The organism is Nocardioides luti (assembly GCF_014212315.1).
Classification (GTDB): domain Bacteria; phylum Actinomycetota; class Actinomycetes; order Propionibacteriales; family Nocardioidaceae; genus Nocardioides; species Nocardioides luti.
Window position 1 is genome coordinate 2,709,428 of record NZ_JACKXE010000001.1, and the last position, 224,609, is coordinate 2,934,036.

The 224,609-nt window shown below is 73.4% G+C and carries 217 protein-coding genes and 2 tRNA genes (1 of these 219 cut by a window edge); 119 read left to right on the forward strand and 100 right to left on the reverse strand.

Annotated elements, in window-relative coordinates; genetic code table 11:
• On the reverse strand, positions 1-471 hold the full coding sequence (locus tag H5V45_RS12830) for a TrmH family RNA methyltransferase (RefSeq protein WP_185253288.1): 471 nt from the start codon (positions 469-471) through the stop codon (positions 1-3).
• A gap of 113 nt (positions 472-584) precedes the next feature.
• On the opposite strand from H5V45_RS12830, the gene H5V45_RS12835 reads away from it, so the two are divergent.
• From H5V45_RS12835 to H5V45_RS12875, 9 genes are all read left to right on the forward strand, one after another.
• The gene (locus H5V45_RS12835) at positions 585-1,478 is read left to right on the forward strand and encodes an ABC transporter ATP-binding protein (RefSeq protein ID WP_185253289.1); all 894 of its coding nucleotides are present in this window, start codon (positions 585-587) and stop codon (positions 1,476-1,478) included.
• Positions 1,475-2,275 (forward strand): ABC transporter permease, encoded by an 801-nt coding sequence (locus H5V45_RS12840; RefSeq protein ID WP_185253290.1) that lies wholly within the window; start codon positions 1,475-1,477, stop codon positions 2,273-2,275. Before H5V45_RS12835 ends, H5V45_RS12840 begins: the two co-directional genes overlap by 4 nt.
• Complete coding sequence (locus H5V45_RS22675; protein ID WP_185253291.1) at positions 2,272-3,336, forward strand: histidine kinase; 1,065 nt, start codon at positions 2,272-2,274, stop codon at positions 3,334-3,336. The genes H5V45_RS12840 and H5V45_RS22675 overlap by 4 nt, the downstream gene beginning before the upstream one ends.
• Complete coding sequence (locus tag H5V45_RS12850) at positions 3,333-3,938, forward strand: response regulator (protein ID WP_185253292.1); 606 nt, start codon at positions 3,333-3,335, stop codon at positions 3,936-3,938. The genes H5V45_RS22675 and H5V45_RS12850 overlap by 4 nt, the downstream gene beginning before the upstream one ends.
• 62 nt (positions 3,939-4,000) lie before the next feature.
• Positions 4,001-4,537 (forward strand): sigma-70 family RNA polymerase sigma factor, encoded by a 537-nt coding sequence (locus tag H5V45_RS12855; RefSeq protein WP_185253293.1) that lies wholly within the window; start codon positions 4,001-4,003, stop codon positions 4,535-4,537.
• Positions 4,534-5,436, forward strand: a complete 903-nt coding sequence (locus H5V45_RS12860; protein WP_185253294.1) for a hypothetical protein — start codon at positions 4,534-4,536, stop codon at positions 5,434-5,436. The genes H5V45_RS12855 and H5V45_RS12860 overlap by 4 nt, the downstream gene beginning before the upstream one ends.
• A gap of 81 nt (positions 5,437-5,517) precedes the next feature.
• Positions 5,518-5,591 (forward strand) — tRNA-Gly (locus tag H5V45_RS12865).
• A gap of 52 nt (positions 5,592-5,643) precedes the next feature.
• Positions 5,644-5,934, forward strand: a complete 291-nt coding sequence (locus H5V45_RS12870) for a hypothetical protein (protein ID WP_185253295.1) — start codon at positions 5,644-5,646, stop codon at positions 5,932-5,934.
• A complete protein-coding gene (locus H5V45_RS12875) occupies positions 5,931-7,187 on the forward strand; it encodes a hypothetical protein (protein WP_185253296.1) in 1,257 nt (418 codons plus the stop codon). Before H5V45_RS12870 ends, H5V45_RS12875 begins: the two co-directional genes overlap by 4 nt.
• Here H5V45_RS12875 and H5V45_RS12880 read toward each other — a convergent pair.
• From H5V45_RS12880 to H5V45_RS22680, 5 genes are all read right to left on the reverse strand, one after another.
• Positions 7,162-8,259, reverse strand: coding sequence for a glycosyltransferase (locus tag H5V45_RS12880; protein WP_185253297.1), 1,098 nt, complete (start codon positions 8,257-8,259; stop codon positions 7,162-7,164). The genes H5V45_RS12875 and H5V45_RS12880 overlap by 26 nt on opposite strands.
• A complete protein-coding gene (locus tag H5V45_RS12885) occupies positions 8,256-8,849 on the reverse strand; it encodes a TetR/AcrR family transcriptional regulator (protein WP_185253298.1) in 594 nt (197 codons plus the stop codon). The genes H5V45_RS12880 and H5V45_RS12885 overlap by 4 nt, the downstream gene beginning before the upstream one ends.
• A 64-nt stretch (positions 8,850-8,913) precedes the next feature.
• Entirely contained in the window at positions 8,914-9,594 is a 681-nt protein-coding gene (locus H5V45_RS12890) for a hypothetical protein (protein WP_185253299.1), read from the reverse strand.
• A gap of 64 nt (positions 9,595-9,658) precedes the next feature.
• On the reverse strand, positions 9,659-11,788 hold the full coding sequence (locus H5V45_RS12895) for an MMPL family transporter (protein WP_185253300.1): 2,130 nt from the start codon (positions 11,786-11,788) through the stop codon (positions 9,659-9,661).
• A gap of 91 nt (positions 11,789-11,879) precedes the next feature.
• Positions 11,880-12,896: a methyltransferase domain-containing protein gene (locus tag H5V45_RS22680; protein ID WP_185253301.1), complete on the reverse strand. Its 1,017-nt coding sequence runs from the start codon at positions 12,894-12,896 to the stop codon at positions 11,880-11,882.
• Positions 12,897-13,007: 111 nt separating this feature from the next.
• Between H5V45_RS22680 and H5V45_RS12905 the strand changes: the two genes are divergently transcribed.
• The 3 genes from H5V45_RS12905 to H5V45_RS21555 all read left to right on the forward strand — a co-directional run bounded on the left by H5V45_RS12905 (position 13,008) and on the right by H5V45_RS21555 (position 14,381).
• Positions 13,008-13,448 carry a VOC family protein gene (locus H5V45_RS12905; RefSeq protein WP_185253302.1) on the forward strand — a complete coding sequence of 147 codons (441 nt, stop codon included), beginning with the start codon at positions 13,008-13,010 and terminating at the stop codon, positions 13,446-13,448.
• A gap of 69 nt (positions 13,449-13,517) precedes the next feature.
• A complete protein-coding gene (locus H5V45_RS12910; protein WP_221633999.1) occupies positions 13,518-14,201 on the forward strand; it encodes an alpha/beta fold hydrolase in 684 nt (227 codons plus the stop codon).
• Positions 14,202-14,216: 15 nt separating this feature from the next.
• Entirely contained in the window at positions 14,217-14,381 is a 165-nt protein-coding gene (locus tag H5V45_RS21555; RefSeq protein WP_221634000.1) for an alpha/beta fold hydrolase, read from the forward strand.
• On the opposite strand, the gene H5V45_RS12915 is transcribed toward H5V45_RS21555, so the two are convergent.
• Positions 14,378-14,956, reverse strand: coding sequence for a TetR/AcrR family transcriptional regulator (locus H5V45_RS12915; protein WP_185253303.1), 579 nt, complete (start codon positions 14,954-14,956; stop codon positions 14,378-14,380). The two genes, H5V45_RS21555 and H5V45_RS12915, sit on opposite strands and share 4 nt — an antisense overlap.
• Before the next feature lie 83 nt (positions 14,957-15,039).
• Between H5V45_RS12915 and H5V45_RS12920 the strand changes: the two genes are divergently transcribed.
• Positions 15,040-15,921 (forward strand): SDR family oxidoreductase, encoded by an 882-nt coding sequence (locus H5V45_RS12920; RefSeq protein ID WP_185253304.1) that lies wholly within the window; start codon positions 15,040-15,042, stop codon positions 15,919-15,921.
• A gap of 82 nt (positions 15,922-16,003) precedes the next feature.
• Here H5V45_RS12920 and H5V45_RS12925 read toward each other — a convergent pair whose 3' ends face one another.
• From H5V45_RS12925 to H5V45_RS12935, 3 genes are read right to left on the reverse strand one after another with little or no spacing between them, the layout of a single operon-like run.
• On the reverse strand, positions 16,004-17,032 hold the full coding sequence (locus H5V45_RS12925) for a hypothetical protein (protein ID WP_185253305.1): 1,029 nt from the start codon (positions 17,030-17,032) through the stop codon (positions 16,004-16,006).
• A gap of 9 nt (positions 17,033-17,041) precedes the next feature.
• On the reverse strand, positions 17,042-18,394 hold the full coding sequence (locus H5V45_RS12930; protein ID WP_185253306.1) for a PP2C family protein-serine/threonine phosphatase: 1,353 nt from the start codon (positions 18,392-18,394) through the stop codon (positions 17,042-17,044).
• A gap of 10 nt (positions 18,395-18,404) precedes the next feature.
• Complete coding sequence (locus tag H5V45_RS12935) at positions 18,405-19,832, reverse strand: NAD(P)-binding protein (RefSeq protein ID WP_343061547.1); 1,428 nt, start codon at positions 19,830-19,832, stop codon at positions 18,405-18,407.
• A gap of 89 nt (positions 19,833-19,921) precedes the next feature.
• On the opposite strand from H5V45_RS12935, the gene H5V45_RS12940 reads away from it, so the two are divergent.
• A complete protein-coding gene (locus tag H5V45_RS12940; protein WP_185253308.1) occupies positions 19,922-20,911 on the forward strand; it encodes a TolB family protein in 990 nt (329 codons plus the stop codon).
• On the opposite strand, the gene H5V45_RS12945 is transcribed toward H5V45_RS12940, so the two are convergent.
• Positions 20,912-21,235, reverse strand: a complete 324-nt coding sequence (locus H5V45_RS12945; RefSeq protein ID WP_246415900.1) for a hypothetical protein — start codon at positions 21,233-21,235, stop codon at positions 20,912-20,914. It lies immediately after the preceding gene.
• An 86-nt stretch (positions 21,236-21,321) separates the two neighbouring features.
• Between H5V45_RS12945 and H5V45_RS12950 the strand changes: the two genes are divergently transcribed.
• Complete coding sequence (locus tag H5V45_RS12950) at positions 21,322-21,606, forward strand: hypothetical protein (protein ID WP_185253309.1); 285 nt, start codon at positions 21,322-21,324, stop codon at positions 21,604-21,606.
• A gap of 79 nt (positions 21,607-21,685) precedes the next feature.
• Here the strand turns inward: H5V45_RS12950 and H5V45_RS12955 are convergent, their stop codons facing one another.
• Positions 21,686-22,597 (reverse strand): LysR substrate-binding domain-containing protein, encoded by a 912-nt coding sequence (locus H5V45_RS12955; RefSeq protein ID WP_185253310.1) that lies wholly within the window; start codon positions 22,595-22,597, stop codon positions 21,686-21,688.
• Positions 22,598-22,749: 152 nt separating this feature from the next.
• Between H5V45_RS12955 and H5V45_RS12960 the strand changes: the two genes are divergently transcribed.
• Positions 22,750-23,838 carry an MBL fold metallo-hydrolase gene (locus H5V45_RS12960; protein ID WP_185253311.1) on the forward strand — a complete coding sequence of 363 codons (1,089 nt, stop codon included), beginning with the start codon at positions 22,750-22,752 and terminating at the stop codon, positions 23,836-23,838.
• A gap of 53 nt (positions 23,839-23,891) precedes the next feature.
• Here the strand turns inward: H5V45_RS12960 and H5V45_RS12965 are convergent, their stop codons facing one another.
• From H5V45_RS12965 to H5V45_RS12985, 5 genes are all read right to left on the reverse strand, one after another.
• The gene (locus H5V45_RS12965) at positions 23,892-25,142 is read right to left on the reverse strand and encodes a family 1 glycosylhydrolase (RefSeq protein ID WP_185253312.1); all 1,251 of its coding nucleotides are present in this window, start codon (positions 25,140-25,142) and stop codon (positions 23,892-23,894) included.
• Positions 25,143-25,221: 79 nt separating this feature from the next.
• On the reverse strand, positions 25,222-26,250 hold the full coding sequence (locus H5V45_RS12970; RefSeq protein WP_185253313.1) for an Atu2307/SP_0267 family LLM class monooxygenase: 1,029 nt from the start codon (positions 26,248-26,250) through the stop codon (positions 25,222-25,224).
• A gap of 58 nt (positions 26,251-26,308) precedes the next feature.
• Positions 26,309-26,956: a hypothetical protein gene (locus H5V45_RS12975; protein ID WP_185253314.1), complete on the reverse strand. Its 648-nt coding sequence runs from the start codon at positions 26,954-26,956 to the stop codon at positions 26,309-26,311.
• An 8-nt stretch (positions 26,957-26,964) separates the two neighbouring features.
• Entirely contained in the window at positions 26,965-27,522 is a 558-nt protein-coding gene (locus H5V45_RS12980) for a CsbD family protein (protein WP_185253315.1), read from the reverse strand.
• Between the two features lie 77 nt (positions 27,523-27,599).
• Positions 27,600-28,127, reverse strand: coding sequence for a hypothetical protein (locus H5V45_RS12985; protein ID WP_185253316.1), 528 nt, complete (start codon positions 28,125-28,127; stop codon positions 27,600-27,602).
• Between the two features lie 178 nt (positions 28,128-28,305).
• Between H5V45_RS12985 and H5V45_RS12990 the strand changes: the two genes are divergently transcribed.
• Positions 28,306-30,342, forward strand: a complete 2,037-nt coding sequence (locus tag H5V45_RS12990) for a phosphocholine-specific phospholipase C (protein ID WP_185253317.1) — start codon at positions 28,306-28,308, stop codon at positions 30,340-30,342.
• A 136-nt stretch (positions 30,343-30,478) separates the two neighbouring features.
• Complete coding sequence (locus tag H5V45_RS12995; protein WP_185253318.1) at positions 30,479-31,552, forward strand: hypothetical protein; 1,074 nt, start codon at positions 30,479-30,481, stop codon at positions 31,550-31,552.
• A gap of 51 nt (positions 31,553-31,603) precedes the next feature.
• On the opposite strand, the gene H5V45_RS13000 is transcribed toward H5V45_RS12995, so the two are convergent.
• The gene (locus H5V45_RS13000; RefSeq protein ID WP_185253319.1) at positions 31,604-32,254 is read right to left on the reverse strand and encodes a pyridoxamine 5'-phosphate oxidase family protein; all 651 of its coding nucleotides are present in this window, start codon (positions 32,252-32,254) and stop codon (positions 31,604-31,606) included.
• Between the two features lie 263 nt (positions 32,255-32,517).
• On the opposite strand from H5V45_RS13000, the gene H5V45_RS13005 reads away from it, so the two are divergent.
• From H5V45_RS13005 to H5V45_RS13015, 3 genes are all read left to right on the forward strand, one after another.
• Positions 32,518-33,675 carry an alpha/beta fold hydrolase gene (locus tag H5V45_RS13005; RefSeq protein WP_185253320.1) on the forward strand — a complete coding sequence of 386 codons (1,158 nt, stop codon included), beginning with the start codon at positions 32,518-32,520 and terminating at the stop codon, positions 33,673-33,675.
• Positions 33,672-34,397, forward strand: coding sequence for an SDR family NAD(P)-dependent oxidoreductase (locus H5V45_RS13010; protein ID WP_185253321.1), 726 nt, complete (start codon positions 33,672-33,674; stop codon positions 34,395-34,397). The genes H5V45_RS13005 and H5V45_RS13010 overlap by 4 nt, the downstream gene beginning before the upstream one ends.
• 111 nt (positions 34,398-34,508) lie before the next feature.
• Positions 34,509-35,381 (forward strand): esterase/lipase family protein, encoded by an 873-nt coding sequence (locus H5V45_RS13015; protein WP_185253322.1) that lies wholly within the window; start codon positions 34,509-34,511, stop codon positions 35,379-35,381.
• Between the two features lie 36 nt (positions 35,382-35,417).
• Here the strand turns inward: H5V45_RS13015 and H5V45_RS13020 are convergent, their stop codons facing one another.
• Entirely contained in the window at positions 35,418-35,840 is a 423-nt protein-coding gene (locus H5V45_RS13020) for a VOC family protein (RefSeq protein ID WP_185253323.1), read from the reverse strand.
• 53 nt (positions 35,841-35,893) lie between these two features.
• A complete protein-coding gene (locus tag H5V45_RS13025) occupies positions 35,894-36,322 on the reverse strand; it encodes a helix-turn-helix domain-containing protein (RefSeq protein WP_221634002.1) in 429 nt (142 codons plus the stop codon).
• An 81-nt stretch (positions 36,323-36,403) separates the two neighbouring features.
• Between H5V45_RS13025 and H5V45_RS13030 the strand changes: the two genes are divergently transcribed.
• Together H5V45_RS13030 and H5V45_RS22685 are read left to right on the forward strand one after the other, a co-directional pair.
• Entirely contained in the window at positions 36,404-39,169 is a 2,766-nt protein-coding gene (locus H5V45_RS13030; protein WP_185253325.1) for a response regulator, read from the forward strand.
• Between the two features lie 244 nt (positions 39,170-39,413).
• Positions 39,414-40,079, forward strand: coding sequence for a DapH/DapD/GlmU-related protein (locus H5V45_RS22685; protein WP_185253326.1), 666 nt, complete (start codon positions 39,414-39,416; stop codon positions 40,077-40,079).
• Positions 40,080-40,271: 192 nt separating this feature from the next.
• Here the strand turns inward: H5V45_RS22685 and H5V45_RS13040 are convergent, their stop codons facing one another.
• Positions 40,272-40,877 (reverse strand): hypothetical protein, encoded by a 606-nt coding sequence (locus H5V45_RS13040; RefSeq protein ID WP_185253327.1) that lies wholly within the window; start codon positions 40,875-40,877, stop codon positions 40,272-40,274.
• Positions 40,878-40,917: 40 nt separating this feature from the next.
• Here H5V45_RS13040 and H5V45_RS13045 point away from each other — a divergent pair, with 40 nt between their 5' ends.
• From H5V45_RS13045 to H5V45_RS13070, 6 genes are all read left to right on the forward strand, one after another.
• The gene (locus tag H5V45_RS13045) at positions 40,918-43,356 is read left to right on the forward strand and encodes a glycoside hydrolase family 3 C-terminal domain-containing protein (RefSeq protein ID WP_185253328.1); all 2,439 of its coding nucleotides are present in this window, start codon (positions 40,918-40,920) and stop codon (positions 43,354-43,356) included.
• Between the two features lie 157 nt (positions 43,357-43,513).
• On the forward strand, positions 43,514-43,798 hold the full coding sequence (locus tag H5V45_RS13050; RefSeq protein WP_185253329.1) for a DUF2218 domain-containing protein: 285 nt from the start codon (positions 43,514-43,516) through the stop codon (positions 43,796-43,798).
• Between the two features lie 172 nt (positions 43,799-43,970).
• A complete protein-coding gene (locus tag H5V45_RS13055) occupies positions 43,971-44,681 on the forward strand; it encodes a VC0807 family protein (RefSeq protein ID WP_185253330.1) in 711 nt (236 codons plus the stop codon).
• 35 nt (positions 44,682-44,716) lie between these two features.
• Positions 44,717-45,466, forward strand: coding sequence for an ABC transporter permease (locus H5V45_RS13060; protein ID WP_343061548.1), 750 nt, complete (start codon positions 44,717-44,719; stop codon positions 45,464-45,466).
• A 136-nt stretch (positions 45,467-45,602) separates the two neighbouring features.
• On the forward strand, positions 45,603-46,250 hold the full coding sequence (locus H5V45_RS21910) for a CG0192-related protein (protein ID WP_185253331.1): 648 nt from the start codon (positions 45,603-45,605) through the stop codon (positions 46,248-46,250).
• A 73-nt stretch (positions 46,251-46,323) separates the two neighbouring features.
• Positions 46,324-47,931, forward strand: coding sequence for a phospholipase D-like domain-containing protein (locus H5V45_RS13070; protein ID WP_185253332.1), 1,608 nt, complete (start codon positions 46,324-46,326; stop codon positions 47,929-47,931).
• On the opposite strand, the gene H5V45_RS13075 is transcribed toward H5V45_RS13070, so the two are convergent.
• Positions 47,928-48,488: a cupin domain-containing protein gene (locus H5V45_RS13075; protein WP_185253333.1), complete on the reverse strand. Its 561-nt coding sequence runs from the start codon at positions 48,486-48,488 to the stop codon at positions 47,928-47,930. The genes H5V45_RS13070 and H5V45_RS13075 overlap by 4 nt on opposite strands.
• A 263-nt stretch (positions 48,489-48,751) precedes the next feature.
• On the opposite strand from H5V45_RS13075, the gene H5V45_RS13080 reads away from it, so the two are divergent.
• Genes H5V45_RS13080 through H5V45_RS13090 form a run of 3 tightly spaced genes read left to right on the forward strand, consistent with a single transcriptional unit; the run spans position 48,752 to position 51,661 of the window.
• Positions 48,752-49,906 (forward strand): glycerophosphodiester phosphodiesterase, encoded by a 1,155-nt coding sequence (locus tag H5V45_RS13080; RefSeq protein ID WP_185253334.1) that lies wholly within the window; start codon positions 48,752-48,754, stop codon positions 49,904-49,906.
• Between the two features lie 52 nt (positions 49,907-49,958).
• Positions 49,959-50,645: a GntR family transcriptional regulator gene (locus H5V45_RS13085; protein ID WP_185253335.1), complete on the forward strand. Its 687-nt coding sequence runs from the start codon at positions 49,959-49,961 to the stop codon at positions 50,643-50,645.
• The gene (locus H5V45_RS13090; protein ID WP_185253336.1) at positions 50,642-51,661 is read left to right on the forward strand and encodes a 1-aminocyclopropane-1-carboxylate deaminase; all 1,020 of its coding nucleotides are present in this window, start codon (positions 50,642-50,644) and stop codon (positions 51,659-51,661) included. Before H5V45_RS13085 ends, H5V45_RS13090 begins: the two co-directional genes overlap by 4 nt.
• A gap of 165 nt (positions 51,662-51,826) precedes the next feature.
• Here the strand turns inward: H5V45_RS13090 and H5V45_RS13095 are convergent, their stop codons facing one another.
• The gene (locus tag H5V45_RS13095; protein WP_185253337.1) at positions 51,827-52,651 is read right to left on the reverse strand and encodes an oxidoreductase; all 825 of its coding nucleotides are present in this window, start codon (positions 52,649-52,651) and stop codon (positions 51,827-51,829) included.
• A 61-nt stretch (positions 52,652-52,712) separates the two neighbouring features.
• Here H5V45_RS13095 and H5V45_RS13100 point away from each other — a divergent pair, with 61 nt between their 5' ends.
• Positions 52,713-53,537: a crotonase/enoyl-CoA hydratase family protein gene (locus H5V45_RS13100; protein WP_185253338.1), complete on the forward strand. Its 825-nt coding sequence runs from the start codon at positions 52,713-52,715 to the stop codon at positions 53,535-53,537.
• Positions 53,534-55,162 (forward strand): SMP-30/gluconolactonase/LRE family protein, encoded by a 1,629-nt coding sequence (locus H5V45_RS13105; RefSeq protein ID WP_185253339.1) that lies wholly within the window; start codon positions 53,534-53,536, stop codon positions 55,160-55,162. Before H5V45_RS13100 ends, H5V45_RS13105 begins: the two co-directional genes overlap by 4 nt.
• A 122-nt stretch (positions 55,163-55,284) precedes the next feature.
• Here H5V45_RS13105 and H5V45_RS13110 read toward each other — a convergent pair whose 3' ends face one another.
• The 3 genes from H5V45_RS13110 to H5V45_RS13120 form a co-directional block, all read right to left on the reverse strand.
• Complete coding sequence (locus H5V45_RS13110; protein WP_185253340.1) at positions 55,285-56,262, reverse strand: oxidoreductase; 978 nt, start codon at positions 56,260-56,262, stop codon at positions 55,285-55,287.
• Complete coding sequence (locus H5V45_RS13115) at positions 56,259-57,095, reverse strand: maleylpyruvate isomerase family mycothiol-dependent enzyme (protein ID WP_185253341.1); 837 nt, start codon at positions 57,093-57,095, stop codon at positions 56,259-56,261. Before H5V45_RS13115 ends, H5V45_RS13110 begins: the two co-directional genes overlap by 4 nt.
• A gap of 137 nt (positions 57,096-57,232) precedes the next feature.
• On the reverse strand, positions 57,233-58,078 hold the full coding sequence (locus H5V45_RS13120; RefSeq protein WP_185253342.1) for an LLM class flavin-dependent oxidoreductase: 846 nt from the start codon (positions 58,076-58,078) through the stop codon (positions 57,233-57,235).
• Between the two features lie 89 nt (positions 58,079-58,167).
• Between H5V45_RS13120 and H5V45_RS13125 the strand changes: the two genes are divergently transcribed.
• Complete coding sequence (locus H5V45_RS13125) at positions 58,168-59,937, forward strand: thioredoxin-like domain-containing protein (protein WP_185253343.1); 1,770 nt, start codon at positions 58,168-58,170, stop codon at positions 59,935-59,937.
• A 7-nt stretch (positions 59,938-59,944) separates the two neighbouring features.
• Here the strand turns inward: H5V45_RS13125 and H5V45_RS13130 are convergent, their stop codons facing one another.
• Positions 59,945-60,373, reverse strand: coding sequence for a hypothetical protein (locus H5V45_RS13130; RefSeq protein WP_185253344.1), 429 nt, complete (start codon positions 60,371-60,373; stop codon positions 59,945-59,947).
• 319 nt (positions 60,374-60,692) lie between these two features.
• Between H5V45_RS13130 and H5V45_RS13135 the strand changes: the two genes are divergently transcribed.
• Positions 60,693-62,081, forward strand: a complete 1,389-nt coding sequence (locus H5V45_RS13135) for a DEAD/DEAH box helicase (protein WP_185253345.1) — start codon at positions 60,693-60,695, stop codon at positions 62,079-62,081.
• A gap of 103 nt (positions 62,082-62,184) precedes the next feature.
• Here the strand turns inward: H5V45_RS13135 and H5V45_RS13140 are convergent, their stop codons facing one another.
• Positions 62,185-62,790, reverse strand: coding sequence for a LysE family transporter (locus tag H5V45_RS13140; protein ID WP_185253346.1), 606 nt, complete (start codon positions 62,788-62,790; stop codon positions 62,185-62,187).
• Positions 62,791-62,860: 70 nt separating this feature from the next.
• Here H5V45_RS13140 and H5V45_RS13145 point away from each other — a divergent pair, with 70 nt between their 5' ends.
• Positions 62,861-63,739 carry a LysR family transcriptional regulator ArgP gene (locus H5V45_RS13145; protein WP_185253347.1) on the forward strand — a complete coding sequence of 293 codons (879 nt, stop codon included), beginning with the start codon at positions 62,861-62,863 and terminating at the stop codon, positions 63,737-63,739.
• Positions 63,740-63,772: 33 nt separating this feature from the next.
• Here the strand turns inward: H5V45_RS13145 and H5V45_RS13150 are convergent, their stop codons facing one another.
• The 3 genes from H5V45_RS13150 to H5V45_RS13160 all read right to left on the reverse strand — a co-directional run bounded on the left by H5V45_RS13150 (position 63,773) and on the right by H5V45_RS13160 (position 69,586).
• Positions 63,773-66,346, reverse strand: a complete 2,574-nt coding sequence (locus H5V45_RS13150; protein ID WP_185253348.1) for a zinc metalloprotease — start codon at positions 66,344-66,346, stop codon at positions 63,773-63,775.
• Between the two features lie 6 nt (positions 66,347-66,352).
• A complete protein-coding gene (locus tag H5V45_RS21560; RefSeq protein ID WP_221634004.1) occupies positions 66,353-67,516 on the reverse strand; it encodes a hypothetical protein in 1,164 nt (387 codons plus the stop codon).
• A gap of 210 nt (positions 67,517-67,726) precedes the next feature.
• Complete coding sequence (locus tag H5V45_RS13160; RefSeq protein ID WP_185253349.1) at positions 67,727-69,586, reverse strand: acyl-CoA dehydrogenase C-terminal domain-containing protein; 1,860 nt, start codon at positions 69,584-69,586, stop codon at positions 67,727-67,729.
• A gap of 245 nt (positions 69,587-69,831) precedes the next feature.
• Here H5V45_RS13160 and H5V45_RS13165 point away from each other — a divergent pair, with 245 nt between their 5' ends.
• Together H5V45_RS13165 and H5V45_RS13170 are read left to right on the forward strand one after the other, a co-directional pair.
• Positions 69,832-70,740 (forward strand): sulfite exporter TauE/SafE family protein, encoded by a 909-nt coding sequence (locus tag H5V45_RS13165; protein WP_185253350.1) that lies wholly within the window; start codon positions 69,832-69,834, stop codon positions 70,738-70,740.
• 120 nt (positions 70,741-70,860) lie between these two features.
• Entirely contained in the window at positions 70,861-71,319 is a 459-nt protein-coding gene (locus H5V45_RS13170; RefSeq protein ID WP_185253351.1) for an RrF2 family transcriptional regulator, read from the forward strand.
• 36 nt (positions 71,320-71,355) lie between these two features.
• Here the strand turns inward: H5V45_RS13170 and H5V45_RS13175 are convergent, their stop codons facing one another.
• Positions 71,356-72,228, reverse strand: coding sequence for a hypothetical protein (locus tag H5V45_RS13175; protein ID WP_185253352.1), 873 nt, complete (start codon positions 72,226-72,228; stop codon positions 71,356-71,358).
• Positions 72,229-72,344: 116 nt separating this feature from the next.
• Between H5V45_RS13175 and H5V45_RS13180 the strand changes: the two genes are divergently transcribed.
• From H5V45_RS13180 to H5V45_RS13190, 3 genes are all read left to right on the forward strand, one after another.
• Entirely contained in the window at positions 72,345-72,791 is a 447-nt protein-coding gene (locus tag H5V45_RS13180; RefSeq protein WP_185253353.1) for a nuclear transport factor 2 family protein, read from the forward strand.
• 62 nt (positions 72,792-72,853) lie between these two features.
• Entirely contained in the window at positions 72,854-73,372 is a 519-nt protein-coding gene (locus H5V45_RS13185; protein WP_185253354.1) for a SigE family RNA polymerase sigma factor, read from the forward strand.
• Complete coding sequence (locus tag H5V45_RS13190) at positions 73,369-74,124, forward strand: hypothetical protein (protein ID WP_185253355.1); 756 nt, start codon at positions 73,369-73,371, stop codon at positions 74,122-74,124. Before H5V45_RS13185 ends, H5V45_RS13190 begins: the two co-directional genes overlap by 4 nt.
• A gap of 20 nt (positions 74,125-74,144) precedes the next feature.
• On the opposite strand, the gene H5V45_RS13195 is transcribed toward H5V45_RS13190, so the two are convergent.
• The 7 genes from H5V45_RS13195 to H5V45_RS13225 all read right to left on the reverse strand — a co-directional run bounded on the left by H5V45_RS13195 (position 74,145) and on the right by H5V45_RS13225 (position 81,205).
• Positions 74,145-75,179 carry a TolB-like translocation protein gene (locus tag H5V45_RS13195; protein ID WP_185253356.1) on the reverse strand — a complete coding sequence of 345 codons (1,035 nt, stop codon included), beginning with the start codon at positions 75,177-75,179 and terminating at the stop codon, positions 74,145-74,147.
• Positions 75,173-76,855 carry a WXG100 family type VII secretion target gene (locus H5V45_RS13200; protein WP_185253357.1) on the reverse strand — a complete coding sequence of 561 codons (1,683 nt, stop codon included), beginning with the start codon at positions 76,853-76,855 and terminating at the stop codon, positions 75,173-75,175. The genes H5V45_RS13195 and H5V45_RS13200 overlap by 7 nt, the downstream gene beginning before the upstream one ends.
• Positions 76,856-76,919: 64 nt before the next feature.
• Positions 76,920-77,573 carry a TIGR02453 family protein gene (locus tag H5V45_RS13205; RefSeq protein ID WP_185253358.1) on the reverse strand — a complete coding sequence of 218 codons (654 nt, stop codon included), beginning with the start codon at positions 77,571-77,573 and terminating at the stop codon, positions 76,920-76,922.
• A 42-nt stretch (positions 77,574-77,615) separates the two neighbouring features.
• On the reverse strand, positions 77,616-78,779 hold the full coding sequence (locus tag H5V45_RS13210; RefSeq protein ID WP_185253359.1) for a hypothetical protein: 1,164 nt from the start codon (positions 78,777-78,779) through the stop codon (positions 77,616-77,618).
• A complete protein-coding gene (locus H5V45_RS13215; RefSeq protein ID WP_185253360.1) occupies positions 78,779-80,056 on the reverse strand; it encodes a C39 family peptidase in 1,278 nt (425 codons plus the stop codon). Before H5V45_RS13215 ends, H5V45_RS13210 begins: the two co-directional genes overlap by 1 nt.
• A gap of 211 nt (positions 80,057-80,267) precedes the next feature.
• Positions 80,268-80,343, reverse strand: a tRNA-Gly gene (locus tag H5V45_RS13220).
• Positions 80,344-80,380: 37 nt separating this feature from the next.
• Positions 80,381-81,205 (reverse strand): SGNH/GDSL hydrolase family protein, encoded by an 825-nt coding sequence (locus tag H5V45_RS13225; protein ID WP_185253361.1) that lies wholly within the window; start codon positions 81,203-81,205, stop codon positions 80,381-80,383.
• A 50-nt stretch (positions 81,206-81,255) separates the two neighbouring features.
• On the opposite strand from H5V45_RS13225, the gene dcd reads away from it, so the two are divergent.
• Together dcd and H5V45_RS13235 are read left to right on the forward strand one after the other, a co-directional pair.
• Positions 81,256-81,831, forward strand: a complete 576-nt coding sequence (gene dcd, locus H5V45_RS13230) for a dCTP deaminase (RefSeq protein WP_185253362.1) — start codon at positions 81,256-81,258, stop codon at positions 81,829-81,831.
• A 63-nt stretch (positions 81,832-81,894) separates the two neighbouring features.
• Positions 81,895-82,854 (forward strand): siderophore-interacting protein, encoded by a 960-nt coding sequence (locus tag H5V45_RS13235; protein ID WP_246415901.1) that lies wholly within the window; start codon positions 81,895-81,897, stop codon positions 82,852-82,854.
• Between the two features lie 6 nt (positions 82,855-82,860).
• On the opposite strand, the gene H5V45_RS13240 is transcribed toward H5V45_RS13235, so the two are convergent.
• The 3 genes from H5V45_RS13240 to H5V45_RS13250 all read right to left on the reverse strand — a co-directional run bounded on the left by H5V45_RS13240 (position 82,861) and on the right by H5V45_RS13250 (position 84,536).
• A complete protein-coding gene (locus H5V45_RS13240) occupies positions 82,861-83,013 on the reverse strand; it encodes a hypothetical protein (RefSeq protein WP_185253363.1) in 153 nt (50 codons plus the stop codon).
• 68 nt (positions 83,014-83,081) lie between these two features.
• Complete coding sequence (locus H5V45_RS13245) at positions 83,082-83,906, reverse strand: DUF4097 family beta strand repeat-containing protein (RefSeq protein WP_185253364.1); 825 nt, start codon at positions 83,904-83,906, stop codon at positions 83,082-83,084.
• 87 nt (positions 83,907-83,993) lie between these two features.
• Positions 83,994-84,536, reverse strand: coding sequence for a pilus assembly protein HicB (locus H5V45_RS13250; RefSeq protein ID WP_246415902.1), 543 nt, complete (start codon positions 84,534-84,536; stop codon positions 83,994-83,996).
• 175 nt (positions 84,537-84,711) lie between these two features.
• Between H5V45_RS13250 and H5V45_RS13255 the strand changes: the two genes are divergently transcribed.
• Positions 84,712-86,433: a sodium:solute symporter family protein gene (locus H5V45_RS13255; RefSeq protein WP_221634511.1), complete on the forward strand. Its 1,722-nt coding sequence runs from the start codon at positions 84,712-84,714 to the stop codon at positions 86,431-86,433.
• Positions 86,434-86,443: 10 nt separating this feature from the next.
• Entirely contained in the window at positions 86,444-86,713 is a 270-nt protein-coding gene (locus H5V45_RS13260; protein ID WP_185253367.1) for a hypothetical protein, read from the forward strand.
• A 7-nt stretch (positions 86,714-86,720) separates the two neighbouring features.
• Here the strand turns inward: H5V45_RS13260 and H5V45_RS13265 are convergent, their stop codons facing one another.
• The 4 genes from H5V45_RS13265 to H5V45_RS13280 form a co-directional block, all read right to left on the reverse strand.
• Positions 86,721-88,055 (reverse strand): PASTA domain-containing protein, encoded by a 1,335-nt coding sequence (locus tag H5V45_RS13265; protein ID WP_185253368.1) that lies wholly within the window; start codon positions 88,053-88,055, stop codon positions 86,721-86,723.
• 386 nt (positions 88,056-88,441) lie between these two features.
• The gene (locus tag H5V45_RS13270) at positions 88,442-92,422 is read right to left on the reverse strand and encodes a (Fe-S)-binding protein (RefSeq protein ID WP_221634005.1); all 3,981 of its coding nucleotides are present in this window, start codon (positions 92,420-92,422) and stop codon (positions 88,442-88,444) included.
• A 235-nt stretch (positions 92,423-92,657) separates the two neighbouring features.
• Positions 92,658-94,217: a M4 family metallopeptidase gene (locus H5V45_RS13275; RefSeq protein ID WP_185253369.1), complete on the reverse strand. Its 1,560-nt coding sequence runs from the start codon at positions 94,215-94,217 to the stop codon at positions 92,658-92,660.
• 174 nt (positions 94,218-94,391) lie between these two features.
• Positions 94,392-96,875, reverse strand: a complete 2,484-nt coding sequence (locus H5V45_RS13280) for a peptidase (protein WP_185253370.1) — start codon at positions 96,873-96,875, stop codon at positions 94,392-94,394.
• Positions 96,876-97,038: 163 nt separating this feature from the next.
• Here H5V45_RS13280 and H5V45_RS13285 point away from each other — a divergent pair, with 163 nt between their 5' ends.
• Positions 97,039-97,755 carry a nucleotidyltransferase domain-containing protein gene (locus tag H5V45_RS13285; protein WP_185253371.1) on the forward strand — a complete coding sequence of 239 codons (717 nt, stop codon included), beginning with the start codon at positions 97,039-97,041 and terminating at the stop codon, positions 97,753-97,755.
• Between the two features lie 6 nt (positions 97,756-97,761).
• Here the strand turns inward: H5V45_RS13285 and H5V45_RS13290 are convergent, their stop codons facing one another.
• The 4 genes from H5V45_RS13290 to H5V45_RS13305 all read right to left on the reverse strand — a co-directional run bounded on the left by H5V45_RS13290 (position 97,762) and on the right by H5V45_RS13305 (position 101,852).
• On the reverse strand, positions 97,762-98,517 hold the full coding sequence (locus tag H5V45_RS13290) for an IclR family transcriptional regulator (protein WP_185253372.1): 756 nt from the start codon (positions 98,515-98,517) through the stop codon (positions 97,762-97,764).
• A 74-nt stretch (positions 98,518-98,591) separates the two neighbouring features.
• On the reverse strand, positions 98,592-99,107 hold the full coding sequence (locus H5V45_RS13295) for a hypothetical protein (protein WP_185253373.1): 516 nt from the start codon (positions 99,105-99,107) through the stop codon (positions 98,592-98,594).
• Between the two features lie 94 nt (positions 99,108-99,201).
• Positions 99,202-100,401 (reverse strand): MFS transporter, encoded by a 1,200-nt coding sequence (locus H5V45_RS13300; RefSeq protein ID WP_185253374.1) that lies wholly within the window; start codon positions 100,399-100,401, stop codon positions 99,202-99,204.
• 176 nt (positions 100,402-100,577) lie between these two features.
• Positions 100,578-101,852, reverse strand: coding sequence for a choice-of-anchor P family protein (locus H5V45_RS13305; protein WP_185253375.1), 1,275 nt, complete (start codon positions 101,850-101,852; stop codon positions 100,578-100,580).
• 249 nt (positions 101,853-102,101) lie between these two features.
• Here H5V45_RS13305 and hutH point away from each other — a divergent pair, with 249 nt between their 5' ends.
• Positions 102,102-103,649, forward strand: coding sequence for a histidine ammonia-lyase (gene hutH / locus H5V45_RS13310; protein WP_185253376.1), 1,548 nt, complete (start codon positions 102,102-102,104; stop codon positions 103,647-103,649).
• A gap of 5 nt (positions 103,650-103,654) precedes the next feature.
• On the opposite strand, the gene H5V45_RS13315 is transcribed toward hutH, so the two are convergent.
• Entirely contained in the window at positions 103,655-104,131 is a 477-nt protein-coding gene (locus tag H5V45_RS13315; RefSeq protein WP_185253377.1) for a hypothetical protein, read from the reverse strand.
• A gap of 32 nt (positions 104,132-104,163) precedes the next feature.
• On the opposite strand from H5V45_RS13315, the gene hutU reads away from it, so the two are divergent.
• From hutU to H5V45_RS13330, 3 genes are read left to right on the forward strand one after another with little or no spacing between them, the layout of a single operon-like run.
• Entirely contained in the window at positions 104,164-105,822 is a 1,659-nt protein-coding gene (gene hutU, locus H5V45_RS13320) for a urocanate hydratase (protein WP_185253378.1), read from the forward strand.
• A 52-nt stretch (positions 105,823-105,874) separates the two neighbouring features.
• Entirely contained in the window at positions 105,875-106,906 is a 1,032-nt protein-coding gene (locus tag H5V45_RS13325) for a M48 family metallopeptidase (protein ID WP_343061549.1), read from the forward strand.
• An 8-nt stretch (positions 106,907-106,914) separates the two neighbouring features.
• On the forward strand, positions 106,915-107,223 hold the full coding sequence (locus tag H5V45_RS13330; RefSeq protein ID WP_343061550.1) for a peptide methionine sulfoxide reductase: 309 nt from the start codon (positions 106,915-106,917) through the stop codon (positions 107,221-107,223).
• A 3-nt stretch (positions 107,224-107,226) separates the two neighbouring features.
• Here the strand turns inward: H5V45_RS13330 and H5V45_RS13335 are convergent, their stop codons facing one another.
• The 4 genes from H5V45_RS13335 to H5V45_RS13350 form a co-directional block, all read right to left on the reverse strand.
• Positions 107,227-107,370 carry a hypothetical protein gene (locus H5V45_RS13335; protein ID WP_185253379.1) on the reverse strand — a complete coding sequence of 48 codons (144 nt, stop codon included), beginning with the start codon at positions 107,368-107,370 and terminating at the stop codon, positions 107,227-107,229.
• A 3-nt stretch (positions 107,371-107,373) separates the two neighbouring features.
• Positions 107,374-108,240 (reverse strand): HpcH/HpaI aldolase/citrate lyase family protein, encoded by an 867-nt coding sequence (locus H5V45_RS13340; protein ID WP_185253380.1) that lies wholly within the window; start codon positions 108,238-108,240, stop codon positions 107,374-107,376.
• Between the two features lie 3 nt (positions 108,241-108,243).
• A complete protein-coding gene (locus H5V45_RS13345) occupies positions 108,244-109,335 on the reverse strand; it encodes an HpcH/HpaI aldolase/citrate lyase family protein (protein WP_185253381.1) in 1,092 nt (363 codons plus the stop codon).
• 162 nt (positions 109,336-109,497) lie between these two features.
• The gene (locus H5V45_RS13350) at positions 109,498-110,088 is read right to left on the reverse strand and encodes a DnaJ family domain-containing protein (RefSeq protein WP_185253382.1); all 591 of its coding nucleotides are present in this window, start codon (positions 110,086-110,088) and stop codon (positions 109,498-109,500) included.
• Positions 110,089-110,220: 132 nt separating this feature from the next.
• Here H5V45_RS13350 and H5V45_RS13355 point away from each other — a divergent pair, with 132 nt between their 5' ends.
• Genes H5V45_RS13355 through H5V45_RS13365 form a run of 3 tightly spaced genes read left to right on the forward strand, consistent with a single transcriptional unit; the run spans position 110,221 to position 111,736 of the window.
• Positions 110,221-110,691 (forward strand): hypothetical protein, encoded by a 471-nt coding sequence (locus H5V45_RS13355; RefSeq protein ID WP_185253383.1) that lies wholly within the window; start codon positions 110,221-110,223, stop codon positions 110,689-110,691.
• Entirely contained in the window at positions 110,688-111,404 is a 717-nt protein-coding gene (locus H5V45_RS13360) for a hypothetical protein (RefSeq protein ID WP_185253384.1), read from the forward strand. The genes H5V45_RS13355 and H5V45_RS13360 overlap by 4 nt, the downstream gene beginning before the upstream one ends.
• Entirely contained in the window at positions 111,401-111,736 is a 336-nt protein-coding gene (locus H5V45_RS13365) for a hypothetical protein (RefSeq protein WP_185253385.1), read from the forward strand. The genes H5V45_RS13360 and H5V45_RS13365 overlap by 4 nt, the downstream gene beginning before the upstream one ends.
• Before the next feature lie 39 nt (positions 111,737-111,775).
• On the opposite strand, the gene H5V45_RS13370 is transcribed toward H5V45_RS13365, so the two are convergent.
• The 4 genes from H5V45_RS13370 to H5V45_RS13385 all read right to left on the reverse strand — a co-directional run bounded on the left by H5V45_RS13370 (position 111,776) and on the right by H5V45_RS13385 (position 115,688).
• On the reverse strand, positions 111,776-112,087 hold the full coding sequence (locus tag H5V45_RS13370) for a hypothetical protein (RefSeq protein ID WP_185253386.1): 312 nt from the start codon (positions 112,085-112,087) through the stop codon (positions 111,776-111,778).
• 7 nt (positions 112,088-112,094) lie between these two features.
• Entirely contained in the window at positions 112,095-113,558 is a 1,464-nt protein-coding gene (locus H5V45_RS13375; protein ID WP_185253387.1) for an MFS transporter, read from the reverse strand.
• On the reverse strand, positions 113,555-114,910 hold the full coding sequence (locus H5V45_RS13380; RefSeq protein WP_185253388.1) for a M20/M25/M40 family metallo-hydrolase: 1,356 nt from the start codon (positions 114,908-114,910) through the stop codon (positions 113,555-113,557). Before H5V45_RS13380 ends, H5V45_RS13375 begins: the two co-directional genes overlap by 4 nt.
• A gap of 163 nt (positions 114,911-115,073) precedes the next feature.
• Entirely contained in the window at positions 115,074-115,688 is a 615-nt protein-coding gene (locus H5V45_RS13385) for a nitroreductase family protein (RefSeq protein ID WP_185253389.1), read from the reverse strand.
• A gap of 22 nt (positions 115,689-115,710) precedes the next feature.
• Between H5V45_RS13385 and H5V45_RS13390 the strand changes: the two genes are divergently transcribed.
• The 16 genes from H5V45_RS13390 to H5V45_RS13465 all read left to right on the forward strand — a co-directional run bounded on the left by H5V45_RS13390 (position 115,711) and on the right by H5V45_RS13465 (position 131,054).
• Positions 115,711-117,042 (forward strand): allantoate amidohydrolase, encoded by a 1,332-nt coding sequence (locus H5V45_RS13390; protein WP_185253390.1) that lies wholly within the window; start codon positions 115,711-115,713, stop codon positions 117,040-117,042.
• Between the two features lie 217 nt (positions 117,043-117,259).
• Positions 117,260-118,663, forward strand: coding sequence for a formimidoylglutamate deiminase (locus tag H5V45_RS13395; RefSeq protein WP_185253391.1), 1,404 nt, complete (start codon positions 117,260-117,262; stop codon positions 118,661-118,663).
• Positions 118,660-119,832, forward strand: a complete 1,173-nt coding sequence (hutI, locus tag H5V45_RS13400) for an imidazolonepropionase (protein WP_185253392.1) — start codon at positions 118,660-118,662, stop codon at positions 119,830-119,832. Before H5V45_RS13395 ends, hutI begins: the two co-directional genes overlap by 4 nt.
• Before the next feature lie 102 nt (positions 119,833-119,934).
• Complete coding sequence (locus H5V45_RS13405) at positions 119,935-120,513, forward strand: dihydrofolate reductase family protein (protein ID WP_185253393.1); 579 nt, start codon at positions 119,935-119,937, stop codon at positions 120,511-120,513.
• Positions 120,514-120,611: 98 nt separating this feature from the next.
• Positions 120,612-121,481, forward strand: coding sequence for a sucrase ferredoxin (locus H5V45_RS13410; RefSeq protein WP_185253394.1), 870 nt, complete (start codon positions 120,612-120,614; stop codon positions 121,479-121,481).
• A gap of 97 nt (positions 121,482-121,578) precedes the next feature.
• Positions 121,579-121,878 (forward strand): hypothetical protein, encoded by a 300-nt coding sequence (locus H5V45_RS13415; RefSeq protein WP_185253395.1) that lies wholly within the window; start codon positions 121,579-121,581, stop codon positions 121,876-121,878.
• A gap of 80 nt (positions 121,879-121,958) precedes the next feature.
• Complete coding sequence (locus H5V45_RS13420; protein ID WP_343061551.1) at positions 121,959-123,023, forward strand: cupin domain-containing protein; 1,065 nt, start codon at positions 121,959-121,961, stop codon at positions 123,021-123,023.
• Positions 123,020-123,916 (forward strand): sucrase ferredoxin, encoded by an 897-nt coding sequence (locus H5V45_RS13425; RefSeq protein ID WP_185253396.1) that lies wholly within the window; start codon positions 123,020-123,022, stop codon positions 123,914-123,916. Before H5V45_RS13420 ends, H5V45_RS13425 begins: the two co-directional genes overlap by 4 nt.
• A 37-nt stretch (positions 123,917-123,953) precedes the next feature.
• Complete coding sequence (locus tag H5V45_RS13430) at positions 123,954-125,180, forward strand: NAD(P)/FAD-dependent oxidoreductase (protein ID WP_185253397.1); 1,227 nt, start codon at positions 123,954-123,956, stop codon at positions 125,178-125,180.
• A gap of 13 nt (positions 125,181-125,193) precedes the next feature.
• Positions 125,194-126,261, forward strand: a complete 1,068-nt coding sequence (locus H5V45_RS13435; protein ID WP_185253398.1) for a type III polyketide synthase — start codon at positions 125,194-125,196, stop codon at positions 126,259-126,261.
• On the forward strand, positions 126,258-126,794 hold the full coding sequence (locus tag H5V45_RS13440; RefSeq protein ID WP_185253399.1) for an isoprenylcysteine carboxyl methyltransferase family protein: 537 nt from the start codon (positions 126,258-126,260) through the stop codon (positions 126,792-126,794). The genes H5V45_RS13435 and H5V45_RS13440 overlap by 4 nt, the downstream gene beginning before the upstream one ends.
• Complete coding sequence (locus tag H5V45_RS13445) at positions 126,787-127,809, forward strand: NAD(P)/FAD-dependent oxidoreductase (RefSeq protein ID WP_185253400.1); 1,023 nt, start codon at positions 126,787-126,789, stop codon at positions 127,807-127,809. The genes H5V45_RS13440 and H5V45_RS13445 overlap by 8 nt, the downstream gene beginning before the upstream one ends.
• Positions 127,806-128,399, forward strand: coding sequence for an isopentenyl-diphosphate Delta-isomerase (gene idi, locus H5V45_RS13450; protein ID WP_185253401.1), 594 nt, complete (start codon positions 127,806-127,808; stop codon positions 128,397-128,399). Before H5V45_RS13445 ends, idi begins: the two co-directional genes overlap by 4 nt.
• A gap of 41 nt (positions 128,400-128,440) precedes the next feature.
• Positions 128,441-129,304, forward strand: coding sequence for a hypothetical protein (locus H5V45_RS13455; RefSeq protein WP_185253402.1), 864 nt, complete (start codon positions 128,441-128,443; stop codon positions 129,302-129,304).
• Positions 129,305-129,325: 21 nt separating this feature from the next.
• Entirely contained in the window at positions 129,326-130,117 is a 792-nt protein-coding gene (locus H5V45_RS13460; protein ID WP_185253403.1) for a UbiA family prenyltransferase, read from the forward strand.
• 52 nt (positions 130,118-130,169) lie between these two features.
• Positions 130,170-131,054: a GNAT family N-acetyltransferase gene (locus H5V45_RS13465; RefSeq protein WP_185253404.1), complete on the forward strand. Its 885-nt coding sequence runs from the start codon at positions 130,170-130,172 to the stop codon at positions 131,052-131,054.
• A gap of 16 nt (positions 131,055-131,070) precedes the next feature.
• Here the strand turns inward: H5V45_RS13465 and H5V45_RS13470 are convergent, their stop codons facing one another.
• Positions 131,071-132,495 carry a M1 family metallopeptidase gene (locus H5V45_RS13470; protein ID WP_221634007.1) on the reverse strand — a complete coding sequence of 475 codons (1,425 nt, stop codon included), beginning with the start codon at positions 132,493-132,495 and terminating at the stop codon, positions 131,071-131,073.
• A 121-nt stretch (positions 132,496-132,616) separates the two neighbouring features.
• Here H5V45_RS13470 and H5V45_RS13475 point away from each other — a divergent pair, with 121 nt between their 5' ends.
• Genes H5V45_RS13475 through H5V45_RS13495 form a run of 5 tightly spaced genes read left to right on the forward strand, consistent with a single transcriptional unit; the run spans position 132,617 to position 137,664 of the window.
• Positions 132,617-134,005, forward strand: coding sequence for a flavin-containing monooxygenase (locus H5V45_RS13475; protein WP_221634008.1), 1,389 nt, complete (start codon positions 132,617-132,619; stop codon positions 134,003-134,005).
• On the forward strand, positions 134,002-134,616 hold the full coding sequence (locus tag H5V45_RS13480) for a TetR family transcriptional regulator (RefSeq protein ID WP_185253405.1): 615 nt from the start codon (positions 134,002-134,004) through the stop codon (positions 134,614-134,616). The genes H5V45_RS13475 and H5V45_RS13480 overlap by 4 nt, the downstream gene beginning before the upstream one ends.
• On the forward strand, positions 134,613-135,569 hold the full coding sequence (locus H5V45_RS13485; protein WP_185253406.1) for an alpha/beta hydrolase: 957 nt from the start codon (positions 134,613-134,615) through the stop codon (positions 135,567-135,569). The genes H5V45_RS13480 and H5V45_RS13485 overlap by 4 nt, the downstream gene beginning before the upstream one ends.
• 54 nt (positions 135,570-135,623) lie before the next feature.
• The gene (locus tag H5V45_RS13490) at positions 135,624-136,214 is read left to right on the forward strand and encodes a GNAT family N-acetyltransferase (RefSeq protein WP_185253407.1); all 591 of its coding nucleotides are present in this window, start codon (positions 135,624-135,626) and stop codon (positions 136,212-136,214) included.
• A 58-nt stretch (positions 136,215-136,272) separates the two neighbouring features.
• Positions 136,273-137,664 (forward strand): cytochrome P450, encoded by a 1,392-nt coding sequence (locus tag H5V45_RS13495; protein ID WP_185253408.1) that lies wholly within the window; start codon positions 136,273-136,275, stop codon positions 137,662-137,664.
• A 121-nt stretch (positions 137,665-137,785) separates the two neighbouring features.
• Here the strand turns inward: H5V45_RS13495 and H5V45_RS13500 are convergent, their stop codons facing one another.
• Positions 137,786-138,244 carry a MarR family winged helix-turn-helix transcriptional regulator gene (locus H5V45_RS13500; protein WP_185253409.1) on the reverse strand — a complete coding sequence of 153 codons (459 nt, stop codon included), beginning with the start codon at positions 138,242-138,244 and terminating at the stop codon, positions 137,786-137,788.
• Positions 138,245-138,354: 110 nt separating this feature from the next.
• Between H5V45_RS13500 and H5V45_RS13505 the strand changes: the two genes are divergently transcribed.
• The 3 genes from H5V45_RS13505 (at position 138,355) to H5V45_RS13515 (ending at position 141,051) form a co-directional block, all read left to right on the forward strand.
• Complete coding sequence (locus tag H5V45_RS13505; RefSeq protein ID WP_185253410.1) at positions 138,355-139,122, forward strand: pirin family protein; 768 nt, start codon at positions 138,355-138,357, stop codon at positions 139,120-139,122.
• A gap of 53 nt (positions 139,123-139,175) precedes the next feature.
• A complete protein-coding gene (locus H5V45_RS13510) occupies positions 139,176-139,688 on the forward strand; it encodes a VOC family protein (protein WP_185253411.1) in 513 nt (170 codons plus the stop codon).
• Positions 139,689-139,761: 73 nt separating this feature from the next.
• Entirely contained in the window at positions 139,762-141,051 is a 1,290-nt protein-coding gene (locus H5V45_RS13515) for an MFS transporter (protein ID WP_343061552.1), read from the forward strand.
• A gap of 92 nt (positions 141,052-141,143) precedes the next feature.
• Here the strand turns inward: H5V45_RS13515 and H5V45_RS13520 are convergent, their stop codons facing one another.
• The 7 genes from H5V45_RS13520 to H5V45_RS13550 form a co-directional block, all read right to left on the reverse strand.
• Positions 141,144-141,542: a hypothetical protein gene (locus H5V45_RS13520; RefSeq protein ID WP_185253412.1), complete on the reverse strand. Its 399-nt coding sequence runs from the start codon at positions 141,540-141,542 to the stop codon at positions 141,144-141,146.
• Positions 141,539-142,324, reverse strand: coding sequence for a hypothetical protein (locus H5V45_RS13525; RefSeq protein ID WP_185253413.1), 786 nt, complete (start codon positions 142,322-142,324; stop codon positions 141,539-141,541). The genes H5V45_RS13520 and H5V45_RS13525 overlap by 4 nt, the downstream gene beginning before the upstream one ends.
• Entirely contained in the window at positions 142,321-142,605 is a 285-nt protein-coding gene (locus H5V45_RS13530) for a hypothetical protein (protein WP_185253414.1), read from the reverse strand. Before H5V45_RS13530 ends, H5V45_RS13525 begins: the two co-directional genes overlap by 4 nt.
• Positions 142,606-142,719: 114 nt before the next feature.
• Positions 142,720-143,877: a sulfotransferase family protein gene (locus tag H5V45_RS13535; protein WP_246415903.1), complete on the reverse strand. Its 1,158-nt coding sequence runs from the start codon at positions 143,875-143,877 to the stop codon at positions 142,720-142,722.
• 121 nt (positions 143,878-143,998) lie between these two features.
• Positions 143,999-144,841 (reverse strand): SDR family oxidoreductase, encoded by an 843-nt coding sequence (locus tag H5V45_RS13540; protein WP_221634009.1) that lies wholly within the window; start codon positions 144,839-144,841, stop codon positions 143,999-144,001.
• A gap of 8 nt (positions 144,842-144,849) precedes the next feature.
• On the reverse strand, positions 144,850-146,043 hold the full coding sequence (locus H5V45_RS13545; RefSeq protein WP_343061553.1) for a hypothetical protein: 1,194 nt from the start codon (positions 146,041-146,043) through the stop codon (positions 144,850-144,852).
• Positions 146,044-146,054: 11 nt separating this feature from the next.
• On the reverse strand, positions 146,055-146,930 hold the full coding sequence (locus H5V45_RS13550; RefSeq protein ID WP_185253415.1) for a TIGR03619 family F420-dependent LLM class oxidoreductase: 876 nt from the start codon (positions 146,928-146,930) through the stop codon (positions 146,055-146,057).
• A 91-nt stretch (positions 146,931-147,021) separates the two neighbouring features.
• Here H5V45_RS13550 and H5V45_RS13555 point away from each other — a divergent pair, with 91 nt between their 5' ends.
• Positions 147,022-147,444 carry a nuclear transport factor 2 family protein gene (locus tag H5V45_RS13555; RefSeq protein ID WP_185253416.1) on the forward strand — a complete coding sequence of 141 codons (423 nt, stop codon included), beginning with the start codon at positions 147,022-147,024 and terminating at the stop codon, positions 147,442-147,444.
• A gap of 95 nt (positions 147,445-147,539) precedes the next feature.
• The gene (locus H5V45_RS13560) at positions 147,540-148,106 is read left to right on the forward strand and encodes a hypothetical protein (protein WP_185253417.1); all 567 of its coding nucleotides are present in this window, start codon (positions 147,540-147,542) and stop codon (positions 148,104-148,106) included.
• An 18-nt stretch (positions 148,107-148,124) separates the two neighbouring features.
• On the opposite strand, the gene H5V45_RS13565 is transcribed toward H5V45_RS13560, so the two are convergent.
• The 3 genes from H5V45_RS13565 to H5V45_RS13575 form a co-directional block, all read right to left on the reverse strand.
• A complete protein-coding gene (locus H5V45_RS13565) occupies positions 148,125-149,159 on the reverse strand; it encodes a hypothetical protein (RefSeq protein ID WP_185253418.1) in 1,035 nt (344 codons plus the stop codon).
• A 144-nt stretch (positions 149,160-149,303) separates the two neighbouring features.
• The gene (locus H5V45_RS13570) at positions 149,304-151,433 is read right to left on the reverse strand and encodes a right-handed parallel beta-helix repeat-containing protein (protein WP_185253419.1); all 2,130 of its coding nucleotides are present in this window, start codon (positions 151,431-151,433) and stop codon (positions 149,304-149,306) included.
• Between the two features lie 186 nt (positions 151,434-151,619).
• Entirely contained in the window at positions 151,620-152,465 is an 846-nt protein-coding gene (locus H5V45_RS13575) for an aldo/keto reductase (RefSeq protein ID WP_185253420.1), read from the reverse strand.
• Between the two features lie 85 nt (positions 152,466-152,550).
• Between H5V45_RS13575 and H5V45_RS13580 the strand changes: the two genes are divergently transcribed.
• The gene (locus tag H5V45_RS13580; RefSeq protein WP_221634011.1) at positions 152,551-152,994 is read left to right on the forward strand and encodes an NUDIX hydrolase; all 444 of its coding nucleotides are present in this window, start codon (positions 152,551-152,553) and stop codon (positions 152,992-152,994) included.
• Positions 152,995-153,013: 19 nt separating this feature from the next.
• Here H5V45_RS13580 and H5V45_RS13585 read toward each other — a convergent pair whose 3' ends face one another.
• Positions 153,014-153,442, reverse strand: coding sequence for a hypothetical protein (locus H5V45_RS13585; protein ID WP_185253422.1), 429 nt, complete (start codon positions 153,440-153,442; stop codon positions 153,014-153,016).
• 29 nt (positions 153,443-153,471) lie between these two features.
• Between H5V45_RS13585 and H5V45_RS13590 the strand changes: the two genes are divergently transcribed.
• The 5 genes from H5V45_RS13590 to H5V45_RS13610 all read left to right on the forward strand — a co-directional run bounded on the left by H5V45_RS13590 (position 153,472) and on the right by H5V45_RS13610 (position 158,664).
• On the forward strand, positions 153,472-154,254 hold the full coding sequence (locus H5V45_RS13590) for a nucleotidyltransferase domain-containing protein (protein ID WP_185253423.1): 783 nt from the start codon (positions 153,472-153,474) through the stop codon (positions 154,252-154,254).
• 235 nt (positions 154,255-154,489) lie between these two features.
• Positions 154,490-156,355, forward strand: a complete 1,866-nt coding sequence (gene dnaK / locus H5V45_RS13595; protein ID WP_185253424.1) for a molecular chaperone DnaK — start codon at positions 154,490-154,492, stop codon at positions 156,353-156,355.
• Positions 156,352-156,990, forward strand: a complete 639-nt coding sequence (gene grpE, locus H5V45_RS13600; protein ID WP_343061554.1) for a nucleotide exchange factor GrpE — start codon at positions 156,352-156,354, stop codon at positions 156,988-156,990. The genes dnaK and grpE overlap by 4 nt, the downstream gene beginning before the upstream one ends.
• A gap of 34 nt (positions 156,991-157,024) precedes the next feature.
• Positions 157,025-158,230 (forward strand): molecular chaperone DnaJ, encoded by a 1,206-nt coding sequence (gene dnaJ / locus H5V45_RS13605; RefSeq protein WP_185253425.1) that lies wholly within the window; start codon positions 157,025-157,027, stop codon positions 158,228-158,230.
• Positions 158,227-158,664, forward strand: a complete 438-nt coding sequence (locus H5V45_RS13610) for a heat shock protein transcriptional repressor HspR (protein ID WP_185253426.1) — start codon at positions 158,227-158,229, stop codon at positions 158,662-158,664. Before dnaJ ends, H5V45_RS13610 begins: the two co-directional genes overlap by 4 nt.
• A gap of 142 nt (positions 158,665-158,806) precedes the next feature.
• Here H5V45_RS13610 and H5V45_RS13615 read toward each other — a convergent pair whose 3' ends face one another.
• The 6 genes from H5V45_RS13615 to H5V45_RS13640 all read right to left on the reverse strand — a co-directional run bounded on the left by H5V45_RS13615 (position 158,807) and on the right by H5V45_RS13640 (position 164,024).
• A complete protein-coding gene (locus H5V45_RS13615) occupies positions 158,807-159,205 on the reverse strand; it encodes a hypothetical protein (RefSeq protein ID WP_185253427.1) in 399 nt (132 codons plus the stop codon).
• 66 nt (positions 159,206-159,271) lie between these two features.
• The gene (locus H5V45_RS13620) at positions 159,272-159,712 is read right to left on the reverse strand and encodes a hypothetical protein (protein WP_185253428.1); all 441 of its coding nucleotides are present in this window, start codon (positions 159,710-159,712) and stop codon (positions 159,272-159,274) included.
• Positions 159,709-160,920: a hypothetical protein gene (locus tag H5V45_RS13625; protein ID WP_185253429.1), complete on the reverse strand. Its 1,212-nt coding sequence runs from the start codon at positions 160,918-160,920 to the stop codon at positions 159,709-159,711. Before H5V45_RS13625 ends, H5V45_RS13620 begins: the two co-directional genes overlap by 4 nt.
• Positions 160,921-161,015: 95 nt before the next feature.
• Positions 161,016-162,542 carry an ATP-binding response regulator gene (locus H5V45_RS13630; protein ID WP_185253430.1) on the reverse strand — a complete coding sequence of 509 codons (1,527 nt, stop codon included), beginning with the start codon at positions 162,540-162,542 and terminating at the stop codon, positions 161,016-161,018.
• Positions 162,539-163,231 (reverse strand): hypothetical protein, encoded by a 693-nt coding sequence (locus H5V45_RS13635; RefSeq protein WP_185253431.1) that lies wholly within the window; start codon positions 163,229-163,231, stop codon positions 162,539-162,541. The genes H5V45_RS13630 and H5V45_RS13635 overlap by 4 nt, the downstream gene beginning before the upstream one ends.
• A 22-nt stretch (positions 163,232-163,253) precedes the next feature.
• Positions 163,254-164,024: a hypothetical protein gene (locus H5V45_RS13640; RefSeq protein WP_185253432.1), complete on the reverse strand. Its 771-nt coding sequence runs from the start codon at positions 164,022-164,024 to the stop codon at positions 163,254-163,256.
• 277 nt (positions 164,025-164,301) lie between these two features.
• Here H5V45_RS13640 and clpB point away from each other — a divergent pair, with 277 nt between their 5' ends.
• Both clpB and H5V45_RS13650 read left to right on the forward strand, forming a co-directional pair.
• Positions 164,302-166,899 carry an ATP-dependent chaperone ClpB gene (clpB, locus tag H5V45_RS13645; RefSeq protein WP_185253433.1) on the forward strand — a complete coding sequence of 866 codons (2,598 nt, stop codon included), beginning with the start codon at positions 164,302-164,304 and terminating at the stop codon, positions 166,897-166,899.
• Positions 166,900-166,949: 50 nt separating this feature from the next.
• Positions 166,950-167,990, forward strand: coding sequence for a hypothetical protein (locus tag H5V45_RS13650; RefSeq protein ID WP_185253434.1), 1,041 nt, complete (start codon positions 166,950-166,952; stop codon positions 167,988-167,990).
• A gap of 110 nt (positions 167,991-168,100) precedes the next feature.
• Here H5V45_RS13650 and H5V45_RS13655 read toward each other — a convergent pair whose 3' ends face one another.
• Entirely contained in the window at positions 168,101-169,267 is a 1,167-nt protein-coding gene (locus tag H5V45_RS13655; protein ID WP_185253435.1) for a pyridoxal phosphate-dependent aminotransferase, read from the reverse strand.
• A gap of 33 nt (positions 169,268-169,300) precedes the next feature.
• On the opposite strand from H5V45_RS13655, the gene pyrE reads away from it, so the two are divergent.
• Complete coding sequence (gene pyrE, locus H5V45_RS13660; RefSeq protein ID WP_185253436.1) at positions 169,301-169,840, forward strand: orotate phosphoribosyltransferase; 540 nt, start codon at positions 169,301-169,303, stop codon at positions 169,838-169,840.
• 1 nt (position 169,841) lies between these two features.
• Here the strand turns inward: pyrE and H5V45_RS13665 are convergent, their stop codons facing one another.
• Entirely contained in the window at positions 169,842-170,537 is a 696-nt protein-coding gene (locus H5V45_RS13665) for a DedA family protein (protein ID WP_343061555.1), read from the reverse strand.
• A 135-nt stretch (positions 170,538-170,672) separates the two neighbouring features.
• Here H5V45_RS13665 and H5V45_RS13670 point away from each other — a divergent pair, with 135 nt between their 5' ends.
• Positions 170,673-171,320 (forward strand): TrmH family RNA methyltransferase, encoded by a 648-nt coding sequence (locus H5V45_RS13670; protein ID WP_185254650.1) that lies wholly within the window; start codon positions 170,673-170,675, stop codon positions 171,318-171,320.
• A 3-nt stretch (positions 171,321-171,323) separates the two neighbouring features.
• Here the strand turns inward: H5V45_RS13670 and H5V45_RS13675 are convergent, their stop codons facing one another.
• From H5V45_RS13675 to H5V45_RS13690, 4 genes are all read right to left on the reverse strand, one after another.
• Entirely contained in the window at positions 171,324-172,112 is a 789-nt protein-coding gene (locus tag H5V45_RS13675; protein WP_185253437.1) for a septum formation family protein, read from the reverse strand.
• 80 nt (positions 172,113-172,192) lie between these two features.
• Entirely contained in the window at positions 172,193-172,705 is a 513-nt protein-coding gene (locus tag H5V45_RS13680; RefSeq protein ID WP_185253438.1) for a SigE family RNA polymerase sigma factor, read from the reverse strand.
• Positions 172,702-173,586 (reverse strand): hypothetical protein, encoded by an 885-nt coding sequence (locus H5V45_RS13685; protein WP_185253439.1) that lies wholly within the window; start codon positions 173,584-173,586, stop codon positions 172,702-172,704. Before H5V45_RS13685 ends, H5V45_RS13680 begins: the two co-directional genes overlap by 4 nt.
• Positions 173,587-173,664: 78 nt before the next feature.
• Positions 173,665-174,144 carry a DUF2867 domain-containing protein gene (locus H5V45_RS13690; RefSeq protein WP_185253440.1) on the reverse strand — a complete coding sequence of 160 codons (480 nt, stop codon included), beginning with the start codon at positions 174,142-174,144 and terminating at the stop codon, positions 173,665-173,667.
• 115 nt (positions 174,145-174,259) lie between these two features.
• On the opposite strand from H5V45_RS13690, the gene fbaA reads away from it, so the two are divergent.
• Positions 174,260-175,294, forward strand: a complete 1,035-nt coding sequence (gene fbaA / locus H5V45_RS13695; protein WP_185253441.1) for a class II fructose-bisphosphate aldolase — start codon at positions 174,260-174,262, stop codon at positions 175,292-175,294.
• A 101-nt stretch (positions 175,295-175,395) separates the two neighbouring features.
• On the opposite strand, the gene H5V45_RS13700 is transcribed toward fbaA, so the two are convergent.
• Positions 175,396-176,364: a pyridoxal-phosphate dependent enzyme gene (locus H5V45_RS13700; RefSeq protein WP_185253442.1), complete on the reverse strand. Its 969-nt coding sequence runs from the start codon at positions 176,362-176,364 to the stop codon at positions 175,396-175,398.
• A gap of 9 nt (positions 176,365-176,373) precedes the next feature.
• On the reverse strand, positions 176,374-177,876 hold the full coding sequence (locus H5V45_RS13705; protein WP_185253443.1) for a DHA2 family efflux MFS transporter permease subunit: 1,503 nt from the start codon (positions 177,874-177,876) through the stop codon (positions 176,374-176,376).
• A 37-nt stretch (positions 177,877-177,913) separates the two neighbouring features.
• Here H5V45_RS13705 and H5V45_RS13710 point away from each other — a divergent pair, with 37 nt between their 5' ends.
• Positions 177,914-178,327, forward strand: coding sequence for a DUF3151 domain-containing protein (locus tag H5V45_RS13710; RefSeq protein ID WP_185253444.1), 414 nt, complete (start codon positions 177,914-177,916; stop codon positions 178,325-178,327).
• A gap of 10 nt (positions 178,328-178,337) precedes the next feature.
• Here the strand turns inward: H5V45_RS13710 and lysS are convergent, their stop codons facing one another.
• Positions 178,338-180,062, reverse strand: coding sequence for a lysine--tRNA ligase (gene lysS / locus H5V45_RS13715; protein WP_185253445.1), 1,725 nt, complete (start codon positions 180,060-180,062; stop codon positions 178,338-178,340).
• 309 nt (positions 180,063-180,371) lie between these two features.
• On the opposite strand from lysS, the gene H5V45_RS13720 reads away from it, so the two are divergent.
• Positions 180,372-181,364 carry a helix-turn-helix domain-containing protein gene (locus H5V45_RS13720; protein ID WP_185253446.1) on the forward strand — a complete coding sequence of 331 codons (993 nt, stop codon included), beginning with the start codon at positions 180,372-180,374 and terminating at the stop codon, positions 181,362-181,364.
• Between the two features lie 9 nt (positions 181,365-181,373).
• Here H5V45_RS13720 and H5V45_RS13725 read toward each other — a convergent pair whose 3' ends face one another.
• A complete protein-coding gene (locus tag H5V45_RS13725; protein WP_185253447.1) occupies positions 181,374-182,309 on the reverse strand; it encodes a diacylglycerol/lipid kinase family protein in 936 nt (311 codons plus the stop codon).
• Positions 182,310-182,458: 149 nt separating this feature from the next.
• Between H5V45_RS13725 and H5V45_RS13730 the strand changes: the two genes are divergently transcribed.
• The 4 genes from H5V45_RS13730 to purB all read left to right on the forward strand — a co-directional run bounded on the left by H5V45_RS13730 (position 182,459) and on the right by purB (position 187,599).
• Positions 182,459-183,754, forward strand: a complete 1,296-nt coding sequence (locus H5V45_RS13730; RefSeq protein WP_185253448.1) for an adenylosuccinate synthase — start codon at positions 182,459-182,461, stop codon at positions 183,752-183,754.
• 61 nt (positions 183,755-183,815) lie between these two features.
• Positions 183,816-184,712 carry a catalase family peroxidase gene (locus tag H5V45_RS13735; RefSeq protein ID WP_185253449.1) on the forward strand — a complete coding sequence of 299 codons (897 nt, stop codon included), beginning with the start codon at positions 183,816-183,818 and terminating at the stop codon, positions 184,710-184,712.
• A gap of 126 nt (positions 184,713-184,838) precedes the next feature.
• A complete protein-coding gene (purD, locus tag H5V45_RS13740) occupies positions 184,839-186,113 on the forward strand; it encodes a phosphoribosylamine--glycine ligase (RefSeq protein ID WP_343061556.1) in 1,275 nt (424 codons plus the stop codon).
• A gap of 46 nt (positions 186,114-186,159) precedes the next feature.
• Positions 186,160-187,599 (forward strand): adenylosuccinate lyase, encoded by a 1,440-nt coding sequence (purB, locus tag H5V45_RS13745; RefSeq protein WP_185253450.1) that lies wholly within the window; start codon positions 186,160-186,162, stop codon positions 187,597-187,599.
• Here purB and H5V45_RS13750 read toward each other — a convergent pair.
• Positions 187,596-189,059 (reverse strand): MFS transporter, encoded by a 1,464-nt coding sequence (locus H5V45_RS13750; RefSeq protein WP_343061557.1) that lies wholly within the window; start codon positions 189,057-189,059, stop codon positions 187,596-187,598. The genes purB and H5V45_RS13750 overlap by 4 nt on opposite strands.
• A 126-nt stretch (positions 189,060-189,185) precedes the next feature.
• On the opposite strand from H5V45_RS13750, the gene H5V45_RS13755 reads away from it, so the two are divergent.
• Together H5V45_RS13755 and H5V45_RS13760 are read left to right on the forward strand one after the other, a co-directional pair.
• Positions 189,186-189,455 carry an acylphosphatase gene (locus H5V45_RS13755; RefSeq protein WP_185253451.1) on the forward strand — a complete coding sequence of 90 codons (270 nt, stop codon included), beginning with the start codon at positions 189,186-189,188 and terminating at the stop codon, positions 189,453-189,455.
• A 54-nt stretch (positions 189,456-189,509) separates the two neighbouring features.
• On the forward strand, positions 189,510-190,400 hold the full coding sequence (locus H5V45_RS13760; RefSeq protein WP_185253452.1) for a hypothetical protein: 891 nt from the start codon (positions 189,510-189,512) through the stop codon (positions 190,398-190,400).
• A gap of 46 nt (positions 190,401-190,446) precedes the next feature.
• On the opposite strand, the gene H5V45_RS13765 is transcribed toward H5V45_RS13760, so the two are convergent.
• Both H5V45_RS13765 and H5V45_RS13770 read right to left on the reverse strand, forming a co-directional pair.
• Positions 190,447-191,409 (reverse strand): sulfotransferase family protein, encoded by a 963-nt coding sequence (locus tag H5V45_RS13765; protein WP_343061558.1) that lies wholly within the window; start codon positions 191,407-191,409, stop codon positions 190,447-190,449.
• Positions 191,410-191,548: 139 nt separating this feature from the next.
• Positions 191,549-192,169, reverse strand: coding sequence for a hypothetical protein (locus H5V45_RS13770; protein ID WP_185253453.1), 621 nt, complete (start codon positions 192,167-192,169; stop codon positions 191,549-191,551).
• Between the two features lie 109 nt (positions 192,170-192,278).
• Between H5V45_RS13770 and H5V45_RS13775 the strand changes: the two genes are divergently transcribed.
• From H5V45_RS13775 to H5V45_RS13790, 4 genes are all read left to right on the forward strand, one after another.
• Positions 192,279-192,866, forward strand: a complete 588-nt coding sequence (locus H5V45_RS13775) for an antibiotic biosynthesis monooxygenase (protein ID WP_185253454.1) — start codon at positions 192,279-192,281, stop codon at positions 192,864-192,866.
• Positions 192,867-193,002: 136 nt separating this feature from the next.
• Entirely contained in the window at positions 193,003-197,625 is a 4,623-nt protein-coding gene (locus tag H5V45_RS13780) for a Calx-beta domain-containing protein (RefSeq protein WP_185253455.1), read from the forward strand.
• Between the two features lie 61 nt (positions 197,626-197,686).
• Positions 197,687-198,583, forward strand: a complete 897-nt coding sequence (locus H5V45_RS13785; protein WP_185253456.1) for a phosphoribosylaminoimidazolesuccinocarboxamide synthase — start codon at positions 197,687-197,689, stop codon at positions 198,581-198,583.
• Between the two features lie 21 nt (positions 198,584-198,604).
• Positions 198,605-199,024 carry an SRPBCC family protein gene (locus H5V45_RS13790; RefSeq protein WP_185253457.1) on the forward strand — a complete coding sequence of 140 codons (420 nt, stop codon included), beginning with the start codon at positions 198,605-198,607 and terminating at the stop codon, positions 199,022-199,024.
• A 3-nt stretch (positions 199,025-199,027) separates the two neighbouring features.
• On the opposite strand, the gene H5V45_RS13795 is transcribed toward H5V45_RS13790, so the two are convergent.
• Entirely contained in the window at positions 199,028-199,525 is a 498-nt protein-coding gene (locus tag H5V45_RS13795) for a MarR family winged helix-turn-helix transcriptional regulator (RefSeq protein WP_185253458.1), read from the reverse strand.
• A gap of 41 nt (positions 199,526-199,566) precedes the next feature.
• On the opposite strand from H5V45_RS13795, the gene H5V45_RS13800 reads away from it, so the two are divergent.
• Both H5V45_RS13800 and H5V45_RS13805 read left to right on the forward strand, forming a co-directional pair.
• The gene (locus H5V45_RS13800; protein WP_343061559.1) at positions 199,567-201,618 is read left to right on the forward strand and encodes an MMPL family transporter; all 2,052 of its coding nucleotides are present in this window, start codon (positions 199,567-199,569) and stop codon (positions 201,616-201,618) included.
• 38 nt (positions 201,619-201,656) lie between these two features.
• The gene (locus tag H5V45_RS13805) at positions 201,657-203,216 is read left to right on the forward strand and encodes an AMP-binding protein (protein ID WP_185253459.1); all 1,560 of its coding nucleotides are present in this window, start codon (positions 201,657-201,659) and stop codon (positions 203,214-203,216) included.
• A gap of 201 nt (positions 203,217-203,417) precedes the next feature.
• On the opposite strand, the gene H5V45_RS13810 is transcribed toward H5V45_RS13805, so the two are convergent.
• Positions 203,418-203,921, reverse strand: a complete 504-nt coding sequence (locus H5V45_RS13810) for a YflT domain-containing protein (protein WP_185253460.1) — start codon at positions 203,919-203,921, stop codon at positions 203,418-203,420.
• A gap of 76 nt (positions 203,922-203,997) precedes the next feature.
• Between H5V45_RS13810 and purS the strand changes: the two genes are divergently transcribed.
• The 3 genes from purS to H5V45_RS13825 are packed head-to-tail and all read left to right on the forward strand — an operon-like array spanning position 203,998 to position 205,360.
• Positions 203,998-204,249 (forward strand): phosphoribosylformylglycinamidine synthase subunit PurS, encoded by a 252-nt coding sequence (purS, locus tag H5V45_RS13815; protein ID WP_185253461.1) that lies wholly within the window; start codon positions 203,998-204,000, stop codon positions 204,247-204,249.
• Positions 204,246-204,914 carry a phosphoribosylformylglycinamidine synthase subunit PurQ gene (gene purQ / locus H5V45_RS13820; protein ID WP_185253462.1) on the forward strand — a complete coding sequence of 223 codons (669 nt, stop codon included), beginning with the start codon at positions 204,246-204,248 and terminating at the stop codon, positions 204,912-204,914. Before purS ends, purQ begins: the two co-directional genes overlap by 4 nt.
• Positions 204,911-205,360 carry a DUF3817 domain-containing protein gene (locus H5V45_RS13825; RefSeq protein ID WP_185253463.1) on the forward strand — a complete coding sequence of 150 codons (450 nt, stop codon included), beginning with the start codon at positions 204,911-204,913 and terminating at the stop codon, positions 205,358-205,360. The genes purQ and H5V45_RS13825 overlap by 4 nt, the downstream gene beginning before the upstream one ends.
• Positions 205,361-205,382: 22 nt before the next feature.
• Here H5V45_RS13825 and H5V45_RS13830 read toward each other — a convergent pair whose 3' ends face one another.
• Positions 205,383-206,738, reverse strand: coding sequence for a glycoside hydrolase domain-containing protein (locus H5V45_RS13830; protein WP_185253464.1), 1,356 nt, complete (start codon positions 206,736-206,738; stop codon positions 205,383-205,385).
• 250 nt (positions 206,739-206,988) lie between these two features.
• On the opposite strand from H5V45_RS13830, the gene H5V45_RS13835 reads away from it, so the two are divergent.
• Positions 206,989-207,177: a hypothetical protein gene (locus H5V45_RS13835; protein WP_185253465.1), complete on the forward strand. Its 189-nt coding sequence runs from the start codon at positions 206,989-206,991 to the stop codon at positions 207,175-207,177.
• A 37-nt stretch (positions 207,178-207,214) separates the two neighbouring features.
• Here the strand turns inward: H5V45_RS13835 and H5V45_RS13840 are convergent, their stop codons facing one another.
• The gene (locus H5V45_RS13840) at positions 207,215-208,699 is read right to left on the reverse strand and encodes an MFS transporter (RefSeq protein WP_246415905.1); all 1,485 of its coding nucleotides are present in this window, start codon (positions 208,697-208,699) and stop codon (positions 207,215-207,217) included.
• Positions 208,700-208,835: 136 nt separating this feature from the next.
• Here H5V45_RS13840 and H5V45_RS13845 point away from each other — a divergent pair, with 136 nt between their 5' ends.
• From H5V45_RS13845 to H5V45_RS13855, 3 genes are all read left to right on the forward strand, one after another.
• Positions 208,836-209,384, forward strand: a complete 549-nt coding sequence (locus H5V45_RS13845; protein WP_185253466.1) for a TetR family transcriptional regulator — start codon at positions 208,836-208,838, stop codon at positions 209,382-209,384.
• 146 nt (positions 209,385-209,530) lie between these two features.
• Complete coding sequence (gene purL, locus H5V45_RS13850; protein ID WP_425491439.1) at positions 209,531-211,795, forward strand: phosphoribosylformylglycinamidine synthase subunit PurL; 2,265 nt, start codon at positions 209,531-209,533, stop codon at positions 211,793-211,795.
• A 31-nt stretch (positions 211,796-211,826) separates the two neighbouring features.
• Positions 211,827-212,651, forward strand: coding sequence for an alpha/beta hydrolase (locus tag H5V45_RS13855; RefSeq protein ID WP_185253467.1), 825 nt, complete (start codon positions 211,827-211,829; stop codon positions 212,649-212,651).
• A gap of 302 nt (positions 212,652-212,953) precedes the next feature.
• Here H5V45_RS13855 and H5V45_RS13860 read toward each other — a convergent pair whose 3' ends face one another.
• A complete protein-coding gene (locus tag H5V45_RS13860) occupies positions 212,954-213,514 on the reverse strand; it encodes a helix-turn-helix domain-containing protein (protein ID WP_185253468.1) in 561 nt (186 codons plus the stop codon).
• Positions 213,515-213,581: 67 nt separating this feature from the next.
• On the opposite strand from H5V45_RS13860, the gene H5V45_RS13865 reads away from it, so the two are divergent.
• Entirely contained in the window at positions 213,582-215,264 is a 1,683-nt protein-coding gene (locus H5V45_RS13865; protein ID WP_185253469.1) for a bifunctional NAD(P)/FAD-dependent oxidoreductase/class I SAM-dependent methyltransferase, read from the forward strand.
• 11 nt (positions 215,265-215,275) lie between these two features.
• On the opposite strand, the gene H5V45_RS13870 is transcribed toward H5V45_RS13865, so the two are convergent.
• The 3 genes from H5V45_RS13870 to H5V45_RS13880 are packed head-to-tail and all read right to left on the reverse strand — an operon-like array spanning position 215,276 to position 217,412.
• Entirely contained in the window at positions 215,276-215,803 is a 528-nt protein-coding gene (locus tag H5V45_RS13870) for an SRPBCC family protein (protein WP_185253470.1), read from the reverse strand.
• A complete protein-coding gene (locus tag H5V45_RS13875; protein WP_185253471.1) occupies positions 215,800-216,105 on the reverse strand; it encodes a metalloregulator ArsR/SmtB family transcription factor in 306 nt (101 codons plus the stop codon). Before H5V45_RS13875 ends, H5V45_RS13870 begins: the two co-directional genes overlap by 4 nt.
• A 50-nt stretch (positions 216,106-216,155) precedes the next feature.
• Positions 216,156-217,412, reverse strand: a complete 1,257-nt coding sequence (locus H5V45_RS13880) for an MFS transporter (RefSeq protein ID WP_185253472.1) — start codon at positions 217,410-217,412, stop codon at positions 216,156-216,158.
• A 69-nt stretch (positions 217,413-217,481) separates the two neighbouring features.
• Here H5V45_RS13880 and H5V45_RS13885 point away from each other — a divergent pair, with 69 nt between their 5' ends.
• From H5V45_RS13885 to H5V45_RS13910, 6 genes are all read left to right on the forward strand, one after another.
• Positions 217,482-218,078, forward strand: a complete 597-nt coding sequence (locus H5V45_RS13885; protein ID WP_185253473.1) for a winged helix-turn-helix domain-containing protein — start codon at positions 217,482-217,484, stop codon at positions 218,076-218,078.
• The gene (locus tag H5V45_RS13890) at positions 218,078-218,431 is read left to right on the forward strand and encodes a sterol carrier family protein (RefSeq protein WP_185253474.1); all 354 of its coding nucleotides are present in this window, start codon (positions 218,078-218,080) and stop codon (positions 218,429-218,431) included. Before H5V45_RS13885 ends, H5V45_RS13890 begins: the two co-directional genes overlap by 1 nt.
• 37 nt (positions 218,432-218,468) lie before the next feature.
• Entirely contained in the window at positions 218,469-219,836 is a 1,368-nt protein-coding gene (locus H5V45_RS13895; RefSeq protein WP_185253475.1) for a dipeptidase, read from the forward strand.
• Between the two features lie 28 nt (positions 219,837-219,864).
• Positions 219,865-221,049, forward strand: a complete 1,185-nt coding sequence (locus tag H5V45_RS13900) for an RsbRD N-terminal domain-containing protein (protein WP_185253476.1) — start codon at positions 219,865-219,867, stop codon at positions 221,047-221,049.
• Positions 221,050-221,204: 155 nt separating this feature from the next.
• On the forward strand, positions 221,205-223,571 hold the full coding sequence (locus H5V45_RS13905) for a molybdopterin cofactor-binding domain-containing protein (protein ID WP_246415906.1): 2,367 nt from the start codon (positions 221,205-221,207) through the stop codon (positions 223,569-223,571).
• Positions 223,572-223,581: 10 nt separating this feature from the next.
• Complete coding sequence (locus H5V45_RS13910) at positions 223,582-224,058, forward strand: (2Fe-2S)-binding protein (protein ID WP_185253477.1); 477 nt, start codon at positions 223,582-223,584, stop codon at positions 224,056-224,058.
• A gap of 78 nt (positions 224,059-224,136) precedes the next feature.
• Here H5V45_RS13910 and H5V45_RS13915 read toward each other — a convergent pair whose 3' ends face one another.
• Positions 224,137-224,609, reverse strand: the end of a protein-coding gene (locus tag H5V45_RS13915; protein WP_185253478.1) for a sensor histidine kinase. The gene runs 1,294 nt beyond the window's last position; the window shows 473 of its 1,767 coding nt (coding positions 1,295-1,767); its start codon lies off the right edge, out of view; its stop codon occupies positions 224,137-224,139.

A 224,609-nucleotide genomic window follows, 5' to 3' on the forward strand; every position in this document is an offset into this window, starting at 1 on the left:
CTACTCGGCCCCGGGGAACCCCTGCTGCCGCCAAGCCTCGTAGGTCACCACGGCCGCCGAGTTCGACAGGTTCAGCGACCGGCGGCCGGGCACCATCGGGATCCGCAGCCGGTCGGTGACCCGGGGGTGGTCCAGGGCCTCGGCGGGCAGGCCGGTCGGCTCGGGGCCGAAGAGGAGGACGTCGCCGGGCTCGAAGGCGACGTCGGTGAACCAGCGGGTGGCGTGCGCGGTGAAGGCGAAGACCCGCGAGGAGGCCAGCGCAGGGGTGGCCAGGGCGGCGTCGAGGTCCGGGTGGACGACCACCGAGGCGAGGTCGTGGTAGTCCAGGCCTGCCCGCTTCAGCTGCGGCTCGGACAGGTCGAAGCCGAGGGGCTCGACCAGGTGGAGGGTGGCACCGGTGCCGGCGACCATCCGGATCGCGTTGCCCGTGTTGGGCGGGATCCGGGGCTCGAGGAACATCACGTGGAGCACGCCTCAACGTATCCCGGCGTCCGGCGCCGCCCGCACGGCGCATGACAGGTGTCATGCGCAGGTGGTGACACCGTCCCCGGGGCACGGCGGCGACCGGCCAGCAGGCTGGAGCCATGACAGCACCAGCACTGCAGGCGACCGGCCTGACGAAGACGTTCCGCGGCCCGGGCGGCGAGACCGTCACCGCCGTCGACGGCATCGACCTGACGATCGGCTCCGGCGAGATCGTGGCGTTCCTCGGCCCGAACGGCGCCGGCAAGACCACGACCGTCGACCTGTTCCTCGGGCTGACCTCGCCGACGAGCGGCACGATCGAGGTGTACGGCGGGGCGCCGCACCGGGCCGTCGCGGACGGTCGGGTCTCGGCCGTCATGCAGACCGGCGGGCTGCTGCCGGACTTCACGGTGGGGGAGACGGTCCAGGCGATCGCGGCCCTCCACGGCCGGCCCGAGCGGGTCGACGTGGTCATCGAGCGTGCCGGCCTCGGCCCGCTGGCCAAGCGGCTGGTCAAGGCGTGCTCGGGCGGTGAGCAGCAGCGGCTGAAGTTCGCCCTCGCGCTCGTCCCCGACCCGGACCTGGTGATCCTCGACGAGCCGACCACCGGCATGGACGTCGGCGCCCGGCAGGAGTTCTGGGACACGATGCGCGCGGACGCCGCCGACGGCCGCACGATCGTCTTCGCGACGCACTACCTGGCCGAGGCCGACGCGTTCGCCGACCGCACGGTGCTGATGGCCGGCGGCCGGATCATGGCCGACGGCCCGACGGCGGAGGTCCGCGCGGCGTACGGCGGCCAGACCATGACCCTGCGTCCGCCCGCCGAGGTCGTCGGGCCGCACGGCATCGACCCCGCGTGGCTGGCCCGGGTCCGGGCCGCGGTCGCTCCGCTCGGCATCACCGACGTCGAGGTCAGCAGCGCCAGCCTGGAGGCGGCGTTCCTCGCCCTGACCGGCGACCCGACGACCCCCACGACCCGCACCACCCGGCCCGAGGAGGCCCTGCGATGACCACGACGACGATCCCCGACCTGTCGACGGCGACCACCCGGCGTACGCCCCGGCCCCGCGCCGTCGCCTACGCCCGCCTCGACCTCAAGCGCCAGATCCGCGACCGGATGGGAATGTTCTTCATCGTCGCGCTGCCGGCGTTCCTCTTCTTCGTGTTCGGGATGGGCGACGACGAGGCGTACGGCAGCGCGAACGTCGCGATGTACGTCATGGTCTCGATGGCCGCCTACGGCGCCGTCACCGCGACCACGACCGTCGCCGGCGCGGCGGCGACCGAGCAGACGATGGGCTGGGGGCGCCAGCTGGCGCTGACCCCCTTCAGCCCCTGGGCGTTCGTGGCCGTCAAGACCGCCGTGGCGATGCTGGTGGCGGCCGTCCCGATCGCGCTGATCTACGCCATCGGCGCGGCCACCGGCTCGTCCGGCAACGCGGTCGACTGGCTGGCCAGCGCCGGCACCGTGTGGCTCGGCTCGGCCCTCTTCGCGGTCTACGGGCTGGCCGTCTGCCTGCACTTCAAGGGCGAGAACGCCGCCGGCATCGCGTCCGGGCTGATCGTGATCATGAGCTTCCTCGGCAACGTCTTCACGCCGATGGACGGGCTGATCCTGGCGATCGGGCGGTTCACGCCGCTGTACGGCTACGCCGGGTTGGCGCGCTACCCGATCTCCGAGGGCTACCTCCCGAACGACGCCGGCCACGACTCCGTGTGGCTGCTGCTCGCTAACGTGTGCGCGTGGACGCTGATCTTCGCGGGCCTCGCGGTGTGGGGACTTCGCCGACGCCGCGAGCGGGTGTGACCACCTGCGCCGCGCCGACCGACCCCGTCCGCTCGCCCTGGGAGCGCTTCGGCTGGGTGGTCGCCGCCATCTGGCTGGTCTTCCTGGCCTACCCCGTCGGCGAGGTGCTGCAGACCGACGCGTCGGTGCCGGCGCAGGTGCTGACGCTCACGCTGATCGCGGCGTACGCCGGGGTGTACCTCCTCGGCTGGGCCGTGTGGCGCCCGCACGCGCTCGCGATCTGGGTCGCGATGATCGCGCTCGGCGCCGCCACCGTGCCGGTCATCGGCATCGAGTCGATCGGCCTGACGCCGTACCTCGGCGCGTTCTCCGCGCTCATGGTCCCCGCCCCCTGGTGGAAGGCCACCACGGTCGTCAGCGCGCTGCTGCCGGTGCTGTCGCTCGTCGACGGCGACTTCCCGGCGTTCTTCTTCCTCATGGTGTGGCCGATCATCGGGTTCTGCGCGGCGATGCGGGTCTTCTCCGAGCTCGACGGGCGCGCCGACGCCGCCCGCGCCGAGCTCGCGCTGGTCGCCGAGCGCGACCGGGTCGCCCGTGACGTGCACGACGTCCTCGGCCACTCGCTGACGGTCCTGTCGATCAAGGCCGAGCTCGCGTCCCGGCTGATCGAGGTCGACCCCGAGCGGGCCCGGGCCGAGCTCACCTCCATCCAGGAGACGGCGCGTCAGGCGCTCGCCGAGGTGCGCTCGACGGTCGGCGGCCTGCGCGCGGCCAGCCTCGAGGCCGAGCTCGCCGCCGCGCCCCGGATGCTCGCCGACGCCGGCATCGAGACGCGCGTGGTCGGCACCGTCGCCGACACCGACCCGCGGCACCGCACGCTGCTCGCCTGGGTGCTCCGCGAGTCGCTCACCAACGTGGTCCGCCACGCGCGGGCGTCCACCGTCTCGATCGAGCTGTCGCCGCAGGGGCTGGTCGTGGCCGACGACGGCGTCGGCTGCTCGGCGGCCGAGGGCAACGGGCGGCGGGGGATGCGCGAGCGGGTGCTCGCGTCCGGCGGCACCCTGGACGTCACCGGGTCGACCGGCTCCGGCGGCACCCGCGTGCAGGTGCTGCTCCCGTGATCCGGGTCCTGCTGGCCGACGACCAGGCCCTGGTCCGCGGTGCGCTCGCCGCGCTCCTCGACCTCGAGACCGACCTCGAGGTCGTGGCCCAGGTCGGCCGCGGTGACGAGGTGCTCGCGGCGGCGCGGGACTCGCAGGCCGACGTCTGCCTGCTCGACATCGAGATGCCCGGCCTGACGGGGCTCGAGGTCGCCGAGCAGCTGCGCGCCGAGCTGCCGGGCACTCGGTCGCTGATCGTGACGACGTTCGGCCGGCCGGGCTACGTGCGCCGCGCCCTCGACGCGGGCGCCGCCGGCTTCCTGGTCAAGGACACTCCCGCACGCGAGCTCGCCGACGCCGTACGCCGGGTGCACGCCGGCCTGCGCGTCGTGGACCCCGACCTCGCGACCGAGTCGCTGATGTCCGGGCCGTCCCCGCTCACCGCCCGCGAGGCGGAGATCCTGCTGCTCGCGCTCGACGGCTCGCCGGTGGCCGTGATCGCGGCGAAGGCACACCTGTCGATGGGGACGGTGCGCAACTACCTCTCCGCCGCGATCGGCAAGACCGGCGCCTCGACCCGGGCCGAGGCCGCCCGCGTCGCGCAGGCGAACGGATGGATCTGAGACCTGATCGGGCCCCTGGCGCGTCTTCTCGTCGTACCCGTCCCTGACCGAGAGGAGCCTCCGTGCGTGGCAGCCGGCGTGACGACGCGGAGTTCACCGCGTTCGCCGCCCAGCACTCCGACCGGCTCTACCGGAGCGCCTACCTGCTGACGACCTCGCCGTACGCCGCCGAGGACCTGCTGCAGACCACGCTCACCCAGGCGTTCGTCGGCTGGCGCCGGCTGCGCACCACCGACGACCCGGTGGCGTACTGCCACCGGATCCTGCTCAACGCCTTCCTCTCCGAGCGGCGGCTGCGCCGCAGCGGCGAGCTGCCGACCGGTGACCTGACGATCCTGCGCGGGCGGCACGACGTCGGCACCTCCGCGCCGGCCGCGGACGTGGCCGACCGGCTCACGCTGATGGCCGCCCTGGCCGAGCTCGCGCCGCTCGACCGCGCGGTCGTGGTGCTGCGCTTCTGGCACGACCTCAGCGTGGCCACCACGGCCGCCGACCTCCACCTCAGCGAAGCGGCGGTGAAGAACCGCACGAGCCGCGCGCTGCGCCGGCTGCGGGACCTGCTCGCCGACGACATCGACCTCCCGAGGAGCACCTCATGAACGACGACCGCGAACCCGTCGACGGGCTCGACCACCACCTCCGCGACCGGATGGACCGTGCCGTCGGCGGGCTGCGCGCTCCCGACGTCCTTCCTCTCGCCCTCGCCCGCGGGGCACGCCGGCGCCGCCACCGGAGCGTGGCGTACGCCGTCGGCGGCGTCGCGGCCGCGACCGCGCTCGCGCTCGCCGTGCCGGCCTTCGCGCAGGACTGGCCCGGTCGGGACACGGACCCCACGACCCCGTCGGTGGCGGCCGACCCGAGCGGCTCCGCGCCCGCGAGCCCCACGGCGTCGTCCGGGAAGGGCGCGTCCGGGGAGGATGCGTGTGGCGCTGCCGCGACCGGGTGGTGGAGCAAGTCGACCGAGGAGATCCGGGACGAGCTGGCCGGGCTGCTGCCCGCGGGCGTGGGCATCGGGGAGACGGACGACCACGGGTCCGGCACCTGGGGCGGCAACCTCGTCAGCGGGGGCGACGCGGACTTCGCCAGCGTGACGCTGCTCCCGCCGCCCGGGGTGCCGGGCGGGCGGCGAACCCTCGCGGAGCTCTCGTCCGGAGGCCCCTGTGCCGGGGGCAGCAACGCGCCGTCGCAGCCGGTGCGCCCGTGTGCCGAGCTGACGGGGAACGAGTCCTGCCAGGAGATCCGCTCCGCGGACGGCACGCTGGTCGGCGTCGTCACCGACAAGGTCGAGCGGACGGTCGTCGACCGGCAGGAGCAGCCGACCGACCGGGCCTACGTCCTCGCCACCCTCGCCGGACCCGGTGGCGGCCACGTCGAGGTCTACGTCGCCGAGGGCACCCGGGCGGACCGGCCCTCGACCGTGCACGACCCCGCCGACGTCCCCGCTCTCGACGCCCAGCAGGTCCGCGCGATCCTGACCGACCCGTTCTGGACCAGCTGACGGCCCGGCCGCACCCGGTGCGGGCGGAGGCCCTGCCGGGATGGGATACTCCTCGGGCCGGGCTCGTCAGGGCCCGGTCGCGCGGACGTGGTGTAGTTGCAGCACGCTTCCCTTCCAGGGAAGGGGTCGAGGTTCAAATCCTCGCGTCCGCTCCACTCTTCCTCGTTCCGGCCCTGCGCCCGGGCGTCTTCGCCGATACTCGCTCTCGTGCGTCGTCACTTGTGGTGGGTCCTCGGCCTGGTCCTCGTGGTCGCGGGCATCGTCGTCGCGCTGTCGGTCGGCCCCGGCCCCGGCGACGACGTCTACTACCTCACCGAGCGTCCCCCCACCCGCCCCGACTGGTTCACGGGCTTTAGCCAGGCGGACACCAGCGGGTCGCTGGTCTTTCTGAGCCGCGGGCAGCTGGCCGGCTGCGCGCTGGCGGTGCTCGGGCTGCTGGTCGTCGCCGCCGGACTGGGCTTCCGCATGGGGAGGCGCCGCGCCGGGGTCGGACGGTGACCGGCCCGGTGCGCCGGGCCCTCGCCACGGTCGCGCTGGCGGGTGCGCTCGCGGTCGCAACCGGTCTGGCGCTGGTCCCGGGTGCCACCGCCGCGGGCGGCGAGGACCCGCACCTGCCCGAGGTCGTCAACGCCCCCGGTGCGTGGTCGACGCACGAAGGCGTCGACGGCCCGGTGGCCGCGATGGGAATCTCGATGCGCAGCAGGACGGTCGGCGTCCTCGACAAGCGCCAGTCGCTGGAGGTCTTCGCGGTCTCCGCCGCGGACGGCAGCGCCTCCTGGCTCCGTCTGCCCGGCTTCTCCCACCGCCGCTGGGGGCTGTCCGGCGGGACCGCGCTGTCGCCCGACGGGCGCTGGATCGGCTGGGTGCGCCCCGCGCGCGACGGTCGCGGCGGGATGCCCGGCAACGCGTCGAGGTGGTCGGTCATGGACACCACCACGGGCGAGATCCGGCAGCTCGACGTACCCGGCGCCTCCTCGGTCCGCGGCACCCTGTCCGACCTGGCGTTCTCCGGGGACTCCCGCTACCTGCTGACCAGCTACGAGGACCCCGACCTGCCGCGCAGGCAGCGCTCGCACGAGCACCAGCTCGTCGCGTGGGACGTCCGCGACGGCAGCCCCACCGTGGTCGAGGAGCCCGGCCACTACTGGCTGCCCGTCCTCGGCACTGCCCCCTCGGGCGTCGTGTGGGCGCGGGGTCGCACGGTCCACCGGACGGATCCCGACCTCGGCGCCCCGTCGTCGGTGCGGCTGCCCTACCAGGTGATGGACGCCTCCTGGGGGCCGGACGACACGACGTTCGCCTCCATCGGCCACCGTGTCGGCAGGCCGCGCTCGCCGTGGCGTCTCTACGCCGGGGCGGCGGGGCACGAGGCGGACGCGCGGCCCCTGGACCTGCCCGCGGGCGTCTCGCCCGGCCAGCTGCTCGGGTGGCGCGACCCGACCCACGTCGTGGTCGGGCACTGGCGCACCGAGGTGCACGTCGTCGACATCGTCGACGGCGACGTCGAGGCGATCGAGCTGCGTGGCTACGGCGAGCAGGTGAACGCCCCGGACCTGGCCACGGCGCTGTGGCAGCGGCCGCTCGGGCCTGCGGCGGAGCCGGAGGCGACGACCGACCCCCGGCGACCGTGGCACCGGGCGGGCGCTGTCGCCCTGGTGCCGGTGGCCGGGTCGTGGCTGCTGTGGCGCCGCCGCCGGCGACGTGTCCCGTCCGGGGGCCGGTCAGTCAGGCGGCCGCCCGGCTCGCGGTGACCGACTCGATCAGGTCGGCGCCGGCGGCGGCACCGGAGGTGGCGCGGAGGGTGGAGCCCAGTCGGGCCGCGGCGATCCGGTGCGGACCGTCGCCGATCAGCTCGGTCACGGCGGCCGCGATGGCCGCGGGAGCGGCCTTCTTGGAGAGGAGCCGACCCGCGCCGGCGTCGACGAGCGACTGCCCGACCATCCTCTGGTCGAGCATCGGGTGCATCGGCATCACCAGGACCGGGAGGTCGTGGGCCAGCGCGACCATCGTGGTCGCGTGGCCGCCGTGCCCGATGACCATCGACACGGTCGGGAGCAGCTCGGCGTGGGGGACGAACCCGCGGAGCTGGACGTTCGGCGGCGCTGTGAGGTGCTCGATGCCGATGGAGGGGCCGACCGTGGCGACGGCGCGCACCCCGAGGGTGCCGAGCGCGTCGAGGATGTGCTGCATGGCGCGCGCCTGGCCCGGGAAGTTGACCGTGCTGAGGCTGACGAGCACCGTCGGCACGGTGGGCGCTGCCGGGACGCCCGTGACCACCGGACCGGTGTAGTGCAGGTTGCCGGGGAGTCGTCCCCGCCCGGCGGGGTCGAGCTCGGCGCTGCAGGCGACCACCCGTGCGGCCGCGCTCCGCAGCAGCCTGCGCGCGGGAATGCGCTTCACCGTCATGGCGAGGCCCATCGGGCCGCGCAGCCAGCGCCGGACGAGGTAGGCGTCGTACATGTGCTCCAGCACGACGTACGGCACCCCCGCGGCGGCGACCGCCTGCATCGCGCCGAAGAGGATGCAGTCGATCACCACGAGGCCGGCCGGCTCGCGCCGCAGCTCCTCCACCACGTCGCGGCCCATCCCCCGGTCGCCGAACACGCCCGCGTAGTCGACGGGCGTGCTGCTGTCGGTGGCCGTGAAGGGGCGGGCATTGCGGAAGGGCGTGAAGTCGAGCCCGGCGGCCTCCACCTGTGCCCGCTGCGCGGGGTGCCCCATGACCCGGACCCGGTGGCCGCGGTGCTGCAGCTCGGTGGCGATGCCGAGAGCCGGGGGGACGTTGCCACCGCCGTCCCACGTGACGACGAGGATGGTGCTCATGACGGCGCTCCTTCGGGTTCGGCGCCCTCGAGGATCGAGGTCGTGAGGCGGTGCATCAGCTGTTCGGTCCGTGCCCGCGAGTAGCGGCGGTCGCGGCGCAGCAGCTTCCACGTGTAGACGTCGGTCGCGACCACGAGGAGGTCGATGACCGGGTCGCGGGGGCCGGCGTACGGGGCGAAGACGGTCTGCACCCAGGTGCGGTGCATCGATCGACCACGTCGGGTGAGCTCGGCGACCTGCGGGTCGGTGGACTCCTGGGCGAGCATCAGGAGCGCCGTCTGGCCGCGGTCCTCGTAGTGGTCGACGATCACCCGGACGGCCGCGGCGACGTCGCCGACAGGGGTACGCCGCTCCTCGGTCACGGCAGCGATCGCGTGGTCCATGGTCGCTTCGTACAGACCGGCGCGGCTCGTGAAGTGCCGCAGGATGGTCTGGACGCTGACACCGGCCGCCTCGGCGACGTCGTCGAGGGAGATGTCGGGGAACATCCGCTCGCGGCCGAGGTCGAAGAGCGTCTCGAGGATCCGCCGCCGGGTGTCGGCGACGGCCTGGGCGCGAGCCCCCATGGTGTAGCTGCGTGTCGATTTCATGTCAATTGACGTTGACACGAAAAGGGTGGTGCGTCAATGGCGTTCTGGACGACAGCCCTCGGGCTCAGAGGGCGCCCTTCTTGGCGATGAAGGTCGGGTGGGCCTGGTCGAACCAGGTGCGGCTGATGTGCGTGCGCGAGATCCGCTCGTCGAAGGCCCAGGCGGTCGCCCAGACGTTCTGGTCCGGGGCTCCCCAGTCCAGGCCGCGCTCGGCGCGGAGGGCTCCCTCCTTCGGCGGCTTGAAGCCCGCGTCGAACTGCCGCACGACCTCGCCCTTCTTCGCGACCGTGACGGAGGTGTCCAGCTCGACGTCGGTGAAGAACTCGGCCGCGCGGCCGTGGCGCGACAGCCGGGCCAGCGCGGCGTCGTCGAGGACGCCGTACGGTGCGTAGACCACCACGGCGTGCCCGCGGCGCTGGACCTGGACGACCCGGGGCCACGAGTAGTCCGCCGTGACGTGGTCGAAGAGGTAGGTCTCGGCCTCCGTGGGGGTCATGGCGGCGAGCTTCCGCTTGACGCCGCCCAGGTGCCTCACCACAGCGGCGCGACCCATGCCCCGGACCACGACGATCGTGTAGGTGTCGGACGGGGTGATGTCGTCGAGCCACGCGTACTTGCCCGGCATCGCATGACGCGAGCCGTGCCAGTCGTCCGTCCGCGCCGAGGCGGCCGTGGTGAGGGGCGGCCCGACCAGGCCGGCGGTGCCGAGGACGGTCGCGAGGAGGAGTCTGACGGCCGTGCGCACGGGCCGATGCTGGCACAGGCCCGGCGGCGGCATCGGGGAATCCGGGCGGTTGCCCCGGAGCCTCTCAGTCGACGATCGCCGGCCGCTCGGCGTGCACGACCGACGGCTCGATCCGCAGCAGCCGGGCGACCCGGTCGGGCAGCTTCCAGTTCCAGGAGCCGAACAGCGACACCAGCGACGGCACCAGCAGCGAGCGGATGATGGTGGCGTCGAGGAGGATGCCGATGCCCAGTCCGGTGGCGAGCACCTTGATGTCGGTGCCGGGCCCGGAGGCCAGGGCGGCGAAGGCCAGGAAGAGGATCAGGGCGGCGCTGGTGACCAGACGGCCGGTGCGGCCGATGCCGCGGACGACGGCCTGGTCGGTCGAGGCACCGGCGTCGTACTCCTCGCGCACCCGGCTCAGGATGAAGACCTCGTAGTCCATCGACAGGCCGTAGAGGAACGCGAAGACCATGATCGGGATCCAGAACGTCACCGCGCCGGTCTCCGCGATGCCGAAGACGGCGTTGGAGCCGTAGCCCTCCTGCCAGAAGAGCACCATCGCGCCGAAGACCGCGGTCAGTGAGACCAGGTTGAGCAGCACCGCCTTGAGGGGCAGCAGCAGCGAACGGAACGCGCGGACGAGCAGGACGTAGGTCAGCAGGCAGATCAGCCCCAGCATCAGCGGCAGGTTGCCGTACACCGCGTGCAGGAAGTCGACCTGGTCCGCGCCGAGCCCGGCCACCCCGATCACCCCGTCGGTGGAGTCGGCGACGTCCTGCACCCGGCGTACGACGTCCACGCTCTGGGAGTTGACGGTCTCGCCGTCCGGGATGAGCACGACGACGGTCCGGCCGTCGACGTCCGCGCCGTCGCCCGTGGGGACGACGGCGGTGACGATGCCGTCGACCTCGCCGAGCGTGCTCGCGACGGCGTCCGCCTTGTCGGTCTCGGCGAGCACCTCGATGGGGGTGAGCACGCCGGTGGATACGCCGCCGTCCTCGAGCGTGCGCAGGGCGTCGTAGGCGGCCCCGTTCGACGCCAGCGACTCGGAGTCGGCCGCCCCGATCTTGATGCCGGTGAAGGCGGCCGTCAGCAGGCCGAGCATGAGGACGGCAGCCCCGGCCGCGATCCAGCGGCGGCGGACGACGAGGCCCGCCCAGCGGGTCCATGCCGGGCTCGACTGGTTCTCGTGACGGATCTTCGGCCAGTCGACGCGCGGGCCGATGCCACCCAGGATCGCCGGCGTCAGGGTGAGCGTGACGAGCACGCTGGCGAGCGGGATGAGCGCGCCGCCGTACCCGATGCTCCGGAGGAAGGGCACCGGCAGCACCACCAGCGCGAGCAGCCCGATCGCCACCGTGATGCCGCTGAACAGCACCGCGTGGCCGGCGGTCTCCATCGCCGTCACCACGGCCTCGTGGTTGTCCTTGCCGTGGTCGCGCTCCTCCCGCCATCGGGTCACGAGCAGCAGCGAGTAGTCGATCGCGACCCCCAGCCCGACCAGCGCGATGAGGAACTCGACGATGAACGAGACGTCGGTGAGGTAGGTGATCGGGAGCAGCAGCAGGAACGTCGTCAGGATCGAGACGGCAGCGACCAGCAGCGGCATGAAGGCCAGCAGGGACGCGAAGACGAACAGGAGCACGGCCAGTGCGCCCAGCCCGCCGAGCAGCGTCTCGGCGAGCACACCGGGGCCGCCGGTCTCGTCGCCGACGGCGAGCGCGTCCATGCCGGTCACACCGACGGTCGCCCCCTCGGGCACCTGCGCCGCGACCGCCTTGCGGACCACCTCGGTCGGCAGCACCGTCGCGAAGCTGTCGGGGAAGGGGTAGAAGACCAGGGCGTACGCCGTCGCGCCGTCCTCGGTGCGGAACGCCGCGTCGCCGGTGTTGGCCTCGTCGAGGACGCGGAGGGGTACGTCGGCCTGCGTCACCGACGCGAACGCGTCGCCGATCTGCTGCTCGCTGCCGGTCACCTTCTGGCCGTCGGGCATCGTGACCGTGACGACGAGCGGGACCGTGTTGCCCCCGTTGCCGTAGGCCTTGATGATCTGGGCCGCCGTCTCGGTGCCGGGCTGGCCGGGCAGGGAGAAGTCGACGGTGAGCCGGTTGTTCACGGTGCTGGTGACCGCCATGCCGGCGACCGTGATGAGCAACCAGCAGAGCATGACCATCTTGCGGTGCCGCAGCACCCACTCACCCAATGCGCGCATGGTCGACGGTAGCGGCCGCCGGGCGCCCGACGCCGGGAGTTTTGCCCCGTGGCGCGGGGTCCGGTCAGGTGGGTGCGCGGCGGGGGGTGGGTCAGGGCTTCCGGGCGCTGAGCCGCACCGGCCCCGCAGCGCCGCCGCCGCTGTGGTCGATGTCGACGAAGCCCGCCGCCCGGAACTCCGCACCGAGCTGGGCGGGCGAGCGCTCGGGGACGCCCCACGAGTCCAGGATGACCCGGAACACGGCGTACTCCTGGCGCTCCGGGCCGGTCGGGTCGGCCTCCATGGCCGGGACGTCACCCAGCACGGGAGCCCAGGCGGTGCCGCCGGGGCGGAGGTTGGTGAAGAGCGCGGCCAGGGCCGGTCCTCGACTCGCGGTGGGGAAGAAGAACTGGCTCCAGAAGCCGAAGTCGAAGGAGTCGGGCTCGAGGTGGGTCCCTGCGTCGGAGCGGACGACGGTCAGGCGGTCCGCCACGCCCAGCGCCTCGGCCCGGCGCTCGGCCTCGTCGGCGAGGTCGTCGGCCAGCTCCACCCCGACGGCCGTCAGGGCGGGGAAGGCCTGCAGGCAGGTGAGCAGCCGCCCGGCCACGCCGCAGCCGAGCTCCAGCAGCCGCCCGCCGGCGCGCAGGGCCGCGCGCTCCGGGTCGTGCTCCGCGGACGCGCGGAAGGACGCGACCAGCCCGGCCGCGAACGGGTTGGGCGAGATCGCGCGCGCGAACGTGAGCCGGTCCTCGCTGGGCATGGTCCAGTAGTCCGCCCCGGCGCTCACCGACCGGAGCAGTCCGGCTTCGATGTCGCCGCTGCGGAGCAGCAGCTCGAGGGTGGTGAAGGCATCGTCGCGCAGCAGGGCGTCCCAGGCGGGGGTCAGACCCAGTCGGCCCTCGGACTCGTCGACCACGCCGGTGCTGGCGAGCGCGTCGCCGACCGCGCGGACCGTGTGCTCGGGCAGGCCGGTCGCGCGTGCCAGGGCCGCCGGGTCGCCGCCGGTCCGGAGTGCCTCGAGGAGGCCGGAGGCGTGGGCGCCGTCGACCAGGGCCAGCACGTGGCGGCCCCTCGACAGGGGCATGAGCGCGGCGTCGGCGGCCGCGAACCAGGACATCGGCTCGTCCACGGCCCGATCATGGCAGCGGACCCGGCGCCCTGAGAAGGGGGCGCGGGGCGGTCGGTGTCCCCGTGTGCGCCGTCCGAGCGGCCCGCAGGAGGGCTGGTGCAAGATGGCTGCATGGGACACGTGCAGCGCTTCGACCACGTCGGCCTCACCGTCGCCGACCTCGACGCGGCGACGGCGTTCTTCGTCGGCCTGGGCCTGGAGGTCGAGGGCCGGGGCTTCGTGGAGGGCGAGTTCGTCGAGACCGTGTGTGCGATCCCCGGCGCACGGTGCCGACTGACGATGCTGCGGGCGCCCGGCGGGGGCTCCCGGCTGGAGCTGTCGAGCTTCGAGCACCCCGAGCACCTGCCGGGCTCGCCCACGGCGATGGCCAACGAGGTCGGCCTGCGCAACGTGTCCTTCGAGGTCGGCGACCTCGACACGGCGCTCGCATCGGTCGCGGCGGACGGCTACGGCCTCGTCGGTGGGGTCGGGGAGTACGAGCACAGCGTGCGGATGGCGTACGTCCGTGGCCCCGAGGGGATCGTCGTGTCGCTCTTCGAGCAGACCGGCTGACGCAGCGGGCCGCGAGGCACGGGACTACCGTGGGGGCCCGGCAACACGACCCCTGCGAGGACATCGACCATGGCGCGCTTGGCTCCGCAGACCGTCACGCTGCACGGGCACGACCTGTCGTACGTCGACAGCGGGACCGGCCCGGCCGTGCTCTTCATCCACGGCATCCTGGGCTCGCAGCGGCAGTGGGGGCACCTCGTCGACGCGATGCACGACGACCACCGCGTGGTGCTGCCCGACCTGTTCGGCCACGGCGAGTCGGCGAAGCCGCTGGGTGACTACTCGCTCAGCGCGCACGCCGCCGCGATGCGCGACCTCCTCGACCACCTCGGGATCGAGACCGTCACGCTGGTCGGCCACTCGCTCGGCGGCGGCATCGCCATGCAGTTCTTCTACCTCTTCCCGGAGCGGGTCGAGCGCCTCGTCCTGGTCTCCAGCGGTGGCCTGGCCCGCGAGGTCAACCTCGTGCTGCGCTCCGCGACCCTGCCCGGCGCCGCGCAGGTGCTCAGCGTGATCGCGTCCGCGGCGGTGCTCTCGCGGGCCGAGGCGCTGGGTCGCGGCGCGGCCAAGGTCGGCTGGCGACCCGGCGCCGACCTGGGCGCGATCTGGCACGGCTTCAGCTCGCTGGGCGACCGCGGCAGCCGCCGCGCCTTCCTCGCCACCACCCGTGCCGTCATCGACATCGGCGGGCAGAGCATCAGCGCCCACGACCACCTCGAGGGCGCGCTGCCCGTCCCGACCATGATCGTCTAGGGCTCGAAGGACCGGATGATCCCGGCCTCCCACGCGCGCAGCGTCGAGGAGTCGCTGCCCGACTGCCGGGTCGAGATGTTCGAGGGCGCCGGCCACTTCCCGCACCTCGAGGACCCGGAGCGGTTCGCGCGGGTGCTGCGGGAGTTCGTTGCGGACGGCCCGGAGGCGACCGGCGGTTAGCCGAGCGACGAGCTCGCCGCGCGCAGGTCGGCGAGGGCGGCGAGGGTGTAGGGCGCCAGGTGATCCGTCCCGTCGCGGTCGCCCTCCGACCATTCGGCGAACCCCCGCTTGAAGGCGAGCACGCCGAGCTCGGCCGCCAGGTGGGCCACCGGGTCGGTCGTGCCGCGGGCCAGCAGGGCCTCCGTCATCGCGGCCGCCAGGCCGACGTTCTTCAGGACCGCGCGCTCCTGCAGCTCGGTGCTGGCCGCCACCGCCGCGCTGATGCGGGGCCCGAGCTCGCGGTTGGTCGGTCCCATCTCGTCGGACGCGCGCGTGAGCCCGGCGGCGACCGCCTCGAGCGGGCTGGCGCCAGCCGGTGCGTCGGCGATGCCCTCCGCCAGCAGCCGGCTGAGCGTCTCCTGGCCTGCAGCGAGGAGCTCGCGCTTGTCGGGGAAGTGCCGGAAGAAGGTGCTCTTGGTGATGCCGGCTCGCTCGGCGATCTGGGCGACGGTCGTGTCGTCGTACCCCTGCTCGGTGAAGAGGTCGACCGCGGCGACCACGATCCGCTCGCGTGCCCCTGGTTCCCACCGTGCCATGGGCCCATCCTACGTGACGGGACCGTTGTCCCATCACCCTGCTACGGTGACGGGACAACAGTCCCATCACTGAGGAGCATCCCATGCAGGTCTTCATCACCGGCGGCACCGGCCTGATCGGCACCGCCGTCGTCGCCGAGCTGCTCGAGCACGGCCACGACGTCGTGGCGCTCGCCCGTTCCGACGCCTCCGCGACGGCGGTCGAGGCAGCCGGCGCCTCGGCGCTGCGCGGCTCCCTCGCCGACCTCGACGCCGTCCGCGGGGGAGCGGAAGGGGCCGACGGCGTCATCCACCTGGCCTTCGCGAACGACTTCACGACACCGGACGCGTTGGCGAACGCGGTCGCCGAGGAGACCGCGGCACTGGAGGCCATGGGCGAGGCGCTGGTCGGCAGCGACCGTCCTCTGGTCACGGTCTCGGGTACCCCGTGGGTGAGCGGCCGGCTCTCGACCGAGTCCGACCCGCTGCCCGTCGACGGGCCCGTCGGCGGTCGTGGGCGGACCGTGAACGCGATCCTCGAGCTGGCCTTGCGCGGGGTCCGGAGCTCGGCGGTCCGCCTGCCGCGGACCGTGCACCGTGAAGGCGAGGGCGGCTTCGCGGGGCTGCTCACCGGCATCGCCCGGCAGAGCGGGGTCTCGGGCTACCCCGGTGACGGAACCCAGCGCTGGCCCGCGGTCCACGCGCTCGACGCCGCCGTGCTCTTCCGCCTGGCCCTGGAGACGGCGCCGGCCGGGAGCGCCTGGCACGCGGTCGACGACGAGGGCGACGCGGTCCGCGACATCGCGGCTGTGATCGGACGGCGGCTCGGTCTGGAGGTGCGGTCGGTCCCGGAGACGACCTACGGCCCGCTCGGTCCGATCTTCGCCGCCGACCAGCCGTCGTCGAGCGCCCGCACGCGCGCCGAGCTGGGCTGGACGCCGACGCACCCGCGGCTGCTCGCCGACCTGGAGAACCTCCAGCCGTAGCTCACATCGCTCGCTCGGAGGACGAGTGACGACAGCCTGAGGCCGGTCGGGCGAGGCGCAGTGACTGCCCGATCGCGACGGCTCAGCCGAGCAGCTTCCGCACCTTCGCGGACGCGTAGAACGGCGCGAGCTCGGCGCGCACGATCTGCTCCAGGTCGCCGGATGCGCGCAGGGCGTCCACGACGCGAGGCGCCATCCGGACGAGGTCGGCGACGAGCTCGTCGCGGTCGAGGTCGAGCTCGTCGAGGAGCTCGGTCGGGGTGTAGCCGCCGAACCGCTCGAAGAACGCGTCCACGACCACGTCGCCGATCCGGGCGACCTGCTCGGAGGACAGGGCGCTGATCGCGACGTCGTGGACGGCGTCGACGACGGCGACCAGCTCGTCGTACGACGCCTGTTCGCCGAGCCCGCGCACCTCCTGCGTCGCGGCGAGGTCCCAGACCTGCAGCACGGCCTCGCGGGTCGTGGGGTCCTGGAGGGTCTCGATGACGATCTTGTTGAGGCGGCGGACCGCGAAGGTGCCGCTCTTGCCGACCGTGTCGTTGATCAGCCCCTCGAACTGCTTGTCGGCCGCGCCCATCACCCGCGAGGCGGCGCTGGTGCCGAACGACATCAGCGACCCGAGCCCGGGCACCTTGTCGGCGACGGCCTTGTTGGCCTGCAGCACCTCGCCGACGATCCGTCCCATGAACCGCGACGCGATCGTTCCGACCAGCGGGCTCGCGGTCAGCCGCTCGAGCGCGCGCTCCAGCACCGGCGCGAGCCCCAGGACCGCGTCGACGAGGGCCTCGACCTGGTCACGCTCGGCGAGGTCGCCGAGGGGGTACGGCGTCGCGGGGCCGTCGTGCACGACCTGGACGGCCATCTGCAGGATGCCGCTCACCGCGGCGCTGCCGGGGACGGTCGCCATCGCCCGCGTCACGATGGCCTTGATCGCCGCCCGGTCGACCAGGTCCTCGATCTGGTGCCGCCCGGAGGCGTCGAGCAGCGACCCGGCGAGCCGGGTCACGGTGGCGTCGAGCTTCTTGCCCTTCAGTCGGTCGAGGTGGTGCGCGACCTGGAGGTCGAGCAGCTGGTCGGCGAGCGGCGTGGGGGCAGCGGCGGTGGGCACGGGCCGACGCTACGGGACGGCCGGCCCCCCGGCGTACGACCTCTCGTCCAGCGGATCGCTGGCGCGCTCGGTGTCGGCGCCGTCGACGGCGTCGCGGTCCTCGTCGTGGGTGCCGTGCCAGTCGAGGCACAGCAGCGTGGCGTCGTCCTCCAGCGCGTGGCCGGCGGCGGCGAGCGCGCTGTCGGCGAGCGCCCGGACGACCTCGCGCGGGTGGAGGTCGCGGGTGGCGCGGATCGCGCCGGGCAGGTCGACCGACGCCACGTGCCGCTCGAGCATCCCGTCGGTCACGAGGACGAGTCGGTCGCCGGGCTGGAGGACGACCTCGGTGCTGTCGTACGCCGCGTCCGCGAACAGCCCCAGCGGCAGGTTCGCGCGCAGGTCGAGGGTGGTGAGCTCGTCGCCGCGCAGGAGGTACGGCGCCACATGGCCGGCGTTGACCAGCGCGAGGGACCCGGTGCGCAGGTCCAGCCGGCCGACGAGCCCGGTGACGAAGTCGCTGTTCTCGCTGACCGCGTGCTCGAGGAGGGCGGCGTTGGTCGACGCGACCTGCTCGAGCAGCGACTGCCCGCGCCGCCGCCCGCCGCGCAGGCCGCCCAGGCACAGGCTGGCGGTGAGCGCGGCGCCGACGCCGTGGCCCATCGCATCGGTCAGCGACAGGTGCAGCACGTTGCGCCCGAGGCTGTAGTCGAAGGTGTCGCCGCCGATGCTCGCCGCCGGCTCCAGCCAGCCGGCCAGCGTGAACGCCGCCGCCTCGCAGGTCCGCGACTGCGGCAGCAGCCGCTGCTGGATCTCGGCGGACAGGCTGAAGCTCCGGTTGCGCTGGCCCCACTCGAAGAGGTCGGTGTGCTGGCGGTTCGCGATCACCACGAACGCCAGCAGGTGCGCGACCTGGCCGATCTCGGCGACGACCTCGGGTGCGGGGCGCTCCCGGAGGTACAGCTCCAGCAGCCCGATCGCCTCCCCCCGCTCGGTCACGGGCGCGAGCACTCGCCACAGGCCCTCGGCCCCGGCCGGCGCGTCCGCCTCCGCGGCCAGCACCTGCACGGTCTGGGTGCGGACCGCCTGCTCCTCGGGGCCGCCGTCGAAGGGGAGGTATGTCGCCGACTCCTCGCCCCGACGGCGCTCGCCGGGCTCCAGCGGGCTGCGGGTGGTGGCCAGGCCGGGCGTCGCGCCGGCGACGAGCGGCACGTGCGCGAGGCGTACCAGCGCGCGCCCGGACATGTCGGTGATGAGGAAGGAGACCGACACGGCGTCGTACGCCGCCCCGAGCTCGCGGGCGACCGACGCGACGGCGTCGAGCGGTGAGGCCGCCTCCGCCGCGTCGAGGATGCGCCCCACGTCCATCAACCGGGTGGGCGCCATCCGCAGGACCCTACCGGGGCGGGGCCTCCGCGAGGCGCTCATCGCGCAGCGCGGCCAGGTGGGCCAGTCCGGGCCCGACGTTGGCCCGCATCCGCGCGACCGCCTCGTCGAGCTCGGGCGAGCCCGGGTGGTCGGGCGCGATCCGGGCGGGGTTGAGCGCGCACCGGTCGGCCCAGTCCTTGATGTCCGGCTCGGAGTTGAAGGCCGCGGAGTTCTGCAGGCCGACGACGTTCATCGTGGCCCAGTCGGTGAGGCTGTTGCCGAAGGACGAGGGCCTGGCCAGGCGGTTCTTCTCGGCGTCGCCGCCCTCCGACCCGGCCGGGCGGGTCGCCTCGACGTAGCCCGCCAGCGCGGCCCCGAAGCACGGGAAGCCCGCCCGAATCGGCTGCAGCGTGATCGCCTCCGGCTGCCAGATCGGCACCAGCGGGGGCTGCTTGAGGCCGTCGGCGGCGCAGTTCACGACCAGCGCGTCGTCGGCGACAGCGACGGAGCCGTCGGCGAACTCCAGGCGCCCGCGGTGCGCGGTGACGATGTGCCCCCGGCGTACGACGTTCTCGACGGTCCGCAGCCTCTGCAGCTCCCAGGTGCCGAGCGTCGGCGCCTTGGCCATGGTCGGCGTGACCGAGCGGTCGATCCGCAGCATGATCCCGGCGTCCTCGAGCCCGAGGAACACCTCGTCGAGCGACGGCGCGCTCGCGCAGACGCCGAGCATGTCGGCCACCATCGCGAGATAGATCGCCGGGTCCGGCTGGATGACCGCGCGGTTCAGCATCCACGGGTCGCGCGGCCGCACCCAGCAGATCGCGCCGGGGTCGACGTCGTGGCCGAGCAGCCAGACGATCGCGTCGGTCGCGGTCTTGCCGGAGCCGACCACGACGTACTCGCTCGGCGCGTCCTCGACCCGGGGCAGGTCGTTGACGGGGATGACGCGTACGCCGTCGGCGACCCCGAAGCGGGGCGGCGTCTCGGCCGGGATCTCGGGCGCGAGGTAGCGCGCGTCGACCACGCGGCACCGCTCCGGCACCTCGAACCGCTCGCCCGTCGCCAGGTCCCGGAAGGTGCGGTCGCCGCTGTATTCGCACCCGGCGAACAGCTCCACCCGCCCCGACCCGAGCATCCGGTCGGCGAGCACACCGTCGTAGTACGCCTGGATCGTCGGCTGGTCGGCCCGTTCGTGCAGCCCCGCCTCGGGCCCCTCGGTCTGGATCCGCCCGCCGCCGAGCAGGGTCGACGCGACGCCGTAGAACGTGGAGGACTGGTGAAGCCGGACGAACGGGTACGCCTCGCGCCAGTGCCCACCCACCCCCGCCCGCCGGTCGACCAGCGCGACGCGCACGCCGTCGGCGTGGTCGATCAGCGCGTCCGTGAACGCCATCCCCGACGCGCCAGCGCCGACCACGAGGTAGTCGACGTCGACCAGCCGCTGCGCAGGAGTCACACGAGCACCGTGCCACATCTCCGCCCCTGGGCGGGCACGAGTTGGGCGAACTCCCGGCGTACGTCACCGCGCCGACCTAGCCTGAGCGCGTGATCCTGGTGTCCGTACGCCGCCTCGTCCTCGCCGTCCTCGTCGCCGTGCTCGTGGGTGTGATCGGTGTGGGGGGCGCGGTGGGCTCGTGGACGACCGCGTCGGCGCTCTCGCCGGGCGGTGACCGGACCGAGCCGAAGGTGCTGCACCGGGTGGTCTGGGACCACTTGAAGCACGGCCGGAAGGGCATCCACCTGCGGTCGGCCCGGTTGGACGGAGGCGGACTGCGCCGCATCTACGACGTGGGGCACGGCTTCATCACCGAGCTGACCCTGGACCGCGCTGGGCGTCGGGTGGCCTTCGCGCCGTGCTGTGGCGCGCGTCGGGCGGCGATCGTCGTCGTGCCGGTCCTCGGAGGCGAGCCGCTCGAGCCGCTCGCCCGGCATCCCCGGATCTTCGCCGCTGGCGGGATCGGGTGGTCCCCGGACGGCAAGCGGATCGCCTTCGAGGGTTACGTGGCCCACGGCGGCGATTCGATGACGTCGTTGTACACGATCCGGCCGGACGGGACCGGTCTCCGCCTGGTCCTGCGGAACTCGGTCTCGGACCACTACACGATCAACAACGCGCTCGCCTGGACCCGCGACGGCATCCTCTACTCGGACGGCCACGACCTGCGTTCGGCTTGGGCTGGTTCCTCGCACGTCGTCCTGCGTCGGGTCGGTTCGGTGCGGATCTCGGGCGATGGACGGCGGCTCGTGACCGAGCGCTGGAGCCAGCACGGCCCGACCGTCTGGATGAGCCGGACCGACGGGAGCGATGCCCGTCGGATCCTCCGCGTCCAGGCGCCGGCGCCGAATGCGACCATCTACTCCGACGTCACGCCCGGCTATGACGCGAGCGCGTTGCTGGCGGCACGCTTTCGCATCGCGGACGAGAGTGGCGGCCCCGGCCGGGACGACGTCGTCACCTGGGCGACCGACGAGCCCGCGGAGTCCAACACCGTCGTGGACGTGGCGCGCGGCGCGTTCGCCGTGACCTGGAACTGATCAGTCGGTCGTGGAGGCCCGCTCGCGCTGCTCGCGCGCCTCGGTCAGCCGCTGCTGCGCGGCGGGAAGGAACTCCAGGCACGGCGCCTCGGCGTCCGGGTGCTTCTCGACGAGGTGGAAGATCCAGCGGTCCATCGCGGCCATGAAGCCGTTGTCCTCGCCGGGCCGGTAGGTGCCCCACTTGAGCGTGCCCTTGGCCAGGCACGTGGTGCAGCTGATCTTGTAGACGAACTGCTCGTCCTCGTCGAGGTCGATCCTCAGCTTCGCGAGCGGGCCGGCCTGGGCCGCGGCCTTGCGCTCGCGAGCGGCTCGGCTGGCCACCATGGCGCGCCCCTCTCGTCGTAGGTGACGAGCCTAGGGCCGCTCGGTGATGTCGGTGGCGGCGGCTACGGTCGGGACGTGAGCCGACGATGAGCAAGATGGACGACATGCGCGCGATGCGGGAGGCCAACTTCGCCGCGGCGCCCCCGCGGACGGCCCGGGCCACCCCGCCGGCCGACGAGGTGCCGGTCGCGCCGCCCACCCGCAAGGCCGCGCCCGCGAAGAAGGCGCCCGCGAAGAAGGCGAGCAAGCCCCCGGCCGCGATGACGAGCGCGACCCCGGACGAGGGGCGCCGCTGCGGCCACCGCGCGATCAGCGGGCGGAGCTGCACCCGGGAGCACGGGCACGAGGAGAAGAGCCACCGCTACGGCTGAGCCGCAGCCGAGCGCGACCAACAGGACGAGCGACAAAGGAGGATCCCCGGCACCAGGTGCCGACGATCCTCCTTCGTCGTCACGGCCGCCGAGGCCCCACCCGGGACGCCGACGTCGGGTGACGTTCGAGGGCCGTGGCGACCAGGTGTGCGAGCGCCCGGGACGGGTCCTGCGCCCGGGTATGCAGGCGCATGGTGGCGAGAGGCGCGTCGGCCAGAGGGACGAAGGCGATACCGGGCCGTGGGAACATCTCGATCGCGGACTCGGCCACCACGGTGCCACCGAGGCCGGTCGCTGCCATCTCCACCGCCTCCTCGAGGTTCGTCGCGTCCGCCAGGACTCGCGGCTGACCTGGCACGAGTGCCTCGATCGTCGCGAACCACTGGGGGTTCCGCGGACCGTTCGGACCGCAGATCAGGGTGATGCCGGCCAGGTCGGACATCATCGCCCGGGGCCTCCGGGTCAGCGGGTGGTCCTCGCGCACGGCCAGCACGAGTCGTTCGGTCCACAGGTCGTACGTCGCGATGCCGTCTCGCGGTGTGGCGGGGCGCAGCCCCGCGACGAAGGCGCAGTCCAGCTCGCCCCGGAGCAGGTGCTGGTCGGGCGAGGTGAAGGGGAGCTGACGCAGCTTCCAGTCCACGCCCGGCTTCGTGGCCCGGGCCGCCTCGACGACGGCACGCAGCAGGGTGCTCGAGGCGAGCATCCCGATGCGCACGGCGGCGCCGGTCTCGGGCCCTGCGGCCCAGGCCACCACCTCGTCCATGCTCTCGACGGCGCGGCGCGCGAGCGGGGACAGTGCGGTCGCCGCGTTGGTGCACGCCACGCTGCGCGACGTCCGGACGAAGAGGGTGACGCCCAGCCTGCGCTCGAGCGAGGCGATCTGCTCGCTGACCGTCGACGGACTCAGGTGCAGCCGCTCGGCGGCGCGCGTGAAGCTCAGCTCGTCGACCACGGCGAGGAAGCACCGCAGGTGCTGTGTGGTCAGGTCCACCGCCGACGCCTCCGGTCCTCGCTGGCCCCGCACGATCGTTCGGTCGGACCGAATGGTCGTGCGCTGTTTCCCGCTGGTCCTGGTCGCGTGGCGACCTCATGGTGGTGCCAACCGCCTCGCTGTCGCGGGGCCCTCATCCTAGGAGAACCACCATGTGCGGAGCCCACGTCCACGAGGCTGCGGAGCCGACCCCCACGGGGGCCGGACCCCGGCTCGCTCCCACGCGCCGGACGGCCCTGCTGGGCGCCCTCGGCATCGGAGGAGGGATCGTGGCCTCGTCCGCGCTCGCCGGCGTGTCCGCGTCCGCGGCACCGGCGTACGCCGTGAAGACCGGCGCCGCCGACGCCACGGGTGACCGGGTCGTGATGCTCGGGGTCAACGGCGGACCCAAGATCAACGCCGGGCAGGCGAAGCCGGCCCTGGCGCTGGTGGTCAACGGCAGGACGTACCTGGTCGACTGCGGCTACGACACCCCGAACCAGCTGGTGAAGTCCGGACTCGGCTTCACCACGGTCGACCAGGTGTTCATCACGCACCATCACCTCGACCACACGTCCGGACTCCCCGGGCTGATGCTGCACGGCTGGACCGACCCGAAGCCGCTCCCCAGCAAGATTGGGGTCTGGGGGCCGCCGTCGACCACGCGCATGCTCGAGGGGATCGACGCGGCGTTCGGCCGGGACATCCGGCTCTTCGAGAAGGGTGGGGGCTTCGGCACGCGCCCTGTCGTCAAGGGCCACGACGTCCGCCTGGCCGAGCACCGCACCATCACCAAGGTCATGGAGGACGAGAACGTCGTCGTCCACGCCACCCGTGTCTCACACGGTCCGGAGGTGCGCAACGCCTACGCCTATCGGTTCACGATCAAGAGCTCGGGCAAGCGGGTGGTGTTCTCCGGTGACACCGCCGCGCCGGACGCCAACCTGATCGCCCTGGCCCACCAGTGCGACCTCCTCGTCCACGAGGCGCAGGACAACGACCTGATCCCGGTCCTGCTGCAGTTCGTGGCGGCCGACCAGCGCGACGCGCTGCGCGAGCACCTGCTGGTCTCGCACTCGAACGTGATCGACCTGCCCGGTGTGGCCCAGGCGGCGGGGGCGAAGAGCCTCGCGTTCTGCCACTACACGCCGCTTCCCCAGCCGGCCAGCGTCTTCCTCGGCAAGGCTCAGCAGGCGGCCAGCCAGATCGGCTACACCGGCTCCATCGTGGCGCCGGTTGACCTGGACGTCATCACCCTGTGAACGCACCGGCCCGGCGTCGTACGACGCCGGGCCGGGGCAGCGGGCGAGGGGGATCACGCGCCGGTGACCTGCGCCTTCACGAACGCGGCGTACACGCCGGCGCTCGGCTTCGGGGTCCGCACGAACGTCTCGCGGTCGACCTCGTGCAGCCCGAGCTGGTGGCCGTAGCCGAAGACCCACTCGAAGTTGTCCATCAGCGTCCAGTGCAGGTAGCCCAGCACCGGCACCCCGGCCTCCATCACGTCGAGCAGCCCGTCCAGCGACGGCTCGATGAACGCCGCGCGCTCGGTGTCGTCGGCGGTCGACATGCCGTGCTCGGTCACCAGGACCGGGACCCCGGTCGCCTCGTGGGCGTAGCGGACCGCCCCGCCCAGCGACAGCGGCTCGATCGCGCTGCCCATCTGGTTGACCGGCACGCCCTCGGCGGGCGGCACGGCCCCGTTGCCGTCGTACGGCACCCGCTCGTAGTTCTGCACCCCGATGAAGTCGTCGTCGCGGGCGAGCTCGAGCCAGCGCTCGTAGACCTCCGCGCGCTTGCGGTCCCGCACGGAGGCGTCGTCGCCGACGACCACGTCGTCGATGACCGCGAGCGAGAGCCCGACGGGCAGGTCGGCGCGCCGGGCCTTGATGGCGGCGCGCGCGGCGACGTGCCCGGCCTCCATGCCGTCGGCGATCGCGTCCATCTCCTCGGGGACCATCACGTTGCCGAGGCGGTACGCCGCCACGCCGGTCGCCGCGGTGGCCGCCTCGAGCGTGGCGCGCTCGAGCCCGCGGACGAACTCCGGCAGCTCCAGCCAGCTCAGCAGGCGGGCGAGGTTCGGCTCGTTCATCGTGACCGCGACGGCGATCCTGTCGCCGAAGGCCTCCATCACCTTGTCGCAGAAGCGAGCGAACAGCGCCGGCGCTTCCGGGTCCAGCCAGCCGCTGCGCATCGCGAACCAGTGCGGCGCGGTGAAGTGCTGGAACGTCACGACGGGCGCCATCCCGCGGGCGCGGCACTCGCGCACGATCGCGCCGTAGTGGTCCAGCGCCTCCTGCGACCACGCGCCCTCGCTCGGCTCGACGCGGGCCCACTCGACGGAGAAGCGGTACGCCGTCAGGCCCAGGCCCGCGGCCAGCGCGACGTCCTCGCGCCACAGCTCGTAACCGTTGCAGGCCTGCCCCGACGGCTCGGAGAACACGGTGGGGGTGACCAGCTCGGCGAACCAGGTGTCGCTGTTGCTGTTGTTCCCCTCGTTCTGATGGCCGGCGGAGGCCACGCCCCAGAGGAAGTCGGACGGGAAGCGGCGGTCGGCAGCGGTCATGGCTCCATCGAAGGTGACGGGCGCCACGTCGGGAAGCAGACGTTGGCGATACCTCGCATCACGCCGCCGGGGGAGCGAGTCAGGCGTCGGCGACCAGTGGGGCGACCTCGGTGCCGAGCAGCTCGATGCCGCGGAGCAGGTCGCTGTGCGCGAGCCGCGGGTTCGTCATCTGCAGCGAGAGCCGGTCGACGCCGCCGAGCTGGTCGGACACCCGGCGGATCTTGTCGGCGACCGTCTGCGGGTCGCCGAGGAAGAACGCACCGTTCGGCCCCGACGTGGCGTCGAACTGCTGCCGCGTCGGCTGCGGGAAGCCGCGCTCGCGGGAGACCTTCGTGAACATCTCGTGCCAGCCGGGGTAGATCGTGTCCGCGGCCGCCTGCGTGCTCTCGCCGACGAAGCCGAAGACGTGCAGCCCGACCTGCAGCCGCTCCGGGGCGTGGCCGGCCTGGGCGCCGGCGCGGCGGTACAGGTCGACGAGCGGTGCGAACTGCCGCGGCTCGCCCCCGATGATCGCGATCATCAGCGGCAGGCCGAGGAAGCCGGCGCGGGCGAACGACTCCGGCGTCCCGCCGACGCCGACCCAGATCGGCAGCGGGTCCTGGACGGGGCGGGGGTAGATGCTCTGCCGCACGAGCGGCGGCCGGTGCCGGCCCGACCAGGTGACCTCGACGTTGTCGCGGATCTGGAGCAGCAGCTCGAGCTTCTCGCTGAAGAGCGTGTCGTAGTCCGCGAGGTCCAGCCCGAAGAGCGGGAAGGCCTCGGTGAACGAGCCGCGGCCGACGACCAGGTCGATCCGGCCCTTCGAGATCAGGTCCAGCGTCGCGAACTGCTGGAAGAGCCGGACCGGGTCGACCGCGCTCAGCACGGCGACGGCGCTGCCGAGCCGGATGCGGGTCGTACGCGCGGCGGCGGCCGCGAGGATCACCGGCGGCGCGGAGTCGTAGTACTCGCTGCGGTGGTGCTCGCCGATCCCGAAGGAATAGAGCCCGCTGCGGTCCGCGAGCTCGATCTCCTCCAGGAGGTGCTCCATCCGCTCGGCCGGCCCGACCACGTGTCCCGTGGTCGGGTCGGTCACGGTCGAGACGAAGCTGTCGACACCGATGCGCATGTCAAAGATTCAACCACCTGGGTGGGTGGCGGAGGGATGGCGGACCGCCGCGCGGCGGTCAGCCGTCCTTGCGCTCCTGCTTCTTCGCCTCGGCGAGCTGCTCGAGGCGGTCCGCGTCGGCCCGGGCCTCGGCCGCGGCGGCCTTCGTCTCGCGGGCCTGCTCGAGCTCGGACTTGGCGTCCTTCTGCGCGGCCGTCTTCTTGGCGACGGCCTTCGAGGTGGTCGCCTTCTTGCGCTGGGTGGCGGCGGCCTTCTTCGTGGCAGCCGTCTTGTCGGCCGCGGCCTTCTTGGTGGCGGCGGCCTTCTTCGCGCGGGCGGTGGCCTCCTGCTTGCGTCGGGCCTCGGTGACGTCGGCCTCCTCGAGACCCTTCGCGGCCTTGGTCTGCGCGGCGGCGCGCTTGCGCTCGGCCTCCTGGCGACCGGCGGCAGCGGTCTTCGCCGCCTGCTCACGGCGTACGGCGGCCTCCTCCTCGAGCCGCGCGGCCCGGGCGAGCTTGGCGGAGCGGTCGAGGCGCTCGGCGCCGCGCGTGGCGATGCCGGGGTTGCCGAGCAGGGAGCCGGCCAGCGAGTCGACGGTCCCCATCGCGCGGTCGAGCGTGGCGCGGGCGGCCGAGTCCTGCGGCAGGCGGCGCGCGACGTTGGCGTCGACGACGGCCAGCGGCAGGCGGGCGATCTCGTAGGGCAGGGCGATCAGGGTGCGGATCATGGTGGTCCTCAGCTCTCGGGCGTAGCGGTCTGGGCGGTCTCGGCGCGCAGCTGCGCGGCCTGGCGTTCGGCGTCGGCGGCCTCGCGCTGGAGGCGGGCGGCCTCCTGGGTCTTCCGGAGCTCGGTGGTCTCGGCGTCGTGCTCGAGCGCCTCGGCCTCGCGCAGGCGGGTCTCGGCGAGCGCGTCGGCCTCCTCCTCGGCGGCGGCACGTCCGGCGGCCTCCTGCTGCTCGGCGGCGCGGGCGGCCGCGGCGTGATCGGTGGCGCGCTGCTCCTCGACGGCGGACTCCTCACGGGCGGCCTGCTCGCGGGCGACGCGCTCCTCGGCGGCGGCCTTCTCGTTGGCCTCACGGATCTCCTGCGCGGCCTCCTCGCGCTTGGCGTCGGCGACGGCGTCGTCGGCCAGCGCCTCCTTGCGGGTGCGCGCCTCGGCCTGCTGGAGCTGGCCCTCCTCGACGAGGTGGTCCTTGCCGGTGACGGCGCCGGCGACCTCCTTGGCCTTGCCCTTGATGCTGTCGAGCATGCCTTCGCGGGCCTGGGCCGCCTGGTCGTTGCTGTCGTGGCTCATGCCCTCCCGTGCCCCGTTCGGGCGATCCGAGACCGATCCGGGGCTGTGACCCTGACCTCCCCGCCGTGCGGCGGGCGTCAGCGGGGGGTGAGGTCGACCGTCAGCAGCACCTTGTTCGTGCGGATGACGTTCTTCCGGGCGCCGCCGGGGAAGGCGGAGTTGACCGCGGGGTACGCCGCGTAGGTGTCGCCCCCCGCGAGCTCCGGAGGGAGGAACCGCACCGTGGCGGTGCCGCCGTCCGGTGCCGGTGCGAGGAACTGCTCGTCCGGGCGGACGGTCAGGTTCGTGTCGGCGCCGTCCCCGATGTTGACGCTCACGTAGAACGGCCCCGCGCCACGCGTCCTGTAGTGGAAGGACAGCTCGGCGACCCCGACCCGGCTCCCACCCTCCGGCACCACGAACCGCAGCGGTCGCACCTCGCCGATGCCGCCGGAGTCGCCGTCGTACTCCGCGGACGGACCGGCGCGGTAGTAGGCGTGCACCCGCTCCACGGCGGCCGGCACCGCGGGCGCGTCGTCGGCCGCGAGCGTCGCGGCCGCGGCGTACCCACCCCCTCCGACGAGCGCGAGGGCGACGGCGGCGACGAGTCCCGAGCGTGTCTTCATGGCGGGACGGTAGCCCGCGGCGTACGCCGCCACTGCGGGTTCGCGAAGACCGCCCCCCGACGGTGCCGTCCGACTGTGCCGCCAGCCTTCGCCGCACGGTCACCGCTGCGACGCCGGGAGTTTCCCGCGGTCCCGAGGCTTGCAGGGCCCCACCCTCTCGGACCCCTGGAGTGCCCCCGTGCCCAGCATCGACCGTCGACGATTCCTGCAGGTGGCCGGTGGCGCGACCGCCACCACCCTGCTCACCGACAGCATCGCCCGCGCCGCGTCCCTCCCCGCCAACCACGCGACCGGCTCCCTGGACGACGTCGAGCACATCGTCGTCCTCATGCAGGAGAACCGGTCCTTCGACCACTACTTCGGCACCCTGCGGGGCGTCCGCGGCTTCGGCGACCCGCACCCGGCGACGCTGCCGTCCGGCAAGTCGGTCTTCCACCAGCCCAACGGCGACCGCGAGGTGCTGCCGTTCCGCCCGGACATGGAGGACCTCGGCAAGGTCTTCCTCGAGGACCTGCCGCACGGGTGGAGCGACACCCAGGGCGCGATCAACCGTGGTGTGTACGACGGCTGGATCCCGAACAAGACGGCGACGACGATGGCGCACCTGCGCCGCAACGACGCGCCGTTCCACTTCGCGCTGGCCGACGCGTTCACCGTCTGCGACGCCTACCACTGCTCGTTCATCGGCAACACCGACCCGAACCGCTACTACATGTGGTCCGGCTGGACCGGCAACGACGGCAAGGGCGGCGGCCCGGTGCTCTACAACGACGAGGCCGGCTACGACTGGACGACCTACCCCGAGCGCCTCGAGGAGGCCGGCGTCTCCTGGAAGATCTACCAGGACATCGGTCTCGGGCTCGACCAGGAGCACTACTGGGGCTGGACCGACGACGCCTACATCGGCAACTACGGCGACAACTCGCTGCTCTACTTCCACACCTACCAGAACGCCGCCCCCGGCACCCCGCTCGCCGAGCGCGCGAAGACCGGCACGAACGTCGCGAAGGACGGCGGCTACTTCGACGTGCTGCGCGAGGACGTGCGCACCGGCAAGCTGCCGCAGGTCTCGTGGGTGGTCGCGCCCGAGGCGTTCACCGAGCACCCGAACTGGCCGGTGAACTTCGGCGCCTGGTACGTCGCCAACGTGCTCGACGCGCTGACCTCCGACCCCGAGGTCTGGGCGAAGACCGCGCTGCTGGTGACCTACGACGAGAACGACGGCTTCTTCGACCACGTCGTCCCGCCGCACGCGAACTCGCCGGTGGTCCCGGGCGACTCGACCGTCCCGACGGAGAACGAGTTCTACACCGGCCCCTACGGCCCCGGTTCCTACGGCCTGGGCCAGCGGGTCCCGATGATCGTGGTCTCGCCGTGGAGCACCGGCGGCTGGGTCTGCTCGGAGACCTTCGACCACACCTCGATCATCCGGCTGATCGAGCAGCGCTTCGGGGTCGAGGAGCCCAACATCACGCCGTGGCGCCGCTCGGTCTGCGGCGACCTGACCTCGGCCTTCGACTTCACCCGGCGCAAGCCGCACGTCGCCAAGCTGCCCGACACCTCGTCGTACGAGCCCACCGACCACGAGCGGCACCCCGACTACCAGCCCACCCCGCCGGCCCACGGCACGCTGCCGAAGCAGGAGCGCGGCACCCGGGCCTCGCGGCCGCTGGCGTACGACTTCGCCGTCGTGGAGCGGCGCCGCACCGGTGCGCTCGACCTCCGCCTGGTCAACGACGGCCCGCTCGGCGCCCAGCTCCAGGCCCGCTTCCTCACCCCGGCCGCCCCGCCGAGGTCCTACACGGTGGGGGCTGGTGACCACCTCGACGCCGAGTGGCCCGTCACGGGCGCGTACGACGTCACCCTGCACGGCCCGAACGGGTTCTTCCGCCGCTTCACCGGCCGCGGCGGTAGCGCCAGCGGCGGCGACCCCGTCCTCACGACGCTGCGGTCCGCACGCCGCGGGGTCACGGTCGCGCTGCGCGGCGGCCGCAAGGCCGTCGAGGTCACCGTGACCAGCGCCTACGACCCGCGCGACTCCCGCACGGTGAGCGTGCCCGCCGGGGGCGAGCGCGAGATCGACGTCGAGACCCGCTCGACGGGCGGTTGGTACGACGTGCGCGTCGAGGTCGCCGGCTCGCCGTACGTCCGCGTCCTCGCCGGCCACCTCGAGGACGGCCGCCCCTCGATCAGCGACCCGGCGCTGGGGCACTGACGCGGGCGCGGGTCACGCTGTGACGCGCGAAGCACCCGACACGCCGCGGGTCGGGTGCTTCGTGCGTCGTGGCGCGTTGTCCACAGGCCGCCGGGGCGCGAGTGAGGGGAACATCTGCGCCGGGTAGGACCCGGCCATGGACAGGAACTGGGACCCGGTCGCCGCGCCGGTGACCGGGCTGGTGCGGCCCGTGCCGCTCGACCCGGCCGGGAGCGTCGGGCCGACGCGCGGGCAGGCACGCGGCGCGGGCTGGCGGCGTACGACGACGGGGCTCTACGTGCCCGTCGACGTCAGCGACGCGCAGGTCGAGCAGCGGATCCTCGAGCAGTCGATGCGCCTGGGCGCCGAGCCTGGCGCCGGTGCCGTGACGGGCTGGGCGGCGCTGCGGCTGCACGGTGGCGGGTTCTTCGACGGGCTCGACCGTGACGGGCGCACCTGCCTGCCGGTGCCGCTGCTCGCCGTGGGGGACCGGTTCCGTGCGCACCCGGCGATCGCGGTGTCGCGGGAGCCGCTCGCGGGTGACGACGTGGTGCTGCGGCACGGGGTCCGGTGCGTCTCGGTCGAGCGGGCGCTCTTCGACGAGATGCGACGCGGGCGCGACCAGCGCGACGCCGTCGTGGCGCTGGACATGGCGTGCGCGGCCGGGCTGACGTCGATCGCCCGGATGCGGGCGTACGTCGCCCGGCGCGGCGGCTGGCGAGGCGTGGCCCAGGTCCGCTGGGCCCTGGACCACGGCGACGAGCACAGCCGTTCGCCGCAGGAGACGCGCCTGCGGCTGATCTGGGTGCTGGACGCCGGGTGGCCCCCGCCCCTCTGCAACCGGACCCTGCTGTCCCTGACAGGGGTCGAGCTCGGCACCCCGGACCTGTTGGACGTGGACCGTGCCGTGGTCGGGGAGTACGACGGGGCCGACCACCGCGACGGCGTACGTCACCGCCGCGACGTGGGTCGGGAGGACGGGTTCCGCCGGGCGGGTCTGGAGTACGTCGAGGTGGTCGGTGCCGACCTCCACGACGCGGCGCTCGTGGTGGCGCGCATGGAGGAGGCGGCCCGTCGCGCGGCGCGGGCCGGGTCGGCGGGGCTGCCACGGCGCTGGCGGCTGGGGCCGGCGCGCGAGTCCCTGGACGCACGCCTCGACCGGCAGGACCTGCGTCAGGCGATCGCTGCGGACCTGGCGGCGGACACGGCCGCGGGCGGCGTCACGCCATGACGCGCGAAGCACCTGGCCGTCGGCGTGTCGGGTGCTTCGTGCGTCACAGCGTCAGCGGTCGCGGTCCCGGTCGCGCACGTGGGCGGGGACCGGGCGGTCCGGGCCGAGGTCGGGGGCGTCGACGGGGGTGCCGGCGACCAGCCGGAGCGGGACGACCCCGGCCCACACCGGCTGCTCGAGGTCCGCGGGCGGGTCCTCGGAGAAGCCGTCGCTGACCTTGACCGACCACTCCGCGAGCGGGACCCGCAGCACCATCGTGGCGGCGACCTCCTTCGCCAGCGGGGCGCGGAGCTCGGCCCAGCGGCCGGGCAGCAGGTGCTCGGTCAGCACCTCCAACGCGCGCACCTTGTCGGCGGGCGGCACCTGGGTCGCGACGCCGAGGACCGTGGCGGAGCGGTACTGCATGCTCGACTCGAAGGCCGACCGCGCGTACACCAGCCCGTCCAGGTGGGTCACGCTGACGCAGACGGCGGCCCCGCCGGCGAGGGCGCGCATCAGCCGCGACCCCGTGGAGCCGTGCAGCAGCAGGTGGTCCCCGTCGCGGGCGCAGGCCATCGGCAGGACGTACGGCTGGCCGTCCACCTCGATCCCGACCGACGCGTGCAGGGCCTCGTCGAGGATCGCGTGCAGGGTCGCGAGGTCGTCGACCTGCTTCTCGGGGAGGCGGCGTACGGCGGTCCGCGGCGTGGGCTCGGGGGGCATGGGGTCATTGAAGCCCACGGGGGTGGTTTCGAGACGGTCGCTGCGCGACCTCCTCAACCACCGGGTGGGCCGGCGCTGCGCGACCTCCTCAACCACCGGGCGGGCCGGCGCTGCGCGACCTCCTCAACCACCGGCCCTCGACCACCGGACGCCCCGGCATCGCGTGGGCCGATGCCCGGCATCACGAGCGCGTGCTTCCGCGGTGGAGTGACCACCGGCACAGTCGGTGCCAGCACCCACACCCGACCCTGCGAGGACGCCCCGTGTTCGAGTACTTCCCCGGCAACTACATCTGGAGCTTCAGCGTCGCGGCGACCCTCAACTCGGGGGGCGCGATCGACGAGGTCGACCGGGCCTGCCGGCCGATCCGCGACCTGGCGCAGCAGGGCTCCGACGTGGGCACCCAGGAGTTCATGGCGTCCTGGCGCCGGGTGTCGGACCAGGTCGCCGAGGAGGCGGCCGAGGCCGAGAAGGCGGGGCACCTGCGCACCGCCGGGCAGAAGTACCTCCGCGCGGCGGCGTACCTCTGCCAGGCCGAGCGGATGCTGTCGAACTCCTCGCCAGACCGGATCCCGACCTACACCCTGCTCCTCGAGCTGATGGAGAAGACCTTCGCGCTCGTCGACCCGGCCACCACGCGGGTCGAGGTGCCATTCGAGGGCGCCACGCTGCCGGCGTACTTCACCAAGGCGGAGCGCGCGGACGGCAGCCCCGCGCCGACCGTGATCATGTGGAACGGCCTGGACTCCACCAAGGAGCACATGTACACCTCCGCGTGGCCGGCCGAGATGGCCGCGCGCGGGATCTCCGTGCTGCAGGTCGACTGCCCCGGCTCCGGCGAGGCGCTGCGGCTGCAGGGCCTGACCGCGCGGATCGAGACCGAGGACTGGGCGCGGGCCTGCGTGGACTACCTCGAGACGCGTGACGACGTGCGCCACGACCGGATCGGCCTGGTCGGCTGGTCGCTCGGTGGCTACTACGTGCCGCGCGCCGCGGCGTTCGAGAAGCGGCTCGCCTTCGCCGTCGCGTGGGGCGCCAACCACAACTGGGGCGAGGTGCAGAAGGCCCGGCTCGACCGCGAGGGCGAGAACCCGGTCCCGCACTACTGGGAGCACGTGCTGTGGGTGTGGGGCCACACCGACCTGCAGGAGTTCATCGCGTACGCCGAGGGCATCCACCTCAACGGCGTCGTCGACCAGATCACCGTCCCCTTCCTCATCACGCACGGCGCGAACGACCGCCAGATCAACGTGAAGTACGCCCACCAGTCCTACGACCAGGCCGTCAACAGCCCGAAGCGCGAGCTGCGCGTCTTCACGCCGGAGGAGGGTGCGACCGAGCACATCGGCCTCGACCACCTCCCGGCCGTCGGCGCCTTCACCGCGGACTGGGTCGAGGACACGCTGACCGAGCTCGGATGAGCTCGCTGGCCGGCCGGGTCGCGCTGATCACCGGGACCGCCGGTGGTCAGGGGCTGGCCGCGGCCGCGCTGTTCGAGGAGGCCGGCGCGACGGTGGTCGGGTGCGACGTCGCGCCGACCGACGGCTCGGAGCCGGTCGACCTGACCGACGAGGACGCCGTACGCCGGTGGGTGGACGCGGCCGCGGCGGAGCACGGCCGCGTCGACATCCTCTACGCCAACGCCGGCGCCACCCGCTTCGGCCCGCTCGAGTCGATCACCGCGGAGGACTGGGACTTCAACCTGCGCCACGAGCTCGACGTCGTGTTCTTCCCCGTCAAGCACGCCTGGCCGCACCTGAGGGCCTCCGGTCACGGCGCGGTCGTGCTGGTCGGCTCGACCGCGGGCCTCACCGGCTCGACCACCAACGCACGCGTCGCGCACACGGTCACCAAGGGCGGGGTGGTCGCGCTCACCAAGCAGCTCGCGGCCGAAGGGGCGGCGCACGGCATCCGGGTGAACTGCGTCAGCCCCGGCATGATCGAGACGCCCGCCACCCGGGGTGACCTGCTGGCCGACGACCACCCGATGCGCTCGATCGCCCGGTCCATCCCGCTCGGCCGCGTCGGCCAGCCGGACGAGGTCGCCCGCTGTGCGCGGTTCCTCGCGTCCGACGAGGCGTCGTACGTCACCGGCGCCAACCTGGTCATCGACGGTGGCTGGTCCGCGGTGCTGCCGGGATGACGGAGGGCGTCACGCGGGACGTCATACGGCCGGAGCAGGCGTCTCCACCGTCCGTATGACGCCCCGGCGACCTCCGCGGAACGTCCCGGCCCGCCCGGGCGTTGCTCCTCCATGGACACCGCACCCGCGCCCGCCACCGACCGCGGCCACGCCGCCGGTCGGGCGCGCAGCCGGTGGCTGCGGCGAGGCTGGCGGCGGCGCGTCCTGGTCACGGTCGCCGTTGCCGGAGTCGCCGCGCTGGTCCTGAACCTGCTGGACACCCAGGTCCGCACGCCGGTCGGGGCAGCGGGCGTGGGCCGCGGCACGTTCCCGGTCGTCGAGATCTCGGGGCTGGGCAGCGACGGCACCGGCTTCGCGGACCTGACCGCCGCCCTGGGCGACGAGGGCGTCACCGTGCTCGACTTCGACCCGGGCGCCGCGGGCACCCAGCCGCTCGTCTTCCCCCGCGACGCGATCACGGCCGGCACCGGCGTGGCCGACCTCGCCACGTCGTACGTCGCCCCGCAGGTGCGCGCCGCCCTCACCCGCGCCGGCCTCGACCCCGACACCCAGCAGGTCGACGTGGTCGCGCACTCGATGGGCGGGCTGACGGCGCGGTACCTCGTCGAGGAGGCCGGCTGGGCCGACCGCGTCGACGACCTCGTCATGGTGGCCACGCCCAACCACGGCAGCGACGTCATCGACTGGGAGACCCGCGGCAACGGGCCGTTCCGCACCCTCGGCCGGGACATGGCGCCGGGCTCGGCGCTGCTCGACGGGCTGGGGTACGCCGAGCCCGCCGGTGAGGTCTACACCGCGATCGGCGGTGACCCGTGGGTCTTCCGGTGGTACCGCCACGGCAGCCACGGCTTCGACGACCAGGTCCCCAGCGAGTCGCCGTTTCTCGACGGCGCGGCCAACAACACCTGGCCGGACTTGCACGGCCGCCTGCTCGACGACGCCGAGGTCGTCGACCTCATCACCGCGACGCTCCGGGCGTCCTGACGGCCGGGCGGGCGTCCGGCCGTCCGGCCGAGAGCCTCAGGCGATCGCGGTGACCTGCGTCAGCCGGAAGTTGTTGCCGGACGGGTCGCGGAAGCCGGCGTCGATGCCGTAGGGCCGCACCTCCGGCGTCTCCTGGAACTCCACGCCCCGCGCCACGAGGTCCTCGTACGCCGCCTGGCAGTCGTCCGTGACCAGGAACAGCGTGCTGGTGCCGCCCTTGGCGAGCAGGTCCTTGATCTGGTCGACCATCGCCGCCTCGAACATCGGCGGCTCGGGGATCGCCATCAGCACGATCGCGAGGTCGTCCTGCCCGACCGGACCGACGGTCAGCCAGCGGAAGTTCCCCATCTCCGCCATCGTGACGTCCTCGCGGACCTCCATGCCGAGCTTGGTCGTGTAGAACTCCAGCGCCTCGTCCTGGTCGTGCACCCAGACCTGCGTGGTCGCGATCCTGAACATCGTCGTCTCCTCCGTCGTGCATCGGGTGGTGCGGTCGGGGACGACGCTAGGGATCATGCGGGTGCGCCGTCTTCTCGAAACGTGCGGTTCTGCGGGCGGCCGTGGAAGCGCGTCACGCAGGCCGGGACGACGGCGTACGCCGAGGCCGGGGGCGCGGCCGCGCGGTACGCCGTCGGCGACTGGCCGTAGACCCGCGTGAACGTCGTCGTGAACGACCCCACGCTGCTCAGCCCGACCGCCACGCAGATGTCGGCGACGGTGCGGTCGGTGCGCCGCAGCATGGACGCGGCGCGCTCCAGCCGGCGGGTCAGGAGGTAGACGTGCGGGCTCAGCCCGAACGCCCGGCGGAACTCCCGGCTGAAGTGCGCCGGCGACAGCCCCGCCGCGCGGGCCAGGTCGGCGACGGTCAGGGGCTCGGCGAAGCGGGCGTCCGCGAGGTCCCGGGCGCGCACGAGGTGCCGAGCGGTCGGGTGCGAGGCCACGGCGCCATCGTGGCAGACGCTGCCGACGTCGTACGGGTGTCCGGGCCCCCGGCCGCCACCGCGACGTGGGAGCATCGGCGGGTGAACCTCGCACGTCAGGTCGCTCGGGTGACCCTGACCGGGCTGCTCGTCGTGAGCCTCGTCGCCTTCGTCAACACCGCGACCCTCGGCTACGTCGCGTTCTCCCTCGACCGCGACGTGCGGCACGCCACCGACGCCGCCCGCGCGGTGCGGCTGGCGCACCTGGCCATGCTCGACCAGGAGACCGGGCTCCGGGCCTACCTCATCACCGGCGACGAGACGTTCCTGCAGCCCTACCGCGAGGGCAGGCAGGCCGTCGAGCAGAACCTCGCCGTCGTCCGCGAGGAGAGCGCCGGTGTCTCGTCCGTGCTCACGCTGGTCGACCGCGAGCAGGAGCGGATCGACGCCTGGGACGAGCAGTGGGTGACCCGGGCCCTGCGCGACGGGGACGCCATCGCGGCGATGCCCGCCGGACCCGGCAAGGAGCAGTTCATCGCGGACGGCAAGGCGCTCTTCGACGCCTACCGGACCAGCCACGACGAGCTCGAGACCGCGGCGGACGCGCGACGCGCCGACCTCGAGCAGCGCCAGTCGGACGTCTTCGTCATCGCGCTGATCGTCGAGCTCTGCCTGCTCATCGGCACGATCCTCGTCGTACGGCGTCAGCGTCGTCGCCTGCGGGACTCGATCGTCGAGCCCGTCGAGTCGCTGCTCGGCACGATCGGCCTGATCCGCGACGGCGACCTCGGGGCGCGCAGCCACGGCAAGGGGCCGCAGGAGATCCGCGACATCGGCACCGGCCTCGACGAGATGGCCGACGCGCTGGTCCTCGAGCGGGAGCGCACCGAGCGCCGCGAGGCCGACCTGATCCAGGCCCGCACCGACGCCGAGGCCGCCAACGCCGCCAAGTCGGCCTTCCTGTCGACGATGTCGCACGAGATCCGGACGCCGATGAACGCCGTCGTCGGCATGACCGGCCTGCTGCTGGACAGCGACCTGACCCACGAGCAGCGGTCGTTCGCCGAGACCGTCCGCACCTCGGGCGACGCGCTGCTGACGATCATCAACGACGTGCTGGACTACTCGAAGATCGAGTCCGGCCAGCTGGAGCTGGAGCGCTACCCGTTCGTGCTGCGCGACTGCGTCGAGGGCTCCCTCGACCTGGTCGCCGCGCAGGCCGCCGCCCACGGCCTCGACCTCGCGGTCGAGATCGACGCGGACGTCCCGCCCGTCGTCGAGGGCGACTTCACGCGGCTGCGCCAGGTGCTGGTCAACCTGCTCAGCAACGCCGTGAAGTTCACATCCGCCGGCGAGGTCGTCGTGACCGTGCGGGTCGTGGACGCCACCGACGCCGAGCGCCCGACGCTGGCGTTCGCCGTCCGCGACACCGGCGTCGGCATCCCGGCCGACCGGATGAACCGGCTGTTCCGGTCGTTCAGCCAGGTCGACAGCAGCACGACCCGCGTGTACGGCGGCACGGGGCTCGGCCTCGCGATCAGCCTGCGCCTCGCCGAGGCGATGGGCGGCGACCTCACCGTCGAGAGCGAGGTCGGGCAGGGGTCGACCTTCACGCTGGTCGCGGCCCTACCGCGCGTGCACGAGGTCGAGGACCGCGTCCGGGTCGCGCCCGCCGAGCTGCCCGGCCGCTCGGCCCTGGTCGTCGACGACAACGCCACGAACCGCACGATCCTGCGACGCCAGCTCGAGGCCTGGGGCATGGACGTCGTGGACCACGAGCACCCGGGGGAGGCCCTGGCGGAGCTCCGGGCATCGGGCCGGGTCTTCGACGTGGGCGTGCTCGACATGCACATGCCGGACCTGGACGGCGTCGAGCTGGCGCGGGGCCTGCGGGCGCTGCCGGGCTGGTCGCGCGTCCCGCTCGTGCTGCTGACCTCGCTCGGCGAGCGGATCACCGGCGTCGAGGAGCTCGACCTGGTGCACCTGACCAAGCCGGTCAAGGCCGCCGCGCTCCGCGCCACCGTCGCCCGGGCGCTGGGCGCCCGCGAGCAGGACGAGACCGTGGCGCCCGAGCTGGAGCCGATCGGGCAGCTGCGGATCCTGCTCGCCGAGGACAACACCGTCAACCAGAAGGTCGCCGGCCTGATGCTGGAGCGGCTCGGCCAGCGACCCGTCGTCGTCAGCAACGGGCTGGAGGCCCTCGAGGCGGTCCGCGTGGCGCCGTACGACCTGGTGCTGATGGACGTGCAGATGCCGGAGATGGACGGCCACGAGGCGACCCGCCGGATCCGGGCCGAGGTGCCCCAGGACCGCCAGCCGCGGATCGTCGCGATGACCGCCGGGGCGCTCTTCGAGGACGTCGAGGCCAGCCTGGCCGCCGGCATGGACGACCACCTCGCCAAACCGGTCCGGGCCGACGAGCTGGCCGACGCCCTGCGCCGGGTCCACCCGGTCCGCCCGGTCGCGGAGACCGTCACCGAGGTCGCCGAGGAGGTCGAGGCGGAGGCCGCCGCGGATCCGGCGCCGCCGGTCCTCGACCGCAGCGCGCTCGAGCTGCTCACGTCGTACCTCGGCGACGGCGCCCGTGCCTTCGAGCGGACCCTCGTCGACGCCTGGCGCCGCGACTGCGAGGCGCAGGTCGTCCGCCTCGCGGAGGCCGCCGCGGCCGGGGACGCCGAGACCGCCGCCCTGGTCGGCCACAGCATGAAGGCCGCCAGCGCCTCGCTCGGCGCGATGCGGCTCTCGCGCGCCGCCGCCGACCTCGAGGCGGCCGCGCTCGCGGGCGCCGACGCCGAGGTGCTCACCGCGCACCTGCGAGCGATCCGGGCCGACGTCGACGAGGCGGGGGCGGCGTTCGACGCGTCGTGATCCTCGTTGGTCGTCGGCCCGCGACGTACGCCGTGTGGCGCCCACCGGGCGTCGGTCGTGCGTGGCAGGATCCCGTCCGTGGACGACATGGCCTGTGACAACTGCGGCGCCCAGATGCGCTGGGAGACTTCGCACTCGCGCTGCGACCGCTGCGGCCACATCCGGCCGTGCTGCGAGGGTGCGCCGGTGACCGCGAGCTGCGTGGTGCCGCGGTCCGAGCCCGCGGTCCCCTGACCCCGCCCCGGTGAACCCCGCCGGTCGCGTCCTCAACTCCCTCGTCCACACGGTCCACCGCTGGGTCGACCGCGCGGGTGAGATCGTCCCCGGGACGGCGGCCGCCGAGCGCTTCGGCAGCTTCGGCACCGACAGCTGCATCGCGTTCCCGCCTGCCACCCTCCTCAACGTCGCCTCCATCCACCTCGGCGAGCGCGTGCTCGTGGGGCGGCAGGCGACGCTGTCGGTGGGGTACGGCGAGAACGACCCCGGCCTCGTCGCCCGGGGCCTGGTGCTCGGCGACGGCTGCATCCTCGGCGCCCGCACGAGCATCACCGCGCACGCCTCGATCGTGCTCGGCGACGCGGTCTTCTGCGGCCAGGGCGTCTTCATCACCGACACCAGCCACGGGTACACCGACCCCACCCGCCCCGTCGGCCAGCAGTTCGGCCCCCACCAGCCCGTCTCGATCGGCTCCGGCACCTGGATCGGCCACGCCGCGGTGATCCTCCCCGGCGCGCAGATCGGTCGGAACGTCGTCGTGGCCGCCGGCGCGGTCGTCCGCGGCACCGTCCCCGACCACGCCGTCGTCGCGGGCAACCCCGCCCGCGTCATCCGCCGCCTCGAGCCGGGCGTCGGCTGGGTCGGCGCCGACGGCGACGTCCGGCCGGTCACCTCCGGCGACTTCGGCGGCTGAGCGGCCTCCGGTGGTTGAGGAAGGCGCGACGGCGACCCCGGTGGTTGAGGAAGGCGCTCCCGGCCCGGTGGTTGAGGAAGGCGCGCAGCGCCTGTCTCGAAACCACCACGACGGACCCGCCGATCCCGGTGGTTGAGGAAGGCGCGCAGCGCCTGTCTCGAAACCACCCGACGGCCCCGCCGGGCGGTGCCCTCAGACCAGCAGTCCGACGACCAGCACGACGACGGCCGACGACCCGGCGACGAGCAGCACCTCACCCAGCGACCCACGACGTCGCCACCCGACGACGGCGGCGACCACGGCGAGCAGCAGGCTGAAGGCGACCGTCCCGCCGCCGACGGCGTTGCTCGCCCAGGTCAGGCCGACGCCGAGGGCGAGGGCGTACCCGACCGGGTGCGGCCGCGGCCGGACGGTCATCGTCGTGGCCAGGGCCGCGGCAACCAGGGCGACCCCGGCGAACCAGACGTAGTGACCCACGACCTCGTCCCACAGGTGGGCGGTCGGTCCGGGCGCGGCATTGCCCACGGAGTTGGCCGCGAGGTGGATGCCGTGGCCGGAGGCGTAGGCGACCACGCCGACTCCGAAGAGCGCCCAGGTCCGCGGCCCGACCCGGGCCACCGCGAGCGTCCACGCCGCCGGCGCCAGCACCAGCCACGGGACGAGCAGGTCCAGCCAGTCGGCCCACCGGGTGCCGCGCGGGCCGTCGCCGAGGCCGCCCGGCAGCAGCCCCAGGTGGTGCAGCACGACGTACGACAGCGCGGTCGTCGCGAGCGCCCGGGGGTACATGCCGCCCAGCATGCCGCCCCGTGTGACCCGACCGGCACATAACGTGCGGTCGGTGACGGTCGTTACAGCCTCCGTGACCACCCACGCCGTACGCCGCACCCGCCGCCGACTCACCTCCCTGCTCGTCGGGACCGCCCTCGCGACCTCGACGCTCGCCGTCACCACGCTCACCGGCGGGGCGACGGCGGCCGCGCCGGCGCCGCGCGCAGCCTCGACCGCAGCCGCAGCCGCGCAGGGCGCTCCGAAGCCCTGCCCGACGCAGACCGCGCACCCGTGGTGCGACCGGTCGCTGTCACCGGACCAGCGGGCGCAGAAGTTCCTGCGGGCGATGACGGTCGACGAGGAGATCACCCTCGTCGGCGGCGACAGCTTCGGCGCCGCGCCGCACACGGGTGCGACGTACGCCCTGCCCCGCCTGGGCCTGCGCCCGGTCTACTTCAGCGACGGCCCGGTCGGGCCGCGCCAGGGCGAGGCGACCGCGATGCCGATCCCGATGGCGCTCGCGGCGACGTGGGACGCGCGGCTGGCCCGCACCCACGGCCGCGAGATCGCGGACGAGGCGAAGGCCAAGGGCAACGACGTCGTCTTCGCGCCGACGGTGAACCTGATGCGGACCCCGCAGGGCGGGCGGACCTACGAGGCGTACGGCGAGGACACCTTCCTCACCGGGCGCACCGCGATCGGCTGGATCCGCGGGGCGCAGAGCACCGGCGTGATCGCGAACGTCAAGCACTACCTGGCCAACAACCAGGAGGGGCAGAACGGCGTGCCCCCGCTCAGCTCCGGCAACGGCGGCCGCCAGGTCGTCGACGTGCAGGCGACCGAGCGGACGCTGCGCGAGGTCTACCTGCCGCAGTTCGAGGCGGCCGTGAAGCAGGCGCACGTCGGCACGATCATGTGCGCCTACAACCGGATCAACGGCGACTACGCCTGCGAGAACCACCACACCCTGCAGGAGATTCTCGAGAAGCAGTGGGGCTTCAAGGGGATCGTGCTCGCCGACTACGGCGCCTCCAAGGACACCGTCGGCAACCTCAACAACGGTCTCGACTTCATCCCGAACCAGGGCCAGGCCGACCAGTCGTACCGCCCCGAGCTGATCCAGGCGGCCCTCGCCAGCGGCCAGGTCACCCGCGCGACCCTCGACGGCCACGTGCTGCGGATCCTGCGGACCCTCTTCGCCTACGGCGTGTTCGACCGTCGCGGCTACGTGAACGACGACGGCCAGATCGCCGTGCGCGCGCACCAGCGGACCGCTCGGCGCACGGAGTCCCGCGCGATCACCCTGCTGAAGAACCAGGGCGTCCTGCCGCTGAAGAAGGGCGTGCGGAAGATCGCCGTGATCGGGCCGTACGCCGACCGCTTCATCACCGGCGGCGGCTCCGGCACCGTGACTGCCCGCCGCGTCGTCACCGCGCTCGAGGGCATCCGGACCCGCGCCGGCAAGCGCGTGAAGGTCACCTACGCCGACGGCAGCGACCAGGCCGCCGCGGCCGCGCTCGCGAAGGCCGCCGACGTCGCGGTGCTCGTCGTCGGCGACGTGCAGACCGAGGGCCAGGACAAGGACTGCCTCGGCCTCAACTGCCCGAGCGACACCGCCAACAGCGAGGCGGTCCTGGTGCTGCAGGGCTCGTCCTGCGCGCAGGAGTCCTGCCCGCTGAACGGCACCGACCAGGACGGTCTGATCAGCGCCGTCGCCGCCGTGCAGAAGAAGACCGTGGTCGTGCTGGAGACCGGCGGCCCCGTCCTCACGCCGTGGCGCAAGGACGTCGCCGCGGTCGTCGAGGCGTGGTACCCCGGTCAGGAGGGCGGCACCGCCATCGCCCGGATGCTCTTCGGCGACACCGACCCGGGCGGGCGCCTGCCGGTGACCTTCCCGCGCACCGCCGACCAGCCGCAGACCGCGGGCGACCCGCGCCGCTACCCCGGCGTCGCGGAGACCGTGGAGTACAGCGAGGGGATCCTCGCGGGCTACAAGTGGTACGACGCGCAGCACTTCACCCCCGCCTGGGCGTTCGGCGCCGGGAAGTCGTACACGAAGTTCCGGTACGGCGCCCTGCACGTGCACGCCGCCCGCGGCGCCAACCGGGTCGCCACCGCCACGATGACCGTGCGCAACGTCGGTCGCCGGGCCGGCGTCGCCGTGCCGCAGCTCTACCTCTCCAAGCCGTCGACGGCGGCGCTGGAGCAGGCGCCCCGCCAGCTCGCCGGCTTCACGTCGGTGCGGCTGCGCCGGGACCAGGCCGCCCGGATCACCTTCCCGCTGAACAACCGCTCCTTCGCGACCTGGGCCGGCACGGGTGCCCACGCAGGCTGGAAGGTGCTGCCCGGCTGCTACCGGCTGGCCGCCGGCCGCTCCTCGCGGGCGCTGCCGTCGCACGCCGTCATCGGCCGAGGTGCCGGCTGCGGCTCCGCGGACCTGCGCCTGGGCCGCCGTGGCTCGCTCGTCGACCCGCTGCCCGCCGCGGCCCGGGCGGTGCTGCTGCGCTGACGCCGCCGGACGTCATACGGAGGGTGTCGGGGGTTGCTCCGTCCGGATGACGTCACGCGGGACGGCGGCCCCGGCGATCGCTGATGCCACCCATCCGCGGGGCCTCCGGGCTCGCCGTGGCGGGTAGGTTCGGGAGCAGACCACGAGGGAGACCCACATGACGACCGTCAGCGGCACGATGGCCACCGACCGACCCGAGCGCTACGCCAAGCAGCTCGTCAGCCACTGGAGCAAGCGCGGCCCGGTGAGCGAGGAGGACGGCGCAACCGTCCAGCGCTGGGACACCGGCCAGGTGCTCGTGCTGCGCCCGCACGACGGCTCGCTCGAGGTCCAGGTGACCGTGCCCGAGGGCGACGACGCCGCCCGGTTCGCGCAGGTCGTCAAGGAGCACCTCGAGCGGTTCGGCCAGCGCGACGAGCTCGACGTCGTCTGGCACGTCTGAGCCGTATCTGGGCCCGTCCGGGCCCACGCGCCCCGGGTGCCCCACGCGCCCCGCGTCTTGAGAAACCTTCCCTACAGTCGGGGGACCGCGGGATCCACCGACGTCGGGACCACCGACGCCGTTTCGGGGTGAACGACTCCCACGCCGCCGGTCCGGCGGCCCTCTGGACTCCATGCCCCTGCGCACCGCGCCACCCGCCACCCTGTCCGCCTTCCAGCCCGCCACCCCCGCACCGGCCATCGAGCCGGTCGCGCCGCACCGGCCGCGGCTCGCGACCGTCGTACGACGCGTGGGCCTGAGCCTGCTGATCGCCTGCGTCATCCCGGCCGCGCTGTTCTACGGCGTGTTCGCGGTGGCCGGCGTGTGGACGGCGATCGTGGTCGCGCTGGCGTGGTCGTACGGCGCGATCGGCTGGCGCGCGCTGACCGGTCGGCGCACGTCGGGCCTGCTGCTCCTGACCGCGCTGCTGCTGACCGTGCGGACCGGGATCGCGATGCTGACCGACAGCACCTGGCTGTACTTCCTCCAGCCGGTCATCACCGACGGCGTCGTCTCGACGCTCTTCCTGCTCTCGCTGGTGAGCGCGCGGCCGATGGTGGCCCGGCTGGCCGGCGACTTCTACCCGATGGACCACGAGCTCGCGCTGCGGCCGCGCATCCAGCGGCTGTTCCGCAACCTGACCGTGCTGTGGGCGCTGCTCGGGCTCGCGAAGGCCACGATGACGCTCTGGCTGCTGCAGTCGACGTCGATGTCGACCTTCATCCTGGTGAAGAGCATCTCCGCGCTCACCATCAACATGGTCGCGGCCGCCGCGACGATCGCGCTGGCGGCGTACGTCGCCCGCCAGGAGGGCCTGCTCGGGCACGCCCCGGCGGCGCTGTAGCGAGGGTCGCGGCCCCCGCAGGGCATGATGCCCGGGTGAGCGTCGACCTGCACTACGTGTGGTTCGGCCTCGGGCTGTCCGCGTTGACCGGGCTCACCCTGGCCGTCGGCCGGTGGGCCCGGATCGGGCTGGGCTGGTTCCCGCTGTGGGCGATCGTCCGCGCGGTCGTCCAGCTGACGGTGATCGCGCTGGTGCTGCGCGGGATCCTCGCGGTGCCGTGGACCGTGGTCGCCTTCGTGGTGCTGATGCTGAGCACCGCGTCGTGGACCGCGATGGGGCGTCTCAAGGAGCTCCACCGCGGCCGCCGCACCGCCGTCGCGGGCGTGCTCACCGGCGCGCTCACCACGATCGTGGTGATCTTCGTCCTGCACCTGGTGGACTTCCAGGTGCGGTACGTCGTCGCCGTCGGCGGCATCATCATCGGCAACTCCATGTCCGCGGCGACGCTCGCCGGCCGCAACTTCCTGCGCGGCTCCCGCGCCCGCAAGGACGAGGTCGAGGCCTGGCTGTCGCTGGGTGCGACCCCGAGCCGGGCGCACGAGGAGATCGGCCGCGAGGCGGTCCGCGAGTCCCTCCTGCCCAACCTCGACCAGACCAAGTCGACCGGCCTCGTCACGCTGCCCGGGGCGTTCGTCGGCGCGCTCTTCGGCGGGGCCAGCCCCGCCACCGCGGCCCAGTTCCAGCTGGTCGTGCTCGCCGGCATCGCGCTGACCATGACCATCACGGGCGTCGTCGTGACCCGGCTCGCCGGCCGGACGCCGTACGTCGTGTCCGCCGACGCCTGACCGGCGAGTCGGCGCGTCTGCAGGCACGGGAGGTGCCGAGTCGGCGCGTCTGCAGATCGGCCGTCTGCAGATGCGCCGACTCGAGGCCCTGGGCGTCTGCAGATGCGCCGACTCGGCCCCGACCTAGGCTCACGGCATGGCCCTCCTCCACCACGCGACCCTCACCCCCTCCAAGCGCGACCTGATGGCCGCCTGGCTGGCGACGCGGGACTGGTGCCCGGACCCGGACGTCACGGTCGTGGCGTCGTACCGCTTCGACGACCCGGCCGGCGAGGTCGGCATCGAGGCGGCCGTGCTGCGGACGCCGGACGGGACGCTGCTGCACGTGCCGCTGACCTACCGCGGCGCGCCGCTCGAGGGCGCGGACGCGCACCTCGCGGGGACGATGGAGCACTCGGTTCTCGGGGCGCGCTGGGTGTACGACGCGTGCGGCGACCCGGTCGGCATGGCCGCGCTGGCGACCGCGGTGCTGACGGGCGGGTCGGAGGCCGAGCAGTACTTCGAGGAGGACGGGCGGCGCGAGGTCCGCGAGCCCAGCATGACGGTCCGGGGGAGCGGGTCCGACGAGCCGAGCGACGCATCGAGCCCGGCCGCGGACGCCGTCGAGCCCCACGACGACGGCGGCGTCACGACCATCCGAGTGGATGCGCGGGAGGTCCTCGTCGCCCGCGTCCTCGGCACCGACCTCACCGCCGGTGGGCCCGTCGACGGGACCCTCACCGGCCGGTGGGACGGCCAGGAGCCGGTCACCCTCGCCGCCGTTCGCCACCTGCCCACCACCTGACCGGCACCGGTCCGGGCACGGTGATGCCGCGCGCGCCGTCGCCGCGCACGGCCGCGTGGTGCAGGGTGTGCAGGTGACCGACGCGCATGACCCCGCAGCCTGGCTGCTCAGCAAGGACGAACGCGGCAACCCCAGCACCCGCCTCGACGACCACCTCCCGGGCGACACCGCCTGGTCCGAGGGCAACCTGGTCCGTCCGCTGGTCCACGGGGCGACGTACTTCGCCGAGCTCTACGAGCGCCTCCAGGCGACGCGCAAGGGCGACCTCGTCTTCTTCACCGACTGGCAGGGCGACTTCGACGAGCGGCTCACCGACGATCCCGACAGCGAGGTCGGCGAGGTGCTGGCCCGCGCGGACGAGCGCGGCGTCGACGTCCGCGGCCTCGTGTGGCGCTCCCACTCGGCCGCGATGGGCTTCACCTCGGAGCAGAACCGGCACCTCGGCGAGCGGCTCCAGGCCCGCGGCGCCGAGGCGCTGCTCGACATGCGCGTGCGCAGCGGCGGCTCGCACCACCAGAAGATGGTGATGATCCGCCACCTCGGCGAGCCCGAGCGGGACATCGCCTACGTCGGCGGCATCGACCTGTGCCACTCCCGCCGCGACGACGCCGACCACGGCGGCGACCCGCAGGCGATGGAGCTCGCGAGCGAGTACGGCCCCACCCCGCCCTGGCACGACATGCAGGCCGCGATCACCGGCCCCGCGGTGTACGACGTGGAGACGGTGTTCCGCGAGCGCTGGGAGGACCCGACGCCGCTGAGCCGGAGCCCGCTGCGCTGGGCCAAGGACAAGCTGACCGGGATCGACCTCGACCCCGACCCGATGCCCGAGCAGCAGCCCCCGCCCCCGCCCGTCGAGGGCGGCACGCACGCCGTCCAGCTGCTGCGCACCTACCCCGACCTGCGGCTCAACCGCGACTACCCGTTCGCCAACGGCGGCGAGCGCAGCGTGGCGCGCGGCTACACGAAGGCGCTGGAGAAGGCGCGCCGGATCATCTACGTCGAGGACCAGTACCTCTGGGGCAAGCACGTCGGCAAGGTCTTCACCGACTCGCTGCGCCAGCACGCCGACCTCCGGGTCGTCGCCGTCGTACCCCTCCACCCCGACGTCGAGGGCGCCTTCTCGCGCACGCCCCAGCTGGTCGGCCGCGCCCGCGCGATGCGGGAGATGGCGGACGCCGCGCCCGGCCGGGTCGGGATCTACGGGCTCGAGAACCACGCCGGCACGCCGGTCTACGTGCACGCCAAGACCTGCGTCATCGACGACGCGTGGACCACGATCGGCTCCGACAACTTCAACCGGCGCTCGTGGACCCACGACTCCGAGCTGTCCGCGGTCGTCATCGACCGCAGCCAGGAGGTGCCGAACTACGCGCTGCGGCACCGGCTCACGCTGGCCGCCGAGCACCTCGACCGCGCGGTCACGCCGGAGACGCTGCTCGACGTGATGGCCGACTGCGTCGACCCGCACGGCATGTTCGAGGCGTACGCCGACTGCGCGGCGCGGCTGGACGCCTGGCACGCCGGCGGGCGCGAGGGGTCACGTCCGGCCGGGCGGCTCCGGCAGCTGGCGATCCCGGACCCCGGGCCGGTCGCGCGGTTCCTGTCGCTGCCGATGTACCTCACGCTCCACGACCCCGACGGCCGACCGCGCTCGCTGCGCCGCAAGGACGCCTTCTAGGACTCGAGCCCGTCGGGCCGGACGTGCAGGTCGCCCGCGGCCGCGCTCGCCGGCAGGGTCGCCAGCAGCTCGGGCGTGAAGGCGGCGTCGACGAGCACGAAGACGACCTTGGCCACGGTGTCGCCGCGGTTGGCCCACGCGTGGTCGGTGCCGCGCTGGACGACGACGTCGCCGGCGCGCAGGGTGACCTCGGAGTCGTCGAGGACGAGCGTGATCTCGCCCTCGAGCACGATCCCGTAGTCCACCGACGCGGTCCGGTGCACGGGCGACTGCAGGCCCGCCTCGTTCAGGTGGCCGGGCGCGAACTCGTTGACCCGGATCTTCGTCCCCAGCGGGGGCGGCGGCACCGCCAGCTCGCGCTCGGTCGGGTCGACCTCCTCGACGGCCGAGAGCGGGGCCGGGGCGCCGCTGGTGTTCCAGATCTCGTGGAAGGCCACGCCGTCCTGCGGGATCTGCCGGCTGACCGGCACCGGCCCGTCGGAGACGACGACCGAGACGCCCTCGGGCGAGTGGCCGGTGACGACGCGGCGGGGAACGGACGTGCGCTCGGTGCTCATGGCCCGAGCCTCGCGCGCGTCCGCGCGTGCGGACAAGGGGCGGGGGCATCGGTGGCCGGGATGCCTGCCATGCACGGGGTGGTCGTCCGCGGGGACCCGATCGCCTCGTGTGCCTGAGGACGCGCCCCGGCGCGTGCTCAGGCACACGGCGCGGGTGGGGGCGGGTGGGGGCGGGTCGGCCCGGGCGGCGAGTTCGCGCAGGCCTCCCCGACGGTTCACCCGGCGCATGCCGTGGCGTCGTACGCCGTCGCTTGGCTCGCGGCATGACCTCTCGGACGATCACCCGTCATGCCCGCCTCGTCGCGGCCACGCTCGCCGCGACCCTCGCCGGCTCCACCCTGCTCGTCGCCACCACGGCGACGAGCGCGGACGCCGCCCGCCCCCACCAGGCCGATGCGCCGCTCCAGCAGGTCGACCGGCCGCTGGTCTTCGGCCACCGCGGCGCCCCGGGCTACCGGCCCGAGCACACGCTCGCGTCGTACCGCCTGGCCATCCAGCTCGGCGCCGACTACATCGAGCCCGACCTCGTCCCGACCAAGGACGGCGTGCTCGTCGCGCGCCACGAGAACGACATCACCGGCACCACCGACGTCGCCGACCACCCGGAGTTCGCGGACCGGCGGACCACCAAGACGATCGACGGCAAGCCGATCACCGGCTGGTTCACCGAGGACTTCACGCTCGCCGAGCTGAAGACGCTGCGGGCCAAGGAGCGGCTGCCGCAGGTGCGGCCGGGCAACACGCGGTACGACGGGCGCTTCGAGGTCCCGACCTTCGCCGAGGTCCTCCAGCTCGTGCAGGACGAGGAGCGGCGCACCGGACGCACCATCGGAGTCGCGCCGGAGACCAAGCACCCGACGTACTTCGACTCGATCGGGCTCTCGCCCGAGGAGCCGATGCTCCGCACGCTGCGGCAGTTCCACCTCGACCGGAAGCGCTCGGCGGTGCTGATCCAGTCCTTCGAGGTGTCGAACCTCCAGCAGCTGAACCGGATGACCGACCTCCCGCTCGAGCAGCTGACCGACGCGACGGGCGGGCCGTACGACTCGACCGCCGCCGGCCGCCCGGTGACCTACGCCGACATGGTGAAGCCGGCCGGCCTCGCGAGGATCGCGGCGTACGCCGACTGGCTCGGGCCCAACAAGGACCAGGTGCTCCCGCGCGACCCCGCGACCGGTGCCACGGGAGCGCCGAGCCCCGTGGTCGCCGACGCGCACCGCGCCGGGCTGCGGGTCGTGGTGTTCACGCTGCGCGACGAGAACCAGTTCATGGCGACGAACTTCCGCCGCGGCACCGACCCGAACGCCAAGGGCGACATCCACGCCGAGGTCACGGCCTTCCTCGACGCCGGGGTGGACGCGCTCTTCGCGGACTACGCCGACTCGGCCGTGGACGCCCGGGACGACTGGCTGGGCTGAGCGCGCTTGTCGCCTGCTTGACGTCTGGCGGGATGGGAATGCAATATATTGCATGCCCATCCCGCAGGACGCGCCCGCGCTCGACCGCTCGCTGCTGCGCGACGACGTGTTCCGCCGGCTCCGCGACGCGATCGTCGACGGCACGCTGGCGCCGGGGGAGCAGCTGCGCGACATCGAGCTGGCGACCTGGCTCGGCGTGAGCCGTACGCCGGTCCGCGAGGCCCTGCTGCGGCTCGGCGAGGCCGGGCTCGTCGCGGCCAGTCCCGGCCGGTCGACCGTGGTGACCGGGCTCGACCTGCGCGCGGTCCGCGACGCCCGCGACGTGGTCGCCGCGATGCACGAGGTCGCGGTCCGCGAGGCGGTGGCGCGGCTGACCGCGGCCGACGTCCGGGCCATGAAGGCCGCGAACCGCCGCTTCCGCGACGCCCTGCGGGCCGGCGACGCCGAGGCGGCCCTGGCCGCGGACGACGAGCTCCACGGCGTACCCGTCCGGGTCGCCGGCAACCGTGCCGTCGAGATCGTGCTCGACCAGTTCACCCCCGTCCTGCGCCGTGCGGAGCGGCTGCGCTTCTCGACGCTGACCGGGCGGGGCTCGATCGCCCTGCACGACCGGCTGATCGCCTTCTGCGAGACCGGTGACGCCGATGCGGCGGCCGGCGTCGCGTTCGCCACCTGGCACTCGCTCGACCCCGCCGACCCGGCGGACCCCGCCACCCCGACCCCCGGAGACCCCGCATGAGCCTCGACGACTTCCCGCGCTACCCGCTGACGTTCGGCCCCAGCCCGGTGCACCCGCTCGAGCGTCTGAGCCGGCACCTCGGCGGCGCTGCGGTCTGGGCCAAGCGCGAGGACGTGAGCTCGGGGCTGGCGTACGGCGGCAACAAGACCCGCAAGCTGGAGTACCTCGTCCCCGACGCGATCGCCTCGGGCGCCGACACCCTGGTGAGTATCGGCGGCTACCAGTCGAACCACACCCGGCAGGTGGCTGCGGTCGCGGCGAGGATCGGCATGCAGTGCGTGCTCGTCCAGGAGAACTGGGTCGACTGGCCGGACTCCGTCAACGACCGGGTCGGCAACATCATGCTGAGCCGGATCATGGGCGCCGAGGTGCGGCTCGACCCCGCCGGCTTCGGTATCGGCTTCAAGGACTCCTGGAAGCAGGCGCTCGAGGACGTCGAGGCACGGGGCGGGACGCCGTACGCCATCCCGGCCGGCGCGTCGGACCACCGCCTCGGTGGCCTCGGCTTCGCGGGCTGGGCGCGCGAGGTCGAGCAGCAGGAGCGCGAGCTCGGCGTCTTCTTCGACACGATCGTCGTCTGCTCGGTGACCGGCTCGACGCACGCCGGCATGATCGCGGGCTTCGCCGCGCTCGAGGACGCCGGCGGCCGGCCGCGCCGGGTGATCGGCATCGACGCCAGCGCGAAGATCGACGAGACCCGCGCGCAGGTCGAGCGGATCGCCCGGCGTACGGCGGAGCTGATCGGCCTCGAGCGCGCCCTGCGCGACGACGAGATCACCGTGCTGGAGGGCTGGGCGGGGGACCTCTACGGCATCCCGGTCGAGTCCACGATGGACGCGATCCGGCTGAGCGGCCGGCTCGAGGGGATGATCATCGACCCGGTCTACGAGGGGAAGTCGATGGCCGGGCTGATCGACCTGGTCCAGGACGGGACCATCGCGCCCGACTCCACGGTGCTCTACGCCCACCTGGGCGGGCAGCCCGCGATCAACGCGTACAGCGCCCTCTTCCGCTGAGAAGGCTCGAGTCGGCGCATCTGCAGACGTGAGGGGTGCCGAGTCGGCGCATCTGCAGACGTGAGAGGTGCCGAGTCGGCGCATCTGCAGACGCACGATCTGCAGATGCGCCGACTCGACGGTCCTGGGACCTGCAGACGCGCCGACTCGACCGGGGGCGGGGAGTCAGGAGCCGATCGTGTCCAGCACATGCAGGTCCTCGTCGTCGAGGGACAGCCGGTCGGCGGCCATGTTCTCCTCGAGGTGCGCGACCGAGGAGGTGCCGGGGATCAGCAGGATGTTCGGGGAGCGCTGGAGCAGCCAGGCCAGGGCGACCTGCATCGGGGTGGCGCCGTGCTTGGCGGCCACCTGGTCGACGGTGGACTCCTGCAGCGGGCTGAAGCCGCCGAGCGGGAAGAACGGCACGTAGAAGATGCCCTGCTCGTTCAGTGAGTCGATGAAGGCGTCGTCGCGGCGCTGGGCGAGGTTGTACTCGTTCTGCACGCACGCCACCGGCGCGATCTGCTGCAGCTCCTCGACCTCGGAGGCGTCCACGTTGCTGAGGCCCAGGTCTCCGATGAGGCCCTGCGAGCGCAGGTCGGCGAGGACCGTCCACTGCTCGGCCATCGAGCCCTCGTGGCCGTCCATCTTCCGCAGGTTGACCGCACCGAGGCGCTCGACCGCGAGCCGTCCCAGGTTGTCGTGGACTGCCTGCCTGATCTCGTCGGGGGAGAACGCCGGCAGCCAGGCGCCGGTGTCGTCGCGGCGGGCGCCGACCTTGGTGACCAGCACCAGCTCCGACGGGTAGGGGTGGAGGGTCTCGCGGATCAGGTCGTTGGTGACGTACGGGCCGTAGTAGTCGCTGGTGTCGATGTGGTCCACGCCGAGCTCGATCGCCCGCTCGAGGACGCGGGCGGCCTCGGCCGGGTCGGCCGGGGGACCGAAGATGTGGGGGCCGCTGAGCCGCATCGCGCCGTAGCCGATGCGCTTGACGTCGGAGAGTCGCTTCATGCCTCCAGCCTGCCCGTCGCGGCGTCGCGAACCAACCCGGAGTGCGCTCTAGGCTGGCCGCATGAGCGCTGTTCCCCTGCAGACGCGGGCGACGTCCCACGTCACTTGCACCGTCGTGGACGGCGTCGCCCAGGTGCGGCTCGACCGCCCCGACAAGCTGAACGCCCTCACCCTCGACCTCCTCGACGACCTGGTGGCGACCGCCCGTGCGCTGCGCCGGGACCGCACGCTGCGGGCCGTCGTCATCGCCGGCGAGGGCGACGCCTTCTGCGCGGGACTCGACTTCGCGTCGGTGATGCGGCAGCCCGCGCGGATCGCGGCGGCGTTCGTGCCGCGGCCCTGGCGCGGGACCAACACCTTCCAGGAGGCCTGCTGGGCCTGGCGCCGGATCCCCGTGCCGGTCGTCGCGGCCGTGCACGGGCACTGCCTCGGCGGCGGGCTGCAGATCGCGCTCGCCGCCGACTTCCGCTTCGCGACGCCCGACTCGCGATGGTCGGTGCTCGAGGGCAAGTGGGGGATCATCCCCGACATGTCGGGCATCCGCAGCCTGGCGCAGCTCGTGGGCATCGACGTCGCCAAGCGGCTGACGATGACCGCCGAGGTGGTCACCGGGGCGCAGGCGCTCGAGCTCGGCCTGCTCACCGGCCTCGACGACGACCCGCTGGCGGCCGCCGCCGCCCTGGTCGAGCAGCTCAAGCTGCGCTCGCCCGACCAGCTCGCGGCCGCCAAGCGGCTCTTCGACGACACCTGGACGGCGAGCCCCCGGCGTACCTTCGCGCGCGAGCGCCTCGAGCAGGCCTTCCTCCTCGCGGCCCGCAACACCAAGGTCGCCCGCGAGGCGGCCGCACGGAAGGTGGCGCCGGAGTTCGGTCCCCGGGGCCGATGAGGTTCCAGCGTTCCCTCGCCCTGCTGGGCGTCGCGTTCCTGTGGTGGGCGCTCGGGCCGTGGGTGCCCCTCGTGCTGCTGGTCGCGCTCGTGGTGCCGTACACCCGGCGCTGGATCTGGTGGTGGCTCGACCCCACCTGGAAGGTCGCCGGCATCTGGGCCGCCACCGTGCTCGCACTCGTCGGGCTGGTGGTGCTCGTGCCCGACGGCTGGCTGCCGATCCCGCCGGGGCCGGGCGCCTGGGTGACGCAGGGGTACGTCGGGCGGCCGGCCGTCGCGCAGCCGGTCCGGATGACGCTGCCGCAGCACCCGGGCCTGGCCCCGGCCGGGCAGAGCTCGATGCACGACGACCCGTGGGCGAGCGACGCCTACGCGTGGGCCGGCCCGCTGGGGGAGTCGCCCGAGGTCGACACGTCCTGGTTCGGGCTCGAGGAGTGCGCGACGCTGGCCGTCGACGGCGAGGGCCGGCTGGTCGGGCTGTGCGGCGACCTCCACGGACCGACGCTGCACGTCATCGACCCGGACTCGATGCGGCCGGTGGCGACCAAGGACCTGCCGGACCGGTCGGCGGCCGGCTCGGACACGGCGTCCTGGAAGCCGTGGGAGGACCTCTGCGCCGGCGCCTACTTCTACCTCGACGACCGGGACCAGGCCGTCGTCGCCACCACCGACCGGCACGTGCTGGTCGTCTCGACGCACGACTCCGAGGGCGACCCGGACCTGACCACGCAGGCGAGCTACGACCTGACCTCGGTGGTGCCGCGGAGCGACTGCCTGCTCGCGCTGATGCCGGACTGGGACGGCACGATCTGGTGGGTCACGCAGGACGGCCGGGTCGGCACGATCGACCCTGGCTCGGGCGACACCACGGTGCTCGACCTCGACGAGGAGGTCGCGAACTCGATCGCGGTCGACGCGGGCGGCGGGGTGTACGTCGTCACGACCGAGGCGACCTACCGGATCACCCGCGGGCGCACCGGCCCGCCCCGGGTGACTTGGCGGACGGCGTACGACCGCGGCTCGGAGGAGAAGTCCGGCCAGCTGAGCCAGGGCAGCGGCACCACGCCGACCCTGCTGCCCGGCGGCCTGCTCGCGATCACCGACAACGCGGACCCGCGGATGCACGTGGTGTTCCTCCGGCGCGAGGACGGTGCCGAGGTCTGCCGCGCCGCCGTCTTCGGCGACGACGAGAGCGCGACGGAGAACTCGCTGGTGTCCGTCGGCGGCGGGGGCGTCGTCGTCGAGAACAACCACGGGTACGACGGCCCGCTCAGCACCGTGCTCGGCCGGACCACCGACGCGGGGCTGGCGCGCGTCGACGTGGTCGGCAGCACGTGCCGCGTCGCCTGGACCGCGGACGTCGCGGCCCCGTCCTCGGTCGCGAAGGTGTCGCTGGCGAACGGCCTGCTCTACGCCTACACCAAGGAGCACAGCTGGTGGCTGGCCGACGCGTGGTACGTGTCCGCCTTCGACGTCCGCACCGGCCGCCGGGTCTTCGCCGTCCGCACCGGCACCGGCCTGCTGCGCAACAACCACTACGCCGCGATCACGATCACCCCCGACAGCTCGTTGTACGTCGCCACGCTCGGCGGGCTGGTGCGGGTGCGGGACCGCGGGGTGGGGTGAGAGCGGCTCTGCCGCCGGCCGGTCGGTCGCTTCATCACGGGATGCAGTCGGAGTGGTGCTTCCCACGGTGAGCTCGCCGTGGGAACCCACGCTTCGCCTGCATCCCGTGATGAAGCAGCGGCTCAGGGGAAGCGGATGCCCGTCACCCGCTCGGACAGCTCCCACAGCCGCCGCTGCGCGTCCTCGTCGTACGACGCCCTGCTGCTGGTGACCACCTGGGGCAGGCCGGCCATCTCGCCGAGGCCGCCGGGTCCGCAGTACGTCGCCCCCGGGAGGTCGGCCGTCGCCGCCATCAGGGTCGGCCAGGCGCCCATCGCGGCCGGCTGCGAGACCGCCTTCACGGCCGCGTCGAGGATCGTGGCGCGGCTCCCACGGGCCCGGCCGTACTGCCCGTTCGCGGCCAGGTGCGTCCCCGCGAAGCCCGGGTGCGCGGCCAGCGCCTTGAGCGGGAGGCCCGCACGGCGGGCGCGGCGGTCCAGCTCGTAGGTGAGGAGCAGGTTCGCCAGCTTGGTCTCGCCGTAGGTCGCCCAGCGCCGGTGCCGCCGCCCGCGTCCGCGCCCGCCGGTGTCGCGCGGGTCGTCGAGCGGGGCGCGGCGCGCGATCCGGTGGAACTGCGACGAGACGGCGACGACGCGGGTGTCCCGGGTGTCGCCGGCCTTGTCACCGGCCTCGCCGCCCGCGAGGAGCTGCGGCAGCAGCAGCCCGGTCAGCAGGAACGGCCCGTAGTGGTTGGTCGCGAGCTGCTGCTCGAGGCCGTCGGGCGTGCGGTGGTACGCCGTCCCCATGACGCCGGCGTTGTTGACGAGCACGTGGATCGGTCCCAGGCGCGCGGCGTCGTCGGCGGCGCGGCGCACCGAGCCCAGGTCGGCCAGGTCGACGACGAGCCGTTCGAGGGCCGCCCCCGGGACCTGCTCGCGGATCGCGGTGGCCGCCTCGGCGAGCTTGGCCGGCGTACGACCAGCGAGGACGACGCGGGCACCCTTCCGGGCCAGCTCGAGCGCGGTCGTGTGGCCGATGCCCCCGACCGACGGGCCGGTCACGACGACCGTGCGGCCGGTCTGGTCGGGGAGGTCGGCGAGGTGCCAGTGGCCGTCGGTCACGGCGTGGTCGCGAGGTTCGCGAGCACCCGCTCGCCGAGCGCCTCGTCACCCTCGACGCGCACGGTGCCCGGGGCGGCGCAGCGGCCACCGGCCAGGCAGATGAAGGACTCGCGGTCCATCGCGAGGCGGACGGTGGGGTCGGCCGGCGCCCGGGGCAGCCGCTCGCCGCGGCCGGCGTCGTTGACGGCGTACGCCGCGGGCTCGCTGCCCTCGACCTCGAGGACCGCCGTCGTACCGGCGGGCGCACCGACCCTCTTGGCGAGCACGAAGCCCAGGCTCTCGGCGAGGTAGTCGGCCACGTGCTTCGCCGCCGGGGTGTCGAGCCCGCCCGGGCGACCGATCGCCCGGCGTACGTCCTGCTCGTGCATCCAGACGTCGAGCGGACGGTTGCGCAGCAGCGTGCCCCAGCTCCACGGCACCCCGCCGAAGATGGTCTCCGGCCTGGCGCTCGCGTCGGTGGGCGGGTCGGCCAGCAGCGCGGTGTGGCGCCGCGTGGCGGCCTCGCGGATCTCGTTGATGATCTCGTCGGGGGTGCGCTCGCGGCGGGCGACGACGCCCTGCTCCGTGTAGAGCCCCATCAGCCCGGTCACGTGCGCCGGCTGCCCCACGTCGACGGTCTCCTCGGGCGCGCCGGCGAGGATGCCCTCGAGGTGCGCGATGTGAGCGGCCACCGCCTGCACGTCCCAGCCGGCGAGGTCGGTCGGCGTCGACCACTGCTCGGCGGGGATCTTCTCGAGGAGCCCGGTGAAGTCGTTGATCGCCTGCCACCAGACGTCGACGTACCCCGCGAGCAGCTGCTGGTCGGTGGTGCCCTGGTCGCCCTCGTCGCTCATGCGCGGCAGCGTACTGGCCGGTGGCGCCGGCAGGAGGCGACCCCGGCGCGAGCTGGTGTCATGGAACTGGCGCTGGTGTCATGGAATTCCATGACAGGAGCGCCAGTTTCACCGGGTACCCGGTGAAACTGCCCCCCTCACACCACCCGCGGCGGCCCCGCCTCGATCCGCCGCCGCACGTCGTCGAGCGAGTCGGTGCGCCAGTGGAACGCGTCCACCCACCAGGTCGCGCCGACCTCGGCGTACCCCAACGGGCGCTCGTCGGCCGGCCCGTCGGAGCGCGCCCAGACCAGCGCGTCGAAGGGGACGGCCTCCTGCGGCGTCCCGGCCCGGGCCTCGCGGATCACGGCCAGGCAGGCGGCGTACTCCTCGGGCGTCGGCACGTGGAACTCCTTCCACAGGGGCACGACGCCTTCGTACCGCGCCGCGCGCAGCAGCGGCTTGCGGTTCGGCCACCACCCGGCGACCCAGAACGGGATCCGGTCCTGCACCGTCGTGTCGTGCAGGACCGCGCCGTCGAGGCGGTACGCCGTGCCCTCGTGGTCGATCGGTCCGTCCTCCTCGAGAAGCCGCCGCACGATCTCGAGCGACTCGTCGAGCACCGCCGCCCGGTGCTTCGCGGGGGTCGGGTCGCCGACCGGCGCGAAGTCGACGTCGTCGCCGTTGCCGATGCCGAGCACCAGCCGCCCGCCGGACAGCTGGTCGAGGCTGGCGAGCTCGCGCGCGACCTTCCACGGCCGGCGCCGGGCCAGCGGCGTCACGAGCGTTCCGAACCGGACCCGGCTGGTCGCCAGCGCGATCGCGGTCAGCGCCACGGTCGTGTCCGCGCCACCTCGCCCGAGCGGGTCCCAGAGCAGGTGGTCCCAGATGAAGAAGCCGTCCCAGCCGGCCTCCTCGGCGGACCGCGCCAGCTCACCCACCGTCCGCGCGTCGAAGTCGCCGAACGTCGGCAGGCACACGGCTGTCCTGAGCGGGGTCGTCATGCCTGCACCCTAGGTCGGGCGGCGGACGACGCCCGCCCGGATGCCGAACCCCGTCGGCCGCACGCCCACCCCGGACGGACAATGGCGTCATGACCGCCCGCGTCCGCGCCCCCGAGCTCGTCGGCCGGGGCTGGCTCAACACCGACGGCCCGATCGCGCTGCGTGACCTGCGCGGCCGCTTCGTGCTGCTCGACTTCTGGACGTTCTGCTGCATCAACTGCCTGCACGTCCTCGACGAGCTGCGCCCCGTCGAGGAGAAGTACGCCGACGAGCTGGTCGCCATCGGCGTGCACTCGCCCAAGTTCGTCCACGAGGCGGACCCGGTCGCCCTGGCCCAGGCCGTCGAGCGCTACTCCGTCCACCACCCCGTCCTCGACGACCCCGAGCTGGTGACCTGGCAGGCCTACACCGCCCGCGCCTGGCCGACCCTGGTGCTGGTCGACCCGGAGGGCTACGTCGTGGGGCAGTACGCCGGGGAGGGCCACGCGCACGCGATCGACGCGCTGCTCGCCGAGCTGGTCCCGCAGCACCGCGAGCGCGGGACGCTCCAGCCCGGCGACTCGCCGTACGTCCCTCCCGTCGTGGAGCCCACCGACCTCCGCTTCCCCGCCACGGCGGTCGCGCTCCCGGGCGGCGGCACGCTCGTCGCCGACGCCGGCCACGACGAGGTCGTCGAGCTCGACGCCGACGGTGCGGTGGTCCGCCGCTTCACCGGCTTCCGCGAGCCGAACGGCCTGTGCCTGCTGCCCGACGACGTCGCCGCCGAGGTGGGGTACGACGTGGTCGTCGCCGACACCGTGCACCACCAGCTCCGCGGCATCGCGCTCGGGACCGGTGAGGTGTCGGTGCTGGCGGGCGACGGCGGCCAGTGGTTCCAGGGCGACGGCACCAGCCGCCTCTCGAGCCCGTGGGACGTCGCCTGGTGGCAGGACCGCGTCTGGGTCGCGATGGCCGGCATCCACCAGCTGTGGACCCTCGACCCGCGCACCGGCGACCTCACGGTCGTCGCCGGCACCACCAACGAGGGCCTGCTCGACGGTCCGGCGGAGGAGGCGTGGTTCGCCCAGACCTCCGGCTTCGCCCCCGACGGCGACCGGCTCTGGATCGCCGACAGCGAGACCTCGTCCCTGCGCTGGGTGCAGGTCGACAGCGACGGCGACGGTGACGGGGACGGGCCCACTGTCCACACCGCCGTCGGCTCCGGGCTCTTCGACTTCGGCTTCCGTGACGGTCCGGCCGAACAGGCGCTGCTGCAGCACCCGCTCGGCGTGACGGTGCTGCCGGACCACAGCGTCGCGGTCTGCGACACCTACAACGGCGCCGTCCGCCGCTTCGACCCCGCCACGGCCACCATGACGACCCTGGCGACCGACCTGGCCGAGCCGAGCGGGGCCTACGTCGACGGGACGCACCTGGTCGTCGTCGAGTCCGGTGCGCACCGCCTGACCCGGGTCGCCCTGGGTGCCGCCGCCACCGTCACCGACGGGTTCGCGCACAGCACCCGGCGCCCGGTCACCGAGGTGGGCGCCACGGTCGAGCTGGTGGTGGCCTTCGAGCCGCCGCCCGGCCAGAAGGTCGACGACCGCTTCGGCCCGCCCTCCCAGCTGGTCGTCTCGGCGACGCCTGCCTCGCTGATCCGCGACGGTGACGGCCGCGGCACCGCCCTCACGCGGACGCTCGTGCTCGACCCGCAGGTCGGGGAGGGCGTGCTGCACGTCGCGGCCCGGGCCGCGTCGTGCGACGTCGAGGGCGGCGAGGGCGCGGCCTGCCGGATGCACCAGCAGGACTGGGGTGTCCCGGTCCGGATCGGCGAGGACGGCGACGTCACGCTGCTGCTGCCGCTGGGCACCGCGGGCTGAGGACCGCTCAGCGGCAGCCGTTCCGGGTGCCCGGCGTGACCTCGCCCGTCCTCGACGCGTAGCCGGCGGAGTCGCCGTCGGCCGAGGCGCAGATCGTCATCGCGCCGGCGCCGTCGACGCCGTACTGGATCGTGAAGCCGTCCGCCTGGTCGATGCCGACGACCTGCTGGTACTCCGGAGACCCGGGCTTCGGGTACTTCCCGTTGGCCGTCTTGTACGCCTCGAGGTTCTTCGACAGCAGCGTCACGACGGGGATGGCCTCGTTCATCGAGACACCCTCCGAGCTCGCCGAGGGGCGTGCCGACGAGGGGTCCGCCGAAGCGGCCGACGAGACGGGGCCGGTCGCGGCGGCGTCGGGCTCGTCGCCCGAGCCGCAGCCGGCGAGAACGAGCGATCCGACCAGGGCGAGCACGGCAGCACGGTGGGTCAGGCGCATCAGGATCTCCCGAGGGGGCGGCGTACGGACGTCAGGTGTGGTTGCTGCCCGCCGCCCCCCGTCCCCAAACGTGGTGCGGGAGGTCACGCCGGTGACGATGCGAGGCCCGTGCGGGATCACCCGTAGACTGGAGGAAGCCAGTGGCCGTCCGGGTTTCCCGGTCCGGCCGCTTCCTTCTTCGAAGCCCGGTGAGGTGCGCGGACAGTCCCGCGCAGGACCAGAGATCGGGTGACTGAGACCGCGTCTCGCAAGGCTCGCCGGATCCGCACCTCTGTGGCTCCGCGCCGGACGCAACCACCCTGATCGAAAGTTGCGTCGCATGTCCGCGCCTGCCCTCGAACGACCCTCCGACTCCGCCGCCTCCGTCTTCACCCAGCTCCCCGTCGAGCTGATCGACGCGCTCGGCGTCCAGGGGATCCACACCCCCACCGCCGTCCAGGCGGCCGTCATCCCCGACGGCCTCGCCGGCCACGACGTCCTGGGCCGTGCCCAGACCGGCTCCGGCAAGACCCTCGCCTTCGGCATCCCCGTGCTCGCCCGGCTCGCCGGCGAGAAGAGCCGCCCGGGCCACCCGCGCGCGGTCATCGTGGTCCCCACCCGCGAGCTCGCCCAGCAGCTGAGCCGCGCGCTCACCCCGCTCGCCACCTCGCTCAAGCTGCGCCTCGCGACGATCTACGGCGGCACGCCGTACGACCGCCAGGTCCGCGCCCTCAAGAACCGCGCCGACGTCGTCGTCGCCACCCCGGGCCGCCTCGAGGACCTCATCAAGCAGGGCCACTGCGCCGTCGACGACGTGCAGGTGACCGTGCTCGACGAGGCCGACCACCTGTGCGACCTCGGGTTCTACCCCGCCATCGACAAGCTGGTCGGCATGACGCCAGCCGGCAGCCAGCGGATGCTGCTCTCGGCCACGCTCGACGGTGACGTCGACCGCCTGGTCCGCAAGCACCTGCGCTCGCCGAAGGTGCACCAGCTCGACCCCAACGCCGGTGCCGTCTCGACGATGACGCACCACACGATGGTCGTCGGCGGCTTCCGCGACAAGGTCGACGCGGCCGTTCGGCTGATCTCGGCCAACGGCAGCGCGGTCGTCTTCACCCGCACCCGCGAGGGCGCCGTCGAGCTGTCCGAGGCGCTCACCGCCGCGGGCGTCGAGGCCGTCGACCTGCACGGCAACCTGAGCCAGCGGGTGCGCGAGCGCAACCTGCACAAGTTCTCCTCCGGCAAGGTCCGCGCCGTCGTCGCGACCGACGTCGCCGCCCGCGGCATCCACGTCGACAACGTCGACCTGGTCATCCACTTCGACGCCGCCAGCGACGCCAAGGCCTACCTGCACCGCTCGGGCCGTACGGCGCGCGCCGGCAAGGACGGCTGCGTCATCACGATCACGACCCCGAAGTTCGTCGACCAGGTCGTCCGCCTGCAGCGCGGCGCCAAGGTCGAGGTCCTGCACCACGACCTCCGCACCGCCCCGCGCGTGCTGACCGCCGAGGCGCTCGCCGAGACCGGCTCCAGCACCCCGCCGCGCTCGTCCGGCCCCCGCACCGGCGGCTCCGCGCCGCGGTCGTACGGCGGCGGCTCGGGTGGCGGCTACCGCGGCGGTGCCGGCGGCGGCTCGCGCCGGCCCGAGGGTCGCGGCGACTCCCGCGGTGACTCGCGGGGCGGCTCGTCGCGCGGTCGCACCGGCGGGTCGTCGTACGGCCGCTGAGTCTCGCCCGGGACCCGCTGGTGTCATGGAACTGGCGCTGGTGGTGCGGAGTTCCGTGCCAGGAGCGCCAGTTTCACCGGGTACCCGGTGAAACCGCCGCCCCTCACCCCAGCGCCAGCTTCACCGCGATGAGCAGCATCACGACGCCGATCACCACGTCCAGCACCTGCCACGCGCGGGGCCGGGCGAGCACGCGGTGCGCCAGGCGCGCGCCGTAGCCCAGCCCGGTGAACCACACGATGCTCGCGACACAGGCGCCCAGCGCGAACCACCACCGGCCCGAGGGTCCCTGGTGGTTCGCGACGGAGCCGAGCAGCAGCACCGTGTCGAGGTAGACGTGCGGGTTCAGCCAGGTCAGGGCCACGGCCCTCGCGGCGGCAGTACGCCGGGAGGTCGGAGCCCGGCCGCCCGCAGCGGCCAGCGCCTCGGCCCGGCGGGCGCGTAGCAGCGAGCTGACGCCGTACCACCCGAGGAACGCGACGCCGAACCACCGCACCAGGGTCAGTGCCCACGGTGCCTGCTCGACGATCGTCCCGATCCCGGCCACGCCGGCGATGATCAGCAGCAGGTCGGACACCGCGCAGATCGCGACCACGAGCCCGACGTGCTCGCGGGCGAGCCCCTGCCGCAGGACGTAGGCGTTCTGCGCCCCGATCGCGACGATCAGGGACAGGCCGGTCAGCAGGCCGGCGGCGGCGGAGTCGATCACGGGGACCACGCTAGGGCCGCGGCGAGATGAAGCCCAGCGAATGATTCTGATGAACCATTAGCATCGCTTCATGGACCTCGCGCCCGCCCAGCTCGCCGCGCTGGTCGCGATCGCCGACCACGGGACCTTCGAGGCGGCGGCCCGCCACCTGCACGTCACGCCGTCAGCTGTCAGCCAGCGGATCCGCGCGCTCGAGTCCGCGGTCGGCCAGGTGGTCGTCCAGCGCTCGTCCCCCTGCCGGCCCACCGCTGCCGGGCAGACCCTGTTGCGGCTGGCGCGCCAGACCCAGCTGCTGCTCGACGAGGTCGAGGACGCCCTGGACCCGCAGCACCGCTCGCACGTCGACCTGCCGGTCGCCGTCAACGCCGACTCCCTGGCCACGTGGTTCCGCGACGTCCTCACCGCCGTCGCCGGGTGGCCGGACGTCGCGCTCCGCCTGCACGTGGAGGACCAGGCCTGGTCGTCCGGCCTGCTCCGCAGCGGTGACGTCCTCGCGGCCGTCACCTCCGACCCCGTGGCCGTCCAGGGCTGCTCGGTGGAGCGGCTCGGGACCCTGCGCTACGTCCCCGCGGCGACGCCGGCCCTGATCGAGCGCTGGCGCCGGGGCCGGGGCGTCGACTGGGCAGCGATGCCGCTCGTCGTCTTCAACGAGAAGGACGCCCTGCAGCACGACGTGCTCCGCGCCCACGGGGTGACCGAGGCGCCGCTGACCCACCGGGTCCCGACGTCCGCTGACTTCCTCGAGGCGGTCCGGCGTGGGCTCGGCTGGGGTGCCGTCCCCGAGCCCCAGCTCGCACCGGCCGTCGCCGAGGGCGTGCTGGCCCCGCTCACCGCCCGCGGCCACGTCGACGTCGCGCTGCACTGGCAGCGCTGGCGCCTCGACTCACCCGCGCTGGCGCGCCTCACCGACGGCGTACGCCGGGCCGCCGCCGCACACCTGCGCCGCTGAGCGACGCCCCGACCGCGCCAGGCCGTCAGGGCGTCAGGGCGTCGCCGACGGGGTCGCCGACGCCGGCGCCGCGCTCGGGGACTCCGTCGGGGTCGCCGAGGGCGACTCCGTGGGCGTCGCCGACGGCGACTCGGTGGGCGTCGGCGAGGACGACGGCGAGGTCGGCACCGTCTCGGTCGGGGTGGCGCTCGGCGTCACCGACTCGGACGGCGTGGCGCTCGGGGACTCGGTCGGGGTCACCGAGCCGCTGGGCGACTCGGTGGGCGACGGCGACGCCGAGGGATCGGCGCCCGGGTCGAGCGGGGTGGCGGCCTCGTCGTCCTGGATGATCTGCGTGATCTGCTGCTGGTAGTCCTCGAGGATGCCCTGCAGCTCCGACAGCGGCACCGACGTGATGTTCTGCGCGAACACCGCCAGGTCCTCCCAGACCGCCTGCAGCGCCGCCATGCCGGCGTCGCTGAGCGGACCGTCGAGCGTGATGACCAGCTGGCTCGCGAGCGCGTAGGTCAGGCAGGCGACGCAGTTGTACGTCGCCGACGTGGCGAGGTTCTGCGGCACGATCACGTCCGCGTCGTTCATCACGAGCACCACCTGGAAGCTGACCGCGACCGCGGCGCAGCCCGTGCAGCTCGCGGCGGCGACGGCCTCGTTGGTGTTCGTCACCGTGTCGCCGTCCGCCCAGACCAGGGCGAAGGCGACGTCGTAGGCGACCGTGCCGTCGGTCGTGTTGACCGCGAGCGCCTGGGTGTCGCCCTCCTCGGGCGGCAGCGGCTGGTCGAACGGGAAGACCCACGAGCCCGGGTCGCCGGACGGCGGCGGTGCGGGCGCGGTGCTGCCGTCGCTGGGTGCGTCGGTCGGCGACGCGCTCGGGTCCTCGGTCAGCACCGCGCCGGGCGAGTCGCTGGGCGACTCGCTGGGCAGCGCGCTCGGCGAGGAGCTGGGGGAGGTGCTGGGGTCCACGACCGGGGTCGGCGCCGTCTCGGTCGTGCCGCCAGCCGTCGGGTGCGGGACCATGATCAGCGCGAGGCCCGGGTCGTCCTTGGTGGGCATCGGGCTGCCGGCCGGCCACGCCGACTGGATCGTGCCCTCGGAGCCCTCGCGGAGCCCCTCGGTGGCCGGGGCGGAGCGGGCCAGCGGAAGTGCCTGGCCGAGCGTGCCACGCTCGTACGCCGCGATCGGCCGGTAGGTGTCGCCGCGGGGCCACCAGGCCCAGCCGAGGCCGGCCACGAGGGCGATCGCGAGCAGGCCGGCGATGCCGCGGCGCACGGGCTTGCCCTCGGTGCGGGCGAGCACCGAGGTGACGCCCTGCCGCACCAGGCGGGTGAGGATGTAGGCGATGCCGGCGATCGGCAGCACCAGGCAGACGATCGCGAGCAGGCGGGCCATCACCATGACGACGTCGCCCTCGCCGAAGGCCGACGTCAGCGCCGCCTTCTGCTCGAGGAGGCTGACCCACGCGGTCGCGATCATCCGCGGCAGCGTGAGCACCATCGTCACCAGCGAGAACGCCAGCATGGGCACGACGAGCAGCACCCAGATCGTGACGACGGCACGGGCCCACGGCTTGAGGATGCTGACCTCGGGGTCGTGCCAGCGCCACGGGAGCAGGCCGAGCAGCGTCGGCTTGATGCGGTGGTAGAGGTCGGGTACGCCGGTCAGGTCGGCCAGCACGTGGTAGCCGTCGAACCGGATGATCGGCGTGAGCTGGCGCAGGATCTGCAGGATCTGGGTCGCGACGACGAGCAGCAGCGCGTCGTACCCGCTGAGCAGCCAGGCGCCGACGATGCCGACCGCGACGATCGCGTTGAAATAGAGCCCACCCAGGTCCGTGCGCAGCCGCCCCACCCGGCCGAGGCGGTAGGAGTCGGTCACGTCGGTGTAGAACGCCGGCCAGAAGAGGTAGAGGCCGGCACCCATCGCCCCGGGTGTGGAGCCGCCGCGGCGGGCCGCGGCCGCGTGGCCGAACTCGTGGAAGCCCGCGGACAGCACGGTCACCACGAAGATCAGCAGCAGCAGCCCGGGCTTGTGGAAGGCCTCGTGGGTCGCGGACGCCAGGCCCTTGTGGAGCAGGAGCCACCAGGTGATGTAGAGGAAGGCGGCCGTCACCACCGTGACCAGCACCGGGTTGAAGAGCCGCGCGAACGGGTCGGTCAGCCGCTGGGTCTTCACCGGGTCGGTCACCGTGACGCGGTGGCGCAGCCCCAGCAGCGGGTTGGACTTCTTGAGCTCGGGCTCGGAGCCGTCACCCTTCAGCAGGACCCCGAGCGGACGCAGCTTGCCGTCGACCAGGGTCTCGATGTTCTCGGCCGAGACCAGGCGCCCGAACCTCTGGCTCACCTGCTCGGCGATCTCCTCGTGCGTACGCCGTCCGTCCACCGCGTCCAGGACGAGGTAGAGCAGCGGCGTCAGCTGGATCATCTGGCCGTCGCCGCGGCGGACGAGGGCGGGCGGGGTGCGGTAGCCGGAGCCCTGCATCTCGCCGATCAGCTGCAGCCCCTCGGCCCGGACGGGGACGTCGGGGGAGGGGGTGGCCGGACGCGGCGGCGCGGAGGCACCGCCGCGTCCCTCGGGACCCTGCGGTCCCTGGGGTGGGGAGGAGATCGTCACCGCGGACTACGGCTGGCTGATGGTGGAGTCCTGACCGGCGTCGGCGGAGGCGTCGCCGTCGATGGTCTGGTTGATGATGGCCGTCTGCTGGGCCACCGCGACGGCGTCGCTGTCGACCGAGCCGATGTTGGCCGACACGGCCGCGTCGATCGGGGCGGCGACGTTCGCGTTGGCCGCGACCGCACCGTTGATCGGGGCCGTGACGTCGGCGTCGGCCGCGAGGTCGACGTTGACGTTGAGCAGGCTGCCGTCGAGCGAGCTGAGGTCGCCGGCGTCGAGACCGCCGGTGGCACCGCCGACCGCGTCGGTGACGCCGCCGACCGCACCCGTGGCGCCGTCGACCGCACCGGTCGCACCGTCCACGGCACCGGTCGCGCCGTCGACGACGCCGCCCGTCCCGCCCGCGGCGTCGGTGACGCCGCCCACGGTGCCCGCGGTGTCGCCCACGGCGCCGGTGGCCCCGTCGACGGCACCGGTGACCGCGCCGGTGGGCGCGGAGCCCGCAGCGTCGGTCGGGGTGGCGCCGTCGCCCGCGACGGTGGTGGTGCCGTCGGCGGCCGTGGTCTCGACCGGCGCGCCGGCCGGGTCGATCGGGCCGGTGGAGGCGCCGGGGGCGTCGGCCCCGACCGGCGACGTGGCGTCGGTCGGACCCGTGAGGTCGCCGGGCGCCGTCGTGTCGGTCGGCGCGGGCGCGGCCTCGGGGGCGGTGGTGCCCTGCAGCACGGTGTCGTTGTCGACCGGGGTGCCCTCGATGGGGGCGGTCCCGTCCACGGGCGTCGCGCCGTCGACCGGCGGGGTGCCGTCGGTGGGCGCGGCGTCGACGGGGGCGGCGTCGACGGGCGCGTCGCCCTGGTCGATGACGCTGGCCTGGTCGGAGACGGCGCTGGCGTCGCCCACGATGCCCTGGTTGAGCAGGACGCCCTGGTCGGCCAGCGAGGTGCTCGTCGAGCCCTCGGAGAGGATGTTGGCGCCGACGGCGGCGTCGATGGGGGCCGCGACGTTGGCGTTGGCGGCGACCGCGAGGTCGATGGGGGCGGCGACGGCGAGGCCGAGGTCGAGGTCGGCGTTGAGGTCGAGGATCGACACGACCTCCTTGTCGGGGAGGGCGGTGCCGCCCTGCTCGGTGAGCTCGGCGTCCGAGAGCGGCTGGAGGTTCGATGCGTCGTTCATGGATGGTCCAGTTCCGGCCCCGGCCCCAGCCCGGACCTCGTCGAGAGTGTCGGGGCGGCTCGTGCCCGGCCGCGCGCGGGTGCAAACCCGGCCGGACGGTCAAATCTCGGGGCCGTCGTGCCCGGGAACGACACCGGCCCGCCCGGAGGAGTCCGGGCGGGCCAGCGGTCGAGCAGGGTCAGGCAGGGGGTCGGGACCCCCGTCGTGCGCTCAGAAGGAGGCCTCGTCGAGGTCCATCAGGCTGAGGTCGGTGCCCTCGGCGATCGCGCGCTCGGCGGTCAGGCGCGGCAGGTTGGTCTGCGCGAAGAACTGCGCGGCCGCGACCTTGCCCTCGTAGAACGCCTTGTCCTTGCCGGCGTCGCCCGCGAGCTTCTCCAGGGCCACCTCGGCGCCGCGGAGCAGCAGCCAGGCGCAGACCACGTCACCGAGCGCCATCAGCAGGCGGCTGGTGTTCAGGCCGACCTTGTAGATGTTGCGCAGGTCGCCGCCCTCGGAGCTGGCGTCGGCCGACATCAGGTCGTTGATCATGTGGCCGACGATCGCGTTGGCGTCGCCCAGCGCGGTCGCGAGCAGCTCGCGCTCCACCTTGAGGCGACCGTTGCCGGCCTCGCCGTCGATGAAGGCCTGGATCTCGGAGGCCAGGTGGCCCAGGGCCTTGCCCTGGTCCTTGACGATCTTGCGGAAGAAGAAGTCCTGGCCCTGGATCGCCGTGGTGCCCTCGTAGAGGGTGTCGATCTTGGCGTCGCGGACGTACTGCTCGACGGGGTACTCCTGCAGGAACCCCGAGCCGCCGAAGGTCTGCAGCGACTCCGTGCCCAGCAGCACCCACGAGCGCTCCGAGCCGTAGCCCTTCACGATCGGGAGCAGCAGGTCGTTGACCTTCTCGGCCAGCTCGTCGCGCTCGCCGGCGTGCTCGGCGAGCATCACCTTGTCCTGCCAGGACGCGGTGTAGAGCACCAGCGAGCGCATCGCCTCGGCGAACGACTTCTGGGTCATCAGCGAGCGGCGCACGTCGGGGTGGTGCGTGATCGTGACGCGCGGGGCCGTCTTGTCGGAGGCCTGGGTCAGGTCGGCACCCTGCTGGCGCTGCTTGGCGTAGTCCAGCGCGTTGAGGTAGCCGGTCGAGAGCGTGGCGATGGCCTTGGTGCCGACCATCATCCGGGCGTTCTCGATGACCTGGAACATCTGCGCGATGCCGTTGTGCACCTCGCCGAGCAGCCAGCCCTGGGCGGGGGTCTTCTCGCCGAAGGTGACCTCGCAGGTGTTGGACACCTTGATGCCCATCTTGTGCTCGACGTTCGTGACGTAGACGCCGTTGCGCTCACCCGTCAGCTCGCCCGACTCGTGGTCGAAGTGCAGCTTGGGGACGAGGAAGAGCGAGAGGCCCTTGGTGCCGGGACCGCCGGCACCCTCGACGCCCACGGGACGCGCGAGCACCAGGTGCATGATGTTCTCGCTCATGTCGTGCTCGGCCGAGGTGATGAAGCGCTTGACGCCCTCGATGTTCCAGGAGCCGTCGTCGTTCAGGGTGGCCTTCGCACGGCCGGCGCCGACGTCGGAGCCGGCGTCGGGCTCGGTGAGGACCATCGTGCAGCCCCACTGGCGGTCGACCATGAACTGGGCGATCTTCTTGTCGCGCTCGTTGCCGTTGCGGTAGACGACGTTCGCGAACGCCGGGCCGGCGGCGTACATCCAGATCGGGGCGTTGGAGCCGAGCACCAGCTCGCCGAGGGCCCACACGAGGCTCGAGGGGGCGGGCTGGCCGCCGAGCTCCTCGAAGACCTGCAGGCGCCACCACTCGGCGTCCATCCAGGCCTGGTAGGACTTCTTGAAGGACTCGGGGATCGGCGCGGTGCTGGTCTCGGGGTCGAAGACGGGCGGGTTGCGGTCGCTGTCCTCGTACGACGCCGCGAGCTCCTCGCGGGCCATCCGGTCGACCTCGGCGAGGATCGACCGTGCGGTCTCGCCGTCGACCTCGGCGAAGGGGCCGTTGCCCAGGACGTCGTCGCGACCGAGGACCTCGAAGAGGTTGAACTCGATGTCGCGGAGGTTGCTCTTGTAGTGGCTCACTGCTCGACCTTTTCGGTGTCGGGATCCGGCCGCACTGGTCTGCTACTGGCCGGTAACTTAATGATAGGAGCGGCACCCCCCGCGTGCAAGACGCGGTGACCCGGATCTCCTGTTCCCATGGGGGTTCTCACCCCTGCGGGCTAGGCCGATCGGCCAGGAGTGACCGGCTCTTGTTGACGCGCGTCGACTCGGCGTACTATGTCTAGTAATCCACTTCGATTACTGACATCAGGACGGTGAGCGGCATGCGTAAGCTGGTCCTGCTCGCGTTCGCCGGCCTGCTGGCCCAGCTCGTCGACGGCTCCCTCGGGATGGGGTACGGCGTCACGTCGTCCACCCTGCTGCTCGCGGGTGGCCTCGGGCCGGTCGCGGCGTCGGCCGCCGTGCACTTCTCCGAGATCGGCACCTCGCTGGTCTCGGGCGTCTCCCACCACGCCCTCGGCAACACCGACTGGCGCACGGTCGGGATCCTCGCGGTGCCGGGCTTCGTGGGGGCGTTCGCCGGCGCGACGTTCCTGGTGAACCTCGACGCGGAGGCCGCGCAGCCGATCGTGGCCGCGCTGCTGCTGGTCCTGGGCGGCTACGTCACGTTCCGCTTCCTCTCGGTCGCGCCGCGCCGCCTGGTCGTCGGCCGGCCGTCGGCGTTCTTCCTGGCGCCGATGGGTCTCCTCGCCGGTGCGCTCGACGCGATCGGCGGCGGCGGCTGGGGCCCGGTCGGCACCACCTCGCTGCTCTCCTCGGGCCGCCTCGAGCCCCGGCGCGTGGTGGGCTCGGTCGACACGGCCGAGTTCGTGGTCTCGGTGGGCGGCTCGCTCGGGTTCCTCGCCGCCCTCGGCTCGCAGGGCATCAGCTGGGCCTTCGTGGGCGCGCTGATGCTCGGCGGGGTGGTCGCCGCGCCGATCGCGGCCGTCGTGGTCCGCCACCTCGCGCCGCGCGTGCTGGGCGTGGCAGCCGGTGGGCTGATCGTCCTGACCAACCTCAAGACGCTCGGCGACTCCGTCGGTGCCTCGGGCATCACGATCGGGCTGCTCGCCTCGGTCGTGTTCACGCTCTGGGTGCTGTGGATCGCCTGGGCGGTCAAGCTCGAGCAGGTCCCCGTTCCCGGGACCGCGCTCGAGAGGGCCCGACCGCGCGAGCAGGTCGCCGCCCTCTAGCCGCAGCCGGGGAAGCTGTGGCACCGACTGCCGCGGTCCGGTGGGGCGCACCCCCCACCGGACCGCGGCACCCCGGCGAAGGTCGAGTGTCTGCATCGACAAATCTGACACACTGGCGCCATGCGCGTTTCCGCCAAGTCCGACTACGCCCTGCGTGCCCTCATCGAGATGGCCACCCGACAGGACGGGCGCGCGGTGAGCGCGGAGGAGCTGGGCCGTCTCCAGGAGATCCCCCACGGCTTCCTCCAGGCGATCCTGGCCGACCTCCGGCGTGCCGGCATCGTGATGTCGCAGCGCGGCCAGTCGGGCGGCTGGCGGATGGGTCGCACCCCCGAGAGCGTGTCGGTGGCCGACGTGATCCGCGCCGTCGACGGCCCGCTGGTCTCGGTCTACGGCCTGCGTCCCGAGGCGGTCAGCTACAACGAGTCCGCCGACGTGCTCCAGCACGTCTGGATCGCCGCGCGCCGCTCGCTGCGCGACGTCTTCGAGCAGGTCTCGATCCAGCAGCTCGCCGACGGCAAGCTGCCGAAGGCGGTCACCTCGCGGACCGCCGACGAGGACGCCTGGCAGCCGCACTGATCCCGGTGCGTCGGGCCCCGGTGGGCCCGGTGCCGATCAGTCCTGCGCGGCGCGGAGCCGCCGCTCCAGCTTCTTGCGCTTCTTCGTGACCGACTCGTGGCGCGCCACCAGCGCGCCGTGCGCGACCCGCAGCCGGGTGAGCTCGTCGCGCGCACCGGCCAGCGCGTCCGCCGCGGCCGCCAGCAGCCGTGCCAGCTCCTCGTCGCTGCGCTCCTCCCGGGCGGGCGGGACGAGGTCGGTCAGCTCGCCGTGCACGTCGTGGCCCGCCTCCGCCAGCTCCTTGGCCCAGCGCTCGGCCTGCTCGACGAGCAGCTCGTGGCGGGCCTCGGTCAGTGGCGCGTCCGGCACCTCCTCGACAGGCGGTACGACGGGGAGCGGGCCGGCCTCGAAGCCGACGATGCGACCGAGGGCGCGCCAGGCGTGGGCGTCGGGGTCGCCGTCGCGCGGGGGGACGACCACGTGCAGGCGGTCCGGGCTGCGCAGCGCGCTCGCCCAGCGGGCGGCCAGGGCCGCCGGGCCCTCCTGACCCGCGGTGCCGGGGGCGCCCGGCGGGGTCGCGGTCAGGATCACGTGCACGTCGAAGCCCGCGAGGGCGTCGAGCAGCAGCGCGATCTGGTCGCGCGTGGCGCCGGCCAGGTGCGGCTGGACCAGCACGACGCTGTTGCGGCCCTTCCAGGCCCGCCGGGCGATCCGCGACCAGGTGCCCTCGACGTCCTTGCGGCGCAGCCCCCAGTGCTGGTGGGTGCGCCGGATCTCGACCGCGGCGCTGAGCATCTCCTCCGCGGACCGCACGGGACGGCGTACGCCGTGGCGTGCGAGCAGGTCCGTCGACGCCGCGAGGGCGTCGTCGAGCACCTCGCTGCGGGTGTGGGTCGGGCCGATGTGGAGGTACGCCGTGCGCTTGACCATGCCCCGACGGTGGCAGCCGCGGGCGGCCGGTCGGTGAACGCGACGTGAAGGCCGGGGAGGGCGGCGCGAGAGCCGGGCCACTAGAACACGTTCCAGTTCCGGCCTACGATGCCCGCATGAGCCTGCCCGACGCCATCACCTGGAACGCCCCCTCCGGCGAGCACCCCGCCCGCACGGCCTCCCAGCGGTCGTACGCCGCCGTCGCCCGCGGCGACCTCGACGAGTGGCTCACCGTCTACGCCGAGGACGCGGTGATCGAGGACCCGGTCGGTCCCTCGATGTTCGACCCCGAGGGCCGGGGCCACCACGGCCACGAGGGGATCGCGGCGTTCTGGCAGCTCGCGATCGCGCCGATCGAGACCTTCTCCTTCGTCATCCACGACTCGCACGCGAACGGCAACACCTGCGCCAACACCGGCACGATCACCACGACGTTCCCCGACGGCGGACAGGTCGACACCGACCTGGTGATGGTCTACACCGTCCGTGAGGACGGCCGCGTGGCCTCGATGCGGGCCTACTGGGAGCCGGAGCGCGCGATGGGGACCTACCGCAAGGGCTGAGACCGTGTGACATTTCCTCCGGGCGCCGCGTCGTAGGGGTGACGCCAGCCCAGAGGAGAGAGATGACGAAGGACCAGGAGTTCGAGGAGTTCGCGCTCGCGCGGCTCGCGCACCTCCACCGGTCCGCCTGGTTGCTCTGCGGCGACCGGCACCGAGCCGAGGACCTCGTGCAGGAGACCCTCGCCAAGGTGTACGTCCGCTGGCACAAGCGCCTGGCCATGCCGATCGACAACCCCGCGGCGTACGCCCAGACCACGCTGGTCCGGGTGTACATCAGCGCGATGCGTCGCCCGAGCGCCCACGAGCGCCCGGTCGAGGTGCTGCCGGACCCGGGGGTCCGGGACGGGGACGTCGAGCTGCGCCTGGCCCTGGCGTCCGCGCTCGAGCAGCTGCAACCGCTGGACCGGGCCGTGCTCGTGCTCCGCTACCTCGACGACCGTCCGGTCCGGGAGGTGGCGGCCACGCTCGGCTGCAGCGAGGGGGCGGTCCGCAACCGCACCCTGCGGGCGCTCGACCGGCTCCGCGACGTCTTCGGTCCTTCGCTCACCGATCTCCTCCACCACCGACAGGAAGCGCCATGAACGACGAGCACGACACCGGCGTCGCCCCGCTGCTGGAGCGAGCACTGCCCTCACGACCCTCCGACCCGCACGGCCTCGTGGCCGCTGCCATGACCCGCGGCCGCGCGAAGCGCCGTCGCCAGCAAGCAGGTACGGCGGCCGCGGCGCTCGCCGTGTTCGGCGTCATCGGCGCCGTCGCGGCCGTCGTGCCGTTGTCCTCCGGGGGTGACCGCTCCGCGCCGGTCGCCACCGGGGGCCCGACCTCCGCCAGCGACCCCACGCAGTCGCCGACCGGCACGCCGACCCCGCCGCGGCTGACGCCGACCGACATCACGATCACGCCCCAGGAGATCCCCGCGGCGGTCGAGCAGGTGGTGGGTCGTCAGGAGGCCGGGGCACTGCGCACCGGTGCCGAGGGCCCCAGGGACACCCCCGACGAGGTGATCGCCCACTTCGACTGGGCCGGCACCCTGACCACGGTGGTCGTCGAGCGGGTCGGGTCGAACACCCGCGCGCAGTGCGAGTCGGGGGCCGACGCCACCCGGGGCACCTGCACCACCAACGCCGACGGCGACCTGCAGCTCACGTGGGGGCCGACCACCGGCGACGGGGTCAGCGCCCAGGGGGTGTCGGTGTGGCGCGGCACCTTCGAGGTCAGCACGCTGTCCTACAACGCCGCCGACGGCAAGGGCGTCGCACCGTTGACGACGGACCCGCCGCTCTCGCTCGACGACCTGACCGCGCTGGCGACCAGCGACGTCTGGTTCGACTGACGAGCGACGCCCAGCTGGCGTCAGCGCCCGGCCGGCAGGGTCGTGCTGGCGAAGTCCGCCTGGCCGGCGGGGAAGAGGATCGTCCCGCCCGTCGTCTCGGGGACGACCGTGCACTTCCCCGCCGGCACGGTGCAGCCCATCAGGGCGAAGCCGTTCGCGCCGGTGATCTTCGAGCCGTCACCCGTCACCGGCCCGGAGATCGCGAAGCCCACGGCCAGGCCGTCGGCGGTCCAGTGGTCGAGGTCCCAGCGCGGGGTCCCGGGGTCCGGCACGACCCGGTCGCCGTCCTGCGAGCGCAGGGTGTCGCGCAGGTCGTCGGTGTCCACGATCCGCCACCGGCCGTCCGGGCTGGTGGGGTCGCCGGCCCGGCGGTCCCACGAGCGGTCCGCCGGGTCGAGCTTCTCGGCGTCGCCGCTCGCGAGGTCGACGGCGTAGTCGCCGTCGAGGGCGCCGACGTAGGCCGTGTCGTCCGTGACCCGCTCGACCCCGATCTCGGCGTCGTTGTAGTTGTCGGTGAAGTCGTCCTCGGCGGGGTCGCCCATGCCGTCGGTCGTGCGGGTCTCGGTGCCCTGCTCCAGGTCGACCACCACGATCTCGGCCTGCGCGGTGCCGAAGCGGTCCTGCTCGCCGGTGACGACGTCGAGGAACACGAGGTAGCGCCCGTCGGGCGAGGCCAGCGGGGAGGCAACCCCGGGGGCGACCTCGCGTGCCTCACCGTCGCGCCCGGCGGCGTACAGCGGTGAGGCCGTGATGGCCGCGGTGTCGCCCTCGACCTGCTCGCCGGTCGTGAGGAAGACGTCGTCACCGGCGACGACGTACTCCTCGATCTTCTCGCCGGTGTCGATGGTGGTGCCGTCGCCGAGGTGCACCTCGGATCCCGAGGCCCAGCCCAGGCCGCCCGGGTCGAGCGGGTCGGTGGCGGCCGTCCAGGTCGAGGACGACGGGTCGCCCGACGGGTCGGCAGTCCCCGGCTCGTCGTCGCCGCAACCGGCGAGCAGGGCGGCCGCGAGGGTGACGGTCGTCAGCAGGCCGGCAGCCCGGCGGGCGCTCACCACGGGCCCAGCCGTTGCATCAGCCCGCTGACCGCCGAGTCCGTGGCCTCGTAGTGGTGGCCGGTCGCGAGGAGGGCCTCGGCGAGCCGGTGCGCGGCGGCCGCGCCGGTGCGGACGCTGTCGGCGGAGCCGGACACGAGGTCGTCGACCGCCGTCGCGAGGGTGGAGGCCGACGGGACCCGGCCGAGCGAGACGGCGGTGACGTGCACACCGGCCAGTGTCGACGACGCGCTGCCGAGCGTCGCGGCCGGGTCGCCCAGCTCAGCGGCGGCCTTCCGCAGGCTCTTCGGCTCGGCCTCGAACTCGCCGGAGAGGCCGAGCTCGCCGAGCGGGGTGCTGGTCATGTACGGGTTCGCCCAGAGGCTGTCGCTGTCCTTGACGCCCCAGAGCCAGCCCAGCTTGCCGTCCCAGTGGTCGTACTCCGCGGCCCCGGACTCGTACGTCGTGATCAAGTTGCCGTTCACCTCGACGACGCCCTCGGACATGTTCGGCATCGTGTACGGGTCGGAGCGGTCGCCCGAGTTGCGGTCCTGCACGATCAGCTGGCTCTCGTTGCCGCGCCCGCTCGACGTGCTGAAGACGAACTCCCCGTCGCGCACGAGCACGCCCTGGACGTTGTCCGGCGTCGGGATCGGGAGCGGCTGGCCGTTGCTGCCGACCACGGGCTGCCACTGCCCGTCCGGCCCCTTGTTGTAGGCGTACATCGTGTTGGAGTCGAAGTCGCCGACGTACAGCTGGCCGTCCTTGATGGTGGAGTAGGAGCTCGCCGCGAGCTCCTGCGGCGGCGCGACCTGCGGCACCTCGTCACCGGACGAGGCGTTCTGCATGTCGTTGAGCGAGTAGGTGTACACCTGCCCCTCGGACGTCACGTAGACGTTGTCCCCGTCGACCGCGACGCCGCCGGCGTGCCCCGGGGTGCCGTAGTCGGTGGGCCGGCCGTTGTCGGTGTAGCCGCCGAGGGCGACGTCGCCCATCGGGTGCCCCGACGTCGGGTCGATCAGCGCCATCGTCGCCGGGTCGCCGTGGTGGTTGTAGTAGCTCTGCAGCAGCAGGCCGCTCGCCGGGTCGTAGCCGAGTCCCTGCGGGATCCAGCCTCGGTCGTCGCCGGTGGCGGCGACGTACGGGATGATCGGGCCGAGCCCGCTGCCGTTGCCCTCGAGCCAGTCCTCGTTGCGGTCGAGGCCGTGCTCGACCCACTTCCGGGTGTCCTCGTCCAGCTCGTCGAGGTCGACGCTCTCCTCGCCGGTGAGGACGCCGGCGATCGCGGCGAGCGCGTGGTCGTACGACGTCTCGACCTCGAGCAGCCGCACGTTCACGACCAGTGCGAGGAGCTCCTCGATGAACGGCGGCAGGCCGCCCGGTCGGTTGCGCCAGAAGGAGATGAAGTGGTCGGCGTTCTGGGTGGCCGCGTCGTACGCCTTCGCGGCGGTCTCCAGCGCACCCCGTGCCCGCGCCACCACGACGTGGTTGACCTGGACGCCCTGCAGCAACCCCGCGGCGCGGCCCTGGAAGGCGGTGGCGCCCTGGCCGGTCCACACCGGGACGCCGGTCGCCTGGTAGATCGCGTCCCCGGCCCCGTCGAGGTCGCGCCGGACCTGGCCGAGCGTGTCGGCGGCGGCGTGCACGGCGCCCGCATCGCCGGAGACGATCCGCTGGTAGGCGATCTCGGGGTCGGTCACGGGCGTCCTTCCGTGGGACGGGTCCCGCTAGGGATGCCCCGTGGGGCCGGGTGGCAAACGCCGGTCAGCCCGTGGGGCCGGCCGCCCCGGCCATCGTCGACTCCACCCAGCTCACCAGCGGCGTCAGGGCCCGCCAGTCGTCGCGGACGGCGTCGAGCAGGTCGGGCGAGCTCACGATCGGGCCGAAGCCGAGGGAGTGGCCCACGGTCAGGGACCGGTGCCGGAGCAGGTCGATGCGCGGGTGGTCGGCGGCGTACCCGCGCGGCGTGGTCTTCAGCCGGTCGCCACCGACGTCCCAGCCGTCGGCCTCCAGCGCGGTGACGATCGTCTGCAGCTCGGCGCCGTAGTGGTCGTGGTCGATCGCGGCGCGGAACGCCGCGAGCCGGGGCGGGCCGGCGTCGTAGAACCCGGCACCGGTGCGGATCCCGCGCGGCGACAGCTCGACGTAGTACCCGGTGGCCGGGCCGACGGCGACGAACGCGCCCTGGTGCGTCTTGTAGGGCGTCTTGTCCTTCGCGAAGCGGACGTCGCGGTAGGGGCGGAAGATCTTGGCGGGGCCGAACTCCGGCTCCAGGGCCGCGGTCAGCGCCACCATCGGCGCCTTGACGGCCTCGTCGTAGACGGCCTTGTTCTTCTCCCAGAACGACTTGGTGTTGTCGACCTCGAGGTCGTCGTAGAAGTCGAGGGCAGCGGTCGGGAAGCCGGTGAAGCCAGTCACCCGTCCACAGTAGACGGGCGGCCGGCGGTGACCCGGGGGCGGTCAGCCGAGGTCGGCGCTGACCTGCTCGTCGCCGTCCTCGGAGAGCGAGGTGATCGTGAGCGTGTCGCCGCCGCAGCGCGGGGAGGCCACGAACGACTGCGGGCCCGAGGACTCGTAGACGACGTCGAGCGCGGTGCCGTCGAAGCGCATCAGCGCCGCCGGGCTGCCGTCGGTCTGGGGGTCGCGGACGAAGTACGCCGCGCCGGCGCACCAGGTCAGCGAGCCCGAGGTGCCGGGGCCGAGGTCGAGCCAGCTGTCGCCGGTGTGGGCGTAGAGGACGGCCTCCTCGACGCGGCGCGGCTTGGGGACGACCGCCCAGACGGCCCCGTCGTCGGTGACCAGGCCCTCCCAGGCGGTGCAGGCGGGGACGCCCGGGAACGGCGTCGTGCCAGTGCCGGACAGCGCGACGACCGTGCGGCACGAGGGCCGGCTGTCGTCGAAGGTCAGCAGCGAGTCGCCGGCCGGGGTGATCCGGGCGGCGTTGAAGCCGCTGCGGTCCGGCGCGCACCAGCCGATCGTGGACTTCTGCGTCGCGAGGTCGACGGTGGCGGCGCAGTAGGCGCCGTCGCGGACCGTGGCGTGCACCAGGTGGCCCTCGCCGAGCGCCCAGGTGCCTCCGGTGACCGTCGGGACGTCGGAGGACCCGTCGAGGGTGAAGCTCTTCGCGCCCTTGCCGAGGTCGTAGACCGTGGCGACCGCGGGCTGCGTCTCGCGCTTGTCCTGCACGACGACCACGGCGTAGCGGCCGTCCAGCAGGGCGTCGGAGATCCGGTGCCGCTTGTCGGTGGCCGTCCCTGCGGAGGCGCCGTCGCTGCTGAGCTCGGCCTTCTTCCCGAGCTCGTCGACGGTGAGCGTCCAGCCGCCGCCCCGGGTGACGGTGTCGGTGACGGAGCCAGGCACCGGCGTCCAGTCCAGCAGGGCCTTCCCGGCATCGAGCGGCTCCGGATCCTCGGCGGTGCCGACGCCCCCGCCGGCGGTCTCGCTCGGGCTCGCCGACGTGCTCTCGCCGGGCGTCGGGTCGTCCGTCGGGCTCGGGCTGGTGCTGGCGCTGCTGCTCGCGGACGCGGTCGGCTCGCCCCCGGCGCCGGGCGCCGGGTCGTCGCCCCCGCACCCGGTCAGGGCCAGCGCGAGGACGGCCAGCGGGACGGCGTACCGGCTCCGCATCAGACGCCGATGTTGTGCTGGAAGTGCGCCTCGTTGGCCCGGTAGGACTTGTAGGCCCAGCGCCACTGCACCCGCGCGATGTAGGGCTCGGAGGGGTCGAAGCGCTGCTGGTTCCACGGCTCGAAGTAGCTCACGACGGTCGTCTTCTTGCCGCGCTTGTCGTAGCCGCGGCCGGCCTGGAAGTGGCCCGAGGCGTCGTCGTCGAGGTAGGGGTAGTACTTCTTCAGCAGGATCGGGTGGAAGATCATCGGCGCCTTGTAGTCGACGATGTGGCGCATCGTCAGCAGCAGCCACTGCTGGTAGGTGTAGTCCTTGATGTCCAGCGTGATGTACGTGCCGGCGTAGTCCTTGCCGTCCCAGCCGGTGTTCTGGTTGACCACGCGGACCATGTCGCTGATCGCGGTGCCGCCCGTCGTGGTGCCGAGCTTGTCGGCCCAGTGCGCCTGGCCGAGGTCCTCCTGCTTCCAGCCCCACGTGATCATCTGCATGGTCGTCGGGCCGCACCAGTAGGTGCGCTCCTGCTCGGCGACCTGCGAGGGGTCGAGCACGGTCGCCCGGCGCGGGTAGTCCTTGCGGGTCTTGCGCTTCGCGGTCGGCGCCGGGGCCGCCGTCGGGCTCGCGGACGGGCTCGGCGAAGGGCTGGCCGACGCCTTGGCGGCGGTGGTCCCGGCGGTCGGGGCGCTCGCGCGGGCCTCCGGGTGCGCCTCGAGGAAGCCGTCGGGGAGCGGCTCGCCCTGGATCTCGTGGCGCAGCAGCCACACCTTGGCCACCGAGCGGGCGGCGTCGGTCAGCTCGCGGCGCTCGGCGGCGGCGCGGGCGTCGGGGGAGAGCGCGGCGGTACGCCGCAGCGTGCCGAGGACGTCGAGGTCGCCGGTCGTCGTGGTGGTGCCGGCGGGCCGGGCGGCCAGGGTGCGCGCCGCGGCGGCGGCCCGGGCGCGGACCTCGGCGGGCGAGCTCTCGGTCCAGCCCGAGCCCAGGCAGTAGGTCTGGCCCTCGAAGTTCGCGCAGCGCACGAGGTCGTCGACCAGGCTGGTCGTCGCGGCCTTGCCGCTCAGCCGGCCGAGGGCACGGCCCTGGGCGACGACGCGGTCGATCTCCGCCTGCATCGCGGGGGTGACCCGGCCGGCCACGGCCGTGCCGGACGTCGCGAGGGCGTCGTACTTCTCCTTGCCGGAGGGCAGCAGCGAGCCGTCCGGGTCGCCGCCGCGTGGGATGAAGGGGGTGGCGACGAGCAGGGCGGCGAGTGCACCGATGGCGATCGTGCGGGGGCGGGGCATCGGGATCCTCGAGACGGGGCAGGGGTGGTGGTCGCCTCACTGTCCCCAACAACCACACGAGTGGTCAAGTGTCCCATCGGTCACATCTGGGTGCCGGGCCGGTCACGCGTGGCGCGGCTCACGGCGCGCACGGGCGCGCCACGAGCGGTCAGGGGGACGGCCGAGGAGACGTTCGCGGGGGGCGGCACGCGGACGGTGGAGCGGGGAGAAGTGGAGCGGACGACGAGACTCGAACTCGCGACATCGACCTTGGGAAGGTCGCGCTCTACCAACTGAGCTACGTCCGCATCGGGCGGCGAACCGACCGGCGCACATGTTAACCGATCAGTGACCGCCGGGAGACGCCGGCGTCGGGGCCGTGGCGCCGAGCACGAGGCCGGGGATCCGGTCCAGCGCCGGGTAGCGCGGCCCGACCGTGTCGCCCGACGAGCGCCCGGTCAGCCGGCGGTGCACCCACGGGGCCGCCGAGGTCCGGGCCCAGGCGAGGTCCTCGCGCAGCTGCTCGCGGCGGCTCGGGGTCGCCTCATCGGCGAGGTCGAGGGGGGCCAGGTCGTGCGCGACGCCGAGGGTGTCGAGCACCTCGATCGCCATCCGCTGGTGGCCGGCCGGTCCCATGTGCATGCGGTCGGCGTCCCAGAAGCGCCAGTCGCGGTACTCGCGCAGCCGCCAGAAGTCGACGACCGAGGCGCCGTGCCGGTCGGCGCTCTCGCGGACGTGCTCGTTGTAGAGCGCGAACCGGCCGCGCACCGGTCGGTAGATCGCCGACCCGCCCGGGTCGAAGGCGGTCCACACGAGCAGCCGGGCGCCGGTGGCGGCCAGGCGCGCCAGCGCGGCGTCGTACGTCGCGGCGAGGGCGTCCAGGTCGACGCGGGGGCGGAGGATGTCGTTGGCGCCGGCGTAGATCGTGACGAGGTCCGGCTCGAGCGCGACGGCGGGCTCGACCTGCTCGGCCACGATGCCCTCGAGCTTGCGGCCGCGGATCGCCAGGTTGGCGTAGGTCGCGTCGTCGCTGCCACCGATCAGCACCTCGGCGACCCGGTCGGCCCAGCCGCGCAGGCCGTTGGGGCGGGTCGGGTCGGGGTCGCCCACGCCCTCGGTGAACGAGTCGCCCAGGGCGACGTAGCGGCGGAAGGCGGGCGCGGTGCTCATGGCTCCATGATCGGGGTCCCGCCAAGGCGGGTGGCCGGTAGGGTGCCAGCGTGCTGCTCTCCGACCGCGACATCCTGGCCGAGATCGATGCCGGACGGATCGCGCTGGACCCCTGGGATCCCGCGATGCTCCAGCCGTCGTCCGTGGACGTGCGGCTCGACCGCTTCTTCCGGGTCTTCGAGAACCACCGCTACCCGCACATCGACCCCGCGGCCGACCAGTCGGACCTGACCCGCGAGGTGGAGCCGGTCGGCGACGAGCCGTTCATCCTGCACCCCGGCGAGTTCGTGCTGGGGTCGACGTACGAAGTGGTGAGCCTGCCGGCCGACGTCGCGGCGCGGGTCGAGGGCAAGTCCTCGCTGGGGCGCCTCGGCCTGCTGACCCACGCGACCGCCGGCTTCGTGGACCCGGGCTTCTCCGGGCACGTGACGCTCGAGCTCGCGAACGTCGCGACGCTGCCGATCAAGCTCTACCCGGGGATGAAGATCGGACAGTTCTGCTTCTTCCGGCTGACCTCGCCGAGCGAGCACCCCTACGGCTCGGAGAAGTACGGCTCGCGCTACCAGGGCCAGCGCGGCCCCACGCCGTCGCGGTCCTTCCAGAACTTCCACCGCACGGAGATCTGACCGCCGCCGGACGTCGGGTAAGGTGACCCTAACTTAGGCTCACCTAACTCCGAGGACGTCCCGATGACCACGACCACGCACGCCCCGCTCCCGATGATCCTCGACCGGGTGGCGGTCGCCGGGGTCCGGCGCCTTTCGCCGAGCTTCGTGCGGATCGAGCTCGCCGGGCCCGCGCTCGCCGAGTTCGGGGTGGACGGGCCGCTGCTCGACCAGCGGATCAAGCTGCTGCTGCCCGGGGCGGACGGCTCGCTGCCGTCGCTCTCGTCGGCCGGCTCGGACGAGGGGTGGTACGCCGCGTGGCTGGCCCTGCCGGAGACGGACCGCGGCCACCTGCGGACGTACACGGTGCGGGCGCTGCGGGGCAGCGGCGCCGACGCCCGGCTGGTCGTCGACGTGGTCCTGCACCCCGACGACGGCGAGCCCGGACCGGGGGCGAGCTGGGCGGCCCGGGCCGTGGTGGGCGACGAGGTGGTGCTGCTGGGCCCCCGGCGCGGGGTGCCGTGGGGTGGCATCGAGTTCCTCCCCGGCGACGCGGCCACGGTGCTGCTCGCCGGCGACGAGACGGCGGTCCCGGCCGTCTGTGCCGTGCTCGAGCAGCTCCCGCCGGATGCCCGGGGGGCGGCCTTCCTCGAGGTGCCGGTGTCCGGGGACGTGCTGGCGGTCGAGCACCCCGTCGGGGTCGAGGTCGTCTGGCTGCCCCGGGACGGTCGCCCGCTCGGGTCCCTGCTGCAGCGGGCGGTGCTGGCCCACCTGGGGTCCCGCGCGGCGGTCGAGGACCTCGTCGGGCCCGAGGAGGAGGTGGACCCGGACCTGTGGGAGACCCCGACGTACTCCTCGGCCGGTGAGGCGGTGGCGGCGGATCCTGAAGCGGAGGGTGGGCCGGGGGACCTCTACGCCTGGGTCGCGGGGGAGTCCCGCGTGGTCACCGGGCTGCGGCGGGCGCTGGTGGCCGAGGTGGGGCTGGACCGGCGCCAGGTGGCCTTCATGGGCTACTGGCGCCGGGGCGTCGCGATGCGGTCGTGACGCGGCTCAGCCGTCGATCCGGTCCGCGAAGCGGCGCAGCCGCTGGGCGAAGCGCTGCCGCTGCGGGACGACCGGCAGGTGCGGCTGCGCGGCGCGGTTGAGGCGGTCGGCGATCTGGTGGCGGGCCTCGGTCTCGATCATGAGGTGGCTGTCGTACATGGCGGTCTCCTGGTGGGGTCGGGGTGGTGCGCGTGGGTGGTGACGGGTGAGGTGTGGTGGGGGGACGGTCAGACCTCGACGAGGACGATGTCGCCGCTGACGGTCTTGGCGCGGAGCTCGACGTGGTCGGCCCCGTCCTGGGGCTCGCCGGCCCCGCGCAGGTTGCTGACGACCTCGCCCGAGACGGTCGAGACGTCGGTCCACACGGGGATGCCGGCCGGGATGCCGACGCGCACGTCGCCGGAGGCACCCTTGGCGGTCAGTCGGCCGCGGGCGACGCTGCCGATGACGAGGTCGCCACTGCCCGTGGTGAGCGAGACGTCGGTCTGGGCGTCGACGACCTTGAGGTCGCCGGAGCCGGTCTTGACGACGGTCGGGCCGTTGGTGGTGGCGATCTCCACGTCGCCGGAGCCGGTCGAGACGACCAGGGCGCCGTCGGCGCTGCCGAGGTTGACGTCGCCCGAGCCGCTCTTGATGCGCAGCTCGCCGCGGGCGTGCTCGACGGTGATGTCGCCGGAGCCGGTCTCGACGAGGGCGGGACCGCCCAGGACGTCGAGCCGGACGTCGCCGGAGCCGCTCTTCACGTGCGTGGTGCCGACGGTGCCGTCCGCGGTGATGTCGGCGCTGCCGGTCTTGACGGCCAGGTCGCTGTCGGTCGGGACGGTGACGCGGACGTCGAGCCGCGAGTCGCCGCTCAGGAAGCCGGTGCGCTGCTTCGGGGCGATGATGCTCAGCTCGTCGCCGGACTGCTCGACCATCACCTGCTCGGCGTCGCGGCCGGTGACCTCGACGTACGACTCGGTGGTGTCGGTGGCGACGACCTGGACGGAGCCCTTGCCGATCTCGACGTAGAGCTGGACGGGGCGGTGGGCTTCGAAGTGGTGCTCGGTCATGGGTGCTCCCAAGGGTGTGTTCGGCCGTGGGACCAGCCTGGGGCTGGTCCCCTGACGGGGCTTGACGGTGGTTGCGGTGCGGGTGGGTCAGATCCAGCCGGTCATCCGGCGGCTGCCGCGGCTCTTGCCGCCGAAGGGGTCGCTGCCCCCGAAGAAGGGGATGCTCGACAGGTCGATGTCGACGTTGATGGCGTTCTCGCGGGTGGCGTTGCGGACGACGTTGACCAGCCAGGTGTTGAGCGAGTGGCCCGAGCGGGCGGCCATCTCCTCGGCCTTCGCCTTGACGGACTCGGGCATCCGGAGGGTGATCCGGGCGACGGCGCCGTCCTCGTCGAGCTCCTCGACGGCGGGCGGGGCCGGGGGCGCCGGCGGGGCCGGGGGCGTCATTGCCGCGGTCTGCACGACGAAGTCGAGCTCCCGGCCGCTGAGCCGGACGTCGACGCTGCCGGTCGGCATCTCGGCGGTGATCTCGGCGGCAGCCTGCGAGACCGCCTCCATCAGGGCCAGCCGCGCCGACGGGTCGAGGGCGAAGGTGAGGCGCTCGGCGGCCTGACGGGTCTCGGGGCCGGCGGCCTCCGCGGCGGCGACGAGGTCCCGGCGGAGGCTGTCGATGTACGGCGTGATGTCCATGTGCACCATCGTGACATCACTATGACGTCACGTCAAGAAGTTGTGACGTCATTTCTGGTGTCACTCGTGGGCGTGCGTGACGGCGCGGTGGGTACAGGTCTAGCGTGACGTCGCCGTCACACCCCTCGCATACGTTCCGGAAGGGCCACCCATGGCTGACTCGGGCATCACCGTCCTGGCGAGCGACACGCTCATCCAGGCGAACGCCGTCGACTACCTCGTCATCGCCGTCTACTTCGGCTTCGTGATCGCCATCGGCTTCATGGCGAGCCGACGGGTCTCCGACTCGTTGGACTTCTTCCTGTCCGGGCGCTCGCTGCCGGCCTGGGTCACCGGGCTCGCCTTCATCTCGGCGAACCTCGGTGCCGTCGAGATCATGGGCATGTCCGCCAACGGGGCGCAGTACGGCCTGCCGGCGGTGCACTACTTCTGGATCGGCGCCATCCCCGCGATGCTCTTCCTCGGCGTCGTGATGATGCCGTTCTACTACGGCTCGAAGGTCCGCTCGGTGCCGGAGTTCATGCTCCGACGCTTCGGGCCGGGCGCGCACCTGGTCAACTCGATCTCGTTCGCCGTCGCCCAGCTGCTCATCGCGGGCATCAACCTCTACCTGCTCGGCAGCATCATCCAGGCGCTGCTCGGCTGGAACCTCACGCTCGCCCTGCTGGTCGCCGCCGTGATCGTCCTGTCGTACATCACCCTCGGCGGCCTCAGCGCCGCGATCTACAACGAGGTCCTGCAGTTCTTCGTCATCGTCGCGGGCCTGCTGCCGCTCACCCTCATCGGCCTGCACCAGGTCGGCGGCTGGGGCGGCCTGAAGGACAAGATCACCGCGAACGCCGGGGACGGCGGCTCCGCGACCGCGGCCCAGCAGCTCAGCTCCTGGCCCGGCACCGACCTGACCGGCTTCGACTCCTCGATCCTGTCGGTCATCGGCATCGTCTTCGGTCTCGGCTTCGTGCTGTCCTTCGGCTACTGGACGACGAACTTCGTCGAGGTCCAGCGCGCGATGGCCACCGAGTCGATCTCCGCGGCCCGCAAGACCCCGATCATCGGCGCCTTCCCGAAGATGTTCGTCCCGTTCATCACGATCCTGCCGGGCATGATCGCCGCGGTCCTCGTCGCCGAGATGGTGAAGACCAAGGCCGGGGAGACCGTGGCGGGTGGTGCGAGCGGCACCGTGAAGTTCAACGACTCGCTGCTCTACCTGATGCGCGACCTGCTGCCCAACGGCCTGCTCGGCATCGCGATCACCGGTCTGCTGGCGGCCTTCATGGCCGGCATGGCGGCCAACATCTCGGCGTTCAACACGGTCTTCAGCTTCGACCTGTGGGGCCAGTACGTCGTCAAGGACCGCTCCGACGGCTACTACCTGAAGGTCGGCCGCATCGCGACGGTCGGCGCCACCCTGGTCGCGGTCTTCACCGCCCAGCTGGCGTCGAACTTCTCCAACATCATGGACTACCTCCAGACCCTGTTCGGCTTCTTCAACGCGCCGCTCTTCGCGACCTTCATCCTCGGGATGTTCTGGAAGCGGATGACCTCGACCGCGGGCTGGGTCGGGCTGTCGTTCGGCACGATCGCCGCCGTGTTCGTCGCGTTCCTCTCCGAGGGCACCCTCGGCTCCCTGAGCATCGGGGCGATCCCGCTGAGCGGCCAGGGGGCGTCCTTCGTGGCGGCCGGTGCGGCGTTCGTCGTCGACATCGTGCTGAGCGTGGTGGTCTCGCTCATGACCGCGCCGAAGCCGGCGTCCGAGCTGGTCGGGCTCGTCTACTCCGAGACCCCGGTGGAGCAGCGCACCGACGAGCACGAGGCGTCGTACCCGTGGTACCGCCGTACCGTCCCACTCGCAGGCCTGGCACTCGCCATGGTCGTCGTCCTGAACATCGCGTTCTGAGGAGGCTCGCATGGCAACCGAGAAGCACACGGCAGGGGCCCTCGACATCCGCAACATCATCGGGGCGGTGCTCGGCATCTACGGCGTCATTCTGCTCGGGATGGGCCTCTTCGGCGACACCGAGACCGAGAAGACCGGCGGCGTGAACGCCAACCTCTGGGCCGGGATCGCGCTGCTCGTCGTCGGTGTCGGCTTCCTCGCCTGGGCGCGGATCCGCCCGGTCGTGGTCCCCGACGACGCCGGGCACACGACCGACGACCAGTCGCACGTGGGGAGCTGACGCTCCGCTAGGGGGAGCCGGCGGAGTCCGAGCCCTGGGGGCGCGGGCTCCGCACCACGACGGTGTCGACGGCGCCGCCCCGGCGGTAGAGGTCGACCGTCAGCGGGCACCCGCCCGACTCGGTCGCCAGGGTGATGGCGAGCTCGACCGCCGTACGCCGTCCGAGGTCGTCCGGGCGTCGCACCCCGCACGCCTCGGCCGGGGGGACGCCGTCCATCACGACCAGCGTCGGGCCGAGGTAGTGGCCGTCGTCGACCCCGATCCGCCCGGCGGCGTCCGCCACCCGGGACAGGGCGTTGCCCCACAGGCTCGGGTCCCGCGCCTCCCGGCGCGACAGCCTCACGGGCAGCCCGCCGTCGACGGAGACGGTGACCTCGCGGGCGAAGCGCGGCGGTGCCCCGCGGCCCGTGGCGAAGTCCAGGAACGCCCAGGACTCCACGCGCGCGGGGTAGTCGTCCCCGCACGACGACGGGTCCACTCGCGGCACGACGAGCTCGACGGTGTCGCCGGGCTGGAAGCTGGTGCCGATGCCCGGGTTGGTCCCGAGCACGAGCCCCGGCGGCTCGCACGCCTCGACACGGGTGACGTCGACGCGGAGGACGTACGCCTCGAGCCGCGCGGTCGCGTCGCCGACGCGGTAGCCGAAGAACGACGGCAGCTGGTTGCCCCGCAGCGTCAGGGGCAGCGGGTCGGCCTGGGCCGCCTTCGCGTCGGGGCGGCCGGGCGGGTCGCCCTGGAGCTGGAGGGCGATGCCGGTCAGCACGGCCAGGGCCGCGGCCGCGGCCACCGTGGGGAGCAGCCACGCGCGACCCCTGCTGCCGCGCGGGGGCCTGGTGGGCAGCGGTCCGGCGGGCCGCACCAGGATCGTGTCGCCGGCCTGCGCCAGCAGCTGCCGGGCGTCGTCCCCCTCGGTGACCCCGAGGGCGGCCAGCGCCGCCGCGGCCCGCGGCGGCAGGTCGCGCCGCTCGAGGCCGAGCGCGTCGGCCGCGTCGGCCGCGGTCAGGTCGCAGAACCAGAGCAGCACCGCTGCGTCACGGACCTCCGCCGGCATCGCCCCCAGCGCGTGCCGCACCGCCAGCCCCTCGTCGTCGAGGCCGGGCGGCTGGTCGGGGCGCTCCTGCGGCACCGCCTCCGCGGGGTGCCCGATCCGGTCCGTCTCGACCGCGGCGTGCAGGGTGCGCAGCACCTCCGGGTCCGGGTCGTCGGACCGGCGGATCGCCCGGGCCCGCTCGCCCAGGGCCTCCTCGACCAGGCTGCGCGCCCGCTCCAGCGGCCGTCCCATGAGCACGGCGGCACGGACCAGCATCGGGTGCCGCGCGACGACGTACTCACCGATGTCCATGCCCGCCTCCTGTCGGGTTCACCGTACGGGTGGGCTGGTCGGGCGGTGGTTGGTCGAGGAGGCCGCGCGGGGCATCGGTGGTTGAGGAGGTCGCGCAGCGACCGTCTCGAAACCACCCACCGCACGAGGGGAGGGCATCGGTGGTTGAGGAGGTCGCGCAGCGACCGTCTCGAAACCACCCACCGTGCAGGGGGGGGCGACGCCGGTGGTTGAGGAGGTCGCGCAGCGACCGTCTCGAAACCACCCCGCGCGCAACCATGGTGCGTGGGATCAGGATCCGCGCCCGGATTCCTTGATCTGACGCACACGCACGGCTGGTCGGCAGACACCGTGACGCACGAAGCACCCGACACGCCGGGCGCCGGGTGCTTCGTGCGTCGTGGCGATCAGAGGTCGAACAGCGAGCCGGACTCCTCGATGTTGACATCCGTCTTCGGCTGGTGGGCCGCCCCGCTGGAGGCCGGCTTCGCCTTCTCCTCGGCGGGGTCGGTGGTCGCCTCCGCCTCCGGCTCGGCCTCCGGCTCGTCCGCCTCGGGCTCGGCGTCCTCGGGCTGCTCGGCCTCGGCGGCGGCCGGGGTGGCCTCCGGCTCCGGCTCGGGGTCACTCGACTCGGACTCGGCCTGATCGGTGTCGGCCTCGCCGCTGGCGCTGCTCGCCACGGCGGTGGCCGCGGCGCTGATGGCGGCGCCACCGGTCAGCTGGGTGCCCTCGTCGGACGACGTCCCTGCCTCCGGCTCCGCGGCCGCCTCGGGCTCGGGCTCGGGCTCGGACGCAGCCTCGGGCTCGGGGGTCGCCTCGGCCGCGGGCTCCGGGGTCGGCTCGGGTTCGGGCGTCGTCTCAGCCTCGGGCTCCGGCTCCGGCTCGGGGGTCGCCTCGGGCTCGGAGGCTGCCTCGGGCGCGGGCGCCTTCGCGGCGGGGGCCGTGGTGGGCTCCGGTGCGGCGATGTCGAAGAGCGAGCCCTCCTCGGGGATCTCGGTGCCCGGCGTGCTCGCAGCACCCGACGACGCGGGAGCTGGGGCGGGTGCCGGCTCCGGCTCCGCCTTCGTCTCCGGCTCGGCCGGGGCCTCGGGCTCCGGCTCCTCGACCGTCTCCGCGGCCGGCTCGGCCTCGGCGGGCTCGGGCTCGGGCTCCGACGCGGCCTCGGGCTCCGAGGTCGGCTCCGGCTCCGCCTCGGCGGCGGGGGCCTTCGCGGCCGGGGTGGGCTCGGGGGCCTCGAGGTCGAAGAGCGAGCCGCTCTCCGGGATCTCCGTGCCGGGGGTGCTCGCGGCACCGCTGGCGGCGGGGGCTGCGGGCGCGGGCTCCGGGGCCTCGTCCTGCGGGGTGGCCTCGTCCTCGGCCGGGGCCGAGTCCTCCTCGACCGCCGTCGGCTCAGCCTCGGCAGCCTCGGGCTCCGACGCGGACTCGGGCTCGGGCTCGGCCTGCGCAGCCGGCTCGGCCTTCGCCGGGGCGGGGGCCTCCTCGGGGGCGGCGAGGTCGAACAGCGAGCCGCTCTCGGGGATCTCCGTGGCCGGCGTGCTGGCCGACCCGGACGAGGATGGGGCCTCGGTCTCCGGCTCGGCAGGCTCCGCAGCCGCAGCAGGGGGAGCCTCGTCCTCGTCCTCGGACCCGGTGTCGGCAGCCTCGGTCTCGACCGCAGCCGGCGCGGCAGCGGCTGGCGCAGCAGCCGGCGCGGACGCCGCCTGGTCCGGGGTGTCGATGTCGAAGAGCGAGCCCCCGGACGAGGCGGGCTTCTTCGCCGCCGGGGCCTCGGGCTCGGCCTTCTGGGCCGCAGGTGCGGCCTTCTCCTCGGTCGCCGGGGCGGCCGGCTTCGCGGCCGGCTTCTCCGCCGGGGCGTCGGCGGGGGTGTCGAAGAGCGACCCGCCCGACGTGGCGGCCCCGGCCTCCTCGGAGGGGCTCTTGTCGGCGTCCGCGGTGGCGGGCTTCTCCTCGGCGAGTGCCTCGGACGCGTCGTCGGCAGGCGTGTCGAAGAGCGAGGAGCCGCCCGACGCCTTCGCGGCGGGGCCGGCGTCGGCCGTCTCGGTGACGGTGTCCTCGGTCTGGGTGTCGTCGCCGGCCTCGGGCTCGGCCTTCGTGGCCTCGTCCTTCTCGGGAGCGGCGGGGGCCGCGGCGGGCGCGCCCTTCTTGGCCGACGGGGCGCCGGCGCCACCGCCGGGCTTGAGCTTGGTGGCGACCTCGCCCTTGACCGAGGCGAGCAGCATCTGCGCGACGTCGAGGACCTCGACCTCCTCGCGGGCCTCGCCCTTGGCCTGCTGGGCGGTCAGGCCGTCGGAGAGCATCACGCGGCAGAACGGGCAGCCGACGGCGATCTGGTCGGCACCGGTGCCGACGGCCTCGACGGTGCGGTTGACGTTGATCCGCTCGCCGATGTTCTCCTCCATCCACATGCGGGCGCCACCGGCGCCGCAGCAGAAGGACTTCTCGGAGTTGCGCTCCATCTCGACGAACTCGGCGCCGGGCAGCACCTGGAGCAGCTCGCGCGGCGGCGTGTAGACGCCGTTGTGGCGGCCGATGTAGCACGGGTCGTGGTAGGTGATGGAGCGCTTCGAGGCGCCCTCGCCGTCCTTGATCGGGGTCAGCTTGCCCTCGCGCACGAGGCGGTTCAGCAGCTGGGTGTGGTGCACGACCTCGAGCTCGACGCCGAACTCCTTGTACTCGTTCTTGAGCGTGTTGAAGCAGTGGGCGCAGGTCGAGACGACCTTCTTGACCTTGTACTCCTGGAAGGTCTCGACGTTCTGCTGGGCCAGGCCCTGGAAGACGAACTCGTTGCCGGCGCGCCGGGCGGGGTCACCGGTGCAGGTCTCGCCGTTGCCGAGCACGCCGAAGCTGACGCCGGCCATGTCGAGCAGCTCGGCGACGGCGCGGGTGGTCTTCTTCGCGCGGTCCTCGTAGGCGCCGGCGCAGCCGACCCAGAACAGCCAGTCGACCTCGTCCAGCGACTCGATCGAGTCGCCGACGACCTTGACCTCGAAGTCGAGGCCCTTGGTCCAGTCGAGCCGGGCGTTCGGCGACATGTTCCAGGGGTTGCCCTTGTTCTCGAGCCCCTTGAAGAGGCCGTTGAGCTCGGCCGGGAAGTTCGACTCGACGAGGATCGCGTAGCGACGCATGTCGATGATGTGGTCGACGTGCTCGATGTCGACGGGGCACTGCTGCACGCAGGCGCCGCACGAGGTGCACGACCAGAGCACGTCCGGGTCGATCACGCCGGAGCCGTCCTCGGGCATGTAGAACCAGTCGTCGCCGGTGTCGCCGATCAGCGGGCGGTCGACCTCCTTCTGCAGGGTGTCGTTGCCCTCGAGGAGCGCGGCGCGCTCCTCGTCGGAGCCCGCCTGGAGGTACGGCGCCTTCGCGTACGCGTGGTCGCGCATCGCGGTGATGAGCAGCTTGGGCGACAGCGGCTTCTCGGTGTTCCACGCGGGGCACTGCGACTGGCAGCGGCCGCACTCGGTGCACGACGTGAAGTCGAGGATGCCCTTCCAGCTGAAGTCCTCGATGGCGCCGACGCCGAGCTTGGAGTCCTCGTCGAGGTCGTCGATGTCGTCGAGGGTGATCGCCTTGCCGTCGGAGGTGAGCGGCTTGACCGCGCCCAGCGCCGTACGACCCGACGACTCGCGCTTGAAGAAGATGTTGAAGAAGGCCAGGAAGCGGTGCCAGGCCACGCCCATCGTGAGGTTGAGCGAGATCGTGATCATCCAGATGAAGGAGATCAGGATCTTGATCATCGACACGAGGTAGATGGCGTTCTCGAGGCCGCCGACCGACATCCCCGAGAAGAAGCTGCCGACCCAGCCGGTGAGCGGGTAGTGGAACAGCGTCGCGGTGTCGTGGCCCTCCTGCTGGCCGAGCTGGTACTCGAGGCCGCGCAGGAGCACGATGCAGATGCCGACGCCGAGGATGACGCTCTCGACGAAGTAGGCCTGCCACATCGTGGAGCCGAAGAACCGGCCCTTCGGCCCGCGCACGCGCTCCTTCGGGCGCGAGACGCGGTAGGCGATGAAGGCGATGATCGCCGCGATCATCACCCAGGTGACGAACTCACTGACCCACTCCCACAGGAAGAAGTGGCCGATCAGCGGCAGCTGGAACGACGCCGAGAAGAGCTGGCCGAAGGCCGTGACCAGCGTGAAGAAGAGCAGCCCGAAGCCGATGAAGATGAACCAGTGCCCGGCCCCGACCCAGTGCCACTGCAGCATCCGGGTGTGGAGCAACGACTCCTTGAGGAGGGTGACCGTACGACGGCCCGGGTTGTCCGTCCGCGAGGCCGGCTGACCGACCTTGATGACCGCGATCATCGACCGGATCGCCCTCACGAAGAGGGCGGTGCCGACGACGGCGATCGCGAGCGAGACAACGATGGCGACAATCTGCATGGACTACTGCTCCTCGTCGGGGCGGGTGCACGTCGAACCGTTGCGGGGACGCGTGGCGCGAGCCTAGGGCGGGACGCGGGTCTGCGGCAGCCCCGGACCGCTGTGAGAACGATCCTACTTGCAGGTAACTTCACCGCGCCCCACCCGTCCGGGTCACCCGGGGACGACGAACGGCCGGCCCCCCGAGGGGCCGGCCGTCCGGTGCTGCTGGGTGGTGCGGGTGCTGCGGGGTGGATCAGTTGACGGAGACCGCCGACCAGGCCGCCTTGACCGCCGCGACCTGCGACGACGCGGCGCCGTACAGGTCGGTGGCGGCGTTGACGTTGGCCACGCGGGCGCCGGCGTAGTTCGTCGTCGACGTCATGTAGACGGTGAGCGCGCGGTACCAGATCTTCGCGGCCGTGTCCCGGCCGATGCCGGTCAGCGTCGAGCCGTTGCAGGTGGGGCTGTTGTAGGCGACGCCGTTGATGGTCTTCGCGCCGCTGCCCTCGGACAGCAGGTAGAAGTAGTGGTTCGCCGGGCCGGACGAGTAGTGCACGTCCAGCGACTTGAGCTGCTTGGACCAGCAGTCCTTCGATGCGCCGTCCATCGAGGGCTTGTCCTGGCGGCGGATGTAGTTCACCGCGGGGTTGTAGGCGCGGTAGATCTGCTCACCGATGACGTAGTCCGGGTTGTCGCCGGCCATGTTGGCGTACCACTCGACCATCGTGCCGAAGATGTCGGAGTTGGCCTCGTTCAGGCCACCCGACTCCCCGCGATAGGCGAGGTTGGCGGTGCGGCTGGTGACGCCGTGGCTCATCTCGTGGCCGGCCACGTCCAGCGCGACGAGGGGGTACGTCGTGGAGTCGCCGTCGCCGTACCGCATGCAGAAGCAGGAGTCGCTCCACGAGGCGTTGACGTAGGCGCCGTCGTGGACGAACGAGCGGGCGCCCTTGCCGTCGTTGGCGATGCCGTTGCGGCCGTACGCCGACTTGTAGAAGTCCCAGGTCTTGGCGATGCCGTAGTGGGCGTCGACGCCGGCGGTCTGGGCGTTGCTGGTGCTGCCGTTGCCCCACACGTTGTCCGCGTCGGTGAACAGCGGGGTCGAGGCGTTCGCGAGCGGGCCGTTGTACGTCGCGTTGCCGCCGCGGGTGGCGTCGACCATCGTGTACTGGCCGCCGGTGAGGGTGGTCTCGAGCGGGACCGTGCCGGTGAACAGGCCGGTGCCCGAGCCGGTGTCCTCGAGCACCGAGGGCCAGCTGTCGAGGACCTTGCCATGGCGGGCGCCGACGAAGACGTACTCGCCGGCCGGGGAGCCGTCGGCGTTGCGGCCGGTCACGTCGACGCGCCAGGCCAGGGCCGGGGCGCGGTCGACCGCGAGGACGACCAGCTCGGGGCTGGACTTCGCGGCCTTGAAGTCGACGGTGCGGGTGGCGCGCCGGGCGGCCGAGCGGGCCGACAGGGTCGGCTTCGCGCTGACGTGGATGCCCCGGGCGAGGGTGCGGCCGCTGACGGAGCGGAACGCGTCGCCCCTGGTCTGGTGGACCACGAAGTCGCCGCCCACGACCGGCAGGCCGTGGAAGGTGCGGGCGAACCGGACGTGGCTCGCGCCCGAGCCGTCGAGGACCGTGTCGCGCACGACGAGGCCCTGGGCGCCGGTGACGCCGGCGTGGTCGTGGGCGAACGCGCGGGCCGCGGCGATGCTGTCGGCCTTGCGGTGCTGCGCGGTCGGTGCCGCCTGGGACGTGCCTGCCGTCGTCACCAGGGCTGCGGAGACGCAGCCGAGGGCGAGGGCAGAAGCCAGCAGAGGCTTCATGGGTGAGCTCCTGGGGGTGGGGGGATTCCGGACGTCGTCCGTTCCGAGGTCATCGGTGAGCGGAGTTCATCCCGCGGGCACCCCGTCCCGCAAGGGATCTGCGCTGCATCTTTCTGTTCTGCAGGAACCTGAGGCAGCCCGGCCGGAACGACCGGCCGGGCTGCCCGAGCGGGCTCAGCCCCGGCGGCGCAGCGCCGTGACGTGCCCGGACCGGTCGAAGCTGACCTGCATCCGGACCTTCGGCGCTCCCGGTGCCGTGGCGCAGAAGGTGGAGTGCCGGCCGAAGCGCGTGAACGGCTGGCCGACGGCCTTCATCACCTGCCGGGTGGTCATCCCGCGGTGCACGAGCGACTGGACCCGGGTGACGCTCGTGCGCAGCCCGGGGTTGCGGCACGAGTCCGGCCTGATGCCTTGGGCGCGCTCCCATATCTGCAGGTAGGCCTCGGCGCCGCGCGACATGTCCTCGACGATCGCGGCGCCGTCGCCGTCCTGGGTGTCGGCGACCTTGCGGAGGTCCTGGATCCAGTCCGGGTAGAGGCCGTACTGCGCGACACCGTCGCGGTTGATGTCGTAGACCCGCTGGCCGGCGTGCTGCTTCTTCACGGTGATGCCGTTCATCCCGCGGAACGGGTAGGTGACCGGGTTCGGCACGTCCGCGCCGCGCGGGTCGCCCTGCGCGCCGAGGCCGTTCATGTCGGCGCCGTACCCGATACCCCAGTAGAACCGCTTGTCCGCCCAGCCCAGGTGCGCGCGCCACTTCTCGACGAAGCCGGTCGAGTCGCCGGCGTACGGCGTGATGAAGCCGCCCAGCTTGTAGATGCGCGGGTAGGCGTCCTGGGTCGACCACGAGTGCGACGAGACGACGCCGGGGTACTTCATCCGCTCGAGCTGGTCGAGCGAGGACTGGCGGGCCTTCACGCTCATGTGGTCCGGGTCGAAGATCATGTGGCGCTTGGCGAGCCCGCGGATCGTGTCCTCGCCGAGGGTGGTCAGGCCGCGGCTGTTGCAGTGGTCCGGCGGCGGGTAGACCGGCCCGACCTGCTGCGCGCCGAAGACCTCGCCGAGGGCGCCGAAGAGCGCGTCCTGCTGCTCCGGGTCGATCTCCGGGGCGGCGTACTGGTTCTTGTCGTGCGCGTCCGGGTTGGCCGGCTCGCAGTGCTGCATGTCCCAGTAGGTGCCGGTCTCGGAGAAGTTGGCGTTGTTGACGACCGCGCCGGTCTCGCCCGCGTCACCGGCGACGCCGGTGAGCGCGTTGTCGAACTTGTTGACGAGCTCCATCTGGCGCACGCCCCACTTGTGGACCATCGTCAGCTGCTTGTCGATCGACTCCGCGGTGCACGCGGCCGCGGGGACGTCGCCGGTCGGCAGCGCCTTGAACGTGCAGCCGAACGGGACGCTCGTCTCGATCCCCATGATCACCGCCATCTTCCCGGCGTTGATCACCTTGCGGGCCTGGAAGGGGTTCTTCACGATCCGGTAGAAGCCCTTGCCCGGGCCGCCGAACTGCGCGTCGACGTAGTTCTGCATGCGGTACATGTCCTTGGCCTGCCGCGCGACCGACTCCATCTCGTCGCACGTGGCGTCGGACAGGCCGTCCCGCTTGTAGGGGTAGAGCCGGCAGAGCTGGCCGTTCTCGACGAGGAGGTTGACGAAGATCCGCTGTCCGCCGCGCCACGAGCGCTCCAGCCAGCGGTAGTAGGTGCCCTCGTGGGTCAGCGACTCCGGCGCCGGCCAGTCCTTGAAGGTCGGCCAGCCGACCGGGTCGTGGCTCGGGTTGCCGGACAGGAAGGACTCGAGCGGGTTGACCCCGGTCATGTGGTCCGGGCAGTCGACCAGGGCGTACGGCGCGCCGTACGCGTCCCACGGCTTGCCGCAGTGCGCGCCGCCGAGGAACTCGAAGGCCATCCCGTGGGTGTGCGCGTCGACGTACCCGCGCACCTCCTGGTACGGCGTCACGCCGGCGTGCGGCCGGCCCTTGATGCCGATCTGCGACTCGGGGTAGGACGCGCAGCCCTTCGCACGGGTGAGGCGGAAGGCCGTGCGCCCGCCCTGCTTCAAGGGCGTCGAGCCGCTGCGGAAGGTGAGCTTCCGGCCGTGCTTGCGGGCCTTCCAGACCGTGTCCGTGCTCGGCTCGGCCGCGGTGCCGCCGGCGGCCGTGACGAACTGGCGCCGGGCGTCGTAGATCAGGTAGCGGCCGAGCTCGGTCGGCTTGAAGAAGTAGGGCTTGCCGCGGCGGGTGAGTGTGTAGCAGCCGTTGGCCATCGCGTAGCGCGTGCGCGGGTGCTTCGTCCGGTGCGGCGTGACCCGGACCGTGGTCAGCGCCGGGTCGGCGGTCTGCCGCTCGGCCGCAACGTACGCCGCGTTGGCGCGCTTCTGCGCGGCCGTGGTCGGGTCCTGCACGTCGGCGCCGGTCTCGCCGGCGCGCGAGAGGGAGTTCTTCGTGGCGGGGTCGTTGTGGTCGTGCGGCGCGGCGCCGGGTGGGTCCGTGTGCGGCAGCGCCTCGAGGACGGCGGCCTTGGTGGCGTCGTAGCGCCGCAGCAGGTCACCCCCGCGGCTGCCGTACGTCGGGAGTGCGACGGCGCTCGTGACGACGAGGGCGCCGACGACGCCCGCCCACACGACACGACGACCCGGACCTGCGTTCTGCTGACGCCTCACGCGTTCCTCCTGTGATCTGCCCGTGCGACGGGCTCGCGCACCCAACGATCCGCCGGGCACGAGGTCACCCCCCAGGTGAATGGAGCCGACTCTGGCACCTGCGGCGGTGGTGTGGACAGGTTTCTGCGATGCGGATCGGTCGGCGTCCGGTCAGACTGGTCGCGTGGAGGCGGAGACGACGGCGCGACGGCTGGTGGCCGAGCAGTTCCCGGAGGCCCGGGCGGCCTGGCTCGGGGGCAGCGTGGTCCTCGGCGGCGCGACGCCGACCTCCGACCTCGACGTGACGGTGGTGCTCGGCGAGGCCGTGGTGCACCGCGAGTCCCTGACGTACTCCGGCTGGCCGGTCGAGCTGTTCGTGCACACCGAGGACTCCGTGCGGCACTTCGTCGCGAAGGACCTCGCCCGCCGCCGGCCGACGATGGCCCGGCTGGTGGGGGAGGGAGTCGTGCTCGTCGACGCGGACGGGCTCGGCGCGTCCCTCGCGCAGGAGTGCCGGGCGGTGCTGGCGGCGGGGCCGGCGGCGACCACGCCGGCGGCGCTCGACCTCCAGCGCTACGCGCTCACCGACCTGCTCGACGACCTGGCCGGCGGCGCGGACCCGGCCGTCCTCGGGGCCACCGCGGTGGCGACCTGGCAGGCCGTCGCCGAGCTCCGGCTGGCCACGGGCGGTCGCTGGTCGGGCTCCGGCAAGTGGCTGGCACGCGAGCTGGCGGCGTACGACCTCGACGCGGGCACGGCGTACGCCGTCCGGCTGCACGAGGCGCTGGTCGCGGCCGTGTCCGGAGCGACGGCCGGACTGGTGGCGCTCGCCGACGAGGTGCTCGCGCCGGTCGGCGGCCGGCTGTGGTCCGGCTTCCGCGCCGACGCGGTCCTGGGCTGAGCGGGCTCAGGCGCCGGGCGGGCCTCCGCCGATGCGCCGGGTCAGGGCGGCGGCGGTGCGGCGGACCTCGACGCTGAGCGCGTGCGGGTCGCCCTGCTCGAAGGTGATCGCGACGCCCGCGACCGGGTGGCCGTTGTGGTCGACCACGGCGGCGGCGACGCTCGCGAGACCGGGCGTCACCTCGCCGTCCTCGGTGGCGTAGCCGCGCTGACGGGTCTCGGAGAGCACGCGGCGCAGCGCGCTCAGGCTGCTCGGCCCCACGCCGTGCCGGTCGACGAAGGCGGCGGGGCCGGGATAGAGGGCGCGGACCTGCGGGCCGGGCAGGAGGGCCAGCACCGCGCGCCCGCTGGCGGTGAGGTGCGCGGGCAGGCGGACGCCGACGTCGGTGACGAGCGGAGGACGGCCGGGGGCGCGCTCCTCGAGGACGTAGAGCACGTCGCGCCCGTGCAGCACCGCGAGGTGCGCGGTCTGGCCGGCGCGGTCGACGAGCTGGGCGAGCGGGCGCCGGGCGATCCGCTGGAGCGGCTCCTGCCGGGAGTAGCCGCTGCCGACCTCGAAGGCCGCGACCCCGAGGCCGTAGCGGTGCTCGTCGGGCAGGTGCACGACGAAGCCCTCGGCGACCATGGCGGCCAGGAGGTGGTACGCCGTGCTGCGGGGCAGGTCGCAGGCCCGCAGGATCCGGTCCAGGGGGACGGGGTCCGGCTGGCTGGCCAGGAAGCGGAGCACGCGCAGGGTGCGCGTCGCCGCCGGGACCTGGCTCATGCCGTGAGGCTAGCGGCCCCGGGCGTCGACCCGGGACCGCTCGCTGCTCGGACGGTGGTGCTGGGGGGTGGTGCTCAGACGGTGCCGGGTGCGCGGTGGCTGCCGCCGGTCTGCGGGTCGTTCACGGCCGGGTCGATGGCCGGGTCGGTCGTGCCGGCCGGGTGGGTGCCCTCGGTGCCCTCGGCGGCGTAGGTGCCGGTGCCCGACTCGGTGGCGACCGGGGTGCCCTGGACGGGCGTGGCGGGGGCGTAGTCGTCAGCCCGGTGGTCGACGTCGGGGTCGATCCGGTCGGCCTGGCGGACGGCGTCCTCCTGGCGGGCCTGCTCGAACTGCGCGCCCTGACGGGCCTCGGCCGCCTGGCGCTCGGCGCGCTCGGCCTCGGCGCGGGCGACCTCGGCGCGGGCCTCGGCCTCCTGGGCGTCGCGGTGCGAGGCGTCGATGGTCGGCGCCTGGGTGGCGGCGGCCGAGCGCAGCTGCTCGGCGTGGGCACGCTTCTGCTCCTTGTTGCGCTTGCTCATCATGACGCCGATGACGGCTGCGAGCAGCACGACGACGACGAGCACGATGATGAGGACGGTGAGCGTGGTCATGCGGTCTCCTAGGTTTCGGCCCCGGGGATCGCCCGGTGCTCGTCGACGACCGTAGGCAGGTCGCGACCGCGTTGGCCAGCCCCGCAGGGGTGAGTCAGGAGAGCCGGCGCTCGTCGCGCACCGGCACCAGCGGGGCCGCCACGACGGGGAAGAGGGCCGCTAGGGCGAAGGCGGCGGCGTAGCCGGCGTGCGTCACGACCAGCCCCGCGACCGGTGGCACGGCCGAGGCGGTGAGGAACTGGGCGGTGTTCTGCACCCCGAGCGCGCGACCGGACCAGAAGGGCCCGGAGCGCTCGGCGACCGCGGTGAACGCGAGGCCGTTGTCGGCGACCGTCAGCACGGTGGCGACCACCATCAGCGCGACGGCGAGCGCCCAGCCGAGCCCGGCGGTCAGGCCCAGGGCGGCCATCGTCGTGGCGGCGGCCAGCGCCACCCAGCGCAGCGGTCGCAGCCGGCTGCCCACGCGGTCCGAGAGCGCGCCGGCGGCGATGCGCCCGAGGGCGCCCCCGATCTGGGCGCCGGCGACGAGCGAGCCGGCGGCTGCCGGTGCCCAGCCCCGGTCCTGCACCAGCCAGACGAGCGCGAAGGTCCACACGAGGAACTGCGGGACCACCAGCAGCACCGACACCGCGTGGATGCGGGCGAGGTAGCGGTCCGAGCGGTAGGGGTTCGGGACGGCCGCGGCCGTCCGGGCGTCCGGCCGGGGCGGGTCGACGACCACGACCGCGACGACCACGAGGGCGACCAGGCAGGCGAGGGTGGGCACCCACAGGGCGGCGTAGACGCCCCGGGCGTCCGCGACGACGGCGATGCTGACCGCCGCGACCCCGACCCCGACCGGCTGCGCCATCTGCCGCACGCCCATCGCCAGGCCGCGCCGCTCGGGCGGGAACCAGCCCACGACGACCCGCCCGCTCGCGGAGTTGGTGCTGGCGGCGGTCGCACCGGCCAGGAAGAGGGCGACGGCCAGGGCGACGAGGCTGCCGCTGAGGGCGGCCGCGGCGCCGAGCACGGAGGTCGCGGCGAGCCCGGTCATCAGCACGAAGCGCTCGCCGCGCCGATCGGTCAGCGCGCCCCAGAGGACGAGCGTCAGCATCACGCCGATCGTGGGGGAGGCCGCCACCAGCCCGGCCCGGGCCAGGCTCAGCCCCTCGCGGTCGTGCAGCACCGGGATCAGGAAGGCAGGGCCGTGCATCATGACCGCGGCCGCCGCCTGGGCCAGCGTGCTGGCCCCGAGCATCGACCAGCGCCGTGCGGTCGTCACCCGCACGCCCGGATCGGTCGAGGTCGCCATGGCCCCAGTCAACGCCTGTCATCCCGTCGTACGTCATGGCGTCCCGGAGGGTGACCTGTGACCTTTCCCATCGCCGGTGCCGCTCCGGACGCGACGAGGCCGGTCATCCCCCGTGCGGGTGACCGGCCTCGTCGGTGCTGCGGTGCTGCGGTGCTGCGTCGGTGTGGTGCGGCGCCTCAGAGCCCGGGGCGCTTGATGCGGAGCTGCGCGCGACCGAGGTCGATCACCGCGCCGCTGCCGTCGAGCAGGGTGATCTCGAGGGCGGTGATGCGGATGCCGGCGTGCACCTTCTTGACGAGGTTGCGCTCGAGCCGGGCCACGCCCGGGATCTCGAGGACGTCGGTGTCGGGGAACTCCATCGCCTGGCCGTTCGCGGTGATCGAGCCGATCGTGCCGATCGCCTTGCGCTTGAGCTGGCCGAGGTTGTCGCCCGAGCGGGTGACCTCGACGCGGCCCTTGATGCCCTCGACGACGAGCTGGCCGTCACCGAGGTCGATGCTCGCGACCCGCGACTGCTCGAAGCCCGTGGCGCGGGAGGCGTTCTGCTTGCCCATCTGACGGTTCTCGACCGCGCCGACGACGGCCTGGCCGCCGAGGTCGACCGAGGCGAGCGCCCGGACGCGGACCTTGCCGTCGGTGCCCTGGCAGGGGATCGGGGAGTACGGCGTGCGGCCGTTCGTGACGTTGCCCTGGAGGCCGGTGGCCTGGAGGGCGGCCGAGTAGCCGCCGAAGATCCCGGTGACGATGCCGTCGGCGATGCTCGCGTCGGTCTTGGCGATCCGGGCGCGCGAGCCGGTGGCGGCGGACTCGATGTAGATGACGTCGGCGTGCGCGCGGGCCCCGTGGGCGTCGCTCGTGGTGCCGGTGCGGCCGACGGTGATGGTCGCGACGCCGGGGACGTCGAGGGGCTGGCCCGGCGTAGGAGCGTCGAGCTCCTGGGGCGGGCCGGCCGTCGGGGTCAGGGTGATGGTGCCGACGCTGGTGGAGGTCGTGGCGTGGAAGCCCGAGTCGTCGTGGAAGGCCCGCGAGACCGACTTGATGCCCTCGATCGACAGGGTGCCCATCGGGGTCTCGGCCAGGTCGATGCGCGCGATCGTGTTGCGCGACATCGACGAGGTGACGCCCTTCTTCTTCTGGGTCCAGACCTTGGTCGCGACCTGGGACGCGGTGCCGATGCCGGGCAGCGTCTCGCTCGTGACGACGTTGTCGCGGGTCTTGCCGGCGAGGTTGGTGCAGCCGATCACCTGGTAGGCGCTGCTGCCGGAGCCCGCGGGGACCTGGCCGCCGCGCACGCGGGTGCCGAAGCCGGACGTCTGGAGCGCGAACTCCGTCGGCTGGGTGCGGGCCGCGGCGCCGGGTGCCGACGCGGCGCCGGCTCCGGGGCTGGTGAGCCCGATCGTCCCGGCCGAGGCGAGCGCCAGGATGCTGGTGGTGACGAGGATCTTTCGCATGTGTGTGCTCTCTCCCGTTAGAGAGCCCGCGGCGCACGGAGACGCCGGGGCCGTGTGGCCGATCCCGGCCGCTCCCCCGAGCCTGCGGATCTTGCGGGTGAAAGTACCCACTGGTAACCGCCGTCACTCCTCGCTGGAGGCAAAATCCCGCGGGCCGGGCGTGTCACCCGTCACATGAGTCTGGGATCCGAGACACCGGGCGGGGTGGTGGGTCTGGTGCGGCCCGGACGATCGCGGTTTCGTGGACGCATGCCTGCACCTGTGGTCGTCGGAGTCGGACCGGTCTCGCCCGAGGACGTCCTCGCCGTGGCGCGCGACGGGGCCGCGGTCACGCTCGGCGAGGACGCCGTGGCGGCGATGCACCGGGCCCGCGAGGTCGTCGAGGAGCTCGCGTCCGGGGCGACCCCGGCGTACGGCATCTCGACCGGGTTCGGCGCCCTGGCCACCCGCCACATCCCCACCGAGAGGCGCGCGCAGCTGCAGAAGTCGCTGGTCCGCTCGCACGCTGCCGGCTCCGGCCCCGAGGTCGAGCGCGAGGTGACCCGGGCACTGATGCTGCTGCGCCTGTCCACCCAGGCGACCGGGCACACCGGGCTCCGGGTCGAGACCGCACAGCTGATGGCCGACCTGCTGTCCCACGGCATCACGCCGGTCGTGCACGAGTACGGCTCGCTCGGCTGCTCCGGCGACCTGGCCCCGCTGTCGCACTGCGCCCTGGCGCTGATGGGCGAGGGCCCGGTGCGGGACGCCGCCGGCACGTTGGTGCCGGCCGCCGATGCCCTGGCCGCCGCCGGTCTTCACCCCGTCGAGCTCGAGGCCAAGGAGGGGCTGGCACTCATCAACGGCACCGACGGCATGCTCGGCATGCTGGTGATGGCGATCGCCGACCTGCGCCGGCTGCTCCGCACCGCCGACCTGACCGCCGCGATGTCGGTCGAGGGCCAGCTCGGCACCGACCGGGTCTTCGCCCCCGAGCTGCAGGCGATCCGCCCGCACCCCGGCCAGGCCGTGTCGGCCGCCAACCTGACCCGGCTGCTCGCGGACTCCGGGGTCGTCGCCTCACACCGTGGGCCGGACTGCAACCGGGTGCAGGACGCCTACTCCCTGCGCTGCTCGCCGCAGGTGCACGGCGGCGCGCGCGACACGGTGGAGTACGCCGCCACGGTGGCCGGCCGCGAGCTCGCCTCGGCCGTCGACAACCCGGTCGTCCTGGCGGAGGAGGGTCGCGTCGAGTCGAACGGCAACTTCCACGGGGCGCCGGTCGCCTACGTGCTCGACTTCCTCGCGATCGTCGCCGCCGACGTGGCCTCGATCAGCGAACGGCGCACCGACCGCTTCCTCGACAAGGCCCGCAACCACGGGCTGCCGCCGTTCCTCGCGCACGACCCGGGCGTCGACAGCGGCCACATGATCGCGCAGTACACCCAGGCCGCGATCGTCTCCGAGCTCAAGCGGCTCGCGGCGCCCGCCTCGGTCGACTCGATCCCCTCGTCGGCCATGCAGGAGGACCACGTCTCGATGGGGTGGTCGGCCGCCCGCAAGCTGCGCCGCTCGGTCGACGGCCTGACCCGGGTCCTGGCGATCGAGCTGCTCACCGCGGCCCGCGCGCTCGACCTCCGGGCGCCGCTGGAGCCGTCACCGGCCACCGCGGCCGCCGTCCGCACCCTGCGCGAGGCGGGCGTCGAGGGCCCCGGCCCCGACCGCCACCTGTCGCCCGAGATCGAGACGGCCGTCGCGCTCGTCCGGTCCGGCGCCGTGCTGGACGCCGTCGAAGCCGTCGTCGGGGAGCTGTCGTGAGCGCGTCAGGAGCTCGCGGCGGCGTCCTGCTGGACGAACTGCTGCACCAGCCACACCGTGAAGAGCACCAGCCCCGGGTCGACCCGGTCGTCGTGGACCCGGATCCGGGCCGGCGTACGTCCCCATCCGCGGGCCTCGACCGTCAGCAGCGGTGTCCCGTCACGGGCGAGCTCGTACCCGTTCTTCCAGCTGCTGCGGGAGGTCAGGTCGTGTGGCAGGCCGTTCCACACCACCGGCCCGCCGTGCCGGAGCAGCCCGCGCTGGGTGAACGTCCCGACGACCACCCCGGCCTCGTCCACGGCCTCGGTCGACCGCCCGAGGAAGCCCCGCTGCCGCGCGACCAGGGGGCGGCCCACCACCGGGCGGAGCTCGTGGCTGCGCCCGAGCAGTCCCTCGCGCCGCACCGATCCGACGCCGGCGAGGTCGTAGCGCCGGCGGTCGTCGGTCGACCGCGTCAGCACCAGCTCACCGTCCCCCGCCATGCCGCGACCCTAGTCCGATCCAGGAGCCACCGATGAGCACCAACCCCCGCCTCCCCGTCCGGGCCGCCCGCGGCACCGAGCTGATCGCACGCTCGTGGCAGACCGAGGCACCGCTGCGGATGCTGATGAACAACCTCGACCCGGAGAACGCCGAGCGTCCCGAGGACCTCGTGGTCTACGGCGGCACCGGCAAGGCCGCGCGCAGCTGGGAGGCGTACGACGCCCTCGTCCGCACGCTGACCACGCTCGGCGACGACGAGACGATGCTCGTGCAGTCGGGCAAGCCGGTCGGCGTGATGCGCACGCACCCGTGGGCGCCGCGGGTGCTGATCGCGAACTCCAACCTGGTCGGGGACTGGGCGAACTGGGAGGAGTTCCGCCGGCTCGAGGACCTCGGGCTGACGATGTACGGCCAGATGACCGCCGGGTCGTGGATCTACATCGGCACCCAGGGGATCCTCCAGGGCACCTTCGAGACCTTCGCCGCGGTCGCCGACAAGCGCTTCGGCGGCACGCTCGCCGGCACCATCACGGTGACCGCCGGGCTCGGCGGGATGGGCGGCGCCCAGCCGCTGGCCGTGACCATGAACGACGGCGTCGTCATCTGCATCGAGTGCGACCAGGCCCGCATCGAGCGCCGGATCGAGCACCGCTACCTCGACGTCCAGGCCGCGTCCCTGGAGGAGGCCGTCGCGATGGCCGTCGCCGCGCGCGACGAGCGCCGGCCGCTCTCGATCGGGGTGCTCGGCAACGCGGCCCTGATGCTGCCCGAACTGCTCGAGACCGGGGCGCCGGTCGACATCGTCACCGACCAGACGTCCGCGCACGACCCGCTGTTCTACCTCCCGGCCGGCACGTCGTACGACGACTGGGTGACCGAGCGCGAGGCCGACCCGGCCGGCTTCACCAAGCGGGCCCAGGAGTCGATGGCCGCCCACGTGCGCGCGATGGTGGAGTTCCAGGACGCCGGCGCCGAGGTCTTCGACTACGGCAACTCGATCCGCGACGAGGCCCGCAAGGGCGGCTACGACCGGGCCTTCGAGTTCCCCGGCTTCGTGCCGGCGTACATCCGTCCGCTCTTCTGCGAGGGCCGGGGCCCGTTCCGCTGGGCCGCGCTGTCCGGCGACCCCGCCGACATCGCGGCGACGGACCGGGCGATCCTCGAGCTCTTCCCCGACAACGAGCGCCTGCACAAGTGGATCACCATGGCCGGCGAGCGGGTCGCCTTCCAGGGCCTGCCGGCCCGGATCTGCTGGCTCGGGTACGGCGAGCGTCACCTCGCCGGCCTGAAGTTCAACGAGATGGTCGCCTCCGGGGAGCTCAAGGCGCCGATCGTGATCGGCCGCGACCACCTGGACTGCGGCTCGGTCGCGTCGCCGTACCGCGAGACCGAGGCGATGCTCGACGGCTCCGACGCCATCGCCGACTGGGCGCTGCTGAACGCCCTGGTCAACACGGCCTCGGGGGCCTCCTGGGTGTCGATCCACCACGGCGGCGGCGTCGGCATGGGCCGGTCGATCCACGCGGGCCAGGTCTGCGTGGCCGACGGCACCGCGCTGGCCGCGCAGAAGATCGAGCGGGTGCTCACCAACGACCCGGGCATGGGCGTGATCCGGCACGTCGACGCGGGCTACGAGCGGGCGGCCGAGGTGGCCGCCGAGCGCGGCGTCCGGATCCCCATGTCGGAGTGAACGTCTGGGTGATCGCCCGTGCGGGCGCCCGACTGCGTGCAAGAGTGACAGCGTGACGACGCAGCCGGCCCGATCGCGGGTGACCCTGACCGACATCAGCTCCCGTGCCTGGGAGCACCCGGCGGACCGGGGCGCGCTCGTCGCGCTGCGCAAGCTCAAGGGCTTCGACACCGTCCTGAAGGCGATGTCCGGGCTCTTCAACGAGCGCGCCGTACGCCTGGTCTACCTCGGCTCCGCGATCAAGGTCGACGAGCGCCAGTTCTCGCGCCTGCACAGCCTGCTGACCGACGTCGCGCGGATCCTCGACGCCCCCGAGCTGCCCGAGCTCTACGTCTCGGCGAACCCGGTCCCGAACGCCCTGACGATCGGCATGAACAAGCCGTTCATCGTGGTGACCTCCGGGCTCGTCGACCTGCTCGACGACGAGGAGATGCGCTTCGTCCTCGGCCACGAGCTCGGCCACGCGATCAGCGGCCACGCGGTCTACCAGACCCTGCTGCAGCGGCTGATCCAGCTCAGCGGGGTGCTCAACGCCGTGCCGCTGGGCGGCCTGGGCTTCCGCGCGATCATGGCGGCGCTGATGGAGTGGTCGCGCAAGGCCGAGCTGTCCGCCGACCGGGCCGGGCTGCTCGCGACCCAGGACCCCCCGACCGCCTTCCGCGTGCACATGCAGCTCGCGAGCGGCGGCCACCTCGAGGACCTGGACACCACGTCGTTCTTCGCCCAGGGGCAGGAGTACGACGACGCCGGCGACCTGCGCGACTCCGTGCTCAAGCTGCTGCTCGTCGAGGCGCGCAGCCACCCCTTCGCGGTGGTCCGCGCGACCGAGCTGCGGCGCTGGGTCGACTCGGGGGAGTACACCGCCTTCCTCGCCGGCGGCTACCCCCGCCGCGACACCGACGACGAGGCGAAGGTCAGCGACGCCGCCCGCGACGCGGCCCGCAGCTACACCGAGACCTTCCAGCAGAGCCAGGACGCCGTCGGCCGGCTCGTCCACGACGCCGCCGGCTTCCTCGGCAGCGCCAAGCTCTGGCTCGACGACGTCCTCGGCCGCAGCGGCCGGCCGGACGACGACGCGGTCTGAGACGGCGCGTGGGGCCGTCGGACCCGCCCGACCCGCCCGACCCGGCCCACCTGGCCGGGTTGCTGGCACGGGTCCCGGCGGGCTGGTCGGTGGCGGCGTACGACGGACGCCGCTACGGCGTGACCCGGTCGTCGGCCGCGGGCGGGCGGAGCATCGGGGTGTACGCCGAGGAGCTGGGTGGCACCGACGTCGTGAGCACCAACGTCTACCTCACCTCGTCCGGACCGCAGCTGCGGCCCTGCGAGATGCCGGCCGAGAAGGTGCTGGCCTTCCTGGCCGGCCTCGAGGTCGTCGACCCGCCGTCGACGCCCGCGTAGGAGCTAGTAGAACCGGCGCCGGGTGCCGCCGACCGGGACGAAGTTCAGCACCAGCCCGATGACCACGAGGGCGATCCCGATCCAGGTCAGGACCGTGACGTCGGCGACGAGCCCGATGACGAGCAGGACCAGCCCGAGGAGGACCACGGCTCAGTCCTCGAGCGCGCGGACGGCGTCGTGGATCGCCAGCGTGCGCTGGGCCGACTCGACGTGGAGGTTCTCCACCATCTTGCCGTTGTAGGTGACGACGCCGGAGCCCTTGCCGTCCTCCCAGGCCTGGAGGATCCCGCGGGCGTCCTCGACGGCGCGCTCGCTGGGGGCGAACGCCTCGTTGGCTCCCTCGATCTGGCCGGGGTGGATCAGGGTCTTGCCGTCGAAGCCCATCTCGCGTCCCTGCCGGCACTCGGCCAGGAACCCGTCGGTGTCCTTGACGTCGTTGTAGACGCCGTCGACGATCGCGATGCCGGCGGCGCGCGCGGCCAGCAGCGACAGCGACAGCGAGGTCAGCAGCGGGGCGCGGCCGGGGACGTGCTCGGCGTACAGCTCCTTGACGAGGTCGTTGGTGCCCATCACCAGCACCGCCAGCCGGTCCGAGGCGGCCGCGAGCTCGCGGACGTCGAAGATCGCCTGCGGCGTCTCGACCATGGCCCACAGCTTCGTGTGGTCGGGGGCGCCGGCCTTCTCGAGCGCGGCGACGAGGCCGCGGACCTCGTCGGCGCTGTTGACCTTCGGGACCACGACGCCCGCGGGGCCGGCCTGCGCGGCGGCGGCCAGGTCGTCGTCGTGCCACTCGGTGCCGAGCCCGTTGACCCGGATCGTCAGGGTCCGGCGGCCGTACTCACCGGAGGAGACGGCGGCCGCGGCGGCCTCGCGCGCGGCCGGCTTCGCGTCGGGGGCGACGGCGTCCTCGAGGTCGAAGATGACCGCGTCGACCGGGAGGGTCTTGGCCTTCTCGAGCGCCTTGGCGTTCGAGCTCGGCATGTAGAGGACCGAGCGCAGGGGGGTGAAGTCGCTCATGGCTCAGGCCTCCTCGGGCGCGTCGATGGCGTCGTACTGCTTCTTGAGCTCGGGGTCGATCGCGGCCAGCTCCTCGGCCAGGCGGACCAGCACCAGGCACTGCTTGAGCGAGGCGTCGTCCTCCATCTTGCCGTCGAGCATCACCGCACCGGTGCCGTCGCCCATGGCAGCGACCACGCGGCGGGCGTGGGTGATGTCCTCGACGCTGGGGCTGAAGACCTTGTTGGCGATCGCGATCTGCTTCGGGTGCAGGCTCCAGGTGCCGACGCAGCCGAGCAGGAACGCGTTGCGGAACTGGTCCTCGCAGGCGGTCACGTCGGCGATGTCGCCGAACGGGCCGTAGTAGGGGTAGATGCCGTGCATCGCGCAGGCGTCGACCATCCGGGCGATCGTGTAGTGCCACAGGTCCTGCTGGTACGTCGGGCGGCTGGCGTCCGGCTGGTCGGGGTTCGGGTCCTGGCGGACGAGGTAGCCCGGGTGCCCACCGCCGACGCGGGTGGTCTTCATCCGGCGGTCCGCGGCCAGGTCGGCCGGGCCGAGCGAGATGCCCTGCATGCGCGGGCTGGCGCCGCAGATCTCCTCGACGTTGGCCACGCCGCGGGCGGTCTCGAGGATCGCGTGCACGAGGATCGGGCGCTCCAGCCCGGCCTTGGCCTCGAGCTGGGCGAGCAGGCGGTCGACGTACTGGATGTCCTCGGCGCCCTGCACCTTCGGCACCATGATCACGTCGAGCTTGTCGCCGATCGCGGGGACGAGCGTCATCACGTCGTCGAGGAACCAGGGGCTGTCGAGCGCGTTGACGCGGGTCCACAGCTGGGTGGTGCCCCCGCCGCCGAGGCCCTCGGTCGACTGGCCGATCTTCACCAGGCCCTCGCGGGCGGCGACCTTGTTGTCGGCCTTGACGGCGTCCTCGAGGTTGCCGAGCAGCACGTCGACGGTGCCGACCATCCCGGGGATCTTGCCGGCCATCTTCTCGTTGCTCGGGTCGAAGAAGTGGATCGCCCGGCTCGGCCGCGCCGGGATCTCCGTCAACGGGGTCGGCGCCCCCACGGCGAGGGGGCGGAAGAAGTCCTTGGCGCTGCGTGAGCTCGACATGCTGCGGAAACTAGCAGCGGAGCGCTGGTGGTCGGTATGACCGATGTCTCGCGGGGGAGTTTTGTCGGTCGACCGACAAAACTCGCGCTGGGACGCCGAGACTTCACCGTCCCGCCGGGAGTTTCAGCGGTCGACCGATGAAACTCCCGCCAAGCCGCCCCCTCACCCCCGCCGGAACCAGCGCTTCCGGGGACGGGCGGGCTCGGCGGCCTGCTCGGCGCGGAGCTGGCGGGCACGCTCGCGAGCGGCCGCGGTGCGCTCGGTACGCCGCTCGGCCCAGGCCGCCAGGGTGGCGTCGACGTCGCGGGGCATGGTGATGAGCGGCGGGCCCTCGGGCAGGAGGTAGCGGGCGCGGATCACCCGGTCGTTGAAGTCCTCGACCTCGCGCCGGGCCTCGGCCGCGGAGCCGAGCCGGTCGAGCTTGGCGTCCAGCTCGGCGTCGTCCTTGCGCAGCTGCAGCGACGGCGGCAGCACCGCGATGCTCTCGCGCTCGACGAGCTTCTTGAGCCACCAGTCGGGGTCGTGCTGGCCGCCGAGCCCCTCGATCGGCTTGCCGTAGCCGGGCAGGTCGTCGAAGTCGCCCTTGGCCATCGAGACCCGGATCTGCTGGTCGACCCAGCTGGTCTGGTTCTGGATACGCGCCGCGGCGGCGCTGCGGCCGGTGCGGGCGTCGGTGTCGCGCGCCGGGTTCACCCGGTCCACGCGGTCGGGTCGGTCGGCCGGGTCCTCGGGCCGCTTGCTGGAGTCAGGCATCGTCATCACCCCTGCCGCCACGATAACCAACGCCCTGAAGTGCCGGCGCTCCGAAGGACCAGCCCTCGCCGCGACCGCCGCCGGGCCCGTGACCCGGGTTTCCCGCACCACCCGCAGGGGTAGACCAGCCTCGTGACCGACCTGCACGTGAAGTCCGATTCCCTCCGCACGGGGGCCGACGGCCTGCGCGTGCTGCGCGACGACGTCGCCAACGCCCGGGCCTACACCATGTCCTACATCGAGGTGCCCGACGGCGGGGGCGTCATCTTCGACATGTGCGAGTCGTCGATGAAGAAGGTGGCCCAGGGCGTCCTGGACATCCTCGGCGAGCTCAGCTCGGTCACCAACGTCTCGGCGAACGAGCTCGACCAGACGGCGCGGATGTACGACAAGACCGATCACGCGGTGGCCGCGGCCCACGACAAGAAGTACGCCGAGGTGGAGGCTCTCCAGCCCGGCTACGGCTACGAGGACCGGGCCGGCGACCCGATCGACACCGTGCCCACGGACCCGGGCACCCGCCCGCCGAGCGACGGCGAGGACCACCCGCCGACCAGCGGGTCCGGATCCGGCGGCGGCGGAGGCGGTGGTGGGTCGTGGTGACCGCGCCGAGCTTCACGCTCGACAAGCCCTACCCGGGCGAGCCGGTCCCGGAGGACCTGAACACGTTCATCGGGCTGCACGACTGGTTGCACCCGACCGAGATCATCCGCAAGGCGATCGAGTACATCTTCTCGTTCAACCCCGGCGAGATGGTCGCCGACTGGGTCGGCGGCGACTGGAAGGCCGTCAGCGAGGCGGGCGTCGCGCCGGAGCAGATGAACGAGTACGTCGGCCGCTTCGGCTACGAGATCAACCAGGTCCGCATCGACATGATGGACGACTGGGAGGGTCACGCCGCGTCCGCCGCGGACAAGTACTTCGAGCTCCTCGCCCTCCAGATCGACGAGGTGAGCAGCCACCTGCACGTGGCCTCCCAGCAGTACCACTTCCTCGCCGGCGGCATCCTGGCGCTGGCCGAGGAGGCCTCGAACGGCGTGCACGAGATCGAGGACAAGCTGATCGCGATGGGCGTCAAGGCGATCGCCGCGGCAGCACTCAGCGAGACCGTCGTCGGCTCCCTCATCTTCGGTGCCTGGGCGGCCAGCGACGCGAAGAAGTGCGTGGACCGCTGGCTCAAGGTCTACGAGCGCTACGAGACCACCATCACCGTCGTGCACACCTCGATCGGCGCCCTCGAGACACTGCTCGGGTCCTTCCCGTCGACCGGCGAGATGGTGCTGCCGGCCGGCTACGACCACCCGGGCGTCCCGTGAGCGGGCGCGACGAGCAGCCGCAGGTCCCGCCCAGCATCCTGGCCGCGGCCGGCGACCCCGTCGAGGCCGAGGAGCTGCGCCGCGCCTTCGTCGTCATCCGCGACTCCAGCAGCAACCCGGAGCTGGCCGACCTCGCGAAGCGGGTGCTGGACGGCCGGATGAGCTACCGCGAGTTCGGTCGCACCCAGACCTTCGACCAAGAGGCCGGGCGTGCGCTGCAGACCTTCGGCGAGGAGTGGCAGGCGCTGAGCGAGGACGAGCGCGAGGAGCTGGCGGCCCGCGGTCGGGCCGAGGAGCAGCGGCTCGCGGACGAGCTGCGCGATCGGCGCTGAGGTCGACCCGGCTGCCCGAAAGCGCCGACGACGTACGGCTCAGTGCGCGAGCAGGTAGAGCCCGACCCCGGCGAGGGCCGCACCGGCGACCAGCCAGGCCGCCTCGACGCCGTACGACGGCAGGTGCTCCTTCGCGATCACGTCGACGCGCGCGCGGTCGGCAAGCCACGTGCAGGTGGCGCCACCCAGCATCAGGGCGGCGGCGCCGGCGTCCAGCCACGAGTGGGTCCGCACGGCCGACAGCACGCCGAAGGCCGCGAGCACGACGATGATGAAGCCGATCCGCACGTAGCGCGACCGTGCGGTGGCGTCGACGTCGGCACTGGGGCGCTCGGGGTTGGTGCTGCTCACCGCGCCATCATGCCGTTCGGGCGGCCGCGTCCTCGGGTGCCTCGCGCGGCATCATCGTGAGGGCGGCCGCGGCGGCGAGCGCGGCGACGGCGCACACCGCCCAGACCACCAGGTAGCCGGACAGCGGCGCGTGCCCCTCGGTCGGGTCCTCGAGCGAGCCGGTCGAGGCCAGCGCGATCGCGAAGACCGAGGACGCGATCGCCCCGCCGACGGTCTTGGTCGCGTTGGTCATGCCGGTCGCGAAACCCGTGCGCTCCGGGGGCGCAGCGGCCGCCGCGGCCGCCGGGAGCGCGGCGACCAGCGCTCCGGAGCCGATGCCGGCGATGCCCATGTTGAGCAGCGCCTGCGCGGTGCTGTCGTGGAAGGGGATCCACAGCGCGTAGCCGAGCGCGACGAGGACGCACGACACCAGCAGGGCGTTGCGGGCGCCGAGGAGCCGCGAGGTCAGCGGCAGCGTGAACGCCCCGACCGCCAGCGAGATGACGTAGACGCCGATCAGCGTCGAGACGAAGCCGGCGCTGGCGCCGAGGCCGTAGCCCGCCACGTCGGGGTCGGTGCGGGCGAACGTCGAGAGCGGGATCTGCGCGCCCAGCACCGACATGCCGAAGAGGAACGCCGTGAGCTGAACCGGCCACTGCGCGCGCTGGGCGAAGAGGCGGACGTCGACGATCGGGTCGGCGTGCCCGGCCTCGTAGCGGACGAACGGCACCAGGGCCAGGACCCCGAGCACCACGAGCAGCCAGGCGAGCAGGCTGCCGGGACCCTGCAGGCGGATCGTGATCAGGCCGGCCATCACCAGGCCGAGGGCCAGGGTGACGAGGGCGAGACCGGTGAGGTCGATGCCGCCCGAGGAGACGCCGGGGCGGTCCTCGATCCCGAACCAGATGATGAGGAGGCAGATCGTCACCGCGATCGCCGGCAGCATCAGCAGCACCGGCATCGACAGCGTCTCGACGAGGGAGCCGCTGGTCAGGGCGCCGATGATGACGGCCAGCTCGAGCGCCCCGACCAGGATGCCGGCGGCGCGCCGCGTCAGCTGGGCCTGCCGGCCGCTGTCCGCCGTACGCCGGTGGATGATCGCGACCTCCATGGGCAGCCAGACGACGTACGCCCCCTGGATCGCGAAGCCGACGAGGAACGTGGTGAACGACGGGGCGAAGGCGAGGATCCACGACCCGAGCGCGGTGACCGCCGTCGAGAGCAGCAGCACCTTCTTGTGGCCGACCAGGTCGCCGAGCCGGGCGAGGAACGGCACGACCAGCGCGGAGAGGATCAGCTGGGCGGCCTCGAACCAGTTGACGTCCGCGTCGCGCATGTCGAGGTGGCCGGCGACGTCCTTCCAGATCGGGGTGTAGAAGCCCTGGAGGATCCCGCTCGCGATCTCGACGCAGACCAGGAAGCCGACGATCTTCGCCAGACCGGGGACGGGGGAGCGCTGCGCGGTGGCCGCCTGCTGGTCGAGTCCGGTCATGACGGGAGCCTTTCGATCAGGCGGAGGTACCACCCCACGCCGTCCAGGAAGTCGTCGACGCCGACGTGCTCGTCGAAGGAGTGGATCGACTGGCGCTGGGCCTTGGTCATCCGGAACGGCGCGAAGCGGTAGACGTGGTCGCAGATCTCGGTGAAGAAGCGGGAGTCCGTGGCCGCCATCATCACGTAGGGCGCGGGCACCGCGTCGGGGAACCGCTCGGCGATCGTGGACTCCAGCAGCGCGAAGGCCTCGTCGTCCGGACCCATCGGGGAGACGGGGCTGGGCTCGTTGGACTCGAGGACGTCGATGTGGACCTGGTCGTCGGCGATCGTGCGGCGGACGTGCTCGAGCACCCCGGCCACGGTGTCGCCGACCATGATCCGGATGTTGACGCCCGCCTTGGCGGTCGAGGCGATCACGTTGAGGGCCGGCGAGCCGGAGAGCGTGGTGACCGCGACGGTGGTGCGCACCATGGCGGCCGACTCCGGGCCGGCCGCGACCAGCGCCCGGGTGAGGACGGGGCGCAGACGCGCGGCGTTGGCGAGCAGGGGGCGCAGCGCGAGCGGGGCGTGCGGCGCCATCCGCCGCATCAGCTCGACGGTCGCGTCGGGGGCGCTGGCGGCCATCGGGGCGCGGTCGAGGCGCAGCACCGCGCGCGCCAGCCGCGCCGTGGGGCCGTTGCGGGCCGGCGTCGAGGCGTGCCCGCCGCGGCCCTCGACGCGAAGCTCGAGCGAGGTGGTGCCCTTCTCGGTCACGCCGATCACGCCGATCGGGGCGGCGACCCCGGGGAACGCCTCGATCGCCACCGCGCCGCCCTCGTCGAGGACGAACCAGGGGCGTACGCCGGCCGCGCGCAGGTGGGCGACCGCCGTCGGCGCGGCCGTGCCGAAGACCTCCTCGTCGCAGCCGAAGGAGAGCCAGACGTCCTGGGCGGGCACGTGGTCGCGCTCGAGCAGGGTCTCGACCGCCTCGCAGATCGCGACCAGCGAGCCCTTGTCGTCGAGGGTGCCGCGGCCCCAGATCGCCCCGTCGACCAGGTCGGCGCCGTACGCCGGGTGCTGCCACGGGGCGTCCTCGTCGACCGGGACGACGTCGAGGTGGGCCATCAGCACCACCGGCCGGTCGGCGCTGCGACCGCGCCAGTGGAACAGCAGCCCGTGGGTGCTGATCCGGGTCAGGTCGAGCCGCTCGTGCAGCACCGGGAACTGCCGCGCCAGCTCGGCCAGGAAGTCGTCGAAGAGTCCGGTGTCGACGAGGGCCGGGTCCCGGTGCGACACCGTCGGGATGCGGACCAGCGCCTGGAGCTTCGCGACCGCGCGGGCGTGCTCGACCGCGCCCTCCCTCGTGGACATGGGCTGCACGCTAGCGGGGTCCGGCCGGATCGGGGGTCGCGCCGGTGAAGTCGGTGCGTTGTCTCGGATGCGAGACCGGCGCGCGGCCGCGGTCGTTGACCCGGGTGGAGCGGACGGGTGGACTGGCGGGGTGCCCCCGACCCCCGCCGTGACCGCTGCTGCGTCAGGCTCGCCAGCCGCCGCGGTGCAGCACGTCGTCGAGCGGCTTGCGGGCCCGTCGCGCGGGGGAGCCGGCGTTGCCGGTGTCCTCGACCCGGTGGCCGATCGTGATCACGCCGACGGGGTCGAAGGTCGCGGGGATGACGAACTCACGGCGTACCGCCTCGTCGCGCTCCGGCGGGATCCCGAAGAAGCAGGAGCCCAGCCCCTCGTCGACCGCGGTCTGGAGGATGAGCAGGCTCGCCATGGCGGCGTCCATGTGCCAGAACGGCATCGGCCAGCGCGCCTCGGCCCGGTCCTCCCAGCCCTTGTCGGCCTCGGCGTAGCGGGCGAGGTACGCCGCCTTGCTGCTGCACGGGACCACCACGACCGGCGCGCGCATCATGCCGCGCAGCCAGTCGTCCGGGTCCTCGAGGGCCGCCGGGTCGGTCGTGACCTGCCACCAGCGGCGTACGTCGGCGGGCGTGTCCAGCACGACGAACGCCCAACCCTGGCTGAAGCCCGCGCTCGGGGCGTGCGTGGCGTTGGCGATCGCGCGCTCCACGACCTGCGGGTCCACCGGCCGGTCGGCGTAGTTGCGGATCATCCTGCGCCGACGCACCACGTCCTGGAACTCCATGGGGCCCGAGTATGGACCGGCCGTGGCTGACGACTTCGAGCGGATGTGGTCCGACCTGGCGCCGGTCGGGCGCTCGGCCACCTCGGGCGGCTACTTCCGCCAACCCTGGACCCCGGCCGAGGGCGAGCTGCGGGCGTGGTTCGTGGAGCAGTGCGAGGCCCGCGGGCTGCGGGTCGAGGGTGACGGGCTCGGCAACCTCGTGGGCTGGTGGGACGTCCCGTCGGGGTCGGTGGTTGAGGAGGGCGCGCAGCGCCCGTCGGGGTCGGTGGTTGAGGAGGGCGCGCAGCGCCCGTCGGGGTCGGTGGTTGAGGAGGGCGCGCAGCGCCCGTCTCGAAACCACGCCCTCCTGACCGGCTCGCACCTGGACTCGGTCCTCGACGGCGGGGCGTACGACGGCCCGCTCGGCGTCGTGGCGGCGCTGGCCGCCGTGGACCTGATGCGCGAGCGCGGCGTGGTGCCGGGGCGACCGGTCGGGGTGTCGGCGTTCGTCGAGGAGGAGGGCTCGCGCTTCGGGCTGGCCTGCCTGGGCTCGCGGCTGGCGACCGGGACGATGTCGTGGGCGACTGCGCGCGAGCTGCGGGACCGCTCCGGGGTGGCGCTGCCGGACGCGCTCGAGGCGGCGGGGCTCGGCCACGACGGGGGCTCCGGTCCCGGCGGGGTCTCGTCGCTGCTGGACGGCGTCGGCACCTTCGTCGAGCTGCACGTGGAGCAGGGCCGCGACCTGGTCGACCGCGGGGCCGCCGTCGGGGTGGCGAGCGAGATCTGGCCGCACGGGAGGTACCGCTTCGACTTCACCGGCGCCGCCAACCACGCCGGCACCACGCGGATGGAGGACCGCGAGGACCCGATGCTGACCTACGCGATGACCGCCCTGGCCGCGAACAAGCAGGCCCGGCTGGCCGGCCAGCGCGCGACCTTCGGGCGGATCGACGTCGCCCCCAACGGCACCAACGCGATCCCGTCGCGGGTGACCGCCTGGCTGGACGCCCGCTGCTCGACCGACGACGGGCTCGCCGCCCTGGTCGAGGCGATCTCGGCGCAGGCGACCGACCGGGCCGGCCGGGACGGCACGGCGCTGGAGGTCACCGCCGAGTCGGTGTCGTCCTCGGTGGCCTTCGACCCCGCCCTCGCGCGGGCGATCGCGGCCGACCACGAGGGCGGCGACTGGCCGGTGATCCCGACGATGGCGGGTCACGACGCCGGGATCCTGTCCGCTGCGGGCATCCCCACCGCGATGCTCTTCGTGCGCAACCCCACCGGCGTCTCGCACTCGCCCGCTGAGCACGCGGAGGTCGCGGACTGCCTGGTCGGCGTCTCGGCGCTGGCCGACACCCTCGAACGGCTGGCGCGCTGATGGCCCGCGCGACGGCGTACCCCCGCGAGCGGGTGCGGACCGACCCGGCGCTGCGCCGCGGGGACGGGACCCGTCGACGCCCCTCCGCGGCGACCCCGTCCGTCACTCCGGTCACACCGACCGGGGGAAACCCACACTTTCCGGGGGTTGCAACACCCGGAAAGCGCCAAATTCCCCGGATATCCGGGGAAACCGACACCCCCCAGGCGGCCCACCCATGACCCCCACGACGACCTACCTCCTCGAGCGGGCGTGGGTGGACGGCAGCGTCCAGAGCGACGTGCTGGTGGAGGTGACCGCGCACGGGCTGTTCGGGGCGGTGACGCGGCCGGGGCTCGACCTGGGGTCGTCGGGGGTCGCGAGTCTGCCCGCCGACGTCGTGCGGCTGCCGGGGCTGACGGTGCCGGGGCTGGCGAACTGCCACAGCCACGCGTTCCACCGGGCCCTGCGCGGGCGGACGCAGCGGGAGCGGGGGTCGTTCTGGACGTGGCGCGAGCAGATGTACGCCGTGGCCGGGACGCTCGACCCGGACTCCTACTACTGGCTGGCGCGGGCGACCTACCGCGAGATGGCGGCGGCGGGGATCACGACGGTGGGCGAGTTCCACTACCTGCACCACCAGGCCGACGGCACGCCGTACGACGAGCGCAACGCGATGGCCAAGGCGCTGGTCGCGGCCGCGCACGACGCCGGGATCCGGATCGCGCTGCTGGACACGTGCTACCTCAGCTCGGGCTTCGGGGCGCCCCTCGACGGCGTCCAGCGACGCTTCGGCGACCGGTCCGTGGACGGGTGGTACTCCCGGATGGTCCACCTGGAGCCCACCGCGACGACTGTCGTCGGGGCGGCCGTGCACTCGGTCCGGGCCCTGACGCCGGAGCAGATCGGGCAGGTCGGCGACCTCGTCCGCGAGCACACGGTCGAGGACCCGCAGCAGGGCTTCCGGTCGGTCCGGGGCATGCTCCCGCTGCACGTCCACCTCTCCGAGCAGGTGGCGGAGAACGACGCCTGCCGGGCGGCGTACGGCCTGACGCCCACGGGCCTGCTCGCCGAGCGCGGCGTGCTGGGGGAGCGCACCTCGCTCGTGCACGCCACGCACCTCACCGACGACGACGTGCGACGGATCGGCGAGAGCGGCGCGCACTCCTGCTTCTGCCCCACCACCGAGCGGGACCTCGGCGACGGCATCGGGCCGAGCCGGGCGCTGCGCGAGGCCGGCAGCCCGCTCACGCTGGGGTCCGACAGCCACGCCGTGATCGACCTGTTCGAGGAGATGCGGGCGGTGGAGCTCGACGAGCGGCTCGCGACGCAGCAGCGCGGGCACTGGACCGCCGCCGAGCTCCTCGAGGCGGCGACGGCGACCGGTCACGCCAGCCTCGGCTTCCCCGGCGCCGGGAGGATCGAGCGCGGCGCCCGCGCCGACCTCGTGACGCTCGACCTCACGTCGCCCCGGACGGCCGGCACCGGTCGCGACGAGAACACCGCGGTCTTCGCCGCGGCCGCCGAGGACGTCACCCACGTCGTCGTGGACGGCCGGGTCGTCGTACGCCCCGGCGACCGGGCCGACATCGGCCGCGAGCTCGACGCCGCCATCGACGCGGTCTGGAGGAAGGTCCCGTGAGCACCACGCTCTTCACGCACATCGGCGAGCTCGTCACGAACGACCCGACGGCCGACGACCTGCTCGGCGCGATCCCGGACGCCGCGCTCGTCGTCGAGGGCGGTCGGGTGGCCTGGGTCGGTCGGGCGGTCGACGCGGCGGCGGCCGACGAGGTCGTCGACCTGGGCGGGCGCGCGGTGCTGCCGGGCTTCGTCGACTCGCACTCGCACCTGGTCTTCGCGGGGGACCGGGCGCCGGAGTTCGCGGCCCGGATGGCCGGGGAGGCGTACGCCGCCGGCGGGATCCGCACGACGGTGGCGGCGACCCGGGCCGCGAGCGACGAGCAGCTCACCAGCCACGTGGCGCGGCTGGTCGCCGAGATGCGCCGGCAGGGCACGACCACCGTCGAGATCAAGAGCGGCTACGGGCTCAGCACCCGCGACGAGGCCCGCAGCCTGGCCGTCGCGCGGCAGTTCACCGAGGAGACGACGTTCCTGGGCGCGCACGTGGTCCCGGCCGGCCCGGACGGCGCCCCCGGCGACCCCGCGGCGTACGTCGACCTCGTCACCGGGCCGATGCTGGAGGCGGCGGCGCCGTACGCCCGCTGGATCGACGTCTTCTGCGAGCGCGGCGCCTTCGACGAGGACCAGGCGCGGACCGTCCTCGCGGCCGGGGCGGCGCACGGGCTGCGCGGCCGGCTGCACGCGAACCAGCTCGGCCCCGGCCCCGGGGTGCGGCTCGCCTGCGAGCTCGGCCTGGCCGCCGTCGACCACTGCACGTACCTCGACGATGCCGACGTCGACGCGCTGCGCGACGCGGGCACGGTGGCGACCCTGTTGCCGGGCGTGGAGTTCTCCACGAAGCAGCCCTACCCCGACGCCCGGCGGCTCTTGGACGCCGGTGTGCGGGTGGCGATCGCCAGCGACTGCAACCCCGGATCCTGCTTCACCAGCTCGCTGCCGTTCTGCATCGCCCTGGCCGTCCGCGAGATGGGGATGACCCCGGCCGAGGCCGTGCACGCCGCGACCGTCGGGGGTGCCCGGGCCCTGGACCGCGACGACGTCGGCGCGCTCGTCGTCGGCAGCCGCGCCGACCTGCTGGTGCTCGACGCGCCGTCGCACGTGCACCTGGCCTACCGCCCCGGCGTGCCGCTGGTGGCGGGGGTGTGGGTGGGCGGCCGCCCGCTGTAACGCGGTGTCCGCGCCACTGGTGCGGTGCTGCAGCGGGTGAATCACGACGTGGACACCGCGTTACAGCGGCGGCGGCCCCGGCTGATCGGGTAGGACGGTCCCATGGGACTCCTGCACTACTCCGCGCTCATGTCGCTCGACGGGTACGTCGTCGACGCCGACGGCCGCTTCGACTGGGCGGCGCCCGACGAGGAGGTGCACGCCTTCGTCAACGAGATGACCCGGCCGATCGGGACGTACCTCTACGGCCGGCGGATGTACGACGTCATGACCTTCTGGGAGACGGCCGAGACCGACGACGAGCCACCCGTCTTCGGGGAGTGGGCCGCGATGTGGCGCGCCGCCGACAAGGTGGTCTTCTCCTCGACGCTCGGCCCCGAGGACCTCCGCTCCGCGCGGACCCGGCTGGAGCCGCGCTGCACCGCCGACGCGCTGCGCCGGCTCAAGGACGAGACCCCGGGCGCGCTGAGCATCGGCGGCGCGACGGTGGCCGCCGAGGCCTTCGCGGCCGGCCTCGTCGACGACGTCCAGCTCTTCCTCGCGCCCGTGGTCGTCGGCGGCGGCACGCGCGGCATGCCCGACGGCGTACGCCTCGACCTGGAGCTGGTCGACGAGCGCCGCTTCGCCGGCGGGTTCGTGACGGTGCGGTACGCCGTGGGTGGGGGCGGCGCCGGCCTGTAACGCGGTGTCCACGTCACTGGCGCGGTGCTGCCACGCCCGTCGAGGGACGTGGACACCGCGTTACAGCGGACGCAGCCCCACCCGGCACAATCGACGGAGTGACCCCGACCCCCGACTTCCGCTGCGCGGCCTCCAGCGTCGCCGACGACGAGCCGATGGCGGGGAGCGCGCCGACCGAGACCGACTGGCTGCTCGTCGAGCACCCCGGGCCGTGGGGCCGCAAGGCCGTCGCGGAGAGCAACCTCGCCGACGAGGTGCGGGAGCACCTGGCCGGGCTCGAGGGCGTGCGCGTGCAGCTCATCCGGCGTCACGGGGGCGTCTCCGGTCCGGGGGTCCGGGTCTTCCGGGCCCACCTGGATCCCGCCGGCACCGGCACCACCGTCGAGACCGCCGTCCTCGCCGACGCCGCGGAGCTGCTGGGCGACGTGGCCTGGCAGCCGTACGACGGCCACCTCTGGCTGGTCTGCACGAACGGCCGCCGCGACGTCTGCTGCGCCGAGCTCGGGCGCCCGGTCGCCGGGGCGCTGAGCGCGCGCTGGCACGAGGAGACCTGGGAGACCACCCACCTGGGCGGGCACCGCTTCTCCGGCACGCTGCTGGCGCTGCCCAGCGGCGTCGCCCTCGGCCGGCTGGACGCCGACACCGCCGTCGCCGCCTGCCACGACCTGGCCCTCGGGCAGGTCCCGATCGCGCACAGCCGCGGTCGCGCCGGCGCGGCACCGGCGGCGCAGGTCGCCGAGCTGCACCTGCGCACCGAGCTCGGGCTGACCGGGCTCGACGAGGTCGCGGTCGGCTCCGTCGCGGACGAGGACGGGACCAGCGTCGTCACCCTGCACGCCAGCGGGACGGCGTACGACGTGCGCGTCGGCGGCCGCGCGAGCGAGCCGCGCCGTCAGAGCTGCGCGGACCTGGCGACCAAGCCGGGACGGGCGTACGACGTCACGCAGTGGGTACGGCACGAGGGCTGACGGCCTCCGCCTTGCGCGCCCCAGCAGACTGGCACCAGCACACCGAACCGACGCGCCGGCCGACCACGTCCGGCGCCACCGACGCCCAGGAGGACGCATGACCACGACGCCCGAAGAGCCTCTGTCCGACGACGACATCACCACGAGCGCGGCCGGGCCGGCCGGCGCGACCAAGCCTGCCGACGCCGACGGCACCGACGGCGGTGCGGACGCGGACGCGACGGACGGCGACGCCACGGACACCACCGACGGCGACGCCAGCGACGGCGACGCGACCGACACCACGGACGGCGACGCGACCGACGGTGGCGCCGACGCCGACGGCACCGACGGCGGTGCGGACGCGGACGCCACGGACGGCGACGCGACCGACACGACCGACGGGGACGCGTCCTGAGCGCTGACGCGCCCGGGTCGGCACTCGACCTGCTCAGCGGTGACGCCCAGACCTTCCTCGCGAAGGTCTGGGCGTCCCGCGTGCACGTGCACCACGCCGACCCGGACGCCCTGGTCGGCCTGCTCTCCCTGGACGACGTCGACGAGCTGCTGACGTCGTCCGCGATCCGTACGCCGTCGGTCCGGATCGCCCAGGACGGCGCGGTGCTCCCCGAGTCGTCGTACACCCGCGGCGCCACGCTGGCCGGACGTCCGCTCAGCGGCCTCGTCGACGGCCGCCGGGCCCTCGCCCTCTTCGACGGCGGCGCGACGATCGTGCTGCAGGGCCTGCACCGCTACTGGCCCGCGCTGACCGCGCTGATCGCCGAGCTCGAGCTGGAGCTCGGCCACCCCTGCCAGGCCAACGCCTACCTCACGCCGCCCGGCGCCCAGGGCTTCGCGGTCCACTCGGACTCCCACGACGTCTTCGTCTTCCAGACCGCGGGCTCCAAGCAGTGGGAGGTGCACACCCCCGACGGCGTCGAGGAGCCGCTGCTGGTGCCGGGGATCTCGATGTACCTCCCCACCGGCACCCCCCACGCCGCCCGCGCCCAGGACACCGTCTCGCTGCACGTCACCCTCGGCATCAACCAGCTGACCTGGCGCGGCCTGGTCGAGCGCAGCGTCCGCGACGTGCTCGCCGGCGTCAGCGACGAGCACCTGCCGGCCGGCTGGCTCGACGACCCCGACCGGCTCGCCGACGAGCTCGGCCGCCGTCTCGAGCTGCTCGCGGGCAACGTCCGCAACCTCGACGCCGGCGGCGCGGTCGACGCGGAGGTACGCCGCTTCCTCACGACCCGTCCCTCCCGGCTCGCGGGCGGCCTGCACGACGTGCTGGCGGCCGGTGACCTGGCCGACGGCACGCTCCTGCGCCGCCGTGCCGGGCACCCCTGCGTGCTGCTCGCCGGGGCCGACCCGTCGCGGGTCGAGGTGCTGCTCGGCGACCGCTCCCTCGACGTCCCGGCCCGGATCCGTCCTGCCCTCGAGGAGGTGCGCTCGCGGCGCGAGCTGCGGCCCTCGGACCTGGCGGACCACCTCGACGAGCAGAGCCGGCTCGTCCTCTGCCGCCGGCTGGTCCGGGAAGGGCTGCTCGAGGTCGTCCGGTGAGCGAGCCCGCCTTCCGGTGCGCCGGGGCGAGCCTGCTGCGCGACGAGCCGGTGGCCGGCACCGCCTCCACCGTCCGCGCCTTCCTGCTGCTCGAGGAGGCCGGGCCCTGGGGCGTCGACGCGCTCCGCGACGCCCGGCTGCCCGACGGCCTCGGGGTCCGGCTGCGCGCCGCCGCGGCCGCGTCGGGCGTCCGGATCCTGCTCGTGCGCCGCCCCGGCAGCCGTGCCTCGGCCGCGCCCCGCCGGGTGCTGGCGGCGTACGCCGACCCCGACGCCCCGCGCCTCGAGTCGGGCACCGTGGCGGACCCCGCGGACGTGCTCGACCTCGACCTCGCCGGGCTCCGCGCCGGAGGCAGCGCCGGGCTCGCGCCGGACCCCGGCACCGCCTTCGCCGTCTGCACCCACGGCCGCCACGACGCGTGCTGCGCCGAGCGCGGCCGGCCGGTCGCCGCGGCCCTCGCCCAGGCGCACCCCGAGGAGACCTGGGAGGTCTCGCACATCGGGGGCGACCGGTTCGCCGGCAACATGCTGGTGCTGCCGCACGGCCTCTACTACGGACGGCTCGACCCGGTCGCCGCGCTCACGGCCGCCGGCGCCCACCTCGGCGGCCAGCTCGACCTCGACCACCTCCGCGGCCGGTCCGGGCACCCGATGCCCGTCCAGGCGGCCGAGCTGGCGCTGCGCCGCGAGCTGGCCGAGACCCGCGTGGACGCCCTGCGCCTGGTCCGCCGGTCGGCCGACGACGGGGTCACCGAGGCGGTCTTCGACGTCGCCGGGGCGGCGTACGCCGTCCGCGTCCGCTCCACGATGCGCGGCTCCGAGCAGCTCACCTGCCGGGCGACCCGCGAGAACCCGGCCGTCCACCACGAGGTCCTGGGCGTCCGGCGCACATGAGCGGCACCCGACCCCTCGGTACGTTGGCAGGGTGAGCATGGCCAGGGACGAACCGGGCCGGGACCCGGAGGCCTGGGACCTGGTGGTCGTCGGCGCGGGACCGGCCGGCGCGGCCGCCGCCCTCGGGGCGCTCGCCGCCGAGCCGGGGCTGCGCGTGCTGCTCCTCGACCGGGCCGACTTCCCCCGCGACAAGTGCTGCGGCGACGGGATCGCGCCGCACGTCCTCGACGTGCTCCGCACCGTCGGCGCCGGGCACGTGGTCGACGGGTGGACCCCGCTGGAGCAGCTGGAGCTCTCCCGCGAGGACCGCTCGGTCACCGGGCGGATGGCCCGGCCCGTCTGGGTCGTCCCGCGCGAGGTCTTCGACGCCCGCCTCGTCGAGGCCGCGGTCGCCGCGGGAGCGGTGCTGCGCCGCCACCGGGTCCGCACCCTGGCCGCGCACGCGGGCGGCACGCTCGTCGACGACCACCTGCTCGCCCGGGTTCTGGTCGGCGCCGACGGCGCGCACTCGGTCGTCCGCACCCACCTCGGCGAGCCGAACGCCGGCCGCCGGGCGCTGGCGCTGCGCGGCTACGCACCCACGCCGGACTCCCGCAGGGGCCGGCAGGTGATCCGCTACGGCGACCGTCGCCAGCCGTCGTACGCCTGGGCCTTCGACCGCGGCGACGGCCTCTCGAACGTCGGGTACGGCGAGTTCGTCGACGACCACGCCGGCCCGGACGACGAAGGCGTGACCCGCGCGATCCTGCTGGAGCAGCTCGAGCGGCTGCTGCCCGGCAGCACCGAGGGCGGGACGCAGTGGCGCGCCCACCACCTGCCGCTGTCCGGCTGGCGCTGGGACCAGCCCGACGGGGCCGTGCTCCTCGCCGGCGACGCGGCCGGCCTGATCAACCCGATGACCGGCGAGGGCATCTACTACGCCGTCGCGACGGGGGTCCTCGCCGGCCGCACCGCCGCCCGCGTGCTCGCCGCCGACGAGCCGGAACAGGCCGGACGGGCCCACCGGGCGGCCGTCCGTTCCCTCCTCGGCCGCCACCTCCACCACACCTGGCTGGCCTCCCGGTTGACCCGCCGTCCCGAGGTCGTGGACGCCGGCATCGGGGCCGCCGGCCGCAGCCGGCACGCCTTCGACGCCCTGGTCGAGCTCGGCCTCGGCGACGGCCGGATCACCCCGCGGCTCGCGGCCGGGCTGGCCACCGAGCTGGTCCGCGGCACCCGCCCCACCAGCAGCACCCGGCCCACCACGCGCACCCCCCGTCGATGAAGGAGTCGGACACATGGAGATCCTCGCGGTCCGCGGCGTCCTGCCCGAGCACACCTACCCCCAGCAGGAGATCACCGACGCCTTCGCCGGGGTGATCGCCGACGGCGGCTTCGACGAGAAGCTGCTGCGTCGCTTCCACCGCAACTCCGGCGTCGACCAGCGCAGCCTGGTGCTGCCGCTGGAGGAGTACGCCGGCATCCGCGACTTCACCCACGCCAACGACCTCTTCCTGGAGCACGCGGTCGAGCTGGGGTCGCGGGCCGTCGTCGACGCGCTCAAGGCCGCGGGGCTGACGCCGAGCGACGTCGACCTCGTCGTGGCCGCGACCGTCACCGGCCTGGCGATCCCGACGCTGGAGGCCCGGATCGCGGCCCGGATCGGGCTGCGTCCCGACGTGAAGCGGATGCCGCTCGTCGGCCTCGGCTGCGTGGCCGGCGCCGCCGGCATCGCCCGCGTCCACGACTACCTGCTCGGCCACCCCGACGACGTGGCCGTCCTGGTGACCGTCGAGCTCTGCTCGCTGACCGTCCAGCGCGACGACGTCTCGGTGCCCAACCTGGTGGCGAGCGGCCTCTTCGGCGACGGCGCCGCGGCCGTGGTCGCCTGCGGCGGCTCCGGCAGCGGCGACGGCGCGGCGGACGTGGTCGACACGGTGAGCCGGCTCTACCCCGACTCCGAGCGCACGATGGGCTTCGACGTCGGCGCGACCGGCCTGCGGATCGTGCTCGACGCCCAGGTGCCCGCGGTGGTCAACCACTACATCCGCGACGACGTCGACGCCTTCCTGGCCCGCCACGACCTCACCCGCGCCGACATCGGCTGGTGGGTCTGCCACCCCGGCGGCCCCAAGGTGATCGAGGCCCTCGAGAGCGCGCTCGACGTGCCGCGCGAGGCCGTCCAGCTCACCTGGGACTCGCTGGCCCGGATCGGCAACCTCTCCTCGGCGTCCGTGCTGCACGTCCTCGCGGACACGTTGCGCGAGCGCCCGCCGAGCCCCGGCTCGTGGGGCATCCTGCTCGCCATGGGTCCCGGCTTCTGCTCCGAGCTCGTGCTGCTGCGCGCCCCGGGGGAGGGCACATGACCTCACTCGTCGCCTTCACCGTCGTCGTCGCGCTGGTCGGCCTCGAGCGCCTCGCCGAGCTCGTGGTCTCGAAGCGCAACGCCGCCTGGAGCCTCGCGCGCGGCGGCGTCGAGAGCGGTCAGGGCCACTACCCCTTCATGGTCGTGCTGCACTCCGGCTTCCTCGTGGCGATGCTCCTCGAGGCGTGGGTACGCCGGCCCGACGTCGCCCCGGCGCTCGCCTGGTCGATGCTGGCGCTGGTCGTGGGGTCGCAGGCGCTGCGCTGGTGGTGCATCACCACGCTGGGGCCGCGCTGGAACACCCGCGTGATCATCGTCCCGGGGCTGGCCCCGGTCGCGTCCGGCCCGTACCGCCTGCTGCCGCACCCCAACTACGTCGCCGTCGTCGTCGAGGGCGTCGCCCTGCCGCTGGTCCACGGCGCCTGGATCACCGCGCTGGCGTTCACCGTCCTCGACGCCGCGCTGCTCACCGTCCGGATCCGGGTGGAGAACCAGGCGCTGGCGACCCTGCCGGGGGCGCGGGTCCATGCGTGACCTGCTGGTGGCCGGCGGCGGTCCGGTCGGGCTCGCGACGGCGCTCCACGCCGCCCGGGCCGGCCTCGACGTGGCCGTCGTCGAGCCGCGGGACGGCACCCTGGACAAGGCCTGCGGCGAGGGGCTGATGCCCGGCGCCGTCGCGGCGCTGACCGACCTCGGGGTCCCGCTGGACGGGCACGAGATCACCGGCATCCGCTACCTCGACGGGTCGCGGACCGCCGAGGCGCCGTTCCGCGGGCCCGGCGGGCTCGGCGTCCGGCGTACGACCCTGCACGCGGCGCTCCGCGACACCGTCCGGGCCGCCGGGGTGACGACCGAGCAGCGCCGGGTGCGGTCCGTCGAGGACCGCGGCGACCACCTGCTCGTGGACGGCGAGCCCACCCGCCACCTGATCGCCGCGGACGGCCTCCACTCGCCCGTGCGCCGGCTGGTCGGCCTCGACGACCCGGTGGCCGGGCACCGGCGCTACGGCCAGCGCTGCCACGTCCCGGTCGCGCCCTGGACGTCGTTCGTCGAGGTGCACTGGGCGCGGTTCGGCGAGGCCTACGTGACCCCGGTCGGCGACGACCGGATCGGCGTCGCGGTGCTGACCGACGAGCGCCGTCCGCTCGAGGACCTCCTGCAGGACTTCCCGCTGCTCGCGGAGCGGCTCGCCGGCCACCCGGTCGTGGACGTCCGCGGCGCCGGCCCGCTGCGCCAGCGCTCGCGGCGCCGGGTCGCCGGCCGGGTGCTGCTGGTCGGGGACGCGGCCGGCTACGTCGACGCGCTGACCGGCGAGGGGATCGCGCTCGGGCTGGCCCAGGCCCGTGCGGCCGTCGCGGCCGTCCGTGCCGGTGTCCCGCAGCGCTACGAGCGCGAGTGGCGGCGGCTCGGGCGGCGCCACGACCTGCTCACCCACGGGCTGCTCACCGCGACCCGGCACCCGGTGCTCCGGCGCAGCGTCGTGCCCGCGGCCGCCACCCTGCCGCGCGTCTTCGGCGCGGCCGTGCACCAGCTGGCGAGGCCCGCATGAGCGCCGGCGACGGACCGCGCGAGGAGCTCGTCGTGCTCCTCGACGAGGACGGCCGCGCCACCGGCACCACCCCCAAGGCCGGCGTCCACCACGCCGCGACCCCGCTGCACCTGGCGTTCTCCTGCTACCTCTCCGACGGGGCCGGGCGGCTGCTGATGACCCGTCGCGCGCTGCACAAGCCGACCTGGCCGGGCGCGTGGACGAACAGCGTCTGCGGCCACCCGCTGCCCGGCGAGGCGCTGGACGACGCGGTCCGCCGCCGGGTGCGCGACGAGGTGGGCGTCGACGCCCACGACGTACGCCTCCTCCTGCCGGCGTTTCGCTACCGCGCCGTGATGCCCAACGGCGTGGTCGAGAACGAGATGTGCCCGGTCTTCGCGGCCACCACCACCGACCCGCTCGCGCTCGACCCGGACGAGGTCGACGACGCGCGCTGGGTCGACTGGTCGAACTTCCGCGCCGAGGTCCTCGAGGGTCGCCGCCCGATCAGCCCCTGGTGCCGCGAGCAGGTCGCGCTGCTCCCGGTCGACCCGTGGTCCGCGCCCGCGCAGCCGCGGTCCGCGCTGCCGCCGGCGGCCCGGGACGTGTGAGACGGGTGTGAACGGCGCCGGTCGCGGGTAGGACCCCGCCCATGAGCGACCAGGCGACCCCGATCCGTGGCAACCGCGCCGGCGAGGGCTGGCACCTCGAGCCGCGGCGCCGCTGGCTGCTCCTCGTGGGGGCCGTCCTGGCCGCGGCGCTCCTCATCGTTCCCGGCATCGTCGCGGCGACCCAGGGCAAGCTGCTCGCCGCGGCGTTCTGCATCGTCATCGGCCTCGCCTTCCTGGCACTGCCGTTCGGCCGCACCCGCCGCCGGCTGCCGGCCCGGGCCTGGACCGACGGCACGGAGCACGGGGTGCTGCTGCCCACGCACCCGATGAAGGTCACCTCCATCGCGGCGCTGGCGGTGCTCGGGTCCGTGCTCACGGCCGCCGGGGTGGGCATCGGCGTCGAGGCGGTGCTCGACGGCACGTACGGCGACCTGGTCGGCGCGTTCATCTCGCTGCTGATCGGGCTGCTGATGCTGCTCGGGGCGTACGCCGGCATCCGCAGCCGGATGGCCAGCGACCGCGGCCTCCTCCTCACCCCGGCCGCCGTCACGCTGCGGACCGGCCGGGTCGTGGAGGTCCTCCCGTGGACCGGCGTGGTGGCGGTGCACGCGCACTGGAACCGTCGCGTCCGGGGCGCCTTCAAGTCCGTCGACGAGCAGATCGACAACTGGCTGACCTTCCAGACGGCTCCCGGCGTCGTCGAGGGGGACGACCCGCTGGCGCTGATGTCCGGGACGAAGCAGCCCACGCTCGACGCGGAGACCCTGGCGATGGACCCCTACGTCGTCGTCGACGTGCTGCGGTTCTACCTCGAGCAGCCGGACCGCCGGACGGAGCTGGCCACCGACGCCGCGCTCGCGCGGGTTGCCGACCTCGAGCGCAACCGCGCCCTCACCACGCACTGACCCCGGCAGTACCGTCGCGGCATGCCCCCGCTGCTCCGCGCCGCCCACGCGGGTCCCGCGCTGGCGGTGGTCGTCCTGGCCGCGCTGCTCGCGGTCGCCGACGGCCTCGCGGTCGAGCGCGTCGGGCTCGTCGCGCTGGCGGTGCTGGCCGGGCAGCTCTCGGTCGGCTGGTCCAACGACGCGATCGACGCCGGCCGCGACCGGGTCGCGGGCCGGTCCGACAAGCCGCTCGCCCGGGGCGACCTGCGCGACCGGACCGTCTGGGCGGCGGCCGTGCTGGCCCTGGCGGCCTGCGTGCCGCTCTCGCTCGCGTGCGGGTGGGTCGCCGGGCTCGTGCACCTCGGCTGCGTCGCCTCCGCGTGGTCCTACAACGCGGGGCTGAAGTCGACTCCGTGGTCGTTCGCACCGTACGCCGTCTCGTTCGGCGCCCTCGTCGTGTTCGTGTCGCTCGCGGGCCGGCCGTCGGTGCTGCCGCCGTGGTGGCAGCCGGTGGCCGGGGCCCTGCTGGGGGTCGGTGCCCACCTGCTCAACGTGCTGCCGGACCTCGCCGACGACGCGGCCACCGGTGTCCACGGTCTGCCGCACCGGCTCGGGGCGCGGTGGCTGCCGCCGGTCGCGACCGGGGTGCTGGTGGCCGGCAGCCTCGTGGTGGCCCTCGGCGCCGGGATCGGTCGGCCCGCCGTGGTCGCCGGGCTGGTCGTCGTCCTGCTGCTGGCCGCGGTCGCGGCCCGCAGCCGCGGCCGGGCGGGCTTCCTCTCGGCCGTCGGCATCGCCCTCGCCGACGTGGTGCTGCTGGTCCTCGCGGGTCGCTAGGCCCGACCGATACCCGGTGGCGGTAGCCGCGCCGCCCGGGTAGGAAGGGCGCATGGTGCTCACCCCGGACGTCGAGTCGCTGGCCGCCATCGTCGAGGAGGTGCGTGGGTGGGACGTCGACCCCGACCTGGCGCCCCTGCACGTCGGTGACCTGGGGTGGAACCAGCAGTTCGGTGCCGCCGCGCTGGCCGCCGCCCTGCGGGTCTGGCACGTCGACGACCGGCTGGCTGCAGTGGGCCTCCTCGACGAGCCCGACCTGCTGCGCCTCACGGTGGCGCCGGAGCTCCGTGAGGACGAGGACTTCGTGCGCGGCTTCGTGGCCGACCTCGAGGCGGAGGACGGACGCGTGCTGCCGGCCGGCGAGGTCGCGGTGGAGGCCCGGTTCGCCGGGCCGCTGCACGAGCTGCTGCTCGCGCGGGGGTGGGCCTACGACGAGCCGTGGACGCCGCTCGTGCGCGACCTGTCGCAGGAGGTGCCCGAGACCCGCCTCCGGGTCGAGGACGTGGACCCCGACCGTCTCGACGACCGCCTGGCGGTGCACCACGCGGCGTTCGACCGCAGCACCTTCACCGCGGAGCGGTGGCGGGCGCTGGCGCAGGGGCCGGCGTACGCCCACGCCCGGTCGCTGGTGGGGTACGACGACCGGCACGTCGCCGTCGCCATGGTGACCGTGTGGGCGGGCCGGCCGGGCGGGCCCGGTGAGCTCGAGCCGATGGGGGTGCACCGCGACCACCGGGGTCGCGGTCACGGCCGGGAGATCTGCCTCGCGGCCGCGGCCGCGCTCCGCGCGGTCGCGGCCGCGGCCGCGCTCCGCGCGATGGGGTCCTCGCACGCGTTCGTCAGCACCCCGAGCGGCAACGTGGGGGGCGTGGCGACCTACCGGGCGGCGGGCTACGACGAGAAGCCGCAGGTGCGGGACCTGCGCCGGCGGGCCTGAGGCCGGCCGGAGCGGGTCAGTAGCCCGCGGGCTTGCCCTCCACGTCGAGCCAGCGACGGAACAGCCCGCTGAGCTCGCGGCCGGAGATCCGCTCGGAGAGCCGCACCAGCTGCTGGGTGTGCACCGAGCCGTGCCGGTGCGCCTTCGCCCACGCCTTCACGATCGCGAAGAAGTCGCGGCTGCCGACCCGCTCGCGCAGCGCCTGCAGGGTCATCGCGCCGCGGGCATAGACCGGCGTGCCGAAGAGGTCCGCGGAGTCGGTGAAGCCGCGCGGGGACGGGTGCCACAGGCCGTCGCTCTCGGGGCGGGCGTAGAGGTCGGCGAAGTGTTCGGCCGGTGTCGGGCCGCCGTGCTTCGCGTCCCACAGCCACTCGGCGTACGTCGCGAAGCCCTCGGCGAGCCAGATGTCGTGCCAGTCGACCAGCGTGAGCGAGTCGCCGAACCACTGGTGCGCCATCTCGTGCACGAGCGTGCCGGTGTCGACGCCGCCGGGGTAGAACGGGCGCGTCTGCGTCTCGAGCGCGTAGCCCACCCGCGCGTTGTCGACGACCATCCCGGTCGAGGTGAAGGGGTAGGCGCCGAAGCGCTTCTCCTCGAAGCGGAGCACGTCCTTCAGCCCGGCCCGGGTCTCGGGGGTCACCGGCGTGGTCGGGTCGGTGAAGGACCAGATCGGGATGGTCCGGCCGGTGATCGAGGTGGTCGTGTCCTCCTCGACGTCGAACTTCCCGATCGCCACCGTCGCGAGGTAGGTCGCCATCGGGTCGGTGGCCCGCCACTCCCAGGTCGTGTCGGTGCCGTCGACGACGCGGTCGACGAGGTCGCCGTTGGCCACGACCTGCACGGTGCTGGGCGCGCGGACGTGGAAGGCGTACGTCGCCTTGTCACCCGGGGTGTTGTTCGACGGCAGCCAGGTCATCGCGCCCACGGGCTCGCCGAGCGCGATCGCGCCGTCGGCCGTCCGCACCCAGCCCTCGGTCGAGCCGTCGGTGTCGGTGTGCTCCTGCGGGGTGCCGGCGTACGCCACGACCGCGCGGAAGCGGCCGTCGACCGGTGACGCCGGGGTGACGACGAGCTCGGTGCCGCGGCGGGTGAAGGTCGCCGGCTCACCGTCGACGGTGACCGCGGAGACGCCCAGGCCCTCGAGGTCGAGGTGGAAGGACGCGAGCGTCCGCCGGGCCGTCGCCCGCACCGTGGTCGTCGCGTCGAGGTGGTTGAGGACGGGGTCGTAGTCGAGCGCGACGTCGTAGTGGCGGACCTGGTAGCCCGCGTTGCCCTGCGTCGGGAAGAGCGTGTCGTGCCGCGGGGCCGAGCGGTCGGACGGGGTCGCGGCGCTCGCCGGAGCCGCGGCCGCCCCTCCCGCGGTGAGGCCCGCGAGCAGGGCGAGCCCGGTCAGGGTGGAGGTGACGAGGGGGCGGGACGACGGTGACGACCACGGGGACAACGCGGGACTCCTGGCTCGGGGACGGGCTCGCGACGACCCTACGTCGGGGTGCCGCGGGCGCGGTCCGGACCGCGTCCCCGCACTGTTGACGCGTGTCAATTCCTGTCCTAGCGTCGCCGGGGTGACGACCGACACCCGCTCCGGCCCGGCCAGCAGCGCGACCCGCACCCCGACCACGGCCGTGATCGGCGCCGGCATCAGCGGGCTGACGGCGACGAAGATGCTCACCGACTACGGCATCGACGTGACGACGTTCGAGTCCTCGGACCGGATCGGCGGCAACTGGGCCTTCGGCAACCCGAACGGCCACAGCAGCGCCTACCGCTCGCTGCACATCGACACCTCCAAGCACCGGCTGTCCTTCAAGGACTTCCCGATGCCGGAGTCCTACCCCGACTTCCCGCACCACACCCAGATCAAGGACTACCTCGAGGCGTACGCCGCCGCCTTCGACCTCAAGGACCGCATCGAGTTCCGCAACGGGGTCGTGCACGCCGAGCGGCTGCCGGGCGGCGGCTGGGAGCTGGAGGACCAGGCGGGCGAGCGGCGCCGCTTCGACCTGCTCGTCGTCGGCAACGGCCACCACTGGGACCCGCGGACCGCCGACTTCCCGGGGGAGTTCACCGGGGAGTCGATCCACTCGCACCACTACATCGACCCGCACGACCCGCTGGACTTCACCGGCCGGCGGATCCTCGTGGTCGGGCTCGGCAACAGCGCGGCCGACATCGCCGTCGAGCTGTCGAGCCGCTCGCTGCAGAACACCGTGACGCTGTCGACGCGGTCGAGCGCCTGGATCGTGCCGAAGTACACCGGTGGGCTCCCGGCCGACAAGTACTACGTGACCACGCCGTACCTCCCCCTCGCGTGGCAGCGGAAGTTCCTCCAGAAGATGCAGTTCATGGCCGGCTCGAACCCCGAGCTCTACGGCCTGCCCGCGCCCAACCACAAGTTCTTCGAGGCGCACCCGACGCAGTCGGTCGAGCTGCCGCTGCGGCTCGGCTCGGGCGACATCACGCCGAAGGGCGACGTCGCGCGCCTCGACGGCGCGACCGTGCACTTCGTGGACGGCACCAGCAGCGACTTCGACGTCATCGTCTACGCCACCGGCTACAACATCACCTTCCCGTTCTTCGACCCCGACTTCATCAGCGCCCCGGAGAACCGGCTCCCGCTCTTCAAGCGGATGTTCAAGCCCGGTCTCGACGACCTGGTGTTCATGGGCTTCGCGCAGGCGACGCCGACGCTGTTCCCCTTCGTCGAGAGCCAGGCGCGGCTGCTCGCGGCGTACGCCGCCGGGCACTACCGGCTGCCGGCCGACGACGACATGGAGCGGGTGATCCTCGAGGACCAGCAGAAGTACACCGGCCACGTCCTCGACCGGCCGCGGCACACGCAGCAGGTCGACTACTTCCTCTACGAGCACGACCTGCGGGTCAAGGAGATCCCGGCCGGGCGGCGGCGGGCCGCCCGCGACGGCCCCCCGGTGCTGGCGGGCCGGGCCGGGTGAGCGGCCCGCCCAAGGGCGACCAGCGCCGCACGGCGCTGCTCGAGTCGCTCGACCACCACCTCCACGAGAGCAGCCTCGACTCGATCAACATCGCCGACATCTCGCGGCGGGCCGGCGTCACGCGCTCGGCGTTCTACTTCTACTTCGAGAACAAGGCCGCCGCCGTCGCCGCGCTGAGCGAGGAGATGTACGACGAGGTGTTCGCCGCCGGCGCCGCGCTGGTCGGCCAGGACGGCACGCCGCGGTGGCGCGTGGAGACCACGATCAACGGGGTGTTCGACGCGTGGGAGCGGCACGAGCACCTCTTCCGCGCGATGCTCGAGGCGCGCGCCGCCAACCCCTCGGTCCGCGAGCTGTGGGACGCCGACCGGCAGTCCTTCGTGCCGCCGCTGGCGGCGATGATCGACGCCGAGCGCGCCGCCGGGCACGCCCCGCCCGGGCCCGACGCCGCCGCGCTGGCGACGGTGCTGCTCGAGCTGAACGACCGCGCCCTCGAGCGGCTCTCGCTCGGCGGCGCCCTGCCGCGGGCGGCGCACGTCGAGGCGCTCGTGACGATCTGGCTGCGGACCATCTACGGCACCGACGACCCCACCCCAGGAGACCCCGCATGAGCAACCCTGCCCAGCACGACCAGGTGACCTTCCGGTCCGGCGGCGCCGACGCGGCCGGCGGCGCCGACTGCGACGCCTGGCACGTCCGCGGCGTCGGGGACGCCCTGGCGACGGTGGCCGGGCGCCCGTGCGTCGTGATGGCGCACGGCCTCGCGGGCACCAAGGACTCCGGCCTGGCGCCGTTCGCGGACGCGCTGGCCGCGGCCGGGCTGGACGTGCTGGCCTTCGACTACCGCGGCTTCGGGGCGTCGGGCGGGCTGCCGCGGCAGACGGTGTCGATGACAGGGCAGCTCGAGGACTACCGGGCCGCGCTGGCCGCGGCCGCCGCGCTGCCAGGCGTCGACCCGCAGCGGCTGGTGCTCTGGGGCGTGTCGCTCGCCGGGGGCCACGTGCTCGCGGCTGCCGCCGGGCGCGACGACGTCGCCGCGGTGGTGGCGCTGACCCCGCTGGTCGACGGGCTCGCGGCCGGTCGGCACGCACTGGCCCACCACACGAAGCGGCAGATGCTGCGCTCGACGGCCGCCGGCGTACGCGGTCGGGTGGCGCAGCTGCGCGGCCGCCCCGACGTGATGATGCCGGTCGTCGGGCACCCCGGCGACACCGCGGCGCTGACGCTCGACGGCTGCTACGAGGCCTACCACGCGATCGCCGGGCCGACCTGGCAAAACGAGGTCTCCGCGACCGTCGGGCTGGAGCTGGGCAACCACCGGCCCGGCAGGCAGGCCGCCGGGATCCGGTGCCCGCTGCTCGTCCAGATCGCCGACTTCGACCGCAGCGCCCCGCCGTACGCCGCGGCGAAGGCGGCCGTGAAGGGGCGCGCCGAGGTCCGCCACTACCCGTGCGACCACTTCGACGTCTACGCCGGCGCCCGTTGGCACGACGCCGTCGTCGCGCACCAGGTGCGCTTCCTGACCCGGCACCTCGCCCCGGCGCCGGCCGGGCTGCCGGCGTAGGACCGTCCGCGCCTGCGGACGCAGGTCGTCCGGGACCTCGGTTAGCGTGCGGCCATGACGCAGCCGCCCGAGGGGCTCGAGATCGTCCCGCTGACCCCCGAAACCTGGGGGCTGTTCGACGACCTGGTCGTCCGCCACGGCGGCATCTTCGGCGGCTGCTGGTGCATCTGGTTCCATCCCGACAGCGACGAGCGCGGCCAGGGCGCGGAGGCCAACCGGGCGCTGAAGAAGCGCTACGTCGAGCGGTGCGCGGCCCACGCCGCCCTCGTCGTCGACGGTGACGAGGCGGTCGCGTGGGCGGAGTACGGCACCCCCGCGGAGCTGCCGAACCTCCACCACCGCAAGCAGTACGACGCGGAGGCCGATCTCGTCCCCGACTACCGCGTCACCTGCATCTTCGTGGACAAGCGCTACCGGCGCCGGGGGCTGGCCGAGACCGCGCTGCTCGGCGCCGTGGACCTGATCGCCCGGGCGGGCGGCGGGATCGTCGAGGGCTACCCCCACGTGCCCGGCGACAAGAAGATGTCGTCGTCGTTCCTCTACAACGGCACCCGGGCGATGTACGAGCGCTGCGGCTTCATGTTCGTGCGGCCCAAGGGCCTGAAGAACACCGTCATGCGGCGCACCGTCGCGCCGGCCGGCTGACGACCGACGCCTGCTCGTCAGACCGCGCCGGGGCTTGACGTACTCGTAGTATGTGGCGATGGCCACCGTCGAGCAGGACGTCAGCAGTCTCACCGACCGGCGCTTCGCCCGGATGAGCTTTGTGGGCGGCAGCTCGCTGCCACCCGTCGACACCAGCGCGCTCCCGGCCGGGCCGCGGTGGCCCGCGCTGGTGCAGACCGCGGCGCTGCTCCGCTTCCGCCACTGGCTGCACCCCTACCTGCAGCGGACGTACGGCGACGTCTTCACCGTCCGCCTGGTCCCGGGTGGCCGGCCGCTCGTGTTCTTCACCCGGCCCGAGCACGCGAAGGAGATCTTCGCGGGCGACCCCGAGGTCTTCCACGCGGGCAAGGCCAACGCGATCCTCGGACCGATCATGGGGGAGCACTCACTGCTGCTGCAGGACTCCTCGCAGCACAAGCGGGCGCGCAAGCTGCTGATGCCGGCGTTCAACGGCCACGCCCTGCGGGAGTACCAGGCGCTCGTCACCGAGGTGGCCCGCGCCGAGGTCGCGCGCTGGGTGCCCGGGCAGGAGCTCCGCTCGCTGGACCGGATGAACGCGCTCACCCTCGAGGTGATCCTGCGCGTCGTCTTCGGCGTCACCGACGAGGCCCGGCTGGCCGAGCTCCGGCCGCGGGTGAACAGGACGGTCGAGATCAGCCCCGCGATCCTGCTCGGCTGGGGCTACCCGCGCCTGCAGCGCTTCGGGCCGTGGAGGCGGACGGTGCAGAACCAGCACGAGCTCGACGCGCTGATGTACGCCGAGATCCGCGAGCGCCGGGTCGCCCCGGACCTCGCGGAGCGCACCGACGTGCTGTCGCGGCTGATCCGGGCGGGCGAGGGCGGCGCCGACGGGGACCGGCTGGACGACACCGAGCTGCGCGACCAGCTGGTGACGCTGCTGCTCGCCGGCCACGAGACCACCGCGACCGGCCTGGCCTGGGCGCTGTACGAGCTCGGCCGCGACCCGGCCCTGCTGGCCCGGGCCCAGGAAGCCGCGCGCTCCGGCGACGACGACTACCTCGACGCGGTGATGAAGGAGTCGCTGCGCCTGCACCCGGTGATCCCGCAGGTGGTCCGCACCGTGCTGAAGCCGGTCACCATCGGCGGCTGGGACCTGCCCGCCGGCACCACGGTCGGCCCGTCGATCCTCCTGGCCCACAGTCGCGAGGAGAACCACGACGACCCGGACGCCTTCCGCCCCGACCGGTTCCTCGGCCACAACCCGCCCACCAACACCTGGATCCCCTTCGGCGGCGGCGTCCGCCGCTGCATCGGGGCCGGCTTCTCGCTGATGGAGGGCGTCGCCGTCCTGCGCGAGGTGCTCACGGCGTACGACGTCACCACCGTCGGCCACGACCAGCCCAAGGTCCGCAACATCACCAGCGTCCCCCGCCGCGGCGCCCGGATCCGCGTGACGCCGGCGGGGTAGTCCCGGCTGTCACTCCTGTCGCAGGAATCCCCGGATATCCGGGGAAACTCGCACTTTCCGGGTGTTGCAACACCCGGAAAGTGCCAACTTCCCCGGATACCCGGGGAAATTGGCAGCCCGGTCAGCCGGCCGCAAGCCGCGCGAGCACCTTGTCGGTGATCGCACCGAGGGCGGCGACGTCGTCGTCGGTGAGGGCGTCGAAGACCAGGCGCCGGACGGTGCGGACGTGCTCGGGGGCGGCGGCCTCGATGGCGGACCGACCGGTCGGGGTCAGGACGACGAAGGCGCCGCGGCCGTCGTCGACGCAGTCCTCCCGCTCGACCAGGCCACGCGCCTGCATCCGCTTCACGTGGTGGGACAGCCGGCTGCGCTCCCAGGCGAGGGCGGCGGCGAGCTCGGAGACGCGCAGGCGGCCGTTCTCGGCGTCGGTCAGCTGGACCAGGACGTCGAAGTCCGGCAGCGAGAGGCCCGAGTCGCTCTGCAGGCCGCGGTGCAGGGCGGCGGGCAGCTGGGCGCCCATCGCCAGCCAGCCGCGCCAGGCGTGCTGCTGCTCGTCGGTCAGCCAGGGGTCGTCGCTCATGCCGCACCTCTCATGTCGTCCACCCTAGCGGAATAGTTGACACGTCACGCATGTTCCATCACCATATCCGTGACACGTCACCGAATCGTGTCCACCGCGAGAGGACCGCCATGAGCCGCATCGACCTCCAGCCCCAGATCGACGTCCGTCGTGCCGAGGACCGGTTCGCGAGCAACTTCGGGTGGCTCGACTCGAAGCACTCGTTCTCCTTCGGCCAGCACCACGACCGCGCCAACACCCACCACGGGCTGCTGCTCGTCAACAACGACGACGTCGTGGACGCGGGCACCGGCTTCGACACGCACCCGCACCGCGACATGGAGATCGTCACCTGGGTGCTCGACGGGTCGCTGGTCCACCAGGACTCGACCGGCCACAACGGGATCATCTACCCCGGCCTGGCCCAGCGGATGAGCGCCGGCCGCGGCATCATGCACTCGGAGAAGAACGACTCCTGGAAGCTGCAGGGCGACACCCACACCGACCCCGTGCACTTCGTGCAGATGTGGGTCGTCCCCGACGAGCGCGGCATCACGCCCGGCTACGAGCAGCTCGAGATCGACGGCGAGCTCCTCTCCGGCAGCCTGGTCCCGGTCGCCTCCGGCATGGCGCAGCACGACGGCGCCTCGGCGATCCGGATCGCGAACAAGTACGCCGCCCTCCACGCCGCCCGGCTCCAGCCCGGCCAGTCCGTCGAGCTCCCCGACGCGCCGTTCCTGCACCTGTTCGTCCCGCGCGGATCTGTCACGCTGGAGGGCGCCGGGCCGCTCGCGACCGGCGACGCCGTCCGCTTCACCGCGACCGGCGGTCAGCGCGTGACGGCCACCGAGGCCGCCGAGATCCTGGTGTGGGAGATGCACGCCACCGTCGCCGCCTGAGCACCGCCCGACCACCCGCCGTACCGCCCGCCCCCGAGCCCGAGGAGAAGCCGATGACCACCACCCCGCCCGACGACGCGGCGCAGGAGCGGCTCGCGACCGAGCGCGCCCGGATCCGCGACACCCACCTGCGCCCGCCGGGGGAGCGGCCCGCCTCCACGGCCCGCGGCCTGCACCACACGGCGCTGATCAGCCACGACGTCGAGCGGACGGTGCGCTTCTACCAGGACGTGCTCGGCTTCCCGCTGACCGAGCTCATCGAGAACCGCGACTACCCCGGCTCGAGCCACTTCTTCTTCGACATCGGCCACGACAACCTGCTGGCGTTCTTCGACTTCCCCGGCCTCGACGTCGGGCCGTACGCCGAGGTGCTCGGCGGCCTGCACCACCTCGCGATCTCGGTGGAGCCCGCGCGCTGGGAGGCGCTGGTCGGCCGGCTCACCGAGTCCGGCGTGGAGCACGAGGTGCACAGCGGCGTCTCGGTCTACTTCCGCGACCCCGACGGCGCCCGGATCGAGCTGATCGCCGACCCGCTCGGCGAGATGTACGGCGAGCACGTCCTCTGAGGACTGCCGAGTCGGCGCATCTGCACTCAATCGGGTCGCGCCAGCGGCGCGGGCGGGTGCACCATGTCCCGTTGTGACCTGGCGAGACCGCTTCCGCGCGTTGCGGATGGACGTGACCCCGTTGCGGGAGTCCCGCGACTTCCGGCTGCTGTTCCTGGCGGGGACGGTCTTCTACTTCGGCGCGATGGTCACCTACGTCGCCATCCCGTACCAGATCTACCGCCTCACCGGCTCCAACTTCGCGGTCGGTGCCGTGGGCCTCGTCGAGCTGGTCCCGCTCGTGGTGTTCGGCCTGTACGGCGGGGCGCTGGCCGACCACGTCGACCGCCGCCGGCTGCTGGTGTGGACGGGAGTGGCCCAGGCGGTCTTCACCGCGGTCCTGGCGGTGAACGCCTTCCGCGACGACCCGAGCATCGCGGTGATCTTCGTGGTCTCGGCGCTGCTCGCGTCGTCCTCGTCGTTGCAGCGGCCCTCGCGCGAGGCGCTGATGCCGCGCACGGTCCGGCACGAGCAGATCGCCGCGGCCAACGCGCTGACCAGCCTGGGCATGCAGATCGGCGTCCTCGTCGGCCCGGCGCTCGGCGGGCTGCTGGTCGCCTACGTCGGCATCGGCTGGTGCTTCCTCGTCGACATCGTCGGGCTCAGCATCGCCACCCTGCTCTTCGTCGCGATGCGGCCCTACCCGCACCGTGCGGAGACCACCCCGCCGAGCCTGGCCGGGATCGCGGTCGGGCTCCGCTACGCCCTCTCGCGCCGGGACCTGCTCGGCACCTACCTCGTCGACATCGCCGCGATGCTGCTCGCGCTCCCTGTCGTCCTGTTCCCGGCGCTGGCCGAGACCGTCTTCGAGCGCCCGGAGCTGCTGGGCCTGCTCTACTCCGCCGAGACCGTCGGCGCCCTGCTCGCCACGGCGCTGAGCGGGTGGACCGCCCGGGTCCACCACCACGGCCGCGCGATCGTCGTCGCCGCCGCGGCGTACGGCCTGGCCGTCGGCATCGCCGGCCTGATGCCCAGCATCTGGCTGGTCGCGGTGTTCTTCGCGCTCTCGGGCGCGGCCGACATGATCTCGGGCGTCTTCCGCGGGACGGTCTGGAGCCAGACCATCCCCGAGGGCATGCGCGGCCGCCTGGCCGGCATCGAGATGCTGTCCTACTCCCTCGGCCCGCTCGGCGGCCAGGTCCGCGCCGGCATCACCGCCGACCTGTGGACGGTCCGCGGCGCCATCTCCAGCGGCGGCTTCGCCTGCGTCGCCGGGGTCGCCCTCACGGCGGTCGCGCTGCGCGACTTCTGGTCGTACGACGCCCGCACCGACGAGTACGCCGTCGCCGAGCGCGCCGTCCGGGCCGCGGCCGGCGAGGGCTGACCCGGCCGCACGGGCACGGACCGCGCGACGAAGGAGGATCGTCGGCACCAGGTGCCGGAGATCCTCCTTCGTCGAGCCGGGGCAGGCGCGGGTCAGGGCAGGGGCGGGTCGAACGTCTCGGCGATCGCCTCGAACACGTCGCAGTAGTCCGGGTAGTCCTCGCGCGCCACCCGCCCCGTCAGCACCACCGAGGCCTCGTCGGAGTGCCACGACCACTCGTCGCACAGCACGTCGACCCCGCCCTCGAGCCGTGCGTAGCGCCGGTAGGTCACCTCGCGCCCCGCCAGGTCGAACGCGTCCTCGTCCTCCAGGTCCCGCTCGGCCACCTCCGCCGGCCCGTCGCCGGGCGGGCGCCAGGTCAGCGTCACCCGCGGGTGCACCCCGCTCGGCGGTGCCGTGGCCGCCCGGGCGGTGACCAGGACGCCCCGGCCGGGGTCGGAGGTACGCCGCCAGCCGCGCGGCAGCGAGATCCCGACGTCACGCGTGGTCATCGCGACCCACCGCCCCGAGGCCGGTCGCAGCCAAACGCCCACACCGGGTCGTGCCCGACGGCCCACTCCGCCAGCCCGGGGAGCCGGGGTGGCTCGACCGTCGCCGGGCGCCGCAGGCCCTCCGGGCCGGCGCTGGGGGACCCACCCCCACCCGACCCGGCACCGGACCCGGCACCCGGCCCACCCGCACCGGCCCCGGAGGACCCGCTCGGGACGGGCTCCTCCGGGGCCGGGCTCCCACCGCCGGGGGACGCGGGCAGGTGCGGCCCGCGGTGGGGGTCGTAGGGGACCAGCGGCAGGCCCTCGGCCACCTGACGCACGCAGCCGCACCAGTCGAGCTGGGCGCGGGACTCCACCTCGCGGGCGGTGGCGACCAGCTGCGAGGCGACCTGCCAGGCCGCGTGCGCGGCCTCCTCGAAGGTCGCTTCCGTCCGCGTGTCCGGCGGCTCGATCGCGCCCTCCGACACGACCAGCCACGGATCGGCCGCCGCACGGGCCCGGCCCATCACGCGGCGTACGTCCTCGAGGTCGAGCGCCAGCTCGGACAGGCCGCGCGCCACCCGTCGGCAGCGCTGGGCGGTGTCGTCGGCGGTGTCGGCCACCGCCCGGGCCCGCGCGCGGAACGCGTCGCCGGCCAGCCCGCCGAAGTCGTCCTCGGCCGTGCCGGCGGCGCGGGCCAGGTCGTCGCCGGCGGACTGGACCGCGGCGGCGATCGTCGTCAACCGGTGGGCGGCCGCCCGACAGCCGTCGGGGTCCCCGCGGACGACCGTGTCCAGGCTCATCGCAGCGCCCCGGCGCCGAGCAGGTCCAGGGCCAGCCCGACCCGGCCGTCCGCGCGGGCGGCCTCGGCCAGGAAGCCGTCGAGCGCGTCGGCCAGCGCGTGCGCGTCGTCCCCCACCCGCCTGACGCGCCCGGCCAGGGCCTCCAGCCCGACGGCGGTCGTCGCCGACGAGCCCCCGGTGTCCGGAGCCTCGGGCGTGGCCTCGGCGCGCAGGGCGAGGTCGTGGCGGAGCAGCACCCGCGCGGTCCGCGCGAGGTGGTCGTGGTCGAGGGCGAAGGTCATGTCCGGCAGCGTGCGCAAGCCGCCGACCGACCAAACCAGGCCGGTCGCCGCCTGTGGACGACCGCCTGCGGGACCTGCAGCCAGCGGTCACCCCGTGGCCGGGGAGTGCGAGGGTCAGCGCTCGAACGCCGCCCGCACCCGCTGCTCGGTGAGCCCGTAGTCCTTGAGGGAGTAGCGGTGCGACGGCGCCTTGCCACCGGAGCTCTGCTCGGCGTCGGCGGCGGTGACCGCGGCCTCCACCTCGGAGGTCCACGGCAGGTCGAAGCGCTCGTAGATCCCGCGCACGGTGCCGACCTGGTCGGCGCGGAAGTCGTCGAAGGCGACGTCGACGAACTGCGCGGCGTCGTACCGCTCGCGCGCGTCGTGGAACGCGTGGAACGCGCGCTGCCACAGGTCGAGCTGGGTGTGCCCGATGACGCCCCCGACGTACGTCGTGGAGTGCCCCGCCGTGGTCTCGGCGGACAGCGAGCAGGAGGACGCGATGCAGGTGACGGGGTCGCGGTGCGTGTAGACGACGAGCGCGTCGGGGTAGACCGTCATCAGGGCGTCGAGGGCGGTCATGTGGGAGGGGTTCTTCAGCACCCAGCGCTTCTCGGGGTCGTTGAGGCCGATCAGCTGGAGGTTCTCCCGGTGCCGGGCGTAGGCGTCGGTCCAGTCCTGGCCCTCGAGCCACGCGGTGTAGCGCGGCAGGTTCGCCAGCGACTCGTAGGAGTTGGACTTGCCGGTCTGCCGCAGCAGCCGCCAGCACTCCTCGACGGAGGTGGCATCCATGTAGTGGATGCCCATGTACTCCGGGCTCTCCTCGTGGTGCGCGGAGAACGCCTGCTGCATGGCGGTGAAGATCGGGTCGTCGTCCCAGGTCTCACGGGGCGGCCGGGGCTGGGGGTACTGCGTCAACCACATCTCGAGGCCCTGCGCGGCCGGGTCGGCGTACAGCAGCCGGTGCAGCGCCGTCGTCCCCGTCCGTGGCAGGCCCATCACGAAGACCGGCCGCGTCACCGGCACGTCGGCGTGCTCCGGGCGCGCGTTGAACTGCGCCTGCGTGAGCAGCCGCCCGACCAGCGCGGACTTCACCTCGGAGCGCTGGAAGTAGTTGCCGCGCGGGGTCAGCCCGGCCTCCGGCGAGGCCAGGTCCTCGACGAGCACGCGCAGCCCCTCCTCGTGCGCGGTGCCGCCGAAGTCGTCCATCCCGACCGTCCGCACGGCGGCCGCGACGATGTCGTCGTAGGAGCCGAGGTCGGGCCGCTCGCGGGCCATCACGTTGTCGCTCATCACGACTCCTTCGTCAGAGATGTTCGTTGGTCGAGTGCCGCCGCGAGGAACGAGCGGCGGTGTATCGAGACCCGGTGGTGCATCGAGACCCGGTGGCTCGAGACCCGGCGGAGCAACGGACTCAGGAGTGGAACTCGCCGCAGTCGACCGTGAGCATCTGCCCGGTCACCGCGGAGGCGAGGTCGCTGGCGAGGAAGAGCGTCGCACGGGCGACCTCCTCCGAGGACGCGAGCCGCTGCAGGTCGGTCGGCGCGGCCTTCTGCGCGTAGACCTCCTCGTGCGTGGTGCCGTCGACCGCGGCCAGGAAGTCGAAGTAGCCGCGGTTCACGTCCTCGTAGATGTACGACGGCGCGACGCTGTTGACGCGGATCCCGCGCGGCCCGAGCTCGGTCGCGAGCGACGAGGCGAGGTGCTCCAGCGCCCCCTTGGACAGCTTGTAGCCGGCGTACTCCGGCTGCGAGCTGAAGGAGACGCAGGAGTTCAGCATGATGATCGAGCCCTTGCTGGCCGCGAGCGCGTCCGCGAAGAGCGCGGCCAGCCGCAGCGGCGCGAAGACGTTCGTCTCGTTGACCCGGGCCAGCTTGCGCGGGTCGATCTGCGTGATCGGGTCCATCGGTGGGATCGCGAAGGCGTTGTTGATGACGCAGTCGACGCGCCCGAACGCCTCGAGGGCCGCATCGCGCAGCGCCACCCGCGAGTCCTCGTCGGTCACGTCGGTCACGACGGGCACCACCCGGACGTCGTACGCCGCCAGGTCGGCCTGCAGCTCCAGCAGCCGGGCCTCGGTCCGGCTGGCGACGACGAGGTCGGCGCCCATCTTGGCCGCCTCGAACGCCAGCGAGCGGCCCAGCCCGGGGCCGATGCCGGAGATGACGACGACCTTGCCCCGCAGCAGCGGGACGGGGGTGTAGCGCTCCTCGATCGAGGTGTCGTGGGCGGCCGCGAGGCCGGGCTCGGTGGTCAACGGGTCTCCTAGCTGATCATGCGGCGGGCGACGGCGCGCTCGCGGGCGGCGATGCGCGCGGCGTACTCGTCGGGGGTGAGGGGCGTGAGGTGGGGCAGCACGGCGGGGATGTCGGCGAGCTTCACGACCTCGACGGTCGGGCCGTCCTCGGGGCCGAGGTCGCGCTCGAGGCGCTGCCAGCGCAGCATCATCGCGCCGGTGCGGTGGCCGGTGGTCTCGAGCCAGTTCTCGATCGCGCGACCCTCCCCGGCGGGTGGGTGCTCCGAGACGACGAAGCGCATCCTCCCGTCGGGGTCGGTGACGGCCTGCGCCTTGGTGAGCGAGGTCTGGTGGGTCTCGTAGTCGGTGGAGGCGTACCAGTCCGACCCGATCTGGACGGCCTGGTAGGCGCAGTCGGTGCACTCCGGCACGGTGATCACCATCGCCTCGTCCTCGGCGAGCTCGTAGTGCCCGATCGAGGAGCGCTGGCTCGCGAGGCCGCCGGGGGTGGCGGTCGGCGGGGTGAGGGTGTTGACCGGCTCCTTGTACTGGAAGAAGTGGGGGAAGGCGAACCACGTCTGGATCGAGCCGACCAGCGTCCGGGCGGCCACCTCGTACTTCTTGCGGAGCAGGTCCTCGGTCAGCGGCCGCGCCGGCCGGCCGATCGTGTCCGGGCGCTCGATGCGCAGGGTGCCGCGCTCCTCGGTCTCCCAGTCGTTGAAGACCTCGCGCACGATCAGCGTCTTCGCGCCGGGCTCGGCGGTGTAGCGGAACTCGAAGGTCCCGTCGTCGGCCACCTCGAGCTCGCGGTCGTCGAAGGCCATCAGCGACGTCGCCGCGGAGTCGGCGGAGTACGTCCCGCCCATCACCTGGAAGGACAGGTCGGCGCTGGTGCCGCGGCGGCCGCTGACGACGTACTCGACCCCCTCGCGGAGGTAGGCGTTGAAGTAGATCGCGTCGGGGTTGTCGAGGCCCTGGCGGGAGAACTGGTGGGTGGGGTTGATGAACAGCGGCCGGTCGAGGTCGTGGTCGAAGGCCATCTGCATCGCCATCCGGACCCGCCCGGCGAGGTAGGCGTACCCCTCCAGCCGGTCCGCCTCGGTGCGGATGAAGGGTGCGTTCGCGACCAGCTCCTCGGCCTCCGCGATCGCGTCCTGGAGGACCTGCGTCAGCCCCGATCCCGGTGGTTGAGGAAGGCGCCCTGGCGCCTGTCTCGAAACCACGTCCTCGCCCATCAACCGGCCTTCGCGATGATCTGCTCGGCGTACTTCTCCAGGTGCGCGACCTTGTCCGCGAGCGGCTCGGTGTCGGGGCCCTTGATGTAGGGCACCCGGAAGCCGACGATGCAGTCGGTGACGCCCTTGTCCTCGAGCCGCTTGATCCCGTCGAGGTCGTAGGCGTCGTACGAGATCACGTGCACCTCGAAGTCGTCGCGGGTGTCGCCCTCCTCCGTACGGATCTCGGCGAGCCGGGTCAGCAGCCGGTCGAGCTCCTCGCCGTCGCCGCCGGCGTGCATCCAGCCGTCGCCCTTCACGACCGCGCGGCGCAGGGCGGCGTCCGCGTGACCGCCCACGAGCAGCGGGATCCGCTCCGTCGGCGCGGGGCACTGCTTGAGCGGCTCGAACTCGTAGAACTCGCCCGAGTAGCCGAAGAACTCGCCGGTCGTGAGACCGCGCAGGATCTCCATGCACTCGTCCATCCGCTTGCCGCGCCGCGCCCACGGCACGCCGAGCGTCGCGAAGTCCTCGGGCCACGGCGACAGCCCGACGCCGAGGCCGAGGCGGTTGCCGGAGAGGTACGCCAGCGAGGACGCCTGCTTGGCGACCAGCACCGGGGGCCGCACCGGCAGCTTGAGCACGAACGGCGTCAGCCGCAGCGTGGTCGTCACCGCGAAGAGGTGGGCGCAGAGGATCATCGTCTCGATGAACTCCTTGTCCTCGAGGAACTCCCGCTCGCCGGTGTCGGTGTAGGGGTACGTCGAGTCCGACTCCTGCGGGTAGATCAGGCTGTCGGCCACGGTCATGCTGGTGTAGCCGGCCGCCTCCGCCGCCTGGGCGAGCGGCGCGTAGAACGTCGCCTGGGTCATCGCCTCGGCGTAGGTGAATCGCATCTGGTTCCTCGCTGGTGGGGAGGGCCTTCGCTGGTCGAGCCTGTCGAGACCCACACTAGAACGTGTTCCAGTTTTGTGCCAGAGTCGCGCCATGGACCTGCAGCAGATCGCCGACCGGCTCGAGATCCAGGACGTCCTGACCGCGTACACGCGCGCGATCGACACCGGGGACTGGGACCGCCTCGACACCGTCTTCACCCCGGACGCGGCGATCGACTACACGCAGTCCGGCGGGATCGCCGCGTCGTACGCCGAGGTCAAGCCCTGGCTGGCCGAGATGCTGCCGATCTTCCCGAAGCGGATGCACACGCTGGGCCAGGTCGACGTGGCGTACGACGGGGACGAGGCCGACGTGACGGCGTACTTCCACAACCCGATGCTGCTCCCGCTCGGCGACGGGAAGGAGCGCCTGGTGCAGTTCGGGGGGCTCTACGAGCACCGGATGGTCCGCACCGACGGCGGCTGGCGCAGCCGGCGACTGGTCGAGGTCGTGGTGTGGAGGCAGGGGCTCTGAGCCGCGCGTTTGGTCCCGCTTGCACCCGTCCCCGACAATGGGTGCGGCGTCCCGTGCCGGGGCGCCGTCCGCGACTGCCCCGGGGGTGATGGTTCGTGCCCGATCGTGAAGAACGCCGCGAGCACCCCGTCCTCGCCGGCCTCGCCGCGCTGGTCGGTGTCGGCCTCGCCGTCGGCCTGATCCTCGGCCTGTCCACGCTGGTCGGCACCCGCGTCCTCGGCGTCGGTGAGAGCGACGGCACGACCACGTCGACCGCGCGCCAGTCGATGTACCTCCCCAAGCCCTCCGAGACCGACGCCCCCTCCGGCCCGCTCATCACGCTCGCCCCCGGCCGCTCCCCGAGCGCGCCGAAGAGCGCGACGGACGAGCCGAGCGAGTCCGAGTCCGCCAAGGAGCAGATCAGCCTCTCCGCCGGCCAGACCTCGGTCTCGGCGATGCAGCAGATCGACCTCACCGGCGTCTACCCCGGTGGTGAGGGCGCGATCCTCCAGGTCCAGAAGTTCACCGGCGGCTCGTGGGCGGACTTCCCCGTCACCGTCTCGGTCAGCAACGAGACCTTCGCGACCTACGTCCAGACCAGCCAGACCGGCGTGAACCGCTTCCGCGTCGTCGACACCGACTCCGGCCTCGAGTCCAACGAGGTCCGCGTCACCATCGGCTGACGCCCGCCCGCTGCGTCGTCACAGCGCGTTGAGCTCCTGGTGGACCCGGTCGCGCCCGTCGCGCTCGTCGAGCAGGGTGTCCAGGGTCGACGCCGGGGGTCGCGCCTCCCAGGTCCCGCGCGGTCGGCTCGTCGCCCGCGCGTGCGCGGCCAGCAGACGTCGTACGACGTGGGGCCTGTCGGCCAGGTCCAGCCCCGTGACGCGGGCGACCTCGAGGCCGGAATCGCGGAAGGCCTCGTCCTTCGCGACGTCGCGGGTGTGTCGGCCGGCGCCCCGGTGGTCGGCCCCGTCGAACTCGACGGCGAGCCCCGCGACGGGGTCGAGCAGGTCGGCGATGCCGAGCAGCCGGCCCCACTTGTCGTGGACGGGGCAGTTCACCAGCACGTCGGCCGGTAGCCCGGCGTCGAGTACCCACACGAGACGGAGCCTGGTCTCGTTCGGTGAGCGACTGTGCTCGCTGGCGAGCGCGAGGGCTAGCCGGGCCCGGGCGATCCGGCGCCGTCGCGGATGCGCTCCGACGTAGACCCGCATCCGGGTGACCGACGTGAGCACCGCGGCCGCTGCCATGTCCAGGACGACCACGGCCTCGCGGTCGTCCGGGGCGAGCCTGACCGCGTCGAAGACGGCCCGCTCGACGGCGCAGCAGGGGATGCCGTAACGCCGCATCACCTCCTCGGAGGTGAGAGGTTCGCGCACGAGACGCACCTGCCGATCGCCTCGGATGTTCCCCGCCCCGAGCGCCAGCGGCACCGGGAGCCGCGTGGTTCCGTCGCGTCCGAGGCCGTCGAAGAAGCTGCCGCCCCAGAGGCGGCACGCGGCCCATCCGGTCACGGCGCCCCCTCGTGGGAGGCGCACCGACTGCTCCAGTATCCGCTGCTCGGGTAGCTGGTCGGACACGGATGCCGGGACGTAGAGCCCCTGCGAGGTCCGGCGCCAGTGCGGCCCGGATGCCTGACGCTTGGTCGGGCCGTCCTCGCCTGCGGGGTCGAGCGGCACGGGGCGCACGAGCCCGCGCGGGGTGGGGCAGACGGGGTCCCAGCGATGTGCGGCCATGCCGCCGAGCCTCGCCGTTCCCGGCGATCCGCGCTCGGCTCCTCCACAGGCACGAGTTTCTGCACGATCGGACCCCTCCGAAGGCGTATCGAGGGTCCGAACGTGCAGAAAGAGTCCGGTAGGCCTCGCGCCGCCGCCGCGGGCTCAGCGCACCCGGTGCTTGAGCTTCACCGTGCGGAAGGTGCCGGGGAGTCCGGGCAGCTCGGCGTCGAGGCTCGGGGGGTAGTACGCGAAGACGACCTTGACCCGCTTGCCCCGGTCGCGTGGTGCCAGCGTGAGCCGGTGCTTCCCGACGGCGCGCTCGAGCAGGTGGCCGTCGAGGTACCAGGAGACTTCCGTTGAGTCGGGGGCAGGACGAACACGGCCGAGGTGCGGGTGCGCGGTCAGGAACGACCCGGCCTTCGTCCGACCCGTGACTGTGGGCCTCTCGCCGATCTGGAACCCGGCGAACGCGGTGAACGGCGTGAAGTCCGTGAGCGCCGTGGCGGGGCTCAACCCGTCCGCCGAGGCGGTGACGGCGACCGAGATGCGGTGGCGGTTGTCCTCCCCGTAGTACTGGACGATGCCGAAGTCCCGCCAGCCCAGCGTGTACGTCGAGCTCGTGGCGTTCAGGATCGGGACCCCGTCGCGCAGCCATTGGTAGGTCAGTGCCACGTTCGCGGGCTCCCAGGTCCCGCCGTCCGTCTGCAGCCGGGTGCCGAGCGTGGGTCGAGCGGTGATCTCGGGGCGGGCGACGACGCCGATCTGCGCCGGACCCGTCAGCTCGGTCGCTCCCAGCTCGACGGCACCGATGTCGGAGCCGTCGGCGGCGTTCGGCGAGCCCGGGTCGTCGTAGGGCCGCGCGAAGCCGCGCTGGTCGGTGGTCCCGAAGGCGGCGCCCCGGTCGATGACGGGGGAGTTCGGGGCCGGGCGACGTGTCCGGGTGGGTCCGCCGTGGAACGCGAGCGGTGCGAGCCGCGGGTCGACGCCCATGATCGAGTCACCGCTGTCGGTGTAGGCGAAGTCGCGCGGCTCCTGGACCAGGGCGTGGTCGAGGGTGGCCTGGCCGGTGCCACCGAGGTCGCCGCCTGCGTTCAGCGCGACGACCGAGCCCCGCAGGGCCACGGTGCCGGGCGTCGAGATGCCCCCGCCGCTGACCGCCGCGTTGGAGACGATGGACGACAGGACGACCTCGGCGGGCGTCTCCGTCCCCACCACGATGCCGCCGCCGGTCGGCGACGTGTTGCCGCTCACGGTCGAGGACGTCATCGTGAGCGTGCCGGCGAGGAGGCCACCACCGCTGGTCCCCGAGGCGTTGCCGGACACCGTCGACCGCGTCACGTCCAGCGTTCCTGCCGAGATGCCTCCGGCGTCGATCTCGGCCACGTTGTCGCGGATGGTCGAGTCGGCGACGGTGAGGGTGTGGGCCGCGATGCCGCCGCCGGTTCCTGAGGTGCTCCAGACGTCCATGCCGGTCAGCGTGGAGGTGGCCGTGTTTCCGCTGACGGTGCTCGTCGAGACCGTGACCGGCGCTGCTCCGGGCGCGTAGATCCCGCCCCCGTGCGCGCCCCCGTCGTTGTCGGCGACCAGGCTGTCCGTGACCTCCAGCGCGGCTCCGGCGACGTCACCACCGTCGTGGAAGAGGCCTCCTCCGCCGCCGACGTTGGAGTTCGGGTTGAGTCCTGCGCGGTTCCCCTGGACGGTGGAGGACTGGACGACCAGCCGCCCACCCACGAGCAGCACACCGCCGCCCCTCTGGTTGGCCAGGTTCCCGGAGACCTCCACCCGGTCCAGGGTCAGGTCCGTCCCGGTGGCCCGTACGCCACCGCCGTCCTGGTCGTCGTACGAGTAGGCGTACGTCCACCCGCCCGTGAGGGTCAGCCCCGAGACGGTCAGGCTCGGGCGGGTGTCCCCGCCGGGGCCCCGGACGTCCAGGACCCGGCTCTTGCGGAGCGCGTCGATCGCGAGGGCGTCGCGTCCCGGGCCCTCGATGACGAGGTCGCCGGAGCCGCCGCCGACGGTGGCGACCAGCTGGCCGCCGGTGAGCCGGATCTCGCCCAGCACGGAGGGGGCGAAGGTGATCCGGTCGTCGTCAGGAGAGGCGTTCGCCTGGGCGAGGGCCTCGCGCAGGGTGCCGGGGCCGCTGTCCTCGTTGCTGGTCACGACCAGGTCGGTGGCGGCGTCGGCCGGCGAGGTCACCGCGACGACGGCGCCGAGCGCGAGCCCGAGGCTCGCCAGGCCGGCGGTGGCGCGGCGGCTTCGGCGTACGGCGGTGTGGCGTGCGGTCGTCGACATGTGATCCCCCGGGTGATCGGTCCGCACGTCGTCCCCGACCATGCACCCCCGCAGTCTGAGCGGCGACCCGGTCCGGGTCAAGCGTGTCCCGGGGTGCTGGCTCCGCGGGACGTCATACGGACGGTGGAGACGCCTGCTCCGTCCGTATGACGTCCCGGCGCGTCGCGGGCGCAGGCCCGCTGCGCATCAGCCCGGGATGTAGTCGAACGTGTCCGGGTTCGGGCCGGTGCGGCCGTCCTCGCCCTTGTCGAGCCCGGTGATCTCGGCCACGTCGTCGGCGGAGAGCTCGAAGTCGAAGAGCGCGAAGTTCTCGGCCATCCGCTCGGGGTTCATCGACTTGGGGAAGATGATGTCGCCGCGCTGGATGTGCCAGCGGAGCGTCACCTGGGCGGGCGTGCGCTCGACCTTCGCGGCGATGCCCTTGATGGCGGAGTCGTCGAGGACGCCGCCCTGCGCGATCGGGGACCAGGCCTCGACGGCGATGTCGTGACCGGCGCTGGCGGCGCGGACGGCCTGGTTGCCGAAGTACGGGTGGACCTCGACCTGGTTCACCACGGGGACCACGCCGGTCTCGTCGATGATCCGGTCGAGGTGCTCGGGCTGGAAGTTCGAGACGCCGATCGACGTCGCGCCGCCGGACTTCTGGAAGTCGATGAGGGCGCGCCAGGTCGAGACGAAGTCACCGTCGTACTCCGTCGGGAGGGGCCAGTGGATGAGCACGAGGTCGACGCGGTCGAGCTGCAGCTTCTCCAGCGAGACGGCCAGCTCGCGAGCGGCGTCGTCGGGGCGGTGGAAGCCGTTGTTGAGCTTCGTCGTCACGTAGAGCTCGTCGCGGGCGATGCCCGCGGCGGCGATCGCGTCGCCGACGCCCTGCTCGTTGCCGTACATCTGCGCGGTGTCGATGTGGCGGTAGCCCGCCTCGAACGCCTTCGTCACGGTCGCGGCAGTCTCCTCCGGCGGCACCTGGAACACGCCGAAGCCGAGCTGGGGGATGGTCGTCTGGTCGTTGAGGGTGATCGTGGGAACGGTCATACAGGGCCCAACAGCTCCCCGCGACAGCTATTCCGCCCCGGCAAAACCCTTGGCCCGCGCCCGCCGCGACTGTGAGGCTGGGCACGTGCAGTTCTACGACTACGACACCCGGCTCGCGGCGTACGCCGTGATCGTCGACGACAGCGACCGGATCCTGCTCGCGCTCTGGAACGAGGGCGCCGAGCCGACGTGGACGATGCCGGGCGGCGGCGTCGAGCTCGAGGAGAGCCCCGAGGAGGGCGCGGTGCGCGAGCTCCGGGAGGAGACGGGGTACGACGTCCGGCTGGGGCGCGTCCTCGGCGTCGACTCGCACCTCATCCCGCCCGCGGGGCGGCTGGCCGACACGGACCGCTGGCTGCGGAGCCTGCGGGTGGTCTACACCGCCGAGATCGTCGGCGGGGAGCTGACCTTCGAGCAGGACGGCACGACCGACGAGGCCCGCTGGATCCCGCTGGCCGACGTGCCGGACCTGCCGCGCTCGAGCATCGTCGACACCGCCATCGCGATGTGGCGCGCCGACCGTGCCTGAGCGTGCGACGGGGCGGGCCTCAGGTCAGCGCCGCGAGGACCTTGTCCACGGCCTTGGCGGCGCTGCGCTGCTTGATCAGGCCCTCCTTGGCCCAGGCCGCCACCCGCACCTCGCCCGCGGCGGCGTCGACCTCGGCGAGTACGTAGGCCGGGTTCAGCCCGCCGAAGCCGGAGCCGACGACACCGCGCACCGCGCGGCCGCCCCCGTCGCCGACGCCGGCGCCGTCGGACCCGGGCACCTCGTCGGCCTCCTCGAGCGCCTCCCGCAGCGACGCCACGACCGCCTCCACCGACGCCGGGTCGAACGACGCCCGGCCGGTGGCGGTCTCGGTCGCGAGCCGGCGCGCGGACCACGCGACGGCGCCGCCCCGCATTGGGCCCGGCCCCGTGCCCAGCTCGGCCAGCCGCGCCACCAGCACCTCGTCGATCTCCTGCCCCGCACTCGTCATGCCGCGAGGGTACGTCGGCAGGCGACGGCGTGACCCCGTCCACGCTGCCGCCGCTGCCCGGTGTCCCGGCGGCCTCGCGCGCCGCGCTGCAGGAGATCCTCGACCGCACGGACCCGGCGATCCTGGGCGTCGTGCTCAGCGGCTCGGCCGCCCGGGGGATGGCCACGGAGCGCTCCGACGTCGACGTCTACGTCGTCCGCACCGAGGAGGCCGGCACCGGGCTGGAGACCAGTCGCAGCCCCGCGGTCGACGAGATCCCGACGACGCTGGCCGAGATCGAGGCGCCGGGGGCGCTGGGCACCGACGACTGGTGGTACCGCTGGTCGTTCGCCCACGCCCACGTGCTGCGCGACGACACCGGCGGCCGCCTCACCGAGGCCGTACGCCGGCACGCCGAGCTCGCGGGGGAGGAGCAGCGCGCGGTGCTGGTCGACCGGCTCGACGGCTACGTGAACTTCGCCTTCCGTGCCCTCAAGGCCGAGCGGGACGGCCGGCCGCTCGAGCTGCGGCTCGACGCCGCCGAGTCGGTGACCTGGTGGCTGGACACGGTCTACGCGCTGCGCGGGCGGGTCCGGCCGTACAACAAGTACCTCCCCTGGGCGCTGCGCGAGCACCCGCTCGGGGTCCCCGAGTGGTCCGCCGACGTGCTCCTGCCGCTCCTGGAGCGGATCCTCGACGGCGACCCGGGCGCGCTGCGGACGGCGTACGCCCCGGTCGAGCGGGAGTGCCTCGCGTGGGACCGCGCGCACGGCGGCACCGACCTCGCCGACACCCTGGCGGGGTGGGGAGACCAGCTCGACCTGCTCCGCTGACCGCCTCGTGTGCCTGACGACGCGCTCCGGCGCGTCCTCGGGCACACGGCGCGACCGGGACCAGCGCACCGGGAACAGATCCGGCAGGGCCTGCGTTGGGCCCGGTGAACGAAGTTGAGTTGATTCGACTCAACTTGTTTGCCACACTCGCAGGGTCCGGTCGTAAGGTCGGGCCCAGCGCATCCAGGTCGCGGCGCGTCGCCGCGAACACCAGACTCACCGGAGGTACCCCCACATGGCACGAGCCGTCGGCATCGACCTCGGCACGACGAACAGCGTCGTGGCCGTCCTCGAGGGTGGAGAACCCACCGTCATCGCAAATGCAGAAGGTGCCCGCACCACGCCGTCCGTGGTCGCGTTCGCCAAGTCCGGCGAGGTCCTCGTCGGCGAGGTCGCCAAGCGGCAGGCCGTCACCAACGTCGACCGCACGATCCGCTCGGTCAAGCGTCACATGGGCACCGACTGGAAGACCAAGATCGACGACAAGGACTTCACGCCGCAGCAGATCAGCGCGTTCGTCCTCCAGAAGCTCAAGCGCGACGCCGAGGCCTACCTCGGCGAGACGGTCACCGACGCGGTCATCACCGTGCCGGCGTACTTCTCCGACGCGCAGCGCCAGGCGACCAAGGAGGCCGGCGAGATCGCGGGCCTCAACGTCAGCCGGATCGTGAACGAGCCGACCGCCGCCGCGCTGGCCTACGGCCTCGACAAGGGCGACGACCAGACGATCCTCGTCTTCGACCTCGGTGGCGGCACGTTCGACGTGTCCCTCCTCGAGATCGGCGAGGGCGTCGTCGAGGTCAAGGCGACCTCCGGCGACAACCACCTCGGTGGTGACGACTGGGACTCCCGCGTCGTCGAGTGGATGGTCAAGAAGTTCAAGGACAACAACGGCGTCGACCTCGCGGCCGACAAGATCGCCAAGCAGCGCCTCCAGGAGGCTGCCGAGAAGGCCAAGATCGAGCTGTCGTCGTCCGCCGAGACCACGATCCACCTGCCCTACATCACCCACGGCGAGTCCGGCCCGCTGCACTTCGAGGAGAAGCTCACCCGCAGCGAGTTCCAGAAGCTCACCGCGGACCTGCTCGACCGCACCAAGGCGCCGTTCCAGCAGGTGCTCAAGGACGGTGGCGTCGCGATCGACAAGATCGACCACGTCGTCCTCGTCGGCGGCTCCACCCGGATGCCCGCCGTGACCGAGGTCGTCAAGGGCCTGCTCGGCGGCAAGGAGCCCAACAAGGGCGTCAACCCCGACGAGGTCGTCGCCGTGGGCGCCGCGCTCCAGGCCGGTGTCCTCAAGGGCGAGGTCAAGGACGTGCTGCTCCTCGACGTCACCCCGCTCTCCCTCGGCATCGAGACCAAGGGCGGCGTGATGACGCACCTCATCGAGCGCAACACCACGATCCCGACCAAGCGCTCGGAGATCTTCACGACCGCCGACGACAACCAGCCGTCCGTCGAGATCAAGGTCGCCCAGGGCGAGCGCCAGATGTGGGCCCAGAACCAGGGCCTCGGCAACTTCGAGCTCACCGGCCTCCCGCCGGCCCCGCGCGGCATCCCGAAGATCGAGGTCACCTTCGACATCGACGCCAACGGCATCGTGCACGTCTCCGCCAAGGACCAGGCGTCCGGCCGCGAGCAGTCGATGACGATCTCCGGCGGCTCCGCGCTGTCGAAGGAGGAGATCGACCGGATGGTCAAGGACGCCGAGCAGTACGCCGAGGAGGACGCCCAGCGTCGCGCGGCCGTCGAGGTCCGCAACCAGGCCGACTCGCTCGTCTACTCGACCGAGAAGTTCCTCGACGAGAACGCCGACAAGGTGCCGGACGACGTCAAGACCGAGGTCCGTGCCGACGTCGACGCGCTCAAGGAGGTCCTCGCGAACGACGAGGCCACCGCCGACGAGCTGCAGGCCGGCGTGTCCAAGCTCGGTGAGTCCAGCCAGAAGATGGGCGCCGCGATGTACGCCGCCGCCGAGGCCGAGCAGGCCGCGGCCGGGGGCACCACCGGCTCGACGGGCGAGGCCGACGACGACGTCGTCGACGCCGAGATCGTCGACGAGGAGCCGGCCGGCGACAGCACCGAGGGCGAGACCAAGTGACCTCCTCCCCCGAGGACCACGTCACGCCGGAGCCGCCGGGCACCGACCCGGCGGCCCCGGAGGGCTCGGACCCGACCACCGCGCAGGGCTTCGGCGACGCGGCCGGCGAGATGGCCAACGAGACCGAGGTCGAGGGCGAGTCCTCGTCGACCGAGGGTTCCCCCGAGGCCGACGAGCTCACGGTCACCCGGATGGAGCTGGCGGAGCGGACCACCGACCTCCAGCGCCTCCAGGCCGAGTTCCTCAACTACAAGCGGCGCGTCGACCGGGACCGCGACCTGTTGCGCGAGAACGCGACGTACGCCGCCCTGGTGCCGATCATCGAGGTGCTCGACACCATCGACCGGGCGCGCGAGCACGCCGAGCTGGACGGCGGTTTCAAGACCGTCGCCGACCAGCTCGAGCGGGTCGTCAGCTCGGTCGGGCTGACGAAGTTCGGCACGGCCGGCGACGCGTTCGACCCGACCGTGCACGAGGCCCTCTCCCACATCGGCGAGGACCCCGACGTCACGGTCACGACCTGCAAGGTGATCGCCAAGGCGGGCTACCGCATCGGTTCCCGCGTGGTGCGTGCCGCGCAGGTCCTGGTCGTGGATCCTGCCAGCAGCGAGCCGGCCGACCAGCCGACGGACTGAGCGACCGAACGACGACGAGAGAGGGGGTGCGCGGATGAGTGCGACCGACGGCATGCGTGCGGACTGGGCGACCAAGGACTTCTACAAGGAGCTCGGTGTCCAGAAGGACGCCACGGGCGACGAGATCAAGAAGGCCTACCGCAAGCTCGCGCGCGCCAACCACCCCGACTCCCACCCCGGCGACACCGCCAAGCACGAGAAGTTCAAGGCCGTCGCCGAGGCGTACGACGTCGTCGGTGACGCCGAGAAGCGCACGAAGTACGACGAGATGCGCTCGCTCTACGGCAACGGCGGCGGGTTCCGCGGTGGCTTCGGGGGCGGCTTCGGTGGCGGTGGCGCCGGGGGTCACGGCGCCCCCGGCGGCTTCGACATCAACGACCTGCTCCGCGAGCGGGCCGGCGGTGGCGGCGGCTTCGGGGACATGTTCGGCGACATCTTCGGCGGTGGCGGCGGCCGGGCCCGCACCCAGCAGCCCCGCCCGCAGAAGGGCGCCGACGTCGAGACCACCGCGACGATCAGCTTCGGCGACGCCCTCGACGGCGTCACGATCTCGTTGCGGCTCACCTCCGACGCGCCCTGCCCGGACTGCTCCGGCACCGGCGGCAAGCCCGGCACCAAGCCGCACATCTGCCGCGAGTGCGAGGGCGCGGGCTATGTCGTCGCCGGCGTCGGCGGCGCGTTCTCGATGAACGAGACCTGCCCCGGCTGCGGTGGTCGCCAGCTCGTCTACGACGAGAAGTGCCCCACCTGCCACGGCAGCGGCCGCGGCATGTCCGCGCGCTCGATCCAGGCGCGGATCCCCGCCGGCGTCAAGGACGGCCAGAAGATCCGGGTCCGGGGCAAGGGAGCCGCCGGCGAGGCCGGCGGCCCGAACGGCGACCTGTTCGTCACCGTCAAGGTCAGCCCGCACCGGCTCTTCGCCCGCAAGGGCGACAACCTGACGCTGGACGTCCCCGTCTCCTTCGACGAGGCGGCGCTCGGCGCCGAGATCAAGGTCCCGACGCTGTCGGGTGCGCCGGTCACCCTCAAGATCCCCGCCGGCACGCCCAACGGCCGCACCTTCCGGGTGCGGGGCCGCGGCGCCCGCCGGGCCGACGGCACCAACGGCGACCTCCTCGCGACCGTCGAGGTCCAGGTCCCGGCCGTCCTCGACGACGCCGCGCGGGCGGCGGTCGAGGCCTACCGGGAGGCGACGGCGGGCAAGCCCCTGCGGGCCAACCTGTTCGAGGCGGAGTCATGAGGGGCCGCGACCCGTTCGCGGCGCCGGGCCCGGACGCCGCGGTCTACGTCATCAGCGTGGCCGCCGAGCTGACCGGCTTGCACCCGCAGACGCTGCGCACCTACGAGCGGGTCGGCCTGATCACGCCGGGCCGCACCGGAGGCGGCGGTCGTCGCTACTCCCACCGCGACATCGAGCTGCTCCGCCAGATCGCCGACCTCACGGCGTCCGGCATCGGCATCGAGGGCGTCCGCCGGATCATGGACCTCGAGCACCGCGCCCGGGCTCTCGCGGCCCGCAACGAGGAGCTGCTCGCCGAGCTCCAGGCCACCCGCGAGGCCCTGCACCAGGCGCTCGACCAGCGCCGGGCCGACCCGCTCGGCCCGAACAAGCTGCCCGTGCTGCGCCAGCCGGCGCCCGGCCAGTCGATGGTCGTCTGGCGCCGTCGGCCCTGACGCGCCCACGCCACGGCGTCTGCAGTAGCGCCGACTCGATGGGCCCGCGTGTGCAGATGCGCCGACTCGGCGTACTCGCGCGTCTGCAGTAGCGCCGACTCGGCGTACTCGCGCGTCTGCAGTTGCGCCGACTCGGCGTGCCTCAGTCCTGCGGTGCCGCCCACGGCGTCGTGGTCACGCTGACCCCGCGCGCGCCCAGGTCGCCCACGGCGACCGAGAGTCCCTCGGCCGCGCGCTTGCGGCCGGTGCGGTCGGTGCCCTCGTAGCCACCGCGCACCAGCACCTCGGTGCCGTCGGCGCCGGGCACCGCCTCGACCTCGACCGAGGTCCAGTTGATGGTGGCCGAGGCCAGCGAGAGCCAGTCGGTGTAGCGCGCGGTGAAGCCGTCGTCGTCGCTCTTCTTGATCTTGAACTTCGCGCCCTCGAGCCCGGCCTTCAGGCTGGCCAGCACGTCGGCCACCGGCGCCCCGGCGCTGATCCGCATCTCGGGGTGGAAGCTCTTGAGCCTGCCCATGTCCCAGGGCGTCACCGCGGCGCTCACGACGCGCCCCCCTCGTGGAGGTGGGCGGTCCCGAGCGGTGTGGGTGAGGTCATGGCCCCGATCGTGTCACGCAGGGCCAGGGCCGTCCGTGGGCGGTGCGGGGGGTGCCAGCGGGTCGTCGGGGTCCGGCGGCAGGATCGGCGTCGTCGGGGCGATCCCGCCCCGGCCGAGCAGCGCGATCTCGGCCTGCGTCTCGGCGACCTCCTCCTGCAGCTCGATCGGCATCTCCTCGGCCATCCGGGAGATGTTCTGCTGGGAGAGGTCGAGCAGCCGTCGGGCCGCGGGGGAGTCGTCCTCGCCGGAGAACACCCCGTTGAGGGTGGCCTGGCCGGCGTCGATGCGGCGCTGGACGTCCTGCCAGTCGCGGCCGAGCTCGCCGTTGCGGGCCGCCTCGGCGCGCTGCTGCTGGCTCTCGACCAGCTCGCGCTGGGACTCGGCCGCGTCGCGCTGGAGCCCGGCCAGCAGGGACTCGAGCCGGGCGACGTACTCCTCCTCGTGCGCGCTCATGCGTTGGCCGCGCTGGAGGTCGCCCCCTGCAGCAGGTCCTCGAGGATGGCGAGCTTGTCCATGATGCCGGTCTTGGCCTCGGCGAAGTCCTGGATGGCCGAGGCGATCGTCTCGATGATCGTGTAGATCAGCCGCACCTTGTTGATCACGTCCTGGATGTCGCCGTACGCCGTGGCCGCGCCGATCGCCCAGCCGATGACCGGTGTCGCGGCCTCGGCGGCGAGCTTGATCAGCTTGTTGGCGATGAACTGCAGGCCCGCGCCGATGCCCGCGCAGGCCAGCTTGCAGGCCGTCGAGATCGTCTTCACGTAGCCCGAGGCGGTGCCGTAGACCGTGCTCAGCCCGATGCAGGCCTCGGTCATCGTCGTCATCGCGACCCGGAAGGAGTTGCCGGAGAGGCCCTTCCAGGTGTCGGGGGTCTGCGCGACCAGCCCGGCGTGGTTGTGCGCGATCGCGTTGGCGGCGTCACCCGCGTGGCTCCAGGCCTCGGAGCAGCGGTAGATCCCCTCCCAGTCGCCGGCCAGCGGGTGGAAGACGCAGCGGTCGAGGATCGAGAAGCCGATGAACTTCTCCGCGACCCAGTCGATGCTGCCGAGCAGGGCGCCCGCGCTCCAGCGCAGGTCCTGCACGAAGTTCTCCGGGGACTGCCCGGGCACGAGGTAGGACGACGCGTCGGAGACCTCGGTGACGGTGCCGCCGGAGCCCCACTGGCCGAGCGAGTCGATGAGGGACTGCGCGTCGTTGATGCTGTTGCCGAGGTTCTCGCCGGTGGCGTAGGCCTTGGTGATCAGGTTGCCCTCGACCCCGCCGTAGCCGTCCTCGGCGCCGCCGGACGCCGCGCCCAGGGTGGGCCCGCCGAGGTCGGGGTACGGCGAGCTCGCCGTCCCGCCGGGGCCGCCGAGCCGGGCGATCAGCTTGCTGAACGCGTCGCCGACCTTGCCGTCGCTGTCCGCGAGGTCCACCGCGGTGTCGCCGACGGACGCGGCCGTCGCGGTCTCGATGCCGGCGAGCGCCGTCGCGGCCTGGCTGCCGAGGTCGACGGCGACCCGCGACAGCGGGTCGAACATCGAGAGGAGGACGCCGGTCGAGTCGCCGATGTCGGCGTTGGCCGGCAGGTAGGTGGCGATCTTCTGGGCGTGGCCCTGCTGGCGTTCGAGCACCTGCTGGCTCAGGGAAAGCGTCTTGTAGTCGATCGCGATCTCGGTCATGGGGATCCTCGTGCTGGGAAACGGGGCTGCTGGTTCCTTGCCCCGGCCGACGGCGCGCGAAACGCCCCGGCCCGAGGGCCGAGACGTCCCGGTCGTCAGCAGGCGTTGAGGACGATCGTGAAGACGGAGCCGCCCGCCTCGTTCGGCGTGAAGGCGACGCTGCCGCTCTGCGCCTCGGCCAGCGTGCGCACGACGTAGAGCCCCAGCCCGGTGCCGGTCGCGACCGTGCCGGTGGCGCGGGCGTACTCGCGGAACAGCTGGTCGCGGAACTCCGGCGGCACGCCGTCGCCCTCGTCCACGACGTCGATGGCCAGGTGGCTGCCCTGCGGGCGGAGGCGGACGGTGAACGGCGCGCGGCCGTACTTGTGGGCGTTGGCGAGCAGGTTCGACAGCATCTGCTCCAGGCGCAGGGGGTCGGCGCGGACCTGCCGGCCGTCCTCGACGACCAGCTCCACGTCGTACCTGTCCGCGATGAGGTTCTGGACGAGCGCGCGCGGGTCGACCGGCTGCATGTCGATGCGCAGCGTGCCGCGCTGGATCTGGGCGGCGGTGAGCAGGTCCGCGGTGATGCTGTCGAGCATCCGGGCCTGCCGGGCGACCGACGACATCAGCCGGTTGCGCTGCTCGTCGTCCATGTCGGCGGCCGACCACCCGAGCGTCTCGGCGATGCCGTTGATGACCGCGACCGGGCCGCGGATCTCGTGCGCGGTGGTCGCGATCGCGCGCCGGAGCATCCCGACGTCGTCGGCGGTCGAGTCGAGGTAGACCATCACCGACCAGCCCGTGCGGCGCAGCGTGGCGCGCACGTTGCCGCCGTCGAGCTCGATCTCGAAGGACGCGTCGGAGTCGAGGCGGTGGTAGGACACCAGGCTCGCGAGCGCGGGGGAGACCAGGCCGAGCGGGGTGCCGGCCGCCGACGGGTGCCCGAGCAGCCGCTGGGCCATCGCGTTGGCGTAGACGATCCGGAAGAGCGGCTCGTCGGCGAGCTCGAGGATGCCGTACGGCGCCATCCCGAGCGCCTCCCAGGAGGAGACCCGCGAGGCGATGGACGCCGGCGACGACTGCACCCGGCTGTCGGAGGAGGCCGGGGCGGGGGCCGGACGGGTGGGGCTGTCCGCGGCGTGCGGGGCCGTGGCGCCGGCCGTCGAGCCCTCGGCGATGTGGGCGGCCACGGAGGGCAGGTCGGCGTCGGTCTCCGGCGGCGGGACGACCGACAGCGGGCGCGGGGGTCGGGCCACGCCGGAGGTCACGTCGCGCACGTAGGCCAGGATCGAGGTGAGCGAGGCGCCCTTCTGGACGTAGCCGTCCGCGCCGACGGCCATCGCCCGCGCCGACATCTGGGTGGCGCCGAAGCCGGAGAGCACGATGATCTTGGCGGCCGGGCAGAGCCGGCGCAGCGAGGGCAGTGCCTCGAGGCCGTCCATGACCGGCATCGCCAGGTCGAGCAGGATCACGTCGGGGCGGTGGGTGCGGACGACCTCGATCGCCTCGCGGCCGTCGCCGGCCTCGGCGATGACCTCGAAGCCGCCCCGGGACAGGGCCAGGCGGAGCAGGTCGCGCAGGTCCTCGGTGTCGTCGACGATCACGACCCGGTTGGGCTGGGGCTTGGGGGCGGCGCTCATGCGAGGGGCCTCTCGGTGGTCGGGGTGGAGTCGAGGGCGGTCGGGAGGTCGGCGACGGCGGTGCCGGAGGGAGCGGTGCCGGAGGGGGCCGGGCCGGAGGGAGCGGTGCCGGCGCCCTGGGCCGCGCCGAGGACGGCCGGGGCGCTGCGCAGGAGGGCGATCTTGAAGTGCTCGCTGCCGAGCAGGTTGGTGATGATCCGGCTGGCGGAGTCGATCGAGCTCGTGAGGGCCTCGTTGGCCTTCTCGGGCTGGTGCAGGTCGAGCGCGAGCTTGGCGACGACCAGCCCCTGCAGGACGCTGTCGTTGAGCTCGAGCGCCTGCTGCTCGCGCTTCTGCAGGTCCTCGAAGAGCTGGGCGCCCTGCATGAGCGAGGAGTAGTTGCGGCGCAGCGTCCAGTAGTAGATCGCCACGATCGCGCCGACGGCGTCCCAGATCGCCAGCGGCCAGCCCCAGGCGGTCCGCATCGCCAGCCCCTGGCTGTCGTCGAGGCCGAGGCTCGGCAGCAGCATGTGCACCGAGTGCGCGCCGTGGTGGACCGCGCAGGTGAAGAAGATCGCCGCCGTCGCGGCCCCGAGCGGGTTGCTCCGCAGCTGGTGGCTGCGGGCGAGGGGCACCACGATCGCGAGCACGATCAGGAAGTAGGCGATCGCGATCAGGGTGTTGCAGACGAGTCCCACCTGCCAGGACATGGGCATCACTTCCCGGCCGGGCTCATGCCGCGGCCCCGCTCGACGACAGGACACCGAGAAGGAGGACCGAGACGAGCACCCAGGCGCGGGCGGCCGGGTGCCAGAGCGACCAGGGAGCGATCCGCACGCGGGTGCGGCCCTGCTGGAGCAGCCGCGCGCAGGCGGCGGCGGTGACGAGCTCCCACCCGAGCGCCGCGAGGTCCCACGGGCCGACCGCCTCGGGCCCCGGCAGCAGCCCGAAGGGCAGGCCCCAGGTCCGGGTGACCGCCCAGAGCACCACGATCGCGAGGTTGCCGGCGACACCGACGAGCAGCAGCCGCGCCGAGGTGCGGCGCAGCGCGAGGACGGCCCAGCCGAGCTGGGCGAGCGCCGAGGTGGCGAAGAACAGGCCGAGGAGGAGCCCCTCCTCGAAGTGCGCCGGCCCGACGGCGGCGTGCGTCCCGGCCGCGGCGGCGCTCCCGACCAGCGCGGCGGGCAGCAGCAGCCGGGACGCCGCGCCCGACGGCGTACGACGGGGGGTGGGCGGGGCCGCGCGCGGGGCCGCGGGCGCGGGTGCGACGGGGGCGGCGGCGAGGGTGGCGACGGTGCCCGCGGCCAGGCGGGCGCGCAGCTGGCGGACCCGGCGTTCGTGCTCGGTGCGCGGGGCGGCGACCGGCCGGGCGGCGGTGGGGTGGCGCTCGAGGAGCTGGGGGACCAGGAGCGCGGCGAGACCCGCGAACCCGATTCCGAGCAGCGCGTAGTGGATCCCGTGCGCCACCGCAGCGGCGCTGCCCGTCGTCGACCAGGCGATCATCCGTGTCCTCCGCCCACCCCCGCCCCCCGGTGGTGTCCTGTTCTCGGAGGGTAGGGGGCGCGCGGCGGCTTCGCCGGGGCTTCGCGAAAAGATCGGACGACCGGTCACCGGTGGCATAGTCCGGGCGTCACCGGACCTGGCCCGGACGGTCGGTGGCCGGTGCCGGCTGCGGCACACCTCACCAGAGTTGAGTGGAACAGACTCAACTTCTGGCGCGTTGCCATCGATGACGAGCACACTGGGTGCCCGTCGCGCGACCGCACCAGGAGACAGACCCATGAACCAGTTCGGGGCCGACAAGTTCACCACCCGGAGCCGCGAGGTCATCGAGGCCGCGCAGGTCTCCGCCACCACCGCCGGTAACACCGCCACCGAGCCGATCCACCTCCTCGTCGCCCTGCTCCGCCAGGCCGACGGCACCGCCCGCACCCTCGTGACGAAGGCCGGCGTGGACGCCGACGCCCTCACCGCGCAGGCCGAGACGGTCCTGGCCGCCCTGCCGAAGGCGAGCGGCGCCACCGTCCAGCAGCCCGGCGCCTCCCCGTCGCTGACCCGGGTGCTCGCGGGTGCCCTCGACCTGGCGCGGGGGCTCAAGGACGACTACGTCGCGACCGAGCACCTGCTGATCGCGATCGCGGGCACCGAGAGCTCCGCCCAGAAGGTCCTGACCGGGGCCGGCCTCAGCGAGCAGGGCCTGCGCGAGGGCCTGACCGCCGTCCGCGGCAACCGCCGGGTCACCAGCCAGGACGCGGAGTCGACGTACGAAGCCCTGGAGAAGTACTCCGTCGACCTCACCCAGGCGGCCGAGGACGGCCGCCTCGACCCCGTCATCGGCCGCGACGCCGAGATCCGCCGGGTCGTGCAGGTGCTCAGCCGGCGTACCAAGAACAACCCCGTCCTCATCGGCGAGCCCGGCGTCGGCAAGACGGCCGTCGTCGAGGGGCTCGCCCAGCGCGTGGTCGCCGGCGACGTCCCCGACTCCCTCAAGGGCCGCCGGGTGCTGAGCCTCGACCTGGCCGCGATGGTGGCCGGCGCGAAGTACCGCGGCGAGTTCGAGGAGCGGCTCAAGGCCGTCCTCGAGGAGATCAAGGACGCCGGCGGGCGGGTCATCACCTTCATCGACGAGCTGCACACCGTCGTCGGCGCGGGCGCCGGGGGCGACTCCGCGATGGACGCCGGCAACATGCTCAAGCCGATGCTGGCGCGCGGCGAGCTGCACATGATCGGCGCGACCACGCTCGACGAGTACCGCGAGCGGATCGAGAAGGACCCGGCCCTCGAGCGCCGCTTCCAGCAGGTCTTCGTCGGCGAGCCCAGCGTCGAGGACACCATCCAGATCCTGCGCGGCATCCAGGAGAAGTACGAAGCCCACCACGGCGTCCGGATCACCGACGCCGCGCTGGTGGCGGCCGCGACGCTGTCCGACCGCTACATCACCGGCCGCCAGCTGCCAGACAAGGCGATCGACCTCATCGACGAGGCGTCCTCGCGGCTGCGGATGGAGATCGAGTCCTCCCCGGAGGAGATCGACCAGCTCCGGCGCCAGGTGGACCGGCTCAAGATGGAGGAGTTCGCGCTCGCCAAGGAGAGCGACGACGCGTCCGTCGAGCGGCTGGCCGTGCTGCGCGCCGACCTCGCCGACCGCGAGGAGGAGCTGCGCGCCCTCGACGCCCGCTGGGAGCAGGAGAAGGCCTCCCTTGAGGGCGAGGGCGAGCTGCGCCGCCAGCTCGACCAGCTGCGCGTGGAGATGGAGCGCCTCGAGCGCGAGGGCGACCTCGAGAAGGCCAGCGAGATCCGCTACGGCCGGATCCCGGCGCTGCAGACCCAGATCGAGCGGGCCGCCGAGGCCGAGAGCCAGGCCACCGAGCGGCTGGTCGGCGAGGAGGTCGGCGCCGAGCAGATCGCGGACGTCGTCGAGGCGTGGACCGGCATCCCCACCGGCCGGATGCTGCAGGGCGAGACCGCCAAGCTGCTCGAGATGGAGGCCGTCGTCGGCGAGCGGCTGATCGGCCAGCACGCCGCGGTCAACGCGGTGTCCGACGCCGTACGCCGCTCCCGCGCCGGCATCAGCGACCCGAACCGGCCGACCGGCTCGTTCCTCTTCCTCGGCCCCACCGGCACCGGCAAGACCGAGCTGGCCCGCGCGCTGGCGGACTTCCTCTTCGACGACGAGCGGGCGATGGTCCGCATCGACATGAGCGAGTACTCCGAGAAGCACGCGGTCTCCCGCCTGGTCGGGGCGCCTCCGGGCTACGTCGGGTACGACGAGGGCGGCCAGCTCACCGAGGCGGTCCGCCGCCGTCCGTACTCCGTCGTGCTCCTCGACGAGGTCGAGAAGGCGCACCCCGAGGTCTTCGACATCCTGCTGCAGGTCCTCGACGACGGTCGGCTGACCGACGGGCAGGGCCGCACCGTCGACTTCCGCAACACCCTGCTGATCCTCACCAGCAACCTCGGCTCGGCCTACCTCGTCGACCCGACGCTGGACCCCGAGAAGAAGCGTGAGTCGGTGCTGTCGGTGGTGCGCTCGTCGTTCAAGCCCGAGTTCCTCAACCGGCTCGACGAGATCGTGCTGTTCGACGCGCTGACCCGCGACGAGCTCGCGAAGATCGTCGACCTGCAGCTGGCGCTGCTGGAGCAGCGGCTGGCGGTCCGCCGGATCACGATCGAGGTCAGCGCGGACGCGCGGGCCTGGCTCGCCGAGACCGGCTTCGACCCGGCGTACGGCGCCCGGCCGCTGCGCCGGCTGATCCAGACGGCCATCGGCGACCCGCTCGCGCGGCTGCTGATCGCCGGCGAGGTCGTCGACGGGGGCACGGTGCGCGTGGAGCGCGGCGAGGACGGGCTGGCGCTGACGGCCGCCGCCAAGGGCTGAGGCGCGGCCTGAGGGCGGGTGCGTGACCGGGTGTCTGTTGGAATGGACGCATGACGGACCCCGCCACGCCGCCGCCCCGGCCCCGCCAGGTCACGCTCGCCGCGTGGCTCATCATCCTGGGCTCGGTGGTCGTCGTGCTGACGGTCTTCGAGCGGATCGCGGGCCTGCAGAGCCTGGAGACGCAGGACGCCGTCGAGCGGTTCCTCGCGGAGCCGCCCGGCGCCGACCTCGGCCTCGGGGTGCAGGGCGTGCTCGACGTGCTGCGCACGCTGGCGATGGTGGCCGGCGGGTGCGCGACCGCGGCCGCGATCCTGGGCTACCAGGTGCTGCGCCGGAACCGCGCGGCCCGCGTGGGCCTGTCGGTGCTGGCACTGCCGCTCTTCGTGTCCGGGATGGCGACCGGCGGCTTCATGTCGTCGATCGTCGTGGCGGCCGCGGTGATGCTGTGGTTCCAGCCGGCCCGCGACTGGTTCAACGGCATCGCCCGCGAGCCCCGGCCCGAGCCGGAGCGGCCCGCGGCCGCCCAGCAGTCGGCGCCGACGTCCCCGGTCGAGACCGGCCCGCGCGCCTACCCCGGTTTCGGCTCGGCGCCGTCGCCCGGGCCCGCCGGCGGCTTCAGTGCGCCGGTGGCCCCGCACCCGGCGTACGCGCCGCAGGGGCAGGTCACCCGGCCGACCACCGTCCTGTGGGCGTGCGTGCTGACCTGGGTCTTCGCCTCGCTGGCCGTGCTGGTGATGGCGAGCAGCATCGCGGTCCTCGCGACCAGCCCCGACCTGGTCTTCGACGAAATCCGCAAGAACCCCGACCTGGTGGACCAGGGCGTCTCCGACGCGATGCTCGTGCAGGCGACCTACGTCGTGGGCGGGGTGATGATCGCCTGGGGCCTGGTGGCGATCGCGCTGGCCACGCTGACCTTCCGGCGACGGGCCTGGGCGCGACTGCCGCTGGCCGTCTCCGCCGGCATCTCCTCGGGGCTCTGCCTGGTCGCCACCCTCGGCCAGCCGCTGATGATCCTCCCGCTCTGCGCCAGCGTCGCCACCCTGGCGCTCCTGGTCCGCGACGACACCAAGGCGTGGCTCACCCGCCCCTGACCACCACCGAGTCGGCGCATCTGCAGACGCAGGGGGTGCCGAGTCGGCGCATCTGCAGACGCAGGGGGTGCCGAGTCGGCGCATCTGCAGGTGAAGAAGCGACGGGTCGGTCAGGCGTGCAGGTCCGCGCTCGCGAGGCGGGCCAGGCCGTCCCGGATCACCCCGGGCTCCTTGCAGAACGCCCAGCGCACCAGCTGGCCGCCCGGCCCCGCGCCGGTGGGGTCGTCGTGGAAGACCTGCGAGGGGATGGCCACGACGCCGGCACGCTCGGGCAGGGCGAGGCAGAAGCTCAGGCCGTCCTCCCAGCCCAGCGAGGAGATGTCGGAAGTGGCGAAGTAGGTGCCCTCGGGGACGCGGACGTCGAGCCCGACGTCGGCGAGACCCGCGCACAGCAGGTCGCGACGGGCCTGCAGGTCGCGGGCCAGCGCCGCCGGCCAGTCCGGCTCCTCGTCGAGGGCGTGCGCGACCGCCGGCTGCAGCGGCGAGCCGGAGGTGAAGGTGAGCCACTGCTTGGCGGCCAGCACCGCGCCGACCAGGTCGGCCGGCCCGGTCGCCCAGCCGACCTTCCAGCCCGTGAACGAGTAGGACTTGCCGGCGCTGGACAGGGTGAGGGTCCGCTCGAACATCCCCGGCAGCGTCGCCAGCGGCACGTGCTCGTGGTCGTCGAAGGTCAGGTGCTCGTAGACCTCGTCGGTGATGACGACCAGGTCGTGCTCGACCGCCACCTCGGCGACCGCGGTCAGCTCCTCGCGGGTCAGGACCGTGCCGGTCGGGTTGTGCGGGGAGTTCAGCAGCACGAAGCGGGTGCGCGGCGTGACCGCGGCGCGCAGCTCGTCGACGTCGAGGCGGAAGTCGGGCGCCCGCAGCGTGACGGGACGGCGTACGCCGCCGGCCATCTGGATCATCGCGACGTAGGAGTCGTAGTACGGCTCCAGCACCACGACCTCGTCGCCGGGGTTCACCAGCCCGAGCAGGGCCGCGGCCACCGCCTCGGTCGCGCCCGTGGTCACGCAGACCTGCGCGTCCGGGTCCAGGTCGAGCCCGTAGTGGCGCCGCTGGTGCCGGGCGACCGCCTGCCGGAGGGCGGGTACGCCGGTGCCGGGGGCGTACTGGTTCTGCCCCGACTCGAGGGCGGCCACGGCGCGCGCGATCACGTCCGGCGGGCCGTCGACGTCCGGGAAGCCCTGGCCGAGGTTGACCGACCCGGTGCGCGCGGCCAGCGCCGACATCTGCGAGAAGACGGTGGGGGCGATGCCCTGGAGGCGGGAGGCCAGCATGGGCCCGACCCTAGTCGGCGTAGTCTGCGGGCCGTGACCTCCGACGCCACCCTCGCCGCCGACATCGACGCCATCTGCCGCCTGACGGGGGAGTTCACGCTCCGCTCGGGTCAGGTCGCCACGGAGTACTTCGACAAGTACCTCTTCGAGGCGCAGCCGCAGCTGCTCACCCGCGTCGCCGCCCAGATGCTGCCGCTGCTGCCGCAGGACACCGAGCTGCTCGGCGGGCTCGAGCTCGGTGGCATCCCGATCGCGACCATGGTCAGCAGCCACACGGGGACGCCGGCGCTCTTCGTGCGCAAGAAGGCCAAGGAGTACGGCACCTGCAAGCTGGCCGAGGGCCCGGACGTGGCCGGTCGGCGGGTGACGATCATCGAGGACGTCATCACGACCGGCGGTGCGGTGCGCGACGCGACGAACGCGCTGCGCGAGGCGGGCGCGATCGTCGAGGTCGTCGTGTGCGCGATCGACCGCAGCCCCGAGGGGTCGAACCCGCTCGCGGACGTCGGCCTCGAGGTCCGGGCGGTGCTGACGAAGGCGCAGCTCGACGAGGTGCGCGCCCAGGCCGGCTGAGTCAGGCCTCGGCGGAGGCGGTCTCGTCGTCGTCGTGGCCGCGGTGCTTCCAGCCCTCGTAGACGAGCGGGATCACCGTGAAGGCCAGGATCGCGATCATGGCGTAGTCGATGTTCTCGCCGATCGCGGGGAAGGTCGCGCCGAGGAAGTAGCCCAGGAACACGATGCTGATCACCCACGCGACGGCGCCGACGGCGCTCCACGTGAAGAACTTGCGCCGCTCCATCTGGGTGACGCCGGCGACGACGGTGATGTAGGTCCGCACGAACGGCACGAAGCGGCCGATGACCAGGGCCTTGTTGCCGTGCTTGTCGAAGAACGAGTCGGTCATGTCGAAGTACTTGCGCTTGAGGATCTTGCCGTTCCGCTCGTAGAGCGGTGGCCCGATCTTGCGCCCGATCTCGTAGCCGACGACGTTCCCGAGGAAGGCCGCGCCGGTCAGCAGCACCACCGCGATCACCAGCTCGATGAGGGGCGTGCCCACGCCCAGCACGGTGATCTGCTCGCCGGCGATGAAGAGGCCGAGGGCGAACAGCAGCGTGTCACCGGGCAGGAACGGGAAGAACAGCCCGCACTCGACGAAGACGATCGCGAGGCTGACCCAGATGAAGGCGCCGCCGAACTGGTCGAGGAGCCACGCGGGGTCCATCCAGGTGATGCCGAGCAGGAGAGGGTCCAGGGCGGGCAGCGCGGTCACGGCACGAGCCTAACCGGGGTTGCCTGACCAGCACCTGACATTCCCCCGCGCGCCTGTCGGCCGTAGCCTGCACGCGTGCCGGACCCCGAGCTGCCCGACGTCCCCGGCCCGGACCGGCGGGCGCCGTACGACCCCATGCCGCACGGTCCCGCCGAGGTCGGCGTGGGGCCGTGGGAGGGCCCGTGGCCGCAGGGTGGGGAGTACGACGCGCAGCTGCTCGCCGAGGGCGACCGCCGCAACGTGGTCGACCGCTACCGCTACTGGTCCGTCGAGGCGATCGTCGCGGACCTCGACACCCGGCGCCACGACTTCCACGTGGCCATCGAGAACTGGCAGCACGACTTCAACATCGGCACGATCGTGCGCTCGGCCAACGCGTTCCTGGCCGCCGAGGTGCACATCGTGGGCAACCGGCGCTGGAACCGGCGCGGCGCGATGGTCACCGATCGCTACCAGCACGTCCGGCACCACCCGACGGCGGCCGACCTGGCGGCGTACCTCCACGACGCCGAGGGCGGTCCGGTCGCGCTGCTGGGCATCGACAACCTCCCCGGGTCGCGACACCTCGAGACGATGGAGGTGCCGCGCCGGGTCTGCTTCCTCTTCGGGCAGGAGGGGCCGGGGCTGTCGGAGGGCGCCCGCGAGGCCTGCGACGGCACCTTCTCGATCGCGCAGTTCGGCTCGACCCGCTCGATCAACGCCTCGGCCGCGGCCGCCATCGCGATGCACGCCTGGGTCCGGGCGCACGCCGACCTGTCGGCCGACGACGCCTGGCGGGGCTGAGGCTCAGCTGCGGGTGCGCGTGTAGCAGACGATCACGTGGTCGCCGAGCTTCCAGGCCGTCTCGCTCCGGTAGGTCCAGCGGAAGCGCTCGCCCGAGGTCTTCCCGGGGCAGCGGCGCAGGCCGGCACGGTCGAGGGCGGCGGTGTCGTAGCCCCCCTTCTTGACGAAGGTGCCGGTCGCGCGCCACACGTGCGTGCGGGCGCAGCTGGTGGTCACGACGTCGCTGGTCAGGCAGCGCGCCACCCGGTCGGCGTGCGGCAGCCCGCCGAGCACCGGGCGCCGGTCGCGCCGCAGCTCGAGCACGTGCGTCCCGGCCCGCAGGGTGAGGTCACAGCGGAGCCAGCGGGCACCGTGCTCACGCTGGGCGCGGGTGGGCTTGAACCAGAACCAGCTGTACGCCGACAGGTCGCGGACCCGGGCCGTGCGGCCGAGCACCCGGTCGACCGCGGGCTGGCAGGCGCGGGTCACGACCCGGCCCAGCTTCTCGTCCGAGGCGTCCCAGTCCACGCCGGCGGGCAGCCGGGGCACCGCGACGGTCCGCACGGTGTGGGAGCGACGGCAGCTGATCGGGCGGGTGGAGTTGGAGACGGCGGCACCCTGGGCGTAGGTGATCGTGCGGCACGCCCCGACCCGGGGCTGCTGGTAGCCGGGCCCGTCCTGCCGGGCGCTCGCCGCGCTGCTGGTCGTCGCGGCCGTGGCCGTGGTGCCGGGCACGACGCCGAGCAGGGCGACCGTGGTGGCCAGGACGGCGGCCAGGCTGGCCAGGACGGTGGCGGGACGGGACACACGCATGAGGACTCCCCGGGATCGTGACGACGCTGGTGTCGTCGCACCGTACGACGCCCGGTCGTCACTTTTTGTTGTCCGACGACTCAGCCGCGTGTCCCGCGGCCCGGCTCGGAGTCGGCGAGCACGGTCTCGAGGGCCGCGAGCCCGCGGGAGCTGTGGCTCTTGACCGTGCCCTCGCTGATGGCGAGCTCGGCGGCCGCCTCGCGCACCGACAGCCCGAGCCAGTGCCGGAGCACGACCACCTTGCGCTGCTGGAGCGGCAGCGCCTGGAGGGCGTCGAAGAGCGCCGAGCGGTCCTCGTACGACGGCCCGGTGCTCGCGGCCGGGTCCCGGTCGCCCAGCCCGACGCTCTCGCGGCGGTGCGGGCGGCGGGTCTCGTCGATGTGGGCGCGCACGATGATCTGCCGGACGTAGGCCTCCTCGCGGCCGTCCCGGCGGATCCGCGGCCACGCGACGTAGAGCTTGACCAGCGCGGTCTGCAGGAGGTCGTCGGCCTGGTGCCAGTCGCCGCACACGGCGTACGCGATCCGCCGCAGGTGGGTGCGCCGGGCCGCGACGAACGCGGTGTAGGCCTCGTCCCGAGAGGGGCGGGTCACCGCAGACCCTCGCCGGAGGCGTACTGGGCGCGGGCCTGGTCGAGGAGCTCGGCGAAGGACGGGCCGCCCGAGCTGCGGGCCGGCGTCGTGATGACGTCGAGCGCGCCGTCGAGGACCCGCCACACCACGAAGTAGGTGAAGCCGTCCTCGCCGGCGCGGACCAGCGCGGCGCCCGTCGGGTCGCCCGGCCCGGCGAACGAGTCACCGAGCTGCGGGTCGTCGGTGCGCTGCAGGACCTCGCTGCCCGGGCTCGCGACGACGGCACCGGCGCCGTTCAGGCGCAGGGTGTCGGGCCAGCCGCTCCCGCCGGCGCCCTGGCCGCTGTCGACGGCGACCTGGTCGGCGACGTACGCCGCGAAGTCGGCCCAGCCGTTGCTCGGCTCGGACGTGCTCAGGGTGGTGCCGAGCGGTGCGGGCCGCTGCTCGATGATCACCCACGACCGCTCGCCGCGGAAGGTGACGTCGAGGGCGTCGGAGAGCTTCGGGGCCCGGTAGTCGTAGGGGTTGTCGATGCGTTCGTGGACCGTGACCCCGGGCCGGATCTCGAGCTCGCCGTCGACGTAGCGGACCACGTCCTTGCCGCGCCAGGGCTCGGCGGCCGGGCCGGTGGCCGCCGGGGACGGCGAGGACGTCGCGCTCGAGGGCGCCGGCGGATCGGTGGCGACGCCCGGTCGCTGCGAGGTGGGGTCGCCCCCGCGGCCGGCGGCCCAGGCGGTGCCGCCCACGGCGACCACGACCGCGAGGCCCGCGGCGACGCCGGCCACGCGGCGGCGGGCCAGGGCACGCCGGCCGGCCGACAGCGACGCGTCGAGCGGTCGCTGCTCGGGTCCCTCGCCGAACGAGTGCTCGAGCGCCTCGGTGATGCTGCTCCTGCTGTCCATGCCGTTCTCCTCCGGGTGTCTTCCTGCTGCTTCTACGCAGCGCCGGGGTGATCGGTTGTCACGGTCGGAGTCCTCGCCTCAGCGCCGCTCGAGGTCGGTGAGCAGCCGTCGGTGCACGAGCTCGATGACGGCCTCGCGGGCGGGCAGGTCGGCGAGGAGGTACGCCGTCCCGAGCAGGCCCCGCGGCGCGAACGACACCCGCTGGGTGACCCGGCACCGCGTCTCGCCGAGCGGGGTGACCTCGGTGTGCAGCAGGACGGAGCCGGGGGAGCGGAGGTCCGCCTCGAGCACGAGGCGCCGGGCGCCGTGGTCGGCCTCGACCACCCGCCAGAAGCCGGCCGTGTCGCCGGTCGAGAGCACCGGCGTGCCCGGCGGCCGCCAGCGGCGACCCTCCCCGCCGACCAGGCGGTCGACGGCACCGCGGAAGACGAAGGGCGCGGCGTCGACGTACCACTGCGGGCGGTCCTGGCCGGACGCGACGACCGGCCAGGCGCGGTCCGCGGCGAGGTCGACGTCGCTGCGGCGTCCCGAGGAGTGGAGGCTGGTCCGGCGGCGCATGGCCCGACCGTACGCCCCACCCGCGTGGAGCCCGTCCCGGTCGGCCCTGCTGCGACCCGCGGGTAGCCACTAGGGTTGGCCACGTTCGCTGGCAGTCCCTCCCGAGGAGCCCCGCATGCCCATCGCCACCCCCGAGATCTACGCCGAGATGCTCGACACGGCCAAGAAGAACGCCTTCGCGTTCCCGGCCATCAACGTGTCGTCCTCGCAGACCCTCAACGCCGCCCTCAAGGGCTTCGCCGACGCCGGCTCGGACGGCATCATCCAGGTCTCGACGGGGGGCGCGGAGTACCTCTCCGGGCCGTCGGTCAAGAACATGGTCACCGGCTCGGTCGCGTTCGCGGCGTACGCCGCCGAGGTGGCCAAGGGGTACGGCGTGAACATCGCGCTGCACACCGACCACTGCCCCAAGGACAAGCTCGACGGCTTCGTCCGGCCCCTCATCGACATCTCCGCCGAGCGGGTCGCCCGCGGCGAGGCGCCGCTGTTCCAGTCGCACATGTGGGACGGCTCGGCCGTGCCGCTCGACGAGAACCTCGAGATCGCCCAGGAGCTGCTCGCCAAGTGCGCCGCGGCCCACATCATCCTCGAGGTCGAGATCGGCGTCGTCGGTGGCGAGGAGGACGGCGTCGCGAACGAGATCAACGACCAGCTCTACACGACCCCCGAGGACGCCCTCGCGACCGTCGAGGCCCTCGGTCTCGGGGACGCCGGTCGCTACATGGCGGCGCTGACCTTCGGCAACGTGCACGGCGTCTACAAGCCCGGCAACGTGAAGCTGCGCCCGGAGATCCTCAAGACCGCCCAGGAGGCCGTGGTCGCCAAGCTCGGCCTCGAGTCCGGCTCGAAGCCCTTCGACCTGGTCTTCCACGGTGGCTCGGGCTCGACCGCGCAGGAGATCAGCGACGCGGTCGACTTCGGCGTCGTGAAGATGAACGTCGACACCGACACGCAGTACGCCTTCACCCGGCCGGTCGTGGCACACATGTTCGAGAACTACGACGGCGTCCTCAAGGTCGACGGCGAGGTCGGCAACAAGAAGGCCTACGACCCGCGTGCCTGGGGCAAGGCCGGCGAGGCCGGGATGGCCGCGCGCGTCGTCGAGGCCTGCGAGAACCTCCGCTCGGCCGGCAAGTCCGTCTCCTCCTGACGCGTTCCGCCTGACGCCGCGGGACGGCATGCGGAGGGGCAGGGGTCTGCTCCGTCCGCATGACGTCCCGGGGCTCGGCGCCATCGGGTGCCGGCGGCCGGTCAGCCGGCGTCGGTCACCCAGCGCGCGAAGTCCGCGGGCGCGACGTTGCTGCCGCAGAGGATCGTGGCGACCGTGCGACCCCGGAACCGGTCCGGCTGCTCGAGGACCGCGGCCACGCCGAGGGCCGCGGCCGGCTCGACGACGAGGCCCGCGTGGGTGTGCAGCAGGCGCATCGCCTCGACGATGCCGGCCTCGCTGACCAGCAGCGCGTCGGCGACGACCTCCTGCAGGTCGGCGAGCACCTCCGGGATGACGTAGCGCCCGGCGACGCCGTCGGCGATCGTGTCCGGGGCACCGACCTCGACGACCCGGCCGGCGCGCAGCGCGAGCGTCATCGCCGGGGCCTGCTCGGGCTGCACGGTGACCACCTCGACGGTCGGGCGCAGCTGCTGCAGGGCGAAGCCGACCCCGGAGGCCATCGCGCCGGCGCCCAGCGAGACCAGGACGGTGTCCGGGGCCAGGTCGGCGGGGAGCCCCGCCAGCTCGACCCCGATCGTCGCCGCGCCCTCACAGGTGGCGAGGTCGAGGCTGTCCTGCACGAGCGACGCCCCGGTGGAGTCCGCGTGGTGGCGGGCCGCCGCGAGCGCCTCCTCGATGCCGCCCTCGACGAGGACCACCTCGGCCCCGAGCGAGCGCATCCGCGCCAGCTTGAGCGGGTTCGCGGCCGACGAGGCGACGACCGTCACCCGCAGGCGGCGCCGCCGGCCGCCGAGGGCCAGCGCCTGGCCGAGGTTGCCGGCGCTCGCGCAGACCACCTCGCCCAGCGGACCCGCCTCCTGCAGACGGGCCAGCGCCGTCTCGGTGCCGCGCCCCTTGAACGAGCGGACCGGGTTGAGCGTCTCGACCTTGAGCACCACCCGGCAGCCGAGGGCCTCGCCGAGGGGGTCACAGGGGTACTGCGGGGTGTCGAGGAAGACCGGGTCGATCTGCTCGCGGGCCCGGTGGATCCGCTCGAGGTCCAGCCGCACCGCGACCTGCTACTCCGAGGCCGGTGCGGCGGGGGCGGGCGCGGCGGCGTACCCCGCGTGGCGGGGCCGCTCGAAGAACAGCACCGCGAGGAGCCCGAGCACCAGCACCGCGGGAGGGAGCAGCATGGTCTGGGCCATGGCGTCGCTGAACTTCTGCGCGATCGCGGCCGGCACCGTGCCGGAGCCGCCCTCACCCTGGAAGGACGGCAGGCCCTGGGCCGCGAGCCGGGAGTCGATGAGCACCGCGATGGCGGCCGAGCCGAGGACGGCGCCGACCTGCCGGGTGGCGTTGTAGACGCCGGCTCCCGCGCCGGCCTGGTGGATCGGCAGGTTGCGGGTGGCGGTGGCGCTGTTGGGCGCCCAGACGAAGGCGTTGCCGATGCCGAGCAGCACCATCGGGAGCAGGATCGACCAGACGGCGGAGTCCGGGGTCATCACCGCGGACAGCCAGACCAGCGACGCGATGATGCCGGCGAAGCCGAAGCTGGTGAGCAGGCGCGGGTGCACGCGGTCGGTGAGGCCACCGACGAGGCGGGCGAGCACGATCGTCATGAGCGCCATCGGCACGAGCAGCAGGGCCGACTGCGTCGGGCTCCAGCCGCGCACGACCTGGGCCCAGATCATGATCGGGATCGCCATGGCGGTGATCGCGAAGCCCATCGCGGAGATCGCGACGTTGGCGAGCGAGAAGTTGCGGTCGCCGAAGAGGTCGAGCGGCACCAGGGGCTCACGGGTGTTGCGCTTCTGCCACAGGACGAAGACGCCGAGCACCACGAGGCCGGAGGCGATCGCGAGCACGACCCAGGTGTTCCAGGAGTACTGGTGGCCCTCCTGGATGCCGAAGACCAGCAGGAACATGCCGGCCCCGCTGAGCGCGACGCCGAGCAGGTCGAAGCTGTGGGTGTTGGTGTCGAGCGTCGGGACGAGGCGCCAGGCCAGCGCGAAGGCGATCAGGCCGACGGGGACGTTGATGAAGAAGATCCACTCCCACCCGAGGCCGTCGACGAGCACGCCGCCGAGGATCGGGCCGACCAGCGTCGCGACCCCGGCGGTGGCGCCCCACAGCGCCATCGCCGCACCGCGGCGGGCGGCCGGGAAGATCCGGGTGATGATCGCCATCGTCTGCGGCGTGATCATCGAGGCGCCGAGACCCTGGACCACGCGGGCGACGATCAGGCCCTCGACGGAGTTGGTGAGCCCGCACCACAGCGAGGCCAGCGTGAAGACGGTGAGGCCGGCGAGGTAGAGCCGCTTCGGGCCGAACCGGTCACCGAGCCGGCCGGTGATGAGGACCGGGACGGCGTACGCGAGGAGGTAGGCGCTGGTCACCCAGACGACGTTGTTCACGTCGGTGCGGAGGTCCTCGATGATCGCGGGCGTCGCGACCGAGACGATGGTCGAGTCCACGAGGATCATGAAGAAGCCGAGGCACAGCGCGAAGAGTGCGGGCCAGGGGTCCTTCTCCTGCGCGGGGGCGGCGTCGGTCGCCGGCGAGGTCGGTGCGTGGGTCATGGGAACAGTCAACACCCGACCGTGGACAATGCCTTCCATGAGTCACGTAGACCTGATGGCCGGTCCGCCCCCCACCCACCTCCCCGTCGACCCGTGCGCCGCGGAGCTCGAGGGCGGTGCTGCGGCCGTCGACGTCGTGCGCCGCACGCCCGCCTCCCCGTTCGCCTGGGCGGCCCTCGCGCAGGAGGCCCGTGACGGCGGTGCCGACGACGTGACCGTCTACGCCTACTCCCGCGTCGGCTACCACCGCAGCCTCGACATGCTCCGCCGCAACGGCTGGAAGGGCCACGGCCCGGTCCCGTGGGAGCACGAGCCCAACCGGGGCTTCCTGCGCTGCCTGGCCCTGCTGGCCCTCAGCGCCCGCGCCATCGGCGAGGGCGACGAGTGGGACCGGTGCTCGGAGTTCCTGCGCGACTCCAGCGCGACGGCGTACGCCGAGCTGCTGGGCTGACGCCCGGCGCTCAGGCCGGCGGCGTCAGCAGCGCGCGGACCTTCTCGGCCCCGAGCGCCACGAACAGCGTGGGCAGCCGGGGGCCCCGGTCGGCGTCGACGAGCAGGTTGTAGAGCAGCCGGAAGAAGTCCTTCTGGTCGGCCTTGACCTGGTCCGTGGGGGCGTCGTCGACGCCGAGCCCGCGGGCCAGCTTCGGCACGCCGTAGACCAGCGTCGTGATCTCGTCGAGGTCGAGCACGTCGGGCATCCGGTCGAGCAGCTGGGCGAGCCAGAGCTCCTCGTCCTCGGACAGGGCCGCGAGCCGGGCCGTGTCCGGGGACTCGCGCACCGTGGTGCGGTCCTCGGCGGGGACGAACTCGGCCGTCCAGGTCATCGCCTTGCCCAGGCGCGGCTGCAGGTCGTCGACCGAGTCGTGCGCGTGGCCGACGTTCCCGACGGTGCGCGAGATCAGGTCGGCGGAGCCGGCCGTCACGTCCGCCACCGACGACAGCACCCGGAACGGCACGACCACGGCCGGCGTCGGCAGCGTGCCCGCCGCGGCGGTCGCGGTGGCGCGCTCGAACGCGAGCGTCTGCGCGTCGTGGCGCGCGGGGTCGGCGGCCTTGCGGCCGAGCGCGTCCCACTCGTCGTAGAGGCGCACGACCTCGGGCCCGAAGTCCACGTTGAAGGCCTGCTTGGGCTGGCGACGGACGTAGAGCCACCGCAGGATCGGTGCCTCGAGCACCTTGAGCGCGTCCTCGGCGGTGGGCACGCCACCCTTGGAGGACGACATCTTGGCCATCCCGGCGACGCCCACGAAGGAGTAGCCGACGAACGACGGCGCGCGGCCGCCGTACACGTCCTTCACGAGCTCCTTGCCGACGGTGTACGACGACCCCGGCGACGCGTGGTCCACGCCGCCCGGCTCGAAGTCGACGCCCTCGACCTGCCAGCGCATCGGCCAGTCGACCTTCCAGACGAGCTTGCCCTCGCTCTGGGTGCGCAGGTTCGTGACGCCGGAGAAGGCGCAGACCTGGCAGGTGTAGGCGAGGTCGGTCGTGTCGTCGTCGTACGACGTCACGGTGGTCGTGTCGCGCCCGCAGTCGCGGCAGTAGGGCTTGTAGGGGAACCGCGCCCACGCACTGCCGCCGGCCGCGTCGGGGGCGGGCTCGTCGTCGAGCGCGACGGAGTCCTCGAGCGCGGCGGCCTCCTCCTCGGTCTCGGCGACCGGGGCGGCCTTGGTGCGGTAGCGCGCCAGCACCCGCTCGATGTCGTCACGCCGCTCGACGGCCGTGAGGATCTGGTCGCGGTAGCTCCCGGCGCGGTAGGCCTCGGTCTGCGAGACCTCCTCCATCTCCACGCCCATCTCGGTGAGGGCGGCGCGCAGGGGGGCCTTGAAGTGCTCGGACCAGGACTCGTGGCAGTCCCACGGGTCGGGGACGGCGGAGAGCGGACGGCCGATGTGCTCGTTCCACGACTCGTCGACCCCGGCGGGCACCTTGCGGAAGCGGTCGTAGTCGTCCCAGCTGTGCAGGTGGCGCACCGCGAGGCCGCGGCGCCGGATCTCCTCGGCCACGAAGTGCACGGTGAGGAACTCGCGCAGGTTGCCGAGGTGGATCGGGCCGGACGGGCTCGCGCCGGACGCGCAGGTGATGAGCGTCGCGTCGGGGCCGGCGTGCCGGATCGCGTCGTCGGCGGCCCGGGTGACCCAGTCGGTGGGGACCTGCTGCCGGGAGGCCCGGTCGCCTCGTGCCATGACGTCGCTGCTCCTGCTCGGGCCTCGGGGACGGGGGAATGACGAGAGCGTGAGGTTACCGGAGCGGGTGGCGCGGGTGAGAACCGCGGAGGTGCCCCGAAATGGAGGAAGGGCGCCGGAGTCGTCCCCTGTGGCGATTCCGGCGCCCTGTCCCGCGTCACCGTCGGCGACCGCATCCCCCGATGTGGGTCGCTGCCGGCGTGCGCCATCCCCGAGAGGGGTGGCGCGCCCGTAGGACGCAGGGAAATCATGGCATTGACCTCTACGTGCCATATGGCTCTGACGGGCCGCTGTCACTAACCTGCCACCATGGCCCGTCAAGCCCCCTCCAGCATGATGACCGCGCTCGGCTTCCCGGCCTCGGTCGACCGCACCTACCAACGGGTGCTGGCGCAGTCCGGGCGCGAGGTCCTGTGGGTCGCCTCGGCGATGCTGAGCAGCCCCGAGCAGCTGATGGTCGAGCTGCGCCCGCTGCTGGAGGTCGGCATCGTCCGCGTCCAGGACTCGCGGGTGTTCGTCGACCCGCCGGCCGAGGCCCTGGCCCGGATGGTGGCCCGGACCGCGGACGCCTCGGCGCGGGCCGGCCAGGAGCTCGCGGGGCTGGCCGCGGCGATCCCGTTCCTCAGCGTCTCGAGCGCGCGCCCGGGGCCCGGCGAGGTCCACGACATCCAGCCGCTGGACGGCGAGATCAGCTCCGGCGGCCAGCCGGTGGGGCTGATCGCGGCGCTGATCGCGCAGAGCAAGGGCGACATCCTCTGGCTGCGACCGGACGCGTGGCGGATCCCGCGCGAGGACGCGATGCGCCAGGTCGTCGCCGACGCGATCGCGTCGGGCCGCCGCTCGCGGGCGATCTACCCCGTGCAGGCGCTGCACGAGGCCAAGGCCACCCTCGTGGCCCGCGCCCAGGTCGGCGAGCAGATCCGGGTGCTGCCCGAGCTGCCGACGCGGATGTTCATCCTGGGCTCCACGCACGCCGTGCTGCCCGAGCCGCTGGGCTTCGTCGACGAGCCGCGCTCGCTGGTGCGCCAGCGCGGGCTGGTCGAGGCGCTGACCCTGCTCTTCGAGCTGATGTGGGAGCGCGCCTCCACGGTCCCCGAGCTCGACCTCGGCGAGGCGCGGCCGGACCTGCGCCGGCTGCTCCTGCTCCAGCTGGCCGACGGCGCCAAGGACGAGCAGATCGCCCGGACGCTCGGGATCAGCCTGCGCACCGTGCGCCGCCGGATCGCCGACCTGCTCATCGAGCTCGGCGTCGACTCCCGCTTCCAGGCGGGCGTCGAGGCGGTACGCCGGGGCTGGCTCTGACCGGCCGACTCAGTCCGCGGGGACCTGGTCGGGCCGCGGCAGCACCATGGAGTACGCCGCCGGCTCGAGGTGCCAGGTGCGCTGGCGCTCCGGGCCGTCGATCTCGCCGTCCGCGCTGACCCAGAACGGGCCGCCGGAGACCGACACGGTGCGCCCGCGGAGGTAGGTCGCCTCGTCGGCGAGGTGGTGCTTCTTGAAGCCCAGCCGGACGGCGTACACCAGGCGCTGGGCGGGCCGGACCGCGCGCGAGATCATCACGTCGACCTGGCCGTCCTCGGGCGTGGCCTCCGGGGTCAGCTCGGCGCCGCCGCCGACCGAGGAGCCGTTGCCGACCGCGACCATGAGGATCGGCTGGTCCAGGTCGTTGACGACCGTGCCGTCGACCTCGACGCGGAGCCGGATGATGGGCGGGTTCCAGGCCGTCAGGGCCGCCCCGATGGGGTAGCCGAGCTTGCCGAGGTTGACCTTGCCGACCCCGACCGAGCCGAGCCGGGACTTCCAGCGGGCGCCGCGACGGCTGGCGTTCGCGCCGGCGCCGACGTGGACGCTGTTCACGACGACCTCGCCGACCTCGTCGAGGATCAGGTCCATCGGGCGGACCTCGCCCTCGAGGATGACCCGTGCGGCCTCCTCGATGTCCAGGGGGATCCCGGTGCCGCGGGCGAAGTCGTTGCCGGTGCCGAGCGGCAGCAGGCCGACCACCGAGCCCTGGAGGTCGTTGCGGCGGTGCAGCGCGGCGATGACGGCGTGCAGGCTGCCGTCGCCGCCCGCGACGATGATCCGGCGGGAGCCGGCGCGGTGCAGCACGCCGTCGAGCTCACCCGGGTTCGAGGTCGCCTGGACCTCCACGGAGGTGGCCGCCCGGAGGATGGCCAGCGCCTTGTCGAGGGTCTCCTCGTCCGACGTGCCGGCGTCGCTGTTGGTGATGACGAGGAGGGGTTCCATGGGGCGGACCCTATCCCGCGGCGGGGGGAGCCCGACGGGCGCTTTGGTAACCTCTGCCCGCAAGAGCCCCGGTGCGCTGTTGCTGTGACCAGACCGGGGCTCTCGCGCGTCCTGTCCTTCACCGGACCGTCGAGCTGCAAGGGGTGCACATGCCCGCGATCGTGATCCTCGGGGCCCAGTGGGGCGATGAGGGCAAGGGCAAGGCCACCGACCTGCTCGCCCAGCAGCACGGTGAGGACTCCATCGACTTCGTGGTCCGTACCAGCGGCGGCCACAATGCCGGCCACACCATCGTCGTCAACGGCGAGAAGTTCGCGACCCACCTGCTGCCGAGCGGCATCCTGACCAAGGGCGCCACCTCGGTGATCGCCAACGGCGTCGTCGTCTCGCCCGAGGCGCTCTTCCGCGAGCTCGACTCGCTCATCGCGCGGGGCGTTGAGGTGGCAGACCTCAAGGTCAGCGCCAACGCGCACGTCATCGCGTCGTACCACTCGACGATCGACAAGGTCACCGAGCGCTTCCTCGGCAAGAACCAGATCGGCACGACCGGCCGCGGGATCGGGCCGGCGTACGCCGACAAGATCAACCGGGTGGGCGTCCGGATCGCCGACCTCTTCGACGAGGGCATCCTGCGCCAGAAGGTCGAGGCGGCCCTCGACGTCCGCAACCACCTGCTCGCCAAGGTCTACAACCGCCGCGCGATCGAGGTCGACGCGGTCGTCGAGGAGCTGCTGGCGTACGTCGAGCGGCTGCGCCCGATGGTCTGCGACACCTCGCTGCTGCTGAACAACGCGCTCGACGAGGGCAAGACAGTGCTCTTCGAGGGTGCGCAGGCGACGATGCTGGACGTCGACCACGGCACGTATCCCTTCGTGACGTCGAGCAACCCCGTGGCCGGTGGCGTGTGCGTCGGCTCCGGCGTCGGACCGACCCGCATCGACCGGGTGATCGGCGTCATCAAGGCCTACACGACCCGGGTCGGGTCCGGCCCGTTCCCCACGGAGCTCTTCGACGAGGACGGCGAGAAGCTGCAGCGCCTCGGTGGCGAGATCGGGGTCTCGACCGGCCGCACCCGTCGCTGCGGCTGGTACGACGCCGTCGTCGCCCGCTACGCCACCCGCGTCAACGGCCTCACCGACCTGTTCCTCACCAAGCTCGACATCCTCGACAACTGGGACCGGATCCCCGTCTGCGTCGGCTACGAGATCGACGGCGTGCGCCACGACGAGATGCCGATGACGCAGACCGAGTTCCACCACGCGAAGCCGGTCTACGAGTACTTCGACGGCTGGGGCACCGACATCTCGTCCTGCCGCTCCTTCGACGACCTGCCGCGGAACGCCCAGGTCTACGTCCAGGCGCTCGAGGAGATGTCGGGCACCCGGATCTGGGGCGTCGGCGTCGGTCCGGGCCGCGAGCAGACGATCGTCGTCCACGAGGACTGAGGTCGGGTCCGACTCACCCGAAGGGGTGTCCTGCAGCGTCCCCGGCCGCTAGCGTGCGCGCATGCTGAGTCCCGAGCAGGCCGTCGACCGCATCCGTGCCGCCTTCGGCCCTCCGCCGGGCTACCGCACCCTGCACGCCAAGGGCGCGTTCTACACCGGCACCTTCACCGCGAGCCCGGAGGCGACCGCGCTCTCCCGTGCCGGCCACCTCACCGGTGAGCCCGTCCCGGTCACGGTGCGCTGGTCGAACGCCGGCGGCAACCCGCGCGTGCCGGATCCGAAGCCGGACATCCGGGGGATGGCGGTCTCGTTCCGCCTCGCCGACGGCACGGCCACCGACCTGCTGGGCCAGACCTCCCCGCGCTTCCCCACGGACGACCCCGAGGAGTTCGTGGCGCTGACCGAGGCCTCGGTGCGACCGCTGACCGTGCCGCTCTTCCTGGCGCGGCACCCGAGGATGGCCGCATCGGTCCTCGGCGGGTTCAAGGCGCTCGCGCCGCCGGTCAGCTTCGCGGAGGCGACGTTCTACCCCATCCACGCCTACGGCTGGGTCGACGGCGCCGGCACCCGGACCTGGGTGCGCTACCGCTTCGTGCCCGTCGCCACGCCCGCCGACCGCCTGCCGCAGACCTTCAGCGGCCCGGACCGGCTGCGCGAGGAGATCGCCGCCCGCCTCGCCCGCGGCCCCGTCGAGCACGACGTCGTCGTCCAGGTCGCGGGGCCCGGCCACGACCCGCACAGCGCGACCTCGGTCTGGAAGGGCGCCAAGGAGCTGGTGGCCGGCCGGATCTCGGTCACCGAGACCGTGCCGGACCCGGAGCTGGACGGCGCCGTCATCGTCTTCGACCCCACCCGGGTCGTCGACGGGCTCGAGCTGTCCGACGACCCGATCCTGCGCTACCGCGCCGGCGCCTACTCCGAGTCCGTGTCCCGCCGGACGCAGTCGCACGGCGGCTGAGGGGCCGAGTCGGCGCGTCTGCAGATCCTGGAGGGGTCGAGTCGGCGCATCTGCACACGGGACCGCGCCCCCTGGGCGGCGGACGCACCACGCCGACGGGGTCGGGCGCCGATAGGCTCGCGCACCGTGACGACTCCTCCGCAGACCAACCGCACGGTGCTCGTGATCGGCACCGGTGGCCGCGAGCACGCGCTGGCCCGGGCGCTCGCGCTGGACCCGAGCGTCGGTGCGGTGCACGTCGCCCCCGGCAACCCCGGCACCGCGACGGTCGCCCGCAACCACCCGGTCGACCCGATGGACGGCGCCTCGGTCGCCGACCTCGCCGTCGAGCTCGGCGCCGACCTGGTCGTGGTCGGCCCCGAGGCCCCGCTGGTCGCCGGGGTCGCGGACGCCGTCACCGCCCGCGGCATCGCCTGCTTCGGACCGTCGGGTGCGGCCGCCCGGCTCGAGGGCTCCAAGGCGTTCGCCAAGGACGTCATGGCCGCGGCCGGCGTCCCCACCGCCCGCGCCTTCGTCTGCACCACGCCCGAGGAGGCCGCCGCCGCGCTGGACGAGCTCGGGGCGCCGTACGTCGTGAAGGACGACGGCCTCGCCGCCGGCAAGGGCGTCGTGGTGACCGAGGACCGGCAGGCCGCGCTGGACCACGCCGCCGGGTGCGAGCAGGTGCTGATCGAGGAGTACCTCGACGGCCCCGAGGTCTCCCTCTTCGCCCTCTGCAGCTGGAACGAGACCACCGGCGCCACGGTCTACCCGCTGCAGCCGGCCCAGGACTTCAAGCGGATCCACGACGGCGACGAGGGCCCCAACACGGGCGGGATGGGCGCCTACACGCCGCTGACCTGGGCGCCCGAGGGGCTCGTCGACGAGGTGCTCGAGACCGTCCTCCAGCCGACGGTGGACGAGATGGCCAGGCGGGGCACGCCCTTCGCCGGCCTGCTGTACGCCGGCCTCGCGCTCACCTCGCGCGGCACCCGCGTCGTGGAGTTCAACGCGCGCTTCGGCGACCCCGAGACCCAGCCGCTGCTGGCGCTCCTGGACTCGCCCCTTGCCGACCTCCTGGTCGGCGCGGCCACCGGCACCCTGGCAGACGTCGCGCCGCCCGCGTGGAAGCCCGGTGCGGCGGTCGCGGTCGTGCTGGCCAGCCGCGGCTACCCCGAGTCGTCGTCCTCCGGCGAGGTGATCGGCGGGATCGCCGAGGCCGAGACCGTCGAGGGCGTGCACGTGATCCAGGCCGGCACGGCGCCCTCCGGCGACGACGTGGTCACCGCCGGTGGCCGGGTGCTCGCGGTCGTCGGCCTCGGCGAGGACGTCGCCGCGGCCCGCGCGACGGCGTACGCCGGGGTCGGGCTGGTCGAGTTCGAGGGCGTGCAGTTCCGCACGGACATCGCCGCGGGGCGCTGAGCCACCGCCGCGGCACCGGTCGGGAGGTCGTCCGGCCCGTGGGAGAATGCGGCACGTGACCGTGCCCAACGTCCTCGCCACCCGCTACGCGGGAGCCGACCTCGCCCAGATCTGGTCCCCGGAGCACAAGATCGTGCGCGAGCGCCAGCTCTGGATCGCCGTCCTCAAGGCCCAGCGCGACCTCGGGATCGACGTCCCGGACGGTGTCGTCGAGGCGTACGAAGCCGTCGTGGCGCTGGGGGAGAAGGGCGTCGACCTCGACTCGATCGCTCGCCGCGAGCGGATCACCCGCCACGACGTGAAGGCCCGGATCGAGGAGTTCAGCGACCTCGCCGGCCACGAGCACATCCACAAGGGCATGACGTCGCGGGACCTGACCGAGAACGTCGAGCAGCTCCAGGTCCGCCAGTCCCTCGCGCTGCTGCGCGACCGGGCCGTCGCGGCCCTGGTGCGCCTGGCCCGGCTCGCCTCCGAGCACGAGACCACGGTGATGGCCGGTCGCTCGCACAACGTGGCCGCCCAGGCGACCACCCTCGGCAAGCGCTTCGCCTCCGTCGCCGACGAGATGCTGATCTCGCTCGAGCGCGTCGAGGACCTGCTGGCGCGCTACCCGCTCCGCGGCATCAAGGGCCCGATGGGCACCTCCCAGGACATGCTCGACCTCCTCGACGGTGACGAGGCGAAGCTCGACGACCTCGAGCAGCGCGTCGCGGCCCATCTCGGCTTCGAGCGGGTGCTGACCAGCGTCGGGCAGGTCTACCCGCGCTCGCTCGACTTCGACGTCCTCTCGGCGCTCGTGCAGCTGGTCGCCGGCCCGTCCAACCTCGCGACCACCGTGCGGCTGATGGCCGGCAACGAGATCGTCACCGAGGGCTTCAAGGAGGGCCAGGTCGGCTCCTCCGCGATGCCCCACAAGATGAACACCCGCTCCTGCGAGCGGGTCAACGGCCTCGCGGTCGTGCTGCGCGGCTACCTCTCCATGGTCGGCGAGCTCGCCGGCGACCAGTGGAACGAGGGCGACGTCTCCTGCTCCGTCGTACGACGCGTGGCGTTGCCCGACGCGTTCTTCGCCGCCGACGGGCTCTTCCAGACCTTCCTCACCGTGCTCGACGAGTTCGGGGCGTTCCCGGCGGTGATCCAGCGCGAGCTGGACCGCTACCTCCCGTTCCTCGCGACCACCAAGGTGCTCATGGCCGCCGTCCGCAACGGCGTCGGCCGCGAGGCCGCCCACGAGGCGATCAAGGAGGCCGCGGTGGGCACCGCCCTCGCGATGCGCCAGGGCCAGGCCGAGAACGACGTCTTCGCCAAGCTCGCGGCCGACGAGCGGCTCGGGCTCACGACCGCGCAGCTCGAGTCGCTGGTCGCCGAGCCGATCACCTTCACGGGAGCGGCCGTCGCCCAGGTCCAGGCCGTCGTACGCCGGGTGGCCGACGTGGCCGCGCGCCACCCCGAGGCTGCGGCGTACTCGCCCGGCGCGATCCTCTAGCCCGTCGCGGCCAGCACCCGCGCCTGTCGCCAGGCCCGGACCGCCATCGCCAGCGCGGCGACGATGATCGCCGCCCCCGTCAGGAGGGCGATGCGGAGGGCCGCACCGTCGCTCGTCGTCCCCACGCTGACCTGGTAGACCGTGACGAGCACCGCGGCGCCGATCGAGGAGCCGATCCGCTGGCCGGTCTGCAGCGCGCCGCCGGCGGCCCCGCCCATCCGCGGCGGCACCTCGGCGAGGGTGAGCGTGATGTTGGGGGAGACGACCGCGCCGCCGCCGAGCCCGGTGAGCAGCAGCGTCGGCAGCAGCCAGGGCCACAGCGGGTCCCGACCGGGAGCCAGCAGCGCGACCAGCACCATCCCGAGCAGCATCACGCTCAGCGCCGCCACGGTCAGGCCGCGCCCCACGTCGGTGACGAACCGCCCGGCGACCGGTGCGGCCACCGCGGAGCCCACCGCGAAGGGCATCAGCAGCAGGCCGGTCTGCAGCGGCGTGAGCCCCTGGCCCTCCTGCAGGTAGATCGAGATCACCAGCAGCAGCCCGGTGTAGCCGGTGAAGTACAACGTGCCGACCAGCAGCCCGTTGAGGTAGCCCGGCAGCCGGCGCAGCAGCCCGAGGTCCAGCAGCGGCGGGTGGCCGCGCTCCGCCGTACGCCGCTCCCAGCGCACGAAGCCCCACGCGAAGAGCGGGACGCCCGCCAGCAGCACCAACGGCCAGCGCGCGCCGCCCTCGACGCGGACCACCGGGTAGAGCAGGCAGAGCACCGTGGCCCCGAGCAGCAGCGCGCCCGGCACGTCGATCCGGTTGTCGGCGGGCTCCGTGGGCCGCGGGCGCTTCGGCACCAGCCGCAGCACGGCCACGGCCGCGACGAGGCCGATGGGGACGTTGATCAGGAAGAGCCAGCGCCAGCCGTTCTCCTCGCCGGCGGCGGCGATGATGAGGCCACCCAGCACCGGCCCCAGCGCGGACGCCGAGGACACGGTGAAGCCGAAGACCCCGAAGGCCCGGCCGCGCTCGGCGCCACGGAACAGCTGCTGGATGAGGCCGGAGTTCTGCGGCGTCAGCAGCCCGGCGGTGGCGCCCTGCGCCAGGCGGGCGAGCACGACGAGCTCGGCGTTCGGCGCGAGCCCCACCGCGGCGCTGGACACGGTGAAGCCGGCCAGGCCGATGAGCATGAGCAGCCGCCGCCCGTGCGCGTCCCCGAGCCGGCCACCGGCGACGAGCGTGAGGCCGAACGCCAGCGCGTAGCCCGACACGACCCACTGGATGGTGCCGGCCGAGGTGTGCAGGCCCGACTGCATGGACGGGATCGCGACGTTGACGATCGAGACGTCCAGCAGCGACATGAAGCCGACGACCAGCGAGACCCCGAGGATCCGCCAGCGGTGCGGGTGGGGTTCGTACGCCGGTTCCTCGGGAGCGGCACCGCGCTGCGTGCCGGTGCTCGTCTCCTCGCTCACCCCACCACCCTCCCGGGCCGCTCCAAGCCGACGCGACGCCCATGCGACGCCGACGCCACGCGGGCGCGACCCCGGCGACCCCGGGCCGGGTGCACGGCCGGCGCGACCACGTCTGATGATGGCGTCATGACCACCGCCGTCGACGTCCGCGTGACCGGACGGGTCCAGGGCGTGTCCTTCCGGATGGCCACCCAGCAGGAGGCCGCGCAGCTCGGCGTCGCGGGCTGGGTCAGCAACGAGCCCGACGGGTCGGTGGCCGGTCACTTCGAGGGCCCGCAGGAGGCGGTCGACGCGCTGGTCGCCTGGTGCGGCGAGGGTCCGGCGTACGCCTCCGTCGACGGCGTCGCCGTGCACCCGTCCGCGGTGGGCGGCCACACGGCGTTCGAGGTCCGCTGACGCGCGGCTCGCCGCTGCCGATTGTCGACTGGTCCACTCGACTAGACTGGGGCCATGCCCGTCCAGACCCTGCCGCCCGTGCCGACCTCCGACGGCGCCGAGGTCGTCGTGCTCGCCCCGGGTGACGGGCCGGGCAACTGGGCCGGGGCGGCCAGCGCCGTCCTCGTCGACGGGACCTACTGGCTCACCTACCGCGTCCGCCGCCCGCTCACCGAGGGGCGCGGGGTCACGGTCGTCGTGGCGCGCTCGAGCGACGGGCTGGCCTTCACGCAGGTGGCCGAGGTGCACCGCGACTCGTTCGGCTGCGAGTCCTTCGAGCGGCCGGTGCTCGTGCCGGTCCCGGACCTCGGCTGGCGCCTCTACCTCTCCTGCGCGACCTACGACTCCAAGCACTGGTGGGTCGACAGCCTGACCGCGCCGACGCCCGAGGAGCTGCCGGCCGGCCACCGCCAGGTCGTGCTGACCGGTGACGAGCGCACCGCGGTCAAGGACCCGGTCGTGACGCACGGCCCCGACGGCTGGGAGATGTGGCTGTGCTGCCACCCGCTCACCGAGCCCGGCCACGAGGACCGGATGACCAGCCGCCGGCTGACCAGCGACGACGGGCTCGCGTGGACCGACCGGGGCGAGGTGCTCGCCGGCCGCCCCGGTGCCTGGGACGCGCGCGGTGCCCGGGTGACCGCGATCGTCGGGTCCGACCCGGTGACCGCGCTGTACGACGGCCGCGCCGACGCCGCCTCGAACTGGCACGAGACCACCGGGCTGGCCCGGTGGGACGGCGAGCGCCTGGTGCCGGTCGACGAGGTCGGCCCGGTCGCGTCACCGCACTCGGACGGCGCTTGGCGCTACGCCGCCGCGGTCCCGCTGCCCGACGGCCGCACCCGCTTCTACGTCGAGGCCGCGCGCCCCGACGGTGCGCACGACCTGGTCACCGTCGTCCGCTGACACTGACGACGGCGCTGCCGTTGCGCGCCGCTGGTGGCGGCGGGTGTCAGGCGGACGCGCGCTGGCGGAACGACCCGCGGCTGGCGGTCGAGGTCCAGTCGTCGAACTGCTCGCCGGTGACCTCGCCCAGCCGGGCGATGTCGTCGGTGAACGACGGCAGCAGCCGCGCGCGCTGCTCGGCGCTCAGCAGCGGCCGGTGCGCCTCGGTCGGCCCGCTGAGCCGCGCGACGAGCGGGACGCTCGCCCGCCGCCAGACCTGCGGCGGGGCGTAGGCGCCGAGCCGGGCGCCGGCCCGGACGACCGGGCCGAGCACCTGCGGACGCCAGCCGGGCTCGACGAAGCTGCGGGCGTTGTCGTGCGGCACCCGGGAGACCTGCCCCTCGCGGATGCCGAGGAAGCGGCAGGCCCGGTCCACGGTCGCGCACGGGTCGTCGACGATGTCGCGGTAGCGGACGACCAGCACCCGCTCGCGGTCGACGTAGCGGAACAGGTGCTCCAGCTGCTCGCCGTACCGTCCGAGGTCGCGGTAGCGCCAGAACGGCGCCCAGCCGTCCGCGACCCGGCGGTCCTGGCGGGCGAACGCCTCCTCGAAGTCGCCGACCGGCTCGAGGCCGTCGGACCACAGGTGCATCCAGTTGCTGTAGGCGCGGTCGATCGGGTCGCGCACGACGGCGATGAGGCGGACGTCGGGGAGCCCCTCGGCGATCCGCCGGTGGGCGCCGCGGCTCCAGAGGTAGAACGGCGTGCTCTCGCCGCGGACCTGGTCCTCACGCGCGGGGGTGAAGAGCCGCTCGTAGTCGCCGCGCCGCCAGATCCACTCCTGCTGCGAGTGGGCGTCACCCGGGCCGACCCAGGCGGGCGGGGGAGCGTCGTCGCAGAGCCAGTACTTCGGCTCCTTCGGGTTCGACACGAAGACGTCCGGGTGCTGCGCGAGCGCCGAGTGCAGGGCGGTCGTGCCGGCCTTCGGGGCGCCGACGAGCAGGAAGTCGGGGTGCGGTGCTCGGGTCACGCTGCTGTCTCCCGGGTCGGTGGCGTCGAACTCGTGTAAGTGAGTCTAGATACCGAACCAAGGCGGGGCGAGGAAAATCTCGCGCCGTCTGCAGATGCGCCGACTCGGCACCTCCTGCGTCTGCGGACGCGTCGACTCGTCAGATCCGGGCGTGCCCGCCCCAGTTGGCGAGCTTGGTCGCGACGGTGTGAAGGTCGGACCGCCAGACGTCTTCGGGGCCGGGCGGCAGGATCTCGTCCCACTCCACGGCGTACGACCCGAGGATGTTGGCCAGCCGGTCGGTGCGCGCGAAGAACCACAGGTGGAAGTGCTCGGAGCCGTCGCCCCAGCGGTCGACGTGGACGCGGCCGATGTTCGGCAGGTTCTCCATGATCCGGACCAACCGCGTGGAGATCCGGCCGAGCTGCGAGGCGAGCTCGTCGTCGAGGTCCGGCATGTCGAGGTGCTCGCGGGTGTTGAGGTTGAGCACGAACGGCATGCCCGAGGGCCCGCCGTGGTGGGTCAGGACCCAGTGCTCGTCCTCCCAGACGACGCGGTCCGCGGGGAAGCCCTTCGCGCAGGGACCGCACGGCTTGTCCTCGGACTCGCCCCAGCGCGGCGGCTCGTCGCGGGGCGCGGGCAGGACGCGGGGGACGACAACTCCGTCCACCGCCTCCCACGGGAAGACGTCCCACTCCCCGAGGTCGGGCATCGGCAGCCGCCCGTCCTCCCCGACAGCAGCGACGACCCTGGCGTAGACCTCTTCGGCAGACTCCGGCATGGGGTCACTGTGCCATCCGGGACCACGCCGCGGAGCGACCCCGTGACGTCGGTCTCCTTCCGCCTGCACGGATTTGCCGGGCACCCGCGGGCTCCCGGACCATCGGGGCATGAGCGCCCCCGTGACCGTCTCCATCACCCGTCACCTCGACCCCGGTCGTGAGGACGAGATGGTGAGCTGGATCCAGGCGGGCATCGCGCTGGCCGAGCGGTTCCCGGGCTTCCTGGGCGCCGGTTGGGTCCGTCCCGAGCGCGAGTCGGAGACCTGGCACATGCTCTACCGCTTCGCCGACCACGACTCCCTCGACGCCTGGGAGTCCTCGCACCAGCGGCAGTGGTGGCGCGACTCGTCGGGCGGCCTGGGCGTGGTCGAGTCCCGGGTGGAGCGCCGCACCGGCATCGAGGGCTGGTTCGACGACCCGACCAACCGCGACGTGCGCGACCTGCGGATCGCGCCGGCGGCCCCGCCCCGCTACAAGCAGGCGACCGTGATCTGGCTGGCCTTCTTCCCGCTGAGCCTCCTGGTCGCGTGGATCTTCTCCCACCTCGCCCCGGACCTGCCGCTCGTCGAGAGGTCGCTGGTGAGCACGCTGCTGATGACCCCGGTGATGACCTACGTCGTGCTGCCGCGCATGACCAAGGCGCTGGGCTGGTGGCTCCAGGGGCAGCCGGCGCCCTGGCGACGCACCCCCGCCTGACGCCTGGTCCGGACGGGCCACCCCTGCCTGATCACTTCGAGCCATATCGCGACGACGACCGTCCGATGCGGACCGAGCGCTGCCAGAGTCGTGGGGTCGTGCCGTGGCGCCGTCGGCGCCGGTTCCGGAGGAAGCCATGTCTGAGCGTGCCGCCCGTCGTCCCCACCTCGCCGCCGGCGTGGCCCTGCTGCTCACCGCAGCCGGCACCACCGCGGTGCTCTCGGCCCCGGCCGCCCAGGCGAGCGGAGTCTCCCGGCACGGCGTGTCCGCGGGCAACCTGCACACGGTGCTCGCGGTCGACGGCGACCGGGTCGCCGTCGCCGCGCTGAAGAAGGCCGGCGCGAGCCGCTCCGTGGACTACGGCGCCACCTCCCTGTGGACGGTGCCGGCGAAGAAGCTGACCGAGGTCAACCGCGTCCCGGGCGTCACCGGCCCGGACGAGCTGGCCCGGATCGACCTGCGCGGCGTCACCCTCGACACCACGGCCGCCGTCCCCGCGCCCGACACGCTCGCCGCGACGGCGACCTCCGGGCGCCAGCTGCGACTGGTGCAGTTCGCCGGACCGGTCCGGCCGGCCTGGGTGAAGGACCTCACCGCCGCGGGCGCGCAGATCGTGAGCTACCTGCCGGCCAACGCCTACGTCGTGTACGCCGACGGCGCGGCCGCCGCCCGCCTCGACGCCCTCGTGGGCGACGACCCCGTGGTGCAGTACAGCGGCCCGTTCGACCCGTCCTACCGGCTCGACCCGGTCCTCCGGGACCGCGTGGAGAAGGGCCAGACGAAGGGCGGCGTCGACGTCACCGTCCAGGTCGTCGACGGGCCGGACGCCGCGGCCACGCTGGCGAAGGTCACCGCGGGCCGCACCGTGCTGTCCCCGCCGTACACCCTGCTCGGCCTGCGCACCGTCTCCGTGCGGATGGACGCGGCCGACCTCGCCGCCACCGCGTCCCTCCCGGCCGTGCTCGACGTCGAGGGGTACGCCGCCCCGGAGATGAACGACGAGGTGCAGGACCAGCTGCTGGCCGGCAACATCACCACCACGTCGGGCGGTGCGACCGTCCCGAGCGGCCCGGGCTACCTCGACTGGCTCCAGGCCAAGGGCTTCCCGACCACCCCGTCGTCCTACCCCCAGGTCACGGTGGTCGACGACGGCATCGACAACGGGACCGCCACGCCCCTGCACCCGGACTTCTACCAGTTCGGCAGCACGGCGCAGCCGGACCGGCTGACGGTGAACGGCAACTGCACGACCGACGCCAGCGCGGACAGCGGGGCCGGTCACGGCAACCTGAACGCCGGCATCGTGGGTGGCTACAACGACACCGCGGGCGCGAGCACCGAGGACGCGAACGGCTACCAGTACGGCCTGGGCGTCTCGCCGTACGGCCGGGTGGCTGGGCTGAAGATCTTCACCAACGGGGGCAGCTACAGCGTCAGCGGGTGCGGCAACACCGACCAGGGCGTGGTGCAGGCGGCCTACGCCGCCGGCGCCGACATGACCACCAACTCGTGGGGGGCGAACGTCGCCGGGGCCTACGACGCCTCCTCGCAGGCCTACGACGCGCTCACCCGGGACGCGTCCGGCAGCACCGCCGGCCTGCAGCAGATGCTGCACATCTTCTCCGCGGGCAACTCCGGGTCCGGAGCCAAGACCATCGGCTCGCCCGGCACCGCCAAGAACGTGCTGACCGTCGGCGCCACCGAGAACGTCCGTGAGGACGGCACCCTCGACGGGTGCAGCTTCGGACCCGCCAACAACGACTCCGACATCGCGTCGTTCTCGTCCCGAGGGCCGACCGCCGACGGACGGTCGAAGCCGGACGTGGTCGCGGCCGGCACCCACGTGGAGGGTCCTGCCTCGCAGGCCGCGGGCTACGACGGCAGCGGCGTCTGCGGGGACTCGACCGGCAAGTACCACCCGGTCGGCAACACGCTCTACACCTGGTCGAGCGGCACGAGCCACTCCACGCCCGGCGTCGCCGGTGCGGTGTCACTGATCCAGAACTACTACGGCCGGGTCCTCGCGCCCGGCCAGACCGCGAGCCCCGCGATGCTGCGGGCCCTGGTCGTCAACATCCCGCGCTACCTGTCCGGCGGGGTGGGCACCGGCGACACCCTGCCGAGCCCGAACCAGGGCTGGGGCGTGCCGAACCTCGGCACCCTCTTCGACCCCGCCACCAAGCGGGTCGACTTCGACCAGCAGACGCTGTTCACCGCGAGTGGCCAGAGCTTCGCGCGGTCCGGCAGCGTCGCCGACACGGGCAAGCCGGTGCGCGTGACGCTGGCGTTCACCGACGCCCCCGGCGCCACGACCGGGGCGAGCTACGTCAACAACCTCGACCTCGAGGTGACCGCCGGCGGCACGACCTACCGCGGCAACGTGTTCGCCAACGGCCTCTCGACCTCGGGGGGCGCCGCGGACGCCAAGAACAACGTCGAGAACGTCTGGCTGCCCGCCGGCACCACGGGTCCGGTCACCGTCAGGGTGATCGCGACGAACATCGCCGGTGACGCGGTCCCCGGCAACGGCTCGGCGCTGGACCAGGACTTCGCGCTCACCGCGTCGAACCTCGACGTGCAGCCCACGCCCGTCGGCGCGGCCGCGGGCGTCACCGTCACCGACAGCCGCGACGCGAACAGCACCGTCGACCCCGGTGAGGACGTGACGGTCCAGGCCGCCATCACCAACGTCGGCGACGCCACCGCCCCCGCCGGCACGGGCACCCTGACGGTCCTCAGCGGACCGGCCACCATCGTGCAGGGCTCGTCGGACTTCCCCACGATCGCGGCCGGCTCCTCGCAGTCCAGCACGACGCCGTACCAGCTCAAGATCTCGCCCGCCGCCGCCTGCGGCGCCGTGGTGACCCTGCGGCACGCGTGGACCGCGGGCGGGCAGACCGTCACCGAGGACAAGACCGTCCGCGTCGGCGGTGACCTGTACGACGGAGCGTTCGCGTCCACCGCGTCCGGCGACGTCCCGAAGGCGATCCCCGACAACAACGCGACCGGGGTGTCCTCGACGATCGCGCTGGCCGGGACCGACCCGGTCGCCGCGGTGCGGGTGCACATGAGCGTGACCCACACCTGGGACGGTGACGTCACGGCGAAGCTCACCTCGCCCGCGGGCACGGTGGTCACCCTGGTGGCCAAGCGTGGTGGCTCCGGCGACAACTTCAACGCGACGACCTTCGACGACACCGCGACGACCCCGGTCTCGTCCGGCACGCCGCCGTTCGCCGGCACCTACCGGCCCGAGACGCCGTTGTCGGCCCTGCGGGGCCAGGCCACCGCGGGCACCTGGACGCTCACCCTGACGGACTCGGCGGCGACCGACACGGGGACGCTCACCGGCTGGTCGCTCGACGTGGCTCCGCTGCTCACCCCGGCCTGCGCGCAGGCGACCGCCGTCGTCGACGCGGCAGCGGCTCCCGACGCCACCGAGGGGGCGGGCCAGCTCGACTTCCCGGTGACGCTGACCAACCGCGACGCCAGCACGTCGTACGCCGTCCAGGTGACCACCGCCGGCGGGACGGCGACCCCGGGTGCGGACTACGCGCCGGTCGACACGACGCTCACCTGGGCGCCGGGCGACGCGAACGTCAAGCACGTGCTGGTGACGCTCGTCGACGACCACCGGGTCGAGCCCGGCGAGACGGTCGGACTGCACCTCGCGTCCGCGCAGGCCGACCCAGGGCCGGACGTCTCCGGGACGATCGTCGACGACGACCACCCGACGACGATCGCCGTCGGGGACGCGACGACCGACACCGAGGACCACGTGGTCCGGTTCCCGGTCACGCTCACCGGGTCCTACGACTCCGACACCTACACCGTCCACGTCGCCACCAGCGACGGGACGGCGACGGCGCCGCAGGACTACGCCGCCGTCGACCGGACGCTGACCTTCGGTCCGGGCGACGCCCGCACGAAGTTCGTGGAGGTCACGGTCGTGGACGACGCCGTGGACGAGCCGGACGAGACGCTGGGCCTGACGATCAGCGACGCCGAGAGCTCGGCGACCGGGACGGTGGCAATCACCACGGCCCAGGCGTCCGGCACGATCGCCGACAACGACGCGACGCCGACGGTCTCCGTCGGGGACGCGTCGGTGGCCGAGGGTGCGGCCGGCGGGGGCGGGACGCTCAGCTTCCCCGTCACCCTGTCGGGCCCCCGGTCGGTGCCGGTGACCGTGGACTGGTCGGTGAGCGCGGGCAGCGCCACGGCCGGCTCGGACTTCACGGCCGCCAGCGGCACCGTGACGTTCGCGCCGGGCGACACCGCGGCGACGGTGACCGTCGCCGTCCTCGGTGACGCCCTGGACGAGGCGGACGAGACCGTGTCGCTCACGCTCGCGAACCCCTCGGGCGCCGACCCCGGCACGATGACCGGGACCGGCACGATCACCGACGACGACGCTGCCCCGACGGTGACGATCGGCAACGCGAAGAAGGTCGTCGAGGGCAAGAAGGGCACCCGGAAGATGGTCTTCACGGTGACGATGTCGGCCGTCAGCGGCCGGACGGTCAGCTTCACGTGGGCGACGAAGAGCGGCACCGCGAAGGCCGGCAAGGACTTCGTCGCCGGCTCCGGGACCGTGACGCTGGCGCCCGGCCAGCGGACCGCGACGATCGTGGTCAAGGTCAAGGGCGACCGGGTCAAGGAGAAGAAGCGCGAGAAGCTCTCGGTGGTCGGCTCGGCGCTCGCGAACGCGACCTGGGCCCGCAGCGCCGGGGTCGGGAAGATCATCGACGACGACTGAGGTGCTCCGCTCCCCGGCCACGCCGCCTCTCGCCCTCCCAGGCGTCACTAGAGTGGGCGGCGTGGCCGACCTCAACATCCCCGATGCCCCCACGATCGCCGGCGCGAGCCACCTGCACTCGGGCAAGGTCCGTGACCTCTACGAGCTGACCGAGGGGCCGTACGCCGGCCAGCTGCTCATGGTCGCCAGCGACCGGATCTCGGCCTACGACTTCGTGCTCGATACCCCGATCCCGGACAAGGGCGAGATCCTCACCCGGATGTCGCTGTGGTGGTTCGACCAGCTGGCCGACCTGGTGCCGCACCACGTGCTGTCGACCGACGTCCCCGACGCCGTCCGCGGCCGGGCGGTCGTGTGCGAGCGGCTGGCGATGTACCCCGTCGAGTGCGTCGCGCGCGGCTACCTCACCGGCTCCGGCCTGCGGGAGTACGCCGACACCGGCGAGGTCTGCGGGATCGCCCTGCCCGCCGGGCTGGTCGACGGGTCGCGGCTCCCGGAGCCGGTCTTCACGCCTGCGACCAAGGCCGAGCTGGGCGACCACGACGAGAACGTCGACTTCGCGGCCGTCGTCGCCGCGGTGGGGTCCGAGTCCGCCACCGAGCTGCGCGCGCTCACCCTGGCGGTCTACGCCCGGGCCGAGGGCATCGCCCGCGAGCGCGGCATCATCCTGGCCGACACGAAGCTCGAGTTCGGCGCCCGGCGCGACGGCACGACCGTGCTCGGCGACGAGGTGCTGACGCCGGACTCGTCGCGGTTCTGGCCGGCCGACCGGTGGGAGCCGGGCCGTGCCCAGCCGTCGTACGACAAGGACAACGTGCGCAACTGGCTGACCTCGCCGGCGTCCGGCTGGGACCGGACCTCGGGTGAGGCGCCGCCCGCGCTGCCCGCCGAGGTCGTCGAGCGCACCCGCGCGCGCTACGTGGAGGCCTACGAGCGGCTCTCCGGGCTGTCGTTCTGAGATGCGCGGGATGACGCCCTGATGGCGCGCAGCGTCCGCTTCGACGTGCCGGCCGAGGTCGCCTTCGCCTACCTGGTCGACCCGCACCACCGTGCCGAGTGGCAGTCGTCGCTGCGCCGCGTCGAGGACGTCCGTCCGGGCCTGCCCGCGGTGGGCCAGCGCTGGGTGGACGTGACCGTCCCCGGCCTCCGCCCGCAGATGGAGACCACCGTCCTCGAGGCCCCGCACCGGTGGACCGAGGTCGGGTCGTGGCACGGCATCGACGCCGAGCTGACCCTCGACTTCGTGCCCGACGGCGCCGGGTGCCGGGTCACGCCGACGTTCACGGTCACCGGCCGCGGGCCGGCCCGGCTCCCGGCGTACGTCGTGGACAAGGTGGCCGTGCTCGGCGTCTACCCCGACCTGCGCACCGCCGCCAAGATCCTCGCCGGACGGGACTGAGGCTCAGCCCCGGCCGCTGACCTCCTCGCGGGCGGCCCGGGTCGCGGCGCCGACCTCCTCGAGGACCTGGGCGACCAGTGCCAGCTCCTCGTCGGTGTGCCCGGCCAGGACCGGGGCGAGGTGCGCGGCCAGCCGGCCGAACATCGCGCCGCCGACCTCGAGGGCGTGGTCGGTGATCTCGACGACGACGGAGCGGCGGTCGGTCGGGTGCGGGGACCGGGTCACGTGGCCGAGCCGCTCCAGGCGGTCGAGCATGGCCGAGGTGGCGGGAGCGCTGAGCTGGAGCGCGGCGCTGAGCTGGCCGGGGGTGGGGTGCTCGCCCTGGAGGCCGCGGTCCATCACGAGGGCGAGCCCGCTCAGGTCGGTGCGGTGCATGGCCGCCTCCCGGCCCGCGGCGCCGACGTACAGCTCGGACTCGTTCGCGTAGGAGCGCAGGGCCCGCACCACGCGCACGGTCTCGGGGGAGCGGTCGTCCAAGTGCCCTCGTGTTGCCTCGCTCATGCGCGCAGTCTACTCTTTCGAGCGTGGAAATATTCAGCGGAGTGAACAAAAGGCGCGTCCCCCACCTCGTCGGCCGTCGGCTGAGCTGGGTCGTCGTCCTGGTGGCGATCCTCTTCTCCGGGGCGATGCTCGGAGTCGGCGTCGAGGCCGTGCAGGCGGACAACGCGACCTCGAACCTGCCGACGGACTCGGAGGCCGCCCGCGCCACGGCGCTGCAGGCCTCGCTCGGGACCTCGGAGTACACCCCCGCGATCGTCGTGATCGACCGCGACGGGGCCGCGCTGACGGACGCCGACCGTGCCGCCGTGGGGCGGGCGGTCGAGGCCCTCGCCCCGCTGGCCTCGGACGGCCAACGGGTCGTCCCGGTCTTCGCCGACGACGGCAAGGCAGCCTTCGTGGCGGTCCCGCTCTCCACGTCGATCTCCGAGGAGGACCTCGCCGGGCCGGTCGGGGACATCCGCTCGACCGCCGCGCAGGACCTGCCGGACGGGCTCCGGGCCCAGGTCACGGGCGGACCCGCCTTCGTGGTCGACCTGTCGAAGGTGTTCGACGGCGCCGACGTCCGGCTGCTCATCACGACCGCCGGCGTGGTGGCGCTCCTGCTGCTCGTGACCTACCGCAGCCCGTGGCTGTGGCTGGTGCCGCTCACCGTCGTGGGAGTCGCCGACCAGGTGGCCGCGAAGGGCCTCGCGATCGGCACGCACGTCTTCGGCTTCCCGACCGACGGTGCCGTCACCGGTATCACCTCGGTCCTGGTCTTCGGCGCCGGCACGAACTACGCCCTGCTCGTGATCGCGCGCTACCGCGAGGAGCTGCGCCGCCACGACGACCGCTACGAGGCGATGCGCATCGCCCTCGACAACGCGGCGCCGGCGATCCTGGCGAGCTCGGGGACCGTGGTGCTCGCACTGCTCTGCCTGGGGTTCGCCGACAACCCCTCGAGCCGCAGCATCGGCTTCGGGGGCGCCATCGGCATCGTGACCGCCGTCGTCTACGCCCTCGTCGTGCTGCCCGCCGCGATGACCGTCTTCGGACGTCGCCTGTTCTGGCCGTTCGTGCCGCGGGTCGGCCAGGCGGAGCCCACGCGGGACGGCTTCTGGTCGAAGGTCGCCGCGGTCGTCACCGCGCGCCCGGCGCGGGTCAGCCTCGTCGGGGTGGCGGTGCTCGCCGTCCTCGCGCTCCCGCTCGCCGGGGTCTCGACCGGGCTCTCGGACACCGAGCAGTTCCGCGACACCCCCGAGTCGGTGACCGGCCAGGAGGTGCTGGCCGAGCACTTCCCGGCCGGTGCGTCGCAACCCACCGTCGTGATCGCGACGGCCGACCGTGCCGACGCGGTGACCGAGGCGGTCGCGGCGACCGACGGCGTGCAGCGCATCCAGCCCGCGGGGAAGGGTGAGGGCCGTGCCGTGCTGTCGGTGGTGCTGGACGCCGGCCCCGGCACGCAGCAGGCCTTCGGCACGGTGACCGCCGTGCGTACGGCCGCGCACGCCGCGGACCCGACCTCGCTGGTCGGGGGCGCCGACGCGGACTCGCTCGACGCCAAGGCCGCCGCCGTGCACGACCAGCGGCTGGTCATCCCGCTGATCCTGGCGGTGGTGCTGGTCGTGCTGCTCCTCCTGCTGCGCTCGGTGGTGGCGGCGGTGCTGCTGGTGGCCACGGTGGTGGCGACCTTCGCGGCCAGCCTGGGCGCCAGCTGGTGGGCCTTCACGCACTGGTTCGGCTTCCCCGCGCTGGACCTCAGCGTCCCGCTGCTCAGCTTCCTGTTCCTGGTCGCGCTGGGCGTGGACTACAACATCTTCCTGACCACCCGGGCCAAGGAGGAGGCCGCGCAGCACGACACGAAGCAGGCCATCTCCACGGCCCTCGCGGTGACCGGCGGGGTGATCACCAGCGCCGGCGTACTGCTCGCCGCTGTCTTCACCGTGCTCGGCGTGCTGCCGCTGATCACGCTCACCCAGATCGGCGTGATCGTGGGCTTCGGGGTGCTGCTGGACACCCTCCTGGTCCGCAGCGTGCTGGTCCCGGCGCTGGTCTCCCTGCTCGGCCGGCGGTTCTGGTGGCCGGGTGCCCTGTCGCGATCTCATGACCGGTGAGTAGGTTGGCCGCACAGCGACCGTGATGGAGGCCACTCGTGTACAACCTGTCGACCCTGCTCGAGGACAGCGCACGTCAGCACCCCGACCGTGACGCGGTCGTCCTCGGTGACACCCGGCTCAGCTACGCGCGCGTCAACGCCGCGGCCAACCAGGTGGCGAACCTGCTGAAGGACCGCGGGATCCAGCCGGGCGACAAGGTGGCGCTGAGCTGCCCGAACCTGCCCTACTTCACGATCGTCTACTACGGCATCCTCAAGGCCGGTGCGACCGTCGTCCCGCTCAACGTGCTGCTCAAGGGCCGCGAGGTGGCCTACCACCTCGGCGACTCCGAGGCGAAGGCCTACTTCTGCTTCGAGGGGACCGCGGACCTCCCGATGGCCACCGAGGGGTACGCCGGATTCCAGGACGCCGACGGCTGCGAGCACTTCTTCGTCATCACCGCCGACCCGTCCGCGGACTCGCCCGTCGAGGGCACCGAGACGCTGGGCGCCGCGTCCGGGTCGCTGTCCCCGGAGTTCGACACCGTCGAGACCGACGAGGACGACACCGCGGTCATCCTCTACACCTCCGGCACCACCGGCCAGCCCAAGGGCGCGGAGCTGCGGCACCGCAACATGCGCGACAACGCGCTGACCGGCAAGGACCTCTTCGGGGCCGACCCGGAGAAGCCCGACACCTACCTGTGCGTGCTGCCGCTCTTCCACTCGTTCGGCCAGACCGTCATCCAGAACGGTGCCTTCGCCTTCGGCGGCACCGTCGTGATGCTGCCCCGCTTCGAGGCCAAGGCGGCCCTCGGGCTGATGGCCAAGGAGGAGGTCACCTTCTTCGCCGGCGTCCCGACGATGTACTGGGGCCTGCTCGGCGCCCTCGACGACTCCGTGGACGTCAAGAAGCTCGCCGCGAACCTCCGGGTCGCCGCGGCCGGCGGCTCCGCGCTCCCGGTCGAGGTGCACAAGGACTTCGAGAAGAAGTTCGGCGTGACCATCCTCGAGGGCTACGGGCTGTCCGAGACCTCCCCGGTGGCCAGCTTCTCGCCGTACGGCCAGGACGTCCGCGTCGGCTCGATCGGCGTGCCGATCCCCGGGGTCGAGATGAAGCTGCTCAAGGCCGACAGCTGGGACGAGATCGACGAGACCGGCGAGGACGCCGTCGGCGAGATCGCGATCAAGGGCCACAACATCATGAAGGGCTACTACAACCGCCCCGACGCCACCGACGAGTCGATCCAGGACGGGTGGTTCCGCTCCGGCGACCTCGGCCGCAAGGACGACGACGGCTGGTACTACATCGTCGACCGCTCCAAGGACATGATCATCCGCGGCGGCTTCAACGTGTACCCCCGCGAGATCGAGGAGGTGCTCCTCACCCACGAGGACGTCTCGCTCGCCGCGGTCATCGGCGTGCCCCACGAGAGCCACGGCGAGGAGATCAAGGCGTTCGTCATCCTGAACGACGGCGCCACGGTCACCCCCGAGGAGCTGGTCGCCTGGGGCAAGGAGCAGATGGCCAACTACAAGTACCCCCGCACCGTCGAGATCGTCCCGTCGCTGCCCATGACCGCGACCGGGAAGATCCTGAAGCGCGAGCTCAGCTGAGGGGCCGTCGGCTTCCCCGGATATCCGGGGAAGTTGGCGCTTTCCGGGTGTTGCAACACCCGGAAAGAGTGGGTTTCCCCCGAACAGTGGGGTCGATGTGACGGATGGGGCCGGGGCGTCAGCCGCGCCGGCCGGTGACCTCGCGCGGCCAACCGGGCACGTCGCCCGACCGGGGCAGGCCTGGCAGGCCCCCGCGGCCGCCTACGCGAACGGGTTCGGCAGCGCGCCGGGCAGCCCGGCCAGGGTCTCGCGGGCCTGGGCGGCGACCTTGTGCTCGACGAGCACCTCGTAGCGCGTCGCCACGACCTGCGTGACGGAGGAGAAGTCGCGCTGGCCGCGGGTGGCGGCGTACCCGACGAGCGCCCAGATCAGGCCGAACGCCGCGCCGACGACGACGGTCGACAGCACCGTCGTGAGCACGTTGCTGTCGGTGAAGAGCGCGAACAGCACCCCGATGAACAGCCCGAACCAGACCCCGGAGAGCGCGCCGCCGAGGGCGACCCGGCCGGTGGTGAGCCGCCCGGTGATGCGCTCGACGCGCTTGAGGTCGGTGCCGACGATCATCAGGTGCTCGACGGGGAACTTGTTGTCGGACAGGTAGTCCACGCTCTTCTGGGCGGACGCGTAGTCGGCGTACGTCGCCAGCGACTGCGGGAACTCCAGCTTCAGCGGGGACGCGGCGGGTGTTCCGGAGGACATGCTCATGTCACCAGTCTGCCCGAGGTCTCCTAGACTGGTGCCGCAGGAAGCAGCAAGCCACCCCCGCAGCCAGGAGCCCTCCGTGCCCCGAGTCGTCGTCGACGTCATGCCCAAGCCCGAGATCCTCGACCCGCAGGGCAAGGCGGTGCAGGGGGCGCTCCCTCGCCTCGGCTTCACCGGGGTCACCGACGTGCGCCAGGGCAAGCGCTTCGAGCTCGAGATCGCCGGCGAGGTGACCGAGGCCGTGCTGGCCGACGTGCACCGGATGGCCGAGACGCTGCTCTCCAACCCCGTCATCGAGAACTTCACCGTCCACGTGGAGCAGGACGCATGAAGGTCGGCGTCGTCACCTTCCCCGGCTCGCTCGACGACGTCGACGCGCAGCGGGCGGTCGGCTTCGGCGGCCACGACGCGGTCGCGCTCTGGCACGGCGACCACGACCTCAAGGGCGTCGACGCGGTCGTCCTGCCGGGCGGCTTCTCGTACGGCGACTACCTGCGCTGCGGTGCCATCTCCCGCTTCTCCCCGGTCATGACCGAGGTCATCGAGGCCGCGGGCCGGGGGATGCCGGTGCTCGGCATCTGCAACGGTTTCCAGATCCTCTGCGAGTCCCACCTGCTGCCCGGCGCGCTGATCCGCAACGACCACCGCAAGTTCGTCTGCCGCGACCAGCGGCTGCGCATCGAGAACACCCGTACGCCGTGGACCTCGGCTTACGCCGAGAACGCCGAGATCACCGTCGTCCTCAAGAACGGCGAGGGCGGGTTCGTGGCCGACGAGGCGACGCTGGACCGCCTCGAGGGGGAGGGCCAGGTCGTCGCGCGCTACCTCGACGTCAACCCGAACGGCTCGCTGCGCGACATCGCCGGCGTGACCAATGCCGCCGGCAACGTGGTCGGCCTGATGCCGCACCCCGAGCACGCGGTCGAGGACCTCACCGGCGCCGGGACCGACGGTCTCGGCTTCTTCACGAGCCTGGTCGAGCGGACCTTCGCGTGAGCCCGTCCATCCTCTTCCGCCGGGTCGCGATCGCGGAGGCCGTCACCTGGGCCCTGCTGCTGACCGGGATGTTCCTGAAGTACGTCACGAAGACCACCGAGCTCGGCGTCCAGGTCTTCGGGATGGTGCACGGCGTCGTCTTCATCGCCTATGGCCTGACCACCCTGCTCGTCGCCGCCGACCAGCGCTGGAGCGCCGGGCGCACCCTGCTGGGCCTCGCCTCGTCGATCCCGCCGTTCGCGACGGTGCTCTTCGACCGGTACGCCCAGAAGCGCGGTGCCTTGGGTGCGCAGTGGCGCCTGGTCGGCTCGGACCCGCAGTCCGCGCTGGACCGCCCCGTCGCCTGGCTGCTCCGCAACCCCGCGCGCGGGGCGCTCGCCGGGCTGGTCGCCGTCATCGCCCTGACCGGCGTGGCGCTGCTCGTCGGCCCGCCGGCCGGCGGCTGAGCGGTTCGATCAGCGGTTCCCCTCAGCGGAGACCGGCCCGGAGCGCCTTCCAGGTCGGACCCGCGACGACGCCGGAGACCTCGAGGCCCTGCCGCGACTGGTAGGCGCGCAGCGCCGTCGTGGTCGCCGCGGTGACGACGCCGGTGACGGACAGCTGGGCCTTCGGGCGGGCGGCGTTCAGCGCCCGCTGCACGCGGCGTACGTCGGGACCGGCCGAGCCGAACTTCAGCACCGGCTTCGCGCCGTCGGCCAGCAGCGACATCCAGTTGGGCTTGGTCCAGGTCTCGCCGACCTCGAAGCCGTGCTGCTCCTGCCAGGTGTTCGCCGCCGCGATGGTGGGGGCGGCGTAGGTGCCGTTGATCTTGCCGGCGTACAGCCCCTTCTCCTTGAGCAGGCACTGCAGCGCCTGGACCTGAGCCGGGTCGGCGGTCCGCGTCTCGGTGGCCGGCTTGAGTCGCAGGTACGCCGGGTGGTTGACGAGCACGCCCTTGCAGTGCGTCTCGGCGGGCGCGACCGAGCCCTGGCCGAGATCGAGGAAGTTGCGGTCGATGTTGATGCGGACGTTGCCCCACGTCTCGTCGTGGCCGCCCTGGTACTGCTTCACCCGGGCGTGCGGGTGCCAGCCGTCCTCGCGGATGTACGACGTCGACGTGTTCGCCTCGCCGTCCCAGCGCGCGATCCAGATCTGGTCCGGCAGCGCGAAGGTGCCGGGGCGGTCCACGCGGGCGTTGTCGAGCATCAGGATCCCCGAGCCGGCGCTGGAGTAGACGCCCGAGACGTAGCCCAGGCCGTGCAGCTTCGTGGTCCACGCGCTCAGGAAGCGCAGCGCCGACTCGCGGCAGCGGGTGTTGCCGAGGTCGAAGCCCTCGAGGTCGTACCAGAGCGTGCTGCCGGCCACGATGCCCAGCGCCTGGGCCGCGGCGACGGCGGAGACGGCCTCGGCCGTGCCCTGGTCGCGCGCCAGCTTGTAGCGGCCGTACTTGCCCGGCTTGGGGTTGATGGTCTCGTCGTCGCCGTACCGCGGGAAGCGCGGCTGGCACGAGGCCTGGGGGCCGAGCGTGATCGGCAGCAGCCGCCAGCCCTTGGCCAGCTGCGTGGTGACCCAGGTGGGCGTGAGGTTGGGCTGGTTGCGGCAGGCGCGCGAGTCGCCCGAGATGTAGATGCCGACCGCGAGGAACGGCGAGTGCGTGAGCCAGGCATCCATGGCGGACTGCGTCGGGGCCAGGCACTGGTCGAAGCCGTAGCCGGTGAAGTCGCCCGGGGTGACGACGTTGTCGTCGGCCACGGCGGGGCTCGCGGCGGCACCCAGACCCACGACGAGAACGGCGAGAAGGGTGCCGATCAGGCCGCGGAGGGTCCGGGGTGCCGGGCGGGACATCGGGGCTCCTGGGTGATGAGGTGGTGCCAGGGGAGTGGTGCGGCCGTGGCGCCAGGGAGGGGCGCCACGGGTCGTGCTCCGGGTGTTCCCGGATGGGAGTTCGGTCACCATAACCTCACGAGTCACACCCGTAACAGGCGTTCGCGGGAACTACAGATCTGTAATTCGGACGTTCCGCGGACGGGCGTCGAGGGCTGGTTGGACCGTGGGGAGATCGGCCACCGCGGCCGCGATCTGCTGGGGGGCGATCATGAGCGAGAGTGAGCGCTGGAGCACGGTGCCGGTCCTGGGACCGGTGGGGGAGCGGCACGAGGACCCGGTCGACGGGGGCCCGCCGTTCCCGAGCCCGGACGGGCGCTGGTGGTGGGACGGCCACACCTGGGTGCCGGCGCACCCGGACGCGGAACAGCCGGCCCCCGGGCTGGCGGAGGCCGGCTGAACCGGTCGGTCGTGGGCGCCGTCGGCGCCCGTGGAGGTCAGGCCGCCTCGGCGACCTCGAGCTCCGGGTCGAGGTGCGCGTCGAGCGCGGCCTCGGGGCGCGGACGGCGGGCGAGGCCGACCATCGCCGCGACGAACGCCAGGGCGGCAAAGGTCGCGGAGGTGAGGAAGGCCGCCCGCAGGCCGGGCACGAAGGCGCCGGGCACCGCGCCGGCGGCGTACACCGACACGATCGCGGCGACGCCGACCGCGCTGCCGAGCTGCTGCGTGGTCTGCAGCAGGCCGGACGCGGCGCCGGCGTGCTCGGGCTCGACGCCGCCGAGGACGGTCGCCGTGACCGGCATGAAGACGAACCCGGTCGCCAGGCCGGCGATCAGCATCGGGCCGAAGACCGCGGGCAGGTAGGTGTCGGTGGTGCCGATCGTGCTGAGCCACGCGTAGCCGGCAGCCATCGCGGCGGTCCCGAGCATGATCATCGTGCGGGCGCCGAGGCGACCCAGCAGCGACGGGGTCACCCGCGACATCGCGAAGATGCCGAGGCTGAACGGCAGGAACGCGACGCCGGACTCGAGCGGGCCGAAGCCGAGCACGCGCTGGACGTACTGCACGACCAGGAAGAACATCGACAGGTTCGCCCCGATGACCAGCGCCATCACGGCGAGGGCCACGACGCGCGGGCGGTTGCGGACCAGGGCGGGCCGGATCATCGGGTGCGGGTGACGGACCTCGGTGCGGGCGAGGACGGCCAGCAGCACGACGCCGAGGGCGAAGCCGCCGAGCGTGCGGGCGGAGAGCCAGCCGTGCTCCGGGGTGCCGATCAGCGCCCAGACGAGCGACACGGCGCCGAGGGTGGCGCTGAGCGCGCCGACGACGTCGAAGCGGCCGGCGCGGCGCCGGGTCTCGTCGACGAAGCGCGGGGCCAGGGCGATGACGGCGATGCCGAGCGGCACGTTGATGAAGAGCGTCCAGCGCCACGAGCCGACGTCGGTCAGCAGGCCGCCGATCAGCAGGCCGATCGACGCGCCGCCGGAGGAGACGGCGCCGAAGAGGGCGAAGGCCCGGTTGCGGGCGGCCTCGTCGGGTGCGCTCGTCGTGAGCAGGGCGAGCACGCTCGGCGCCGCGAGTGCGGCGCCGACGCCCTGCAGGGTGCGCGCCGCGACCAGCTGGCCAGGTGTCTGGGCGAGGCCGCCCAGGACGGAGGCGAGGGTGAAGACGCCCAGGCCGATCTCGAAGGCCTTGAGACGACCGAAGACGTCGCCGAGCCGGCCGCCGAGGAGCAGCAGGCCACCAAAGGCGAGGGTGTAGGCGTTGAGGATCCAGGACAGCGACGCGGGGCCGAAGCCGAGGTCGGCGTCGATGCGGGGGAGGGCGACGTTCACGACGGTCGCGTCGAGCACCAGCATCAGCTGGGCGACGAGGACGATCGCGATGCCGGTCGCGGCGCGGCCGGCATCCGGGGGGAGGTCGGTGGGGGCGGCGGTGCGCCCGGTGGTGCTGGTGGTGGAGGTCATGGTGTCGGACATGAGGAGAGTCCTGTTCTGGCTGGTGGGACCGGTGTACCGTGTGATGTGGAGATCGACTCCGGTTGACGTCCACCACCATACGGAGACAGTCTCCGGTTAGCAAGTGGAGACCCGCGACTTTCTGGAAGGACCTGCTGTGCGTGCCGATGCCAAGCGCAACTACGACCGGATCATCGAGGTCGCGCGCGAGGTCTTCCGCGAGCAGGGGTACGACGCGTCGCTCGACGAGGTCGCCAAGCGTGCGGGCGTCGGTCCGGGCACGCTCTACCGCCACTTCCCGCGCCGCGAGAACCTCATCGACGCGATCATGCAGAGCTGGGTCGACCGGGTCACCGAGGCCGCCGACAAGGCGCTCGCGCACGAGGGCCCGCCGCGGGCGCTGCTGGTCGCGTGGTTCGAGGCGTACGTCGCGCTGATCAGCCTGCACAAGGGCGGCCCGGCCAAGATCACCTGCGCGATCGAGGACCCCGAGTCCCCGATCCGCACCAAATGCCAGACCCTCACCGCCGCCACCGACCGCGTCGTCCAACGGCTCGAGGCCGAGGGGGCGCTGCGCCCCGGTGTCGACGCCGTCCAGATGTGCCGGCTCGTCGGCGGCGTCGCCACCGTGGCCGACCAGGGCAACCTGGACCCCGCCGCGGTGGGTCCGCTGCTGGGTGTCGTGGCCGACGGCATGCTGGTCTGAGGCTGCTGGATTCCCCGGATATCCGGGGAAGTTGGCTCTTTCCGGGTGTTGCAACACCCGGAAAGTGACAGGTTCCCCCGGAAGGTCCGGCGTCCGTGCCCGGCGCCGGGGCGGGCCGCGAGGTGGGACGCCGGTAGATTGACGCCGTGCCCGAGACCCCCCGCATCGCCGCCCTGGACACCGTCGCCACCGCCACCGAGGACGCCGGCCGCGAGCAGCCGTGGGCCGACCTCGGGCTGAAGGCCGACGAGTACCAGCAGATCCGCCAGATCCTCGGACGTCGTCCCACCAGCTCCGAGCTGGCGATGTACTCCGTCATGTGGAGCGAGCACTGCTCCTACAAGTCCTCCAAGGTGCACCTCAAGCAGTTCTCCGAGATCCCCCAGGAGACCCCGGTCGGCAAGATGCTGGCCGGCATCGGCGAGAACGCCGGCGTCCTGGACATCGGTCAGGGCTACGCGGTCACGTTCAAGGTCGAGTCGCACAACCACCCGTCGTACGTCGAGCCCTACCAGGGCGCCGCGACCGGCGTGGGCGGCATCGTCCGCGACATCCTCGCGATGGGCGCGCGCCCGGTGGCCGTCATGGACCCGCTCCGCTTCGGCCCGCTCGACGCCGACGACACGCACCGGGTGCTGCCCGGGATCGTGGCCGGCGTGGGCGGCTACGGCAACTGCCTGGGCCTGCCGAACATCGGCGGCGAGGCGGTCTTCGACGAGACCTACCTCGGCAACCCGCTCGTCAACGCGCTCTGCATCGGCGTGCTGCGCCACGAGGACCTGCACCTCGCGAAGGCGTCCGGCGCCGGCAACCAGGTGATCCTGTACGGCGCCCGCACGGGCGGCGACGGCATCGGCGGCGTCTCCGTGCTCGCCTCCGAGACCTTCGACGCGGACGGTCCTGCCAAGCGGCCCAGCGTGCAGGTCGGCGACCCCTTCATGGAGAAGCTGCTCATCGAGTGCACGCTCGAGATTTTCGCCGCCGGCCTGGTCGCCGGCATCCAGGACCTCGGCGGCGCCGGGCTCTCCTGCGCGACGTCCGAGCTGGCCTCGGCCGGCGACGGCGGCATGCACGTCGAGCTCGACAAGGTCCCGCTGCGCGACTCAACCCTCGCGCCCGAGGAGATCCTGATGAGCGAGTCGCAGGAGCGGATGATGGCCGTCGTCGAGCCCGACGACGTCGCCGCGTTCCTCGCGATCTGCGCCAAGTGGGAGGTCGAGGCGGTCGTCATCGGCGAGGTCACCGACACCGGCCGGCTGCACATCGACTGGCACGGCGAGCGGGTCGTCGACGTCCCGCCGCGCTCCGTGGCGCACGACGGGCCGACGTACCACCGCCCGTTCGCCCGCCCCGCCTGGCAGGACGCGCTGCAGGCCGACGCTGCCGAGGCGCTCGCGCGCCCGTCCACCGGCGACGAGCTGCGCGACACGCTGCTGCGGCTGGTCGCCTCGCCGAACCTCTGCGACAAGTCGTGGATCACCGACCAGTACGACCGCTACGTCCGCGGCGACACGGTCCTCTCCCAGCCGTCGGACAGCGGCATGATCCGCGTCGACGACCGGACCAACCTCGGCGTCTCGGTGTCCACGGACTGCAACGGCCGGTTCGCCAAGCTCGACCCCTACACGGGCGCGCAGCTCGCGCTGGCCGAGTCCTACCGCAACGTCGCCACCGGGGGCGCGGTGCCGCTCGCGATCTCGGACTGCCTGAACTTCGGCTCGCCCGAGGACCCCGACGTGATGTGGCAGTTCGCCGAGGCCTGCCGTGGCCTCAAGGACGCCTGCCTCGAGCTCGGGATCCCGGTCACCGGCGGCAACGTCAGCCTCTACAACCAGACGGGCGAGACCGCGATCCTGCCCACGCCGGTCGTCGCCGTGCTCGGCGTCATCGAGGACGTCACCCGGCGTACGCCGTCGGCCTGGTCGGCCGCGGGCGAGACCGTGGTGCTGCTCGGCGAGAGCCGCGAGGAGCTGTCCGGCTCCGAGTGGGCCCACGTCGTGCACGGCCACCTCGGCGGCCTCCCGCCGCGCGTCGACCTGGCGGCCGAGCGGTCGCTGGCCGAGCTGCTGCACGAGGCCGTCGGCCTGGTGACCAGCGCCCACGACCTCTCCGACGGCGGGCTCGCCCAGACCCTCGCCGAGGCCGGGATGCGCCACGACGTCGGCGTGTCGGTGCGCCTGCCCGGGGACGCGTTCCTCGGGCTGTTCGCCGAGTCCGCGGCGCGGTGCGTCGTGACCGTGGCCCCCGGTGACCTCGAGCGGCTCACCGCCCTCGCGGCCCGCCACGAGGTGCCCCTCGCGGTGCTCGGGGAGACCGGCGGCAGCGACCTGGTCGTGGAGGGCGAGTTCTCGGTGCCGCTGGCCGAGGTCCGGGCCGCCTGGACCGCCACGCTGCCCGCCGTGCTGGGCTGAGCGTCGGGTGCGCCGGCGTACGTTCCTGACGATGCCGGGCCTCGGCCTGCTCGGTGCCGTGCTCGTGCCCGCCCTGGCCGCCTGCGAGGAGGACCGAGGACCCGTGACGAAACCATCCGGCGGCAAGATCGCCTACGGCACCGACGCGAGCCAGTTCGGTGAGCTCTACCTGCCCGAGGGGACGCCGCGCGGCGTGGTCGTGGTGATCCACGGCGGCTTCTGGAAGTCGGAGTACGACCTCACCCTCGGCGCCCCGCTGGCGACCAGCCTCGCCAAGGAAGGCTGGGCGGCGTGGAACCTGGAGTACCGCCGCGTCGGCGGTGCGCCCGGCGCCGGCGGTGGCGGGGGAGACCCCGAGACCTTCGACGACATCGCGGCCGGGATCGACAAGCTGGCCGACCTCGACCTGGACCTCGCGACGGTCGTGACCCTCGGGCACTCCGCCGGCGGCCACCTCGCCACCTGGGCCGCCTCGCGCGGTCGCGACGACCGGTGGGCCGGCGGCGTCGACGTCACCGCCGTGATCTCGCAGGCCGGCGTGCTGGACCTGCGGACGGCGTACGACGACGGGCTGGGCGCCGGCGCCGTCGAGGCGTTCCTCGGCCACGCCCCCGGACCGGCCGACGCGATCCTCGACCCCCAGCAGCAGATCCCCCTCGACGTCCCGGTCTGGTGCGTGCACGGCACCGACGACCCGATCGTGCCGATCAGCCAGTCGCAGGACTACGTCGCCGCGGCCACCGACGCCGGAGCGAAGGCCGAGATGGTCGAGGTCGAGGGCGACCACTTCGTCGTCATCGACGCCACCTCGCCGGCGTGGACGAAGACGCTGGCCGTGCTCGACCAGCTGGGGTGACGTCGGAGCATTTTCCGGGATTGGTCGGAAACTGCAGGTCTGCGGGGGGTCGGAACCTGCGGTTTGGTCACCAACCGTGACCCCGATTTCAGGTTTGGTCAGAAACCGCAGGTCGAAGGCCCTGTTGGCTGCGGTTTCTGACCAAACCTGAAACGGCCGCGACGATCGGTCACGAACCGCAGGCCCCGAAGGCCCGCAATCGTGCGGTTGGTGACCAAACCGCAGATCCGGCCGCCGCGAGCAAGCCACGAGCGGCCGCGAGCAAGCCGCGAGCAGCCGCGAGCCCCCGCCCCGAGCCCCCGTCACCGCACGTGCATCCGCTCCCCCTGGGGACCGTAGAGCGCCAGGATCTCGGCGGGGTGGGGGCCGGGGTTGGTGAGGCAGTGGGGGGTCCGGGTGTCGAACTCGACGACCTCGCCGGGGCCGAGCAGCAGGTCCCGGTCGCCGAGCAGCAGCCGGATCCGGCCGGACAGGACGTAGGCCCACTCGTACCCCTCGTGCGTGCGCAGCGCGGGCAGCGGGCCGGTCCAGGGCGGGATGATCTGCTTGTAGGCCTGCAGTCCGCCCGGACGCCGCGTCAGCGGCAGGAACGTCATGCCGTGCCGGACGACCGGCTTCGCGTGGATGCGCGGGTCGCCGGTCTCGGGGGCGTCGACGAGCTCGTCGAGTGGCACCTGGTGGGCGCGCGCCAGCGGCAGCAGCAGCTCCAGGGTCGGCTTGCGCTGGCCGGCCTCGAGCCGCGACAGCGTGCTGACCGAGATGCCGGTCGACGCCGACAGCTCGGCCAGCGTCGCGCCGCGCTCCAGCCGCAGGGCCCGCAGCCGACCGCCCACCGCACCCAGGACGTCCTGGAAGTCGCTCATGACCGACAGTTTGCCAGTTCGGCAACAGAAGTTGTCAAGACGGCGACAGGCTCCGCACACTCGACGCATGACACAGCACGAGCACGGACAGCCCGCCCAGACCGAGCGGCACGACCAGACCGAGCAGCACGAGACGTACGACGTGGTCGTGATCGGCGGCGGGGCCGCCGGCCTCAGCGGGGCCGTCGCGCTGGCCAGGTCGCGCCGACGGGTGCTGGTGGTCGACGCCGGCGAGCCGCGCAACGCCCCGGCGGCCGGGGTGCACAACTACCTCGGCCGGGAGGGGGTGAGCCCCGCGGAGCTGCTCGCGACCGGTCGCGCCGAGCTGGCGTCGTACGGCGGGGAGGTCCGCGCGTCCCGGGTCGACGCCGTGCGTGCGTGGGACCGCGACGGGACCGGCTTCGTCGTGACCCTCGCGGACGGGGCCGAGCTGGCCGCGCGGCGGCTGCTGGTGGCGACCGGGCTCGTCGACGAGCTGCCCGACCTGCCCGGGCTCGCGGAGCGGTGGGGCCGCGACGTGCTGCACTGCCCGTACTGCCACGGCTTCGAGGTCCGCGACCGGGCCATCGGCATCCTCTGGCGCGGCCCGGCCTCCCTGCACCACGCGCTGATGTTCCGCCAGCTGAGCGACGACGTCGTGGTGCTCCTCGACGGCCACGCGGCGCCCGAGGGGGAGGTGGCCGAGCAGCTGGCGGCGTTCGGGGTCCGCGTCGTCGCGGGCTCGGTCGCGGAGGTCGTCGTCGAGGACGACCGGCTGACCGGCGTGCGGCTCGCGGACGGGGAGGTCGTCGCGCGCGACGCGCTCGTGGTCGCCCCGCGGTTCACCGCCCGCTCACCGCTGCTCGAGTCGCTCGGCGTCGAGCCGGTCGACCAGCTGATGGGCGACACGGTGGTCGGCAGCCACTACCCCCACCAGGACCCGTCCGGCACCACCTCGGTGCCCGGCGTCTGGGTCGCCGGCAACGTCACCGAGCTGATGGCGCAGGTGATGGCGTCGGCCGCGGCGGGGCTGATGGCCGGGGCGCGGATCAACTACGACCTGATCGAGGAGGACGCCGCGGTCGCGGTCGAGCACCGGCGCGCGCTGCTGGCGATGTTCGACCAGGCCAGCTGGGAGGAGCGGTACGCCGCCGGGTCCGCCATCTGGAGCGGCAACCCGAACCCCCAGCTCGTCGCGGAGGCGTCGGGCCTCGCGCCGGGCCGCGCCCTGGACATCGGGTCCGGGGAGGGCGCCGACGTGCTCTGGCTGGCCGGGCAGGGCTGGCAGGTGACCGGGCTGGACTTCTCGCAGGTCGCCCTCGACCGGAGCGCTGCGCACGCCGCGGCCGCCGGGGCGGAGGTCGCGGACCGCTGCACCTGGCGACAGGCCGACCTGCGCGCCTGGGTGCCGGGGGCGGGCGACCTGGCGGCGTACGACCTGGTGACCTCGCAGTTCTTCCACCTCCCCGACCGCGGCATGCTCGAGCTGGTGCCGCGGCTCGCCGAGACGGTCGCACCCGGGGGGACGCTGCTGGTCGTCGGCCACCACCCGTCCGACCTCCACGGGGGTCACCGGTGGGGCGCCGTGGACATGATGTTCACGCCCGAGGATCTGGTGCCGCTGCTCGACCCCGGCGTCTGGGAGGTCGAGGTGGCCGAGACGCGGGCGCGGCAGGTCCCCGCCCACGGGGACGCGGACGGGGACGCCCACGAGGACGCGCACGCCCACGACACCGTCCACGACGCGGTGCTGCGGGCGCGCCGCCGCTGACGGAGGGGCCCTCAGTGCGGCAGGGCGGCGCCGTGACCGAGGCCGGCGTCGACGTAGGCGTCGTACAGCGGCTGCCAGTCCGTGTCCTCGGGTGCGGGCGCGGCCGCGCCCAGGACGGCGGGGACCCGGGCCAGGCACACGTGCCAGCCGGCGGCGTTCATGGCCTGGGTGTCGGCCGCGGACAGCAGGTCCAGCAGCTCGAACCGGCAGCCACCCTCGACCTCCTCCAAGGTGAAGCGCAGCTCGTTGCCGCCCCAGGTGAAGGCGCAGTGCCGCGGCGGCTCCCAGGTCAGCAGCGTGCCCGTGACGTCCTCGGCGAAGGGGTCGCCGGTGAAGCGCATCGACGAGCCGACCCGGGGCTCGTAGTGCACCTGGGACGGGAACCAGTGCGGCATCTCGGCCGGGTCGGTGACCGCCCGCCAGACCCGCTCGACGGGATGCGGGTAGGTGCGCACGAAGCGCACGGCGCTGCGGCCGTCGATCTCGACGGACGTGCCACGGTCGTCGCCGAGACGCAGCCGGCTGGTGTGGTCGGTCATGGGTGCTCCTCCAGGTGGTGACCGAGACGGTCGAGGCTGTCGTTCCAGAGCTGCCGGTACGGCGCGAGCCAGGCATCGAGCTCCGCGATCGGTGCCGGGTCGATCGAGTACACGCGTCGCTGCGCCTCCTTGCGGACCCGGACCAGCCCGGCGTCGCGCAGCACCCGCAGGTGCTTGCTGGCCTGCGGCTGGGTGAGGCGCAGGCGCTCGACGATCTCGCCGACCGACTGCTCGTGGTCGAGCAGGGCGTCGAGCACGGCTCGTCGGTGCGGGTCGTGCAGTGCGGTCCAGGTGTCGTTCACGACGATGAATATGCCGTCACATGTATATGCGTGTCAAGGCATGTATGGCGTCAGGCGACCGGCACCGACGCGGGCGTGGCCTCGGCCACCCACTGCGCCGGCCGCGGGACGGCGCGCACGTGCCGGCTCAGCGTCGGGATCAGCGCGACCAGGGCGGTGAGCCCGCCGAGCACCGCCATCGCGCGGCCGCCGCCGAGGCCGCTCAGCAGCGCGCCGGCGAGCAGGGGGGCCAGCGGCATCGCGGACATCGAGACGAACTGCATCGTCGACTGCAGCCGCCCCTGCAGGGCGTCGGGGGTGATCGCGATCCGGTAGGACCCGACGCCCGCGTTGCCGGCCGGGTTCAGGAACAGCCCGACGCCGAGCGCCGCCGCGACGACGGCGGGTTGGTTCCACAGGGCCAGCGGCACCAGCAGCGGGACGAAGCTCCAGGCGCAGGCGATCGTCAGCCAGCCGGTGGGCAGCCGGTCGATGATCCAGGGCGCGGCGATCGCGCCGAGGATCCCGGAGACGCCGGCGGCCGTCGAGACCAGGCCGATCTGGACGGGCGGGAAGCCGTCCTGGACCAGGCGCAGGATCGCGACGAAGAAGAGCGCGTTGATGACGAGGTTGGTCAGCGGCGACCAGATCAGCAGCACCCGGAAGAACGGCCGCGACCACGTGTAGCGCAGTCCCTCGGCGATGTCGTGGCGGGCCCGGCGGCGGGGCCCGGTCGCGACCGGGGCCGACAGGTCGGTCCGGATCCGGCCGAGCAGCACGAAGGACACGGCGTACGACACCGCGTCCGCGACGAAGGGCAGCCAGCGCGTCGCGCCGTACAGCAGCCCGCCCAGCGGCGCCCCGACCAGCGCGGCGACGTGCTGGCGGGCCTGGTTCTGGCTCAGCGCCGTCGGCAGGTCCTCGGTCGGGACCACGGTGCGGACGGCGGACGTCTCGGCGGGGGAGAAGGCGCCGGTCGCGATCCCGGTGAGCAGCGCGACCACGAGCAGGTGCGGCAGCGTGAGCCCGCCGGTGACGCCCGCGACGGCGAGGGAGCCGTAGAGCAGCACCCCGGCGCCGCTCGAGACCCGCATCAGCCGGCGGCGGTCCACGCGGTCGGCCAGCACCCCGGCCGGCAGCAGCGCGCCGACCAGGCCCAGCAGGTGCAGCGCCTCGGCGGCGGCCGCGGCCAGGGGCGAGCCGGTCAGGTGGAAGGTCAGCAGGGGGAAGACGAACATGCTGACCGAGCTGCCCAGCTCGGAGACCGTCTGGCCGATCCAGAGCACGGTGAAGTCGTGGTTGCGGGCGAGGGTGCGGTAGCCGGTCATGATCCGCACCATAAATTGCGCAACAGTAGTTGCGCAATAGTGCGTGCGGGATTTTGCTAAGGTCGGTGCATGACGAGCGAGAGCGGCGGCCAGATCCACGACCCACGCGTGCTGCGCGCCATCGCCCACCCCGTGCGCAACCGGATCCTCACCGAGCTCGGCGCGACCGGCCCGATGCGCGCGGCCGACCTCGCGCGGGTGCTCGACGTCCCCGCCAACCAGGCCAGCTTCCACCTGCGGCAGCTCGCGAAGTACGGCCTCATCGAGGAGGCGCCCGAGGAGGCGCGCGACCAGCGCGACCGGGTCTGGCGCGCGTCGCGCGAGAGCTTCAGCGTCAGCGTGGGGGACATCGAGGCCCAGCCCGGCGGGCGGGCAGCGGCCCGGGTCTTCATGCGCCAGGCGGCCTCCGCCGCGCACCAGCTGGTCGACGCGGCGTACGCCGACGACCGGGCGCCGGGCCAGCACCGCGCCACCATGGAGACCGCCGTGCGCTTCACCAAGGAGGAGGCGCAGGCGTTCTCCGAGGAGCTGGGCCAGCTGCTCCACCAGTGGTCCGAGCGCCACCGCGGCCGCGACGACGGCCGCCTCACCTACGTCGTGCACGCCATGGTGCTGCCGCACCCCGATCTGGCCCACCGGCCCGCCACCGCGGACGAGGACGCCTGATGCCGTCGCGCCTGCGCCTCGCCGACCCCGCCGAGCTCGCCGCCGCCCGGGCCCGCTTCGAGGCCGGCGACCGCTCACCGACGGACCTGCGGCTGCTGACCAAGCACTACCTGGCCGTCCTCGAGACCCGCGCCCCCGGCAAGTCCGTCGAGGTGCGGGTCCCGCCGTACGCCGCCGTGCAGGTCGTCCCGGGCGTCCGCCACACCCGCGGCACCCCGCCCGCCGTCGTCGAGATGGACGCGGCGACCTGGATCGACCTCGCGACCGGCGCCACCTCCTGGGCCGACGCCACCGCGCAGGTCCGGGCGTCCGGCGAGCGCGCCGACCTGACGCCGTACCTCCCCCTCACCTGACGACTCCCGCCAGCCGCGCGCCGGATACGTTGTCGCCATGAGCACCGACGCAGCCGGCACCTGGAGCACCGACGACATCAGGGCGAAGGTCGAGGGCCTCCTGCCCGCCCTCCGCCACGACCTCGAGGACCTGGTCCGCATCGAGTCCGTGAGCGCCGACCCGGCGCGGGCCGGTGAGGTCGAGCGCAGTGCCGAGGCCGTCGCCGAGCTGTTCCGTGCCGAGCGCTTCGACAGCGTCGAGATCGTCACCGCCGAGGGCGGGGCGCCCGCCGTGATCGCGCACAAGGCCGGGCCCGCGGGGGCGCCGACGGTGCTGCTCTACGCGCACCACGACGTCCAGCCCGAGAACGACCACGCCGAGTGGGACTCGCCGCCCTTCGAGCCGACCGAGCGCGACGGGCGGCTCTACGCCCGCGGCGCCGCCGACGACAAGGCCGGGATCGCGGCGCACCTCGGCGCGCTGCGGGTGTACGGCGACGACCTGCCCGTCAGCGTCACCATGTTCATCGAGGGCGAGGAGGAGGTCGGCAGCGACAGCCTCCCGGCGCTGCTGAGGGAGCAGCAGGACAAGCTCTCCGCGGACGTCATCGTGATCGCCGACTCGGGCAACTGGGACATCGGCGTGCCGGCGCTCACCACCAGCCTGCGCGGCCTGGTCCGCGTCGACGTCACCGTCCGCACCCTCACCCACGCCGTGCACTCCGGCATGTGGGGCGGCCTGGTCCCCGACGCCCTGATCACGCTCTCGCGGCTGATCGCGACGCTGCACGACGACCGCGGGAACGTCGCCGTGGCGGGCCTGCACAGCGGCCCCGCGGCCGACGTCGTCTACCCCGAGGAGCGGCTGCGTGCCGAGTCCGGCGCGGTCCCCGGCATCGAGTGGATCGGCGACGGCTCGGCCGTCGAGCGGCTGTGGACCAAGCCCTCGCTCAGCATCACCGGCCTCGACGCGCCCAAGGTGGACGGCGCCAGCAACACCCTCGTGGCGAGCGCCCGGGCCAAGATCTCGCTGCGGGTCGCCCCCGGCGACACCACCGAGAACGCCCTGGCCTGCCTGCGCGCCCACCTGGAGGCGCACGTCGCCTGGGGCGCCGAGCTGTCCGTCAGCGTGGTCGACACGGGTGAGGCGACGCAGATCGACGCCACCGGGCCGGCGTACGACGCGGCGCGCACCGCCTTCACCGAGGCCTGGGACGGCACCGAGCCCGTCGACATGGGCGTCGGGGGCTCGATCCCGTTCATCGCCGAGTTCCTCGAGGCGTTCCCACGGGCCAGCGTGCTCGTGACCGGCGTCGAGGACCCGGACACCCGGGCGCACGGGGCCAACGAGGGCCTCCACCTGGCGGAGTTCGAGCGCGTGGTGCTCGCCGAGGCGCTGCTGCTCCACCACCTCGGCGAGCTCTGAGCGACACCGGACCGGGACGGATCCGCCCGTGCGCGCCGCGACCCTCGCCTTCCTGGCCGAGCACCGTCGCGCCCGCGTCGACGTCCTGACCGACCGGCTGGTCGCCACCATCGAGGCGTCCAACCCCGGCTACCGCGCGACCCGGGTCGTGCCGCGCGCGGACCTGCGCAGCTCGTGCCACGACAACATCGTGCGGGTGCTGGAGCTGCTGGACGCGGCGGTCGACGGGCGCGGCACCGAGCCCGGGTCGGCGGCGCGCGACCCGGCGTACGACGCCGCGCGGGCCACCGGGCGGCGCCGGGCCGAGCAGGGCCTGCCGCTCGACGACGTGCTGCGGTCCTTCCGGATGGGCGGCCGGCTGATCTGGGACGACCTGGTCGAGCAGGCGCGCTCGACCCTCGACGCCGACGAGCTCCGCGAGGTGGGCACCCGGGTCTGGGAGGTCGTCGACGAGACCTCGGCCCAGGTGGCCGCGGCGTACCACGCGACCGAGCGGGCCGCCGTCCGCGCCGACGAGCAGCTGCGCGCCGAGCTGTGGGAGGGCGTGCTGAGCGGCCGCGCCAAGGAGCCCGGCTTCGCCCACGAGGCCGCGCGGATCCTCGACGTCCCGGTCGACGGCGACTACCTCGTCGCCACCGGTGTCGACCTGGACACCGCCCGGCTCGAGCACGCGCTGGGGTCCCGCCCCAACGTCTGGGTGCGGCGCAGCGGCGGCGCGGTCGGACTGGTCGCGCTCGGCGCGGACGGCCCCGACGACGTGCTCGCCACCCTGGCCGTCGACGACGGCGGCTCGATCGGCGTCTCGGTCGGGGTCGAGGGGCTCGCGGGCGTCGACACCGGCTTCCGGCAGGCCGTGCTGGCCCTGCGCACGCTGGGCGGCCGGCCCGGCGTGGCCGCCTTCGACGACCGGCTCCCCGAGGCCCTGCTGCTCACCTCCCCGGAGGTCGCCGGCCGGCTCGTCGCGGTGTGGCTGGGCCCCGTCCTGGCGCTCCCGCCCGCCGAGGGCGGCCCGCTGCTCGACACGCTGACGGCGTGGGTCGGCGCCGGCGGCTCGACCACCCACACCGCGGAGGCCGTGCACTGCCACCGCAACACCGTGATCAACCGGCTGCGCCGCGTCGGCGACCTGACCGGCCAGGTGCTGCTGGACGGAGTGCCGCCCCTCGAGCTCGCGCTCGCCGTGCGGTCGCTGGCGATCGGCCGGGTCCGCTGAGCGACGTCTTGTGCACTCTGCACAGGGGTGGGTGCCGGATGGTGGGCACCGCGGGCATGGTGCTGCGAGGTGACGGCTGTCACGCTGGTGGGTAGGGAGGGAGCACGCCGCTCCGGCACCTCGGTGCCGTGGCTCGATGCTCTTGGAGGAACCGCATGACGTTGCACGCGAACGCCCGCACCGAGAGGCAGGAGGACCCGGCAGCACCCGTGACGACCACGGCCCCCATGGCCCTGGGTCGTCGCAGCTTCCTCGGCTACGTGATGGCCGGCTCGACCCTCGTGGTCGCCGCCGACCTCGCGCTCGCGAAGCCCGCGCGCGCCGCCGTGCCCTCGGGCGCGCAGATCCCCGAGCTCTACGACCTCGAGGACCTGCAGACCGACGCCGCGGCGCCGACCGCGAACCTCATCACGGTCACCCTCCACGAGGACGGCACCGCCTCGTTCGCGATCCCGCGCATGGAGGTCGGCCAGGGCATCACCACGTCCACGGCCATGATCCTCGCGGAGGAGCTCGACCTGCCGGTCGAGAAGATCGTCGTGACGCTGGCGCCCTCGCGCCCCGAGCTGGTCATGAACCAGCTGACCGGCGGCTCCAACACCACGGTGTCGACGTACACCCCCATCCGGGTGGCCGCCGCGATCGCCAAGGGCGCCCTGCTCGACGCGGCCGCCGCCCAGCTCGGCGCCGAGGTGGCCCGCCTGGAGTCGCACCAGGGCGTCGTCACCGCCCCGGACGGCAGCTCCGTGACGTACGGCGAGCTGGCGACCAAGGCCGCCAGCGCCACCGACCGCCGGGTGGAGGTGCAGCTCAAGGAGCGCGCCGACTTCTCCGTCATCGGCACCCCGCGCAACCGCACCGACGCGCTCGCCGCGGTCACCGGGAAGAAGAAGTTCTCGATGGACCTGCACGTGCCCGGCGCGCTGCCGACGATGGTCTGCCGCCCGCCGACGCTCAACGGGTCGCCGAAGAAGCTGCGCAACAAGGCCGAGATCCTGAGGATGCCCGGCGTCCGCAACGTCGCCAAGGTCGACACCGGGATCGCCGTGCGCGCCGAGACCTTCGGCCAGTGCATCGACGCGATCCGCGCGATGGACGTGGCGTGGAACCCTGGCACCGTCGAGGGCGAGTCCGACCAGACGGTCCTCGCGCGGCTGCGCAAGGCCGAGGTCCCGCTCGCCGTCCCGGACGTGGACCCCCTCGCGAAGACCGTCGAGGAGAGCTTCACCTTCATGTTCCGCAGCTCGGCGGCGCTCGAGCCCAACTCCGCCGTCGCCGACGTGCGCAAGGACAGGGCGACGATCTGGGCCGGCCTGAAGGTCCCGATCCTCGCGCAGCAGAACATCGCGAAGGCCCTGGGCATGAGCCAGGACCAGGTGACGGTCAACGTCATCACCGGTGGCGGCTCCTTCGGCCACAAGCTCTTCAGCGACGCCGCGATCGAGGCCGCCAAGATCTCGCAGAAGATGGGCAAGCCGGTCCGCCTGATGTGGCACCGCGCCGACGAGCCGCGCCAGGGCCGCCTGCACCCGATGGTCACCTCGCGGATCCGGGCCACCCACCTCGGGGGCCAGGTGCTGAGCTTCGAGCAGCGCAACACCAGCGTCGTGACCGACTTCAGCCACGGCCTCGGCGAGATGATCACGAGCACGATCGACGAGGCCCCGACCGAGGTCGGCCGCCAGCTCGGCGGTTTCGGCTTCTCGCAGTCGATCTTCGCGCTCACCCAGGAGCTGCCGTACAACTTCGGCCTCGTGACCCAGCTGCTGGACGAGACCGACGACCGGTTCAACACCGGCAGCATGCGCAACATCTACTCGCCCGACACCGCGGTCGCGAACGAGCTGGTCATCGACCGCCTCGCCCGGCAGATGGGCAAGGACCCGCTGGCGTTCCGCCTCGAGTTCCTCAAGGACGAGCGGACCAAGGCGGTCCTGCAGAAGGTCGCCGACGAGGGCAGGTGGGGCCGCAAGATGCCCGCGGGCATGGCCCAGGGGATCGCGATCCACAAGGAGTACAAGGGCTGCACCGCGGTCCTCGTCGAGATCGACACCCGCCCCAGGACCGTGAACCGCGAGATCTACCACGGGGTCACCGGGCCGCGGGTCACCAAGGCCGTGGTCGCCGTCGACGCCGGGCTGGTCATCAACCCGCGCGGGCTCGAGGCCCAGATGATGGGGGGCTTCTCGGACGGGATGGCGCTGACGCTCACCAGCAGCTGCCACCTGCGCGACGGCCACTTCCTCGAGGCCAGCTGGGACAACTACTTCTACACGCGGCAGTGGAACGTCCCCCCGGAGTTCGAGGTGCACGTGATGCCCTCCGACTCCGACCAGCCGGGTGGCGCCGGCGAGGCCGGTGTCGCCGCGTCGGCGGCTGCGGTGGCCTGCGCCTACGCCCGCGCGACCAAGAAGATGCCGACCCGCTTCCCGATCAACCACGGGACGGTGTCGTTCAAGGTCAAGTCCTTCGTCCCGCCCGTCCCGCCGTCGCCCACCAACGGGCTCAAGCACACCTACTGAGGAGTCAGAGATGCCGAAACAGACCTTTGTCCTCAACGGCAAGAGCATCACCGTCAACGTGCACGACGACGTCCGCGTGCTGTGGGTGCTGCGAGACCTGCTGGGCGTGACCGGGCCGAAGTACGGCTGCGGCATCAACGTCTGCAAGGCGTGCACGTCGCACATCAACGGCAAGGCCTTCAACCCCTGCTCGGTCCGCGTCGGCGACCTCACCAAGGACGACGAGGTGACCACGATCGAGGGCCTGCCCGACACGGTCGGCAAGGAGCTGCACCCGATGCAGCAGGCCTGGATCGACCGCGACGTGCCGCAGTGCGGCTACTGCCAGCCTGGCCAGATCATGGCCGCCACGGCGCTGGTGAAGAAGGTACGCCGGGAGGGTCGCTCGATCCGCGAGTCCGACCTCGACGAGATCCGCAACATCTGCCGGTGCGGCACGTACACCCGCATCCGCGAGGCCATCAAGCAGGGCGCCCGGAACATGTGAGCCGTCGGCGGCCGGTCCCTCGTGGCCGGCTGCCGAGGCCGCGGGCGCCGGCCAGGGAAGCGGCGTCCGGCTCCGGGGTCAGGCGGCGGGGAGGTAGACCCGGAAGGTGCTGCCCTTGCCGAGCTCGGACTCGAGCTCGATGTGCCCGTGGTGGCGCGCGACGATCCGGCTGACGATGGCCAGGCCGAGCCCGGTGCCCGGCTGGGCGACCGCCTCGGGGTTGGTGGAGCGGAAGAACTCCGTGAAGAGCCGCTCCTGGTCCTGCGCCGAGATGCCGAAGCCGGCGTCCGCGCAGGTGAGCACGACCTGGTCGCCGTCGCGGGCGAGGCCGAGCGTGATGGTGCGGCCCTCGGGGGTGTACTTCACGGCGTTGCTGACGAGGTTCGCGCAGACCCGGTCCAGCTCGTCCGCGTCGCCCATCGCCATCACGGCGCCCGGGGGCACGTCCACCTCGATCGTGAGGTGCTTGCGCTCGGCGGCGATCGACGACAGGTCGATGACGTCGTCGAGCACGCGGTGCAGGTCGACCGGGGCGGCGATCACGGGGTTGT

Excerpts from the sequence above, each read along its gene's own strand:
- H5V45_RS12835 (WP_185253289.1), top strand. The coding sequence starts at position 585 with ATGACAGCACCAGCACTGCAGGCGACCGGCCTGACGAAGACGTTCCGC.
- H5V45_RS12840 (WP_185253290.1), top strand. The coding sequence starts at position 1,475 with ATGACCACGACGACGATCCCCGACCTGTCGACGGCGACCACCCGGCGT.
- H5V45_RS12860 (WP_185253294.1), top strand. The coding sequence starts at position 4,534 with ATGAACGACGACCGCGAACCCGTCGACGGGCTCGACCACCACCTCCGC.
- H5V45_RS12880 (WP_185253297.1), bottom strand. The coding sequence starts at position 8,259 with ATGAGCACCATCCTCGTCGTCACGTGGGACGGCGGTGGCAACGTCCCC.
- H5V45_RS12885 (WP_185253298.1), bottom strand. The coding sequence starts at position 8,849 with ATGAAATCGACACGCAGCTACACCATGGGGGCTCGCGCCCAGGCCGTC.
- H5V45_RS12895 (WP_185253300.1), bottom strand. The coding sequence starts at position 11,788 with ATGCGCGCATTGGGTGAGTGGGTGCTGCGGCACCGCAAGATGGTCATG.
- H5V45_RS12905 (WP_185253302.1), top strand. The coding sequence starts at position 13,008 with ATGGGACACGTGCAGCGCTTCGACCACGTCGGCCTCACCGTCGCCGAC.
- H5V45_RS12910 (WP_221633999.1), top strand. The coding sequence starts at position 13,518 with ATGGCGCGCTTGGCTCCGCAGACCGTCACGCTGCACGGGCACGACCTG.
- H5V45_RS21555 (WP_221634000.1), top strand. The coding sequence starts at position 14,217 with ATGATCCCGGCCTCCCACGCGCGCAGCGTCGAGGAGTCGCTGCCCGAC.
- H5V45_RS12915 (WP_185253303.1), bottom strand. The coding sequence starts at position 14,956 with ATGGCACGGTGGGAACCAGGGGCACGCGAGCGGATCGTGGTCGCCGCG.
- H5V45_RS12920 (WP_185253304.1), top strand. The coding sequence starts at position 15,040 with ATGCAGGTCTTCATCACCGGCGGCACCGGCCTGATCGGCACCGCCGTC.
- H5V45_RS12930 (WP_185253306.1), bottom strand. The coding sequence starts at position 18,394 with ATGGCGCCCACCCGGTTGATGGACGTGGGGCGCATCCTCGACGCGGCG.
- H5V45_RS12945 (WP_246415900.1), bottom strand. The coding sequence starts at position 21,235 with ATGGTGGCCAGCCGAGCCGCTCGCGAGCGCAAGGCCGCGGCCCAGGCC.
- H5V45_RS12950 (WP_185253309.1), top strand. The coding sequence starts at position 21,322 with ATGAGCAAGATGGACGACATGCGCGCGATGCGGGAGGCCAACTTCGCC.
- H5V45_RS12960 (WP_185253311.1), top strand. The coding sequence starts at position 22,750 with ATGTGCGGAGCCCACGTCCACGAGGCTGCGGAGCCGACCCCCACGGGG.
- H5V45_RS12965 (WP_185253312.1), bottom strand. The coding sequence starts at position 25,142 with ATGACCGCTGCCGACCGCCGCTTCCCGTCCGACTTCCTCTGGGGCGTG.
- H5V45_RS12970 (WP_185253313.1), bottom strand. The coding sequence starts at position 26,250 with ATGCGCATCGGTGTCGACAGCTTCGTCTCGACCGTGACCGACCCGACC.
- H5V45_RS12975 (WP_185253314.1), bottom strand. The coding sequence starts at position 26,956 with ATGATCCGCACCCTGATCGCCCTGCCCTACGAGATCGCCCGCCTGCCG.
- H5V45_RS12980 (WP_185253315.1), bottom strand. The coding sequence starts at position 27,522 with ATGAGCCACGACAGCAACGACCAGGCGGCCCAGGCCCGCGAAGGCATG.
- H5V45_RS12985 (WP_185253316.1), bottom strand. The coding sequence starts at position 28,127 with ATGAAGACACGCTCGGGACTCGTCGCCGCCGTCGCCCTCGCGCTCGTC.
- H5V45_RS12995 (WP_185253318.1), top strand. The coding sequence starts at position 30,479 with ATGGACAGGAACTGGGACCCGGTCGCCGCGCCGGTGACCGGGCTGGTG.
- H5V45_RS13000 (WP_185253319.1), bottom strand. The coding sequence starts at position 32,254 with ATGCCCCCCGAGCCCACGCCGCGGACCGCCGTACGCCGCCTCCCCGAG.
- H5V45_RS13010 (WP_185253321.1), top strand. The coding sequence starts at position 33,672 with ATGAGCTCGCTGGCCGGCCGGGTCGCGCTGATCACCGGGACCGCCGGT.
- H5V45_RS13015 (WP_185253322.1), top strand. The coding sequence starts at position 34,509 with ATGGACACCGCACCCGCGCCCGCCACCGACCGCGGCCACGCCGCCGGT.
- H5V45_RS13020 (WP_185253323.1), bottom strand. The coding sequence starts at position 35,840 with ATGTTCAGGATCGCGACCACGCAGGTCTGGGTGCACGACCAGGACGAG.
- H5V45_RS13040 (WP_185253327.1), bottom strand. The coding sequence starts at position 40,877 with ATGCTGGGCGGCATGTACCCCCGGGCGCTCGCGACGACCGCGCTGTCG.
- H5V45_RS13050 (WP_185253329.1), top strand. The coding sequence starts at position 43,514 with ATGACGACCGTCAGCGGCACGATGGCCACCGACCGACCCGAGCGCTAC.
- H5V45_RS13055 (WP_185253330.1), top strand. The coding sequence starts at position 43,971 with ATGCCCCTGCGCACCGCGCCACCCGCCACCCTGTCCGCCTTCCAGCCC.
- H5V45_RS21910 (WP_185253331.1), top strand. The coding sequence starts at position 45,603 with ATGGCCCTCCTCCACCACGCGACCCTCACCCCCTCCAAGCGCGACCTG.
- H5V45_RS13075 (WP_185253333.1), bottom strand. The coding sequence starts at position 48,488 with ATGAGCACCGAGCGCACGTCCGTTCCCCGCCGCGTCGTCACCGGCCAC.
- H5V45_RS13080 (WP_185253334.1), top strand. The coding sequence starts at position 48,752 with ATGACCTCTCGGACGATCACCCGTCATGCCCGCCTCGTCGCGGCCACG.
- H5V45_RS13085 (WP_185253335.1), top strand. The coding sequence starts at position 49,959 with ATGCCCATCCCGCAGGACGCGCCCGCGCTCGACCGCTCGCTGCTGCGC.
- H5V45_RS13090 (WP_185253336.1), top strand. The coding sequence starts at position 50,642 with ATGAGCCTCGACGACTTCCCGCGCTACCCGCTGACGTTCGGCCCCAGC.
- H5V45_RS13095 (WP_185253337.1), bottom strand. The coding sequence starts at position 52,651 with ATGAAGCGACTCTCCGACGTCAAGCGCATCGGCTACGGCGCGATGCGG.
- H5V45_RS13100 (WP_185253338.1), top strand. The coding sequence starts at position 52,713 with ATGAGCGCTGTTCCCCTGCAGACGCGGGCGACGTCCCACGTCACTTGC.
- H5V45_RS13105 (WP_185253339.1), top strand. The coding sequence starts at position 53,534 with ATGAGGTTCCAGCGTTCCCTCGCCCTGCTGGGCGTCGCGTTCCTGTGG.
- H5V45_RS13115 (WP_185253341.1), bottom strand. The coding sequence starts at position 57,095 with ATGAGCGACGAGGGCGACCAGGGCACCACCGACCAGCAGCTGCTCGCG.
- H5V45_RS13120 (WP_185253342.1), bottom strand. The coding sequence starts at position 58,078 with ATGACGACCCCGCTCAGGACAGCCGTGTGCCTGCCGACGTTCGGCGAC.
- H5V45_RS13125 (WP_185253343.1), top strand. The coding sequence starts at position 58,168 with ATGACCGCCCGCGTCCGCGCCCCCGAGCTCGTCGGCCGGGGCTGGCTC.
- H5V45_RS13130 (WP_185253344.1), bottom strand. The coding sequence starts at position 60,373 with ATGCGCCTGACCCACCGTGCTGCCGTGCTCGCCCTGGTCGGATCGCTC.
- H5V45_RS13135 (WP_185253345.1), top strand. The coding sequence starts at position 60,693 with ATGTCCGCGCCTGCCCTCGAACGACCCTCCGACTCCGCCGCCTCCGTC.
- H5V45_RS13145 (WP_185253347.1), top strand. The coding sequence starts at position 62,861 with ATGGACCTCGCGCCCGCCCAGCTCGCCGCGCTGGTCGCGATCGCCGAC.
- H5V45_RS21560 (WP_221634004.1), bottom strand. The coding sequence starts at position 67,516 with ATGAACGACGCATCGAACCTCCAGCCGCTCTCGGACGCCGAGCTCACC.
- H5V45_RS13165 (WP_185253350.1), top strand. The coding sequence starts at position 69,832 with ATGCGTAAGCTGGTCCTGCTCGCGTTCGCCGGCCTGCTGGCCCAGCTC.
- H5V45_RS13170 (WP_185253351.1), top strand. The coding sequence starts at position 70,861 with ATGCGCGTTTCCGCCAAGTCCGACTACGCCCTGCGTGCCCTCATCGAG.
- H5V45_RS13175 (WP_185253352.1), bottom strand. The coding sequence starts at position 72,228 with ATGGTCAAGCGCACGGCGTACCTCCACATCGGCCCGACCCACACCCGC.
- H5V45_RS13180 (WP_185253353.1), top strand. The coding sequence starts at position 72,345 with ATGAGCCTGCCCGACGCCATCACCTGGAACGCCCCCTCCGGCGAGCAC.
- H5V45_RS13185 (WP_185253354.1), top strand. The coding sequence starts at position 72,854 with ATGACGAAGGACCAGGAGTTCGAGGAGTTCGCGCTCGCGCGGCTCGCG.
- H5V45_RS13190 (WP_185253355.1), top strand. The coding sequence starts at position 73,369 with ATGAACGACGAGCACGACACCGGCGTCGCCCCGCTGCTGGAGCGAGCA.
- H5V45_RS13210 (WP_185253359.1), bottom strand. The coding sequence starts at position 78,779 with ATGCGGAGCCGGTACGCCGTCCCGCTGGCCGTCCTCGCGCTGGCCCTG.
- H5V45_RS13215 (WP_185253360.1), bottom strand. The coding sequence starts at position 80,056 with ATGCCCCGCCCCCGCACGATCGCCATCGGTGCACTCGCCGCCCTGCTC.
- H5V45_RS13225 (WP_185253361.1), bottom strand. The coding sequence starts at position 81,205 with ATGAGCACCGCGCCCGCCTTCCGCCGCTACGTCGCCCTGGGCGACTCG.
- H5V45_RS13235 (WP_246415901.1), top strand. The coding sequence starts at position 81,895 with ATGACCACGACCACGCACGCCCCGCTCCCGATGATCCTCGACCGGGTG.
- H5V45_RS13240 (WP_185253363.1), bottom strand. The coding sequence starts at position 83,013 with ATGTACGACAGCCACCTCATGATCGAGACCGAGGCCCGCCACCAGATC.
- H5V45_RS13245 (WP_185253364.1), bottom strand. The coding sequence starts at position 83,906 with ATGACCGAGCACCACTTCGAAGCCCACCGCCCCGTCCAGCTCTACGTC.
- H5V45_RS13250 (WP_246415902.1), bottom strand. The coding sequence starts at position 84,536 with ATGGACATCACGCCGTACATCGACAGCCTCCGCCGGGACCTCGTCGCC.
- H5V45_RS13260 (WP_185253367.1), top strand. The coding sequence starts at position 86,444 with ATGGCAACCGAGAAGCACACGGCAGGGGCCCTCGACATCCGCAACATC.
- H5V45_RS13265 (WP_185253368.1), bottom strand. The coding sequence starts at position 88,055 with ATGGACATCGGTGAGTACGTCGTCGCGCGGCACCCGATGCTGGTCCGT.
- H5V45_RS13270 (WP_221634005.1), bottom strand. The coding sequence starts at position 92,422 with ATGCAGATTGTCGCCATCGTTGTCTCGCTCGCGATCGCCGTCGTCGGC.
- H5V45_RS13275 (WP_185253369.1), bottom strand. The coding sequence starts at position 94,217 with ATGAAGCCTCTGCTGGCTTCTGCCCTCGCCCTCGGCTGCGTCTCCGCA.
- H5V45_RS13290 (WP_185253372.1), bottom strand. The coding sequence starts at position 98,517 with ATGAGCCAGGTCCCGGCGGCGACGCGCACCCTGCGCGTGCTCCGCTTC.
- H5V45_RS13295 (WP_185253373.1), bottom strand. The coding sequence starts at position 99,107 with ATGACCACGCTCACCGTCCTCATCATCGTGCTCGTCGTCGTCGTGCTG.
- H5V45_RS13300 (WP_185253374.1), bottom strand. The coding sequence starts at position 100,401 with ATGGCGACCTCGACCGATCCGGGCGTGCGGGTGACGACCGCACGGCGC.
- H5V45_RS13305 (WP_185253375.1), bottom strand. The coding sequence starts at position 101,852 with ATGCGAAAGATCCTCGTCACCACCAGCATCCTGGCGCTCGCCTCGGCC.
- hutH (WP_185253376.1), top strand. The coding sequence starts at position 102,102 with ATGCCTGCACCTGTGGTCGTCGGAGTCGGACCGGTCTCGCCCGAGGAC.
- H5V45_RS13315 (WP_185253377.1), bottom strand. The coding sequence starts at position 104,131 with ATGGCGGGGGACGGTGAGCTGGTGCTGACGCGGTCGACCGACGACCGC.
- hutU (WP_185253378.1), top strand. The coding sequence starts at position 104,164 with ATGAGCACCAACCCCCGCCTCCCCGTCCGGGCCGCCCGCGGCACCGAG.
- H5V45_RS13340 (WP_185253380.1), bottom strand. The coding sequence starts at position 108,240 with ATGAGCGACTTCACCCCCCTGCGCTCGGTCCTCTACATGCCGAGCTCG.
- H5V45_RS13345 (WP_185253381.1), bottom strand. The coding sequence starts at position 109,335 with ATGTCGAGCTCACGCAGCGCCAAGGACTTCTTCCGCCCCCTCGCCGTG.
- H5V45_RS13350 (WP_185253382.1), bottom strand. The coding sequence starts at position 110,088 with ATGCCTGACTCCAGCAAGCGGCCCGAGGACCCGGCCGACCGACCCGAC.
- H5V45_RS13375 (WP_185253387.1), bottom strand. The coding sequence starts at position 113,558 with ATGACCGGACTCGACCAGCAGGCGGCCACCGCGCAGCGCTCCCCCGTC.
- H5V45_RS13380 (WP_185253388.1), bottom strand. The coding sequence starts at position 114,910 with ATGTCCACGAGGGAGGGCGCGGTCGAGCACGCCCGCGCGGTCGCGAAG.
- H5V45_RS13385 (WP_185253389.1), bottom strand. The coding sequence starts at position 115,688 with ATGGAGTTCCAGGACGTGGTGCGTCGGCGCAGGATGATCCGCAACTAC.
- H5V45_RS13395 (WP_185253391.1), top strand. The coding sequence starts at position 117,260 with ATGACCCCCACGACGACCTACCTCCTCGAGCGGGCGTGGGTGGACGGC.
- H5V45_RS13405 (WP_185253393.1), top strand. The coding sequence starts at position 119,935 with ATGGGACTCCTGCACTACTCCGCGCTCATGTCGCTCGACGGGTACGTC.
- H5V45_RS13415 (WP_185253395.1), top strand. The coding sequence starts at position 121,579 with ATGACCACGACGCCCGAAGAGCCTCTGTCCGACGACGACATCACCACG.
- H5V45_RS13430 (WP_185253397.1), top strand. The coding sequence starts at position 123,954 with ATGGCCAGGGACGAACCGGGCCGGGACCCGGAGGCCTGGGACCTGGTG.
- H5V45_RS13435 (WP_185253398.1), top strand. The coding sequence starts at position 125,194 with ATGGAGATCCTCGCGGTCCGCGGCGTCCTGCCCGAGCACACCTACCCC.
- H5V45_RS13440 (WP_185253399.1), top strand. The coding sequence starts at position 126,258 with ATGACCTCACTCGTCGCCTTCACCGTCGTCGTCGCGCTGGTCGGCCTC.
- H5V45_RS13445 (WP_185253400.1), top strand. The coding sequence starts at position 126,787 with ATGCGTGACCTGCTGGTGGCCGGCGGCGGTCCGGTCGGGCTCGCGACG.
- idi (WP_185253401.1), top strand. The coding sequence starts at position 127,806 with ATGAGCGCCGGCGACGGACCGCGCGAGGAGCTCGTCGTGCTCCTCGAC.
- H5V45_RS13455 (WP_185253402.1), top strand. The coding sequence starts at position 128,441 with ATGAGCGACCAGGCGACCCCGATCCGTGGCAACCGCGCCGGCGAGGGC.
- H5V45_RS13460 (WP_185253403.1), top strand. The coding sequence starts at position 129,326 with ATGCCCCCGCTGCTCCGCGCCGCCCACGCGGGTCCCGCGCTGGCGGTG.
- H5V45_RS13465 (WP_185253404.1), top strand. The coding sequence starts at position 130,170 with ATGGTGCTCACCCCGGACGTCGAGTCGCTGGCCGCCATCGTCGAGGAG.
- H5V45_RS13485 (WP_185253406.1), top strand. The coding sequence starts at position 134,613 with ATGAGCAACCCTGCCCAGCACGACCAGGTGACCTTCCGGTCCGGCGGC.
- H5V45_RS13490 (WP_185253407.1), top strand. The coding sequence starts at position 135,624 with ATGACGCAGCCGCCCGAGGGGCTCGAGATCGTCCCGCTGACCCCCGAA.
- H5V45_RS13495 (WP_185253408.1), top strand. The coding sequence starts at position 136,273 with ATGGCCACCGTCGAGCAGGACGTCAGCAGTCTCACCGACCGGCGCTTC.
- H5V45_RS13500 (WP_185253409.1), bottom strand. The coding sequence starts at position 138,244 with ATGAGCGACGACCCCTGGCTGACCGACGAGCAGCAGCACGCCTGGCGC.
- H5V45_RS13505 (WP_185253410.1), top strand. The coding sequence starts at position 138,355 with ATGAGCCGCATCGACCTCCAGCCCCAGATCGACGTCCGTCGTGCCGAG.
- H5V45_RS13510 (WP_185253411.1), top strand. The coding sequence starts at position 139,176 with ATGACCACCACCCCGCCCGACGACGCGGCGCAGGAGCGGCTCGCGACC.
- H5V45_RS13520 (WP_185253412.1), bottom strand. The coding sequence starts at position 141,542 with ATGACCACGCGTGACGTCGGGATCTCGCTGCCGCGCGGCTGGCGGCGT.
- H5V45_RS13525 (WP_185253413.1), bottom strand. The coding sequence starts at position 142,324 with ATGAGCCTGGACACGGTCGTCCGCGGGGACCCCGACGGCTGTCGGGCG.
- H5V45_RS13530 (WP_185253414.1), bottom strand. The coding sequence starts at position 142,605 with ATGACCTTCGCCCTCGACCACGACCACCTCGCGCGGACCGCGCGGGTG.
- H5V45_RS13535 (WP_246415903.1), bottom strand. The coding sequence starts at position 143,877 with ATGAGCGACAACGTGATGGCCCGCGAGCGGCCCGACCTCGGCTCCTAC.
- H5V45_RS13550 (WP_185253415.1), bottom strand. The coding sequence starts at position 146,930 with ATGCGATTCACCTACGCCGAGGCGATGACCCAGGCGACGTTCTACGCG.
- H5V45_RS13555 (WP_185253416.1), top strand. The coding sequence starts at position 147,022 with ATGGACCTGCAGCAGATCGCCGACCGGCTCGAGATCCAGGACGTCCTG.
- H5V45_RS13565 (WP_185253418.1), bottom strand. The coding sequence starts at position 149,159 with ATGGCCGCACATCGCTGGGACCCCGTCTGCCCCACCCCGCGCGGGCTC.
- H5V45_RS13570 (WP_185253419.1), bottom strand. The coding sequence starts at position 151,433 with ATGTCGACGACCGCACGCCACACCGCCGTACGCCGAAGCCGCCGCGCC.
- H5V45_RS13575 (WP_185253420.1), bottom strand. The coding sequence starts at position 152,465 with ATGACCGTTCCCACGATCACCCTCAACGACCAGACGACCATCCCCCAG.
- H5V45_RS13585 (WP_185253422.1), bottom strand. The coding sequence starts at position 153,442 with ATGACGAGTGCGGGGCAGGAGATCGACGAGGTGCTGGTGGCGCGGCTG.
- dnaK (WP_185253424.1), top strand. The coding sequence starts at position 154,490 with ATGGCACGAGCCGTCGGCATCGACCTCGGCACGACGAACAGCGTCGTG.
- dnaJ (WP_185253425.1), top strand. The coding sequence starts at position 157,025 with ATGAGTGCGACCGACGGCATGCGTGCGGACTGGGCGACCAAGGACTTC.
- H5V45_RS13610 (WP_185253426.1), top strand. The coding sequence starts at position 158,227 with ATGAGGGGCCGCGACCCGTTCGCGGCGCCGGGCCCGGACGCCGCGGTC.
- H5V45_RS13620 (WP_185253428.1), bottom strand. The coding sequence starts at position 159,712 with ATGAGCGCGCACGAGGAGGAGTACGTCGCCCGGCTCGAGTCCCTGCTG.
- H5V45_RS13625 (WP_185253429.1), bottom strand. The coding sequence starts at position 160,920 with ATGACCGAGATCGCGATCGACTACAAGACGCTTTCCCTGAGCCAGCAG.
- H5V45_RS13630 (WP_185253430.1), bottom strand. The coding sequence starts at position 162,542 with ATGAGCGCCGCCCCCAAGCCCCAGCCCAACCGGGTCGTGATCGTCGAC.
- H5V45_RS13635 (WP_185253431.1), bottom strand. The coding sequence starts at position 163,231 with ATGTCCTGGCAGGTGGGACTCGTCTGCAACACCCTGATCGCGATCGCC.
- H5V45_RS13640 (WP_185253432.1), bottom strand. The coding sequence starts at position 164,024 with ATGATCGCCTGGTCGACGACGGGCAGCGCCGCTGCGGTGGCGCACGGG.
- clpB (WP_185253433.1), top strand. The coding sequence starts at position 164,302 with ATGAACCAGTTCGGGGCCGACAAGTTCACCACCCGGAGCCGCGAGGTC.
- H5V45_RS13650 (WP_185253434.1), top strand. The coding sequence starts at position 166,950 with ATGACGGACCCCGCCACGCCGCCGCCCCGGCCCCGCCAGGTCACGCTC.
- H5V45_RS13655 (WP_185253435.1), bottom strand. The coding sequence starts at position 169,267 with ATGCTGGCCTCCCGCCTCCAGGGCATCGCCCCCACCGTCTTCTCGCAG.
- H5V45_RS13670 (WP_185254650.1), top strand. The coding sequence starts at position 170,673 with ATGCCGCACGGTCCCGCCGAGGTCGGCGTGGGGCCGTGGGAGGGCCCG.
- H5V45_RS13675 (WP_185253437.1), bottom strand. The coding sequence starts at position 172,112 with ATGCGTGTGTCCCGTCCCGCCACCGTCCTGGCCAGCCTGGCCGCCGTC.
- H5V45_RS13685 (WP_185253439.1), bottom strand. The coding sequence starts at position 173,586 with ATGGACAGCAGGAGCAGCATCACCGAGGCGCTCGAGCACTCGTTCGGC.
- H5V45_RS13690 (WP_185253440.1), bottom strand. The coding sequence starts at position 174,144 with ATGCGCCGCCGGACCAGCCTCCACTCCTCGGGACGCCGCAGCGACGTC.
- fbaA (WP_185253441.1), top strand. The coding sequence starts at position 174,260 with ATGCCCATCGCCACCCCCGAGATCTACGCCGAGATGCTCGACACGGCC.
- H5V45_RS13705 (WP_185253443.1), bottom strand. The coding sequence starts at position 177,876 with ATGACCCACGCACCGACCTCGCCGGCGACCGACGCCGCCCCCGCGCAG.
- H5V45_RS13710 (WP_185253444.1), top strand. The coding sequence starts at position 177,914 with ATGAGTCACGTAGACCTGATGGCCGGTCCGCCCCCCACCCACCTCCCC.
- lysS (WP_185253445.1), bottom strand. The coding sequence starts at position 180,062 with ATGGCACGAGGCGACCGGGCCTCCCGGCAGCAGGTCCCCACCGACTGG.
- H5V45_RS13720 (WP_185253446.1), top strand. The coding sequence starts at position 180,372 with ATGGCCCGTCAAGCCCCCTCCAGCATGATGACCGCGCTCGGCTTCCCG.
- H5V45_RS13725 (WP_185253447.1), bottom strand. The coding sequence starts at position 182,309 with ATGGAACCCCTCCTCGTCATCACCAACAGCGACGCCGGCACGTCGGAC.
- H5V45_RS13730 (WP_185253448.1), top strand. The coding sequence starts at position 182,459 with ATGCCCGCGATCGTGATCCTCGGGGCCCAGTGGGGCGATGAGGGCAAG.
- H5V45_RS13735 (WP_185253449.1), top strand. The coding sequence starts at position 183,816 with ATGCTGAGTCCCGAGCAGGCCGTCGACCGCATCCGTGCCGCCTTCGGC.
- purB (WP_185253450.1), top strand. The coding sequence starts at position 186,160 with ATGCGGCACGTGACCGTGCCCAACGTCCTCGCCACCCGCTACGCGGGA.
- H5V45_RS13755 (WP_185253451.1), top strand. The coding sequence starts at position 189,186 with ATGACCACCGCCGTCGACGTCCGCGTGACCGGACGGGTCCAGGGCGTG.
- H5V45_RS13760 (WP_185253452.1), top strand. The coding sequence starts at position 189,510 with ATGCCCGTCCAGACCCTGCCGCCCGTGCCGACCTCCGACGGCGCCGAG.
- H5V45_RS13770 (WP_185253453.1), bottom strand. The coding sequence starts at position 192,169 with ATGCCGGAGTCTGCCGAAGAGGTCTACGCCAGGGTCGTCGCTGCTGTC.
- H5V45_RS13775 (WP_185253454.1), top strand. The coding sequence starts at position 192,279 with ATGAGCGCCCCCGTGACCGTCTCCATCACCCGTCACCTCGACCCCGGT.
- H5V45_RS13780 (WP_185253455.1), top strand. The coding sequence starts at position 193,003 with ATGTCTGAGCGTGCCGCCCGTCGTCCCCACCTCGCCGCCGGCGTGGCC.
- H5V45_RS13790 (WP_185253457.1), top strand. The coding sequence starts at position 198,605 with ATGGCGCGCAGCGTCCGCTTCGACGTGCCGGCCGAGGTCGCCTTCGCC.
- H5V45_RS13795 (WP_185253458.1), bottom strand. The coding sequence starts at position 199,525 with ATGAGCGAGGCAACACGAGGGCACTTGGACGACCGCTCCCCCGAGACC.
- H5V45_RS13810 (WP_185253460.1), bottom strand. The coding sequence starts at position 203,921 with ATGAGCATGTCCTCCGGAACACCCGCCGCGTCCCCGCTGAAGCTGGAG.
- purQ (WP_185253462.1), top strand. The coding sequence starts at position 204,246 with ATGAAGGTCGGCGTCGTCACCTTCCCCGGCTCGCTCGACGACGTCGAC.
- H5V45_RS13830 (WP_185253464.1), bottom strand. The coding sequence starts at position 206,738 with ATGTCCCGCCCGGCACCCCGGACCCTCCGCGGCCTGATCGGCACCCTT.
- H5V45_RS13835 (WP_185253465.1), top strand. The coding sequence starts at position 206,989 with ATGAGCGAGAGTGAGCGCTGGAGCACGGTGCCGGTCCTGGGACCGGTG.
- H5V45_RS13840 (WP_246415905.1), bottom strand. The coding sequence starts at position 208,699 with ATGTCCGACACCATGACCTCCACCACCAGCACCACCGGGCGCACCGCC.
- H5V45_RS13855 (WP_185253467.1), top strand. The coding sequence starts at position 211,827 with ATGCCGGGCCTCGGCCTGCTCGGTGCCGTGCTCGTGCCCGCCCTGGCC.
- H5V45_RS13860 (WP_185253468.1), bottom strand. The coding sequence starts at position 213,514 with ATGAGCGACTTCCAGGACGTCCTGGGTGCGGTGGGCGGTCGGCTGCGG.
- H5V45_RS13865 (WP_185253469.1), top strand. The coding sequence starts at position 213,582 with ATGACACAGCACGAGCACGGACAGCCCGCCCAGACCGAGCGGCACGAC.
- H5V45_RS13870 (WP_185253470.1), bottom strand. The coding sequence starts at position 215,803 with ATGACCGACCACACCAGCCGGCTGCGTCTCGGCGACGACCGTGGCACG.
- H5V45_RS13880 (WP_185253472.1), bottom strand. The coding sequence starts at position 217,412 with ATGACCGGCTACCGCACCCTCGCCCGCAACCACGACTTCACCGTGCTC.
- H5V45_RS13885 (WP_185253473.1), top strand. The coding sequence starts at position 217,482 with ATGACGAGCGAGAGCGGCGGCCAGATCCACGACCCACGCGTGCTGCGC.
- H5V45_RS13890 (WP_185253474.1), top strand. The coding sequence starts at position 218,078 with ATGCCGTCGCGCCTGCGCCTCGCCGACCCCGCCGAGCTCGCCGCCGCC.
- H5V45_RS13895 (WP_185253475.1), top strand. The coding sequence starts at position 218,469 with ATGAGCACCGACGCAGCCGGCACCTGGAGCACCGACGACATCAGGGCG.
- H5V45_RS13905 (WP_246415906.1), top strand. The coding sequence starts at position 221,205 with ATGACGTTGCACGCGAACGCCCGCACCGAGAGGCAGGAGGACCCGGCA.
- H5V45_RS13910 (WP_185253477.1), top strand. The coding sequence starts at position 223,582 with ATGCCGAAACAGACCTTTGTCCTCAACGGCAAGAGCATCACCGTCAAC.